General features: G+C 74.2%; 157 protein-coding genes and 7 pseudogenes (1 of these 164 cut by a window edge). 65 read left to right on the top strand and 99 right to left on the bottom strand.

The genetic code is table 11. From position 1 onward, the window contains the following. Nucleotides 1-102 precede the first annotated feature (102 nt). Nucleotides 103-522: a DUF6325 family protein gene (locus ACGFS9_RS15200; protein ID WP_393253491.1), complete on the bottom strand. Its 420-nt coding sequence runs from the start codon at nt 520-522 to the stop codon at nt 103-105. A gap of 257 nt (nt 523-779) precedes the next feature. On the opposite strand from ACGFS9_RS15200, the gene ACGFS9_RS15195 reads away from it, so the two are divergent. After that, nucleotides 780-2,198, top strand: coding sequence for a DUF2252 domain-containing protein (locus ACGFS9_RS15195; protein ID WP_393253425.1), 1,419 nt, complete (start codon nt 780-782; stop codon nt 2,196-2,198). 67 nt (nt 2,199-2,265) lie between these two features. Beyond that, nucleotides 2,266-4,095, top strand: a complete 1,830-nt coding sequence (locus ACGFS9_RS15190; protein WP_393253423.1) for a glycoside hydrolase family 15 protein — start codon at nt 2,266-2,268, stop codon at nt 4,093-4,095. On the opposite strand, the gene ACGFS9_RS15185 is transcribed toward ACGFS9_RS15190, so the two are convergent. The 5 genes from ACGFS9_RS15185 to ACGFS9_RS15165 all read right to left on the bottom strand — a co-directional run bounded on the left by ACGFS9_RS15185 (nt 4,034) and on the right by ACGFS9_RS15165 (nt 10,934). After that, entirely contained in the window at nt 4,034-5,350 is a 1,317-nt protein-coding gene (locus ACGFS9_RS15185; protein WP_393253422.1) for a chloride channel protein, read from the bottom strand. The two genes, ACGFS9_RS15190 and ACGFS9_RS15185, sit on opposite strands and share 62 nt — an antisense overlap. Nucleotides 5,351-5,693: 343 nt before the next feature. Further along, complete coding sequence (locus ACGFS9_RS15180) at nt 5,694-6,176, bottom strand: methylated-DNA--[protein]-cysteine S-methyltransferase (RefSeq protein ID WP_393253421.1); 483 nt, start codon at nt 6,174-6,176, stop codon at nt 5,694-5,696. An 83-nt stretch (nt 6,177-6,259) separates the two neighbouring features. Further along, nucleotides 6,260-7,747, bottom strand: a complete 1,488-nt coding sequence (locus tag ACGFS9_RS15175) for an AlkA N-terminal domain-containing protein (protein ID WP_393253420.1) — start codon at nt 7,745-7,747, stop codon at nt 6,260-6,262. A gap of 602 nt (nt 7,748-8,349) precedes the next feature. Continuing rightward, nucleotides 8,350-9,255 carry a lysylphosphatidylglycerol synthase domain-containing protein gene (locus tag ACGFS9_RS15170; protein WP_393253489.1) on the bottom strand — a complete coding sequence of 302 codons (906 nt, stop codon included), beginning with the start codon at nt 9,253-9,255 and terminating at the stop codon, nt 8,350-8,352. Nucleotides 9,256-9,422: 167 nt separating this feature from the next. Then, a complete protein-coding gene (locus tag ACGFS9_RS15165; protein WP_393253419.1) occupies nt 9,423-10,934 on the bottom strand; it encodes a hypothetical protein in 1,512 nt (503 codons plus the stop codon). Between the two features lie 233 nt (nt 10,935-11,167). Between ACGFS9_RS15165 and ACGFS9_RS15160 the strand changes: the two genes are divergently transcribed. Then, on the top strand, nt 11,168-11,569 hold the full coding sequence (locus ACGFS9_RS15160; protein ID WP_393253418.1) for a BlaI/MecI/CopY family transcriptional regulator: 402 nt from the start codon (nt 11,168-11,170) through the stop codon (nt 11,567-11,569). 282 nt (nt 11,570-11,851) lie between these two features. Here the strand turns inward: ACGFS9_RS15160 and ACGFS9_RS15155 are convergent, their stop codons facing one another. The 5 genes from ACGFS9_RS15155 to ACGFS9_RS15135 form a co-directional block, all read right to left on the bottom strand. After that, entirely contained in the window at nt 11,852-12,358 is a 507-nt protein-coding gene (locus ACGFS9_RS15155; protein ID WP_393253417.1) for an O-acetyl-ADP-ribose deacetylase, read from the bottom strand. Continuing rightward, nucleotides 12,355-13,761 (bottom strand): phytoene desaturase family protein, encoded by a 1,407-nt coding sequence (locus tag ACGFS9_RS15150; protein ID WP_393253416.1) that lies wholly within the window; start codon nt 13,759-13,761, stop codon nt 12,355-12,357. The genes ACGFS9_RS15155 and ACGFS9_RS15150 overlap by 4 nt, the downstream gene beginning before the upstream one ends. Nucleotides 13,762-13,952: 191 nt before the next feature. Beyond that, nucleotides 13,953-14,819, bottom strand: coding sequence for an inositol monophosphatase family protein (locus ACGFS9_RS15145; protein ID WP_393253415.1), 867 nt, complete (start codon nt 14,817-14,819; stop codon nt 13,953-13,955). Between the two features lie 107 nt (nt 14,820-14,926). Continuing rightward, complete coding sequence (locus ACGFS9_RS15140) at nt 14,927-16,729, bottom strand: gamma-glutamyltransferase family protein (protein WP_393253414.1); 1,803 nt, start codon at nt 16,727-16,729, stop codon at nt 14,927-14,929. Nucleotides 16,730-16,793: 64 nt separating this feature from the next. Further along, entirely contained in the window at nt 16,794-17,432 is a 639-nt protein-coding gene (locus tag ACGFS9_RS15135; RefSeq protein ID WP_393253487.1) for a DUF4232 domain-containing protein, read from the bottom strand. Between the two features lie 342 nt (nt 17,433-17,774). On the opposite strand from ACGFS9_RS15135, the gene ACGFS9_RS15130 reads away from it, so the two are divergent. Beyond that, the gene (locus tag ACGFS9_RS15130; protein ID WP_393253413.1) at nt 17,775-18,446 is read left to right on the top strand and encodes a hypothetical protein; all 672 of its coding nucleotides are present in this window, start codon (nt 17,775-17,777) and stop codon (nt 18,444-18,446) included. Nucleotides 18,447-18,804: 358 nt separating this feature from the next. Here ACGFS9_RS15130 and ACGFS9_RS15125 read toward each other — a convergent pair whose 3' ends face one another. The 7 genes from ACGFS9_RS15125 to ggt all read right to left on the bottom strand — a co-directional run bounded on the left by ACGFS9_RS15125 (nt 18,805) and on the right by ggt (nt 27,717). After that, entirely contained in the window at nt 18,805-19,827 is a 1,023-nt protein-coding gene (locus ACGFS9_RS15125; RefSeq protein WP_393253412.1) for a TIGR03842 family LLM class F420-dependent oxidoreductase, read from the bottom strand. Nucleotides 19,828-19,845: 18 nt separating this feature from the next. Then, a complete protein-coding gene (gene hydA, locus ACGFS9_RS15120) occupies nt 19,846-21,246 on the bottom strand; it encodes a dihydropyrimidinase (RefSeq protein WP_393253411.1) in 1,401 nt (466 codons plus the stop codon). A 92-nt stretch (nt 21,247-21,338) separates the two neighbouring features. Next, nucleotides 21,339-22,622, bottom strand: coding sequence for an aspartate aminotransferase family protein (locus ACGFS9_RS15115; RefSeq protein WP_393253409.1), 1,284 nt, complete (start codon nt 22,620-22,622; stop codon nt 21,339-21,341). Then, entirely contained in the window at nt 22,619-23,461 is an 843-nt protein-coding gene (locus ACGFS9_RS15110) for a nitrilase-related carbon-nitrogen hydrolase (RefSeq protein WP_393253408.1), read from the bottom strand. The genes ACGFS9_RS15115 and ACGFS9_RS15110 overlap by 4 nt, the downstream gene beginning before the upstream one ends. A 250-nt stretch (nt 23,462-23,711) precedes the next feature. Continuing rightward, the gene (locus ACGFS9_RS15105; RefSeq protein WP_393253406.1) at nt 23,712-25,079 is read right to left on the bottom strand and encodes a hypothetical protein; all 1,368 of its coding nucleotides are present in this window, start codon (nt 25,077-25,079) and stop codon (nt 23,712-23,714) included. Nucleotides 25,080-25,371: 292 nt separating this feature from the next. After that, nucleotides 25,372-25,626, bottom strand: coding sequence for a helix-turn-helix domain-containing protein (locus ACGFS9_RS15100; RefSeq protein ID WP_393253405.1), 255 nt, complete (start codon nt 25,624-25,626; stop codon nt 25,372-25,374). A 273-nt stretch (nt 25,627-25,899) separates the two neighbouring features. Beyond that, a complete protein-coding gene (gene ggt / locus ACGFS9_RS15095) occupies nt 25,900-27,717 on the bottom strand; it encodes a gamma-glutamyltransferase (RefSeq protein ID WP_393253404.1) in 1,818 nt (605 codons plus the stop codon). 104 nt (nt 27,718-27,821) lie between these two features. Between ggt and ACGFS9_RS15090 the strand changes: the two genes are divergently transcribed. Next, nucleotides 27,822-28,592, top strand: coding sequence for a hypothetical protein (locus ACGFS9_RS15090; RefSeq protein WP_393253402.1), 771 nt, complete (start codon nt 27,822-27,824; stop codon nt 28,590-28,592). Between the two features lie 495 nt (nt 28,593-29,087). Here ACGFS9_RS15090 and ACGFS9_RS15085 read toward each other — a convergent pair whose 3' ends face one another. Next, on the bottom strand, nt 29,088-29,534 hold the full coding sequence (locus tag ACGFS9_RS15085) for an anthrone oxygenase family protein (RefSeq protein ID WP_393253401.1): 447 nt from the start codon (nt 29,532-29,534) through the stop codon (nt 29,088-29,090). A 91-nt stretch (nt 29,535-29,625) separates the two neighbouring features. Here ACGFS9_RS15085 and ACGFS9_RS15080 point away from each other — a divergent pair, with 91 nt between their 5' ends. Beyond that, nucleotides 29,626-30,204 (top strand): TetR/AcrR family transcriptional regulator, encoded by a 579-nt coding sequence (locus tag ACGFS9_RS15080; RefSeq protein WP_393253400.1) that lies wholly within the window; start codon nt 29,626-29,628, stop codon nt 30,202-30,204. A 513-nt stretch (nt 30,205-30,717) separates the two neighbouring features. Further along, nucleotides 30,718-32,292 (top strand): CocE/NonD family hydrolase, encoded by a 1,575-nt coding sequence (locus ACGFS9_RS15075; RefSeq protein WP_393253399.1) that lies wholly within the window; start codon nt 30,718-30,720, stop codon nt 32,290-32,292. 47 nt (nt 32,293-32,339) lie between these two features. Here the strand turns inward: ACGFS9_RS15075 and ACGFS9_RS15070 are convergent. The 9 genes and pseudogenes from ACGFS9_RS15070 to ACGFS9_RS15030 all read right to left on the bottom strand — a co-directional run. After that, a pseudogene (locus ACGFS9_RS15070) lies at nt 32,340-32,555 on the bottom strand (amino acid ABC transporter permease); the annotation flags it as partial. Nucleotides 32,556-32,652: 97 nt separating this feature from the next. Then, a complete protein-coding gene (locus tag ACGFS9_RS15065) occupies nt 32,653-32,808 on the bottom strand; it encodes a hypothetical protein (RefSeq protein WP_393253495.1) in 156 nt (51 codons plus the stop codon). Nucleotides 32,809-33,215: 407 nt separating this feature from the next. Continuing rightward, on the bottom strand, nt 33,216-33,656 hold the full coding sequence (locus ACGFS9_RS15060; RefSeq protein WP_393253397.1) for a DUF6278 family protein: 441 nt from the start codon (nt 33,654-33,656) through the stop codon (nt 33,216-33,218). A 377-nt stretch (nt 33,657-34,033) separates the two neighbouring features. Further along, nucleotides 34,034-34,813: an exodeoxyribonuclease III gene (locus tag ACGFS9_RS15055; RefSeq protein ID WP_393253396.1), complete on the bottom strand. Its 780-nt coding sequence runs from the start codon at nt 34,811-34,813 to the stop codon at nt 34,034-34,036. Nucleotides 34,814-35,015: 202 nt separating this feature from the next. After that, entirely contained in the window at nt 35,016-35,651 is a 636-nt protein-coding gene (locus tag ACGFS9_RS15050; RefSeq protein WP_393253395.1) for an MBL fold metallo-hydrolase, read from the bottom strand. Between the two features lie 82 nt (nt 35,652-35,733). Further along, the gene (gene pcaC / locus ACGFS9_RS15045) at nt 35,734-37,029 is read right to left on the bottom strand and encodes a 4-carboxymuconolactone decarboxylase (RefSeq protein WP_393253486.1); all 1,296 of its coding nucleotides are present in this window, start codon (nt 37,027-37,029) and stop codon (nt 35,734-35,736) included. A 32-nt stretch (nt 37,030-37,061) separates the two neighbouring features. Beyond that, nucleotides 37,062-37,343, bottom strand: coding sequence for a transposase (locus ACGFS9_RS15040; protein WP_393253485.1), 282 nt, complete (start codon nt 37,341-37,343; stop codon nt 37,062-37,064). A gap of 379 nt (nt 37,344-37,722) precedes the next feature. After that, a pseudogene (locus ACGFS9_RS15035) lies at nt 37,723-38,196 on the bottom strand (transposase); the annotation flags it as partial. Between the two features lie 389 nt (nt 38,197-38,585). Beyond that, nucleotides 38,586-38,963 (bottom strand): hypothetical protein, encoded by a 378-nt coding sequence (locus ACGFS9_RS15030; protein ID WP_393253393.1) that lies wholly within the window; start codon nt 38,961-38,963, stop codon nt 38,586-38,588. Nucleotides 38,964-40,521: 1,558 nt separating this feature from the next. Here ACGFS9_RS15030 and ACGFS9_RS15025 point away from each other — a divergent pair. Genes ACGFS9_RS15025 through mgtA form a run of 4 tightly spaced genes read left to right on the top strand, consistent with a single transcriptional unit; the run spans nt 40,522 to nt 47,189 of the window. Beyond that, nucleotides 40,522-41,370, top strand: coding sequence for a GAF and ANTAR domain-containing protein (locus ACGFS9_RS15025; RefSeq protein WP_393253391.1), 849 nt, complete (start codon nt 40,522-40,524; stop codon nt 41,368-41,370). A gap of 31 nt (nt 41,371-41,401) precedes the next feature. Continuing rightward, complete coding sequence (locus tag ACGFS9_RS15020) at nt 41,402-42,127, top strand: GAF and ANTAR domain-containing protein (RefSeq protein WP_393253389.1); 726 nt, start codon at nt 41,402-41,404, stop codon at nt 42,125-42,127. 26 nt (nt 42,128-42,153) lie between these two features. Then, nucleotides 42,154-44,565 carry a phosphoketolase gene (locus tag ACGFS9_RS15015; protein ID WP_393253388.1) on the top strand — a complete coding sequence of 804 codons (2,412 nt, stop codon included), beginning with the start codon at nt 42,154-42,156 and terminating at the stop codon, nt 44,563-44,565. After that, the gene (gene mgtA / locus ACGFS9_RS15010; RefSeq protein WP_393253386.1) at nt 44,547-47,189 is read left to right on the top strand and encodes a magnesium-translocating P-type ATPase; all 2,643 of its coding nucleotides are present in this window, start codon (nt 44,547-44,549) and stop codon (nt 47,187-47,189) included. The genes ACGFS9_RS15015 and mgtA overlap by 19 nt, the downstream gene beginning before the upstream one ends. Nucleotides 47,190-47,263: 74 nt before the next feature. Here mgtA and ACGFS9_RS15005 read toward each other — a convergent pair whose 3' ends face one another. From ACGFS9_RS15005 to ACGFS9_RS14985, 5 genes are all read right to left on the bottom strand, one after another. Continuing rightward, nucleotides 47,264-48,244, bottom strand: a complete 981-nt coding sequence (locus ACGFS9_RS15005) for a slipin family protein (RefSeq protein ID WP_393253385.1) — start codon at nt 48,242-48,244, stop codon at nt 47,264-47,266. Nucleotides 48,245-48,466: 222 nt separating this feature from the next. Next, on the bottom strand, nt 48,467-48,787 hold the full coding sequence (locus ACGFS9_RS15000) for a hypothetical protein (RefSeq protein ID WP_393253383.1): 321 nt from the start codon (nt 48,785-48,787) through the stop codon (nt 48,467-48,469). A gap of 354 nt (nt 48,788-49,141) precedes the next feature. Beyond that, nucleotides 49,142-49,579: a DUF5994 family protein gene (locus ACGFS9_RS14995; RefSeq protein ID WP_393253381.1), complete on the bottom strand. Its 438-nt coding sequence runs from the start codon at nt 49,577-49,579 to the stop codon at nt 49,142-49,144. Nucleotides 49,580-49,612: 33 nt separating this feature from the next. Then, on the bottom strand, nt 49,613-50,599 hold the full coding sequence (locus ACGFS9_RS14990; protein ID WP_393253379.1) for an acyl-CoA desaturase: 987 nt from the start codon (nt 50,597-50,599) through the stop codon (nt 49,613-49,615). 171 nt (nt 50,600-50,770) lie between these two features. Next, the gene (locus ACGFS9_RS14985) at nt 50,771-51,067 is read right to left on the bottom strand and encodes a hypothetical protein (RefSeq protein ID WP_393253378.1); all 297 of its coding nucleotides are present in this window, start codon (nt 51,065-51,067) and stop codon (nt 50,771-50,773) included. Nucleotides 51,068-51,667: 600 nt separating this feature from the next. On the opposite strand from ACGFS9_RS14985, the gene ACGFS9_RS14980 reads away from it, so the two are divergent. Then, a complete protein-coding gene (locus ACGFS9_RS14980; protein WP_234438888.1) occupies nt 51,668-52,255 on the top strand; it encodes a DUF5994 family protein in 588 nt (195 codons plus the stop codon). Nucleotides 52,256-52,804: 549 nt separating this feature from the next. On the opposite strand, the gene ACGFS9_RS14975 is transcribed toward ACGFS9_RS14980, so the two are convergent. The 8 genes and pseudogenes from ACGFS9_RS14975 to ACGFS9_RS14940 all read right to left on the bottom strand — a co-directional run bounded on the left by ACGFS9_RS14975 (nt 52,805) and on the right by ACGFS9_RS14940 (nt 57,119). Next, nucleotides 52,805-53,296 carry a DUF5994 family protein gene (locus ACGFS9_RS14975; protein ID WP_393253483.1) on the bottom strand — a complete coding sequence of 164 codons (492 nt, stop codon included), beginning with the start codon at nt 53,294-53,296 and terminating at the stop codon, nt 52,805-52,807. A 171-nt stretch (nt 53,297-53,467) separates the two neighbouring features. Next, nucleotides 53,468-53,617, bottom strand: coding sequence for a hypothetical protein (locus ACGFS9_RS14970; RefSeq protein WP_393253377.1), 150 nt, complete (start codon nt 53,615-53,617; stop codon nt 53,468-53,470). A gap of 158 nt (nt 53,618-53,775) precedes the next feature. After that, a pseudogene (locus tag ACGFS9_RS14965) lies at nt 53,776-54,461 on the bottom strand (DUF6286 domain-containing protein). A gap of 599 nt (nt 54,462-55,060) precedes the next feature. Beyond that, a pseudogene (locus tag ACGFS9_RS14960) lies at nt 55,061-55,159 on the bottom strand (3-oxoadipate enol-lactone hydrolase); the annotation flags it as partial. A gap of 261 nt (nt 55,160-55,420) precedes the next feature. Next, a complete protein-coding gene (locus tag ACGFS9_RS14955; RefSeq protein WP_393253376.1) occupies nt 55,421-55,903 on the bottom strand; it encodes a hypothetical protein in 483 nt (160 codons plus the stop codon). Further along, on the bottom strand, nt 55,900-56,166 hold the full coding sequence (locus ACGFS9_RS14950) for a hypothetical protein (protein ID WP_393253374.1): 267 nt from the start codon (nt 56,164-56,166) through the stop codon (nt 55,900-55,902). Before ACGFS9_RS14950 ends, ACGFS9_RS14955 begins: the two co-directional genes overlap by 4 nt. A gap of 193 nt (nt 56,167-56,359) precedes the next feature. Continuing rightward, nucleotides 56,360-56,779, bottom strand: a complete 420-nt coding sequence (locus ACGFS9_RS14945) for a hypothetical protein (RefSeq protein ID WP_393253372.1) — start codon at nt 56,777-56,779, stop codon at nt 56,360-56,362. Nucleotides 56,780-56,930: 151 nt separating this feature from the next. Next, the gene (locus ACGFS9_RS14940) at nt 56,931-57,119 is read right to left on the bottom strand and encodes a hypothetical protein (protein ID WP_393253371.1); all 189 of its coding nucleotides are present in this window, start codon (nt 57,117-57,119) and stop codon (nt 56,931-56,933) included. A 173-nt stretch (nt 57,120-57,292) separates the two neighbouring features. Here ACGFS9_RS14940 and ACGFS9_RS14935 point away from each other — a divergent pair, with 173 nt between their 5' ends. Then, complete coding sequence (locus ACGFS9_RS14935; protein ID WP_393253369.1) at nt 57,293-58,279, top strand: LuxR C-terminal-related transcriptional regulator; 987 nt, start codon at nt 57,293-57,295, stop codon at nt 58,277-58,279. Nucleotides 58,280-58,577: 298 nt separating this feature from the next. On the opposite strand, the gene ACGFS9_RS14930 is transcribed toward ACGFS9_RS14935, so the two are convergent. Beyond that, nucleotides 58,578-60,539 (bottom strand): BTAD domain-containing putative transcriptional regulator, encoded by a 1,962-nt coding sequence (locus ACGFS9_RS14930; RefSeq protein WP_393253367.1) that lies wholly within the window; start codon nt 60,537-60,539, stop codon nt 58,578-58,580. 395 nt (nt 60,540-60,934) lie between these two features. On the opposite strand from ACGFS9_RS14930, the gene ACGFS9_RS14925 reads away from it, so the two are divergent. Genes ACGFS9_RS14925 through ACGFS9_RS14900 form a run of 6 tightly spaced genes read left to right on the top strand, consistent with a single transcriptional unit; the run spans nt 60,935 to nt 67,567 of the window. Next, nucleotides 60,935-62,047 (top strand): radical SAM protein, encoded by a 1,113-nt coding sequence (locus ACGFS9_RS14925; protein ID WP_393253481.1) that lies wholly within the window; start codon nt 60,935-60,937, stop codon nt 62,045-62,047. After that, nucleotides 62,044-62,736 carry an iron-containing redox enzyme family protein gene (locus tag ACGFS9_RS14920; protein ID WP_393253365.1) on the top strand — a complete coding sequence of 231 codons (693 nt, stop codon included), beginning with the start codon at nt 62,044-62,046 and terminating at the stop codon, nt 62,734-62,736. The genes ACGFS9_RS14925 and ACGFS9_RS14920 overlap by 4 nt, the downstream gene beginning before the upstream one ends. After that, nucleotides 62,729-62,938 (top strand): aroma-sacti cluster domain-containing protein, encoded by a 210-nt coding sequence (locus tag ACGFS9_RS14915; protein ID WP_393253363.1) that lies wholly within the window; start codon nt 62,729-62,731, stop codon nt 62,936-62,938. The genes ACGFS9_RS14920 and ACGFS9_RS14915 overlap by 8 nt, the downstream gene beginning before the upstream one ends. Beyond that, nucleotides 62,938-66,102: an adenylate/guanylate cyclase domain-containing protein gene (locus ACGFS9_RS14910; RefSeq protein ID WP_393253362.1), complete on the top strand. Its 3,165-nt coding sequence runs from the start codon at nt 62,938-62,940 to the stop codon at nt 66,100-66,102. The genes ACGFS9_RS14915 and ACGFS9_RS14910 overlap by 1 nt, the downstream gene beginning before the upstream one ends. Further along, entirely contained in the window at nt 66,099-66,959 is an 861-nt protein-coding gene (locus ACGFS9_RS14905) for a S8 family serine peptidase (protein ID WP_393253360.1), read from the top strand. Before ACGFS9_RS14910 ends, ACGFS9_RS14905 begins: the two co-directional genes overlap by 4 nt. Continuing rightward, nucleotides 66,956-67,567: a GAF domain-containing protein gene (locus ACGFS9_RS14900; RefSeq protein WP_393253359.1), complete on the top strand. Its 612-nt coding sequence runs from the start codon at nt 66,956-66,958 to the stop codon at nt 67,565-67,567. Before ACGFS9_RS14905 ends, ACGFS9_RS14900 begins: the two co-directional genes overlap by 4 nt. Nucleotides 67,568-68,496: 929 nt before the next feature. Here ACGFS9_RS14900 and ACGFS9_RS14895 read toward each other — a convergent pair. The 5 genes from ACGFS9_RS14895 to ACGFS9_RS14875 all read right to left on the bottom strand — a co-directional run bounded on the left by ACGFS9_RS14895 (nt 68,497) and on the right by ACGFS9_RS14875 (nt 75,163). Beyond that, nucleotides 68,497-69,618: a glycosyltransferase gene (locus ACGFS9_RS14895; RefSeq protein ID WP_393253358.1), complete on the bottom strand. Its 1,122-nt coding sequence runs from the start codon at nt 69,616-69,618 to the stop codon at nt 68,497-68,499. 1 nt (nt 69,619) lies between these two features. Further along, the gene (locus ACGFS9_RS14890) at nt 69,620-71,755 is read right to left on the bottom strand and encodes a prolyl oligopeptidase family protein (protein ID WP_393253357.1); all 2,136 of its coding nucleotides are present in this window, start codon (nt 71,753-71,755) and stop codon (nt 69,620-69,622) included. A 292-nt stretch (nt 71,756-72,047) separates the two neighbouring features. Continuing rightward, a complete protein-coding gene (locus tag ACGFS9_RS14885; protein ID WP_393253356.1) occupies nt 72,048-73,607 on the bottom strand; it encodes an MFS transporter in 1,560 nt (519 codons plus the stop codon). Next, a complete protein-coding gene (locus ACGFS9_RS14880; protein WP_393253355.1) occupies nt 73,604-74,800 on the bottom strand; it encodes a radical SAM protein in 1,197 nt (398 codons plus the stop codon). The genes ACGFS9_RS14885 and ACGFS9_RS14880 overlap by 4 nt, the downstream gene beginning before the upstream one ends. A gap of 105 nt (nt 74,801-74,905) precedes the next feature. Then, nucleotides 74,906-75,163 carry a hypothetical protein gene (locus ACGFS9_RS14875; RefSeq protein WP_393253353.1) on the bottom strand — a complete coding sequence of 86 codons (258 nt, stop codon included), beginning with the start codon at nt 75,161-75,163 and terminating at the stop codon, nt 74,906-74,908. 387 nt (nt 75,164-75,550) lie between these two features. Here ACGFS9_RS14875 and ACGFS9_RS14870 point away from each other — a divergent pair, with 387 nt between their 5' ends. Continuing rightward, on the top strand, nt 75,551-76,798 hold the full coding sequence (locus tag ACGFS9_RS14870; RefSeq protein WP_393253351.1) for a cytochrome P450: 1,248 nt from the start codon (nt 75,551-75,553) through the stop codon (nt 76,796-76,798). 424 nt (nt 76,799-77,222) lie between these two features. Here the strand turns inward: ACGFS9_RS14870 and ACGFS9_RS14865 are convergent, their stop codons facing one another. From ACGFS9_RS14865 to ACGFS9_RS14830, 8 genes are all read right to left on the bottom strand, one after another. Next, nucleotides 77,223-78,485, bottom strand: a complete 1,263-nt coding sequence (locus ACGFS9_RS14865) for an SWIM zinc finger family protein (protein WP_393253349.1) — start codon at nt 78,483-78,485, stop codon at nt 77,223-77,225. 1,820 nt (nt 78,486-80,305) lie between these two features. Next, nucleotides 80,306-83,278: an SNF2-related protein gene (locus ACGFS9_RS14860; protein WP_393253347.1), complete on the bottom strand. Its 2,973-nt coding sequence runs from the start codon at nt 83,276-83,278 to the stop codon at nt 80,306-80,308. Nucleotides 83,279-83,781: 503 nt separating this feature from the next. Then, complete coding sequence (locus ACGFS9_RS14855) at nt 83,782-84,363, bottom strand: sugar kinase (protein ID WP_393253346.1); 582 nt, start codon at nt 84,361-84,363, stop codon at nt 83,782-83,784. Then, complete coding sequence (locus ACGFS9_RS14850) at nt 84,360-85,547, bottom strand: ROK family glucokinase (protein WP_393253344.1); 1,188 nt, start codon at nt 85,545-85,547, stop codon at nt 84,360-84,362. Before ACGFS9_RS14850 ends, ACGFS9_RS14855 begins: the two co-directional genes overlap by 4 nt. Nucleotides 85,548-85,744: 197 nt before the next feature. After that, nucleotides 85,745-86,569 (bottom strand): ATP-binding cassette domain-containing protein, encoded by an 825-nt coding sequence (locus tag ACGFS9_RS14845; protein WP_393253342.1) that lies wholly within the window; start codon nt 86,567-86,569, stop codon nt 85,745-85,747. Then, nucleotides 86,566-87,615, bottom strand: a complete 1,050-nt coding sequence (locus ACGFS9_RS14840; protein ID WP_393253340.1) for an ABC transporter permease — start codon at nt 87,613-87,615, stop codon at nt 86,566-86,568. Before ACGFS9_RS14840 ends, ACGFS9_RS14845 begins: the two co-directional genes overlap by 4 nt. Continuing rightward, nucleotides 87,612-88,616, bottom strand: coding sequence for a sugar ABC transporter substrate-binding protein (locus ACGFS9_RS14835; protein ID WP_393253339.1), 1,005 nt, complete (start codon nt 88,614-88,616; stop codon nt 87,612-87,614). The genes ACGFS9_RS14840 and ACGFS9_RS14835 overlap by 4 nt, the downstream gene beginning before the upstream one ends. A gap of 238 nt (nt 88,617-88,854) precedes the next feature. Continuing rightward, the gene (locus ACGFS9_RS14830; protein ID WP_393253338.1) at nt 88,855-89,619 is read right to left on the bottom strand and encodes a GntR family transcriptional regulator; all 765 of its coding nucleotides are present in this window, start codon (nt 89,617-89,619) and stop codon (nt 88,855-88,857) included. A gap of 102 nt (nt 89,620-89,721) precedes the next feature. Between ACGFS9_RS14830 and ACGFS9_RS14825 the strand changes: the two genes are divergently transcribed. Further along, a complete protein-coding gene (locus ACGFS9_RS14825; protein WP_393253336.1) occupies nt 89,722-90,735 on the top strand; it encodes a Gfo/Idh/MocA family oxidoreductase in 1,014 nt (337 codons plus the stop codon). A gap of 49 nt (nt 90,736-90,784) precedes the next feature. On the opposite strand, the gene ACGFS9_RS14820 is transcribed toward ACGFS9_RS14825, so the two are convergent. The 5 genes from ACGFS9_RS14820 to allB form a co-directional block, all read right to left on the bottom strand. Beyond that, the gene (locus tag ACGFS9_RS14820; RefSeq protein ID WP_393253334.1) at nt 90,785-91,960 is read right to left on the bottom strand and encodes a cytochrome P450; all 1,176 of its coding nucleotides are present in this window, start codon (nt 91,958-91,960) and stop codon (nt 90,785-90,787) included. 46 nt (nt 91,961-92,006) lie between these two features. Continuing rightward, on the bottom strand, nt 92,007-92,678 hold the full coding sequence (locus tag ACGFS9_RS14815) for a response regulator (protein WP_393253333.1): 672 nt from the start codon (nt 92,676-92,678) through the stop codon (nt 92,007-92,009). 304 nt (nt 92,679-92,982) lie between these two features. Next, on the bottom strand, nt 92,983-94,263 hold the full coding sequence (locus ACGFS9_RS14810) for a sensor histidine kinase (RefSeq protein ID WP_393253479.1): 1,281 nt from the start codon (nt 94,261-94,263) through the stop codon (nt 92,983-92,985). Nucleotides 94,264-94,454: 191 nt separating this feature from the next. Beyond that, a complete protein-coding gene (gene alc / locus ACGFS9_RS14805) occupies nt 94,455-95,585 on the bottom strand; it encodes an allantoicase (protein ID WP_393253331.1) in 1,131 nt (376 codons plus the stop codon). Nucleotides 95,586-95,757: 172 nt separating this feature from the next. Then, on the bottom strand, nt 95,758-97,098 hold the full coding sequence (allB, locus tag ACGFS9_RS14800) for an allantoinase AllB (RefSeq protein WP_393253330.1): 1,341 nt from the start codon (nt 97,096-97,098) through the stop codon (nt 95,758-95,760). Between the two features lie 326 nt (nt 97,099-97,424). Here allB and ACGFS9_RS14795 point away from each other — a divergent pair, with 326 nt between their 5' ends. Continuing rightward, nucleotides 97,425-98,231 (top strand): IclR family transcriptional regulator, encoded by an 807-nt coding sequence (locus ACGFS9_RS14795; protein WP_393253478.1) that lies wholly within the window; start codon nt 97,425-97,427, stop codon nt 98,229-98,231. 348 nt (nt 98,232-98,579) lie between these two features. Here the strand turns inward: ACGFS9_RS14795 and ACGFS9_RS14790 are convergent, their stop codons facing one another. Together ACGFS9_RS14790 and ACGFS9_RS14785 are read right to left on the bottom strand one after the other, a co-directional pair. After that, nucleotides 98,580-99,263, bottom strand: coding sequence for an ABC transporter ATP-binding protein (locus tag ACGFS9_RS14790; protein ID WP_393253328.1), 684 nt, complete (start codon nt 99,261-99,263; stop codon nt 98,580-98,582). Between the two features lie 40 nt (nt 99,264-99,303). After that, nucleotides 99,304-100,341 carry an ABC transporter permease gene (locus tag ACGFS9_RS14785; protein ID WP_393253327.1) on the bottom strand — a complete coding sequence of 346 codons (1,038 nt, stop codon included), beginning with the start codon at nt 100,339-100,341 and terminating at the stop codon, nt 99,304-99,306. A 179-nt stretch (nt 100,342-100,520) separates the two neighbouring features. On the opposite strand from ACGFS9_RS14785, the gene ACGFS9_RS14780 reads away from it, so the two are divergent. Then, on the top strand, nt 100,521-101,813 hold the full coding sequence (locus ACGFS9_RS14780; protein WP_393253326.1) for a sensor histidine kinase: 1,293 nt from the start codon (nt 100,521-100,523) through the stop codon (nt 101,811-101,813). After that, on the top strand, nt 101,810-102,442 hold the full coding sequence (locus tag ACGFS9_RS14775) for a response regulator (RefSeq protein WP_393253324.1): 633 nt from the start codon (nt 101,810-101,812) through the stop codon (nt 102,440-102,442). Before ACGFS9_RS14780 ends, ACGFS9_RS14775 begins: the two co-directional genes overlap by 4 nt. A gap of 189 nt (nt 102,443-102,631) precedes the next feature. On the opposite strand, the gene ACGFS9_RS14770 is transcribed toward ACGFS9_RS14775, so the two are convergent. Beyond that, entirely contained in the window at nt 102,632-102,928 is a 297-nt protein-coding gene (locus ACGFS9_RS14770; protein WP_393253476.1) for a DUF5955 family protein, read from the bottom strand. 227 nt (nt 102,929-103,155) lie between these two features. On the opposite strand from ACGFS9_RS14770, the gene ACGFS9_RS14765 reads away from it, so the two are divergent. Together ACGFS9_RS14765 and aceB are read left to right on the top strand one after the other, a co-directional pair. Further along, nucleotides 103,156-103,755, top strand: coding sequence for an NTP transferase domain-containing protein (locus tag ACGFS9_RS14765; protein WP_393253322.1), 600 nt, complete (start codon nt 103,156-103,158; stop codon nt 103,753-103,755). Between the two features lie 241 nt (nt 103,756-103,996). Then, the gene (gene aceB / locus ACGFS9_RS14760) at nt 103,997-105,631 is read left to right on the top strand and encodes a malate synthase A (protein ID WP_393253320.1); all 1,635 of its coding nucleotides are present in this window, start codon (nt 103,997-103,999) and stop codon (nt 105,629-105,631) included. A 5-nt stretch (nt 105,632-105,636) separates the two neighbouring features. Here aceB and ACGFS9_RS14755 read toward each other — a convergent pair whose 3' ends face one another. The 3 genes from ACGFS9_RS14755 to ACGFS9_RS14745 are packed head-to-tail and all read right to left on the bottom strand — an operon-like array spanning nt 105,637 to nt 108,493. Beyond that, nucleotides 105,637-105,978 carry a SelT/SelW/SelH family protein gene (locus ACGFS9_RS14755; protein ID WP_393253475.1) on the bottom strand — a complete coding sequence of 114 codons (342 nt, stop codon included), beginning with the start codon at nt 105,976-105,978 and terminating at the stop codon, nt 105,637-105,639. A gap of 29 nt (nt 105,979-106,007) precedes the next feature. Next, nucleotides 106,008-106,922 carry a HipA family kinase gene (locus ACGFS9_RS14750; protein ID WP_393253319.1) on the bottom strand — a complete coding sequence of 305 codons (915 nt, stop codon included), beginning with the start codon at nt 106,920-106,922 and terminating at the stop codon, nt 106,008-106,010. 41 nt (nt 106,923-106,963) lie between these two features. Continuing rightward, on the bottom strand, nt 106,964-108,493 hold the full coding sequence (locus ACGFS9_RS14745; RefSeq protein ID WP_393253317.1) for an IucA/IucC family protein: 1,530 nt from the start codon (nt 108,491-108,493) through the stop codon (nt 106,964-106,966). A gap of 93 nt (nt 108,494-108,586) precedes the next feature. On the opposite strand from ACGFS9_RS14745, the gene ACGFS9_RS14740 reads away from it, so the two are divergent. Genes ACGFS9_RS14740 through ACGFS9_RS14730 form a run of 3 tightly spaced genes read left to right on the top strand, consistent with a single transcriptional unit; the run spans nt 108,587 to nt 112,275 of the window. Continuing rightward, nucleotides 108,587-110,095, top strand: a complete 1,509-nt coding sequence (locus ACGFS9_RS14740) for an IucA/IucC family protein (protein ID WP_393253315.1) — start codon at nt 108,587-108,589, stop codon at nt 110,093-110,095. A 54-nt stretch (nt 110,096-110,149) separates the two neighbouring features. Continuing rightward, nucleotides 110,150-111,412, top strand: a complete 1,263-nt coding sequence (locus ACGFS9_RS14735) for a VWA domain-containing protein (RefSeq protein ID WP_393253314.1) — start codon at nt 110,150-110,152, stop codon at nt 111,410-111,412. Beyond that, nucleotides 111,412-112,275, top strand: coding sequence for a hypothetical protein (locus ACGFS9_RS14730; RefSeq protein ID WP_393253312.1), 864 nt, complete (start codon nt 111,412-111,414; stop codon nt 112,273-112,275). The genes ACGFS9_RS14735 and ACGFS9_RS14730 overlap by 1 nt, the downstream gene beginning before the upstream one ends. 124 nt (nt 112,276-112,399) lie before the next feature. Here ACGFS9_RS14730 and ACGFS9_RS14725 read toward each other — a convergent pair whose 3' ends face one another. Then, a complete protein-coding gene (locus ACGFS9_RS14725) occupies nt 112,400-113,038 on the bottom strand; it encodes a winged helix-turn-helix transcriptional regulator (protein WP_393253311.1) in 639 nt (212 codons plus the stop codon). 84 nt (nt 113,039-113,122) lie between these two features. On the opposite strand from ACGFS9_RS14725, the gene ACGFS9_RS14720 reads away from it, so the two are divergent. The 5 genes from ACGFS9_RS14720 (at nt 113,123) to ACGFS9_RS14700 (ending at nt 117,405) form a co-directional block, all read left to right on the top strand. Beyond that, nucleotides 113,123-114,358 carry a pyridoxal phosphate-dependent aminotransferase gene (locus tag ACGFS9_RS14720; RefSeq protein ID WP_393253310.1) on the top strand — a complete coding sequence of 412 codons (1,236 nt, stop codon included), beginning with the start codon at nt 113,123-113,125 and terminating at the stop codon, nt 114,356-114,358. 91 nt (nt 114,359-114,449) lie between these two features. After that, entirely contained in the window at nt 114,450-115,100 is a 651-nt protein-coding gene (locus ACGFS9_RS14715) for a histidine phosphatase family protein (RefSeq protein ID WP_393253308.1), read from the top strand. A 49-nt stretch (nt 115,101-115,149) separates the two neighbouring features. Next, nucleotides 115,150-115,797, top strand: a complete 648-nt coding sequence (locus ACGFS9_RS14710; protein ID WP_393253306.1) for a hypothetical protein — start codon at nt 115,150-115,152, stop codon at nt 115,795-115,797. A 138-nt stretch (nt 115,798-115,935) separates the two neighbouring features. Then, nucleotides 115,936-116,358 carry an acyl-CoA thioesterase gene (locus ACGFS9_RS14705; RefSeq protein ID WP_393253305.1) on the top strand — a complete coding sequence of 141 codons (423 nt, stop codon included), beginning with the start codon at nt 115,936-115,938 and terminating at the stop codon, nt 116,356-116,358. A gap of 231 nt (nt 116,359-116,589) precedes the next feature. Then, a complete protein-coding gene (locus ACGFS9_RS14700) occupies nt 116,590-117,405 on the top strand; it encodes a chitosanase (RefSeq protein WP_393253304.1) in 816 nt (271 codons plus the stop codon). Between the two features lie 86 nt (nt 117,406-117,491). Here the strand turns inward: ACGFS9_RS14700 and ACGFS9_RS14695 are convergent, their stop codons facing one another. From ACGFS9_RS14695 to ACGFS9_RS14665, 7 genes are all read right to left on the bottom strand, one after another. After that, entirely contained in the window at nt 117,492-118,826 is a 1,335-nt protein-coding gene (locus tag ACGFS9_RS14695; RefSeq protein ID WP_393253473.1) for a nucleobase:cation symporter-2 family protein, read from the bottom strand. A gap of 337 nt (nt 118,827-119,163) precedes the next feature. Further along, nucleotides 119,164-120,540: an 8-oxoguanine deaminase gene (locus ACGFS9_RS14690; RefSeq protein WP_393253302.1), complete on the bottom strand. Its 1,377-nt coding sequence runs from the start codon at nt 120,538-120,540 to the stop codon at nt 119,164-119,166. Between the two features lie 186 nt (nt 120,541-120,726). Beyond that, nucleotides 120,727-121,650: a factor-independent urate hydroxylase gene (gene pucL / locus ACGFS9_RS14685; protein WP_393253300.1), complete on the bottom strand. Its 924-nt coding sequence runs from the start codon at nt 121,648-121,650 to the stop codon at nt 120,727-120,729. Between the two features lie 5 nt (nt 121,651-121,655). Further along, entirely contained in the window at nt 121,656-122,057 is a 402-nt protein-coding gene (uraH, locus tag ACGFS9_RS14680; protein ID WP_393253299.1) for a hydroxyisourate hydrolase, read from the bottom strand. Continuing rightward, nucleotides 122,054-122,569, bottom strand: a complete 516-nt coding sequence (gene uraD, locus ACGFS9_RS14675; RefSeq protein ID WP_393253297.1) for a 2-oxo-4-hydroxy-4-carboxy-5-ureidoimidazoline decarboxylase — start codon at nt 122,567-122,569, stop codon at nt 122,054-122,056. Before uraD ends, uraH begins: the two co-directional genes overlap by 4 nt. 185 nt (nt 122,570-122,754) lie before the next feature. Next, on the bottom strand, nt 122,755-123,123 hold the full coding sequence (locus ACGFS9_RS14670; RefSeq protein ID WP_393253295.1) for a helix-turn-helix domain-containing protein: 369 nt from the start codon (nt 123,121-123,123) through the stop codon (nt 122,755-122,757). After that, entirely contained in the window at nt 123,120-123,380 is a 261-nt protein-coding gene (locus tag ACGFS9_RS14665; protein WP_393253294.1) for a hypothetical protein, read from the bottom strand. The genes ACGFS9_RS14670 and ACGFS9_RS14665 overlap by 4 nt, the downstream gene beginning before the upstream one ends. Before the next feature lie 278 nt (nt 123,381-123,658). Between ACGFS9_RS14665 and ACGFS9_RS14660 the strand changes: the two genes are divergently transcribed. The 4 genes from ACGFS9_RS14660 (at nt 123,659) to ACGFS9_RS14645 (ending at nt 127,853) form a co-directional block, all read left to right on the top strand. Further along, complete coding sequence (locus ACGFS9_RS14660; RefSeq protein WP_393253292.1) at nt 123,659-124,498, top strand: TIM barrel protein; 840 nt, start codon at nt 123,659-123,661, stop codon at nt 124,496-124,498. Between the two features lie 44 nt (nt 124,499-124,542). Continuing rightward, a complete protein-coding gene (locus ACGFS9_RS14655; RefSeq protein ID WP_393253291.1) occupies nt 124,543-125,439 on the top strand; it encodes a 2-hydroxy-3-oxopropionate reductase in 897 nt (298 codons plus the stop codon). 247 nt (nt 125,440-125,686) lie between these two features. Next, nucleotides 125,687-127,144, top strand: a complete 1,458-nt coding sequence (locus tag ACGFS9_RS14650) for a catalase (RefSeq protein ID WP_393253290.1) — start codon at nt 125,687-125,689, stop codon at nt 127,142-127,144. Between the two features lie 463 nt (nt 127,145-127,607). Further along, the gene (locus ACGFS9_RS14645) at nt 127,608-127,853 is read left to right on the top strand and encodes a hypothetical protein (protein WP_393253288.1); all 246 of its coding nucleotides are present in this window, start codon (nt 127,608-127,610) and stop codon (nt 127,851-127,853) included. A 413-nt stretch (nt 127,854-128,266) separates the two neighbouring features. Here ACGFS9_RS14645 and ACGFS9_RS14640 read toward each other — a convergent pair whose 3' ends face one another. Both ACGFS9_RS14640 and gcl read right to left on the bottom strand, forming a co-directional pair. Then, nucleotides 128,267-129,178 (bottom strand): alpha/beta fold hydrolase, encoded by a 912-nt coding sequence (locus tag ACGFS9_RS14640; protein WP_393253287.1) that lies wholly within the window; start codon nt 129,176-129,178, stop codon nt 128,267-128,269. A 116-nt stretch (nt 129,179-129,294) separates the two neighbouring features. Then, complete coding sequence (gene gcl, locus ACGFS9_RS14635; protein WP_393253286.1) at nt 129,295-131,079, bottom strand: glyoxylate carboligase; 1,785 nt, start codon at nt 131,077-131,079, stop codon at nt 129,295-129,297. A gap of 1,105 nt (nt 131,080-132,184) precedes the next feature. Between gcl and ACGFS9_RS14630 the strand changes: the two are divergent. Further along, nucleotides 132,185-132,568 (top strand): annotated as a pseudogene (locus ACGFS9_RS14630) (hypothetical protein); the annotation flags it as partial. 195 nt (nt 132,569-132,763) lie between these two features. Here ACGFS9_RS14630 and ACGFS9_RS14625 read toward each other — a convergent pair. Further along, the gene (locus ACGFS9_RS14625; protein WP_393253284.1) at nt 132,764-134,368 is read right to left on the bottom strand and encodes an AMP-binding protein; all 1,605 of its coding nucleotides are present in this window, start codon (nt 134,366-134,368) and stop codon (nt 132,764-132,766) included. Continuing rightward, nucleotides 134,365-136,044, bottom strand: coding sequence for an AMP-binding protein (locus tag ACGFS9_RS14620; protein ID WP_393253283.1), 1,680 nt, complete (start codon nt 136,042-136,044; stop codon nt 134,365-134,367). Before ACGFS9_RS14620 ends, ACGFS9_RS14625 begins: the two co-directional genes overlap by 4 nt. Nucleotides 136,045-136,091: 47 nt before the next feature. Between ACGFS9_RS14620 and ACGFS9_RS14615 the strand changes: the two genes are divergently transcribed. Together ACGFS9_RS14615 and ACGFS9_RS14610 are read left to right on the top strand one after the other, a co-directional pair. Then, entirely contained in the window at nt 136,092-137,009 is a 918-nt protein-coding gene (locus tag ACGFS9_RS14615; RefSeq protein ID WP_393253471.1) for a response regulator transcription factor, read from the top strand. A gap of 204 nt (nt 137,010-137,213) precedes the next feature. Beyond that, on the top strand, nt 137,214-140,060 hold the full coding sequence (locus ACGFS9_RS14610) for an AAA family ATPase (RefSeq protein WP_393253282.1): 2,847 nt from the start codon (nt 137,214-137,216) through the stop codon (nt 140,058-140,060). 774 nt (nt 140,061-140,834) lie between these two features. Here ACGFS9_RS14610 and ACGFS9_RS14605 read toward each other — a convergent pair. Continuing rightward, nucleotides 140,835-141,941, bottom strand: coding sequence for a winged helix DNA-binding domain-containing protein (locus tag ACGFS9_RS14605; RefSeq protein WP_393253281.1), 1,107 nt, complete (start codon nt 141,939-141,941; stop codon nt 140,835-140,837). 307 nt (nt 141,942-142,248) lie between these two features. Here ACGFS9_RS14605 and ACGFS9_RS14600 point away from each other — a divergent pair, with 307 nt between their 5' ends. After that, entirely contained in the window at nt 142,249-143,484 is a 1,236-nt protein-coding gene (locus tag ACGFS9_RS14600; protein WP_393253279.1) for a magnesium and cobalt transport protein CorA, read from the top strand. Between the two features lie 198 nt (nt 143,485-143,682). On the opposite strand, the gene ACGFS9_RS14595 is transcribed toward ACGFS9_RS14600, so the two are convergent. Next, nucleotides 143,683-144,117, bottom strand: coding sequence for a cofilin family protein (locus ACGFS9_RS14595; RefSeq protein WP_393253278.1), 435 nt, complete (start codon nt 144,115-144,117; stop codon nt 143,683-143,685). Nucleotides 144,118-144,263: 146 nt separating this feature from the next. Beyond that, nucleotides 144,264-145,160: a TetR/AcrR family transcriptional regulator C-terminal domain-containing protein gene (locus ACGFS9_RS14590; RefSeq protein WP_393253276.1), complete on the bottom strand. Its 897-nt coding sequence runs from the start codon at nt 145,158-145,160 to the stop codon at nt 144,264-144,266. Nucleotides 145,161-145,307: 147 nt separating this feature from the next. Here ACGFS9_RS14590 and ACGFS9_RS14585 point away from each other — a divergent pair, with 147 nt between their 5' ends. From ACGFS9_RS14585 to ACGFS9_RS14545, 9 genes are all read left to right on the top strand, one after another. Then, a complete protein-coding gene (locus tag ACGFS9_RS14585) occupies nt 145,308-147,143 on the top strand; it encodes a glycosyltransferase family 2 protein (protein WP_393253275.1) in 1,836 nt (611 codons plus the stop codon). Nucleotides 147,144-147,190: 47 nt separating this feature from the next. After that, nucleotides 147,191-148,240 carry a UDP-glucose 4-epimerase GalE gene (galE, locus tag ACGFS9_RS14580; RefSeq protein WP_393253470.1) on the top strand — a complete coding sequence of 350 codons (1,050 nt, stop codon included), beginning with the start codon at nt 147,191-147,193 and terminating at the stop codon, nt 148,238-148,240. 4 nt (nt 148,241-148,244) lie between these two features. Further along, a complete protein-coding gene (locus ACGFS9_RS14575; protein ID WP_393253273.1) occupies nt 148,245-149,591 on the top strand; it encodes a UDP-glucose dehydrogenase family protein in 1,347 nt (448 codons plus the stop codon). Next, nucleotides 149,588-150,565, top strand: a complete 978-nt coding sequence (locus ACGFS9_RS14570) for a UDP-glucuronic acid decarboxylase family protein (RefSeq protein ID WP_393253272.1) — start codon at nt 149,588-149,590, stop codon at nt 150,563-150,565. Before ACGFS9_RS14575 ends, ACGFS9_RS14570 begins: the two co-directional genes overlap by 4 nt. A gap of 3 nt (nt 150,566-150,568) precedes the next feature. Next, nucleotides 150,569-152,194 (top strand): right-handed parallel beta-helix repeat-containing protein, encoded by a 1,626-nt coding sequence (locus ACGFS9_RS14565; RefSeq protein ID WP_393253270.1) that lies wholly within the window; start codon nt 150,569-150,571, stop codon nt 152,192-152,194. Nucleotides 152,195-152,317: 123 nt separating this feature from the next. Continuing rightward, nucleotides 152,318-156,652, top strand: coding sequence for an aminotransferase class I/II-fold pyridoxal phosphate-dependent enzyme (locus tag ACGFS9_RS14560; RefSeq protein WP_393253469.1), 4,335 nt, complete (start codon nt 152,318-152,320; stop codon nt 156,650-156,652). Between the two features lie 8 nt (nt 156,653-156,660). Then, nucleotides 156,661-157,431, top strand: a complete 771-nt coding sequence (locus ACGFS9_RS14555; RefSeq protein WP_393253269.1) for a class I SAM-dependent methyltransferase — start codon at nt 156,661-156,663, stop codon at nt 157,429-157,431. A 167-nt stretch (nt 157,432-157,598) separates the two neighbouring features. Beyond that, nucleotides 157,599-158,438, top strand: a complete 840-nt coding sequence (locus ACGFS9_RS14550; protein WP_393253267.1) for an RNA polymerase sigma factor SigF — start codon at nt 157,599-157,601, stop codon at nt 158,436-158,438. A gap of 442 nt (nt 158,439-158,880) precedes the next feature. Beyond that, nucleotides 158,881-159,381: a TspO/MBR family protein gene (locus tag ACGFS9_RS14545; RefSeq protein WP_393253265.1), complete on the top strand. Its 501-nt coding sequence runs from the start codon at nt 158,881-158,883 to the stop codon at nt 159,379-159,381. A gap of 40 nt (nt 159,382-159,421) precedes the next feature. Here ACGFS9_RS14545 and ACGFS9_RS14540 read toward each other — a convergent pair whose 3' ends face one another. Then, entirely contained in the window at nt 159,422-161,101 is a 1,680-nt protein-coding gene (locus ACGFS9_RS14540) for a chloride channel protein (RefSeq protein WP_393253467.1), read from the bottom strand. Nucleotides 161,102-161,370: 269 nt separating this feature from the next. On the opposite strand from ACGFS9_RS14540, the gene ACGFS9_RS14535 reads away from it, so the two are divergent. Both ACGFS9_RS14535 and ACGFS9_RS14530 read left to right on the top strand, forming a co-directional pair. Continuing rightward, entirely contained in the window at nt 161,371-161,613 is a 243-nt protein-coding gene (locus tag ACGFS9_RS14535) for a hypothetical protein (protein WP_393253264.1), read from the top strand. Between the two features lie 794 nt (nt 161,614-162,407). After that, nucleotides 162,408-163,166, top strand: a complete 759-nt coding sequence (locus ACGFS9_RS14530; protein WP_393253263.1) for a DUF4142 domain-containing protein — start codon at nt 162,408-162,410, stop codon at nt 163,164-163,166. Here the strand turns inward: ACGFS9_RS14530 and ACGFS9_RS14525 are convergent, their stop codons facing one another. From ACGFS9_RS14525 to ACGFS9_RS14515, 3 genes and pseudogenes are all read right to left on the bottom strand, one after another. Continuing rightward, a complete protein-coding gene (locus tag ACGFS9_RS14525) occupies nt 163,167-163,910 on the bottom strand; it encodes a hypothetical protein (protein WP_393253261.1) in 744 nt (247 codons plus the stop codon). 205 nt (nt 163,911-164,115) lie between these two features. Beyond that, the gene (locus tag ACGFS9_RS14520) at nt 164,116-164,652 is read right to left on the bottom strand and encodes a MarR family winged helix-turn-helix transcriptional regulator (protein WP_393253260.1); all 537 of its coding nucleotides are present in this window, start codon (nt 164,650-164,652) and stop codon (nt 164,116-164,118) included. 34 nt (nt 164,653-164,686) lie between these two features. Continuing rightward, nucleotides 164,687-165,774 (bottom strand): annotated as a pseudogene (locus ACGFS9_RS14515) (PP2C family protein-serine/threonine phosphatase). A gap of 164 nt (nt 165,775-165,938) precedes the next feature. On the opposite strand from ACGFS9_RS14515, the gene ACGFS9_RS14510 reads away from it, so the two are divergent. The 3 genes from ACGFS9_RS14510 to ACGFS9_RS14500 all read left to right on the top strand — a co-directional run bounded on the left by ACGFS9_RS14510 (nt 165,939) and on the right by ACGFS9_RS14500 (nt 167,810). Next, nucleotides 165,939-166,433, top strand: a complete 495-nt coding sequence (locus tag ACGFS9_RS14510) for a nitroreductase family deazaflavin-dependent oxidoreductase (protein WP_393253259.1) — start codon at nt 165,939-165,941, stop codon at nt 166,431-166,433. 331 nt (nt 166,434-166,764) lie between these two features. Continuing rightward, on the top strand, nt 166,765-167,277 hold the full coding sequence (locus ACGFS9_RS14505) for a hypothetical protein (RefSeq protein ID WP_393253257.1): 513 nt from the start codon (nt 166,765-166,767) through the stop codon (nt 167,275-167,277). Nucleotides 167,278-167,351: 74 nt separating this feature from the next. Then, nucleotides 167,352-167,810: an ATP-binding protein gene (locus tag ACGFS9_RS14500; protein WP_393253255.1), complete on the top strand. Its 459-nt coding sequence runs from the start codon at nt 167,352-167,354 to the stop codon at nt 167,808-167,810. A gap of 34 nt (nt 167,811-167,844) precedes the next feature. Here ACGFS9_RS14500 and ACGFS9_RS14495 read toward each other — a convergent pair whose 3' ends face one another. The 3 genes from ACGFS9_RS14495 to ACGFS9_RS14485 all read right to left on the bottom strand — a co-directional run bounded on the left by ACGFS9_RS14495 (nt 167,845) and on the right by ACGFS9_RS14485 (nt 172,272). Further along, nucleotides 167,845-169,143: an SLC13 family permease gene (locus ACGFS9_RS14495; RefSeq protein WP_393253253.1), complete on the bottom strand. Its 1,299-nt coding sequence runs from the start codon at nt 169,141-169,143 to the stop codon at nt 167,845-167,847. Beyond that, complete coding sequence (locus tag ACGFS9_RS14490) at nt 169,140-170,381, bottom strand: cation:proton antiporter (protein ID WP_393253251.1); 1,242 nt, start codon at nt 170,379-170,381, stop codon at nt 169,140-169,142. The genes ACGFS9_RS14495 and ACGFS9_RS14490 overlap by 4 nt, the downstream gene beginning before the upstream one ends. 382 nt (nt 170,382-170,763) lie before the next feature. Continuing rightward, the gene (locus tag ACGFS9_RS14485) at nt 170,764-172,272 is read right to left on the bottom strand and encodes a SulP family inorganic anion transporter (protein WP_393253249.1); all 1,509 of its coding nucleotides are present in this window, start codon (nt 172,270-172,272) and stop codon (nt 170,764-170,766) included. Between the two features lie 398 nt (nt 172,273-172,670). Here ACGFS9_RS14485 and ACGFS9_RS14480 point away from each other — a divergent pair, with 398 nt between their 5' ends. Further along, on the top strand, nt 172,671-173,075 hold the full coding sequence (locus ACGFS9_RS14480) for a MerR family transcriptional regulator (protein ID WP_393253247.1): 405 nt from the start codon (nt 172,671-172,673) through the stop codon (nt 173,073-173,075). Between the two features lie 7 nt (nt 173,076-173,082). Here the strand turns inward: ACGFS9_RS14480 and ACGFS9_RS14475 are convergent, their stop codons facing one another. From ACGFS9_RS14475 to ACGFS9_RS14465, 3 genes are all read right to left on the bottom strand, one after another. Continuing rightward, nucleotides 173,083-173,547 carry a CBS domain-containing protein gene (locus ACGFS9_RS14475; RefSeq protein WP_393253245.1) on the bottom strand — a complete coding sequence of 155 codons (465 nt, stop codon included), beginning with the start codon at nt 173,545-173,547 and terminating at the stop codon, nt 173,083-173,085. A gap of 270 nt (nt 173,548-173,817) precedes the next feature. Further along, a complete protein-coding gene (locus ACGFS9_RS14470) occupies nt 173,818-178,746 on the bottom strand; it encodes a DNA repair ATPase (RefSeq protein WP_393253243.1) in 4,929 nt (1,642 codons plus the stop codon). Between the two features lie 76 nt (nt 178,747-178,822). Beyond that, entirely contained in the window at nt 178,823-180,856 is a 2,034-nt protein-coding gene (locus ACGFS9_RS14465; protein ID WP_393253242.1) for an SPFH domain-containing protein, read from the bottom strand. A gap of 618 nt (nt 180,857-181,474) precedes the next feature. Between ACGFS9_RS14465 and ACGFS9_RS14460 the strand changes: the two genes are divergently transcribed. Further along, nucleotides 181,475-182,533, top strand: coding sequence for a PucR family transcriptional regulator (locus ACGFS9_RS14460; protein WP_393253241.1), 1,059 nt, complete (start codon nt 181,475-181,477; stop codon nt 182,531-182,533). A gap of 69 nt (nt 182,534-182,602) precedes the next feature. Here ACGFS9_RS14460 and ACGFS9_RS14455 read toward each other — a convergent pair whose 3' ends face one another. Together ACGFS9_RS14455 and ACGFS9_RS14450 are read right to left on the bottom strand one after the other, a co-directional pair. Beyond that, complete coding sequence (locus ACGFS9_RS14455; RefSeq protein ID WP_393253240.1) at nt 182,603-183,082, bottom strand: GNAT family N-acetyltransferase; 480 nt, start codon at nt 183,080-183,082, stop codon at nt 182,603-182,605. A gap of 29 nt (nt 183,083-183,111) precedes the next feature. Continuing rightward, nucleotides 183,112-183,528, bottom strand: a complete 417-nt coding sequence (locus ACGFS9_RS14450) for an ArsR/SmtB family transcription factor (RefSeq protein ID WP_393253239.1) — start codon at nt 183,526-183,528, stop codon at nt 183,112-183,114. A gap of 79 nt (nt 183,529-183,607) precedes the next feature. Here ACGFS9_RS14450 and ACGFS9_RS14445 point away from each other — a divergent pair, with 79 nt between their 5' ends. Then, nucleotides 183,608-184,075 (top strand): ArsI/CadI family heavy metal resistance metalloenzyme, encoded by a 468-nt coding sequence (locus tag ACGFS9_RS14445; RefSeq protein ID WP_393253238.1) that lies wholly within the window; start codon nt 183,608-183,610, stop codon nt 184,073-184,075. 176 nt (nt 184,076-184,251) lie between these two features. Here ACGFS9_RS14445 and ACGFS9_RS14440 read toward each other — a convergent pair whose 3' ends face one another. Further along, nucleotides 184,252-184,593, bottom strand: a complete 342-nt coding sequence (locus ACGFS9_RS14440; RefSeq protein ID WP_393253237.1) for a prealbumin-like fold domain-containing protein — start codon at nt 184,591-184,593, stop codon at nt 184,252-184,254. 421 nt (nt 184,594-185,014) lie between these two features. On the opposite strand from ACGFS9_RS14440, the gene ACGFS9_RS14435 reads away from it, so the two are divergent. The 3 genes from ACGFS9_RS14435 (at nt 185,015) to ACGFS9_RS14425 (ending at nt 187,735) form a co-directional block, all read left to right on the top strand. Continuing rightward, on the top strand, nt 185,015-186,001 hold the full coding sequence (locus ACGFS9_RS14435) for an alpha/beta fold hydrolase (protein WP_393253235.1): 987 nt from the start codon (nt 185,015-185,017) through the stop codon (nt 185,999-186,001). Between the two features lie 161 nt (nt 186,002-186,162). Next, nucleotides 186,163-186,705, top strand: a complete 543-nt coding sequence (locus tag ACGFS9_RS14430) for a hypothetical protein (RefSeq protein WP_393253234.1) — start codon at nt 186,163-186,165, stop codon at nt 186,703-186,705. A 73-nt stretch (nt 186,706-186,778) separates the two neighbouring features. Then, on the top strand, nt 186,779-187,735 hold the full coding sequence (locus ACGFS9_RS14425) for an ankyrin repeat domain-containing protein (RefSeq protein WP_393253233.1): 957 nt from the start codon (nt 186,779-186,781) through the stop codon (nt 187,733-187,735). Nucleotides 187,736-187,860: 125 nt separating this feature from the next. Here ACGFS9_RS14425 and ACGFS9_RS14420 read toward each other — a convergent pair whose 3' ends face one another. After that, the gene (locus ACGFS9_RS14420) at nt 187,861-188,421 is read right to left on the bottom strand and encodes a MarR family winged helix-turn-helix transcriptional regulator (RefSeq protein ID WP_393253232.1); all 561 of its coding nucleotides are present in this window, start codon (nt 188,419-188,421) and stop codon (nt 187,861-187,863) included. A 248-nt stretch (nt 188,422-188,669) separates the two neighbouring features. Here ACGFS9_RS14420 and ACGFS9_RS14415 point away from each other — a divergent pair, with 248 nt between their 5' ends. Continuing rightward, entirely contained in the window at nt 188,670-190,193 is a 1,524-nt protein-coding gene (locus ACGFS9_RS14415) for an MFS transporter (protein ID WP_393253230.1), read from the top strand. 177 nt (nt 190,194-190,370) lie between these two features. On the opposite strand, the gene ACGFS9_RS14410 is transcribed toward ACGFS9_RS14415, so the two are convergent. Beyond that, nucleotides 190,371-190,865, bottom strand: coding sequence for a hemerythrin domain-containing protein (locus tag ACGFS9_RS14410; RefSeq protein WP_393253229.1), 495 nt, complete (start codon nt 190,863-190,865; stop codon nt 190,371-190,373). Nucleotides 190,866-191,132: 267 nt separating this feature from the next. Here ACGFS9_RS14410 and ACGFS9_RS14405 point away from each other — a divergent pair, with 267 nt between their 5' ends. Further along, the gene (locus tag ACGFS9_RS14405; protein ID WP_393253228.1) at nt 191,133-191,573 is read left to right on the top strand and encodes a VOC family protein; all 441 of its coding nucleotides are present in this window, start codon (nt 191,133-191,135) and stop codon (nt 191,571-191,573) included. A 110-nt stretch (nt 191,574-191,683) separates the two neighbouring features. On the opposite strand, the gene ACGFS9_RS14400 is transcribed toward ACGFS9_RS14405, so the two are convergent. The 3 genes and pseudogenes from ACGFS9_RS14400 to ACGFS9_RS14390 form a co-directional block, all read right to left on the bottom strand. After that, on the bottom strand, nt 191,684-192,184 hold the full coding sequence (locus ACGFS9_RS14400; RefSeq protein WP_393253226.1) for a DUF6584 family protein: 501 nt from the start codon (nt 192,182-192,184) through the stop codon (nt 191,684-191,686). Between the two features lie 476 nt (nt 192,185-192,660). Continuing rightward, a pseudogene (locus tag ACGFS9_RS14395) lies at nt 192,661-192,921 on the bottom strand (formate dehydrogenase); the annotation flags it as partial. Between the two features lie 5 nt (nt 192,922-192,926). After that, a complete protein-coding gene (locus tag ACGFS9_RS14390) occupies nt 192,927-193,004 on the bottom strand; it encodes a 50S ribosomal protein bL37 (protein WP_393253466.1) in 78 nt (25 codons plus the stop codon). A gap of 190 nt (nt 193,005-193,194) precedes the next feature. Here ACGFS9_RS14390 and ACGFS9_RS14385 point away from each other — a divergent pair, with 190 nt between their 5' ends. Continuing rightward, on the top strand, nt 193,195-193,500 hold the 5' portion of the coding sequence (locus ACGFS9_RS14385; protein ID WP_393253224.1) for a GreA/GreB family elongation factor. The gene runs 96 nt beyond the window's last position; the window shows 306 of its 402 coding nt (coding positions 1-306); its start codon is at nt 193,195-193,197; its stop codon lies off the right edge, out of view.

The raw sequence follows: 193,500 nt of genomic DNA, 5'->3' as shown, positions 1-193,500 counted from the left end.
GCCCCCCGGGGTTGCGGGCGGGGGGCCCCCGCGCGGGGGGGGGCGCGCGGGGCCCCCCCGCCCCCGGCGCCCCCCACGTCCGTCACACGGGGCGGGCGCGCGTCACCCGGCCTCCGTCGCGTCGAGGGCGGCGAGTACGGCGGGCACGGGGATGCGCCCGGAGGCGACCAGCTGGGCGCCGCCGCGCCGCAGGGCGGTGGCGAACGGGGCGGCCCACAGGTTCTCGTAGACGAGGATGCCCGCGGAGTTGCCGGGCTCCAGGGCCCGGCCGGCCTCGGCGATGTCGTCCTCGCCCAGCAGTCCGGAGGAGACGCCGTCGAAGACGGACAGGTCCAGCGCCCCGTCTCCGGTCAGGTCGGCGATCTCCAGCCCGGCCACCGAACCGTCCTCCTCCTTCTTCACGAACAGGAGGTCGAGGATGCGGATGAGTCCGCGGTCCACGAGATCGACCAGCAGGGGAAACCCCTCGCCCGTCATCCGGCTGCCGGGAAACTCGATGACCACGTAGTCGATCGGTCCCATCTCGACAAAATCGTCTTCGCTCACGGCTGCATCCCTGGGTGGTCGGTCGCGGAAGTCCCCCCTCGATTCCCCTCCATTGCAGCACCGGACCGATGCCGACGCACGTTCACGCGGCGCCCGCCGCGCGGCCCGCCGGCACCGGCGGGCCGCGCCCGACTCGCCGGACATATCACCCGGCACTACCGTGAGGGACGGGGGCCGGGCACCTTTGATTCCGACCTGCGGGCCCGGACCGCGACCTTGGGACGGTGGCCGGTATGACGCCCGAACATCCGGCCGACGGCCGGACCCCGCACCGCACTCCGAAGGAGCGGGCAGCGCTCGGCAAGGCCGCCCGCGCCTCCGCTCCCCGCTCCGGGCACGCCGACTTCACGCCCTCGCCGAAGCGGCCCGACCCGGTGGACGTCATCGAGGAGCAGTCGGCGAACCGGCTGCCCGAACTCGTGCCGATCCGCTACGGCAGGATGACGGAATCTCCCTTCCGCTTCTACCGGGGCGCCGCCGCCATCATGGCCCGCGACCTCGCCGACACGCCCCGGTCCGGCATCAGGACCCAACTGTGCGGCGACGCGCACCTGTTGAACTTCCGTCTGCTGGCTTCCCCGGAACGCCGGCTGATGTTCGACATCAACGACTTCGACGAGACCCTGCCCGGCCCGTGGGAGTGGGACGTCAAACGGCTGTCCGCCAGCCTCGTCATCGCGGGCCGGGCCAACGGCTTCGGCACCAAGGAGCGGGCCGGCATCGTCCGGGCCACCGTGCGCTCCTACCGCGTGTGGATGCGCCGCTTCGCGGAGTTGGGCAACCTGCCCGTCTGGTACACCCGGTTCGACGAGGACTGGGTCCGCACGCACTTCGCGGGCGAGCTCAGCGAGCGGGCCCGCACCCGCTGGTCGCAGTCCGCCGCCAAGGCCCGCACCCGCGACAGCGCCCAGGCCTTCGGCAAGCTCACCCACGTCGTCGACGGCCGCGCCCGCATCATCTCGGACCCGCCGCTGGTCACCCCGCTCGACGAACTGCTTCCCGACGTCGAACGCGACGCGCTGGAAACCCAGTTCCGCCGGCTGATCGGCTCCTACGGCCGCAGCCTGAACTCCGACCGCCGGTTCCTGCTGGAGCAGTACCGGGTCGCCGACGTGGCCCGCAAGGTCGTCGGCGTCGGCAGCGTGGGAACCCGCTGCTGGATCATCCTGCTGCTGGGCCGGGACGACGGCGATCCGCTGCTCCTCCAGGCCAAGGAGGCCGACGAGTCGGTGCTCGCGCCGTTCGCGGGCGCCAGCAGGTACCCGACGCAGGGCGAGCGGGTGGTCTCCGGGCAGCGGCTCATGCAGGCCACCAGCGACATCTTCCTCGGCTGGGAGCGGGTCGACGGCATCGACGGCCGCCGACGGGACTTCTACCTGCGGCAGTTGAGGGACTGGAAGGGCATCGCACAGCCCGAGGCGATGGTCCCCTCCGGCATGCGGGCCTTCGGCGAACTGTGCGGGGCGACCCTCGCCCGCGCGCACGCGCGCTCCGGCGACCGCATCGCGATCGCCTCCTACCTCGGCGGCGGCGACGTCTTCGACCGGGCGCTGGTGACGTTCGCGGAACGCTACGCCGACCAGAACGAACGCGACCACCAGGCACTCGTCGACGCCGTCCGCTCCGGCCGGGTCCGGGCCGAGGCGGCCTGACCGCGACGCCCCGGGGGCGCGTCCCGGCTCCACGGCCCCCGCGGCGCCGCACGACAAGGAGACCAGCATGGACCGCTATCCGCCCATCGCCGACCACGGTCTCATCGGGGACCTCCAGACCGCCGCCCTCGTGTCGTCGCACGGCGTGGTCGACTGGTTCGCGGCGCCCCGCTTCGACTCCCCCAGCATCTTCGCCGCCCTCCTGGACCACGAGGGCGGCGGCTACTTCCGGCTCGCGCCCGAACATCCCGAGGGCACCTGGAAGCAGTTGTACTACCCCGACACCGCCCTGCTGGTGACCCGCTTCCTGTCCCCGGACGGCGTGGGCGAGGTCCTCGACCACATGCCGGTCGTCACCGACCGGACGCCCACGGACCGGCACCGTCTGGTGCGCGTCGTGCGCTGCGTGCGCGGCACCGTGCACTTCACCCTGGAGTGCCGGCCCCGCTTCGACTACGCGCGCACCGGCCACGAACTCGAACTCGGCACGGACACCGCCACGTTCCGGGCGCCGGGCACCACCGCCCACCTCCAGGGAGGCATCCCCCTCGAACGCGACGGCCAGGACGTGCGGGGCGGCATCACCCTGCGCAACGGGGAGACGGCGGGCGTCGTGTTCACGGTGTGCGGCCAGGACAGTGCGGCGCCCCCGGCGCCCACCGTCGAGGCGATCACCGAGGAGGTGTGGGACAACGTCGACTTCTGGCAGCGGTGGGTGCGCACCTCCACCTACCACGGCCGGTGGCTGGAGATGGTGCACCGCTCGGCGATCACCCTCAAACTCCTCACCTACGCCCCGACCGGAGCCCCGGTCGCCGCCGCCACCATGGGGCTGCCCGAGCAGGTCGGCGGCGAACGCAACTGGGACTACCGCTACACCTGGGTGCGCGACGGCTCGCTGTCGGTGCGCGCGCTCCTCGACCTCGGACACGTGGAGGAGGCGACCCGGTTCACCCACTGGCTGGGCGAACGCTTCGCCGACCGGGCCGGAACCGCGGGCGAACCGCTGCAGATCATGTACCGGGTCGACGGCGACCCGAACCTGACGGAGGAGATCCTGGAACACTTCGAGGGCTACCGGAACTCCTATCCCGTCCGCGCGGGCAACGCCGCCGCGGACCAGTTGCAGCTCGACATCTACGGCGAGGCGCTGTACGCCCTGGCGCAGGGCCGCGAGATCGGCGAGCAGGCCGGCTACCACGGCTGGAAGGGCCTGGCCCGCACGCTGGACTGGCTCGCCGACTCCTGGGACCGGCCCGACGAGGGCATCTGGGAGACCCGCGGCGGACGCCGGGACTTCACCTACAGCCGGGTGATGTGCTGGGCGGCCTTCGACCGGGGGCTGCGCCTGGCCGCCGACTTCAGCAGGCCGGCCGACACCCGGCGCTGGACGCAGGCCCGCGACGCCATCCTCGAACAGGTCATGGAACGGGGCTGGAGCGACAAGGAGCAGGCCCTCGTGCAGCACTACGACGGCGACGTCCTCGACGCCTCGCTGCTGCTGGCGCCCCGGGTCGGCTTCATCTCGCCGCGCAGCCCCGGATGGCTGTCCACCCTCGACGCCATGGAACGCGTCCTGGTGTCGGACAGCCTGGTCTACCGCTACGACCCGCAGGCCTCCCCCGACGGACTGCGCGGCGGCGAGGGGACGTTCAGCCTCTGCACCTTCCTGTACGTCGACGCGCTCGCCCGCGCGGGGCGGCTCCCCCAGGCCCGCTACGCCTTCGAGAAGATGCAGACGTACGCCAACCACGTGGGCCTGTTCGCGGAGGAGATCGGCCCGAGCGGCGAGCAGCTCGGCAACGTCCCGCAGGCGTTCACCCACCTGTCCCTGATCATGGCCGCGACGACGCTGGACGAGTCCCTGGACCGCGCTTTCGAGGCGCGGCCGGCTTGAACGGCGGGATGTCGGGCCCCTGCGGCAGGAGTTCGACGGTGACGAAGGAGACGACCGCGGCGAGGACGATCACCGGGACGGTCCCCGAGTTGCCGACCATGAGGACCACCAGCACCACGCAGCTGACGGGGAGCCGGAGCGCCGCGGCGGAGGCGGCGGCCATGCCGGCCGCCATCGCGGGCACCACACCGAATCCCGGGAGCGGCGCGAGCAGCGCCCCGGTGGCACCGCCGAGGAACAGCGCGGGGAAGACCGGGCCTCCGCGCAGGCTGCCCAGGCACAGCGCGTAGGCGACCGCCTTGAGCAGCACCACGGCGACCAGGCTGCCGACCGACCAGGCGTGCGGGTCGCCGGCGAGCTGCTCCAGGGTGCTCTGCCCCGACAGCGCGACCTCGGACGGGGAGCGCCCGGTGATCCCCGCGTACAGGGCCGCGCAGCCGGCCGCGCCGAGCGCGCACAGCACCGTGGTGCGCAGGATGTGCGCGGACACGGCGCGGGCGACGATCCGACCGCCGACGATCACCCAGTGGACGCCGACGCCGATGGCGAGGGCCATGAGCACCGACCAGACGACGTCCCCGGTGTCGAGGCTGGGCGGTGCGGGCAGCCCGACCTTCAGGGACCCGGTCTTCAGCCCGGTCCAGTCGCCGAACCCGGTGAACACGATCGCGCCGACGCCGCTGGAGAGCAGGGCCGGGAGCATCACGGCGAACAGCTGGGCCCCGCCGACGCCGGCGACCTCCATCAGCAGGACGGCTCCGACGAGCGGGCTGCCGAAGATCGCCGAGATCGCCGCCGCGGCGCCGGCGGCGCCGAGCAGCGCCGTGCCGGCCTTGGTCGCGGGAGCCCGCAGCAGGTCCCGGAAGAACAGCGCGAGCCCGCCGCCGAGCGCGATCAGCGGTGCCTCGGGGCCGAGGACGGCCCCCAGCGGGAGGCTGGCCAGGGCCGCGAGGACGACTCCGGGGAGCGCGGACGGGGAGGCACCGCCGGCGTGCAGGCCGGCGGCAGGGATGTGCCCGCCGCGGCCGGGCAGCCGCGCCACCACCAGGGCGACGGCGAGACCGGACAGGAGTGCCGGGGGGAGCGGCCACCACCAGGGAGGGTCGCTCCAGCCGAGGTGGTGCGGCCAGTCCACCCAGAGCAGGTTCTCCAGTTCGTGCAGCAGGACCAGGAACCAGAACGCCACGAGGGAGACCGGCACGCCGATCAGCCCGGAGAACACCAGCGCCTTGCGGTACTCGGGCCGGCGCAGCATGGCCCTCAGCTGCTCGGCCTCCCCGGGCTGGTTCCCCGGGGCGGACGGGTTCGGTTCCGCGCGTCCGGCCGGGGCGTCCTGCGCGGCCCCGGGGGACGAGGGGGTGGTGTCGCCGGGCCGTCCGCCGCGAGCGGACGCGGCGTCCCCGGAGTTCGGTTCGGCGATGGCTGCGCTCCCAGTCCGCTCGGATTCCTTGACCCGGTAGGGGCGCGAGCGTAGCCAAGCCGTTCCCTGCGGCCGCCGAGGTCGGTGTGCGACACCCCGAATCCCACCTGGCCGGCCGCATTGCCGCCGCGGGCCGCGCCGCCGTGGCCCGTCGGGGGCGCCGGTGGCGGGGCGGCGGTCAGAACAGGGCCGCTCCGCTCTCGAAGTCCAGCAGGCGCTGTTTGCGGTCCAGGCCGCCGCCGTAGCCGGTGAGTGCGCCGTCGGCGCCGACCACGCGGTGGCAGGGCACGATGATGCCGACGGGGTTCCTGCCGTTGGCGAGTCCGACGGCGCGGGAGGCGCCGGGGTTGCCGAGGGCTTCGGCGAGTTCGCCGTAGGTGCGGGTCCGGCCGTAGGGGATGGCCTGGAGCTGCTTCCAGACGGCGCGCTGGAACGGTGTTCCCGTCAGCCGCAGGGGAACCGTGAACCGCCGGGACTCGCCGGCGAAGTACGCGTCCAGTTGTTCCGTCACCTCGCCGAGGATCGTGTCGTCGCGCTCCCCGAAGGTCTCCTGCGCGGGCCGGTGCCGCTGGCCGGCCATGTAGAGGCCCGCCAGGACGCCGTCGTCGGCGACGAGGGTGAGGGGCCCGTAGGGGCTGTCGATGACGTGGTGCCGTTTCACCGGGGTTCCTTGCTCCGTGGTGGTGGCCGGGGACGGCCGGGCGGGCCGAGCCGGGGGCGCGGGCGGGGATGCCCGCACGGGTGTCAGGCGGGCAGGACGTTGACCGGGTGGTCGGCCGTCGCCCACAGGTACTGGACGGCGTAGGCCCGCCAGGGCCGCCAGGCGGCGGCCCTGGCGGTGAGCGCCGCGGGCGTGGACGGCAGGCCGAGGTCGCGCGCGGCGTGCCGGATTCCGAGGTCGGTGGGCAGGAAGGCGTCCGGGTCGCCGAGCGCCCGCATCGCGATCACCTCGACCGTCCACGGCCCGAACCCGGGCAGGGCGAGCAGCCGCTGCCGGACCTCGGTCCAGTCGCTCTCCACCCCCAGGTGGAGGCGTTCGCCGGCGAGTTCCGCCACGACGGTGGTGAAGGTGGTCCGGCGGCTGCGGGGCAGCGCGAGCGAGGCGGGGTCGAGCGAGGCGAGCGCGGCGGGTGTGGGGAAGAGGTGGGTGAGGCCGCCCTCGGGGTCGTCCACACGGTCGCCGTGCGCGGTGACCAGGCGGGCGGCGTGGGTGCGGGCCGCGGCCGTGGAGACCTGCTGCCCCAGTACGGCCCGCAGGGCGAACTCGGCCTCGTCGACGGTCCGCGGCACCCGGCGTCCGGGCGCCTTGTCGACGAGGGGCGCGAGCAGCGGGTCCGCCCGCAGCCGGTCGTCGACGGCGACGGGGTCGGCGTCCAGGTCGAGCAGGCGGCGGCAGCGGCTGACCGCGACGGGCAGGTCGCGCGGATCGCCGAGCGCGAGCCGGCACGCGACGTGGTCGGGCATCGGCGTCAGGGCGACGATGCCGTGCCCGTACGGCAGGCGCAGGGTCCGCCGGTAGGCGCCGTCGCGCCACTCCTCCACCCCGGGGACGGCGGTGGCGGCGAGGTGCCCGAAGAGGTTGTCGGGATGGAGCGGGGCGCGGAAGGGGAGGCGGAGGTTCAAGGTGCCGGGCGCGGGCGCCGCAGCGGGGGGCCGTCCGGGCAGGCGGGCTCGCAGGGCGCTCGGCGGCAGGGCGAACACCTCGCGGACGGTGTCGTTGAAGGCGCGGATCGAGGAGAAGCCGGCGGCGAAGGCGATCTCGGCCATCGGCAGCCGCGTCGTCTCGACGAGCAGCCGGGCGGTCCGGGCGCGCCGGGCGCGGGCGAGCGCGAGGGGCCCGGCGCCCAGTTCGGCGAGCAGCTGCCGTTCGATCTGGCGGGTGCTGTAGCCGAGGCGGGCGGCCAGGCCGGTCACGCCCTCGCGGTCGACGACACCGTCGTCGACCAGCCGCAGGGCGCGGGCGACCAGGTCGGCGCGGTGGTTCCACTCGGGCGACCCGGGGCTGGTGTCGGGCCGGCAGCGTTTGCAGGCCCGGAAACCGGCCTGCTGGCAGGCCGCCGCGCTCGGGTGGAAGACCATGTTCTGCGGCTTCGGCGGGACGACCGGACAGCTCGGCCGGCAGTAGATCCCGGTGGTGGTGACCGCGGTGAAGAACCATCCGTCGAAGCGCGCGTCCTTCGACCGGACGGCGCGCGCACAGCGCTCGGTGTCCAGGTGCATCCCGTTCGACATGGCTCCAGCATCGGTCACCGGGCGGGGCCGGGCTGGCGGGAATCCGACATCTGCCTTCGGCGGGCCGCGCCGGGTGCGGCACGGCGCGGGGGCTCGCACGCGGGTGGATCGCGCCCGTGCGCGCGGCGTGGTGCGGGGCGGGTCTGCGCCGGGAACGGGCCGTCTCGCGGGCGGCGGCCCCGGGCGGGGCGGCCCGGGCGCGGCACACGTCCGGGAGCAGGCGCGGCGCGATCGCGTGGGTGACCGGGGCGTGGGTGCCCGGCGGCAGGCGGCCCGGAGCCGCACACGTGACCAGGGCCGAGGCGGCGGGGAGCCGGGCCCCGGCCGAGGGCGCTCCCCGGCCGGGCGCCCCGCGCACCGGAAGCAGGCGGGCCCGGCTGCCGGGAGCAGCGCGTGCCCGAGCAGGCGCGCCGTGTGCCGGGAGCCGCACGTACCCGAAGGCGAGCCCGTACGCCGGGAGACGCACATGCCCGAAGCGGCCGTGCCCGCTCGCCAGGCACCCCACGGACCCGAAGGCGAGCCCGCGCGCCGGGAACCGCACGTACCCGGAGCAGGCGAGCCCGCGCCCCAGGGGCCGCGCGTACCGGGGGCGTCGTGTCGTGTCACACGACGCGGCGCCGGATCAGCGCTCCGAGGGTCAGCAGTCCGGGCACCAGGGGGAGCCAGCTGGTCAGGAGCCGGTATCCGAGGACCGTGGACGCCGCGGCGCTCGGGGGCGCGCCCGCGAGGATGAGGGCGAGGGCCAGGGCGGCGTCGAGCGAGCCGACGACGCCGGGAGTGGGCAGCAGGACGGCGGCGCTGCTCGCGGCGAGGAAGGCGAGCGCGGCCCGAGCGGGCGGCAGCGGCAGGCCGACGGCCTGGGTGACGGCGACGACGACGGCGCAGTGCAGGGCGGGGGAGGCGAGGGAGCCGCCCCACAGGGCGGCTGCCCGTGCGGGCCGTTCGTGCACGGCCCGCACGTCGGCCAGCAGGCGCCGCAGGGCGCGGCGGGCCGGTGCGGTCAGCAGGACGGCGGTGCCGGCCGCCAGGACGACGGCGGCGGTGCAGCCGGCCATCGTCCACGCGTCCGCCGTCACCCGGGGGATCCGGAGCGCGCCGGGGCAGGTCAGGCCGAGCAGGGCGATCAGGCAGCCGCGCGAGACGGCGCCGGCACCGCCCTTGACGGCCAGCGCGGTGGCGGCGCGCGGGACGGGCAGCCCGCAGCGGGTCAGGAAGCGCAGGTTGACGGCGCTCGCTCCGAACCCGGAGGGCAGCACGTGGTTGGCGGAGGCGGCGGCGAACTGCACGGCGAGCAGCCGCCCTCGGGGTAACGGCGTCGTCGTCGCGCCCTGCTGGGCCAGTGCCGAGGCGGCCCAGGTCCCGCCGGCCGCGGTGGCGGCGACCAGCAGCCAGCCCGGGTCGGCGCCCGCGAGGCGGCCGGCGCCCGCGGCGACGGCGGGCCAGTGCCGGTGGGCGAGCCAGCCGGCGCATGCCAGCACGAGGAGGGAGATCCCGGCCTGCCAGGGGATGTGCCTCGCGGCGCGCCGCGAGGTGCCCGGTCCGGGCGCCGGGCGGGCCGGGTCCGGGGCGGCGGGCGGCGCGGGGGTGACGGTGGCGGGTGTGCCGCCGCCGTCCGTCCGGGTGCCGCCCGCCGACCGTGGCGGCGGCGACGGGGGCGGGGCGGCGGGCGGGAGGGTCACGGGGCCCGGCTCGCGGTGCGGGGGGACACGTAGACGTCGAGGCCGCCCGCCCGGTGCGGGGTCCACGCGCGGGCGTAGGAGGGCGGGGGCTTGCCCGGGGCGGTGACGACGGCGAAGGGCAGGGTGCGGGCGGCGCGGGCCAGGCCCTGTGCGGTGGTGTTGGCGTTGTGTCCGCTGGAGGCGAGGGCGGCGCAGCGGGCGTAGAAGGCGACGGGGATGGCCTGGTGGCCGGTCAGCCGGCAGGGGGGCCGTACGCCGAGCCGGTGGAGTTCGGCCGCGGTCGCCGCCCAGCCCCGGTGCGCGTCCGTGGTGCGGCGCACGGTGTCCTGCAGGACGGCGAACTGGACGGCGAGGTGGGCGGCGAGGGCGAGGGCGACCAGGGTCGCGGCCACCGGGCGCACGGCCCCGCCGGGGCGGGTGGCCAGGCGGACGACGACGTCGGCGACGGGGATCGCGAGGAGGGCGTAGGCGGGCAGCAGGAAGCGCGGGGCGGCGTATCCGATCATGAAGAGGTAGGGCAGTGCGGCGGTCGCCGCGCACGCGACGAGCAGCACGGTCGCCGCGGGGCGCCGGGCACGGACGGCGAGGACGACGGCCAGGGCGGCGGCCAGCGGCAGCGCGAACCACCACAGCGTCGTCGCCGGGCCCGGCAGGTCTCCGGCGCACGGCCGGCACAGGGCCCGCCCGCCGAGACTGCGGGCCTGGTCGAGGACGGCGATGTTCCAGCCGAGGCCGCCCTGGATGCGGGAGGCGTCGGCGAGCCGCTGCCCGAGGCCGCCGTAGCCGGTGTACGCCTCGACGACCCACTGGGCGCCGCCCGCCAGCAGGCCCGCGGCGAGGACCAGGACGGGCCGCAGCCGCCGCAGGCGCGGGACGGCCGCGGCGGCGACCGGCAGCGGCAGGGTCGCCCAGACGGCGTCGGTGGGACGCATCAGCGTCATCAGCGCGGCGCTCAGGCCGAGTCCCCACAGCGCACGCCGGTCGGCCGGGTCCGCGGCGGCGCGCAGGAAGCAGCCGGCGCACGCCAGCGCGCCGACGGCGACCCAGTAGTTGGGCATGGCCTGCGGGCCGTAGAAGAGGGTCACCCACAGGCTCGCGAAGAGGGCGCCCGCGACGGCGAGCACGCGTGCGGGGAACAGTCCGCGCCACGCCCGCAGGGCCACGAACAGCGCGAGTCCGGACAGGACGGCGAGATACACCCGCAGTACGGCCGTCGACGAGGACCAGGCGGCGATCGGCGCCACCAGCACGGACACGCCGCGGGCGCGCGGGGCGCTGAAGAAGGCCGCCGGGGCGTGCCCGGACACCTGGCCGACGTAGACCGTCTCGTCCCAGCCCAGCCCCATCGACGGTGTGACGAGGAAGAGTTGGGCGAGGGTGAAGGCGACCGCGACGAGGGCGGCCGGTGCCGTGCCGGTGGGGTGCGGGCGCGGTGCGGGCGGGGCGGGGGCGGTGGCCGGTCCGCGTCGCCGGGCACCGAGCAGGGGCACGTTCTGGGTCCTGGGCATCGCCCTCCCTTCAGCCCTACACACCGTAGGGTCAGGCCGCACCGCGCTCCATCCGGACCGGGTAAGAGTCAGGGAAATATGCGACAAGCTATCGCGCACCGCCACAAGTCGCCGGGCAGGACGGGCAACCGGGCGAGCCCCTCGACACCCGCCCCCACCGGGCCGCCCACCCCGCCCCCGCACCGCGCCCCGGCCGAACCGCCGGCGCCCCTACGCGCTGTAAGGTGAGGGGCATGGCTGGGACGGGCCCCGACAGACCACCCCGACGGCGCAGTGCGGGCATGCTGGAGAGCGAGGTGCTCGCCGCCCTGTGGGCCACCGACAGCGCGCTCACCCCGGCGGAGATCCAGACACGGATCGACGGCCCCCTCGCCTACAACACCGTGCACACCATCCTCAAACGCCTCTACGACAAAGGGCTCGTGCTGCGCGACGTGGACGGCCGGCGCGGCGCCTACCGGCCCGTCAAGAACGCGGCCGAACTGACCGCCGCCGCCATGCGCGAGGCCCTCGACCGCGGCCCCGACCCGATCGCCGCCCTCCAGCACTTCGTGACCGCGCTCAGCCCCCGCGAGGAGGAAGCCCTGCGCGGCCTCCTGCACGGCGACGAACCACCCGGGCCGGCGCCCGCCTGAGCCCCGGCCCGGCCCCGCCACCCGCACCGTCCCCCGCGCCGCCCTCCGGTACGGTCACGCCCATGACAGTGCCCGAGGCCGACCGCCCCGCCCGCGAGCACCCCGCGACCGTCCGCCTCGCCACCGGAGTCCGCCCCGGCGCCGTCATCGCCGCGGCCACACCGCACCCCCGTCTCCGACCACCGGCCCCTCGTCGTCGACCTCCACCTCCGACCCCGCCCCGCCGGCGCCCACTCCCCGGCTCCCGACGGCCCCGGCCGCCACCCCCGACCGGCGCGGACGTCACAGCCGCGCCGCGAACGCCGCGTACGCCGCCTCGTCGAACAACACGAACCGCACCTCTTCCACCCCGGTCCTCGCCGCGCGCACCGTCTCCACCGCGATCCGCGCCGCGTCGTCCACCGGCCAGCCGTAGATGCCCGCGGACACCGCCGGGAAGGCGACCGTGCGGGCGCCCAACTCGTCGGCGACCCGCAGCGACTCCCGGTAGCACGACACGAGCAGCTCCGAGCGGTCCTCGTCCCGGGCCCACCGCGGGCCGACCGTGTGGATCACCCAGCGTGCGTCCAGCTCCCCCGCCGTGGTGGCGACCGCCCCGCCGGTCGCCAGTCCCCGGCCCAGATGGCCCGCACGCAGCCGGCGGCAGTCCGCGAGGATCGCGGGGCCACCCCGCCGGTGGATCGCCCCGTCCACCCCGCCGCCGCCCAGCAGCGAGGAGTTCGCCGCGTTCACCAGCGCATCGGCGCTCTGCCGGGTGATGTCCCCGAGCACCAGCGTGATCAGCGTCATGACCGCAGCCTCCTCCACACGGCCTTCGCCGCGTTGTGACCCGACATGCCGTGCACCCCCGGCCCCGGCGGCGTGGCCGACGAGCACAGGAACACCGCCGGATGCGGCGTGCGGTACGGGAACGCCGACAGCCGCGGCCGCAACAGCAGTTGCAGACCGGACGCCGCCCCGCAGGCGATGTCACCTCCCACGTAGTTGGCGTCCCGGGCCGCCAACTCGGGCGGGCCCGCGGTCGCCCGCGCCAGGACCCGGTCACGGAAGCCCGGCGCGAACCGCTCCACCTGCCGCTCGATCGACTCCGTCAGATCCCCGGTCCACCCGTTGGGCACATGACCGTACGCCCAGAACACCTGCCGGCCCGCCGGGGCCCGCGACGGATCCACGACACTCGGCTGCACGGTGATCAGGAACGGCGCCTCGGGCGCCCGCCCCTCACGCGACGCCGCCCGCAGCGCCCGGCTGATCTCCGCCCGGCCCGCCCCCACCTGCACCGTCCCCGCCTCCCGCGCCTCCGGCGCCGTCCACGGCACCGGACCGTCCAGCGCGTAGTCGACCTTGAAGACACCCGCCCCGTACCGGTAGCCCTCGCAGTACCGGCCCAGCCCGGCGATCCGCGCCAGAGCCGTCGGCGAGGTGTCGAACACATACGCCCGCGCCGGCGGCAGATCGTCCAGCCGCTTCACCTCGAAATCCGTGTGCACCGCGCCGCCGAGATCCACCAGATACGCCGCCAGCGCGTCCGACACCGCCTGCGACCCCCCGCGCGCCACCGGCCACCCCCGGGCATGCGCGGCCAGCGCGAACACCAGCCCCACCGCGCCCGTGCCGATCCCCCCGAGCGGCGCGATGACATGCGCCACCAGCCCCGCGAACAACGCCTGCGCCCGCTCCTCGCGGAAACGGCGCATCAGCCACGTCGACGGCGGCAGCCCCGCCAGCCCGAACCGGGCCAGCGTCACCGGGTCCCGGGGCAGCGAACTCAGCGGCAGCGACATGAAGTCCCGCGCCAGCGTGTCCCACTTCGCCAGGAACGGCGTCACCAGCCGCCGGTAGGCACCCGCGTCACGCGGCCCGAACGAAGCCGCCGTCTCGGCCACCGACCGCGCCAGCACCGCCGCCGAACCGTCGAGGAAGGGATGCGCCATCGGCAGCCGCGCGTGCAGCCACTCCAGCCCGTACCGCTCCAGCGGCATCGCGCGGAACGCCGGCGAGTTCACCCCCAGCGGATGCGCCGCCGCACACGGATCGTGCCGGAACCCCGGAAGCGTCAGCTCCTCGGTCCGCGCACCCCCGCCCACCGTGCCCCGCGCCTCGAACACGGCCACGGAGAACCCCCTGCGGGCCAGCTCCACGGCCGCCGTCAGACCGTTCGGCCCCGCACCCACCACAACCGCATCGAGCATCGACGGCACCTTCGGACTCCTTCGTCAGCCGGCGGCCACTGACGTTCAGGATATGCCGCCGGCCTGACACCCCCACGGGCCCGACCGCCGCACACCCCCGCGCCACCCCGGCCGCCGCACCCCCTCCGGCCACTCCCACGGACCGACCGGCCCGCCGGGACAACCCGGCCCCGCGGCTCCCGCGCCCCGCCTCAGGCCCCCGACGCCACCCGGCCGGACGACGCCGCCAGCAGCTCCACCACCCGACGGGCCGTCGCCTCGTCACGGGCCGCCGTGAACGGCAGCGCGTTCCCCCCGGTCACCCGGAACGGCTCACCCCCGACCGTCAGATGAGCGCCCCCCGCCTCCTCCACCAGCAGCAGCCCCGCCGCGTGATCCCACGCCGCCTCCCACGAGAACGCCGTCGCATCCAACTCCCCGCGCGCCACCGCCAGATACTCCAGACCCGCAGACCCGCACGGGCGCGCCACGACCCCCTCCACCCGCAAGCCCAGCAGCGCACGCTTCTGCTCGTCCGTCGTGTAGTCCGGGTGCGAGGTGGCGACATCCAGATCACGGCCCGGCACCGGTTCACCGGACCTCAACGGCACCCCGTCCAGCACCGCGCCCCCGCCCCGTATCGCGGTCGCGAACTCCTCCCGCGCCGGCGCGTACGTCCACGACGCGCGCACCACGCCGTCCAGCACCAGCGCCACCAGCGTGCAGAACCCCGGGTCGCCGTGCACAAACTGCCGCGTCCCGTCGACCGGGTCGACGATCCAGACCGGCGCCGAACCCCCGATCGCGCCGTACCGCGCGGGGTCCGCGTGCACCGCCTCCTCCCCCACCACGACCGAACCGGGCAGCAGCGCGGCCAGCGCCCCGGTCAGGAACTCCTCGGCCTTCCGGTCGGCATCCGTCACCAGGTCGTGCGGCCCGGACTTCTGGTCGATCTCGTGCGCCGCCAACTGCCGGAACCGGGGCATGATCTCGGCCGCGGCCGCCCGCCGGACCACTTCCTCCACGTCGGACGCACGGTGCGCGAGAAACTCGTCGATGGTTTCGATGTCTTCGATCATGGCTCCATGACAGCACGCCCCACTGACAATCCCCGCCCCACCCGGGTACTCCGGGTGGAATCCCCATGAATTCCCGGTGCCGGCGACACCTCTCCCACGACGGACGGTCACCGGCCCACCGCATACCCCTGCATCCCCCGCGCGTCGGCCGCCGCCGACAGCACCCCCGTCTCGGGATCCCGGGCGACCGCGCACAACCGCCCCTCCGTCCACGCCCCCGCGACCGTCACCGCATGACCCCGGGCCCGCAACTCCTCCACCACCCCCGCGTCCATCCGTGACTCCACCGTCAGCGACCCCGGACGCATCCCCCGCGGAAAGAACGACCCCGGAAAACCGTCGGTGTGCCAGCCCGGAGCATCGAACGCCCCCTGAAGATCCAGCCCACCCCGCACCCGGGACCGCCCCGCCACCGACAGGAGGAACTGCATCTGCCACTGATCCTGCTGATCACCGCCCGGCGTACCGAACGCCAGCACCGGCACCCCGTCCCGCAACGCCAGCGACGGCGTCAGCGTCGTACGCGGCCGCCGCCCCGGCACCAGCGCATTCGGCAGCCCCTCCTCCAGCCACGCCATCTGAAGCCGCGTCCCCAGCGGGAAACCCAGCTCCGGCACCACCGGATTGGACTGCAGCCAGCCGCCGCTCGGCGTCGCCGCCACCATGTTCCCCCAGCGGTCCACCACGTCCACATGGCACGTGTCGCCCCGCGTCCCCCCGTCCGCCCCCACCGTCGGCTCCCCCGCCCCCGGCAGCCCCGGCAGCCCCGGCGCACCGAAACCCGCCTCCCCCGACGCCACCGCCCGCGCGTACGCGCTCAACCGCGGCTCCCGCCCGCCCGGACGCCCCGGCCGCAGCACCGTCGACGCCCGCTCCCCCACCAGCGCCCGCCGGCCCGCGTTGTACCCCTCCGACAGCAGCTCACCGAGCGGCACCCCCGGCACATCCCCGTACCAGGCCTCCCGGTCCGCCATCGCGAGCTTGCAGCCCTCCACCAGCAGATGCACGTACGCCGCCGACCCGTACGCGGGCAACTCCCGCGGAAGCAGCGCCAACTGCTGCAACAGCACCGGCCCCTGACTCCACGGACCCGCCTTGCACAGCGTCCAGCCCCTCCAGTCGAACGTCACCGGATCCTCGTACGTCGCCGACCAGCCCGCCAGATCCGCCGCCCCCAGCACCCCCGCGTGCCGCTCCCCGCTCGTGTCCAGCGTCGGCCGCCCCGCCTGCCGCACCAGCGCCCGCGCCACGAACCCCGAACGCCACACCTCCCGCGCCGCGTCGATCTCCGCCACCCGGCTCCCCGCACCCGCGACCTCGTCCAGCAGCCGCCGCCACGTCGCCGCCAGCACCGGATTGCGGAACAACTCCCCCGGCCGCGGCGCCCGGCCCCCCGGCAGATACACCTCCGCCGACGACGTCCACTCCGTCTCGAACAGCTCCCGCACGGCCTCCACCGTCTGCCCGACACGCTCCACGGGCGCGTGCCCGTCCTCCGCGTACCCAACGGCGTACTTCAGGACCTGCGCGAGCGTCCGGGTGCCGTGATCGCGCAGCAGCACCATCCACGCGTCGAACGCCCCCGGCACCGCGGCGGCCAGCGGCCCCGTCCCCGGGACCAGGTCCAGACCGAGCCCCCGGTAGTGCGCGACCGTCGCGCCCGCCGGCGCCACACCCTGCCCGCACAGCACCCGCACCGCGCCGCCCGCCGGAGCGAGGAGCACCGGAACCTCTCCCGCCGGACCGTTCAGATGCGGCTCGACGACATGCAGCACGAAACCGGCCGCCACCGCCGCGTCGAAGGCGTTCCCGCCGTCCTCCAGGACCGCCATCGCCGACTGCGAGGCCAGCCAGTGCGTCGAGGACACCATCCCGAAGGTGCCCTGAAGCGTCGGACGCGTCGTGAACATGCCTGCCACCCCACTCCACGGAAGAATCAACTCCGCTTTCGACTATGGCACTTGCCGCCCACGATCAGTCCGCCCGCCGCCACGCCCCCACACCCAGCGTGTTGCGCGGACCGATGTCCCACGCGTCCTCCAACCGCAGCGTGACCACCGCCCCGTCGGCCCCCGGGGCCACCCGCAGAGCGACCCCGTCCTCGGCGGCCATCCGCCAGTACAACCCCGCACTGGCGCGCTCGCCCGGCGCCAGCGTGAACGGCTTCGCGTCCGGATCCCGGGGCGCCATCGGAACCTCGTCCGTCCCCGCCACCACCCGCACACCCCCGATCGGCGCACCCCGAGGACCCAGCACCGCGGCGACTCGCGGACGGCCGTCCAGCTCGTAGGGCCGGCTCCCGCAGTTGGTGAGCGTCAGCGTCATCGCCCGCAGCCCCATCGCCGCGTTGACCGGCCCCGCCCCGAACCGCAGCCCCGACGCCGGACACCCCGCACCCGCACCCGACGGCGCGGTCGGCGGAACACCCGGCGGTTCGATCCGCAGCGGACCCGATCCCTCCGTCCCCACCGCACGCGGATCAGGCACCGGCGCAGCCGTGCGCACCGGATCACGCTCACGATCCAGCTCCGCCGACACCCCGCACCCGCTCACGACCGCCGTCACCAGACAGACGGCCACCACCGGACCCACCCCACCGCCCCACGGACGCATTCCGACCATCGGCCGATCATGACACGCCCACCCCGCACCCGCCCCGAGACCACCCGACGACACCAACCGGACCACCGGACACCCCGGCGCGCACGCCCCGTTGGGGACAGGCCCCACCATCCCGACACCCCCGCACACGACCCCTCCCACCCCGCCCGACACAGGACCCGAAAAGCACCGATCACCCCACTTCGCCCACCGATCCGCCACCCCGGGACCGGCACCGTCACCACCCGAGCACGGAGCGAGTTGGCACTTCCCCACCACAGGGACTCGTGTGACACTGGCGTCCCGTCCGCAGTGCGGACCCGCCTCCGCACCGTCCCCCACGAGAAGTGCGCCTTGCGTTCTCTTCCCCTGCCGCTCGCGCTCACCGCGCGCCTCCTGCCCGTCGCCGTGCTCGCCGCAGCCGGCTGGGCACTCGCCGCCGACCCCTTCACCGCGGCCCCCACCGCCCAGCACGACCCGGCACCGGACCGACCCGCCACCTCCGCACCGGCGCCCTCGGCTTCCGCCGCGGCCGGGAAGACCTACACCGCCTCCCCCGCACCCTGCGCCGGCCTGCCCGTCGCCTCGATCAAGAGCCTCGTCCCCGGAGCCAAGACCGCCGGCCAGGAGATCGCCTCCACCGACAAGTCACTGCGCCGCACCTGCTCCTGGAACGCCCTCAAGGACTTCGACTACCGCTGGCTCGACGTCTCGTACGAGATCAAGGACTCCGACGCCTCCGCCCGGAAGGCCTACGACGACCGCGTCGCCGACAAGAGCGGCGGCGGACCCGTCCCCGGCCTCGGCGACTCCGCCTACTCCGTCGTCAACCTCACCACCGAGGACAAGCAGCAGACCCGCGAAGGCGTCGTCATCGCCCAGGTCTCCAACGCCCTGGTGGTCGTCACCTACAACGGCAGCGACTTCGAGTCCAAGAAGGCCCCCGGCACCGACGAGATCAACAAGGGCGCGATCAAGGCCGCCAAGGACGCCGTCAACACCCTGAAGAACGGCCGGAAGGCCTGACCGGCCAGGCGGGGAGAGCTGATCGCAGCCCCGGGGACGCAGGTGGCGAGCGTCCCCGTCATCCGGCCGGTTCCGTGCGGGGCGATGTCGGAGAAGCGCAACTCCCGGAGGGCCAAGGCGGGTCGTCACGGACAGCCTCGGGACCTGGGCCGGGCCGGCTGCCGGAAGGACCGTTTCCGCCCCGGGCAGGCCCATCACAGAAGGGTGTCAGGGGGCCGAGCGGAGGAGGCGTCCTGCGGGGCGCGCGCGGAAGAGCCCTGAACCCCTTCCCGGGACGGCGGGAAGGGGCGAACCGGGGGTGGGCCTGGAAGCACCGGTGAGGAGAATCAGCTGCCGGCTGTCAGGTGACAGACCTCCATCATTGCCCGTTGACGCCGGGAATGACCGTCTTGCCGTAGGCGTCGATGGTGGCTTCCTGGGCGTCGTGCATGTCGTACACGGCGAACTGGTCGACTCCCAGTTCGCGCAGGGCGTTCAGCTTCTCGATGTGGCGTTCGGCGGGACCGATCAGGCAGAACCGGTCGATGATCTCGTCCGGAACGAAGGCGGTGTCGGGGTTGTCGGCCCGTCCGTGGTGTGAGTAGTCGTAGCCTTCGCGGGCCTTGATGTAGTCGGTGAGTTCGTCGGGGACGGCGCCGGAGTGTTCGCCGTATTTGGAGACGAGGTCGGCGACGTGGTTGCCGACCATGCCGCCGAACCAGCGGCATTGGTCGCGGGCGTGAGCGAGCGCCGCGGGTGAGTCGTCCTCGGTGATGTAGGCGGGGGCGGCGACGCAGATGGTGACGTCGGCGGGGTCGCGTCCGGCGTCGGCGGCGGCGGTCTTGACGGCTTTGACCATGTACTCGGTGAGGTAGAGGTCGGCGAGTTGGAGGATGAAGCCGTCGGCTTCCTCTCCGGTCATTTTGAGTGCCTTGGGGCCGTAGGCGGCCATCCAGACGGGCAGGTGGGCGCCGGGGGTGACCCAGGGGAGGCGGATGACGGTGCCGCCGAGGTCCGCTTCGTCGCCGCGGGCGAGGGCGCGGATGACTTTCATGGCGCCGCTGATGCGGGCGAGGGTGTTGGGTTTGCGGCCGGCGACGCGCATGGCGGAGTCGCCGCGGCCGATGCCGCAGACGGTGCGGTTGCCGTACATGTCGTTGAGGGTGGCGAAGGTGGAGGCGGTGACTTCCCAGGTGCGGGTGCCGGGGTTGGTGACCATCGGGCCGACGGTGAGTCTCTCGGTGTGGGCGAGGATCTGGCTGTAGATGACGAAGGGTTCCTGCCACAGGACGGCCGAGTCGAAGGTCCATCCGTAGGTGAAGCCGTTGGCTTCGGCGCGTCGCATGAGGTCGACGACGCGGGAGGCCGGGGGGTCTGTCTGCAGGACGAGTCCGAAGTCCATGGCGCCGCTCCTGGTCGCTCAGAGGAGGTACTGGCAGGTGGAGCGGGGGGTGTAGACGCCGTGGCCGGCGCGTCCGGTGAACTCCCGCTCGGTGATGACGGGTACGCCGCGGGAGAGCACGGTCTGGACCTGGCCGGTGACGCGTTTGCCCTCGTAGGCGGAGTAGTCGACGTTCATGTGGTGGGTCTCGGCCGAAATCGTCTGTTCGGCGTGGGGGTCGTAGATGACGATGTCGGCGTCGGCGCCGGGGGCGATGGTGCCCTTCTTGGGATAGAGGCCGAACATGCGTGCGGGGGTGGCGCAGGCGATCTCGATCCAGCGGCGGCGGGTGATGTGTCCGTCGAGGACGGCCTGGTGGAGGAGGTCCATGCGGTTCTCGACGCCGGGCAGCCCGTTGGGGATCTTGGAGAAGTCGCCGCGGCCGAGTTCCTTCTGGCCGGTGAAGCAGAAGGGGCAGTGGTCGGTGGAGACGACCTGGAGGTCGTTGGTGCGCAGTCCGCGCCAGAGGGCGGCTTGGTGTTCCTTGGGGCGCAGGGGGGTGCTGCAGACGTATTTGGCGCCTTCGAAGTCGGGTTCGGCGAGGTTGTCCGTCGACAGGAAGAGGTATTGGGGGCAGGTTTCGCCGAAGACGTTGAGTCCTTCGTCACGGGCGTGGGCGATTTCGGCGAGGGCCTGGGTGGCGGAGACGTGGACGACGTAGAGGGGTGCGCCGGCTACTTGGGCGAGTTTGACGGCGCGGTGGGTGGCTTCGGCTTCGAGGAGGGCTTTGCGGACTTCGCCGTGGTGGCGGGGGTCGGTTTCGCCGCGGGCGAGGGCTTGTTCGACGAGGACGTCGATGGCGATGCCGTTCTCGGCGTGCATCATGATGAGCCCGCCGTTGTCGGCGGAGCGTTGCATGGCGCGCAGGATCTGGCCGTCGTCGCTGTAGAAGACGCCGGGGTAGGCCATGAACTGCTTGAAGGAGGTGACTCCTTCCTGGACGAGCAGGTCCATTTCCTTGAGCGTGTTGTCGTTGACGTCGGAGACGATCATGTGGAATCCGTAGTCGATGGCGCAGGTGCCGTCGGCTTTGGCGTTCCAGGTGTCGAGTCCTTCGCGGAGGGAGTGGCCGACGCTTTGGACGGCGAAGTCGATGATGGTGGTGGTGCCTCCCCAGGCGGCGGCTCGGGTGCCGGTTTCGAAGGTGTCGGAGGCGAAGGTGCCGCCGAAGGGGAGTTCCATGTGGGTGTGGGCGTCGACGCCGCCCGGGATGACGTATTTGCCGGTGGCGTCGATGGTGTGGTCGGCGGTCCAGGTCTGGGTGGTGGGGGTGCCGGTGGTGGCGAGGGCGGCGATGCGGCCGTCCTCGATCAGGACGTCGGCGTGGGTCTCGTCTGATGCGGTGATGACGAGTCCGCCACGGATGACGGTTCGGCTCATGCTCCCTCTCCTTCCGGTGGTGCGGGTCGGGGGTGGTGTGGGGGTGGGTGTGTCGGGGGGTGGGTGTGTCGGGGGGGGTGGGGGTGGTGGGGTTATGAAGCTGTGGCGAGGGCGTGTTCGAGGATGGCGGCGCCTTGTTCGGCTTCGGCGACGGTGAGGGTGAGGGGTGGTGCGATGCGCAGGACGCTGGTGTTGTGGCCCCCGCCTTTGCCGATGAGGAGTCCTTCGCGGCGGGCTGCTTCGAGGACGGCTGCGGCTGCTCGGGGGTCGGCGTGGTCGGTGCCGGGTTGGACGAGTTCGATGCCGATCATGAGGCCGCGGCCGCGGACTTCGCGGACGGCGGGGTGGTGGGCGGTGATGGCGCGGAGGCGTTCGATGAGGAGGCCGCCGACGCGTCGGGCGTTGCCTTGGAGGTCGTGTTCGAGGAGGTGGGTGAGGTTGGCGAGTCCGGCGGCCATGGTGATGGGTGAGCCGCCGAAGGTGGAGATGGAGTTGGCGTCGAGGGTGTTCATGATGTCGGCGCGGGCGACGACGCCGCCGATGGACATGCCGTTTCCGATGCCTTTGGCGAAGGTGAGGATGTCGGGTGGGCCGGAGGCGGCGTGGGCCTGCCAGCCCCAGAAGTGGTCGCCGGTGCGTCCCCAGCCGGTTTGGACTTCGTCGGCGATCCAGAGGATGCCGTGTTGGTTGAGGACGTCGCGGAAGGCGGCGTAGAGGCCGTCTGGGGGTGCGGTGAAGCCGCCGACGCCTTGGATGGGTTCGGCGATGAGGGCGGCGGGGCTGCGGGTGTGGCCGAGGAGGTCCTGGAGGTCGGCGACGCAGGCGTTGATGAAGGCGGTGTCGTCGAGGTGGGCGTAGGGGCCGCGGGTGCGGACGCCGCCGTGGACGTAGAGGGTTTGGAGGGGTGAGAGGGAGGTGGGTGACCAGTTGGTGTTGCCGGTGATGCCGACGGAGCTGAAGGAGCGGCCGTGGTAGCTGTTGCGCATGGCGAGGATCTGGTTGCTGCGCCGGTGGGTGGTGGCGAGGAGGAGGGCGGTGTCGTTGGCTTCGGTGCCGGAGGTGGTGAAGAAGACGCGGGCGTCGGGGATGCCGGAGAGTTGGGCGATGCGTTCGGCGAGTTCGACCATCGGCCGGTTGAGGTAGAGGGTCGAGGTGTGGATGATGCGGCCGGCTTGTTCGGTGACGGCTTTGGTGACGTCGGGGAGGGCGTGGGCGGTCATCGTGGTGAGGATGCCGCCGAAGAAGTCGAGGTATTTGTTGCCGTCGGCGTCCCAGACGTGGCGTCCTTCGCCGTGGGTGATTTCGATGGGCCGGTCGTAGTAGAGGGTGAGCCAGTCGGGGAGGACGGCTTGGTGGCGGGTGTGGAGGTCGGTCACGGCTGCACCAGGCCTTCGTAGGCGTCGGGGCGGCGGTCGCGGTAGAAGGCCCATTGTTGGCGGACTTCTTCGATGAGGTCGAAGTCGAGGTCGCGGACGACGAGTTCCTCGGTTTTGTCGCTGGCGGGTTCGCCGACGAGTTGGCCGCGGGGGTCGACGAAGTAGGAGGTGCCGTAGAAGTCGTTGTCGCCGTATTCCTCTTGGCCGACGCGGTTGATGGCGGCGATGAAGTATTCGTTGGCGACGGCCGCGGCGGGTTGTTCGAGTTGCCAGAGGTGGGCGGAGAGGCCGCGGGAGGTGGCGGAGGGGTTGTAGACGAGTTGGGCGCCGTTGAGGCCGAGTTGGCGCCAGCCTTCGGGGAAGTGGCGGTCGTAGCAGATGTAGACGCCGATTTTGCCGACGGCGGTGTCGAAGACGGGCCAGCCGAGGTTTCCGGGCTTGAAGTAGTACTTCTCCCAGAAGCCCTTGACCTGGGGGATGTGGTGCTTGCGGTATTTGCCGAGGTAGGTGCCGTCGGCGTCGATGACGGCGGCGGTGTTGTAGTAGAAGCCGGTCTGTTCGATCTCGAAGACGGGGACGATGACGACCATGCCGGTTTCGCGGGCGAGGTCGCGCATGCGGGTGACGGTGGGGCCGTCGGGGACGGGTTCGGCCCAGTCGTAGTGTTCGGGTTCCTGGACTTGGCAGAAGTAGGGGGCGTTGAAGACTTCCTGGAATCCGATGACCTGGGCGCCTTGGCGGGCTGCCTCGCGGGCGTGTTCCTCGTGCTTGGCGATCATGGATGCGGTGTCGCCGGTCCAGGTGGCCTGGACGAGGGCGGCGCGGACGACGTTGGCCATGAACTGCTCCTTCGACGGGACGTCAGAGAGCCTCTACGCCCGTAGACACAGGCGGTAGAGGCTCGAAGGTAAGCCCCTTGGGGGGCGTTGCCAAGACCGTCGTCGTTACCCCGCTGAGTCGATCACGTTTCCCACTCTCCCGGGTGAAGGACGGGGCGGGTGGCCGTGCGGTTGGGGCCGTTCGGTGGATGCGCGCGGGTGGTGGCGGGGTGCGCGGGTGAGGGCGTGCGGGGGCTGCCGGGTGGGGTGGTCAGGTGGTGTGTCCGGCGACGCGCAGGGCGTGGACGAGGTCCCAGTGGGTTTCGTCGGAGATGGTGCGGGCCGCGTCGAGGAGGAGGGGGACGAGGCGGTGGGGGTCGGGCTGGGCGCTGCGGGCGGCTTCCTCGGGGGTGCGGACGCGGAGGTAGGCGTCGAGGAGTGCGGCGAGTTCGCGGTGGCGGCCTTGGTCGGCGAGGGCGAGGGCGGTGCTGCCGATCTCCGGGGCGGGGCGGGCGACGCCCTGGCGGAGCAGTTGGTGGCCGTCGGTGGTGCGGCCGGCGGTGGTGAGGGCGTCGGCGGCGGCGACGAGGTGGTCGGCGGGGAGTGAGGCGGCTTCCCACAGGAGGGTGGTCCAGTCGGCGTCGAGTCCGTGGCGGTGGAGTTCGGCGGCGAGGTGGGGGAAGCGGGCGGCGGGCCAGTGGGCGGCTTCGGCGAGCAGGGCGTGTGCTTCGCCGCTGTGGCCCTGGCCGCGGAGCCGGGTGAGGGTGGCGACGGCTTGTGCGGTGTGGTGGCGGGTGTCGTCGTCGGGTGGGGTGGCGTGGGTGGGGCGGCCGGGTGGGGGTGGGGGATGTTCGGCGGCGCCGGCGAAGCGGGCGCCGCGGGGTGTGGGGTGGCCGGGTGCGGTCGGGGTGGGGTGGGCGGGTGTGGTGTCGGGTGTGGGGGTGGGTTCGGTGTCGGGTGCGGTCATGCCGGCGAAGCGGGCGCTGCCTCGGGTGCGGCGTTTGCGTTGCGCGGTGGGCCGCTCCCGGGTGGGGGGTTCGGGTGGGGTGGGTGGCCGGGGGTCGTCGCCGGGGGTGGTGGGGGTGTGTTGGGGGCTGGGTGCGGGGTGGGCTGCCGGTGGGGGTGGGGTGGGGTGGTGGTCGAGGCGGTTGATGCGGTGGCGCAGTTCGGTGCAGCGGGCGGTGGCGCGGGCGTGGTCGTCGTGGGCCCAGGCGAGGTCGAGGCGGAGGGTCTCGGTGTCGTGGTGGGTGGTGGCGGTGTGGAGGAGGCGGGTGAGTTCGGCCTGTCGTTCGGCGGCGTAGCGTTGTTCGCGGAGCATGACGTCGAGGCGGTCGCGGAGGGTGTCGCGGGCGCCGGGGCGGGCGTCGTGGGCGGCGAGTGAGGCGTGGTGCAGGGTGCGGGCGTGGTCGGTCTCCTGGGCGGTGGCCTGGTCGCCGTGTTCGGCGGCGAGGTCGTGCAGGAGTGCCTGGACGACGTCCCAGGGGGGTGTTTCCCAGCCGTCGAGGCAGGCGCGCATGCCGTCGGGGTCGCGTTGCCAGAAGATTCCGCACCAGCCGCCGCCTTGGTCGAGCCGTTGCATCAGCCCGTTGAGGTAGCTTGCGAACTCCCTTGCGGCTTGTGGGAGTTGTTCTACCGTCATCACTCAACTCCCGCCCGACTGGAGTGCTCCGGTCCGGTAGAAAACACCAGCCGTGTTACGGATCGGCTACGGGGAGTTTTCGTGCGGGCGCGGCGCCCTCGGGGATGGATCACATCGGCGTGCTCCGGTTCGGGCGCGCCGAATGTGGGGTGACCCTACTCCCCTGCTCTGGGGGTGTGTTGGGGTTTGGCGGGTTTGGCCGGGAGATGCCGGTGGGGTGGGGCCGAGGGTCCGGCGGGGGTGGGTGGGGGCGCCGGGGTGCCGGTGCTCGCGGTCGGCGGTGCGGGGTGCGTCAGGGGGTGGGCGCCCAGGTGCAGCGGACGACGAGGTCGTCCATGGACAGGCCGAGGGCGCGGGCGAGTGCGGCGACGGTGAAGAAGGCGGGGGTGGGGGCGCGTCCGGTCTCGATCTTGCGGAGGGTTTCGGCGGAGATGCCGGCCACCGCGGCGATGTCGACCATGCTGCGGCCGGCGCGCGCTTCGCGCAGCAGCCGGCCGAGACGCTCGCCGCGTTCGCGTTCTTCGGGGGTCAGGGGGACGCGCACCATGGCGCCATTCTAATACCGGTGCGTCCGTGGCCGTTTTGGAGGCGGGGGGCGCCCCCTACGGGTGAGGCGGCCCTGGGAGGGCGGGCTGCCCGCGTACGCCCCCAGAGCGGTGGTCCCCGGGAAGCGGACGATCCCCGGGGAACACGGTCCCCGCGTACGTCCTCTCCCCGGAGCGGGGGCCCGCACGGAGGGGGCGGGCGCGGGCGCCGGAGGGTGGTCTCCCGGGAGGTGTTTCCCCCGGAGACCGGTTCTTCTCCTGGAGGCGGTGTCTGCCTACGGGGCGGGGTGTACGACCATCGCCGAGCCGCCGCCGCGGCGGGTCGTCTCGGCCGCGGCGAGCCATTTGCCGTGGGGCAGTCGCTGGATGCCGGTGGCGGCTCCGATCTCGGGGTTGGGTTTGAAGGAGTGGCCGAGGGCTTCCAGCCGCGCTCTGAGGGGGCTGTCGTAGAGGGCGGGTTCGAGGTCGGTCTGGGCGGTGTTGCGCTGGCTGGCGCGGGGGGCGGCGATCGCGTCGACGAGGGGGAGGCCGCGGTCGAGGAACTCGGTCAGGGTCTGCAGGACGGTGGTGATGATGGTCGAGCCGCCGGGTGAGCCGAGTGCGACGACGGGCCGGTCGTGGCGGTCGAGGACGATGGTCGGCGCGATGGAGGAGCGGGGCCGTTTGCCGGGTCCGGGCAGGTTGGGGTCGTGGACGCCGGGGGTGGCCGGGGTGAAGGAGAAGTCGGTCAGCTCGTTGTTGAGGAGGAAGCCGCGGCCGGGGACGGTGATGCCGCTGCCGCCGGTCTGTTCGATGGTGAGGGTGTAGGAGACGACGTTGCCCCACCGGTCGGCGACCGTGAGGTGCGTGGTGTTCTCGCCCTCGTAGGTGGTCGGGGCGGCGGTGCCGCGGCTGGTGCAGGGGGTGGGGTGGTTCGGGTCGCCGGGGGCGAGGGGGCTGGTGAGTACGGCGTCGTCCTTGATGAGGCAGGCGCGGGAGTCGGCGTACTTCTGGGTGAGGAGGGCCTTGGTGGGGACGTCCTCGAAGGCGGGGTCGCCCAGCCAGCGGCCGCGGTCGGCGAAGGCGATGCGGCTCGCTTCGACGAAGCGGTGGAGGTAGCGGGTTTCGCTCGCCCGGGCGAGGTCGGTGTTCTCCAGGATGTTGAGGGCTTCGCCGACGGTGGTGCCGCCGGAGGAGGAGGGTGCGATGGAGTGGACGCGCAGGCCGCGGTAGACGGTTGTGGTGGGTGCCTGGCGTTTCGCTTCGTAGGCGGCGAGGTCGCGGGTGGAGAGCCGGCCGGGGCGGGCGTTGTAGCCGGAGGCGGGGTCGACGGGCGGGTGCTGGACGGTGGTGACGATGTCGCGGGCGAGGCGGCCGCGGTAGAGGGTGTCCGTTCCCTTCCTGCCGAGTTCCTCGTAGGTGCGGGCCAGGTCGGGGTTCTTGAAGGTGCTGCCGACGGCGGGCGGGGCACCGCCGGGGAGGAACAGGCGTGCGGTGGCGGGGAAGTTCGCGAAGCGGGCCTGGTTGGCGGCGGTCTGCGAGCGGAAGGTGTCGTCGACGGTGAAGCCGTGGCGGGCGATGTGCTGGGCGGGGCGCAGGACGGTGGCGAGGCGTTTGGTGCCCCAGGTGTCCAGTGCGGTCTGCCAGGTGGCGGGCGTGCCGGGTGTGCCGACGCCGAGGCCGCTGGTGACGGCGTCGGCGAAGGGGAGGGGTTCGCCGTTCTCCAGGAAGAGTCCGGCGTCCGCGGTCAGGGGGGCGGTCTCGCGGCCGTCGATGGTGTGGACGGTGCGGGAGGCGGCGTCGTAGTAGACGAGGTAGCCGCCGCCTCCGATGCCCGCGGAGTAGGGCTCGGTGACGCCGAGGGCGGCGGCGGTGGCGACGGCGGCGTCCACGGCGTTGCCACCTCTTCGCAGGATGTCGATGCCGGCGGCGGAGGCGTCCTGGTCGACGCTGGCGACGGCGCCTCCGTAGCCGACGGCGAGGGGTGTCTTGGCGTGGGAGGGTGCGGCGTTGGGGGGCGGTGCGGGTGCGGTGGGGGGTGCGGCGGCGGCGATCGTGATGACGGTGGCGGAGACCGCCAGGACCGCAAGATTCCGCGCAACAGGGCGACGCATCGGTACCTCCAGTCGACAGCCGTCCACGCAGCGTAACGTCGATGCCATGCTCGCGTCAGGACCCCCTCGAACGTGCTTCCGTGGGACCGCTAGCATGCGCGCCCATGACTGACGACGTGCGCAACATCGTCCTCGGCGTGCTGGCGGCCGGCCTCAGTGCCGCGCTGGGCTGGCTCGCCCGCACCTATCTGTGGAAGCGCCGCCTCCGGCGCAAGCAGGCGTTCTTCGGGCTGCCCGACAACTCCGAGTCGCTGCTGGTGGTGAACCGCGAGGCGGGCGGTCCGGAGTTGACGGTGATGCGGCACGACGTGTTCGCGTTGCTGGAGCTGTCGGCACTGATCAAGGACTGCGGTGCGCACGCGCAGGTCATCGCGCACGACGCGACGCAGCAAGGCTTCGGCGAGCGGACGGAGTTCTGTGTGGGCGGTCCCGCGTCGAACCGGCGGATGGCGGCGCATCTGCACTCGTTGCTGCCGGGTGTGCGGGTCAACGTCGAGGCGGAGCCGGGGCCGGACCGGGGCGCCTTCCAGGTGGGCAGCGAGCGCTATCGCCTGGAGGCGGGCAGGAGCGAGTACGTGCTCCTCGCCCGGCTCACCGCGGGTCAGAGCCGGGAGGCGAGACCGGTGTTCCTGTTCTGCGGGCAGCGGGCGATCACCAACCAGGCGGCGACGCGCTACCTGGCGCGCAACCACGCGCGACTGGCGCGCAAGCACGGCGGCAGCAGCTTCGTCCTGCTGCTGAAGGTGGTGAACTCGCAGGCGTACGGGCCCGACGTCGTCGAGGTCGTCGCGGACGTCACCCGCGCCGCGCAGGCCCCCCTGCCGACACCGGCGCCCGCCTCCGCGTCGGGCTCCCGGCATCGCGCGGAGTCCTGAGGGGCGGGCGGGCACCCCGGCCGCCCGGCCTCCGGACCTCGCAACGAGCGAGGGCGGGTGCGCCGATCCAGCAGGCGCGGGCGGGTGTGCCGGGCGGGCCGGTGCGGGTGCCGGGCGGGGTGGTGCCCGCGCCGGACGGAATGGCGGGTGCGGTACGGCGGCCCGCCCGCTCCCTCAAGTAGCCGTCCCGCCAGTTGAGTTCCGGTGGCGGCTGGTCAACCAGTCCGATCCACCCGGGGTTTGCGGGCGGGGGACGTCACGCGCCGTGCCGCGTAGCCGAGTCGAGGACCGGAGGGCGGCACGGCGCGCGCTCCGCCGCAAGCGCCGCCGCGGGCACACCACTCGCCCGCCCCGTGTCGCCGCCGCGTTCGGGGTTCCGCGGAGCCCTGCCCTAGACGCCCCGCCCGAGGCCCGGCCCGGGCCGCGGCGCACCACGGCGACGCGGAGTCGGCCGTGTCGCCGTGGTGCGCCGCGGGCGGGGCCGGTGCCCGCGGGTCAGAGGAGTGCGGCGGCCAGCAGGGCGAACGCGGCGACGATGATCGCGACGCGGACGTAGTGGAAGCGGTCCCAGCGGTGCATCTGCTCCTTCCAGTCGTCGGGCCGGTTCTCGGGGGTCCAGGTCTTGCCCCGGTTGTTGATCGGGACGAGCAGCAGGATCGACATGATCACGCTGACGATGAGCAGAGCGGCGGCGGTGACGACCAGGCGCGCTCCGGAGTCGTGCCATCCGGCGACGGCCCAGACCGCGCTCAGGGCGAGTGAGCCGATGTACCAGACCGGCATCACGGCGCCGAGCATCCGGCCTCCGTGGGCGCGGCCGAGCTGGCCGCTGTCGCCGGGGAGTGCGTCGAGGATGCGGTTGATGACGAAGGCGACGGAGAACTCCACCCCCACCATCAGGCCGACGGTGACGGTGGTGAAGACCTTGAGTGCGTCGAGCATGGCGTCCCTCCCGGAATCTAGCGTTGCTAGCCGATGAGGCAACGCTAGTCCTGCCATGGCTCGCTTGTCTAGCGGTGCTAGGATCGAAGGCATGTCGGTTCAGGAACGCAAGGAGCGAGAGCGGGCGGCCCGGGAGCGCCTCATCGTCGCGACGGCCCGCGAACTCGCCGAGCAGCAGGGCTGGGACGCGGTGACCACCCGTCGGCTCGCGGAGCGCATCGAATACAGCCAGCCCGTCCTCTACAGCCACTTCCGGGGCAAGCGCGAGATCATCGGCGCCGTCGCCCTCGAAGGGTCCACCGAGATGGCCGCGGCACTGCGGGCCGCGACCGCGGCGGCAGAGGGGCCTCGCGCCCGGGTCACCGCCCTCGCCCGCGCCTATCTGGATTTCGCCGCGTCCAACCCGGCCGTCTACGACGCCGTCTTCCGGCTCGACGGCGGCCTGGCCTTCGCGGCGGAGGACACCCCGGAGCCACTGAAGGACGCGTTCGCGGCACTACAGGAGACCCTGGGCGAGGTCGCCGGGGACTCCGTCCCGGACGGGCTCTTCACCGAGGTGTTCTGGGCCGCGCTGCACGGGCTGGCCACCTTGACCCGGGCGGGGCGGCTGCCTCCGGAGGACACCGGGCGGAGAGTGGACCTGCTGGTGGACCGGCTTCCCGTGATCTGACCCGCCCGTCGCGGACGGGCGGGCCGGACTTCCGGCCGGCCCGCCTCTCCCCCGCCCCACGGGCGTCGGCGTGACGGGACGACGCTGCGGGGCGCGGACGGCGCCCGCCGCGAGAGCCGGGCGCGCCGTGCGGAACCGGGCGCCCGCCGTACAGGGCGGATCACATCGCAGGGCAGGGCGCGCCGCGGGGCAGGGCAAGGCGGGGCGCGCGCCGCGCGGCCGTCACTACCCTCCGAGGCCGGCACGGAGCGCCGTGAAGCAGGCGGCGCGGCGCGGCGGCGAAGGGGTGTGGGATACACGCCGGGCCGGCTCCGTCGCAGACTTCGACGCGTCGCGCGGGCGACTGGGCTGCCACCGGGCGCGCCGGTCATCACACGCCCGAGTCGGGCCGGGGTGCGAGGCGGCCAAGTCTTCAACAATCGTTACTGGCACGTAACTTACCGACGGGTTACCCCTGGTAAGCCGTCGCGGTTACCGTCGGGTCACTTTGCGCCGACCAGTGAGGAGTGACCCGTGGGACACGGTCGCAACGCCCTGCGCACGTCCGCCGTCGGTGCCGCCACGGCGGCGCTGGTCGCCGCCGCCTGCCTCGGGACGGCCCCCGCCGCCCGGGCCGCGGGCGGCACGGGCGGCCTCCGGTTCGTCGACATCGCCGGGGACGGAGGAACCGTCCTGAAGGCCAACGTCGTCACCCCCGCGGGAGCCGACGGCAGCCGGGCCTATCCGCTGATCGTGCTGCCGACGAGTTGGGGGCTGCCGCAGGTCGAGTACCTCGCGCAGGCCCGGAAGCTCGCCGACACCGGCTACGTGGTGGTCTCCTACAACGTCCGCGGGTTCTGGCAGTCGGGCGGAACGATAGAGGTGGCGGGCCCGTCCGACACCGCCGACGCCTCCCGGGTGATCGACTGGGCGCTCGCCAACACCCCCGCCGATCCGCGGGAGGTGGGCATGGCGGGCGTCTCCTACGGCGCCGGCATCAGCCTGCTCGCCGCCGCGCACGACCCGCGGGTCAAGGCGGTGGCCGCGCTCAGCGGCTGGGCCGACCTGATCGACTCGATCTACTCCGAGCGCACCCAGCACGTCCAGGCCGCCGCCCTACTCGACGGCGCCGGCTATCTCACCGGTCGCCCCGGCCCCGAAGCCCGGCAGGTCTTCAAGGACTTCTTCTCCTCCGACCTCGCCAAGGAGCAGAGCCTGATCGACTGGGGCAGGAAGCGCTCCCCGCGGACCTACGTCGACCGCATCAACGCCAACGGCACCGCCGTGTTCCTCGCCAACGCGTGGGGCGACACGATCTTCCCGCCCAACCAGTACGGCAGGTTCTACGAGCAACTCACCGGCCCCAAAAGACTGGAGATGCGGCCCGGGGACCACGCGACCGCCGAACTGACCGGCCTGTTCGGTCTGCCCAACGACGTGTGGACGGACACCGGACGCTGGTTCGACCACTACCTGAGGGGCGCTGACAACGGCGTGGAACGCGAGCGGCCGGTGCGGCTCAAGTCCCGTTCCACCGGCGCCTACGAAGGCTATCCGGACTGGAAGTCGGTCGGCGCGACCAGCCGGAAGATCGCCCTCGGGGGCACCAGGACGATCCACACGAACGTCGACTCCGGGGCCGACGGCGGCGTGGTCCTGCTCTCCGGCGTCCTCGACCAGTTCACCCGGACCCCGCCGATGGCCGCGATCCCCCTGCTGCCCCGCCGCTGGGCCGCGGTGTGGCAGTCGGAGCGGTACCGCGGCGGGCAGCAGGTGCGCGGCACCGCGCGGGTGCACACGACGGTCACCGCGACCAAGGAGAGCGGCACCCTCGTCGCCTATCTGTACGACGTGGGGCCGCTCGGCCTCGGCAGGCTGGTCACCAACGCGCCGTACACCTTCCACGGGCGGACGCCCGGCAAGCCGTTCGGTGTGGACCTGGAGTTGTTCTCCACGGCCTACGACGTCCCGGCGGGCCACCGACTGGCCCTGGTCGTCGACACGGTGGACCCGCTCTACATCGAGCACAACCCGTCCGGCGCGCAGCTGACCTTCTCCTCGCCGGAGCACGACCCGTCGTATGTGTCGGTGCCCCTGCGCGAGCAGTGATCTCCGGCTGCCGCCGGCCGGGCCTGGCCCTGTGAGCTGCTGCTCCCCTACGGTGGCGGGGCGGTGGGGGGTACCCCACCCGGCAGCAGCGTCCCTGGTTCGGCCGGTGCCACGTCCACGGCCTCGGTCTCGGGACTGCGCCGCTCGAACCGGTTCGCCCGGGTGAGCGGCGCGTACATCCCGGTGCGGTGCGGCGAGGTCGCCGTCACCGCGGGGATGAACGCCACATCGTAGTCGAGGTTCGACGCGAGCGGTTTCCCGGAGCGTGGTTCGCGGCCCGCGCGGTGCGGGAGACGACGGCCGGGGCACCGGGGCGGCCCGGCGGGGGCGCGGTGGCGGGCGGGTGCGGTGGTGGGTGGCTCACCGTGCGGTCCGCCTTCCCCCGCGCGGCCGGGACCGGCCGGCGTCGGCGCGCGCCTCCCCCGTGCCGACGGCGAGTCTGACGTCCTGCGGACCATGCAACTCCCCGAAGTGCGTGTTGACGTCGTGCAGTTCGATCAACGGATCGACGGACATGGCGCTCCTGCCCACACTCTGTTGTGTCGGTCACCGCAAACTATCCACGCGAAACTTCACTTAAGGGGCGACACGCACGCAGAGCAATTAACCGTATTTGAGGCTGCATTACGGGCTCGTCACGACACTCCGCGCGGTCCCCCGGATGCCGCGCCCGGCGGACCCGGGGCAGGGCATCCGGGCGCGGGACGACCGGCACTCGGGACGACCGGCGGGCCCGGGCGACGCACCGGCGGGACAGGCGGGGCCGAACCGCGACGCCGCGAGCCCGGGCGGAGCCACGGCGGAGCCGGGGCGGCACGGGCGTCGCGGCGGCACGGGCGTCGCGGCGGCACGGGCACGGCGGAAGCCTCGGCGGCGCGAGGTGCGGTGGAGGTGCGGGCGGGGCCGGCGGGCTGGGCGGGTGGCTACCCCTCGGATGCCTCGGCGTAGGTCTGGGACAGTTCGGGGACGCCGTGGACGGCCCAGTCGAGCCCCGCGTCCACGACGGCGATCTCCCGGCCCGAGGCGAGCCGGACCGCGGGGCTGCCGCCGGGCCAGACGTGCCAGGCCGCTCCGGGCACCGTCCTGACCACGACGGTGCCCAGGTACAGGCCGGCGTCGTTGCCCAGCCAGGGCAGCGCCTCGGGGTCGTCGCGCCACCGCGGCAGGAGCTGGTCGAGCGCCGCCAACGAGGCCGGGCTGTCGTCCAGTTCGAGTCCGGCGGCCGCCGCCTGGGAACGGAGCAGTTCGCACTCCGAGAGCAGTTCGGCGACACCTTCGGGGTCGTCCTCGAAGGCGGCGGCGAGCGCCTGGTCCCGGTGCTCCGGACGGCGCCTGCGCCATTTGTCGAGGAAGGGGATGTTCATGACCGGCCTCTCCGTGGGGTGCGATCGCCGTCGGCTCAGCGTTCCCGGTGCCCTCGCGAGCCTATCTTGCGTCGGTTGATGACGGAATCGGACGCATCGCACCGCGGCGGCGCCGGCGCTGCGGACAACGGTTCACGGGCGTTTCGCGCGACGTGGCGTGCCGTCAACACATGTGGTCGGCACGCGGGTTGGACCGGGCGGGCCGTCGGGAGCGGCCGAGATCCGCCGAGTCCGGACGGCCCGGGTCCGCCGGGTGGGGAGACACCAGGGTCCGCCGGACGTGTGGCGGGCCCCTCCGGCCGGGGTGGCGCTCGTCGGGCCGCGGAGGTGCTGTGTGCGGCGGCCGGAGCCCGGGCCGGGGGTGCGGCCGGGTACTGTCAGACGTCGAGGTCCACGACGACCGGGGCGTGGTCGGAGGCGCCCTTGCCCTTGCGCTCGTCACGGTCGACGTAGGCGTCCTTGACCGCCGCGGAGAAGGGGGCGTTGCCGTAGACGAGGTCGATGCGCATGCCGCGGTTCTTGGGGAAGCCGAGCTGGCGGTAGTCCCAGTAGGTGAAGGGCCGGTCGTACTTCAGGGGGCGGGGGACGACGTCGGTCAGGCCGGTCTCGCGGAGGGCGGCGAGGGCGTCGCGCTCGGCGGGGGTGACGTGGGTGAGTCCTTCGAAGGCGGCCGTGTCGAAGACGTCGTCGTCGGTGGGTGCCACGTTGTAGTCGCCCATCACCGCGAACGGCCGGCCGCCGGCGGCGTCGCCCGCGACCGCCGTCCGCAGGGCCTCAAGCCACTGGAGCTTGTAGGCGTAGTGCGGGTGGTCGACCTCGCGGCCGTTCGGCACGTACACCGACCAGACGCGGACCGGGCCGCAGGTCGCCGAGACGGCGCGGGGCTCCTCGACGCCCTCGTACCCGGGGTCGCCGGGCAGTCCTCTGACGACGTCGTCGAGGCCGACGCGGGAGAGCACCGCCACGCCGTTCCACCGGCCGGTGGCGTGCACCGCCGCCTCGTAGCCGAGCTCGCGCAGTTGCTCCGTGGGGAACTGCTCGGCGGCGATCTTGGCTTCCTGGAGGCACAGCACGTCCGTGCCGGTGCTCTCCAGCCAGGCCAGCAGCCGCGGCAGGCGGGCGGTGACCGAGTTCACGTTCCAGGTGGCGATGCGCATGCCCCACAACCTACCCGGCGGGTGTGACAACGGGTCCGCGGACGGCGCCGCCGCCCCCGCGGGGCGGCGGGAGCCGCCCCGCGGGGGCGGGGCGTGTTGCGGGGGTGGGGCGTGTTGCGAGAGTCCCCTTCTGCCGGGCGGCTCGCCCTCCGGGCGGAGGACGGGACTTTCGCGACGCCCTGGCGGTGCCCGGCGGCGGGGGTCAGACCTGCGCGGACGTCCCCGGGGTGAGGCGCAGGTGCTCGGCGCCGCCGAGGGAGCCGATCTGGGTGTCGTAGATCGGCCGGGCGAGGTCGGTGAGCAGCGCGTCGTGGATGTCGTAGGCGCGCTGCGGCTTGACCTCGCGGACGTAGTCGATGACCTCGGAGATCTTGTTCCACGGGGCCATGACCGGGAGCATCAGCGTCTCGACGGGGCTGCCGGGGACGGTGAGGGCGTCGCCGGGGTGGAAGACCCGGCCTCCGTCGATCAGGTAGCCGACGTTGGTGATGCGGGGGATGTCCGGGTGGATGACCGCGTGGAGTTCGCCGTGCACCTGCACGTCGAATCCGGCCGCGGTGAAGGTGTCGCCGTGGCCGACGGTGTGCACGCGGCCGGGGAAGGCGGCGGAGATCTTGTCGGCCACCGAGCGCAGCGTCCAGATCCGGGTCTGCGGGTCGGCCTCCATGGCGGCCCGCAGGCGGTCCTCGGCGAAGTGGTCGGGGTGCTCGTGGGTGACGAGGATGGCGTCCGCGCCGAGGGCGGCGTCCTCCTCGCTGAAACCGCCGGGGTCGATGACGAGCGTGCGTCCGTCCTTTTCGAGACGGACGCAGGCGTGCGACTTCTTCGTGAGTCTCATGGGTTCCATCCTGCCTCCCGGCCGGGTGGCGGGGACGGCCGCCCGGGGTTCGGCGGGGTGTCCGGCCGGTCGGCGGGGTGTGTCACTCCTCGGGGGTGGTCTCCTCGCGGATGACCTGCTGGGCGATCTTGAAGGCGGTGTTCGCGGCCGGTACGCCGCAGTAGACGGCCGTCTGGAGGAGGACCTCCCCGATCTCGGCGGGGGTGAGGCCGTTGCGCAGGGCGGCGCGGGTGTGGAAGGCGAGTTCGTCGTGGTGCCCGCCGGCCACGAGGGCGGTGAGGGTGACGCAGGAGCGGGTGCGGCGGTCGAGTCCGGGCCGGTTCCAGATCTCGCCCCAGGCGTAGCGGGTGATGAACTCCTGGAAGTCTCCGGAGAAGGCGTCCGCCGAGGCCAGCGCGCGGTCCACGTGGGCGTCGCCGAGGACCTCGCGGCGGACCTTGATCCCGGCGTCGAGGGGATCGGGCCGTGCGGCGGTCTCCGGCGGGGCGGGGGCGGGGCCGATCTCGGCGTGGGGGGCGACGGGCTGAGGTGCCGGGGCGGCGTGGGCGGGTGCGGAGGCGATGGCCGTCAGGCCGGTGCCGGACTCGTAGGGCGCGGGCTGCCAGGCGGTGGAGAAGTGGCGTACGAGGAGGTCGGTGACGGCGGCGGGTTGCTCGACGGGGACGAGGTGGGAGGCGCCGGGGACGACGGCGAGGCGGGCGTCCGGTGTGCCGGCGACGAGGGTGCGGGCCTCGGCCGGTCCGGTGATCTGGTCGTCGGAGCCGACGAGGACGAGGGTGGGCACGCCGATGTGGCGGAGTTCGGCGCGTACGTCGAAGGCGGCGAGGGCCTCGCAGGCGGCGATGTAGCAGCCGGGGTCGGTGGTGCGGACCATCTGCACGGCCCACTCGGTGATGGCGGGCTGGGTGGCGGCGAAGCCGGTGGTGAACCAGCGTTCGGGTGAGGTGCGGGCGATGGGGTCGAGTCCGTTGGAGCGGACGATCACGCCGCGCTGGCGGAACTCGTCGGCGGTGCCGTAGCGGGGTGAGGACGCGATGAGGGCGAGGGAGGCGACGCGTTCGGGCCGGCGGAGGGCGAGTTCGATGCCGAGGGCGCCGCCGAGGGCGCAGCCCGCGTAGCCGAAGCGGTGGATGCCGAGCTGGTCGAGGGTGGCGAGGAGCCGTCCGGCGAGTTCGGCGACCGAGCCGGCGGGGTGGGCGACGGCGCCGCCGTGTCCGGGGAGGTCGAAGCGGAAGACGCGGAAGGTCTTGGCGAGTTCGGGGACCTGCCGGTCCCACATGTGCCATGTGGTACCCAGTGAGGGACCCAGGATCAGGACCGGAGCGTCTTCTGGCCCGTCGAAGCGGTATTGCAGGGTGTTCGGTGGTGTCTCACTCACGCCCCAGACCCTCTCACGTCTCACGGACACCCCTATAACAGGGGGACGCTGGATACCGTCCTGACCAGGTTGAAGACCTCGTGGGCCGCATATCGCTTGAGGCATCGGATGATCTCGCGTCGGGTCTTGCCCTCCTGGGTGCGGCGTTCGTAGTACGCCTGGGTGCGCGGCTCGTGGCGCAGGCGGGTGAACACGATGCGGTGCAGGGCCGCGTTCGCACGGCGGTCGCCGCCGTAGTTGAGCCGGTGCGTGCTCCGACGGCCCGACGAATACTCGACTGGGCTGACTCCGCAAAGGGCAGCAAAGGGCAGCAAAGGATGCTTCGGTGTTCAGCCGCTCGGGGTTGTCTCCCATGGTGATCAGCAGGGTGACTGCGCTGTCCGGGCCGATGCCCACTGGTGCGAGTAGCTGTGGGGCGTGGTGTTCGACGAGCTGGGTCAGGCGTTGGTTCAGCTCATCGATCTGCCCGGTGAGCTGTTCGATGCGCTCGGCGAGCATTCTCAGGGTCATGTGGGTGGCCTGGGCCCCCGCGTTCTCGCCGTCCTCGCCGTCGCCTGGCCCGAGGCGTGCGCAGGTGCGGAACAGCTGGCGGTTGCCCAGGCTGGACAGTCGTTCCCGCAGTGCGGGATCGGCGATGACCAGGACGGCTTTGAGCTGGTTGATCGCCTGGGTACGGGCCTTGACCGCGGAGTCCTTGGCGAGCTTGTACATCCGGGCGCTGTGCACCGGACCGTCGCCGGGCTTGGCCCGGGCCCGGGCACGACCGCTGAGCACGGCCCGCGCGGCGGCCTGCGCATCGAGCGGGTCCGACTTCCCCAGCAGCCGGCGGGCCGAGCGGTCGGGCCGGTTCACCTCATACACCTCGACCTGCTGAGCCAGCAGGTAGCGGGACAGGCCCGCGCCGAAGGTGCCGGTGCCCTCCACACCGGCCCGGCGCACCATACCCCGCTTGCGGGCCCACACGAGCAACTGTCGGTAGCCGGCCGCCGTCGCCGGAAAGGACTCGGTGCCCAAGATCTTCCCCAGCGGGGACACCACGGCGGCGACGTGCACCTCACCGTGCGTGTCCACGCCCAGTACGACCTCTCTCCGCACGGGAGGATCCGTACTGGAGGAAGTGCTGCGCTGTATGGTCGTCAAGGTGGTTCGCCTCCCGCGTGGTGACATGCTGAGTGGATGGCACCGGCCCGCTCGGGCCGTCTGAACCGTGACGGCGCCTGAAACTCGGCAAGGCCCCTATAGGGACACGCCTCGTGGCTCGGTGACAGCAGAAACCATCCCGTAACGACAGTCGACAAGTCCGTGACTGGACACTTCGGTCAAAGATCTCAAGAGTCAGACCCCCGTTCGGGACGGCACTGCACAACCGTCCCATCGATCTCAGCGCTATGGCATGACCCGACCGCAGCCGGATGGTTTCGTCCGAACCTGCGCCCAACCTGGCCGGAGCAGGCTGACGCCGAGATGCGTCTCCGCCCACTCGTGACCGGCAATGAGGACAGCCTGTGACCCGTCTTACCGGCACTAGAAGTCGGGCCCTGGCCGCCTACGACCCCTTAATTCTCGGTACTGCACTGAACTGCCGTGAGTATCCGAATATGACGCCACACGTTCGCGTGGCTGCGCTGCGCCGCGCGTACCCATGAAGGAGGAGAATGCCAGTCGACGGCCACCTCGCGCTCGCCCCAGGCCACCTGCATGATGCGGCGATCACCGGCGAAACTCTCAACGAGATCGCGGCGCATGTAGAGCAGGTGGCCGCGCCAGGGCTTGTCTGCGCGGAAGACTGCGGAGGCGCGTCGGCCGTCCAAGCACACGAGATCCACGGTGCCGGGTAGTTGGCGCAGGCCGAACCTGGCGGCGAACTCGAACGACGGTACGTCGTAGCCCCCGCCGAGTCCGGTCTCCGATGTGCTGTCGGGGGCGAACTCCACGGCGACCTGATCGAGCCTGATGCCCTCGTCCTGCCAATCGTGGCGCAGTGCACGGTGTGGGAAGGCGCCTGGGGCCCAGGCACCGGGCTTTTCCGACCTGCTGAACGTGAATGGCCTCGTCGCGCATGCCGGACGCGTCGGACTCATCGCGGGCGCGCTGCTGCTCGTGATCGGCAGGTCGGCGCACTGCGGGGGTGTGTGCGGTGTGGCAGAAGGAGGAGGACCGGGAAACCCGACCCAGCTCAAGCTCAAGGATGCCGGTGTGCTGGTCGGCCTCGGCGTGGTCGGGCTGGTCGCGATGGGCAGATCCGTGTTCGCGATCAGTGCGGTCTGCTGGACCGCCGACAAGGTCAGGATCGCGGGTGGGGCGGGACGGGGCACTGCTGTTCTTCGCGGGCCCGGCCATCGCCCTGCTCGTCGACTTCCCGCTGCTGGTCTACCTGCTCACTCACATTCGGCTCGCCCCGGATTTCTCCGATGCCTTTCCGCAGCCGCCCGGTTGCCAGATTCCGGCCTGTTCGGACCCACCGCGGCGAAGGGCCGGGGACTATGCTGGTGTGCGGACGCCCAGGACCCCGGTGGACGCACGGCCTGCTGACCACGATGCCACGGGAGCGGATTCTCGTCCGGACCCGTCGCGTCTTCGAGGAGATCCCTGTCGGGCACCGAGCCTCGGAGCGCGGAACTCCGACCTGGTGACCCACTCATGTGTTCGTACGCCCCGACCTCGGTCGCACCTCGCCAGGTACGAAGCCCGGCGCCTCGCGTCCGTTGCCCGGTAGCGGTCCCGAGAACACCTGAACGGCTGGAACAGAGGTGTCATGCCTTATTCTGCGGCTGTCCATCCGCCGGAGGGCTCGCGGCCGCTCGCGCCGCTCTCGTCCCCTCCAGCGGGCGGGGGCGCCATGATCACCTCTCCAGCCCGCGGTCAGCCGTGGAGCGGAGGCGGTTGCGAGCAGCCCGCCGTAGAAGCGATGTGCCCGAGCCGGTCCAGCCCGCTGGCAGGCCGTCTGTTCCCGCGGGGATCTCGCGGGTCCGTCGCGGGGTCCCGCGCCGCGGCGTTCGACAAAGATGCTCTCGAGCCGAGCCCGGAAGTCCGTCCAGGACGTCTCGCCGTCGCCGTACAGCAGCCCGGATTCGCCGTGGTGATCGCGGAGACCGCAGCCCTGGAGGGCTGCGGGTTCGGATCTTCCCCAGGGCGGCGGCACCGGCGGCTCCCCCACGCGGTCCCAGCCCCCCGTGTCGTAGGCGATGACGGCTTCGGGTGGCCGGGATTCGACGGAGTGCGCCCGCCCGCCGTCGGCCGGATCACCGGCGCCGGCTTCGCCGGGCTCCTGGTTCACCGGCACGAGCGGCACCGGGATGTGGCCCGACGGTTGCAGGACCCGCTCCTCTCCGAGCGCCAGGCATCACTCGGTGTCGCCTTGGCGGACCGGGCCGACGAGCCGAGCGTGGCCTCTCTCCGCTCCTGGCGCAGGAAGGACGTCGGAAACGTCCGCGGGCCGGCCGACGGTGCCGTGTTCTTGGCGCCAGTTCCCCCTTTGATCCGGTGGTCACCGTGATCCCCGGCAGCCGGTCGGCGCGGATCCGGGTTCTCGTGGCCGAGCAGGCGGCCCTGCGCGGCGCCCGGGTCGGCCTCCTCGACGTGTGTACGGCGGCGGTGGCGGCGCTGCCGGTCGGCGGGGCCGGGGTGTCCGCGATGTCCCGCGACCGGGCGAGTCATCCGCTGTGCAGCACCGACTCCGTCAGCCAGCAGCTGGAAGAACTCCAGCTCACACTGGGCGAGGGGCCGTGCGTGGATGCCTTTGTCCTCGGCTCCTCGGTCCTCTGCACCGACTTGTTGGCCGCTGAACTCCAGTGGCGTTGGATGGTGTTCGCCGACGCGGCTCTGGAAGCCGGAGCCAGGGCGGTCTTCGCCTTCCCCCTGCAGATCGGTGCCATCAGTCCCGGCGTACTCGACCTGTACTCCAGCACCTCGGTCGAGCTGGACGCGGACGAGATGGCCGACGCGATGGCCTTCGCCGACACTGCCACGTTGCTTCTGCTCGACGCCGGGATCGGTGAGGCGGGTGTCCCGTCCGAAACCGGCGCGTCCGGCACCGACGTGGCCGGCACGGACCGGCCGGACCCCGCGCCCTTCGATGACCTGGGCGGTTACCGGGCCGAGATCGACCAGGCCACCGGCGTCCTCATGGTCCAGCTCGGCGTCGGCGTCGAGGAAGCGTTCATCCGGCTGCGCGCCCACGCGTACGCCCGGGGGATACGGATCTCGGTGGTCGCCGCCGACGTGGTCGCCCACCGGCTCCGCTTCCCCCTGGAGACCACACCGTCCGACGTGAGACCGCCGGATGCGCGTCCCTCCGATACGCAACCGCCGGATGCGCGACCGCCCGACGAGGAGCCCTGATGCTCACGCCCCACAAACAGAGGTGTGCACGATGAAGGAACAGCTGATGGCCCGGACGTTCGTCGAGCTGGCGGACAGTCTCGTCGCCGACTTCGACCTCATGGACTTCCTGCGTCTGCTCACCGACCGCTGCGTCGACCTGCTCGACGCGAGTGCGGCGGGCGTCCTGCTCGCCGACCGCGACGGAGTGCTGCGCGTCATGGCCACCTCCGACGAACGGGTGCGCCTCCTCGAACTCTTCCAGCTCCAGAACCACGAAGGCCCCTGCCTGGACTGCTTCCACACCGGGATCACCGTCTCCGTTCCCGACCTGCGCGACGAAGCGGCGCGCTGGCCTCTGTTCACCGCCCAGGCGCAGCGCCTCGGCTTCACCGCCGTCCAGGCGCTGCCCATGCGCCTGCGCGACGAGGTCGTCGGCGCCCTCAACCTCTTCCACACCACCCCGGCGCCCATCAGCCCCGCCGCCACCCCCTTCGCACAGGCCCTCGCCGACGTCGCCACCATCAGCCTGCTGCAACAGCGCACCACCGAGCGCAGCACCCTCCTCAACGAACAGCTGCAGACCGCCCTCAACAGCCGCGTCCTGATCGAACAGGCCAAGGGAAAGCTCGCCGAACGCCGCCACACGGACATGGAGCGGGCCTTCACGACGCTGCGCGCCTACGCCCGCGCCCACAACCGCCGCCTGGCGGACGTCGCCCGCGCCTTCGTCGACGAAACCGAGCACCTCCCCGGTCTCACTTCCGGAAGTTCCTGATCAGCCTCCTGCGAGAAGGGTTCGTCATGCCGCTCGGCCCCACCACCGAGACCTCCCTCGACACTCCGGACACCCCCAACCCCCTCGACGAGGAGGAGCTGAGCGCTCTGGATGCCCATTGGCGGGCGGCGAACTACCTGGCCGTCGGGCAGATCTACCTCATGGCCAACCCTCTGCTGACCGAGCCGTTGGCGCCTGAGCACGTCAAGCCGCGACTGCTCGGGCACTGGGGCACGTCACCGGGCCTGAACCTGGTCCACACCCACCTCAACAGGGTCGTCAACGCGAGGAACCTGGACGCGATCTGTGTCTGGGGGCCCGGTCACGGCGGGCCGGCCGTGGTGGCGAACTCCTGGCTGGAGGGCAGCTACACCGAGACGTACCCGGACATCACGCGGGATGCGGCCGGCATGACCCGCCTCTTCCGGCAGTTCTCCTTCCCGGGCGGCATCCCCAGTCACGTCGCACCCGAGACCCCCGGATCGATCCACGAGGGCGGCGAGCTGGGCTACTCCCTCTCGCACGCCTACGGGGCCGCGTTCGACAATCCGGGGCTCCTGGTGGCCTGCGTGATCGGCGACGGTGAGGCCGAGACGGGCCCGCTGGCCGCCTCCTGGCATTCGAACAAGTTCCTCGACCCGATACGGGACGGTGCCGTCCTGCCGATCCTGCACCTCAACGGCTATAAGATCGCCAACCCGACGGTCCTGGCCCGGATACCGGAGCCCGAACTCGACGCCCTGCTCAGGGGATACGGCCACGAGCCCCTCCATGTCACCGGGGACGACCCTCACGCCGTCCACCAGACGATGGCTCGTGCCATGGACGAGGCCCTGGACCGTGTCGCCGCCTTCCAGCACGCCGCCCGCGCCGGTTCCGTCATCACCGAACGCCCACGCTGGCCGGTGATCGTGCTGCGCACGCCCAAGGGCTGGACCGGGCCGGCCGAGGTCGACGGCCTCCCGGTGGAGGGCACCTGGCGAGCGCACCAGGTGCCGCTGCCGGCCGTACGCGAGAACCCGGACCATCTGCGGCAGTTGGAGCGTTGGCTCCGCTCGTACCGGCCCGATGAACTCTTCGACGAGCACGGACGCCCCCGGGAACAGGTCCTCGCCTGTGTCCCCGACGGCGCACACCGCCTGGGCGCCAGCCCGCACACCAACGGCGGCCTGCTTCTGCACGACCTGCCCGTGCCGCCCCTGGAGCGGTTCGCCGTCCCGGTCGACAAGCCCGGCACGACGGCGCACGAGCCGACCCGCGTCCTCGGCGACCTGCTGGCGCAGGTGATGGCCGATACGGGCGAGCGGCGCGACTTCCGGCTGGTCGGGCCCGACGAGACGGCCTCCAACCGCCTGCAGGCCGTCTACGAGGCGAGCGGCAAGGCGTGGGAGGCCCAGGTACTGCCGACGGACGAGCATCTGGAGCGCGGCGGCCGGGTGGTGGAGATCCTCTCCGAACACACCTGTCAGGGCTGGCTGGAGGGCTATCTCCTCACCGGTCGGCATGGCCTGTTCTCCTGTTACGAGGCTTTCGTCCACATCGTCGACTCCATGGCGAACCAGCACATCAAGTGGCTGCGCGTCGCCCGCCGGCTCCCCTGGCGCCGCCCGATCGCCTCCCTCAACTACCTGCTGACCTCGCACGTGTGGCGCCAGGACAACAACGGCTTCTCGCATCAGGACCCGGGTTTCGTCGACCACGTACTGAACAAGTCGCCGGAGGTCGTGCGGGTCTACTATCCGCCGGACGCCAACACCCTGCTGTGCGTGGCGGATCACGTGCTGCGCAGCCGCGACTACGTCAACGTCGTCGTTGCGGGCAAGCAGCCCTGCTTCGACTGGCTCGACCTCGACGCCGCCCGCGCACACTGCGCCCGCGGCGCCGGCATCTGGGACTGGGCCAGCACCGAGTCCGAGCCCGGCGAGCCCGACGTGGTGCTCGCCTGCGCGGGAGACGTACCCACCCTCGAAGTACTCGCCGCGGCCTCGCTGCTCCGTCACCACCTGCCCGAACTCGCGGTACGGGTGGTCAACGTCGTCGACATCGCCCGGCTCCTGCCCGCGGAGGAACATCCGCACGGGATGCCCGACAGCGAGTACGACGCGCTGTTCACCCCCGACAAACCCGTCGTCTTCGCCTACCACGGCTATCCGTGGCTCATTCACCGGCTCGCCTACCGCCGCGCCAACCATCCGCACCTGCACGTGCGCGGCTACAAGGAGGAGGGCACGACCACGACCCCGTTCGACATGGTCGTACGCAACGACCTCGACCGGTACCGGCTGGTCATGGACGTGATCGACCGGGTGCCGGGCCTCGCGGTGCGCGCGGCAGCGCTGCGGCAGCGGATGGCCGACACCCGCTACCGCCATCACGACTGGATCCGCGTCCGCGGGGTGGACCTGCCCGAGGTCGCCGAATGGATCTGGAGTCAGTGACCACGGAGCCGGTGACCACCCGTGCGGCGGAGCTGCGGGTGGGGGACGCCGCCGCCGAGGACGCGAAGGCCGTGCTGGCCGCGCTCGCGAGCAGCCCCGACGGCCTGTCGGGGGGCGAGACGGGTGAGGCCGCCGAGCGACTCGCGGCCGTCGGGCCGAACGCCGTACGCACCCACCACGTCCGTGTCCTGGCGGTCCTCGGGCGGCAGTTGCGCAGCGCCCTGCTGATCCTGCTGGCGGTGACGGCCGGGGTCTCGTACTTCTTCGGCGAGCGGACCGGCGCGGTCATCATCGCGGGGATCCTGGTCCTGAGCGTGGCACTGGGATTCGTGAACGAGTACCGGGCGGAGAAGGCGGCTCAGGCGCTGCACTCGCGGGTGCTGCACACGGCCGTCGTGGTCCGGGACGGCGCGGCCGGCGAGGTCGATGTGACCGAGCTGGTGCCGGGCGATGTCGTACGTCTGACGCTGGGGCAACTGGTGCCCGCGGACCTGCGCCTGCTGGAGTGCACGGCGTTCGCCTGCGACGAGAGCGTCCTCACCGGGGAGTCCGCCCCCGCCGACAAGGACCCGGAGCCGGTCGCCGCGGGGGCGGCCCTGGCCGAGCTGACCTCCTGCGCACTGATGGGGACGGTGGTGCACGGGGGCAGCGCGACCGGAGTGGTGGTCGCCACCGGAGGCCGCGCCGAGTTCGGGCGGATCGCGCTGGGGCTGGGCGAACGGCAGCCGGAGACCGACTTCCAGGCGGGGCTGCGCCGCTTCTCCATGCTGCTCCTCAAGGTCGCCGCCGCCCTCACCACCGTCATCTTCGTCATCAACGTCCTGCTCCAGCGGCCGCTGCTCGACGCTCTGCTCTTCTCGCTGGCCATCGCGGTGGGCATCACCCCGCAGTTGCTGCCCGCCGTGGTGAGCACGAGCCTGGCCACCGGCTCACGGCAGCTGGCGCGGCGCAAGGTCCTGGTCAAACGGCTGGTGTGCATCGAGGACCTGGGCGACATGGACGTCCTGGTCACCGACAAGACCGGCACGCTCACCGAGGGCCGCATCCGTTTCGAGGCGGCCCTCGACCCGGCCGGTACACCCTCCGACGCGGTGCTGAAGCTGGGCCTGCTGGCCACTGAGGGCGACCTGGACCAAGTGGGCGGGAACGCGCTGGACGTCGCGCTGTGGCAGGCCACGGACACACCCCCGACTGTACACCACCGGCTCGCGCTGCTGCCCTTCGACCACGACCGGCAACTGGGCTCCGCGCTCGTCGAGCGTCCGGACGGCAGCCGCCTGCTCGTCGCCAAGGGCGCGCCCGAGGCGGTCCTGGCCCGCTGCGGTGACGTACCCGAGGAGGCCGCGGCGGCGCTCCAGGAGCACTTCGCGGCGGGCAGCCGGGTGGTCGCCGTGGCCACCCGGGACACGGACGGGCAGACGTCCCTCACTGCCGCCGACGAATACCGCCTGCATCTGGCCGGCTTCCTGGTCTTCCTCGACCCGCCCAAGACCGGCGCCGCCGCCTCACTGCGCCGCCTCGCCGACCTCGGCATCACCGTCAAGATCTGTACCGGCGACAACGCGCTCGTCGCCCAGAAGGTCTGCGCCGACCTCGGCCTGCCGCCCGGCCGCGCCCTCACCGGCCAGGACATCGGTCAGCTGGACGACGACCAGCTGACCCGTGCGGCCGAGACCACCACCGTCTTCGCCCGCGTCTCACCCCAGGACAAGGCAAGGGTCGTACGGGTGCTGCGGCGCCGGGGCCGCGACATCGGGTTCCTGGGCGACGGCGTGAACGACGCGCTGGCCCTGCACGCCGCCGACGTGGGGCTGTCCGTGGACACCGCGACCGACGTGGCCAAGGACGCGGCCGACGTCCTCCTCCTGGAGAAGGACCTCGGCGTGCTCGCCGACGGGGTCGCCGAGGGCCGACGGATCTTCGCCAACACCATCAAGTACGTCCTGATGGGCACCTCCAGCAACTTCGGCAACATGTTCAGCGCGGCCGGAGCCTCCCTGGTGCTGCCGTTCCTGCCCATGCTGCCCTCGCAGATCCTGCTCAACAACCTCCTTTACGACGCCGGGCAGTTGACCATCCCCACCGACCACGTCGACCCGGAGCAACTGCGTGCCCCCTCGCACTGGGACATCGCCTTCATCCGTCGCTTCATGCTCTTCTTCGGGCCCGTCAGCTCCCTCTTCGACTTCCTCACCTTCGCGATCATGATCCAGATCTTCCACACCGGCGCCGATCTGTTCCGTTCCGGCTGGTTCGTGGAGTCCCTCGCCACGCAGGCGCTGGTCGTCTTCGCCATCCGCACCCGCCGGGTGCCGTTCTACCGCAGCCGGCCCAGCCGCCCCCTGCTGTTCAGCGCCATCGGGGTCGTCACCGTCGCCGTCGCGCTGCCGATGTCCCCGCTCGCGCAGTCGCTCGGCTTCCAGTCCCTGCCGCTCGGACTCCTCCTCACTCTGGCCCTGATGGTCGTGCTCTACCTGGTGCTGATCGAGGCCGCGAAGCACGTCTTCTACGCCCGCGCCGACGCGCGAGCCGCACATCCGCCGGTACGCCACCGCACCCGTCGGCACCGCATCCAACGGCGGGCCGGCCGCTTCAGCCACCCCGGACCGCTGCGGTCCCGGTGACACGCTGTCACCGGGACCGTCAGCGGCACCACGCCGTTCGAGACGATCGCGTCGTCTCGAACGGCGTGGAACGGTCAACCGCTCAGGGCTTCCTCGGCGTCCCGCCGCGTCGGCCAGTTGTCCCGCCGCTCCCGGGCCAGCTCAGCACGGCTGCCGGCCCGCTCCCCGGTCGGGGAGACCGACGGTGTGAGGGCCGGAGCGGGGGTGGCGGGCTCGGGGATCACGGCGCTGGTGGACAGCGCGGGGCGCCTGGCGGTCCGGTGCACGCGCCGTCCGGCGGACTCGTCGCCGGTCTCCCTGCTCTGGTGCTCGAAGAAGCGGAGCATCTCCACGGGGAACGGCATCACGAGAGTGCTGTTCTTCTCGGCGGAGACGTCCACCACGGTCTGCAGCAGCCGCAGTTGAAGTGCTCCTGGGGTGTCGGCCATCGTCGCGGCAGCGTCGGTCAGCCGCTGGGACGCCTGGAATTCACCGTCGGCCGCGATGACCCGCGCGCGGCGTTCCCGCTCGGCTTCGGCCTGCTTGGACATGGAGCGCATCATGGACTCCGGAAGGGCGATGTCCTTGATCTCGACGCGTTCGATGCGTAGCCCCCAGGGCTCCTCGGTCGGGGCGTCCATCACCTTCTTGAGTTCCGCGTTGATGTGGTCACGGTCGGAGAGCAGCGTGTCCAGGTCGGCCCTTCCGATGACCGAGCGGAGCGACGTCTGTGCGATCTGGGAGACGGCTGCGGGATAGTTGCGCACGTTCACCAGGGCCTTGACGGGATCGATGACCTTGAAGTAGACGACCGCGTCGACGGTGAGCGTCACGTTGTCGGCGGTGATGGACCCCTGTGGCGGGATGCCGAGGACCTCGGTCTGGACGGACACCTTCCGCATCCGGTCCCCGATCGGCCGGATGACGCGCAGGCCAGGCCCGCGTATATCCGGCAGCAGCCGTCCGAAGCGGAACACCACGCCCTTCTCGTACTGCTGGACGTTGCGCACACTCAGGGCGAGCAGGACGAGCCCGGCCGCGGCGCACAGCGCCAGCACGGTGATCAGAACACCCATGGTTCTCACTTTCCTTACGTCGATGACGGTCCCGGGCCCGAGCGGTCCGGGAAGCACGTGGCACAGGGAGGACCCCGGCCTGTCGTCTGCGGTGCGGCCGGGGTCTCGGGCTGCTTTTGAGGCTCTGGTGTGTCGGCCCGGCTCAGCCAGGAGCACTCTGCGGTACGCCGGTCCGGGCTCCGCCGACTGTGGCCCCGGTGGCCGCTGGAGTGCGCATGGCCCTCACCTCGCCGTCGGCGGGGCGGAAACGGCCGGGATCTGCGGGCGTGCAGCCGGATAGCGGACTTCGTGGTCTTCTTCGGAGTCCCAGGCCGCCTGAACGGCCGAGTCGGTCTCCGACATCGTGCGCAGGCGCGCCGCGTCCACCATCAGCCGGTGCACGTGCGAGGTGCGCAGACAGCCTCGGCCGGCGGCCATCAGCCAGAGGGCCGAGACGGGCGTCGGCTGCACCTGCCCACCGAAGGGCCCCGTACCCGGCACGGCCGGCCAGTTCGCGCGGTTCGTCAGGCCCCCGGTGAACAGCCCCGACAGCGGATCGAGCACGGCCGTCGGCGAGGAAGCGGGAGGAGCGCAAGAGATCCGGAGTGACGTAGAGCAGGGCGTACTTCCGGGGATCGGCGTGGGGGAAACGGTCGCAGTCATGACGCGAACCCTGCTCCGGGCCGATCGGAACCGGCCCGGCGTAATCAAATTGCCGAAAGTGACAACGACATGGAAGCCGGTGCACGAAATACCCTCGGTAACACCAGCGTACTCCGTCGACGGTCCGAGCGGACTCCCCGTCGGACAGCACGGCCGGTCCAGGACCGGGCGCGTGGAGCCTCCCAGGCGGGTCCGGTGACAACATCCCCAGGCCCGCACCCGGAGTGCCGACCCGGGGTGGTCCGACGGCCACCGTCAACGGACTGCGACTCCCAAGCCCACGCTGTCCTTCACAAGGGTGGCCACACTCTCCATGAGCCGCCCGGCCTCCGCGTCCGTGGCGGCGGGCGGCACCAACCGCAGGTCCCACCGGCCGCGGCCGGGCGCCAGCAGGCAGACGGTGGACGGGGAGCGCTGGGTGGCCGTCCGGCGCAGGCGTACGACCTGGTTGGCGACGAGCAGCCGACCCGGGAACGGGGACCATACGGCCTCATCCACGAGGGCGCTGGTGACCTGTCCCCAGGCGTGCGGCAGGCCGCCCAGCAGCCTGGGCAGTTCGGACGCCAGATCGGGCGAGTGGGGCCACCAGGCGCCGTCGATGCGCCGGGCCATGTGGCCCTGTGCCGGCTGGGACACCAGGCGCAGGCGAACGGCGGACGACGCGGAGAGCGGGGGCGGTGGGGCGAGTGTCATGGGAACTCCTGAAGGGGATGCGGTCGCTCGGGTTCACACGCGGCGGGCGGCGATACGCTCCGGGGTGGGCCAGCGCACGTCTCTGGCCCAGCCGAGGCGTTCGAAGAGGCGGATCACGGCGGCGGACGGGTCGAGCTGGCCGCGGTCGACGCCGTGCCGGGCGCAGGTGGGGTCGGCATGGTGCAGGTTGTGCCAGCTCTCGCCGAACGAGACCAGGGCCAGGGGCCACAGGTTGGTGGCGCGGTCGTGGCGACGGGTACGGAACGGGCGCTCACCGATCACATGGCAGAGGGAGTTCACGCTCCACGTGACGTGGTGGAGCAGGGCGATGCGAACAAGTCCCGCCCACAGCAGGGCGGTCAGGGCGGACACCCAGCTGCCGCCGATCAGCCACCCCACGGCGAAGGGCAGGGCGAGGGTGAGCACACACAGAGCCGGGAAGGCCCGGGACACGGCCCGGATGTCACGGTCGGCCAGCAGATCGGGAGCGTAACGCGTGGCGGACGTGGGGTCGTTGCGGAACAACCAGCCGACGTGGGCATCCATCAGTCCGCGCAACTGGCCGTATACAGAAGTGCCGTAGCGATACGGAGAGTGAGGATCGCCCGGCCGGTCGGTGAAGGCGTGATGGCGGCGATGGATGGCGACCCAGCCGATCACGTCTCCCTGGAAGCTCATGGACCCGGCCACCGCGAGCGCGGTGCGCAGCGGCCGTACGGCCCGGTAGCTGCCGTGGGTCAACCCACGGTGGAAGCCGACCGTGACGCCGAGGCCCGTGACGATGTAGAGCGCCGCGGCGAGCAGGACATCGGCGGGATGGATCAGGCGCCCCCACAGCAGCCAGACGGCCAGACCGAGTGCCAGGAACGGGAGAAGGACGATCAACGCCGTGATCGCCAGCGACAGCCGCTCGCTGCCGGTGCGCCCGGCAGCCGTTCCCTCGCTCGGGAAGGCTGCCCTCCCGTCGTACTCCGGGGACGGCGGGCTGGCTGAGGGGGAGCGGAGGATATGGAGAGACATGCGCGGTCCTTGACCTCGGTGACGACAGTGCGGCCGGGGTCTTGGGCTGCGCCTCTTCGACGTGGGTGCGCAACGGCATCGCTGAGAGCGGATGCGAGTCGCACGGACGGTGGCTACGGGAGCTACAGGGGCTTGGGCTGGTGAGGACGTGGAGAGTGGGCGGCGGGGCCGTCAGGCGGTCTCGCCCTGGTGGGTGCGATCGGCGGCCGATCTGCTCGAGTCGAGCCGGGAGGTGAGCGGATCGGCGGCACGCGAGGCGTCCAGCGCGAGGTGCAGCCGCGTCCCCGTTCCCGAGGCGCCGGGATAGCTGCGCTGTTCATCGCCGGCGAACAGCATACGGAGCGCGTCCGCGACGCCTCGGGCCGCTTCGGGGTCCGCGGAGGCCAGGCGGACCTCCACCCGGCCCTGTCCGCTCGGCTCGTGCTCCGCTTCGGGACGCGGTGGGCGATGCGGGGCTTCGGATGTCATAGGGCGGAACCTGGCCCGGACCTGAGCGGTCCACATCTCTCTTGCGACGAGGACGAGACCGGTCCGGACACCGGCGTACGACGTGCCCTCGACGTTTTCAGCCTACTCCTGCTCGGGACAGCCGCTCCGGCACATCTGAAGTGGTGCGGTGGCCGCCGAAGCCACCGGCCGACGCCCGATGACGGGATGACGGGATGACGGGTCGGTCGATCATGAACAGCTCCCAGAACGACGACGTGACTCCGACGCCAGCCACACCGTTGGCCGTCTGTCGTGTTGGCAGCCCGGGGAGTCCCGCTGACGACCGGCTGCGACGACAGAGGTGGACGGCGGAGTCGTCAGGCCGCCCTGGGTGGGTGCGATCGGCGGGCGCCCCCTGGCGCGCTCGGATGGTACAGCGAGACCGGTCTGATCACCTGCGACGGCCCCTGGTTCTGTCGGCCCACTCCTGCCGGTGCGACGGCCACCGCAGCCTGCCGGAAGGAGTAGGGTGAAGGCACCGAGGGCATTTCGCACACCGGCTTCCATGCCGGGTCGTTCTCGGCGAGAGATGAAACCCGGGCCGTAACCCCAGGGGCGGCCCGGAGACGGGTCCGCATCATGACCGCGACCTTCGAAGCGACCCTGCCGCGGCCCGCACCCGTCGCAGCCCCTCCCGCCCGCCTCGTACTGAAGACGGACGGCCCCTCCCGTGGACTCCTGGACGGCGCCTGGTGGCCGCGCTCGCGCGACCTGCTGCGCGAACTACCAGCACTGACCGACGCGCTGGACCCCGTCTGGGGCCGCATCACCCGTATCGCCGTCAACCCCGAGCACTGGCCGGTCATCCCGCGCAAGGTGCCCGTCAACGGCCATGTCGTGAAGGTCGGCTGGTTCACGCCGGAGATCGACCCGCACAAGCTGCTGCTGCTCTCCTACGGCACCGGACGCTGGGATCTGCTCGTCATCCCACCCGAGACCGGGGCGCAGTCGGCGGCCCGCCTGATGGCGGCCGCATCCGACTACGACGGCCCGCCGCTGACCGCGAGCGCACTCATCGCCGCGGACCGAGCCGGGCACGCAGTCTCCACGGCCGACCGGCCACTCGATCCGGACGAGGCTTGGGAGTACGAGGGCGGTACCTGCGTGACGTCCGCAGCGGTACCGGCAAAGGCCGGTGACGTCAGCCGCCTGATCATCGGCATGTGAGACAGCCTCATGAACGCCGGGCTCAACCTGGACTGGACGGGGCTGACGCGGAGTCGGCTTCTCGCCCACTCGTGACCGGCATCCGCCGTCGCGGCCGACGCCGCACCGGGCAGGAAGCCCGCCGACGGCCCCCGCCCCTGGAACGCTAGGCAGACTCGCATGCTGCTCGCCGGCCACCCGGAGAACGTCCGTGGCACCTGCTGTCGGCCGCAGGCCGTCTTGAGGGCATGGGCGGTGTCCGAGGACAGTGCGGAGTCGGCGGTCCTGCTGAGCGGACTGGTCAGCAATGCCGTTCTGCACCTCGGTTCAGAAGACGGGCCTGGCGCGCGAAGGACCGGACACGCGGCTCATCCTGCGCTCGGTACACGGTCGTACTCGCGTGCGGAGAGGCGAACGGCCGGTTCAGAAGCCCTTGTTCCAGGCGCAGGGTCGGCCGGTCACCTCGGGGGATGCGCCGGCAATCGGACGGAGTCCACTAGGGCGGATATCTGTGCGTGGTGAGCAGCCGCATCCGCAGCATGCCCACCGTGGTGACGTTCTCCCTGCCTGTCACATCCCTACTACCGGGGTGGGCACGTGCTCGATGACCTCTGCGGCAGGGGTACGTGCGGCATGTCCGCCTTCCGCATCCCAGACCGCCTCCCGGAGCGAGTCCCGGTCGGCCGCTTCCGCTGCCACGGTCCGGAAGCGCTCGCCCTCATGGATCAGGCCGGTCGCCGTGAGGGTCCGCGACGGGTCGGTGGCCGTGGCCATGAGCCGGGCCGCGGTGGCCGGTTTTGTGTCCGGCGGGATGACCAGCAGGTCCCAGCGGCCGACGGTGTAGGGGAGCAGCAGCAACTTGTGCGGGTCCTGCTCGGCCTCGAACCAGCCGACGCGCACCACGTGCCCGTGAACGGGCATCTTCCGCGGGATGACGGGCCAGAACGTGAGATTCACCGTTACCCGGGTGATCCGGCCCCGCAGTGGGTCGAGGACCGCGATGACTGCCGGAAGCTCCGCCGTCAGGTCGCGGCAGCTGGGCCACCGGGCACCGTCGATCAGTGCCGGAGCGGTTCAGAGGGGTGCCAGGACGAGTCGGAGGGGAGACGAACAAGGAGGGGCCGTGGACCGGCCCGTCAGCCGTACGTGCGCCCGCGCGACGCCCTTCATCGCTTCCCCTCAGCGGTCAGGGCGTCTTCGAGTGCCCGGCCCCGTAGCCGCGCTTCTGTCCCGTCACCGCACGGTAGCGAGGCGGTGTCTGCGCAGTTGAGCCCACAGCCACCACAGCAGGAGGACCAACAGCACGCCGAGGACCGCGAAGACGACCGGCCACCACCACCCCTGGCCCCGAAACCGGGTCCGCCCCTCGTCTCCGAGGATCACGTCGGCCGGCCCCCTGAAAGGCCATCAGCCTGGCGCTTGGAAGTCCCAGCGGCACTGAAGGTCGAGACCGCCGAGCAACACAGCGCCGCCCAGGGCGAACGAACCCAGCCCGATCAAACCCAACAGCACCCGGCTGACAGTCCTGAGCCTGTCGGGTCTCACCCCTTCTTCGGGCGGCGGACAACCACGGACAAGGCGGGTGGGCGGGCCAGTCCGAGCTGGCGTACGCCGTCCTGCAGTGCCGCTTCCAGGTCGGCCCGGACCTCGTCGAGCTCGCGGAAGTGGGACCGTGGCCTTGCCCTGATCTTGCGACGGCCGACGTTGATCCGGGCGGACTGAATGCCCGCCACTTCCATGACCCGTTCGCGCAACACGAGCGCGGCAGCGGAGCAGTCCAGCCCCGCGTGTACGTCAGCAGCCTCAGCGGGGGGCCACATCGGCAGCAGTCCGCGCAGACCCGGGGGGGGACCGCGAGGATCATCAGCCACAGGCCAAGGGCTATCGCCAGCGCGGCGCCGGCGATCAGCCACAGGTCATCGAGGGGCCGGGTCGCCAGTTCGTCGGCGAGTGTTCGCCGCCAGCGCATCGCGGACCGGCCGTCCCGTACGGCGGCCACGTCGTGCAGGAAGAGCCCCGTGCCCGCTACCCCGAGCATGGCCACGATCGTCGCGGGCACGCGTCGCGTGGACCAGAAGCGGTGTACGTGCAGGTCGGAGTCGTCACCTGCCGCAGTGCCCGGTCCGGGCGTGCCCGCCGCGGTGGACGAGCGTCCGATTCCGGAAGGGCTGTCGGGGTTGACGGCCGGCACAGGCTGGGTTGCCGACTCCGGCTCCTGTTCGCTCATCTCGTCCTGCCCCGCCTCATGCCCCGCGTGTGCGCCGAATGCAGATGTTCGACCGAGACCACGACTGTGTGCACGTCCATGCCTGCCAGGGCGCTCAATTCCTGGGCGACCGCGCGACGCACTGCGCGCCGATGTCGGAGGGGTAGCCCAGTTCCACAGCCATGTGCACCCGTGCCTGGCCGAGCACGGCCCTCCGCCCGGCAACGCCGGCGTCGGCAGCGTCCCGTACGGCGGTTTCGCGTTCAGGCGCGGGGAGAACCGATACCGTCGCGTGTGGCATCACGTGGTCGGGAGGTACGAGATGGGGGGACTCCCTGAATCCGCGCAGTGCCTCACGAGCCGCCCGGGAGGCAATCTTCGCGACAACCCGGTCGGCGACGCGCGTCGCACCCCGGTGAGTGCTCCGATGCGGCTTCGCCGTCTCACGGATCCGCGCAGAGATCCCGTCAGGACGGACCTCCGTGGGGTCTCGCCGTATCACCCTCGTGTCACACCGCAATCACCAACTGGGCAGACGGTCCCGAACCAAGACGGTCTGACCTGCATTTTCCTGCCTGCGCTGGACTGCCGCAGACGCCCCTGGACGGTCTCTACAACCTGTGCCAGGTGGTGCCCAGTGAGGGTCCCAGGATGAGGACGGGTGCCTCTTCCGGCCCGTCACAGCGGTATTGCAGGGTGTTCCTCGGTGTCTCGCTCACCCGCCCGGCCCTCTCACCCGTCACGTTCTGTCACGTCGTCGGGGTGGATTTCGGGTCCCTCGGCCCCGGGTGGCGGGGGGGGGTTCGGGGTGTGCTGGGTGATGTCGCGGGAGGCGGCTCGTGGGACGCAGGCGGCGTCGCCGGGCGCGGGTCGGGGCGGTCGTGTCGTGCTGCGGCCGGCGGGCCGAGCGGGAACGAGGCGGTATGCCGGTCGGCGCCGGCCGCACCCTCTGGTCACCATCGGGCCGGCGGCCGTGTGGTTCACGCGGGCGGGCGGGGCCCGTCGGCGGCGGGGTGCGAGTCGTCCGCGGTGGGGTGCGGTCCGTCGGCGAGGGTGCGGGTGCCGGCGGGGGCGGGCGCCGGTGTGTGGACGACGCGTGGGCAGACCCGGCAGGCGGCCCGGCCGGTCTGGGACCACCAGCGGCAGGTGGAGCGGATGGCGCAGGGGGGCGGTGGGGCGTCGTCGGCGTCGAGCGGTGCGGCCCGGGCGACGGCGTCGCCGAGGCGGCAGCGCTGGTCGGACCAGTGGTGGCAGGCGCCCGTGACGCAGGGGCCGGCGAAGCGGAAGCGTGCCTCGGGGGGCCGGCTTCCCGCGGCGGTGGCGCGTTCGACGAAGGCGGCGTCCACGGCGGGGGGCGGGCGCAGTGCGGCGAGGGTTCCGTCGGGGCGGACGATGCCGAGGAGGAGGTGTCCGGGGCTGCACGAACTGCTCGGGCAGGTCGCCTCGGGTTCGGCGTCGCTCACTCCAGGGACTCGGGCTTGAGGACGATGCCGAGGAGGATGCCGAGTCCGCCGGCCCAGGAGTCCTGTTCACCGCCGAACGGGTCGCCCGCGTCGGGGGCGGGGGTCTCCGGCTCGGCGAGGGGCCATTCGCGCAGCCGGGGTGCGATGTCGAGGGTCGCGACCTCTTCGAGGACGGCCTGGCGGACGGTGGCGGCGATGCGTTCCATGACGGGGCGCGGCAGGTCGCCCTGCACGGTCACCCGTAGTCCCTCGACGTCCGGCATGTTCGGCTCCTGTTCTGCTGGCTGCCCTGGGGGCTTGTGCGGTCGGCTGTGCGCGGGGTGGGGGTGGTGCGGAGGCATCGGGCCTCGGCGCGAGGGGGGCGGGGTGCGGGTGCGCCGGGTGGCCGCCGGGGGCTGCGGGTGCCGGTCGCGGTGCACGGTGGGGTGCGGCGCCGCAGGGGGCGGGATGGGGGGGTCAGCCGGTTCCCGCGTCGGCGCCGCCGTCGCTCGGGGGCGCTTCGCCGCCCGAGGTGCCGCTGTCGGAGGCGAGCATGACGGCGCACAGGACGGCGACGACGACCACGACGCCCCACAGGCCGCCTCCGGCCGCCCGGAGGTCGTCCTCGGTGAGCCCGAGGGAGCGGGTGAGGCCGAGCGCGGTGGGGAGGTCCTTGTTCAGCAGGGCGTTCTGCAGGTCGACGTGGGCCTTCGGGTTCTGTTTCAGCGAGGCGAGGATGGCCTGGAGGTCGTTCGTGGCGAGGCTGATGTGCTCGGCGTCGAACGACGGGGGTGGGGTGAGTTTGAGGATGCGGTCGGTGGTCGTCACCGTTCCCTGGATGGTGTTCTCCATGTCGGCGAGGCCGATGACAAGCCTCATCCCGCCGGTTTCGGACATGGTGCCGCTCTCCTTGCTGTCGGGCCGTTGACTCCCTCTCACTGTGGGGCGGTGGTCCCGCGCCCACCACCGGTGTTCGTCCGGATGGAGCGCCGCCGCGGGGCGGTGCGGGCGGGGGCCTTCGCTGGGCGGGTAGGCGGTGGTCGCGGGGTCACCAGTGGGGGGTGGGGACGGTGGGGGTGTCGTCGTCGTTGTCGCGGAGGGGCCGGGGTGGCTGGCCGAGGACTTCGCGGGCGCATGTTCCCGGGTCGTCGGTGCGGTGCGGGTGGGGGCGGGGCCGGCGGCCGAGGACGCCCAGGCGCCGGAGGAGCAGGATGAATGGGTTTTTGATGGGTTTCATGCCGGTTTCTCTCCGAGAGGGTCTGGGAATTCCGTCGCACATCTGAACAATGGACACGACAAGGGCTGTTGGGGTCTTCCGGCTGATGAGGGGGTTGAGTGGGCGGCATCGGTGGGGACGGCGGTACGTCGGACCTTCGGGAGGTGGCCGGGCCGGCGTCGCAGGAGAGCCGGTTGTCGGAGGACGCCGTGCGGGTGTTCCGATGGGTCAGCGACCAGGGTTCGTGCGACGCCCGGACGCTGGGGGCGACGCTGGGGCTGCCGGAGAGCCGCGCGGCCTCGGCGGTGAGGACGCTGACGGAGCTGCTGCTGTTGCGCCATCCGCCGGGGCGTTCGGACGAGTTGGTGGCGGTGGCGCCGGACGCGGCGCTGTCGGCGCTGGTGGCGCCGAGGGAGGCGGGGCTGCGCCGGCAGCTCGCCGAGATCGACCGGCTGCGGGCGGAGTTGTCGGTGCTGGCGCCCTTCTACGCGGAGGGGCGGCGGCAGCGGCGCGGGCGGGCGCCGCTGACGGAGGTCACCGATCTGGAGACCGTCGTGGGGATGATCACCGAGGCGACGATGCGGTGCCGTCAGGAGGTCCGCACCTGTCATCCGGGGGGTGGCCGCTCCCCCGCGCTGCTGGAGCAGGCGTTCGTGCAGGACCGGGACATGCTGCGCCGGGGTGTGCGGATGCGGACGCTGTACCAGCACACGGCGCGCTACCACCTGCCGACGCAGGAGTACGCGCGCCGGATGACCGACGAGGGCGCCGAGATCAGGACGCTGAGCGAACTGTTCGGCCGCATGGTGGCGTTCGACACGGAGACGGTGTTCATTCCGCACCAGGACGATCTGGACGCGGCCATCGTGATCCAGGAGCCGTCGACGGTGTCGTATCTGTGCGCGACCTTCGATCACGCCTGGTCGCTGGCGGAGCCCTACCAGCCGGCGTGGACGGAGAGTTCCGCGCGGGACGAGGTCAAGCAGGCCATCGTGCGGCTGCTGGCGGAGGGCATGAAGGACGAGATGGTGGCCCGGCGGCTGGGCATGTCGCTGCGGACCTGCCGCAAGCACATCGCCGAGATCATGGAGCAGCTCGGTGCGGCCAGTCGTTTCCAGGCCGGGTATCTGGCCCGTGTGCAGTCCTCGGGGCCGGCGTCCGCGGCGGCGGGCGGGACCTGAGCGGTCCGCGGGGGCGACGCCCGGTGCGGCGGTTCCCGCGCCGCGGGCCGGTGGCGTGGCGCGGCCGGGCGGGGTGTGCGCGCGGGGCGCCCGCGGCCGGGTCACGCCGGGGGGCCGGCGGTGCGGGCGCCCGCCCCGGCGGTGCCTGCCGTCTCGGTGGGGCCGCGGGAGGGGTTCTCCGCTTCGGGCCGTGGTGTGAACGGGCCGTCCGCGGCGGCCCGTTCACCGGCCGCGGCCGGCCGCGGCCGGCATGGCGGGGCTCCCGGTTCGCGTCGCGCGGCTCGTCGGGGTGGAGTGGTCAGCACCGGTGTCCCGGCGCGGTCGCCTGTTCCCGCGCGAACAGCAGGGTGAGCCAGGGCAGTTCGTAGCGCAGGCCGTCCGGGGCGGCGGTCGTGTGGGCGCTCACGTCGGGCGCAGACGGCGGGGGCAGCACGCCGACGTCGATCAGTTCCTCCAGGGCTCGCTGGGTGGTCCGTCCGTCCCGGCCGAGCGCGCGGGCGGCGGCGGCGAGGGTGAAGGCGGTGCCGGGGAGCGCGGCGAGGGCGCGGAGGGTGTCGCGGGCCGGGGCGGGCAGCCGGTCCCAGGTGCGGGCGAGGCGGGTGCGGACCCCGAGGCCGCCGGAGGCGAGTTCGTCCAGTGCCTCGGCGGGGTGTTCGAGGCGGTCGGCGTACTGGGCGAGGGGCATGTGGCGCAGCACGGACAGGCGGTTGCCGGCCGCCCGCAGGGCGAAGGGGAGGTGGCCGGTGGCGGCGGCGATCCGGGCGGCGGCGGCGTTCTCGGCGGCGAGCCGGCCGTGTCCGATGATCCCGCCGAGCAGGTCGCGGGCCTCGGGGTCGGTGAGCGGGGGCAGTTCCACGCGGTGCGCGCACTCCAGGCGGGGCAGCCGGCCGCGGGAGGTGAGCAGGGCGGTGGCGGTGCCGGACGGCGGCAGCAGGGGGTCGAGGGGGAAGGCGTCGGGCACGTCGTCCAGGAGGAGCAGGACCGTGCGGCCGCACAGCCAGGAGCGCCATGCGGTCGCCGCCTCCTCCCGGTCGGCGGGCAGGCGTTCGGTGCAGCCCAGGGAGCGGGCCAGCTCGGCCAGCACCGATGCCCGGGGGCGGGGTGAGCCGTCCTCGGCGCTCAGCCGGGTGGCGACGACGCCGTCCGGGAAGCGCGCGGCGAGACGGTGCGCGAGGTGGACGGCGAAGGCGGTCTTGCCGATGCCGGCGGCGCCGGTCACCAGGACCGGGGGGCCGCCGTCGGCCTCCAGCAGTGCCGCGGTCCGGTCGAGTTCGCTGCTGCGTCCGGTGAAGTCGGCCGGATCCGGGGGGAGCAGGCGCGAGCCGGTGTGGGTGCGGGGCGGCCGGGGCGCGGACAGGTCGTTCAGCAGGGAGCGGTGGGCGGCGCGCAGGGCGGCGCCGGGTTCGAGGCCCAGTTCGCGGGAGAGCTGCTGGCGGCAGTCGTCGTAGGCGGCGAGGGCCTCGGTCCTGCGGCCGACCTGGTGGAGCGCGGTGACCTGGACGGCGCGCAGCCGTTCGCGCAGCGGATGCCGGCTCACCATCTCGTCGACGGTGTCGGCGACCGGCCCGGGGTCGCCGATGTCCAGCTGGGCTTCGGCCCACGCCTCGTAGACGGCCAGGCGGCGGGCGCGCTGGCGTTCGACGGCGGCGCGCAGGACGTCGGCGTGGGCGGCGAGGTCGCTGAAGGGGTCGTGCCGCCACAGGTCCAGGGCGCGGCGGTAGGTCCGGGCCGCGCGGCTCGGGGAGCCGGCGCGCAGTTCGGCGTCGCCGCGCCGGGCCAGTTCCTCGAAGTGCAGGGTGTCGCACTCGTGCGGGGTGAGGTGCAGGACGTAGCCGCCGGGTCCGTGGCGCAGCCGTCCGAGGTCGTCGGGGTCGAGGACGCGGCGCAGGGTGGAGACGTAGACCTGGAGGTTCTTGCGGGCGGTGCGGGGTGGTGCGTCGGGCCAGAGGGCGTCGGTGAGTTCCGCGAGGGAGACGGGGGTGTTGGGGCGGGTGAGGAGGACGGCGAGGACGAGGCGTTGTTTGAGGGGGCCGAGTTCCAGGGGGCGTCCGGCGCGTGAGGCGCGGAGCGGGCCGAGGAGGGTCAGTCGCAGGGTGGCGGCCGGGTGGTCGGCGCTCACGCCGTCGTCGTCCGGGCCGGCCGGTGGTGGCCCGGTGCGGAGCGGGGTGGTGGGCTGCTCGGCGTCGCGTGCGGTGGCGGGTTCGCGGGGAAGGGCGGATCGCGTGTCGGCGCCGCGGTGTTCCGTGAGCGAATCGACCATCTTCCGTCAGCCCCTTCCCCAACCGGTGTCGTCGGGGTTCTGGGCGAGGGAAAACATTCCGTACACGAAAGCCTCCGGTGGTGCGGCAGGGGGTGAGGTGATCCGCGGGGAGCTGTGGTCCGCGCGGGGAATTCGGTGGAATTCCCGCGGTCTTCACAGCATGGGCACGGGCCGGTGCGGGGGCCATGGACACGGGGATGGCTCAAGGTGCATGCAGCAACCGACCCGCCGGGACGAAGGGTGCGTTCGGCCGCATACCGGAGAGAAGGGGCGGGTCCGGGGGGCGGCGGCCGGGGCCGTGTCGCCAACCGGCACCGAACCGCCCGCCAACCGCCGCCGAACCGGTGCCCGGCACGCTGGCGGCGCAGGTCCCGGCGAGCGACGGAGGTGACGCGGTGCGGCTGGCGGAGATCATCGAGTTGCGGCCGGTGCCGGCCGCCGGGCTGCTCGCCACGCTCACCAGGCGCTGTCCGCTGAGCTGCGCGCACTGCTCCACGTCGTCGGGGCCGCGCGGCGAGGACACGCCGGGGGACGCGCTGCGCCGCTTCGTCGGCGGGTTCACGCCGGCGGACCGTCCGGAGGTCCTGCTGCTGACGGGCGGTGAGCCGTTGCTGCGGCCGGCGCTCGTCGCGGACCTCGCCGCGCTCGCGGCGGAGGCCGGGACGCGGACGTCGGTGCTGAGCGGGATGTTCTTCGCGGCCGGGGGCCGGGTACCGGACCGGGTCCTGCGGGCGCTGCGGGACGTCGCCCATTTCTCGGCGAGCCTCGATGTGTTCCACGAACGCGAGGTGGCGCGCGCGGATGTCTTCCGTGCGATGCACCGCGTGATGGACAGCGGAATCGAGGTGAGTTTCCATGTGGTGGGCGCCGCCGGGGACGACGGGTATGTCGCCGACGTCACCGCCGCCATTCGCCGGGAATTCCGCGACCAGGCCGCCGTCCTCGTCAATCGGGTCCGCCCGGCGGGCCGGGCGGCGGGCTGGGCGGCGGCCCGGCCGGTCCCGCTCGGCGGCGGGGCCGAGGGTGCGCCGGGGGTGCCGGCGGCGCCGTGCGCGATGGCGGCCTGGCCGGTGGTGGCCTTCGACGGCACCGTGGTGGCCTGCTGCAACCAGCGTGTGGTGGACGGCCGGCCCGTCCCGGAGCATCTGCGGCTCGGGCACATCGCGCACGACGACTGGGCCGCGGTGGTGCGCCGCTGCCGTACCTCGCCGGTGCTGCGCACCGTGCGCACCGCCGGGGTCGGGTCGTGCGCGGACTGCCGTGGCCTGCCCGGGCGACCCGGTGCGCTGGAGGCGGCCGAACGCGCGGGCTCGCGTCCGGCGGCCGGCGTGATGGACGAGCTCGGCGCCCGGCTCCAGCGCGAGGCGGGCGCGGCTTCACTGCTGCGGCGCTACGGGAGCGGCCGGTACGCGCCGCTCGTGCTGCTCGGCGGTCCCGGCGGGCGGGGTGCGCCCGGTGGTGCGTGCACCGCGTGCGGCGCCGGCGGTGGCGAGGGGGGCTCGGGGTGAGTCTGTCGGCCGTCGCGAGCCTGCGGCTCGAACTGTCCCTGGTGGAACCGGTGCTGCGGTCGGCCGCCGCCCGGATGTGGTGTGCGGACGAGGCGTTGGCGGTGCGGTACCGGCACTACCTGCGGGCCATGCACCAGGTGATCCGGGCCTCCGTGCCGCTGATGGAGCGGGCCGCCGCCCGGTGCGAGGCGATGCCGGGGGATGCGGTGGCCGCGCCGCTCGCACGGTACCTGCGGGCGCACGCGGAGGAGGAGCGCGGCCACGACGGCTGGCTGCTCGCCGACGCGGCGGTGGCCGGGGCGGCGCCGGGCGAGGTGGCGGGCGCGGTCCCGCCGGCGCTCGTGGCGGCCCTGGTGGGGGCGCAGTACTACTGGCTGGAGCACGGCCATCCGGTGGCCCTGCTCGGGTACATCGCGGTCCTGGAGGGCAACGCTCCCGCGCCGGGGCTGGCCGGCCGGCTGGCGCGGCTGACGGGGCTGCCGCCGGCCGCGTTCGCGACGTTGCGCCTGCACGCCGATCTCGACGGCGGGCACAGCGCGGACCTGGACCGGCTGATCGAGGGGCTGGCGCTGGATGCCGCGCAGCGTTCCCTGGTCGCCGTGAGCGCGCTGCACACGGTCTCCCTCCTCGCCGAGCTGTTCGACCGCATCGCCGCGGCACCAACCGGATGGGAGAGCGCCCATGACTGACCCCGCACCCGATCGCGACCGGCTCCGCGCGCTGGAGGACGCCGGGTTCCCGCTGCACAGTCTCTCCACCGAGCAGCGGGAGGTGCTCCAGGACCTCAGTGCGGAGGAACTGGCGCTGCTGCTGGGGCTGAAGGAGCGGCTGGACGCGGCCGAGCCGGAGGTGCAGGCGCACAGCGAGATCGCCGGCGGAGCACTGTTCTGATGGGCGGCGGCGCTTCTGCGGCGTGTCCGCGGTGCCCCGAACCCCCGCCGGCCGGGGCGGCGTTCTGCCCGCGCTGCGGCAGCGCCTGCGAGGTGGCTAATGAGGTGGCCGCGGCGGAGGAGCGCCGGGTGGTGACCGTGCTGTTCTGCGATCTCGTCGGCTCGACGGCGCTGTCCGGGCGGCTCGACCCGGAGACGCTGCGCACGGTGACCCTGCGGTACTTCGCGGCGATGCGGGCGCGGATCGATGAGCACGGCGGGACGGTGGAGAAGTTCATCGGGGATGCCGTGATGGCGGTGTTCGGGGTGCCCGTGCGGCACGAGGACGACGTCCACCGGGCGCTGGCCGCCGCGCTCGGCATGGTGGGCGCTCTCGACGGGCTCAACGCCGAGCTGGAGCGGGAGCACGGTGTGCGGCTGGCCGTCCGGATCGGGGTGAACACCGGCGAGGTGGTGGTGAACGTCGACCCCTCCGCCCGGCAGGCCCTGGTCTCGGGCGAGGTCGTCAACATCGGTGCCCGGCTGGAACAGCACGCGGGCGCGGGCGAGGTCCTGATCGGGCCGGCCACCCTGCGCGCGGCCGGCCCGTCCGCGGTCACCGAGCCCGCGGGGGACCTGTCGCTGAAGGGCGTCGCGGCCCCCGTCCCGGCGCACCGCCTGCTCGCCCTGCACGAGGACGACCCCGAGCGGGTGCGCCGCTTCGACACCCCGTTCATCGGGCGGACCCAGGAACTCGCCGAACTGCGGCTGCTGCTGGCCAAGTTGGAGAGGGACCCGCGGTCGCACCTGGTGACGGTGTACGGGGAGGCGGGGCTGGGCAAGACGCGGCTGCTGCGCGAGTGGCTGCGGGACTGTCCCGCGTACGGGGAGGGCCGGTGCCGGCCCTACGGGGAGAGCGGCACGCTGGCGCCGCTCGGCGAGGCCGTCCGCCAGGTCCTCGCCGCCGTCGAAGGGGACGCGGCGCGGGCGGGTCTTCCCGCGTGCGAGGCCACGGAGACCGTTCAGGCGCTGGAGTTGCTGCGGGCGGGGCTGCTCGCCGACGGCACGCCCAGTCCCTCGGCGGACGACACGCTGATGGCGCTGGCGTGCCTGCTGGAGTGGCTGTCGCGCGAACGGCCGGTGGTGCTGGTGCTGGACGACTGCCACTGGGCGTCCGGGCCGCTGCTGGACATGGCGGACCGGCTGCTGGACGAGCTGGACCGCTGCCCGGTCGCGCTGGTGTGCGTGGCGCGCCCCGAGCTGCTGGAGAGGCGTCCGGGCTGGGGCAGCGGGCGGATGCGTGCGGCGTCGCTGCTGCTGTCGCCGCTCAGCCGGGAGGAGTCCGCCGCGCTGGCCGGCGAGCTCGTGGAGGTGGCGGCCCACCGGCAGGGGGTGCTGGAGGGCGCCCTGGACCGCGCCGAGGGCAATCCGCTGTACCTGGAGCACCTGACGGCCGTGGCGGCCGAGTGCGACGATCTGCCGCTGGGCGTGCACGCCCTGCTGGGTGCCCGGATCGACGCGCTGCCGCCGCGGGAGCGGACCCTGTTGCAGGTGGCCGCCGTCCTGGGGCGGGAGTTCGGGCGGGCCGACCTGACCGAGCTGGCCGGCGCCGAGGACCCGGAGGGCCCCGCGCCGTCCGCCGCGGGGCTGCTGCCGGGGCTGCTGCGGCGGCGGCTCATCGAGGCCGCGGGCCGGACCGCCGCGGCGCGGTCGGTGCTGCGTTTCGGCAGCGCGCTGGTGCAGGAGACCGCCTACCGGGGGATGGCGAAGAAGGTGCGTGCCCGGCGTCACGAGCACGCCGCGGAGGTGCTCGTGCGGCACGGGGGTGGTGACGCGGCGGTCGGATCGCATCTGGCCCGCGCGCACCGCCTGCTCACCGAACTCGGCGTGCAGGGCGGTGACGCGGACGCCCTGCGGGGCCGCGCGGCGGCTCTGCTCACCCGGGCCGGGGCGGCGGCCCTGTCCCGGTCCGACCTTCCGTGGGCCGACGACCTGCTGACCGAGGCCCTGGCGCTGGCCGGCCCCGGGGAGCCGGCCGCCGGGGAGGCCGCGCGGCGGCTCGGCGAGACGAAGGTCGCGCGCGGCGAGCCGGAACGCGGCCGGGAGCTGCTGAGCGACGCCCTCGACGCAGCGGAGCGGGCCGGCGATCCGCTGGGCGCCGCCCACGCGCGGCTCGCGCTGACCGCGCTCGATCCCCGGCACGGGGCGGTGGCGGAGGTGGCCGAGGCGGCGCTGCCGCTGTTCACGCGGGCGGGCGACGACCAGGGCGTCGCCCGTGCCTGCGTGCGGATCGCGCAGGACCGGCAGCGGCGCGGACGGCACGCCGAGGCGGAGGCGCTGCTGCACCGGGCCCTGGAGCACGCCGGCCGGGCGGACGCCGAGGGCGAACGGGCGCTGGCGCTCGGTGCCGTGGGGATCTCCCTGTGGCGGGGACCGACGCCGGTCGCGGTGGCCGTGGACCGCTGCGAGGAACTCCTGGCGGCCCACGGCGCGGGCCGGCCGACCGTCCGGGCGACGCTGTGCTGCCCGCTGGCCGTGCTGCTGGCGCTGTCGGGCCGGCACGAGGAGGCCCGTGAGCGGCTGGCCGAGGCGGCGCGACTGGCCCGCGGTCTCGGGTACGCCGAGAGCGCGTTGTTCGTCCCGCTGTTCGCCGCGGAGGTCGAGGCGCCGGCGGGCGCGCCGGCCGAACGCCTGCCCCTGCTGGAGGAGGCGGAGCGCGCGGGCCGTGCGCTCGGCGCCACCGGGGCGCTGCCCGGCATCGCCCGGGAGCGGGCGCGCATCCTGCTGGACGGCGGTGACCCGGCGCAGGCGCTGGCGCTGCCGGACCCGGGGCGGGCGGTGCTGCCTCCGGCCGAGGCGGCCGACGCCTACGGGCTGCGGGGGCGCGCCCTGGCCGCCGGCGGGGACCCGCGGCACGCGCTGCGCTGCGCGCGCCGGGCCGTGGCCGCGGCGGGTGGCACCGACTCCCCCGTCGTCCGCGGCACGGCCGCCCTCGACCTGGCGTACACGCTGCGGGCGCTCGGGTTCCCCGGGCGGGCGGCGCGGGAGGCGCGGACCGCGCGGGGGTACTTCGCCGCGAAGGGGCACCGGCCGGGCGCGGACCGCGCGTCCGCGTTCGCCGAGGAGACGACGGCCACGGCCCGGGACGAGGACCGCCCGGCCGCACGGGAAGGCAGGACCGGATGACCACAGGAACGGCGGGAGGGCTCACCTGGAGCCTGCGGGACCGCTCCCCCGACGATCTCGCGATGCTCGCCGACACCGTGCCGGACCTGCCGGCCGACCCCTCGGCGTGGTCGGACGGCGGCGGGGTGCGGGTGTGCGTCGTCGACACCGGGGTCGAATGCGGTCATCCCGAAGTGGGCGCGGTCCAGGGCTCCTACGAGGTGGCGCCCGTCCCCGGCGGCGGTCTGCGGGTCGTCGACAGCGGGCGGCTGCCGGACGGTTCCGGTGACGGGTGCGGCCACGGCACGGCGTGCGCGGGCATCGTGCGGCGCGTGGCACCGGACTGCGAGCTGTACAGCGTGCGGGTACTGGGCGAGGGGTTCACGGGCAGCGGCGAGGCGCTGCTCACCGGGTTGCGGTGGGCGGTCGACCAGGGGTTCGACGTGGTGAACCTCAGTCTGTCGACGACCCGGCCGAAGTTCCTGGAGACCCTGCGGTCGCTGGCCGACCAGGCGTTCTTCACGGGGACCACGCTGGTGGCGTCCGCGCACAACACGCCGGTGGAGAGCTTTCCCTGGCGGTTCTCGTCGGTCATCTCGGTCGGCACCCACCGCGAGGACGACGCCGGGCTGTTCCTGTACAACCCCGCGCCTCCCGTGGAGTTCTTCGCCCCCGGTCAGAACGTGCGGGTGGCCTGGACGGGCGGCACGACGATCCGCACCACGGGCAACAGCTTCGCCACCCCGTTCATCAGCGGGATGTGCGCTCGGCTGCTCGGCACGCACCGGAAGTTGACCCCGTTTCAGATCAAGCACGCGCTCTACCTCTCCGCCGCGAACGTGCGCATCGGCGACCCAGGAACCCGAGGTGAATCATGAGCCAGCCCCCCGGCCTCGTCCCCGCCGCCGGCGTGGACCCCGCGACCCGCCCGGGCAGCGCGGAGCACGACCTGCTGCAGTCCGTCGTCGACACCGCGCGGGCCATCTTCGGCGCCGCGGCCAGTTCCGTCCTGCTGCACGACCGGGACGCCGGCGAGCTGGTCTTCCAGGCCGTCGCCGGGGAGGGCGAGAAGTCCCTGGTGGGCTCGCGGTTCCCGGCCGACCGCGGGCTCGCCGGCTGGGTGCTCGTCTCGGGCGAGCCGATGATCGCGGACGATCTGCGGCAGCAGGGCATGTTCGCCCGGGACGTCGCCAAGTCGACCGGGTACGTGCCCGACGCGCTGATGGCGGCGCCGCTCGCCCACCACGACCGGGTGCTCGGCGTCCTGGAGGTGCTCGACCCCGCGGAGCAGTCCCGCTCCAGCCTCGGCGAACTGGACCTGCTCGCCCTCTTCGCCCGCCAGGCCGCGGCGGCCCTCGCCGTCATCGCCGACCGGCGCCGGGAGGAGACGCCGGCGGCGGTCCGCGCGCGCGGCCTGGAGCTGCTGGCCGCGCTGCGCGACGTCCTGCTCGACGGCGTGCCCCCGCAGGCGGCGCACGACCGGTGAACTCCGGTCGGGTTCCGTCCAGTTCGGGCGGCATCCGCACCGGCTTCGACACCGGCCGGCACCCTCCGGTCCCATCGCCGGAGGGTGCCGCCGGCGTGGGTCCGGGGTCCGGGGTACGCGAGGCGGGGTCCGCCCCGCGTGGCGTCGTGCCACGGTGCCGGGGTGCTGCGCGGGCGGAGCGGGACCGGGCGGGGAGGAACACGACGACAGGCGAGGCAGGTCCCACCACGAGGCGGCGCGGGGTAGGCACCGCATGGCGCTGCACGGCACCGCGGCTGCGCGAGGCGGCATCGCGCGGGTAAGGCACCGCGCGGCAGGACATCCATGCATCCGGCACGGTACGGCGGGTGCGCGGCACGGCGCAGCGCGGGGAGGAGCACTGCCCGGCACGGCACCGCGCACCGCACGGCGAGGGCAGGGCACACCGCCGCGCGGGGAGGCACCGCGCGGTCGGCACTCCAGCGCCCGGCGCGGCACCGCGGCAGGCGACGCGGCGGCGCGGAACGGCGGGCGCAGGGCACGGCCGTGCGCGGGTAAGGCACCGCGCAGTACGGCGTCCCTGTACCCGGCACGGCACCGCAGGGCGCAACACCGCGGCACGGAACGGCGGGTGGGCGGCACGGCGCAGCCCGGGGTAGAGCACTGCCCGGCACGGCACCGCGCACCGCACGGCGAGGGCAGGGCACACCGCCGCGCGGGGAGGCACCGCGCGGTCGGCACTCCAGCGCCCGGCGCGGCACCGCAGGGCGCAACACCGCGGCGCGGTGCGGCGGGTGCGCGGGGTGGAGCACCGCCCGGCGCGGTACCGCGGCACGCGTGAACCTCGACACGACACGACACGACGCGGCAGGTGGGCGACACGGCACGGCAGCGCACGGCACCGCGGCACCGCGGGGCGACGGGGAAGCGCCGCCGGGGCGAGCCTCGCGTCAGCGGGTCGCGGCCTCCACCGCGTCGGCCGCGCGGGTCTCGCTCTTGGCGTCGGCGAGGAGAGCGCCGATCCGCCGCGCGCGCGAGCGCGGCCCGGCGTCCCGGGCGGTCCGTGTGATCGCGTCGCGCAGAGCCTCGGCGGTGGCCGCGGGCCCCGGCAGCGCGCGGGCGACGCCGGCGCGCAGGCAGGCGGCGGCCAGGACCTGCTGCTCGGACCCGTTGGGGGCGACGAGCAGCGGCTTGCCGCGCAGGAGTGCGGCGAGGACCGGGGCGGAGGTCGCGTTGGTCAGGACGAGGTCGGCGCGGTCGACGAGCGGGCCCATCCAAGGGCGCCGGCCGACGACGATGCGGGCGCCCGCGGCGGCCTCCGAGGCGCCGGAGCGGCCCAGTTCCACGACGGCCCCGTGGGTGCCGCCGGTGAAGGCCGCGTTGAGGCGCGGCCAGAGGGAGGCGCCGCCGAAGGTGCGCCCGAGATGGACGTAGACCAGGGGCCCCGGGCCCGGGAGGGGCTCGGGCGCCGCCGGAGGGTCCGGTTCCCACCAGCAGGGACCCACGTGTGTCACGGCCGGGGGCAGTTCGTGGCCGGGAGGCTCCAGGTCGGGGTGGCCGCGCAGCAGGAAGGCCGTGCCGAGCAGCGGGGTGTCGGGGAAGCGGTCGCGGCGGGGGGCGAGACCGGCCGCCGCGCGGACCGCCGTGTAGTGCTTCAGGGTCTCCGTCAGGCGCCAGACCCGGTCGTGGGCGTCCGCGGGACCGGGGCCGCCGCGGTAGGGCCACAGGTGTGCCGCGAGGCCGAGGACGACGACCGGAAGGCCGGCGGCCTCGGCCGCCACGAGCGCGCCGTGGCAGAGCACGGAGGTGACCAGGACGTCCGGCCGCAGCCGCTCGACCGCCCGTGCCACGGCCGCGTACTGCTCGGGGCCGCGGACCGTCCAGTGGGCCACCGACAGCGCGGTGGGGTCGGTGAGGGGCGTCACCTCCAGGCCGGCCGCGCCGGCCGCCGGTGCGGCGTGCGGGCCGGCGAGGACGTGCACCGTGTGCGCGCGGCGGCGCAGTTCACGGCCGGCCGCGATCGCGGGGTACAGGTAGCCCGGGTCGTTGAGCGGGCACAGGAGCACCTTCATGTCAGCCGCCCTCCGGCAGAGCGAGGCCCAGGTGGTGGGCGAGGAAGGCCATGACGTCCGCGTAGAGGCGGGCGCTGCGCGAGGCGCCGCGCGTGGCGTGGCCGACGCCGCGCTCGGTGCGCAGCACCACGGGTCCGGCGCCGGTGCCGGTGCCGGCCCACTGGAGGGCGGCGCACATCTTCCGGGCGTGCGCGGGGTCGACGCGGGTGTCGCCGTCGAAGACGGCGAGCAGCACCGCCGGGTAGCGGGTGCCTTCGCGCACGTGGTGGTACGGCGAGTACGCGAGCAGCCGCGCGAGGTCCTCGGGGTCGGAGGCGCTGCCGTATTCGTCGCGCCAGACGGCGCCCATCCCGGACCGCTCGTAGCGTGCCATGTCGAGCAGGGGTGCCGCGCAGACGGCGGCCGCGTAGGTCTCCGGGCGGCGGGTCAGCGCGGTGGCGGCGAGGAGGCCGCCGTTGGAGCTGCCGAGGAGGCCGAGGCGGCCGGGTGCGGCGTGGCCCGCGTCGAGCAGGTGGTCCGCCGCGGCGTCGAAGTCGTCGAAGGTGTTGTGCTTGTGTGCGCGGCGGCCGGCGCGGTGCCACTCCTCGCCCTCCTCTCCCCCGCCGCGCACGCAGGCCACCGCGTAGACGCCGCCCGCGCGGACCCAGGGCACGGCCTGCGGGGTGAAGCCCGGTGACATCGAGGCGCCGAAGCCCCCGTAGCCGGTGAGGATGGCCGGGCGGGGCCGGTCGGGGCGGCCCGTGGGGGACATGACGAACACGCGGACGCGGGTGCCGTCGCGGGAGCGGGCGACCTCCTGGGTGACGTGCACGCCGTGGGCCGGGGCGGGGGCCGGGGGGCCGCCGGGCCACGGCCGCAGCAGGCCGGTGACCGCGTCGTGGTGCAGGACGACGCCGGGCGTGATGTGGTCGGTGTAGGTGAACCAGAGTTCGTGACCTGGTTCTTGACGTGTCGTCATCTGCGTCACGGTGCCGTGTCCCGGGAGCGGGACGGTCGCGGTCCGGGCACCGGTCCGGGCGTCGTGCAGGGCCAGCTCGGCCACGGCGTGCCGGGTGCGTAACACCGCCAGCAGCGGCCGGTCCAGTGCCGGTCCGTCCAGGACGGCGAAGTCCTCCAGTACGGTGCCGGGTTCCTCGGGGACCAGGGTGTGCCACCCGTCGGGGCCGGCTGCCGTGCGGCCGGCGGCGGCGATCCGGCCGCGCGGGGCGCCGTGCGTCGTCCTCAGGAGCAGCGGACCCGTGCCGGGGCGGAGGCGGACGGCGGTGCGGCCGTCGGCGGCGTGCTGGAGGCGGCGCAGCCGGGGCCGGCCGGGGCTGCTCTCGGCGAGGTCGGCGATCCACAGGTCGGTGGCGGGTGCGGTGCCCTCGGTGGCGCCGACGGCGAGGCGGCGGCCGTCGGGGGTGGTGGCGACGGTGTAGTACTGGGTGTCGGAGCGTCCGGCGCCGAAGATCTCCGTGTCCTGGTCCGCGGGTGTGCCGACGCGGTGCAGGTAGACGCGGCGGCGGGGGGCGCGGGCGGGCGCGCCGGGCTCCGGGGGCAGGCCGCGCACGTAGTAGAAGGCCCGGCCGCCGGGCAGCCAGGCCACGGGGGAACGGCGGACCCGGTCCACGGGTCCGCCGACGGTGCCGCCCGATGCGGTGTCGAGGACGTGCAGCACCGACCGCTCCGTGCCGCCGGAGGACAGCTGGACGGCCACGAGGTCGCCCTCCCAGGAGGGTTCCCAGGCGTCGAGCACCGTGGTGCCGGACGGGTCGGCGTCCAGCGGGTCGAGGAGGACGCGGGTCGCGCCCGCCTCGTGGACGGCCAGTGCCGCGACCTCGCGCCCCGGCTCCCTGCGCAGGTGGAACTCCCGGCCACCGCGCGGCACGGGCGGGCGGACGCCGCCGGTGGCGAGCAGGCCGGTCATCCGCGACCGCCACGCGTCGCGGTCCGTCCAGCGGGCCTCCTCGCGGGCGTAGAGGAGGTCCTGGGCGGCGGACCAGGCGACGGTGGCGGGGTCCTCGGGATTCTCCAGCCAGCGGTAGGGGTCGGCCACCCTCAGTCCGTGGAGGGTCTCCTCCGGTCCGCTGCGCGGAGCGTCGGGGTAGGCGTACCGGGCGGACCTCGGCCCCGCGTCGCGGGGCGGGGACTGGGTCATCGCGGCGCTCCAGAGAGGGATCGGGGTGGATCAGCGAACGGACGGACGGATCGGCTCACCGCCGGTGCGGCGGCGCGGGGATGCAGGGGCGCGGGGATGCAGGCGCGGGGGTCGGGAGGCGCGACGCCCGACCGCGCGCCGTGAGGGACGGGACGGCGCGCCCGGCCGGTGGGGGGCGCGGGTGCTCCGCCGCGCGGGGGCGGGGTGGCCGGCCGACGCGGGGTGCGGGTATCGGGGGACGGGGCGAGCGTCGACGGGACGAGCGCCCTCGCGTCCGGTGCGGGTCCCGGTGTCAGACGGGGGCGTCCGGGGCGCCGGTGCCGGGAGGCGACGCGGGGCCGTCGCCGGACGCGGGGCGGGGCGGCAACGGAGGTTCGGGGGGCGCGGCGTCGGGTCCGGGCTCGGCGCCGGGGGCGCGGCGCGGGGTGTTCGAGGCGGCTGCGGGGTGCCCGTCGCCGTCGGTCCGGGGGGCCCGCTCGCCATGCGCGACGACGTCCGCCCGCTCCTCGCGATCCGCCCCGAGGGCGTGCGCGGGGTCCGGGACGTCGACGGGCCGCGGGGCATCCGGGTCCGTGCAGGTGGCGCCGGCGGTGCCCGCGGAGGCCGCCGGGACGCGGCCCGCGGACGCGGCGTTCCCGGCCTCGTCCGCCACCGCGTCCAGGCTGGTCTCGCGCAGCAGCGGCACCGACGACACCACGGTGACGACGGCCGCGGTCCCGGCGAGCGCCAGCCAGGTGCGGCCGGCGCCCAGGGAGTCCACGAAGGAGCCGGCCACGAGCGGCCCGAGGGAGGCGAGGCCGGCCATGAGCAGGCCGGTCGCCGTGCTGACCCTGCCGAGCAGGTCACGCGGGGCGAGCACCAGCATGGCGCGGCCGACGACGATGCCGGCCGGCGGGCTGAAGAAGACGACCAGGACCAGCACGGGCCCGATGATCCAGGGGTGGGTGGTGCCGGCGAAGACGGCGAGGCCGATCGCCCAGACCGCGCCGATGAGCAGGAACAGCCGGGCGGCCGGGACCCGCTTGATCAGCCGGGGCGCGGCGGCGGCGCCGAGCATCGCGCCGACGCCCGCGCAGGCCATCACCGCTCCGATGGCCGTGCCGCCGGCGCCGCTCTGCCGCAGGGAGACGACCATGGTGGTCTGTGCGGCCGCGGAGACGACGTTGATGCCGGCGGCGAACAGCAGCGCGGCGAGCAGCGCCCGTTGGTGCGTCAGCCAGCGCAGGCCGGCCGTGAGGCGGTCGTCGCGGTCGGCCCGCGCGACGGGGCGCGGCGGCCGGGTGACGATTCGCAGCAGCAGCACGGCGGACACCCCGTAGGACAGCGCGTCGGCGGCGAACGGCAGGATCGGGTCGAGGGTGAACAGCCAGCCGCCGAGGAACGGGCCGACGAGCGAACTCGTCGCCATGGCCGCCTGACTGCGGCTCAGCGCGTCCGTGAGGTCCTTCTCCGGCACCACGTCGCGCACGGCGATGGTGGCGGCGGGCGCGAACAGCGCGGTCGCCGCACCCTCGACGACGGCGACCCCGAGCAGATGCGCCTGCCCGAGGTCCGCGAGGGCGGACGCCAGCGGGATGCTGGCCAGTGCCACGAGCCGGACCAGGTCGGTGCCGACCATGATCATGCGTCGGTCCAGCCGGTCGGCGAGGTGGCCCGCCGGCAGGCGCAGCAGGGTCCGGGTCACCAGCGAGCAGGTCGCGACCGTTCCGGCCTGGGCCGCGCTGCCGCCGATGGACAGGACGAGCAGTGGGAAGGCGAGCAGCGAGAGCTGGGAGCCGAGGGTGGAGAGGGTCGAACTGAGCCAGAACCGGCGGAAGTCGGGGTTGGTGCGCAGGATGCCGGCGCGGTTCATCCCAGCCGTCCGGCGGCGTCGAGGCAGTCCAGGACACCGGCGTCGACGCGGTCCTGGAAGACGGCGCGGACGGCCGCCTCCTCGTCGTACTGGTAGTGGTCGTGGCAGCTGACCCAGCGGCCTTCGGTCTGCTCGGCGTCGAGGTACCCGTCGGCGAGGGTGCCGACCTCCATGCCGGGCTTGCCCGCGGTCTCCCAGCAACTGGCCAGGACACCGTCGGCGTTGATCACCGCGCCGTAGCGTCCGTCGGTGAAGGAGCATGCCTGGCAGGGGACATGGGCGCGCGGACGGGTGACGGTGAAGCCGAGTTCGAGGGCGCGGGCGTGCCAGCGGACGAAGTCGTCGACGAGGCCGTTCTCGTGCAGGAGGTTGTTGGCGTAGCCGACGCCGACGTCGCCGACACGGGCGAAGTGGATGCCGCAGCGCGCCGGATCGAGCTGCGTGCCGAGCCGCTCGACGAGTTCGTCCACGCCGCCTCGGTTCAGGTGCGAGACGTTGACCCGCAGCATCCAGCGCAGGGAGGTCTTCTCGATGGCCCGCGCGATGTTGGAGACGATGACGTCGAAGGTGCCGCCGCCGGAGCGCCGGACGCGGATGGCGTCGTGGTCGGCGCGGTCGCCGTCGAAGGTCACCTGCACGGAGCCGAGGCCGGCCGCGTTCAGTTCCTTGGCGATCAGCGGCGTGAGCAGCGTCCCGTTGGAGGTCATCGACGCGGTGAGGGAGCCGAGCCGGCCGGCCCGGGTGAGCAGGTCGCGGCAGCCTCGCGGGTTGAGCAGCGGCTCCCCGCCGAACAGCAGCAGCGACAGCCGGTCCATGCCCGCGGCGGCCATCCGCTCACGGGTGAACTCCACGACCTGGCCCACGCCTTCGGGGGTCAGCCGGGCGTGGCTGATCCGCGGCGGCCGGCTGCCTCCCTTGGGGTCCTGGGCGGTGTTCTGGAAGCAGTATCCGCAGCCGAGGTTGCAGTCGGTGCTGGTCAGCACGGTCAGCGAGTACGAGGTGTACGGCTTGGCCGCGTAGAGGCCGGCGTCGCGGAGGTAGCGCTCGGCCGAGGGCCGCAGGGTGCCGTCGGGTTCCACCTGGCCGGGCCGCATCAGGGCGTATCCGCCCGCTCCGAGGAACCACCACCCCCTGCGTGCGCGGATGAGACGGGCCCCGGCGGTGGGGACGGCGACGGACTGCGTACCGGGCACGGCAACCTCCGGAGCGGGGGCGGGAGTTGGAGGGCGGGCGCGGGCCCGGTCGCGGCGGCGTCAGGAGCCGCCGCGACCGGGAGGACCGCGCCGGTGGTGAGCCGATCAGGCGTTGTGCTCCTGGTGGACGCCGCACCACGGGGTGTCCTCGCCCTCCTCGGAGTGCGCGACGACCTCGGGCTCGTCGACGGACTCCTGGTGCACGCCGCACCACGCCACGTTCGACGCGGCGTGGGCGACCACCTCGGGCTCGTCCACGGACTCCTGGTGCACGCCGCACCACGCCACGTTCGAGGCGGAGTGGGCGACGACCTCGGGAGTCTCCTCCGCGGGGGTCTCGGTGGGCTCGACGTTCTCGGCCATGATGGTCCTCCATACGACGGGCGTTCGGGACGACGGACGGCGGCACTGCGCCGACCGGCAGGAAGCTAGGAGCACGGGGTTCGGCACCGGTTCGGCGCCGGTTCGGCCGCGGTGAATGCCCCTGGTGGGCGCGGTACGGCCGGGAGCCGAGGCCGCAGCGGGCCGTGCCGAACCGGCCGGCGGCCGGGCCGCGTCTGGCGGACGGCCGCGGAACTCGGGCGAGCCGGTCGGGACGTGGGGCCGCGGTGCGACGAGGGCGGTGGCGCAACGGTGGTGGCCCGACGGGGCCGCGCCATACCGGAAACGGACCCGGTCCGAACCGGACGTCAACCGGTCCCTCCTACCGTGACCGGCGCACGCTCCGCGACCGCGAGAGGACGCCTCCGTATGGACACCGACCCCGCCGTCACGGCCGCCCCTCCCCCACCGGCCGGCCGTCGGCGCCTGCCGGAGCCGCTGGGCGCCGGGTTCCTGGCCGAGCCGGAGCGGACGCTCGGCGGCATCCGGGAGACCTGTCCCGTCACCCGGATCAGGACGCCCGCCGGCCGCCCGGCCTGGCTGGTGACCCGCGCCGAGGACGTGCGGTCCGGCTTCCTCGATCCGCGCCTGTCCCTGAGCGGCGGCCGTGTTCCGGACCCGGACGTCCGGCGCCGCGCCCTGGACGTGACGCTCGTCAACTACGACCCCCCGGACCACACCCGTATCCGCCGCCTGGCGACACCCGCCCTCACCCCGGGCCGCATGGCGGCCCACCGGGAACGCATCGAACAGACCGCGCTGGACCTCCTCGACGCGGCCGACGCGGGGCGCGGACAGGGACCGCTGGAGCTGATGGACGCCTTCGCACGGCCCTTCGCCTTCCGCTCGTTGTGCGAGGTGTTCGAGGTGCGGGAGGAGGAACGGGCCGCGCTGTACGAGCCGGTGGCGCTCCTCGCGGACAAGACGGGCCACACCGCCCGGGCCGTCGAGGAGAGCGTGGCCCGCATCGACGCCTTCGTGCGCGGGGAGATGGCTCGCCGCGAGACGGCACCCGGCGAGGACGTCGTCTCCCGCGTTCTCGCGGCCTGGCACGAGCAGGGCGGCGCGAGCGAGGACGAGGTCGCCTCCCTCCTCGCGATGCTGCTGCTGGCCGGATTCGACAGCACGGTGCAGGCGATCGGCATGGGCGTGGTCGCGCTCCTCCACCACCCCGCGGTGCAGGCGTCCCTGCGAGCGGAGCCGGAGCGGATACCGCGCGCGGTGGACGAGTTGCTGCGCTGGGACACCCCCGGCCCGTTCGCCACGAAGCGCGTGGCACTGGAGGACGTCCGGTTCGGCGACACGGTGATTCCGGCGGGCAGCGGTGTGCTGCTGTCGGTGGCGTCGGCGAATCACGACCCGCGCTGCCACGCCGATCCCGCGACGCTGGACCCGGAGCGCCGGAGCGCCGGCCGTCACCTGAGTTTCGGCCTGGGGCCGCACTACTGCCCCGGATCGGCGCTCGCGCGCCTGGAACTCGCGGTCGCGCTACGGGCCCTGCTGGGCCGGTGGGACCGGCTGGAACCCGCGGTCCCGCCGGACCGGCTGGCCTGGGGCGGCGGCTACCTGCACCGCCGGCTGGCCGCCCTGCCGGTCCTGCCGCACGGAAGGACGTAGCGAGGCGGCCGGCCGACACCGGTCCCCGCCCCGGTCCGCTCCCCGCCGCACTGCTCCCCGCCCCGCGCCGGCCCCGCCGCACGGGCCGACCGCCCCGCGGTCCCGGCCCCACCACACGAGCCGACCACCGTCACGCTCCCGACCGTGCCGCACGAGCCGACCACCTTGCGGTCCCGACCCCACCGCACGAGCCGACCACCTCGCACTCCCGACCCCGCACGCGGGCCGACCGCCTCACGCTCTGGACCCAACCCCTCGGGCCGGCCATCTCGCACTCCCGGCCCCGCCACACGGGGCCGACCGCCCCGCGGTCTCGGCCGGGCCGCCGGGCCTGCTCCGCCGCTGGGCTGCCGGCCGGGTCGGCGGAGCGGGTCCCGTCCCGGTCCGGACCGGGACGCCGTCGTGGGACCGGAGGCGGACCGCGTCAGAGGTCGTCCGGCGCGCCGAGGCCGGTCAAGGCGCCGACGGGGTCGGAGTCCGGTGTGCCGCGCGGCCACCAGTCGTCGTCGCCCGGCTCGGACTCGAAGGCGTACCAGAGGCCGTTGCGGCCCAGGCGGAGCTGGGCGTGACCGCCCGGGTGGGTCAGGTGGTTGCGCCACGGCCGGAACGCCGGAAGGTCGGCGGCCAGCAGAAGCGGCCGCGCGCGGTCGAAGCGGCCGGCGGGCGGATCCCAGGGCTCCTCCAGGACGGCGAGGGCGTCGAAGCCGCCCTGCCGCCAGGCGGCCACCGCGCGGGCCAGGTCCGCGGGCGTCCGCCCCGTCGCCGACGCGAGCGCGGCGTACAGGGACCGGGTGGCGGCGGTGAGACCCGACCCCGGGCGCGCCGCGGCGAGCCGCACCGCGTCCTGCCAGAGGGTCAGCTCCGCCACCGGATCACGGCCCGCGGTGAGCAGGGCGTGCGCGCGGGCCGCCGCGTCCGTCGCCAACTGGTCCAGCGCGAACGGGTCCGGGCCCCCGGGGACGCCGGGATACGCCGGCGGCTGCTCGGGGTGCGCGGGCGGCGGCAGCGGTGCCGGAAGCGGGGGCAGCGCGCGCCGCGCGAGGGCGTCCCGGGCCCGGACTCCGGGCAGCGGTGCCGGTTCCCGTTCCCGCGACGCCCGGGCCGCCCGGGTGGCGTTGCGCCGGGACAGTGCGTCGAGCAGGTCGCGCTCCCCCCGGCCGCGCAGCAGAAGCAGCACGAACGGGTCCTGGTCCAGCAGCCGGGCCGTCTGGTAGCAGAGGGCGGCCGCGTGCTTGCAGGGGTGCCCGAAGTCGGGGCAGGTGCAGTGCGGTTCGAGTTCGCCCGGCCCGGGAAGCAGATCGACTCCGCAGGCGGCCAACGACTTGGGCATCTCCTTGTCCAGGAGCGCCGCGATGTGTCCGGGCTGCTCGGCCGCCGCGTCCAGGAACCGGTCCCAGTCCTCGTCGGGCAGCGTCCGCACCCTGATCTGGACGCGGTACGGGCGTGGCCGGCTGCCGTGGACGTAGGCCAGGACGAGACCGGGGGTCACGGTGATGGCGTCGACGTGCCCCTGTCCCGCGTAGGCCCGGCCGCGGGCCAGCCGGGCCGCGTCGAGGGCGCCTTCCTCCAGCGCCGTGACCCAGGCGTCTCCCCACCACGTCTGCGCGAAGGGCCCCCGCCCCGCGTCGCGCGCCGGGAGCCTCGCGAAGGTACGCCGCGTCTCCCCGTCCCGGCCCGGAGCCGCCATGGAACGTGGCAGGCGCTCACCGGCGACCGGGCCCGCCGGGTCGTGCCGGCCGCCGGCGTCCGATCCGCCCGGATCAGCGGACCCGGCCAACCCCGCGGAACCACCGGCCCGCGCGAAGTCACCAGACCGCGTGGAGTCGCCGGACCGCGCGGAGTCACCGGACCGTACGCGTCCGCCGGACCCACCAGAGCCACCAGAGCCACCGGACTCGCCGGACCCACCTGACTCACTGGACCCACCAGACCCACCAGACCCACCAGACCCACCTGGATGGTCCGGATCGTCCGTGGCGTGGCTGCCGGGTTCCGGAACGCCGAGGGCATCGGCCGGCGTGGCGCGGGAGTCGGACGGTCGCCCCGCCGCCGAGGGGGAGTCGGCGGCCGTCGCCGTCCCGCCACCCGCGGTGCTCGCGCCCTCCGGCGGAGCGGGACGGCGTTCACGCGGCTCCCGTCCGGCCGCGTCGTCGACGGCCTCCCGCACGGGCCCGGCGTCGGGCGCGTCGGGTTCGTCGGAGGGAAGCCGGAAGGCACCGGCGAGCAGGTCCCTCAGCTCCCGGGCGCGGGCCGCCGTCTCCGGGTCCACCGGGTCCGCGGCACCCCGGCGCCGTGTAGTGCCCGCGGTTGCCTTCCTGTCGGAGCGGGCTCGCGCACCCCGCCCCGACGCCGTGCCTCCGCGGCCCCCGCGCGCGCGGCCGTCTCCGTCCGGTCCCGGCGTTCGAGCCCGCATCGCCTCGTCCCGGGCCGCCCGGAGGGCCTCGCGGGCGACGTCACCGGGCCGCGTTCCTCCGGCCGTCGGGGCGGGGAGGGGACCGGCCTCCGCGGTCTCGGCGTCCTTCGCGGTCCCTCCCCCGGCATCGCCGTCTCCCCGCCGGCCCGCGGGCACGTCCCGACCCGACGCGTCTCCCTGCGGGGCGGCAGGAGGCTCGCCCTCCCCGGTCCCGGCGTCCCCGCGTACCGGCGGGCCCGGATCGGTCACTGGCGTTCCCCCGCCGCCGGAACCGGTGACCGGGACGCCCCGGTCATGCGGCCCGACCGGCCGGGGAGCCCCCTCCTCGGCGCCGGAGGCGCCGACGGAGGGAGCCACCGGGCCAGGGGTGCGCGGCGGGCTCACGCGGGTCGGCGGGACGGCCGGGTCCGTCGGACGCGTGGGCTCGGCCGGCCCCGTCACGTCCGTCGGCTCGGTCGGCTGTGACGGCTCCGGCGCGCCTGCCGAGCCGGTCGTCCGCGGCGCCTCGGCCCGCTGTCTCGGCTGGGTCGGCTGCGTCGGCTCCCCGTTCGGCCCGGCAGGCGCGTCGGAGGCCCGCGTGCTGTGTCCGGGCGGCAGTGCCCGTCCGCGCGCGCCGGGCGTGGGCGCCTCCCGGGCGGCGGCAGCGGAGGCGCCCTCGGCCGGTCCGGGTGCGGCCGAGCGGGCGGCCGTGGCGCGGGCCGCCTCGGTGGCCCGGCGCAGCGCCTCCCGCGCCGCGTCGCCGGGGCGCGCCCGGGTACGCTCGCCGGCCGGTCCGGTCGCCTCGGACGGACCGCCGGTCTCGCCTGCGGGACCGGCGGCGTCACCGGCCGGTCCCCCGGCCGCTCCCGTCGGGCCGGCGGCAGCGCCGGAGGCGGCGGCTTCGCCGGAGGTGTCCGCCCCCGGGCGGGACGGTGCCCCGCCGTCCCGCGCGCGGTCCCGTGCCCGTGCGGCCCGCAGCGCCCGGCGGGCCGCGTCGGCCGGACGGTCGCCTGGCGCCGGGCGGGGCGGGTCGGCGTTCCCGGCCGCTCCGGTCGACTCGTCCGGTGCGCCGGAACCGGTGGCCGCCGTGGTGCGCTCCTCCCCCTCGGCCGCGCTCATGCCTGCCTCCGGAGGGAGACGAGGTCGGTGAGTTCGCGGTCGGTCAGTTCCGTCAGCGAGGCCTCGCCGGAGCCGAGGATCGCGTCCGCGAGCGCCCGCTTGGCTTCGAGCATCTCGGCGATGCGGTCCTCCACCGTTCCCTCGGTGACGAGGCGGTGGACCTGCACGGGCTGGGTCTGGCCGATGCGGTAGGCCCGGTCGGTGGCCTGTTCCTCGACCGCGGGGTTCCACCAGCGGTCGAAGTGGACGACGTGTCCGGCGCGGGTGAGGTTGAGGCCGGTGCCCGCGGCCTTGAGGGACAGCACCAGGATCGGGGTCTCACCGCTCTGGAAGCGGTCCACCATGCGTTCGCGGTCGGCGACCGGGGTGCCGCCGTGCAGCAGCTCGACCGGGACGGCGCGGGCGGCGAGGTGGGCGGTGATGAGGCGGGCCATGCCGACGTACTGCGTGAAGACGAGGGCGGAACCGTCCTCGGCGAGCAGGGTGTCCAGCAGTTCGTCCAGCAGGGCCAGCTTGCCGGAACGGTCGGAGGGGCCGCGGGCGGCGTCCCCCGGGGCCTCCTTCAGGTAGAGCGCGGGGTGATCGCAGATCTGCTTGAGGGAGGTCAGCAGCTTCAGCACGAGTCCCCTGCGGGCGATGCCGGCGCTGGTCTGGATGGCGAGCAGCGACTCGCGGACCACCGCCTCGTACAGGGACGCCTGTTCACGGGTGAGCGGGACGGGGTGGTCGGTCTCCGTCTTGGGCGGGAGCTCGGGGACGATGCCCGGGTCGGACTTCCTGCGGCGGAGCAGGAACGGGCGGACGAGCCGGGCCAGCCGCTGCGCGGCCTCGTCGTCCTCGCCGTTCTCCACGGCTCGGGCGTGGCGGGCGCGGAAGGACTTGAGGGGGCCGAGCAGGCCGGGGGTGGTCCAGTCCAGCAGGGCCCACAGCTCGGAGAGGTTGTTCTCCACCGGGGTGCCGGTGAGGGCGACCCGGGCGGGGGCCGGGATGGTCCGCAGCGCCTTCGCGGTCGCCGAGTAGGGGTTCTTCACGTGCTGCGCCTCGTCGGCGACGACCATGCCCCAGGGCTGCTCGGCGAGCCGGGCCGCGGCCGAGCGCATGGTCCCGTAGGTGGTGAGGACGAAACCGGTGTCGAGACCGGCGAGGGTGCGTTCGGGTCCGTGGAAGCGGCGCACGGGGGTGCCGGGGGCGAAGCGGGTGATCTCCCGCTGCCAGTTGCCGAGCAGGGAGGCGGGGCAGACCACCAGCGTCGGGGCGCTGTGGGCGCGCCGCAGGTGGAGGGCGATGAGTGTGATCGTCTTGCCGAGTCCCATGTCGTCGGCCAGACAGCCGCCGAGGCCCAGGGAGGTCATGAGGTCCAGCCAGGCCAGGCCGCGCAGCTGGTAGTCCCTGAGGCGGGCCTGGAGACCGGGAGGAGGGTCGGCCGGGGCGAGCCCGGCGGTGAGGCGGTCGCGCAGGGTGGCGAGGGCTCCGACGGGAACGGCCTCGACGGTCTCGCCGTCCACCTCGGCGGTGCCGGTGAGGGCGACGGAGAGCGCGTCGACGGGGTCGAGCAGGCCCAGTTCGCGCTTGCGTGCCTTGCGGACGAGCGCGGGGTCGACGAGCACCCACTGGTCGCGCAGCCGGACAACGGGCCGGTGGGCCTCGGCCAGCGCATCCATCTCGGCCTCGCTGAGCGGGTCGCCGCCGAGGGCGAGCTGCCAGCGGAACCGCAGCAGGTCCTCGCTCTCGAAGAAGCCGGTCCCGTCCGTCGCCGAGCCGGGCGCGGGGCTGACCACGGCGGCGGCGCTGAGGTCCTGGGCGAGGTCCCGCGGCCAGTGGACGGCGACGCCGGCCGCGCCGAGCCGGGCCGCGGCGACGCCGAGGAGGTCGGACAGCTCGTCCTCGGCGAGCGCGAGGACGTCCGGGACGGGCTGCTCCGCCAAGCGGTCCAGCGGGGGCCAGACGCGGGCGGCGCGGCGGACGGCGAGGGCGGCGTCGACCTGCGTGCGGGGCCCGAAGGCGTCGGCGGCCTCGCCCGCCCACAGGGCCGCGGCGTCGACGACGAGCGTGGGGTCGGCGAGGCTGTGGACCTGGACGACGGCGGCGCCGGCGCGGCGGGCTCCCTCGCCGTCGTCGAAGAGCTGGTGGGCCGACAAATCCAGGCGGAGGGAGATCCGGACGCCCGCGTCCATGCCGGCGGCGACCTCCGCGGCCCAGGCGTGGGCGCCGGGCAGGCGCTGGGGTCCCCGGGCGGCGAACGCCGGGCCGGTGACGTGGGGGGCGGCGGGGGTGCGGGGCAGGGTGTCGGCAACCGCGTCCAGGAAGGACCGGACGAGCGCTTCCGGCTCGGGCAGCCGAAGGGGTCCGCTGCCGGTGAGCGGTACGGCGTGTCCCTCGGGGGGCAGGGCCCCGGCGACGGCCCGCAGGTGGGCGATGTCGTCCTGGTCGAGTGGGCCGGCGCGCCAGGAGTCGAGGCCGTCCGGGGTGAGCCCGGGGAGCAGCCGTCCGCGGGCGGCCAGGTGGAGTGCGTGCAGTGCGGCGGCGCCCCAGCAGGCGGTGGCGGGATGGGCGGCGGGGTCGCGTCGGGCGGCCGCGAGCAGGGGCAGGGCCTCGGCGACGGAGAGGGTGCGCGCGGGCACGGTGGCGCGGCGGACCCCGCTCCCGTGCGGACGGACGACGGTGAGCACGGCCCGGTCCGGGACCTCGGGCCGCGCGTCCGCGGCGGGCGCGGCCTCGTCGTCCCGCTCGGAGGGGGTGCCCGGGTCCAAAGCCGCGGCGGAGGCCGCCGGGGCGCCGTCCGGGTCCCAGAACGCGATCCGCCCCCGCCGGGGCGGAGAGGCGGGGAGGTAGACGGCCGCCAGCCGCACGGAGGGGGCCGGGCCGGCGGCCGGGGGTCGGTCGGGGCGGAGGGGCGGTGAGGGCGCCGCAGCCGGTGCGGTCCGGACCTCCGCCACCCGCTCGTCCACCGCTTCCACGGCGTCACGCATACGTCCGGTCACCTCCCGCCCCTCGGTCGTGTCATTCGTCCTCGACTCTACGGGCGGGGTCGGACAATCGGCTCCCGCGACCGTGCGGGGCCGGGCCGGGTCGCGCCGTGGTCCGGGCGGTCCGGCGGATCGCGGTGCGGGGAACCCCGCGAACGCGCCGCGCGCAGCGGTGCCGGTACGGGCACCCGGGGCGCGGGGGCGCGAGGACCTCCGTCCCGGGCCACCACCTGCGGGGCGCACGGCGTGCGCGGCGACGCGCGTCCAAGGGGGGCTGTTTCGGGCCCGCGGCACTCGGCACTCCGCCCGGGGCCCGGGCCTCCCGGCGCCGGAATTCTCCGGGGAGCCGGGGCCTCCCGGGCCGCGGGGCGGGCTCCGGAGCCGACGGGCCGATCGACCGCCCGGCCGCACCGCGACGCGAGCACGGCGCGAGGCGAGCGCGACGGCGAGGCGCTGGGCATCGTGTCGTTCGGCGGGGGCGTCCGGCGGGCGGCGTCCGGCGGGGGTCAGGGGATGGTGCGCGACACGACGTAGACCATGGGGTGTCCCGGCTCGGAGCGGTTCACGACGATGTCGCGGGTGGGAGCGGGGTCCTTCTGGTGGTGGACGAGGCCCGACCAGGGGCCGGGGCCGGTGAACTCCCAGCCCACGACCTTCTGGTCGCGGTGGCTGATGGTGATGTCACCGCTCTTGAGGTCCGTGCCGGTCGTGCCGACGTTCTTGAGGAAGTCGTCGAGGTCGGCGTCGGTGGTCTTGAACTGGACGTAGAGGCGGCTGGTCTTCCAGTTGTTGGTCTCGTAGTACGCGACGTCGGTGGAGCTGCCCGGGACCGGGATCTGGTAGAGGCGGCGCTGGACGCGGGAGGGCCAGCCGGCGGTGAGGCCGGTCGCCGAGTACTTCTCCTCCTTGTCCTTGCCGCTGTCGCGGCTCTGGTTGGCGGAGATGACCAGATAGCCGGCCGGCACGCCGATGAGGACGACGATGATGAGCAGCGTCAGGGCGCGGCGGCGGAACCGGTGCCGCGGGTCCTCCGGGGTGCCTCCGGGGCCGTCGGGGGAGGTCGCCTGGCGGGGCAGCGAGGCCGTCACATCGACTCCCCGCCGGTCGTGCGGCGGGCGGCGGCGTAGCGCTCGTACCGCTCGTGGCGTTCCACACGGCGGCGGTTGGCGCGCCGGAAGCGGCGGGCGACCAGGCGGGCGAGGTCCGCGGCGCCGACCATGCCGGCCTCGGGCCCGAGCTGGGCGCGGGCGATGCGGGCCTCGGGGCGGTAGCCGCGGCCGGTGAGGTGGCGCCGGAAGGCGTCCCGGGCGGGTCCGATGAGCAGGTCGTCGGCGGCGCTGACGCCGCCGCCGACGACGAAGCAGGAGGGGTCGAGGGCGGCGGCCAGGTTCGCGATGCCGACGCCGAGCCACTGGCCGATGTCCTGGAGGAGTTCGATGCACATGGCGTCGCCCTCGCGGGCCAGCTCGGTGATCATCGGGCCGGTGATGTCGCCGATGCTGCCCTTGACGTGCTCGATGATCCCGTAGGCCACCGGGGAGTCGGCGGCGGCGAGCTCGCGGGCCTCGCGGACGAGCGCGTTGCCGGAGCTGTACTGCTCCCAGCAGCCGCGGTTGCCGCACGGGCAGCGGTGGCCGCCGGGCACGACCTGCATGTGGCCGAACTCTCCGGCGACGCCGAACTTGCCGCGCTTGACCTGGCCGTCCTCCAGGATCGCGCCGCCGATGCCGGTGCCGAGGGTGATCATGACGAGGTGGTCCTCGCCCCGGCCGGCGCCGAAGCGCCACTCGGCCCAGGCCGCAGCGTTCGCGTCGTTGTCGACGAGCACGGGCACGGCGAGGCGGCCGGCGAGGCGGTCGCGCAGCGGCTCGTTGCGCCAGGACAGGTGCGGGGCGAAGAGGATGCGGTTGCGGTCGGCGTCCACCCAGCCGGCCGCGCCGATGCCGACGGCGTGCACGTCGTGCCGGTCGGACAGGTCGAGGACCAGTTCGAGGATGGTGTCCTCGACGACCTTGGGGCTCTTGGACTTGTCCGGCGTCTCGGCGCGGACCTTCTCCAGGATGTTGCCGTCGGCGTCCACGACGCCCGCCATCACCTTCGTGCCGCCGATGTCGATGCCGACGGTGGGCACGCGGGGCGCCGTCAGATGGGAACGGCGCTCGCGGGTGCCGACGGTCCGCAGGACGGTGGCCCGCGCGGAGCCCATCGAGGTGCCCCCCGCCCGAGCGGAGCCGAGAGCCCGGGGGAGCGCGAGGTCGCGGTAGGTGCTCATCGCGCCGATTCTGCCTTACGCCGCGCCCCGGCCGCATCGCAGGAACGCCGGTGCCGCAGTGGCGGGCGGGTCACTCCGCGTCCGCCGCGGGCACCGGCCGCCGGTCGTGGGGGCGGCGGACGCGGAGGGAGCCCGGGGGCCGCGCGGGTCCGGGGCGGGCGGTTCGGGGCGGCCGGCCGCGGGGCCGCCCCGGACCGTCACGGGGTGCGGTTCTCCAGTTCGTGCCGCAGGTCGTCGAGTTCGCTGCCGCCCGCCATCTGGCGTGTCAGCTCGTCGAGGGTGATCTCCTCGCGGGTGTGGCTGCCGGCCATGGCGCCGCGCTTGAGGAGGACGAAGCGGTCGCCGACCAGGTACGCGTGGTGCGGGTTGTGGGTGATCAGGACCACACCCAGTCCGGCGTCGCGGGCGGCGGCCACGTACTTGAGGACCACGCCGGACTGCTTCACCCCGAGCGCGGCCGTCGGCTCGTCGAGGACGAGGACCTTGGCGCCGAAGTGGACCGCTCGGGCGATCGCCACGCACTGCCGCTCGCCGCCGGAGAGGGTGCCGATCGGCTGGTCGACGTCGCGCAGGTCGATCCCCATGCGCAGGAGTTCCGCGTGGGTGGTGCGGCGCATGTGGTCGACGTCGAGGTGCTTGAAGGGGCCGACGCCCTTGCGGGGCTCGGAGCCGAGGAAGAAGTTCCGCCAGACGGGCATCAGCGGGACGACGGCCAGGTCCTGGTAGACCGTGGCGATGCCGAGGTCGAGGGCCTCGCGCGGGGAGGCGAGGCGGGTGTCCTCGCCCTCGATGCGCAGGGTGCCCGCGTCGTGCCGGTGCCGGCCGGCGATGATCTTGATGAGGGTGGACTTGCCCGCGCCGTTGTCGCCGAGGACGCAGGTGATCTCGCCCGCGTGGACCTCCAGCGACACGCCTGCGAGGGCGCGGATGTTGCCGTAGTACTTGCCGACGTCGTCGAGTTCGACGAGCGGCGTCCGGTCCGCGGCGGCGGCTTTGCCGGTGGTGGGCGTGTCGGTGGTCACTTCGTCGCCTCCGCGCGCTTGCGGACCCAGTGGTTGAGCAGGGTCGCGAGGAGCAGCATCACGCCGAGGAAGAACTTGAACCAGTCCGGGTTCCACTCGGCGAAGACGATGCCCTTGCTGACCATGCCGAAGATGAGGGCGCCGACGGCCGCGCCGACCGCGGAGCCGTAGCCGCCGGTGATCAGGCAGCCGCCGATGACGGCCGCGATGATGTAGATGAGTTCGTTGCCGACGCCCTCGCCGGACTGGACGACGTCGAACGAGAACAGCAGGTGCTGGCCGGAGATCCAGGCGCCGAAGGCGACACCCATGTAGAGGCCGATCTTGGTCTTGTCGACGGGGACGCCGACGGCGCGGGCGGCCTCCTCGCCGCCGCCGACGGCATAGATCCAGTTGCCGACGCGGGTGCGCAGCAGAATCCAGGTGGCGACCGCCACCAGGAGCAGCCACCACACGATGGTGATCTTGAAGTCGACTCCGCCGACGGTGAGCGTGGAGGCGAAGACGTCCTTGGCGGAGGAGAACCCCTCCATGTCGGAGATCGACTTGGTGGAGACGGTGCCGCTGATCAGCTTGGTGAAGCCGAGGTTCATGCCGGTCAGCATGAGGAACGTGCCGAGGGTGATGATGAAGCTCGGCGGGTCGGTCCGGGTCAGCATGACGCCGTTGAAGACGCCGATGGCCAGGGTGACCAGGAGCGACACGAGGACGCCGACCCAGACGTTGGCCGTCATCTGGTAGCTGAACATCGACGAGATCAGCGCGGAACTGGTGACCATGACGCCCGCGGACAGGTCGAACTCGCCGCCGATCATGAGCAGGGCGACCGGGACGGCCATGATGCCGATGGTCGAGGCGGCGTAGAGGACGGTGCTGAGGCTGGAGGCGCGGACGAAGCTGTCGGCGAAGACGGCGAAGAAGACGAAGACGGCGACCGCGCCGACCACGGAGCCCAGCTCGGGGCGGCTCAGCAGCCGGCGCAGCGGCGAGGTTCTCAGCAGGCGCTCGTCGGTGCCGGGGCCGGGCGCCGGGGCGGTGGCGGTCATCGGGTCCCCCGGTCCGTGTACTGCGCCAGTTCCGGGGCCTGGTCCTTGGTGATGATCTGCGGCCCGGTGAGGACCGGCTTGCCGCCGCCGAGGACGTCCGCGTTGTACTTGTACAGCCAGAGCAGGTCCACGGCCTCGTATCCCTGGAGGTAGGGCTGCTGGTCGACGGCGAAGCCGAGGGTGCCGTCCTGCAGTTCGGCGGCCACCTTGGCGTTGAGGTCGAAGGTGTCGATCTCGGCCTTGCTGCCGGCGTCCTTCCTGGCCTTGACGGCGGTGTCGGCGAAGGGGGCGCCGAGCGTGACGACCGCGTCGATGGAGTGGTCGGCCTGCAGCTTGGCACCGATGGAGGACTGCACGTCCGGCATGCTCGTGCCCTGGACGTAGATGTTCTGCACCGTGCCGTGGAAGGTCTTCTTGACGCCGGCGCAGCGCTGCTCGTGGCCGACGTTGCCCTGCTCGTGCAGGACGCACAGGACCTTCTTGCGGCCGCGCTTGTTCAGTTCGTCGCCGACGGCCTCGCCGGCGACGGTCTCGTCCTGGCCGATGTGGGTGAGCGCGCCGAAGGACGTGGACTCGGCGGAGCCGGAGTTCACCGTGACGACCGGGATGCCGGCCTTCCGGGCGCGGGCGACGGCCGCCTTCATGGCGTCGGGCTTGGCCAGGGTGACGATGATGCCGTCGACCTTCTTGTCGATCGCGGCGTCCACGAGCTGGGCCTGCTGCTGGGCCTCGTCGTCGTGCGAGTAGAGGAAGTTGATGTTGTCCTTGACGGCGGCCTGCTTGGCGCCGCTCTGGACGATGTCCCAGAAGGTGTCGCCGTCGCCCGAGTGGGTGATCATGGCGAAGGTCCAGCGGGGCGTGTTCACCGCGGCCCTGCCCTGGGCCGCGGCGGCCTTGCGGGCGTCCTCGGCCCGCTTCCCGCCGGTGCTGCTGCATCCCGCGAGGGTCAAGCTCAGCGCTCCCGCGAGCGCGATGCCTACCCAGGTCCGAGTCCGTGCCACGAGGCCGTGCCCCTTCTTGCGTGCGTCTTGGTGCCGGGCCCTGCGGTCCTGCCCGGGGGCCGTTCCGCAGGCCCAGTCGGACCGGTGGTGCACCGGCCCAAACGCCCCAGTATCGAACACGGGGGCCGCCACGGGAACAGTGGGTCCCGGACGCGGTGTGTTCGGGCGGCCGGGCCGTGCGGTCCCGGCGGTGCGTCCTCGCGGCCCGGCGGCCGTCACCGGAGCGCGGGCGGGCGCCTCACGGCCGCACGAGGAGCTGGAACTCGAAGGAGTAGCGCGAGGCGCGGTAGACGTGGCCGGCGAACTCCACGGCGCGGCCGGTGTCGTCGAAGGTGGTGCGCTCCATGGTGAGCAGCGGCGCGCCGGCCGGTTCGCCGAGCCGCCGGCCCTCCTCCTCGGTGGCGGCGCGGGCCCCGACGGTCTGGCGGGCGCTGTGGAGGGTGATGCCCGCCGCGCGCAGGAGCCGGTAGAGGCCGGTCGTCTCCATCCGCTCGCCGTCCAGGTCCAGCAGGCCGGGGGGCAGGTGGTTGCACAGGTACGCGATGGGCTCGCCGCGCGCGAGGCGCAGCCGCTCGACGCGGTGGACGTCGCCGCCCTCGGCGACCCCGAGGGCGGCGGCGACCTCGGGGGAGGCCGGCTCGACGGTGTTGACCGTCACCCGGGTGGCGGGACGCAGGCCCGCCGATTCCAGGTCGTCGTAGAGGCTGCTCAGCTCCAGGGGCCGTTTGACCTGGCTGTGGACGACCTGGGTGCCGACGCCGCGGCGGCGGACGAGCAGGCCCTTGTCGACGAGGGCCTGGATGGCCTGGCGGACGGTGGGACGGGACAGGCCGAGCCGTCCGGCGAGGTCGATCTCGTTGCCGAGGAGGCTTCCCGGGGTGAGCGCTCCGCGCTCGATGGCCGCCTCCAGCTGCCGGGACAGCTGGAAATACAGCGGGACCGGACTGCTGCGGTCGACGCTGAGCTGGAGCGACGCGGTCGGGTGCGCATCTGGTTTCGGCACGGCCCCGAGCGTAGCTCCGTGAGATGTTGACGGGAAGTTGTGAGGTTCGGTTGTCCGGACAAAGCATTGACAGGGTGGCGGGTGGAGCCTCACTTTGTTCCCATGCGCATCGGACTGATCGGAGCGGGGCGTATCGGGACGTTCCACGCCGCGACGCTCAGCCGCCACCGCGAGGTCGGCGGCTCCCTCATCGTCACGGACGCGGACCCGGCGCGGGCCCAGCGGCTGGCGGACCGCCTCGGCGCGACGGCGGCGCCGAGTGTGGACGAGATCTTCACCTGGGGTGTGGACGCCGTGGTCATCACCGCGGCCACGGCGGCGCACGCCGAGCTGATCGGCCGGGCGGCCCGCTCCGGGCTGCCGGTCTTCTGCGAGAAGCCCATAGCGCTCGACCTGGCGGGCACCCTGAACGCGCTCGCCGAGGTCGACGCCGCGGGAACGGTTCTGCAGATGGGGTTCCAACGCCGTTTCGACGTCGGCTACACCGCCGCCCGGGAGGCGGTGCGCTCCGGCCGGCTGGGGCGGCTGCACACCGCCCGGGCGATCACCTCCGACCAGTCGCCGCCCCCGGCCGGCTATCTGCCGCTGTCCGGCGGCCTCTACCGCGACTGCCTGATCCACGACTTCGACATGCTGCGCTGGGTCACCGGCCGGGAGGTCGTCCAGGTGTACGCGGTGGGGTCCGACGCGGGGCCCGCCATGTTCCGGGAGGCGGGCGACGTCGACACCGCGGCGGCGGTCCTCACCTTCGACGACGGCCTGCTCGCCACGGCGACGGCCACCCGGCTCAACGGCGCCGGCTACGACGTCCGCATGGAGCTGGCCGGCGAACGCGACCAGATCGGCGTCGGCCTGGACGACCGCACACCCATCGCCTCGACCGAACCGGCCGGCCCTCCGGCCGCCGACAAGCCCTGGACGGGGTTCCTGGAGCGCTTCGGTCCCGCCTACCAGATGGAGCTGGCCGCCTTCGTGGAGGTGGTGCGCGGCGAGCGGGCCAACCCCTGCGACGGCCGCGAGGCGCTGGAGGCGCTGCGCATCGCCGAGGCGTGCGAGCTGTCCCGCCGTGAACGCCGCCCGGTGTCGCCGGCGGAGATCCCGGGCGGCCGGAACTGACGCGGTCCGCGGCGGACGGACACCCCGTCCCCTCCCGCCGCGGCCGGTGTCACCACCGCACCGGCACCCGGCGGGCCCCGCGCATCAGCATGCCGGGCAGCCAGCCGCCCGGCGGGCCGTCGGGGGCCAGGTCCGGGCAGCGCTCCAGCAGGGAGCCGAGCGCGACCCGGGCTTCGAGCCGGGCCAGCGGTGCGCCCAGGCAGTAGTGGATGCCGTGGCCGAAGGCCACATGGCCCCGGGTCTCGCGCCGGATGTCGAATCGGTCGGGTGCCGGATAGCGCGTCCCGTCGCGGTCGGCGGCGGTGAGGCCGATCATCACCGCCTCGCCCGAGGCGATCGCCGTGCCGCCGATGTCGAGGGGCTCCGCGGCGTAGCGGAAGGTGGCGTTCTCCACCGGGCCCTCGTAGCGCAGGGTTTCCTCGATCGCGGCGTCCAGCAGCGTCATGTCGGCACGCAGGGCGGCCAGTTGGGCGGGATGGGCGAGCAGCGCGCGGACCGCGCCGGCGATCAGGTTGACCGTCGTCTCGTGGCCGGCGACGAGCAGCACGAAGGCCATGCCGCGCAGTTCCAGCGGCGAGAGGCGGTCACCGTCCTCCGCGGTCGTGCGGATCAGCCCGCTCAGCAGGTCGTCCGCCGGGCCGGAGCGCCGCTTGTCCTCGATCAGCCCGTCCAGGTAGGCGGCGAGGCCCTCGAAGGCGGCGTACTCGCTCGCGGCGTCCGCGGGAGCGACCGCCTCCGTGGACAGCGCGCGGAAGGCGGCCCGGTCCGGCCCCGGCACCCCCAGCAGCTCGCAGATGACGGTGAGCGGAAGCGGGTAGGCGAACGACTCGACCAGGTCGGCCCGGCCGCGCGGCAGCATCGCGTCGAGCAGTTCGTCGGTGATCGCCTGGATCCTCGGGCGCAGCGCCGCGATCCGCCGGCCGGTGAACCCGCGGGCGATCAGGCCGCGCAGCCGGGTGTGCACGGGCGGGTCGGCGGCCAGCAGATACGGGCCGATCAGCTCCTCGTCGAGGAAGCTGATGCCGATCTTCCGCGCGTCCTTGGCCAGCCGCGGGTCGGCCAGCGCGGCCCGCGCCTCGGCGTGGCCGACGACGAGCCAGGTCTCGTGGCCCGCGTCCGGCGGCGGCAGCCGCACCCGGTGCACCGGGCCGAGCGCGCGCAGCGCGGCATAGACCGGGTGCGGGTCCTCGGTGAAGCCCGCCCCGTACTCCCCCAGATCGATCATGTCCTCCCCCTCCGCTCTCACATCGCCCAACGCGCGGGGCGGACGCTCAGTGCCCGTCGCCGTCCAGGAGTCCGGCGTCGTACGTCAGCAACGCGACCTGGACGCGGTTGTTCAGGCCGAGCTTGGCGAGGATGCGGGAGACGTGGCTCTTGACGGTGGCGACGCTCAGGAACAGTTCGGCGGCGATCTCGGCGTTGGAACCGCCCCGGCCCACCGCGACGGCGACCTCGCGCTCCCGCTCGTTGAGCGCGGCGATCCGCCCGCGGGCCGCGGACCGGCGGGCGTCCGCGGTGGACCCGGCGGCGTGTTCCATCAACCGGCGTGTCACCGCGGGCGACAGCACCGGATCCCCGGCCGCCACCCGGCGCACCGCGTCCAGGATCTCGGCCGGCGGCGTGTCCTTCAGCACGAATCCGGCCGCTCCCGCGCGCAGGGCGCGCAGCACCTGCTCGTCGGCGTGAAAGGTGGTCAGGACCACGATCTGCGGCGGGTTCTCGCGGGCGCGCAGCCGTTCGGTGGCGGTGAGCCCGTCGACGTTCGGCATCCGGATGTCCATCAGGACGACGTCGGGCCGGGTGCGCTCCACCAGGTGCTCGGCCTCGGCGCCGTCGGCCGCCTCGCCGACGATCTCGACGTCCTCCGCTCCGCCCAGCATCAGGGACAGTCCCGCCCGCACCAGGGGGTCGTCGTCGACGAGGAGCAGTCGCATCGCAGTCATCCCCCCACCCAACCAGGTCCCGCCGCCTTGCTCCGCTCCTCCCGTCCCGCCGCCGCGGCCCGCTCCCCCGGCTCCTCGGGCTGACGCCGTCCCGGCCGGGGGCGGCGCCGCCGTCCGCGGCTCGCCGAACGCCGAGAAACGCGGCCTCCGGGCGGGAGAGGGCGGGGCAGGCGGCGCCCTCGGGGTGCGTCCGGACGCGGTCGCGGACGAGGGCCCGTGCCGTCACGGCTCCCGAGGGTCGCGCCCGGGCCCCTCCCGGGTGGCACCGGGCCGGGGCCGGACGCCACCGCTCGGGCGCCCGCCCTCACGGACCCGGCGTGCCCCACGGCAGCCACGCGTCCACCCGGAAGCCCCCGTCCGGCCCGGCGCCGTGCTCGATCCGCCCGCCCGCGAGCGAGGTCCGCTCCCGCAGGCCGATCAGCCCCTGCCCGGACCCCGGGACGACGGGCACCTCGCCCGGCGGCGCGGGATGGGCCACGGACACGGTCAGGCCGTCCCCGGCCGCTCCCAGCACCGACACGGCGACCTCCGCGCCGGGCGCGTGCTTGCGCGCGTTGGTCAGCCCCTCCTGCACGATGCGGTACGCGGTGCGCCCGACGGAGGCGGGCACGGCGCCCGCGTCGGCGACCCGGCTGTCGAGGGCCACCTTCATGCCCGCCGACCGCGACTCGGCGACGAGGCCGTCGAGCGCCGCCAGGGTCGGCTGCGGCCGTCCGGCGTCCTCGGCGTCGGCGGCCCGCAGCACGCCGATGATCTCCCGCAGGTCCTGGAGGGCCTCGTGGGCGCTCTCGCGGACGACGCCGGCGGCCCGGGCGACCTCCTCCCGGGGCGCGTCGGGCCGGAACTCCAGGGCCCCGGCGTGCACGCTCAGCAGCGTGAGCCGGTGCGCCAGCACGTCGTGCATCTCCCGCGCGATGGCCTCCCGGGCGAGCCGCTGCGCCTGCTCGGCGCGCAGCTCCGCCTCGGTCTCGGCCCGCCGGGCCCGGTCGCGCAGGCTCAGCACGAGCTGCCGCTTGGAGCGCACGAACATGCCCCAGCCGACGACCGCCGAGGTGAGCAGCGCGCTGACGGCCAGGGCGACGGGATAGGAGAGGTCGGGGTCGGGCCGCACCAGCAGGTAGGCCGGGAGCAGGGCGATCTCCGCGCCGGCGATCCAGGCGACGTAGCGGAAGGGCCGGTGGACGGCGAGGGTGAACAGGGCGACGAGTCCGGCACCGCCCGAGGTGGTCGAGACGAGCCCGACGGGGATCAGCGCGACGGCGAGCCCGAGCGGCCAACGACGGCGGAGCCAGACCGCCAGGCAGGCGAGCCCGCCGAGCAGCTGGTCGGCGACGGCCAGGGCGTGCGGGGTGCCGGGGTCGTCGGCCAGGGTGCTCGCCGCCGCCATGCCCACCGCGACGGCGAGCAGGAAGCAGCCGACGTCGACGATCCAGTCCCGCACCGTGCGCCGGGGCCGCCCCGCGCGCCGGTCCTCACCGGCGTCGGGGCCCAGTTCCGCCGCCACGGCGGACGGCAGCAGCCAGCGCCGGGCGGGCAGGGCCGGCGCCGGGACGTCGCGCGGCCCCCGGACCGGTTCGTCATCCATCACGGTCGACAAATCTACGCAGCCGGGACCGCCGGCACCTCCCCGCGAGCGCTTTCACCATCCGAAGTCGGTGGCATGGGGGACTTTGGGACGAGCGCCCGCGGGCCGGCCGCGTCGTTCGCCGGGGCCGGCCCGGCGAATGGCGCGGCACGGGGCCGGGCCGGCGCCGCACCGACCGGAGGGACGGCGGTTCAGCCGCCCAGCTCCTGGTGGCGGGCGGCCAGCCGCGCCTCGCCGTCCTGCGTCAGGGAGCCGAACAGGCGCAGGCGGGAGATGCCGCCGTCCGGGAAGATGTCCACGCGCGCGTGCGTCCCGACGACCGGGGTGTCGAGCGTGAAGCGGTGGTTGGTGTCGGGCTGGAGGCGGGTGCGGGGCAGCGCCTCGGTCCACTCCCCCGTCTCGCCGTCGCGGACCGACACCGAGGCCCAGCCGGCGCTGTTGCCCTTCAGGTACGCCGTGTCGATCTCGACGGCGCGGATCGCGGACCGCCCGGCGAGCCGGTAGCGGATCCAGTCGTTGCCGTCGTCGCGGCGGCGGCGGGTCTCCCAGCCGTCGTCCATCTTGCGGGAGCGGCCCGGCTGGATGGTGTTCGTGGCCGGGGAGTAGAACAGGTCCGAGGCGTCCTCGACCCGGCCGCCGTTCTCCAGCGCCACCACGTCGAAGGTTCCGAGGGCGGACAGCCACCGCGGATCGGGCACGACCTCGCCGTAGACCCGCAGCCGGGCGATGCCGCCGTCGGGGTGCTGGTTGACGCGCAGGTGGGTGAAGCGCTGCTCGGCCTCGACGGCGAACCCGTTGGCCGCGTGCCCGCCGACCGCCGTGCGCGGTACGAGGGTCGTCCACTTCACGTCGTCCGCGAGGAGTTCCTCCGGGGAGGGCGAGCCGGCCACCGAGGTGCCCTCGACGGACACCGCCTGCGGGTAGTTGCCGCGGAAATGGGCCGTGTCCACCACGATGCCGCGCACGACGCCCGGCGCGCCGAGGCGCACCAGCGCCCAGTCGTGGTCCTCGGCGGTGGGCCACGGGTGCTCGGCGGAGACGCCGCGGCGGCGCCGGGTCTCCCAGCCGTCCATGATCTTGCCCTTGTGGCCGAAGTGCTCGGGGTCGAACTCGGCGGCGCCGGGCACGAGGAGGTTCTCCCGCTGGGCGAAGAACTCGTCGTTGGCGGCCACCACGCCGGCGCCGAGCTGCCGGTCGGCGAGGTTGGCGTACCGGGTGAAGGGGAAGTCGGCGGTGCGGTAGTCCGCGTACGGGTCGCCGCCTCCGTAGGGGTTCGCGTCTCCGGTGAAGGTGGCCAAAACGGGTGGGCGCTGCGCCGTCACGATGATCGATCTGCCTTTCGGGGTCGGCCGTTGGGGATGCGGATGCGGGTGCCGGAGTGCGGTGCGGCGGTCGGTGCTGCGGTGTGGGGCCGGCGGGCCGGGGTGCCGGCGAGGGTGTGCCGGCCGCGTCGGGAGGGAGGGGCCGCCGCCCGTGGGCCTGCGGGCCGCGGTTTCAGGGGGTGCGGGTGAGGAGCTGTCCGGTGGGCTCGGTGAACTCGCCGCCGAGGACGATGCGTTCGCCGCGCAGCCAGGTCGACTTGACGACACCGTGGAGCGTCTTGCCCGCGTAGGCCGTGACCCGGTTGCGGTGCTGGAGGGCCGCGGGGTCGACGGTGAAGGTCTCGTCGGGGGCGAGGACGGCGAAGTCGGCGTCCCGGCCCGGTGCGATGGAGCCCTTGCGGTCGCCGAGGCCCACGAGTTCGGCCGTGCGGGAGGACATCCAGCGGACCACGTCCTCCAGTCCGTGGCCGCGGGTGCGGGCCTCGGTCCAGACGGCGGACAGGCTGAGCTGGAGGCCGGAGATGCCGCCCCAGGCGGTGGCGAAGTCGTCCGTCTTGAGGTCGGCGGTCGAGGGCGAGTGGTCGGTGACGACGCAGTCGATGGTGCCGTCGGCCAGTGCCTGCCAGAGCAGGTCCCGGTTGGCCGCCTCGCGGATGGGCGGGCAGCACTTGAACTCGCTGGCGCCGTCCGGGACCTCCTCGGCGGTCAGGGTGAGGTAGTGCGGGCAGGTCTCCACGGTGAGCCGGACGCCGTCGGCCTTGGCGGCGGCGATCAGCGGGAGCGCGTCGCTCGACGACAGGTGCAGCACGTGCACTCGCGCGTCGAGCCGGCGGGCCTGCGCGACGAGGCTCTCGACGGCGGTGTCCTCGGCGTCCCGGGGGCGCGAGGCGAGGAAGTCGGCGTACTTGCGGCCGGCCTTCTGCGGGGCGGCGGCCAGGTGGTGCGGGTCCTCGGCGTGGACGATGAGCAGACCGCCGAAGCCGGCGATCTCGGCGAGGGACCGGGTGAGCTGCTCCTGGTCGAGTTCGGGGAACTCCTCGACTCCGGAGGGCGACAGGAACGCCTTGAACCCGAAGACGCCCGCTTCGTGCAGGGGCCGCAGGTCCTTGACGTTGTCGGGCAGGGCGCCGCCCCAGAATCCGACGTCGATGTGCGCCTTGGACCGGGCGACGTCCTGCTTCGTGCTCAGGTTGCCGACCGTCGTCGTCGGCGGGAGGGAGTTGAGGGGCATGTCGACGAGCGTGGTGATGCCGCCCGCGGCGGCGGCACGGGTCGCGGTCCAGAACCCCTCCCACTCGGTGCGTCCGGGGTCGTTCACATGGACGTGGGTGTCGACCAGTCCGGGCATCAGGACGTCGTCGCCGAAGTCCTCCGACCGGGCACCGGCCGGCACCTCGGCGTCGTGCGGGAGCACGGCCGTGATCTTCCCGGCGGCGACCGCGACCGAAGCGGCACGCGTTCCCTCGGGGGTGATGACGCGCGTCGAGCGCAGCACCAGTTCGACGTCGGACACCCGGACCTCTCTCTCTGCCGCCGTTGACCCGCGCCGACGCGGGTTCACGTCCGCGTAACAGAATTCAACGTTCTGTTGAAGGAGTCTTCACTCCGGCCCCCGCCCCGTCAAGGGGGCGCCGCGCGTCGCACCCGCTCGCGACCCCTTCTCTAGAGGTTTCCACAAGACGGAAGTAAGATTCCGACAGGCAGAACGTAGTGACGTACAACCAGGGAGTCGACCGACTGCCGGGTAGGCTGCGTGCCTGCCCGTCCGCCACCGGCCACGCCCTGATCGAGAACCTCGGCTCCCGTCTCTCGATTCTGCGCCCTGAAAGGACCGCCGCCGTGCCGCCCTCCAGCGCCAGCACCACCGACGCCGCCAAATCGCCCGCTCCCAGTGGTGGCGTCCAGTCCCTGGAGCGCGCCTTCGACCTGCTGGAGCGCATGGCGGACGCCGGCGGCGAGGTCGGCCTGAGCGAGCTGTCCGCGAGCAGCGGACTGCCGCTGCCCACCATCCACCGCCTGATGCGCACCCTGGTCGCCTGCGGCTACGTACGCCAGCAGGCCAACCGCCGCTACGCGCTCGGCCCGCGGCTGATCCGGCTCGGCGAGTCGGCGTCCCGGCTGCTCGGCACCTGGGCCCGCCCTTATCTCGCCCGGCTCGTGGAGGAGACCGGCGAGACCGCGAACATGGCGCTGCTGGACGGGGACGAGATCGTCTACGTCGCCCAGGTGCCCTCCAAGCACTCGATGCGCATGTTCACCGAGGTGGGCCGCCGGGTGCTGCCCCACTCCACGGGGGTGGGCAAGGCACTGCTGGCCCACACCCCGGCGGACGAGGTGCGCGCGCTGCTCTCCCGGACCGGGATGCCCGCCGCGACCGAGAAGACGATCACCACGCCGGACGGTTTCCTCGCCGCGCTGGAGGACGTGCGCCGCACCGGGTACGCGGTGGACGACAACGAGCAGGAGATCGGCGTCCGCTGCCTGGCCGTCCCGGTACCCGACTCCCCCACCGCGGCGGCCATCTCCATCTCCGGTCCGGCGGGCCGGGTCACCGAGGCCGCCACGGAGAAGATCGTGCCGGTGCTCCAGCAGGTGGCGGCGGAGCTGTCGGAGGCCCTGGCCAGCTCGGGACCGGGCGGCGCCTGACCCTCCCGGCCCCCGGCAGAGCGCGTCCCCGACTCGGCGGCACCGCGTCCGACCGCCGTCGCAGACGCGCGGCGGCCCGGGCTCCCGCACCGCCCCGTCGTCCCACCGTGCGTGGCGCGGACCGGCGGGACGACGCGGCGGGAGGCGACCGGCCCGCTGCCGTCCGGGGGCACCGCTGCCCGCCGGCACCACGACTCCTTCCGGGAGGTCGCCCAGCGCCCCACCGCGCGCTCGCGCCCGGGCGCGACGGGTCGCCGTGGAGGATGCCCCGGCCGTGCTCCCCGCCGATCGGCGCGGTGCCGAGGGCGTCGGCCCCGCGCGGGTCCGGGTGGTACGCCGGTGGACCGCTCAGCCGGCGGTCGTCGCGGCGGGCGCGGCCAGCCGGCCGTCGTGCATCTCCCCGACCGCGTCCGCCTCGTCGAGGCGGGCGCGGTCGTGCGTCACGAGGACCGTGGCGGTACCGCGTTCGCGGGTGAGCCGGAACAGCAGGCCGAGGACCGCCGCGCCGCGCTCGTGGTCGAGGGCGCTGGTCGGTTCGTCGACGAGCAGCACCGACGGTTCGTTGACCAGCGCGCGGGCGATGTTCACCCGCTGCCGCTGCCCGCCGGACAGCTGGTGGGGGCGGCGGTGCGCCAGGTCGCCGAGACCGACCGCGCCGAGCAGGTCACGCGCCCGGCCGGTCACCCGCCGCCCCCCGTCCAGCCGTCCCATCAGCTCCAGCTGCTCCAGGGCCGTCAGCGACGGCAGCAGGTTGGGCTGCTGGAACACGATCCCGATCTCCCGCCGCCGCAGCACGGCCCGCTCCGCGGGGCGCAGCGCCACCGTGTCCGTCCCGCCGACGAGGATCCGCCCGCGGTCGGGGGTGACCAGGGTCGCCGCGACCGCGAGGAGGCTGGACTTGCCGGACCCCGAGGGGCCGACGAGCGCGGTGGTGGTGCCGGCCGGCACGACGAGGCCGACCTCGTCCAGCGCGGTCAGCCGGCCGTCGCCGTCCGGATAGGTGAGGGTGACGGTGTCGAGGGTCAGGCTCATGGAAGTGCTTTCTGTGGTCGGTCGGTGGGTGCCGGCGTGTTCAGCGGACGCTGCCCAGCGCGGTCAGCGGGTCGACGGCGGTGATCCGCCGGACCGAGAGGGCCGCGCCGGCCGTGCCGAGGACGATCAGCACACCGGCGGGCACCAGCACGGTCGGGCCGTCCAGCACGAACGGCACGTCGCCGCCGCGTACGAGGACCCCGGCCCCGGTCGCCAGGGCGGTGCCCAGCGCGGTGCCGGCGACCAGGACCAGCGCCGCCTGGCCGAGCGCGTCCCGCAGCAGGTAGGGGGTCGAGGCGCCGAGGGCCTTGAGCACGGCGATGTCGGGGGACCGCTGGATCGTCCAGACCGTGAAGAACGCCCCGACGACGAGCGCGGAGATGACGAAGAGGAAGCCGCGCATGAGCTGGAGCGAACCGTTCTCGGCGCGGTAGGAGCCGATGGCGGTGAGCGCGGCGTCCCGGGTGAGGGTCCGCGTCCCCGCGGCCCGGTCCGCGGCCGCCAGATCGGCGCCGTCGGTCCGCAGCGCGATCACCGTCGCCGGCCCGGACGGCCCGGTCCACACCACCGGCGTGTGGCTGAACGCGGCGTCGCCGGACACCGCGGCGACCGTCCACCCCTTCCCGCCGAACCGCACCCGGTCCCCCGGGCCCGCGTCGAGCGCGGCGGCGGCCTTCCCCGACAGCACGACCCGTCCCGCGCCGACCCCGGCCGGTGCGATGCCGGCCTCCGGCCGGACGGCGAACGCCGACACCGCGGCCGTCCGGTGGCCCGCGGAGGCGTTCAGGGTGCGCACGCCGATCGGCTCGGCGGAGTCGACGCCCGGCCGCCCCGCCCAGTCCCGCACCGCCGCCGGGCCGATCGCGGAGCCCGTGAAGGACACGGGCCGGCCGGCGGGCGGCGCGGCGAAGGCGAGGTGGTCGGCGGGCAGCCCGGTGACGGCCGAGGTGTTCTCCTCGGCGAGGCCGGCCGTGAGTCCGGACAGCAGGCCCACGAGCAGGGTGATCAGGACGACGACGGCTCCCATGAGGGCGAACCGTCCCGTGGCGGACCGGAGGTCTCTCCATGCGACGAACATGGCTCCCACCCTGCGGCCGGGCGGCCGTCCGGGGCATCGCGCGGCGGCATGGTCGACCGGCGCCGGAGGGCGGAGCGGCAGCGGCCGGACGGAGGACCGCCGGGAGCGGCGGGGTGGAGGCCGTTTTCCACCTTTCGGTTGACCGCGGCCGGCCGGGACCCGCCTACCCTGGAACGACCATGAACGACCCCCGCCGCTCCCCCGTCGTCGCCACCCTGCGCAGATGCCTGTACGCCCTGCTCGCCGGGCTCCTCGCGCTGACCGCCGTCCGTTCCGGGGACACCGCCCGCCCCTGGGCCGTCGTCCTGGCGGCTCTGGCCACCGGCGCGGTGCTCGCCGCGGGCGCGTTCGGCCCGGCGGTGCGGCGGTCGCGGCGGGCGGCGGCCGGCTGGCTGGCCGCGCTGAGCGCGGGCTGGCTGGTCCTCCTCGTGCTGTCCCCGGACGCGCTGTGGGTGGCCTTTCCCCTCTACTTCCTCCAACTGCACCTGCTGCCCGCCCGGTGGGGCGCGCCCGCCGTGGTGCTGACCGCGGGCGCGGCCATCGCCGGCTTCGTGGCGCACGGAGCGCCGCCGACCCCGGGCGCGTTCATCGGCCCGCTCCTCGGGGCGGCGGTCGCGACGGCGACGGTGTTCGGCTACGAGGCGCTGTACCGGGAGAGCGAGCGGCGGCGGAACCTGATCGAGGAGCTGGTGGCCACCCGCGCGGAACTGGCCGAGGCCGAGCGCGCCGCGGGGACGCTCGCCGAGCGGGAGCGACTCGCGCACGAGATCCACGACACGCTGGCGCAGGGGCTGTCCAGCATCCAGCTGCTGCTGCGGGCCGCCCAGCGGCTGCTGCCCGCGGACTCGCCGGCGGCCCCGCACCTGGAACAGGCCCGCACGACCGCGCAGGACAACCTCGCCGAGGCCCGCCGCTTCGTCCGCGCGCTGACACCTCCCGGTCTCGACGGGGGGTCGCTCGGGGCGGCCCTGGAGCGCCTGTGCCGGCCGGCCGCCGTGGACGCGCCCGTGGTGCGCTGCACGGTCAGCGGACCGCCGGTGGCGCTGCCGACCCCCTACGAGGTCGCGCTGCTGCGGATCGCGCAGTCCGCGCTCGGCAACACCCTGCGGCACGCGCGCGCCGACCGTGTGGAGATCACCCTGAGTTTCATGGACACCGCGGTCGCCCTGGACGTCGTCGACGACGGCACCGGTTTCACCCCCCGGGCCGCGGGCCCGCACGGCGGCGGCCCGGACGGCCGGGGCACCGGGCGCGGTGCGCCGGACGCGGACCGGGCCGACGGAGGCTTCGGGCTGCCCGCCATGCGCTCCCGCGCCCGGTCGCTGGGCGGCACCCTCACCGTCGAGTCGGCGCCCGGACAGGGCACGGCGGTCGCGGTCACGCTGCCGCTGCCCGCGGTCGCGGACCCGCGGCCCGAGGCCGGGCCGCACGGCCGGCTCCCCGGGCCGCCCGCCGTGGGGAGCGCCGCGTGAGCGTCCGCCTGCTGCTCGCCGACGACCACCCCGTCGTCCGCGCCGGCCTGCGCGCCGTGCTGTCCGCGGAGCCGGACTTCGAGGTCGTCGCCGAGGCGCCGACGGCACAGGCCGCGGTGGAGCGTGCCCGGGCGGGCGGGGTCGACGTGGTCCTCATGGACCTCCAGTTCGGCGGCGGTCCGGACGGCGCGTGGGCCACCGCGGCGATCACGGAACGGCCCGGCGCCCCGCGGGTGCTCGTGCTGACCACGTACGACACCGACGCGGACATCCTCGCCGCGGTCGAGGCGGGTGCCTGCGGCTACCTGCTCAAGGACGCCCCGCCCGAGGAACTGTCGGCGGCGGTGCGCACCGCCGCCTCGGGGCATTCCGCGCTCGCGCCCGCGGTCGCGGACCGGCTGATGGACCGGATGCGCACGCCGGCGGCCTCGTTGAGCCGCCGCGAGCTGGAGGTGCTGGAACTGGTCAGGGACGGTCTGTCGAACCAGCGGATCAGCAAGGAGCTGTTCCTGAGCCAGGCCACCGTCAAGTCCCACCTGGTGCACATCTACGCCAAGCTGGGCGTGGACTCCCGTACCGCGGCGGTGGCGGCGGCCACCGAGCGCGGCATCGTGCGCCGGCGTGGCTGAGCCCCCCGGCCGGTCGCCGTTTCGCCGGTGGCCGCCCGGCCCGGGCGGCGGACGCGGACCGCGGCCGGTGAACGGGGGCGGCCTCCGACCGGAGGGCGAGTCGCGCCGCGGGCGGCGGACGGGGCGCGCCGTGAGCGGGGGCGGGGCGGACGCGGCGGCCGGGACCGGGCCGGCGGCGGGGCCTCCCGGTCAACGAGGGCTCGGGCGCGGAGGGTCGCCGAAGAGGTCGACCGCGCTGCGGACGTCGGCGAGGCGCCGGGAGAGCGCGCTGACCGAGCCGAGGGAACCGGCGATCAGCAGCAGGGAGCGGCGCAGCCGGGGCGTCTCGGGAACGCCGCCCGCGGCCATCGCGGCGAGGGCGGCGAGTTCGTCCTCGGCGATGGCGCGGTCGGGGAAGTCGGCGGGATGCGCGGCGAGTCCGCGGCGCAGCCGGGAGACGGCCGCCCTCAGTTCCGCCACCCTCGGGTCCTCGTCGCCGCCCGTCACCGGTCTCCGCCCCAAGCTCCGCACCCCGTTCTCCCCCTCGCACGCCGTCGTGCGTCGGCCCCTCCCCTACCGGCCCCGCACCGGCGGCCGGGCCGCGGGGCGCGGGCCAGTAAACGCCACCCGGTGCGCCGGGCGCCACCGCGCGGACCGAAATCCGGCCCGGGGGCGCGTCGACCGCGAACCGGGGTCGCGGAGCGCCGCGCGGGCCGGTCCGGTATGCAGGGGGCATGACGCAGAACACGGACCAGGTGACCGGGCTGCTGCTGGCGGCCGGAGGCGGCCGCCGGCTCGGCAACCGCCCCAAGGCCCTGCTGCCCCACCGCGGGCGGCCCCTCGTCGAGCACGCGGTCGGGGTGCTGCGGGCCGGCGGCTGTGCGCGCGTCCACGTGGTGCTCGGCGCGCGGGCGGCACAGGTGCGGGAGCGGGCCGATCTGTCCGGCTGCGTGGTGGTGGACAACGCGGACTGGGAGGAGGGCATGGGCTCCTCCCTGCGGGCGGGTCTGCGGTCGCTGGCCGGCTCGGGGGCGACCGCGGCGCTGGTATCGCTGGTGGACCAGCCCGGGATCGGCGCGGAGGCGGTGGCGCGGGTGCTCGGTGCCCACACCTCGCCCCGGTCGCTGGCCGCCGCGGCCTACGGCGGGCGGCGCGGCCATCCGGTGCTGTTCGGCGCGGACCACTGGGCGGGGATCACGGCGACGGCGACCGGGGACCGGGGTGCGCGCGCCTACCTCGCGGCCCACCGGGACGCGATCACACTCGTGGAGTGCGGCGACGTCGCGCGGGCCTTCGACATCGACACGGAGGCCGACCTGGTCCACCTGGAGTGAACGGGATGGCACCCAGCGCCACCTTGTGTCGACTCAGAGAATCTCGACATCAACAAACCATTGAACTTCCACCATGAGGAAACTAGTATCCACTGATCAGAAGCGCCCCGCCGTGTCGAGGGCGCCCGGCGCCGTCCCCTCGCGCCCTGGCACCGGGTGCCACGGCGCGTCGACGCCGTACCGGTCCGTCCGGACAGTCCGTAGCAGCCCGCACGTAGTTCGCTGAAGGAAGTGACAGCTCATGTCCGCACCAGCGCCGTCCCCGCTGGCCATCGTCGACGCCGAGCCCCTGCCCCGGCAGGATGAGGTCCTCACCGGTGCGGCCCTCGCCTTCGTGGCCGAGCTGCACCGGCTGTTCACGCCCCGGCGTGAGGAGCTCCTCGCCCGCCGCGCCGAGCGCCGCGCCGAGATCGCCCGCACCTGCACCCTCGACTTCCTGCCGGAGACCGCCGCCATCCGCGCGGACGACTCCTGGCGGGTCGCTCCCGCCCCGGCCGCGCTGAACGACCGCCGGGTCGAGATCACCGGCCCCACCGACCGCAAGATGACCGTCAACGCCCTCAACTCCGGCGCCCGCGTGTGGCTCGCGGACTTCGAGGACGCCTCCGCTCCCACCTGGGAGAACGTCGTCTCCGGTCAGGTCAACCTGATCGACGCCTACACCCGGAACATCGACTTCACCGACCCGCGGTCGGGCAAGTCCTACGCGCTCAAGGCCGACGAGGAACTCGCCACGGTCGTCATGCGCCCGCGCGGCTGGCACCTGGACGAGCGCCACCTGGTCGACGCGGACGGCACGCCGGTGCCCGGCGCGCTGGTCGACTTCGGCCTGTACTTCTTCCACAACGCGCAGCGGCTCATCGACCTCGGCAAGGGCCCCTACTTCTACCTGCCGAAGACCGAGTCGCACCTTGAGGCCCGGCTGTGGAACGACGTGTTCGTCTTCGCCCAGGACTACGTGGGCATCCCGCAGGGCACGGTCCGCGCGACCGTCCTGATCGAGACGATCACCGCCGCCTACGAGATGGACGAGATCCTCTACGAACTCCGCGACCACGCGGCCGGGCTGAACGCCGGCCGCTGGGACTACCTGTTCTCCATCGTCAAGAACTTCCGTGACGGCGGCGCCAAGTTCGTCCTGCCGGACCGCAACGCGGTCACGATGACGGCGCCGTTCATGCGCGCCTACACCGAACTCCTCGTCCGCACCTGCCACAAGCGGGGCGCGCACGCGATCGGCGGCATGGCCGCGTTCATCCCCTCGCGCCGCGACGAGGAGGTCAACCGGATCGCCTTCGAGAAGGTCAAGGCCGACAAGGACCGCGAGGCGGGCGACGGCTTCGACGGTTCGTGGGTGGCCCACCCCGACCTGGTCCCGATCGCGATGGCCTCCTTCGACGCGGTGCTCGGCGACCGGCCGAACCAGAAGGAGCGGCTGCGCGAGGACGTGTCCGTCGCGGCAGGCGACCTGATCGCCGTCGACTCGCTGGACGCCCGCCCGACCTACGACGGCCTGGTCAACGCCGTGCAGGTCGGCATCCGCTACATCGAGGCATGGCTGCGCGGGCTGGGCGCGGTGGCGATCTTCAACCTGATGGAGGACGCCGCCACCGCCGAGATCTCCCGCTCGCAGATCTGGCAGTGGATCAACGCCGGTGTCGTCTTCGAGCACGACGGGCGCACCGTGGCGGCCACCCCCGAGCTGGCCCGCGAGATCGCCGCCGAGGAGCTCGCGGCCGTCCGCGCCGAGATCGGCGAGGAGGCGTTCGCGGCCGGTTCCTGGCAGCAGGCGCACGACCTGCTCCTCAAGGTCGCCCTGGACGAGGACTACGCGGACTTCCTCACCCTGCCGGCCTACGAGCAGCTGGCCGGCTGACCGCGTCAGCCCGCCGAGCGGTCCGCGTGGCCCAGGGACATGCCCGGGGCCAGGCGGTCGCGGACGACGCGCTTGACCGCCGTGGGCTCGGGGAAGCCCTGGTCCCGGCGGTCCCACACCACCTCGCCGCCGACCCGGACCACGAACACGCCGCCGGTGCCCGGCTTCAGGGACAGCTCCTCCAGCTCCGCCTCGAAGGTGGTGAGGAGTTCCTGGGCCAGCCAGGCCGCCCGGGGCAGCCAGCGGCACTGCGTGCAGTACTCGATCTGCACGCGCCGACCGCCCGTCGGCCGGCCGTCCCCGGGCTGTGCGTCCGTCTTCGGGGTCCTCGTCGCGGGTGTCTCCATCGGGGGTGCCTCCGTCGCTGGTGTCTGCGTCATCCCAGGTGCACCGACCAGTCCTGTTCCGCCGCCGGTTTGCCATGCAGGTCGGGGACGCGTTTGAGCCAGTCGGGGCGGTCCTGCCGGGTCCGTTCCACCCGGTCGGCGTCCTCCGCGGCGAGCTGCTCGCGGCTCGGGAAGTCCGTGGGGAGCCAGGCCGCGGAGGCCGCCACGCGGGCGAGCAGGTAGCCGACGTAGGCGTCCCGGACCGCGCCCGGGCCCGCGAAGCCCGGTTCGCCGGCCAGCCAGACGTCGGGCACCTGCGCCAGCACCGAGCGCAGCAGCTCCTCGGTGACCTTCGGGGCGAGCTCGGCGTCGGCGGCCCGGGTGTCGGGCCCGTGGCCGCCGAGCGCGTGACTGCGGAAGTCGTACGCCCGTTCGGGTGCGGAGGTGTCCCAGCGGTGGTGGAAGACGAGGGCGGCCCCGTGGTCGATGAGCCACAGGCGGGGCGGCGCCACGCCGAGGGTGGGCCACACCATGAGGTTCGAGCTGTGCACGGTGCGGTCCACGTTGACCGTGAGGGCGTCCAGCCAGACCACCCGTCCCGCCTCCAGCGGGTCGACGGGGAAGGTCCGCGCGACCTCGGGGGTGAAGTCCCGGGCGCCCGGCAGGTGGTCCATGCCGAGGTTGAGCCCGGCGCTGGCCCGCAGCAGGTCCTGAACCTCCCTGTGGGGTTCGTGCCCGCCGACGGCCGGGTCGAAGTGGACGAGGACCAGCTCGGGGAAGCGCAGGCCGAGGGCGCGGGCCAGCTCCCCGACGACGATCTCCGCGACGAGCGCCTTGCGGCCCTGCGCGGCACCGGTGAACTTCACGACGTAGGTCCCCAGGTCGTCGGCCTCGACGACCCCGGGCACGGAGCCGCCGGCCGTCAGCGGGGTCACGTATCGGACAGCGGTCACGTCGCGCAGCACACCCGCCACTGTAGAACAGCCGCTCGCCCCCGCCTCCCGGGTCAGGAGGCGGCCAGCGGGTTGGGCACCGGGAGGTAGCGGGCGTCCGCGCCGTCGGCGCCGGTCCAGCGCAGCAGCAGGTTGGCCTTGCCCGGCAGGGTGGGCGAGGCGAGCAGGGCGGCGATCTCGGGCAGCAGCCCGGCCCGGTCGTGGCGCAGGAGTTCGGCCCGGACCGCCGCCCACGGCTCGCTTCCGGGGAAGCGCTCGGCGAGGAGCGCGGCCAGCTCGGCGAGATGGTTGACGACCAGGCAGTACACGAGCCGCTCCCAGCCGGCCGCGCGGGTCACGCCGGGCAGCAGCTTCACGCCCTCGGCGTCCCGGAAGAGCGCCTGCACGGGCAGTCCCGCCCGGTCCACGGCCACGAGCGTGTTCTGCAGGTGCGCCTCGACGACGACGCCGTGGCGCGCGAAGGCGTCCAGGACCGGGGGCACCACCTGCCGGAGGTAGGCGGCCCACCAGGGCGCGGGGTCGGTGAGCCGGTCCAGCGGGCTGCCGTCGAACCCCTCCACCAGGGCGGCGGCGAGCAGCGGGCCGGCGCCGGGCACGAGGTGGCGGGCGAAGCCGTCGCGGACCAGGACGGCGAGTTCCTCGAAGGCGAAGTCGGCGGTGCGGTAGCCGCGGTCGCTGAGCCAGGCGGCCGGTCCGTCGTGCGCGGCGAAGGCGGCGGCGGTCGCCGCGTCCCTGGCGCGGGTCGCCAGCAGGTCGTGGCGCCACAGCCGGCGGACGTCGTTGGTGATGCGCACGTCGAGGCTGAACTTGACGAACAGGTCGTCCTGCGGGGCGTACAGGGTGCGGACGGCGGCGGTGGGCCACAGGGCGCGGCCGGTGCGCCCCAGACGCAGCAGCCGGCCGTCCGCGCGCGCCGCGCGGATCGCCGGCGAGGTCCGGGTGAGGGCGAGCTGCCAGGGGTGGGCGGGCAGCAGCCGGTAGCCGGGAGGGGCCTGACCCAGCGCGTCGAGCGCGCTCGTGTCGCCGTCCTCGGCGACGGCGTCCTCCCGCACCGCGAGCAGCTCCAGCGGGAAGGAGGCGTAGGCCTCGGGGGCGTAGGGGAGCCACTCGGCGGGGGCGCCGAAGCCGCGGACCTTGGGGGCCGGATGATGCGGGTGGCCCAGGAGCAGGGACTGCTCGGAGCGGCGGTAGGCGTCCTCGGGCACCCGCGCCCGGGCGCGGGCGCGCAGCAGCGCGGCGACGGTCTCCCGGCTGCGGGTCATCTCCCGTGCCAGCGCGGTGTTGGCGACACCGGTGGCGGACCGCAGTTCGTCGGCGGTCAGCCGGACCAGCTCCCGGTGGCCGATCCGGCGCCAGGCGCCGCCGGTGTGCACCTCGGGTCCCGCGGGGCGCCGGGTGCCGCGCACCCGCAGCAGCGCGCCCCCGGCGGGCAGCCGGTGCAGGCCCGGTTCCGGCGCGGGGCGCGCCACTTCGCGCAGGAGGCAGTTGAGCAGCGGCGCGATGGCGTACGCCTCGGCCGCCTCGTCCGCGTCACCCCCGGTGAGCGCGGCGAACACGGTCGGCTTCACGTCCACGCGGTCCATCCGGTCCGTTCGATCCGTACGGTGCACTGGTGATCAGTATGTCTGCCCCGGCGGACGCCCGCGACGCCGTCCCCGTACCCGAGGAGCCCGCCCGTGCCCCGTCCCCGCCCGTACGACACCGAGGCCGCGTTCGCCGGGGAACTGAACGGTGTGCGCCCCGAGCTGTCGGCGCCGTACGCGGCGGCGCTGCCCGGCGCGCGGGCGGCGGTACTGACCCGGTTGTGGCGCGCGCTGGGTCACGAGCCGCTGCCGTGGATCGCCGGCCGGGAGGTGTCCAGTGACGGCCTGACGGTGCTGCTGCGGGACGGGCGGCGGCTCCGGGGGCCGTGCGCGGACCCGTACGCGACGGACGCGTACGTCACCGAGGTGCTGCTGGAGGGGCGGCCGTACACCCGTCCGGAGGCGCTGGTGAGGGCTCTCGGCGTCCCGCACGGCGGCTCCTTCGCGGCCGAACTCGCGCACAGCACGGCCTCGTCGGCGCTGTCGCGGGCCGACCGGGCGCCCGGCGGACCGGGGGCCGGCGCGGACAGCGGGGAGTGGGAGCGGCGGATCGTGGACGGGCATCCGTACCACCCCTGCTGCCGCGCCCGGCCCGGCTTCTCGGTGGCCGAGCAGTTCGCCTACGGACCGGAGCACCGGCCCGAGGTCCGGCTGGGGCTGGTGGCGGTGCGGGACGCCCTGGTGAGCGGAGCGTGGCCGGCGTGGCTGCGGGACGGGGAGCGGACGCTGATCCCGGTACACCCCTGGCAGGCCGCGCACGTGCTGGACGCGGAGGTCCGGCCGGGCTTCGCGGCGCAGCCGCTGATGTCGCTGCGCACGCTCGCGGTACCGGACGGGCCGCACGTGAAGACGGCGTTGAGCACCCGGCTGACCTCGTCCGTGCGGGACATCTCGGCGTACTCGGTGCGGACGGCGCAGACGGTCTCCGCCTTCCTGGCGGACCTGGTGGAACGGCTGGGGCTGCCGTTGCGCGTCACGCGCACGCTCGGCGCGGCCGGCGCGGGAACCCCCGACCTCGCCGCGGTGCTGCGGGAGCCGCCCGACGCCCACGCCGGTCCGGGTGAGCGGTGCGTGCCGGTGGCCGCCCTGCCGCTCACCGGGCTGCCCGGGCGGCCCGGCTGGTCGGCCGCGTTCGCCCGGCTCGCCCTCGGAACGGGGCTGCGGCTGCTGGAGGCGGGCGTGGCCCTGGAGGCGCACGGGCAGAACCTGCTGGTGGTCCTGGACGCGTCGGACACCCCGGTCCGGCTCGTCTACCGCGACCTGGCCGACATCCGGCTCGGTCCGGACCGGCTGGCCCGCCACGGCGTCCCGGTCCCCCGCCTGTCCGGCCGGATCGTCACCGACGACGAGAGCGCCCTGCGGCGCAAGCTGTTCGGCTCGCTCGTGGCGGGGGCGCTGGGTGCGGTGACCGGTTCGGCGGCGGCCCTGGCCGAGGCGCTGGAGAACGCGGCACCGGACCTGCCGCGCACGGCGGACCTGCGCGCGCTCCTGGACGAGCCCCTTCCCGCAAAGGCGCTCACCGTGATGCGCCTGTCCCCCGGCACCCCCGGTGACCAGTGGACACTGCTGCCCCAACCGCGCTGCGGACCACGGCCGTTGTGAGATCGGGCGCCCCTCGTTTTGAAGCGGGGCACCTTTGATCAATAGGATCCGCCGATGATCACAAGACAACGGCTGGCGGCGGGCGTCTGCGCCCTGCTCGCCGCCCTGACCGCGGGGATCGCGTTCCCGGCCGGCGCGGTCGCCGACGAGACGACGGCGACCGCGCCCAAGGTCGAACTCCTGCTGGACGTCAGCGGTTCGATGCGTGCCCGCGACATCGACGGCCAGTCGCGGATGTCCGCGGCCAAGCAGGCGTTCAACGAGGTGCTCGACGCCACGCCGGAGGAGGTGCAGCTCGGCATCCGCACGCTCGGGGCCGACTATCCCGGCGACGACCGCAAGACGGGCTGCAAGGACACCGCCCAGCTCTACCCGGTGGGGACGCTGGACCGCACGGAGGCCAAGACCGCCGTCGCGACCCTGAACCCGACCGGCTGGACCCCGATAGGCCCCGCCCTGCTGAAGGCGGCCGACGACCTCCAGGGCGGTGAGGGGACCCGGCGGATCGTGCTGATCAGCGACGGCGAGGACACCTGCCGCCCCCTCGACCCGTGCGAGGTGGCCCGCGAGATCGCCGCCAAGGGCGTCGACCTCACCATCGACACCCTCGGCCTGGTCCCGAACGCGAAGTTGCGCAAGCAGCTGAGCTGCATCGCCGAGGCGACGGGCGGCACCTACACCTCGGTCGAGCACAAGGAACAACTCAGCGACCGCGTGAACCAGTTGGTCGACCGGGCCGCCGACCCGGTGGTGAAGCCGGTGGCCGTGGAGGGCGCCTCCTCCTGCACCGGGGCCCCCGCCGTCACGTCGGGCCTGTACACCGACCGCGAGGAGTTCGCGCAGCAGCGCTGGTACCGGGTGGAGTTGGAGCCCGGCAAGGAGCTGCGCGCCTCGGTGAGCATCGCCGCCGACCGCCGGGTCGACCCGGACTACGGGGTGCTGCTGCGAGCGGTCACCGTGCACGGCCGGGAGATCGTGCGCGGCGAGGCGTCCGGACACGGCCGCACCGACGTGGTGTCGACCGGTCTGCGCTATCCGAAGGCCGAGGAGGACGACGAGGACGCGCCCGCCGAGGTCGTGTGCCTCCAGGTCACCCACTCCTTCTCCGCCGCGTCCGGGGTGAAGACCACGCCCGGACTGCCGCTGGAGCTGACCGTCGACGTCGTCGACGGTCCCGACCAGGCCGCGGACGTGGCCTCGTTCGGCCTCGGCCGCGGCTGGTGGCTGCTCGGCGCCCTGGTGATCGCCGGCTTCCTCGCCGGTGTCCTGTGGGGCTGGATCTCACGCTGGCGGTTCGCGGTCTGGAGGACCAACTGATGCGTGTCCGACGAGTGCTGAACACGGCGGCGCTGCTGGGGGTCGCCATGGCGCCCGTGCTGCTCACCGCCGCCGCCTCCCCCGCCGCCGCCGGCCCCTCGCCCTCGGCGAGCCCGTCCGGCGACGGCGCCGCCCCCACCCGGGCCGGTACGTCGTTCCGTACGGCGACCGAGGTCGAGCAGGGCGTCGACGCCACCGCGAACGGCTCGACGGGCGACTACCTGTACTGGTCGTTTCCCGCGGACGCCGGGCAGCGGCCCACCGTGAAGGCGAGCGTGAAGCTGCCGGAGGCGTCCCGGCCCGCCGGTGCGCAGACCTGGCAGATCGACGTGTACGACGGTCTGCGGCGCCGTCAGGCGTGCCAGTACGGGGCGCAGACCCGGACGGTGCCGGCGGACGCGTCCGAGGTGGAGCTGGCCTGCACCCTGCGTACCGTCCGCGCCTGGTCGGAGACGTGGGCGAACGACCCGCTGCCGGGCACGTACTACGTCCGGCTCACCGCGACCGGGCTCGGCACGGGCGACCTCGGACAGCCGGTGAGCGCCGGACTGCGGGTGGACTCCAAGGACATCGGCGGTTCGGCCGCGGTGGACGGCTCGCTCGCCCAGCCGCTCGTCCCGGGCGTCGCGGTGACCGGGGAGCCCGGGGACTCCGGCGAGTCGGGCGAGTCCGGGGAGGACTCGGGTTCGCCCGCCGCGGCACTGTCCTCGCTCGAACCCGACGACGGCTGGACGTCCGGCTGGTGGTCCGACCGCTGGGTGTGGACCGGGATCGGCGGCGTCCTCGCGGCGCTCGCGGGGATCGGCGGCTACGCGCTCACGCGGGGCCGCGGACGCCCGAACCGGGTCCCGCCGGGCGCCTGACCCGCCCGCCCGTCCCACGGCCCGCCGCGTCCCCCGTCCGGGGGACGCGGCGGGCCGTGCGCGTCCCGACGGCGGTCCCGCACGTCGCCCGGCCGGTTCGGCACGCCCCCGGCCGGTGCCGCCGTCACACGGCGCGCAGCTCCCCGGCCAGCGGCCCGTCCCCGGTCACCTCGGCCCGGCCGCGCCGCAGCAGGTCGGGCAGCGCCGCCCCGCCCCGGCTGATCTCCTCGCACGCCGCCGTGTCCAGCGTGAGCCGGGCGTCGGGCTCGCCGGGGGCCGGCCCGTCCCCGTACGGCGGCGCCTGCGGGCTGCCGAGCCGTACGTGGAAGCAGCCCTCGTCCAGCCGGACTTCGAGCAGTCCCCGCCCCGCACCGAGGGCGTGCAGCGCGCGCAGCAGCGGCAGCGCGAACCAGTGCGCGCGCACGGCGTCGGTGGGCCGCCGGGCCGCGAGCGCGGGCGCGCCCCACGCGCCGAGCGCCTGGAGGACCGGCAGCAACTCCGCTCCCCGCTCGGTGAGTTCGTAGACCTGGGCGCCGGCCGGCGGCGGGAGGCGGCGGCGGGTGGCCAGGCCGTCGCGTTCCATGTCCTTCAGCCGGGAGGCGAGGACGTCGGTGCTGACCCCCGGCAGGTCGGCGTGCAGGTCGGTGTACCGGCGCGGCCCGCCGAGCAGTTCGCGGACGATCAGGAGGGTCCACCGGTCGCCGACGGCGTCCAGGGCGCGGGCGGCGGAACAGTACTGGTCGTAGCTTCGGCGCGGTGGCATGGGAGGCAGTCTAGCCATCTTGTTGGACTTTCCAAGCTCTCACTTGGTAAAACCAAGCAACACCACAACCGGAGGGCGCAGCGCATGGAGTTCCGGCAGTCGAGCAAGCTCAGCGAGGTCTGTTACGAGATCCGCGGCCCGGTGATCGAGCAGGCCGACGCACTGGAGGCGGCGGGCCACAGCGTGCTGCGCCTGAACACCGGCAACCCGGCGCTCTTCGGCTTCGAGGCACCCGAGGAGATCCTCCAGGACATGATCCGGATGCTGCCGCGGGCGCACGGCTACACGGACTCCCGGGGCATCCTGTCCGCCCGCCGCGCGGTCGCCCAGCGCTACCAGGACCGGGGCCTGGAGGTCGGCGTGGACGACGTCTTCCTCGGCAACGGGGTGTCCGAGCTGGTCTCCATGGCGGTCCAGGCGCTGGTCGAGGACGGGGACGAAGTACTCATCCCCGCACCGGACTTCCCGCTGTGGACGGCCGTCACCACGCTCGCCGGCGGCACCGCGGTGCACTACCTGTGCGACGAGCAGGCCGACTGGTACCCGGACCTGGACGACATGGCGGCGAAGATCACCGACCGGACCCGCGCGGTCGTCGTCATCAACCCCAACAACCCGACGGGCGCGGTCTATCCGCGGGAGATCGTCGAGGGCATCCTCGACCTCGCCCGCCGGCACGGCCTGATGGTCTTCGCGGACGAGATCTACGACCAGATCCTGTACGACGACGAGGTGCACCACTCGGCCGCCGCGCTCGCCCCCGACCTCGTCGTCCTCACCTTCTGCGGCCTGTCGAAGACCTACCGCGTCGCGGGCTTCCGCTCCGGCTGGCTGGTGGTCACCGGGCCCCGGCAGCACGCCCGCAGCTACCTGGAGGGGCTGACCATGCTCGCCTCGATGCGGCTGTGCGCCAACGCCCCCGCGCAGTACGCCATCCAGGCCGCGCTGGGCGGCCGGCAGTCCATCCACGAACTGACCGGGCCCGGCGGCCGGCTGCGCGAGCAGCGCGACCGCGCGTGGGAGAAGCTGAACGAGATCCCCGGCATCTCCTGCGTCAAGCCCAAGGGCGCGCTGTACGCGTTCCCGCGCATCGATCCGGCGGTGCATCCGATCCACGACGACGAGCGGTTCGTCCTCGACCTGCTGCTGCGCGAGAAGATCCAGGTCGTCCAGGGCACCGGCTTCAACTGGCCGCGCCCGGACCACTTCCGCATCCTCACCCTGCCGCACGCCGACGACCTGGACGCCGCGATCAGCAGGATCGGCCGGTTCCTGAGCGGGTACCGGCAGGAGGCCGGGCCCGGCGGAGGCGGCCGGTAGGGCCGACCGGAGGACCCGGTGCTGCGCCCCCGTGCGGCGGGTGACACCGTACGGGGGACGGTATCCGAGGCAGGACGGAAAGGGTGCGGCGATGGGTGACCTGCTCCTCGTACGGCACGGCGAGACCGAGTGGTCGATGTCGGGACGGCACACGGGGTCGACCGATGTCCCGCTGACCGACAACGGCCGGGAGCAGGCGCGGCGGCTCGCCCCGCTGATCGCCCGGCACCACATCGCGGCGGCGTTCGTCAGCCCGATGCGCAGGGCCCGCGAGACGGCCGAGCTGGCCGGGGTCGGCGGCGCCCGGGTGGACGCCGACCTCTCCGAGTGGGACTACGGCGGGTACGAGGGCATCACCACCGTGGAGATCCACCGCGAACGGCCCGACTGGTTCCTGTTCACCGACGGCGTGGCACAGGGACCGCCGGAGCACCCCGGCGAGAGCCCGGACCAGGTGGGCGCGCGTGCCGAGCGGATGCTGGCGCGGATCGACGCGGCCCTCGCCGAGTCGGAGGGCAGCGTGGTCGTCGTGTCGCACGGCCACTTCCTGCGGGTGCTGACCGCGCGACGGCTCGGACTGCCCGCCCAGTCCGGGGCGCTGTTCCAGCTCGGCACCGGGACGATGAGCCGGCTCAGCACCGAGCACCGGCGGCACGTGGTGGCCGGGTGGAACGTCCGACCCGACGCGTACTGTTCCCATGGTCCGCTCGTCGCCGACGGGAACCAGCCCGGGCAGCGGTGACCCGGGGCGGGCGGAGCACCCCGGCCGCACCGGGTGGAGGGAGCCCGCCGTGACACGACCGCCGACCGCCGCGCAGCGGCGCCTGATCGACGCCGCCGACCCCGTCACCGGGCGGCTGCGGGGCACCGAGGCGCAGCTGGCCGCCCTGGTGCGGCGCGGCCTGGCGTTCCGTCATCCGCGTCCCCCGCGCGAGCACTTCCTGACCCCCGCCGGGCACCGGCTCCGGGAGGCGCCCGCGGACCCGGCCCCGGTGCCCGGCGGCCCGCCGCCCGGGGAGCCGCCCCCCGGGGAGCGGCCCGGGGTGTTCTCCGCGCGGATCGGCGGCGAGGAGGGCGCCGATCCGGGGCCCGCGCGGCTGCGGGAGGCGCGCGGCGCCTTCGCGGGCCTGCTGGAACTGCGCCGGATGACCCGGGGGGACGGCGCCACCGACCTCCCGTGCGACTGGGAGCGCGCGCATCTGGTGCAGGCCGCCGCGCTCGCCCTGGAGGCGGCGGGTCACCGGCCCGCGGTGGCGCGCGGCGAGGGCTACCGGGTGCGGGCGACGCCCCAGCCGGAGGCGGTCGCCGTGCACGAGGCCGACCCGGCGGTCCTGCGGGCCTGTGCGGACACCCTGGAGGCGGCGGGCTGGCAGACGAGCGAGCACGCCGAACCGCGCACGGGCGCCCGCTATGTGCTCGCCTCGCCCCGGCGGGCCTGAGCCGCCCCCTGCCGCGCGGGCCCGAACCGCTGTGACATGCACGGGATCGGGCCCCTTCCGGTACGCCGGGCCCCCGCCGTCGTGCGAGTCTCGCAGCACCGGCCGAACCGTCGCGCCGGAGTCGTCGAAGGGAAGCTCGTGGCAGAGCCGTTTTCCGTGCCCGTGACCGTGCGTGGGTACGAGACCGATGTGCAGGGCCACCTCAATCAGGCCGTCTACCTCCAGTACGCCGAGCACGCGCGCTGGTCGGTGCTCCAGGCGGCCGGGATCAGCCAGGCGGTGCTGGCGGCGCGGGGGGTCGGCCCGGTCGCCCTGGAGACCACCATCCGCTACCGCCGGGAGTTGCGGGCCGGCGACGAGGTCGAGGTGACCTGCGTCTTCCTGTGGGGCGAGGGCAAGAGCTTCCGCATCGAGCAGACGATCCGGAAGACGGACGGCACGGTGGCCGCCGAGATCTCGGCGGTCGGCGGCCTGATGGACCTCGCGGAGCGCCGGCTGGTGTCCGGCCCGCGGGACGCGTTCACGGCGCTCGCCACCGATCCCGGCCCACTGGGCCTGTGACCCGCCCGGAGGGGCCCTACGGCCCCTCCGGTCCCGCCCGCCGACCGCGGGCAGCGCATCCGGCCGCCGCGGCCGGTGCTCCGCCGGCGCGGGGCCCGGCGACGATGCCGCGTCGCCCTCCGGCGGCGCGCCTCCCCTCACCGTGCCGAACGGGTGTACGTCCTGACGCATCTCTGGTAGGAAACCTTCCTAACAATATGCAGCACCCCCCACTCCCCTACCGGAGGCACCGTGAACACCCCCCACACGGGTACCTCGCGCCGCGCCCTGCTCGCCCTGTTCGGGGCGTCGGTCGTGGCCGGGCCGCTCCTCGCCGCCCGGAGCGCGTCCGCCGCGCCGACCGGGCTGGACGACCCGGCGAAGAAGGAGATAGCCATGCGGCTGGTCTCCAGCGCGGAGAACTCCTCGCTGGACTGGAAGGCCCAGTACCGCTACATCGAGGACATCGGCGACGGCCGCGGCTACACGGCCGGGATCATCGGCTTCTGCTCGGGCACCGGCGACATGCTGGACCTCGTCGAGCTGTACACGCGGCGCGTGCCCGGCAACGTGCTCGCCCGCTACCTGCCCGCCCTGCGCCGGGTGGACGGGAGCGACTCCCACGAGGGACTCGACCCCCGCTTCCCCGCCGACTGGCGCACGGCGGCCGGGGACCCCGCGTTCCGGCAGGCCCAGGACGACGAACGCGACCGGGTCTACTTCGACCCCGCCGTCCGGCAGGGCAAGGCCGACGGCATCGGCGTGCTCGGCCAGTTCGCCTACTACGACGCCATCGTGATGCACGGCGACGGCGGCGACGCCACCGGCTTCGGCAGCATCCGCCGCCGCGCGCTGAACACCGCCCGGACCCCCGCGCAGGGCGGCGACGAGGTGACCTACCTGGACGCCTTCCTGGACGCGCGGGTGTGGGCCATGGAGCAGGAGGAGGCCCACTCGGACACCAGCCGGGTCGACACCGCGCAGCGGGTCTTCCTGCGCCAGGGCAACCTCGACCTGCACACGCCGCTGGACTGGAAGGTCTACGGCGACAGCTACCACATCGGCTGACCCGCGGGCGGACGGCTCGGGGCGCGGCACGGTCACCCGTGCCGCGCCCCGTGTCCGCCGTGCGCGTGCCCACCGGGCCGCGCGGGTCAGTGCGCCGGTACCGCGGTCAGGTCCTCCCCCGCCTCCATGGGGTGGGTGACCTCGCCCGCGTCCTCGCGTCCTCGGCCGAGGTGGTTGAAGACGAGGTTGAGGACCACGGCCGCGACGCAGCCCGTGGAGATGCCGGAGTCGAGGACGATCCGCGCGGTCTCCGGGAACGCGTGGTAGAAGCCGGGCGCGGTGATCGGGATGATGCCGACCGCCAGCGAGACGGCGACGATCAGGACGTTGTTGTCCTTCTCCAGGCCGGCCCTGACCAGGGTCTGGATGCCGCTGGCGGCCACCGAGCCGAACAGCACGACCCCCGCGCCGCCGAGCACCGGGCGCGGCACCACGGCGATCAGGGACGCGGCCATCGGGCACAGGCCCATCAGGACGAGGAAGCCGCCGCCGGTGGCGACCACGTACCGGCTGCGGATGCGCGTCATCGCGACCAGGCCGATGTTCTGCGCGAAGGCGCTGCACATGAACCCGTTGAACAGCGGGCTCAGCGCCGAGCCGAGGGTGTCGGCGCGCAGTCCGGCCGCGATCGTCCGCTCGTCGGCGGGCCGCTCGACTATCTCGCCGAGCGCCAGCATGTCCGCGGTCGACTCGGTCATCGAGACGACCATGACCACGCACAGCGAGAGGATCGCGGCGAGGTGGAACTGCGGGGCGCCGAAGTGGAACGGCGTGGGGAAGCCGACGACGTCGGCGTCGGCCACCGGGCCGAAGTCCGTGACCCCGAACGGGATCGCGACGAGCGTGCCCGCCACGAGGCCGAGCAGCACCGCGATCTGCTTGACGAAGCCGCGGGTGAAGCGGCGCAGCAGCAGCACGATGACGAGGGTCACCGCCGCGAGACCGAGGTAGGTCTGCGAACCGTAGTCGTGCGCGGCGGGATCGGGTCCCTGCGCCCAGCCGAAGGCGACCGGCAGCAGGGAGACGCCGATCAGTGTGATGACGGTGCCGGTGACGACGGGCGGGAAGAAGCGGACGGCCTTGCTGAAGAAGGGGGCGGCGAGGAAGCCGAGCACACCCGCGACGACGACCGCGCCGTAGATGATCGGCAGGGCGTCGCTCTTGTCCTTGGCCGCGGCGACGACGGCGGTCATCGGGGCGACGCCGGCGAACGTGACGCCGTTGACGAACGGCAGGCGCGCTCCGATCTTCCAGAAGCCGAGCGTCTGGAGGAAGGTGGCCAGGCCCGCGGTGAACAGGCAGGCGCCGGTGAGGAAGGTGAGGTCGGTGGCGGAGAGGCCGACGGCCGCGCCCACGATCAGGGGCGGGGCGACGACGCCGGCGTACATGGCGGCCACGTGCTGCAGCCCGCTCGTCGCCATCTTGAGGGCGGGCAGTTTCTCGTCAACCGGGTGCTTCGACTGGCCTGGTGCTCCAGTTGCTCCGGTGGGTCGTGCATCGGTGCTGGGCTCGGGCTGGGCGGCCACGGCGGCTCCTCCGGTCGGGTACACGTCGCCGTCGACGTGGGTGTCAGGGAGGTGATGCGCGGTCGTGCGGGACCGGGACGACGACCGTCGCGCGGACGCGGTGTCCACGAGGCGGGGACCGTTCCGGGGCGCGCACGTCCATGCGCGCCCCGGACACGGCCGCCATGGACCCCGCTCGGGTCCACGGCCACCGGCCGAGGGCCGTCCCCCTCGGCCGGAGATCTTCGGTTGGTCAGGCCCCCGCGGCGATCCGCGCGAGGCGCTGCGCCTCCGCCCGCGTGGAGCGGGCGATGGCGTCCTCGTCGACGGTGAGGAGCCGGCCGTCCTCGACGACCGGCCTACCGTTGACGAGGGAGAGGGTGACGGGCGCCGCCGCTCCGAAGACGAGCGCCGTCACCGGGTCGGCGATCGAGGCGTGCGCCAGCGTGTCGAGGTTCCACAGCACGAGGTCGGCGAGCTTGCCCGCCTCCAGGGAACCGATCTGGCTCGCGCGGCCGAGGACCCGGGCACCGCCGAAGGTGCCGAGGCGCAGCGCCTGGCGGGCGTTCAGGGCGGCCTCGCGGTGGGCGCCGAGACGGTTGATCAGGAGCGCGTTGCGCAGTTCCGTGTGGAGTTCGCCGGACTCGTTGGACGCGGTGCCGTCGACGCCGAGGCCGACCGGGACGCCGGCCGCGAGCATGTCGGGGACCCGGGCGATGCCGGCGGCGAGGCGGGCGTTGGAGGACGGGCAGTGGGCGACGCCCGTCCCGGTCCGGGCGAAGGCGGCGATGTCGGAGTCGTTCATGTGGACGCAGTGCGCCATCCACACGTCCTCGCCGAGCCAGCCGGTCGACTCGAAGTAGTCGGTCGGACCCATGCCGAACAGCTCCTTGCAGAACTGCTCCTCCTCGACGGTCTCCGAGCCGTGCGTGTGCAGCCGTACGCCCTTGCGGCGGGCCAGCTCGGCGCCTTGCTTCATGAGTTCGGTGGAGACGGAGAAGGGCGAGCAGGGGGCGACGGCCACCTGGGTCATGGCGTCGAAGGAGGGGTCGTGGTGCTCGTCCACGGTCTGCTCGGTGGCGGCGAGCGCCCCGTCGAGGGTCTCGACGGCGAAGTCCGGCGGCAGTCCGCCGTCCTTCTCGCTGCGGTCCATCGAGCCGCGGGCGAGGGTGAAGCGCACGCCGGTCTCGCGGGCGGCCCGGATGATGGCGCCGGACAGGTCGCCGGAGCCCTGGGGGAAGACGTAGTGGTGGTCCATGGCGGTGGTGACCCCGCCGCGGGCCATCATGGCCAGCGAGCCCTGGGCCGCCGCGTAGGCCATCGGCTCGTCGATGCGCGCCCAGGTCGGGTACAGCGCGACGAGCCAGTCGAAGAGGTTGTGGTCCGTGGCCAGGCCGCGGGTGATCCACTGGTAGAAGTGGTGGTGGGTGTTGACCAGGCCGGGGGTGGCCAGGTGTCCGGTGCCGTCGATGCGGCGGACCACGTTCTCCAGGTTCGCGGGGGCCTTCCCGGCGCCCACCGACTCGATCCTGTTGTCGGCCACGACGACGTGACCCGAGGCGTACTCGGTGTCGTCCGCGTCCACGGTCGCGATGGCGCAGTTCTCGATGACGATGCGCTGGACTGCCACGACGGTTCCTCAATCTTCCCATTGGTGGACGGATCCGGGGGCCGAGCGGGGTGACGACCGGGTCCGTGGTGCTGTGGTTGCGCAGATGCCCCCGCTCTCCCCTGGGACGTGACGCCGGCGCACGCGTCGGGGCAGGGCGGCAGTACCGCGGGGGCGGCCCGTCCGTCGCGGGCCGCCCGTGCAGTACTACACGCCGGTGAGGTCCACCGGGATGCGCGGCTCGCAGCCGTCCCGCAGGACGGTGCCCTCGATCAGCCCGTACGGGCGGTCGGCCGCGAAGTAGACCTCGTTGTCGTTCTCCAGGCCGAAGGGCTCCAGGTCCACGAGGAAGTGGTGCTTGTTCGGCAGCGAGAAGCGCACCTCGTCGATCTCGCTGCGGTTGTTGATGATCCGCGCGCCCATCTGGTAGAGCGTCTGCTGGAGCGAGAGGGAGTAGGTCTCCGCGAAGGCCTGGAGCATGTGCTTGCGGACCTGGTCGTAGGACTTCTCCCAGTTGGGCGCCTTCTGCTCGTCGCCGGTCCAGTTGAAGCGCCAGCGGGCGGAGACCTCGGTGGCCAGGATGCGGTCGTAGGCCTCCTGGAGCGTCGTGTACTTGTCCTTGACGTAGCCCCAGAACTCGGAGTTGGTCGAGTTCATCACGACGAGGTCCTTGAGGCCCGAGACGACCTCCCAGTTCTCGCCGTCGAAGGTGATCTGGCTGACCCGGGTCTCCTGGCCCTTGCGGACGAAGGAGTGCTTGACCTCGTCGGCGCCGATGAACCGGGAGTTGGCGTCGGAGCTCTCGATCCGCTCCCAGGCGTACTCCTCGATGCGGATGCGCGCCCGCTTGATCGGCTCCTGGCTGGTCACGAAGTGCCGGGCCAGGTGGATGCCGAACTGCTCGGCGGACTCGATGCCGTGCTCCTTGGCGAAGGCGAACACCGTGTTCTTGGTGGTGTCCGTCGGCAGGACGTTGGCGTTGGAGCCGGAGAGGTGGACGTCCTGCATGTCGCCGCTCAGCGCGACGGAGACGTTCAGGTCCTTGATGTGGTGCGTGGCGCCGTCGCGGGTGATCTTGACGACGCGGTTCTCGGCCTTGCCGTACTGGTTCTGTCCCAGAATCGTGGGCATGTCTGCTAGCTCCCTCGGTAAACGGAGTAGCCGAACGGGTTGAGCAGCAGCGGTACGTGGTAGTGCTCGCCCGGCCTGACGGCGAAGGTGATGGTCACCTCGGGGAAGAACGTCTCGCTGTCCCGATTCGCGGGGGCGTCCTGCTGCGCATCGGCTTGCTGTGTCGCTGATGTCGGCTCGAAGTACGCCTCGACCGCGAAGTCGAGCCGTACGTGGGTCGTGCCCTCCGGCAGGTCCGGAAGGTCCTTGCACCGGCCGTCCGCGTCGGTCGCGGAGCCGCCGAGCGCCCGCCAGTCGCCCGCGCGCCCGGCACGGGCGGCGAGCCGGACGGCGACGCCCTCGGCGGGGCGGCCGACGCTGGTGTCCAGGATGTGGGTGGACACGGAGGCGGTGGTGTCGGTGCTCATGCCTCTTCTTCCTGTACGAGATTGCCGAGCCGGATGCGGTTGATCTTCCCCAGTTCGCCGCGGACGATCTCGCGCTCCCGCCCGGCCGGGTTGCCGAGCCGCTCCCTGACCGCGTCGCGCATCTGCTCGCCGGTCCGGCCGGTGGCGCAGATGAGGAAGACGTGGCCGAACCTCTCCTGGTAGGCCAGGTTCAGTTCGAGCATCTCCTCCTTGAGCTCCTCGGAGGCGCCGGCCATCCCGCGCTGCTCCCGGGAGGACGTCGGGTCACCGGGCTTCGGCCGCCCGATGGGCGGATGCCCGGCCATCGCCTCGGCCAGGTCAGCCGCGGTCAGGTCGGCCATGGCGGCGTCGCTCGCGGCGTACAGGGCGTCGGCGGTGGCGTAGGGGCGGTCGGCGAGCAGCCGCTCGCCCCACGCTCGGGAGGCGCACGCCTCGTGGAGAGCGGCGCGGGCCGCGTGCTCCTCCAGTGCGTTGAACCGGGCGAGGCCGCCTGGTGTCGTACTCGAAGTCACGGGAAGCCTCCGTGGCCTGGTGCTGGACGGGCTGCGGATAGCTAACGCCCTCGGAAACACCACGTCAACACTTTGTTGAAAACTTCGGGTAACAAAAACCGCCGCCCGGACGTTCCGGGCGGCGGTGGCCGGCGGTGGGGCGCACCCCGCCGCCTCACGCGATGATCTCGCAGGTCAGGAGCCCCTCAGGAGCCCTTCTCGCGGTTCAGGTAGTTGTAGACGGTGAAGCGGCTGACGCCGAGGGCGCCGGCGACGGTCTCGACGCCGTGCCGCACCGCGAAGGCCCCGCGCGCCTCCAGGATGCGCACCACCTCCTGCTTGGCGCGCCGGTCGAGGTCCGCGAGCGGCTTGCCCTGCTTGCGCTCCAGGGCGGCCAGGATGTGGTCGAGCGAGTCGGCGAGCTGCGGCAGGCGCACCGCGACGACGTCGACCCCCTCCCAGGACAGCACGACGTCGTCGGCGCCGGCCTGCCCGGGCGGCAGCATCTCGCCCCCCATCGCGTCGACCAGCGGCTTGACCGCCGTGACGAAGGGGTCGTCCCCGATTCCGGTCACTTATCGCCCTCCCCGACGGCACCCACGACGTTGACCTGGAGCGAGACCCGGGTGGCACCGGCCTCCAGGGCTCTGCGCAGCAGCGCGTCGACCGCGGTCAGCACGGAGTCCGCGCCGCCCTCCGCGGTGTTGCCGAACGGGCCGACGTCCACGGCCTCCAGTTCGGCGGCCTCGATGACCTCGCGGGCGACCAGCGCGTGGCGGGGCGCTTCCTCGAGATCGAAGGGCTCGGTCGTGAACTCCACTCTCAATCGCACGGGCTCAACCTACTGCGCGGCGCCGCGCCGCGGGCAGCCCCCTCCGGAGCGGAACGGCCCTCGCACCCCCTCGCGGACACCCCGCCGGGCACGGCGGACGGGCCGCGGAGCGCGAGCGCTTTCGCGGGCACCCCCTTGACAAGCCCGAACACTCGACGGCAATCTTCCATTAAGCAGAAACGAAGTTCCGCTATACGGAATCCGGAACACGGAACCGATACGGACAGCCGGCCCGGCCGACAGCACGGCCGCCAGTACGGAAGGGAGCGCCGACCCCCATGGGATTCGCAGACCAGCGCTTCAACGTCAACCTGTCGATCCTCTTCACGGAACTCCCGCTCCTGGAGCGCCCCGCGGCCGCCGCCGCGGCGGGCTTCACCGCGGTCGAGCTGTGGTGGCCCTGGGTCGACTCCCCCACCCCCGAGCAGTCCGAACTCGACGCCCTCCGGACGGCGATCGAGGACGCGGGCGTCCGGCTCACGGGGCTGAACTTCTACGCCGGGCAGCTGCCCGGCCCGGACCGGGGCGCCCTGTCGGTCCCCGGCGAGGAGTCGCAGCGGTTCCGCGCCAACATCGACGTGGCCGCCGGCTTCGCCCGGTCGCTCGGCTGCACGGCGCTCAACGCGCTGTACGGCAACCGCGTCGAGGGCGTGGACCCGGCCGAGCAGGACGCGCTCGCGCTGGAGAACCTGGTCCTCGCGGCCCGGGCCGCCGACCGGATCGGCGCGGTCCTGCTGATCGAGACGCTCAACGAGCCGGAGTCGCCGCGCTACCCGCTGGTGAGCGCCCCGGCCGGTGTCGCGATCGTCGACAAGGTCAACGCGGCGACGGGCCTCGGCAACGCCAGGTTCCTCATGGACCTCTACCACCTGTCCATGAACGGCGAGGACCTGCCGCAGGTGATCGCCGCCTACGCCGACCGGACCGGTCACGTGCAGATCGCCGACAACCCCGGCCGCGGCGCCCCGGGCACCGGCACCCTCCCGCTGGAGGAGCTCCTCGACCAGCTGGCCAAGGCCGGTTACGAGGGCTTCGTCGGGCTGGAGTACAAGCCGGGCGACCGGCCGAGCGCGGAGTCCTTCGACTGGCTGCCCGCCGCCGCCCGCCCCGCCCGCTGAGCGGCACCCCGAAGACGCAGCAGAGATTTCAGAGAGGCACCCTCATGAGCAACACCAATCTGCCCAAGGTCGCTTGGATCGGTCTCGGCATCATGGGCTCGCCCATGTCGGAGAACCTGATCAAGGCCGGCTACGACGTCACCGGCTTCACCCTGGAGGCGGACAAGCTGGAGCGCCTGTCCGCCGCCGGCGGCACCGCCGCGGGGTCGATCGCCGAGGCCGTCCGGGACGCCGACGTGGTCGTCACGATGGTGCCGGCCTCCCCGCAGGTCGAGGCCATCGCCTACGGGCCGGACGGCATCCTGGAGAACGCCCGGTCCGGCGCGCTGCTGATCGACATGTCCTCCATCACCCCGCAGACCTCGGTGGACCTCGCGAAGGCGGCGAAGGACAAGGGCATCCGCGTCCTGGACGCCCCGGTGTCCGGCGGCGAGGCCGGCGCGATCGAGGCCGTCCTGTCCATCATGGTGGGCGGCGAGCAGGCCGACTTCGACGCGGCCGAGCCGCTCTTCGAGGCGCTCGGCAAGACCATCGTGCTGTGCGGTCCGCACGGCTCGGGCCAGACGGTGAAGGCCGCCAACCAGCTCATCGTGGCCGTGAACATCCAGGCGTGCGCCGAGGCCGTGGTCTTCCTGGAGAAGTCCGGCGTGGACCTCAAGGCCGCGCTCGACGTGCTCGGCGGCGGTCTCGCCGGCTCCACCGTGCTGGCGCGCAAGAAGGACAACTTCCTCAGCCGCGACTTCAAGCCGGGCTTCCGCATCGACCTGCACCACAAGGACATGGGCATCGTCACGGACGCCGCCCGCACCGTCGGTGCCGCCCTGCCCGTGGGCGCCGTGGTCGCGCAGCTCGTCGCCGGCCTGCGCGCGCAGGGCGACGGGGGCCTGGACCACTCCGCGCTGCTGCGTGCCGTCGAGCGCCTCTCCGGCGCCCGGATCTGACCCACCCCGCTCCGGCACTTCGCGGCGAGAGCCGGCCGAACACCCGAGCGGGCTCCCCGAACCTCCGGGCCGCGGTGGCGCCGACACCTGTCCTGTCGCGCCCAGGCGCCACCGCGGCCCGGATCCACTTCAACAAACTGTTGACGTCTCGTTCGCCCCGAACCTAGGCTCCACGAAGCGGAAGTGGTCCACATAGCGGAAGAAGGTTTCCGCTGACCCCGCTGCCCACACGTACGGAAGGTCCACGATGTCGAAGCGCGTGCTCACGACCGAGTCCGGCGCCCCAGTCGCCGACAACCAGAACTCCGCCACCGCCGGCGTCGGTGGCCCGCTCCTCCTCCAGGACCAGCACCTTCTGGAGAAGCTCGCCCGGTTCAACCGCGAGCGCATCCCGGAGCGCGTGGTGCACGCCCGCGGCTCCGGCGCGTACGGCTACTTCGAGGTCACCGACGACGTCACCGGCTTCACGCACGCCGACTTCCTGGACACGGTGGGCAAGCGCACCGAGGTCTTCCTGCGCTTCTCGACCGTCGCCGACAGCCTGGGCGGCGCCGACGCGGTCCGCGACCCCCGCGGCTTCGCGGTGAAGTTCTACACCGAGGAGGGCAACTACGACCTCGTCGGCAACAACACCCCGGTCTTCTTCGTCAAGGACCCCGTCAAGTTCCCCGACTTCATCCACTCCCAGAAGCGCGACCCGTTCACGGGCAGGCAGGAGCCGGACAACGTCTGGGACTTCTGGGCGCACGCCCCCGAGGCCACGCACCAGGTGACCTGGCTGATGGGCGACCGCGGCATCCCCGCCTCGTACCGCCACATGAACGGCTACGGCTCGCACACCTACCAGTGGACGAACGCCGAGGGCGAGGCCTTCTTCGTCAAGTACCACTTCAAGACCAACCAGGGGGTCCGCAGCCTCTCCACCGAGCAGGCCCAGGACCTCGCGGGCAAGGACGCCGACTCGCACCAGACGGACCTGCTCCAGGCCATCGAGCGCGGCGTGAACCCCTCGTGGACGCTGCACGTGCAGCTCATGCCGGCCGCCGAGGCCGCCGAGTACCGCTTCAACCCGTTCGACGTCACCAAGGTGTGGCCGCACAAGGACTACCCGCTCCGGCGCGTCGGCCGGCTGGTCCTGGACCGCAACCCCGACAACGTCTTCGCCGAGGTCGAACAGGCGGCGTTCTCCCCGAACAACTTCGTTCCGGGCATCGGCCCGTCGCCCGACAAGATGCTCCAGGGCCGCCTGTTCGCCTACGCGGACGCGCACCGCTACCGCCTGGGCGTCAACCACACCCAGCTCGCCGTGAACGCGCCCAGGGCCACCACCGCCCACAACTACGGCCGCGACGGTCTCATGGCGTCCAACGCGCAGGGCCGCGGCGCGAAGAACTACGAGCCCAACTCCTACGACGGTCCCGCCGAGACCGGCCGCCCGCTCTCGGCGCCGCTCGCCGTGCACGGGCACACGGGCACCCACGAGGCCCCGCTGCACACCAAGGACGACCACTTCTTCCAGGCGGGCGAGCTCTATCGGCTGATGTCGGCCGACGAGCGCTCGCGCCTGGTGGCGAACATCGCCGGCGGCCTCGCACAGGTCTCCCGCGACGACGTCATCGACAAGAACCTCGCCCACTTCCACGCCGCCGACCCGGAGTACGGCCGGCGCGTGGAGGAAGCGGTCCGCGCCCTGCGCGAGGACTGAGGACACGACTCGCGTACCGCCTCCGACGGGAGGTCGGGGCGGTACGCGTAGCCCGCGGAGACCATGCGGCCCGGATGAGGGGTGGCCGCAGGACCCGCCGCGGGCAAGGCGAGGACCGCGGCGGCATACGAGCCAGTGCGGTGGTCAAGGTCCCGGGAGCCCCTTCTCGACCTGAGGGGAGAGGTCTCACGGTTCCGTCGCATCCGCCGCGGTCCCAGCCACACCCGTCCGCCATCCCGCCCTCACGGGCCCAATGCCCCGTCCGGCGGCGCGAACGTCCTGTCGCGCCCAGCCTCGCGCCGTCGGACGGCAACCACGCGCACCGCCGACGACGGGCGCCGGTACGGATCTCCCGTGCCGGCGCCCGTCCGCGCGTGCGCTCCCCGGGCCGGGCCGGTTCCCTCCGGCTCCGGGTGCGGAACCGGGCCGCGCGCAGCAGCCTGGGACCATGGAGGCTGACGGCATGGACATTCCCCCGACCGTGGTGCACCCGCCCGGCCTGGACGGATCGCGGCGGGTCACCGAGGGCGACCGGCTGCTCGGCATCGCGTACCACCTGGACGACGTGGTGGAGATCCTGCGCCGGGCGGACGTCGACCTGGACGCGATCGAGGTCGAGAAGACCGACATCATCGAGTGGCTGGGCGGCGGCCCCGACGACTGGCCCGGACTCTCCGAGTACCCCGAGGACGCGGTCCCCGGGGAGTGAGAGGGCCGGACGGCACGCGGTACCGGAGTTCCCGGAGCCGGGGAAGACCCGGGCACGCGAACGGACCGCGTTCGGGCCCCGGGGGTACACCAGCGGTCGTACGCCTCCTACGGAACCCTCAAATCAAGCTCTGAACACCGCCGCGGGGGCTTCAACTCCCCGCGGATGAGGCACATTCTCAGCACAAGGGGCCCGCCGGCACGGGGGCGGCGGGTCCCTCACGGGGGTACACGGGGGAACGGGGAAGCACCATCGGGCGGCGCGGCGGCCACGGACACGGGGCCGCCGCGCCGTCGTGTGCTCCGGCCGCGCGGAGGGCGCGGTGTCCCGGCAGGGACTCCGCTCGGCGCCGGCGAGCCGGGAGCCGCACGGGGCCGCCGGAGGGAACCGGCCCCCCGCTCACGGTCGGGACCTCAGCGGCCCCGCCGGCGGCTCGGGCTCCTGACCCGGGACGGACCGGCGGCCCCCGGGTCGTCGAGGAACGGCAGGACGTGCCGCAGGAAGAGTCCCGGACGTTCGTTGTACGGCTCGTGCCCCGTGGGCAGCAGCACGCTCGACGTCGTCGCCGGGAGCCGCCGCAGGGCACGGCGTCCGTCGAGGAGGGCGGGGACGACCGGGTCGCGTCTCCCCCACAGCAGCAGGACCGGCAGGTCGAGCGCGGCGAGGCCGGTGAGTTCGGCGCCGGGGTCGGCGAGGGCGCGCCAGAGGGCGCAGTGCACGGCCAGCCGCCGCTCCTCGTGCGGGAGCCGGCACGCCCGGGCGTACGTCTGGCGTGAGCTGGGGGTGCCCAGCCGGCCGAGGCAGGCCCGTGCCAGCGGAGCGGCCAGCCGGCGGGCCCGGGCCGGGCGGCCCATCACCTCGCGGCAGAACCAGCGGGTGGCGGCGGAGTGCCGGGTGAAGCCGGCCGGGGCGACCAGGACCAGGGCGGAGACGGTGGCGGCGCACGGGCGCTGGGCGAGGCGGCAGGCGACGTACCCGCCGACGCTGTTGCCGAGGACGGCGATCCGGCGCACGCCGTGCCGCTCGGCCAGCACGCGGACCACCCGCCGCGCCACCTCCACCAGCCCTTCGGGGGTGACCCGTTCCGGGTCGCGCGCGGTGGAGCCGCCGTAGCCGGGCCAGTCGACCACGTAGGTGCGGTGCCGGTCGGCCAGTGCGGGCAGCACGGCGTCGAAGTCCCGCCCGTCTCCCGGATTGGCGTGCAGCAGGAGCAGCGCGGGCGCCTGCTCCCGGGAGGGGACCCGCCGCGTCCGGGTGGGGCCGACGGGCTCCGCGAGGCAGCGCACGGCGATGTCGCCGAGGGGGGTGGGGACGGTCATCCGCATGGGGCGAGCATGCCGGACGGGTGCGCTCCTGGGAACAACGCGCGGATGCGGCGGTACGCGTGAGGGCGGCCCGTCCCCGCGGGGACGGGCCGCCCTCACGCGCGGCGGGTGCCGGGTCAGACCTTGAGGGTCCGGATCGCGGTGGGCGTGTGCCCCGGCTCGGTGGCGACCTCCTCGAACTCCACGACGGCGCCGATGTCGTTGGTCTTGCTCATGGCGATGTTGGTGACACGCTCCAGGATCGCCTCGACGACGACGGGGACCCGGAACTCCGCGGCGAGCTTCCTGGCCTGCTCGAAGGCCGCGCCGAGTTCGCTCGGGTCGGTGACGCGGATGGCCTTGCAGCCGAGCCCCTCGACCACCTTGACGTGGTCGACGCCGTAGACGCCCAGCTCGGGCGAGTTGATGTTCTCGAACTCCAGGTTGACCTGGAAGTTGATGTCCAGCCCGATCTGCGCCTGCCGGATCAGGCCCAGGTAGGCGTTGTTGACGAGGACGTGGACGTAGGGAATGCGGTGCTGGGCGCCGACGGCCAGTTCCTCGATCATGAACTGGAAGTCGTAGTCGCCGGACAGGGCGACGACCTGGGCGTCCGGGTCGGCCTTGGCGACGCCGAGGGCGGCCGGGACGGTCCAGCCGAGCGGGCCCGCCTGACCGCAGTTGATCCAGTGGCGCGGCCGGTAGACGTGCAGCATCTGGGCGCCGGCGATCTGCGAGAGGCCGATGGTGGAGACGTACCGGGTCTCCGGGCCGAACGCCTTGTTCATCTCCTCGTAGACCCGCTGCGGCTTGATGGGGATGTCGTCGAAGTGCGTACGGCGCTGGAGGGTGGCGCGCTTCTCCTGTGCGGAGGCGGCCCAGGCGGACCGGTCGGGCAGCCGGCCGGCCGCCTTCAGCTCGCGCGCCACCTCGACGAAGAGTTCCAGCGCGGCCTTCGCGTCGGAGGCGATGCCGTACTCGGGGGCGAAGATCCTGCCGATCTGGGTGGGCTCGATGTCGACGTGCACGAAGGTACGGCCGGCCGTGTAGACGTCCAGGTTGCCGGTGTGGCGGTTGGCCCACCGGTTGCCGATGCCGAGGACGAAGTCGGACTCCAGGAAGGTCGCGTTGCCGTAGCGGTGCGAGGTCTGCAGACCCACCATGCCGGCGTTCAGCTCGTGGTCGTCGGGCAGGACGCCCCAGCCCATGAGGGTGGGGACGACCGGGGTTCCGGTCAACTCCGCGAACTCGACCAGGAGTTCGCAGGCATCGGCGTTGACGACACCGCCGCCGGCCACGATCAGGGGGCGCTCGGAGGCGTTCAGCAGCCCGATCGCCTTCTCGATCTGCGCGCGGGTCGCGGCCGGCTTGTAGGCCTGGAGCGGCTCGTACGTCTCGGGGTCGAACTCGATCTCGGTGAGCTGCACGTCGATGGGCAGGTCGATCAGGACCGGCCCGGGCCGGCCGGAGCGCATCAGGTGGAACGCCTGCTGGAACACGCCGGGGACCTGCGCGGCCTCCAGGACGGTGACCGCCATCTTGGTGACCGGGGCCGCGATCGAGGCGATGTCGACGGCCTGGAAGTCCTCTTTGTGGATGACCGCGGTCGGAGCCTGCCCGGTGATGCACAGGATCGGGATCGAGTCGCCGGTCGCGGAGTACAGGCCGGTGATCATGTCGGTGCCCGCCGGGCCCGAGGTGCCGATGCAGACGCCGATGTTGCCGGGGTGCGTGCGGGTGTAGCCCTCGGCCATGTGGGAGGCGCCCTCGACGTGGCGGGCGAGGGTGTGGTTGATGCCGCCGGACGCCTTGAGCGCCGCGTAGAAGGGGTTGATCGCCGCACCCGGGACGCCGAACGCGTTGCCGACGCCCTCGCGCTTGAGGATCTCGACTGCCGCGCGGGCAGCGGTCATACGAGCCATGGGGTTCTCCTGCTTCGGATGTCGGATTCTCCCGCTCCCGTCGCGCCCCGCGGAGAGCTTTAGATTCCGTATTGCGGAAACTAACTTCTACTATCTGGAAGCAATGTAGGCGGCGGCGGGGAGAGCGTCAAGGGTCGGCCGCCGGATCGGGCCCGGGTTCGGGGCCGTCGGGCCGTTTCGCTGCCGAAGGCACCCCGGCAGGAGGACGATGGACGCGCTGACCCGACGTGACGTCCTGGAGTGGGCCATGTCCGAGAGCGTGCCGGTGTGCTGCCCGGCCTGCCGCCGCGAGCACCGCTACGCGGCGCAGTCCTATCCGTGCGTGTGCGGGGCGCCGGTGGCGCCGTCGCTGGACGCCCGGGCGGAGCCGTCCGTCGTGACGGTGCGCGCCTGGGACGACGAATGGGCCACCGTGCGCTGCGCGGCCTGCTCCCGGGAGACCCAGTGGCCGCACCCGGAACTGGGCTGCGACTGCGGGACCATGCTGCGGATTCCGGTCCGCCCGGCGCCGGGCGAGGCGCGCCGGAGCGGTGCGGGCGGCGGCGGAGCGGGCCGCCGGGCGGGCGCTCCGGGCGACGGCCGCCCCGGCGTGCCCTCCCGACCGTCGGCGACCGGTCCGGCCGCGACCCCCTCCGACACCCCCGGCGCGGGCCCGTCGGCACCGGCCGGCCCGGGCACCGACGGGGCCGTCGGCACCGTCGCGCGGTCCGGCACCGGCGGCGCGGCCGGGTCCGGCCCGGGCACGGATCGCACCGCGGGGAACGCCCGCGATGCCGGCGGCACGGTGTGCGGCACCGCGGCCCGACGCGGCCCGGGCCGCGGCGGGCCGCGGTCCGACGCGGCATCGCCCGACCCGGACCACGGCAGCGGCGGAGCCGGTGACGGTGGCACCGACGGCGACGCGGACGGGAGCGGGGAGACGTCCGGGGGCAGGGCCGGGAGGAGTGAGAGGGACGGAGCCGAGGGCGAGGGCGGGGGTGGCCAACCGGGGCACGAAGTCGGCGGCTTTCCCGGCCACCGCGCGGAAGGCGACGCCACCGGGACCTCCGCCGCCGGCCGGGAGGGGGCCCGCGGCAGCGGTGCGCGGACGCAGGGGGCGCCGGACGGGCGGGCCCCGTTCCGGCCCGTCGCCATCCGGACCGCGCGGGACGCGGTCACCTCCGCCGCGCTCTACCTGCGCTGGCTGGGCCACCCCGACGTGCGGCGTGCCGATCAGCGGCCCACGTCGGGGATCGGGCTCGCCGCACGCGGCATCGTGGCCCAGGTGGACCCCGGCGTGCGGCCCGCCTCGCTGCGCGACGTGGAGTGCCTGTGGCTGACGGCCATGACGGAGTCGGCGGGCTGCGTGTACTTCTCACTGGCCGGCTACGCGGAGGACGCCCTCACCCGCGCCGACGACCTCGGCGTCGCACTGTTCGTCCTGGACCTCACCGGCACCCCGCAGCCGGTGAACAGCCCGGCCGACGACCTGCTCGCGGTGACCGGCTGAGGTCCGGCGGCGCCCGCCCGCAGACGCGCCGCGCCCGACCACCCGAGCGCTCCGGCCCTCGGTCCCGCCGACCCACCCGACCGCACGCAGGCCGGGCGGGCGGGCGGGGTGAACCGTGACGGGCCGGGTGAACCGTGACGGGCCGGAGCAGGCCGCGGGCACCGGAGAGGGCCGATCGGCCTCCGCCGCCCGCGGCTACTCCGCGTAGGTCTCGCGCAGTTCGATCTTCCGCACCTTGCCCGACACCGTCATCGGGAAGGAGTCCAGGACGCGCAGCCTGCTGGGGATCTTGTAGTGCGCGAGCCGGCCCTCGCAGAAGGACCGCAGGTCCTCCAGTGTGGGCGGGGCCGCCGGGTCCCGCGGGATGACGCAGGCGAGCACCTCCTCGCCGTACCGCTCGTGCGGGACGCCCACGACCTGGACGTCGGCGATCTTGGGGTGGGTGTAGAGGAACTCCTCGATCTCGCGCGGATAGATGTTCTCCCCACCACGGATGATCATGTCCTTGATGCGGCCGACGATCTCGACGTAGCCGTCCTCCCGCATCGCCGCGAGGTCCCCGGTGTGCATCCAGCGCCCGGCGTCGACGGCCTCGGCGGTCCGCTCGGGCTCCTCCCAGTAGCCGAGCATGACGCTGTAGCCGCGGGTGCACAGCTCCCCGGCCGTACCGCGCGGCACGGTGACGCCGGCCGCGTCGACGACCTTCACCTCCAGATGCGGCAGGACCCGCCCTACGGTGCCCGTGCGGTGCTCCAGGTCGTCGTCCCGGCGCGTCTGGAGGGAGACCGGCGAGGTCTCGGTCATGCCGTAGCAGATGGACACCTCCGCCATGTGCATCTCGGCGACCACCCGCTTCATCACCTCGACCGGGCACGGCGAGCCCGCCATGATGCCGGTGCGCAGGGTGGACAGGTCGTACGACGCGAAGCCGGGGAGGTTCAGCTCCGCGATGAACATGGTGGGAACGCCGTAGAGCGAGGTGCACCGCTCCCGCTGTACGGCCTCCAGGGTCGCCGCGGCGTCGAACGACGGGGCCGGGATGACGATGCACGCACCGTGCGAGGTGGCGGCCAGGTTCCCCATCACCATGCCGAAGCAGTGGTAGAAGGGCACCGGGACGCACACCCGGTCCTGCTCGGTGTAGCCGACCAACTCGCCCACGAAATAGCCGTTGTTGAGGATGTTGTGGTGGGAGAGGGTGGCCCCCTTGGGGAAGCCCGTGGTGCCCGAGGTGTACTGGATGTTGATGGGGTCGTCGCAGGACAACGCGCCCTCGCGGAGGCCGAGTTCCTCCGCCCGGTCCGGCGTCCCGCGGCCGAGCAGCGCGCTCCAGCTCGGGTCGCCGAAGTAGACGGTCTCCGTCAACCGCGGGCACCTGCCGCGCACGTCGTCGACCATCGCCCGGTAGTCGCTGCCCTTGTGGCGGAGCGAGGCGAACAGCAGGGAGATCCCGGCCTGCCGCAGGACGTACTCGACCTCGTGGGTGCGGTAGGCCGGGTTGATGTTCACCATGACGGCGCCGACCCGGGCGGTGGCGTACTGGACGAGCACCCACTCGGGGCAGTTGACGGCCCAGATGCCCACCCGGTCGCCCTGGGCGACGCCGGAGGCGAGCAGCGCGTACGCCAGCTCCTCCACGGCGGCGCCGAACTCGGCGTAGGTCCAGCGCCGTCCGGACGGCACGTCGACGAGCGCCTCGCGCTCCGGCCAGGCGGCGACCGCCCGGTCCAGGTCGGCCCCGATCGTGTCGCCGAGCAGCGGGGTGCTGCCCGTCCCGTGGGTGTACGACGGTGCGGTCACCGGAAGTCCTCCTCGCGGTACTCGGCGTCCGAGCCGGCGGCCGTGGCCTCGCGCAGCTCGATCCGGCGGATCTTGCCGGAGACGGTCTTGGGCAGCTCGCCGAACTCCAGCCGGCGGACGCGCTTGTAGGGCGCGAGGACCGAACGGGCGTGCTCGAAGAGCAGTTTGGCGGTGTCGGGCCCCGGCTCGTAGCCGGCCGCGAGGACGACGTACGCCTTCGGGACGGCGAGGCGCAGGTCGTCGGGGGCGGGGACGACGGCGGCCTCGGCGACCGCCTCGTGCTCCAGGAGGGCGCTCTCCAGCTCGAACGGCGAGATCTTGTAGTCGGACGCCTTGAACACGTCGTCGGCCCGGCCGACGTAGGTGATGTAGCCGTCGGCGTCCCGGGAGCCGATGTCGCCGGTGCGGTAGTAGCCGCCCGCCATCGCCTCGGCCGTCCGGTCCGGGTCGCCGTGGTACCCGGTCATCACGCCCACCGGGCGGTCGGACAGGTCGAGGGAGATCTCGCCCTCGACGGCCCCGGGGGCGCCCGACACCGGGTCGAGGAGCTCGACCCGGAAACCGGGACTGGGCCGCCCCATGGAGCCGGTCTTGAGCCGCTGGCCGGGGCTGTTGGACACCTGGACGGCGGTCTCCGTCTGGCCGAAGCCGTCCCGGACGGTGACGCCCCAGGCGCGCCGGACCTGTTCGACGACCTCCGGGTTCAGCGGCTCGCCGGCGGCGACCACCTCGCGCGGCGGGGTGCGCAGCTGGGTCAGGTCGGCCTGGATGAGCATGCGCCACACGGTGGGCGGGGCGCAGAAGGTGGTGACGCCCGCACGGTCCATCTCCGCCATCAGGCGGCCCGCGTCGAAGCGCGTGTAGTTGTGCAGGAAGACGGTGGCCTCGGCGTTCCACGGGGCGAACAGGTTCGACCAGGCGTGCTTCGCCCAGCCGGGTGAGGAGATGTTGAGGTGCACGTCGCCGGGACGGAGCCCGATCCAGTACATGGTGGACAGGTGCCCGACCGGATAGGAGACGTGGGTGTGCTCCACCAGCTTGGGGCGGGCGGTGGTGCCGGAGGTGAAGTACAGCATCAGCGGGTCGTCCGCGTGGGTGGGGCCGTCGGGCTCGAAGAGGGCGCCGGCGGCCTCTGCCTCCTCGTAGGGCTGCCAGCCGGGGGGTGCGCCGCCGACGGCGATCCGGGTGTAGCGGCCCGGCACGCCGGCGAACTTGCCCGCGTCCTCGGCCCGGGCGATCACGTGCCGGACCCGGCCGCGCTCGACCCGGTCGAGCAGGTCGGCGGGGCCCAGGAGCGGGGTGGCCGGGATGACGACGGCCCGCAGTTTCATCGCGGCGAGAGCGGTCTCCCACAGCTCGACCTGGTTGCCGAGCATGACGAGGATGCGGTCCTCGGCGCGCACCCCCCGGTCGCGCAGCCAGTTCGCGACGCGGTCGGAGCGCTCCGCCATCGCGGCGAAGGAGACCTCGGCACGGTCGCCGTTCTCCTCCACGATGTGCAGGGCGGTGCGTTCGTTGTCGCGCGCGATGACGTCGAACCAGTCGAGAGCCCAGTTGAACCGCTCCGGGCGGGGCCAGCGGAAGCCGTCGTAGGCCGTCCGGTAGTCCGCGCGGTGCTTCAGCAGGAAGTCCCGCGCGGCGCGGAACTCCCCCGTCGCGGCGTTCGTCGCCGTCATGTTTCCTCCTCGTTGCCGGACCGCCGCCTACCATCGTGTATGCCGTGATGCAGGTCTCACCACCCCCGAACGGGGGTGGCCCGCGTCGAGGGGGCGAGCAGGTGGCAGCAGACACCGAGGCTGCGGAGGTGCGGGGCGCGCTGGTGCGGCTGCGCCGCGCGACGGGACTGCCCGTCGCCTTCGGCGGCCTGGTCGACCCGGGCGGCCGTCTGGTGCGGATCAGCGAGCTGAGCGGCACGGCGACGGCGGCGCTGAGCGCGCTGGGCGTCTCCTCGGGCAACGGCCTGGGCGGCAAGGCGGTGGCCCTCGCCCGGCCGTGCGCGGTGACGGACTACTCGGCGTCCCGGCAGATCAGCCACGAGTACGACGTGGCGGTGGCGACCGAGGGACTGTGCTCCGTCCTGGCCGTTCCGGTGGTCGTCCGCCGTCGGGTGCGCGGGGTGCTGTACGGGGCGCTGCGGTCGCCGCACGCCCTGGGCGACCGCACGCTCGGCGCGGCCGTCGCGGCGGCCCGGGACGTGGAGCAGGCGCTGGTCGTGCGGGACGAGGTGCGCGGCCTGCTCGGCGTCGTGCGGGCGCCGGATCCGGCGGCGGACGGCGACCGCGGTGCCGGCGGCGCGGCGTGGGAGGAGGAGGTGCGGGAGGCGCACGGTGCGCTGCGGGCGCTGGCACCGCGTATCGCCGACGCCCGGCTGCGGGCCGAACTGCTCGCGGTGTGCGGCCGGCTGGCCGACGCCGCCGATCCGCACGAGGGGTCGCCCGCGCGGCACGCGGACCTCACGCCCCGTGAAGTGGACGTCCTGTCGTGTGTGGCGGCCGGTGCGACGAACGCGGTCGCCGCGGCCCGGCTGGGGCTCCGTCCGGAGACGGTGAAGGGCTACCTGCGCTCCGCGATGCGCAAACTCGGCGCGCACACCCGCCTGGAGGCGGTCGTCGCGGCGCGCCGGGCGGGACTGCTGCCGTGACGACGGTCTCCGCCGCCCGCCGCGCACCCGCCGCGCGGGCGGGCGGTGTCCGCTCCCGGGGGGGCTCCCGGGCGGAGCACCGTCCCGGCCTGAATTGGACGGTGCGGGACCGCTGTTATTTCCCTCACCACCCCGGCTGTCCGAAATTCAAAGAGACAATGCCTAACATTGGCCCGGACACGACACGTGAGGGGAGCGGCGACCGTGCGAGGGGACTTCCAGGAACCTGCGAGACCGCGCCCCGAGCTGGTCATCGGCCGGGAGGACCTGATGGCGGGGGCTCGCGAGCAGCTCGCCGGCGGGGGCAGTGTGCTGGTGCACGGCCCCGCCGGAATAGGAAAGTCGACCGTCCTGCGGGCACTGGCCGCGGAATGCGCCCCATCGGTCCGCACCGTGCTGCGCTGCTCCTCGACCGAGTCCGAATCCCATCTTCCCTTCCTGGCACTCGCCGATCTCCTGGGTCTGGTCGTGGACGAGATCGCCGACGGCCTGCCCGCTCCGCAGCGCACCGCGCTGGAGTCGGCGCTCACCGGCCGCGGCGAGTCCACCCTCCAGCGCGACGGTCTCGCGCTGCGCCTCGCCGTCCTGTCCGCGTTCCGCGCGCTCGCGGCGCGCGGCCCGGTGCTGATCGTCGCCGACGACCTCCAGTGGCTCGACCCGGCCAGCGCCGAGCTGCTGGGGTTCGCCGCCCGCCGGCTCGGCGGCATGCCGGTGCGGATGCTCTGCGCCGTGCGCACGGACCCCGAGCCGCGGGCCCAGGGGCACGACCGGTATCTACGCGCGTCCCCGCCGGACACCCTGACCGTCCGGGTCTCCCCGCTGTCCCGGGCCCAGGTGACCGAACTCCTCGGCCGGCGCGGCTACACCGGTCTGTCCCGGTCGACCGTGCGCGACATCCACCGCACCAGTGGGGGCAATCCGCTGTTCGCGCTGGAACTCGGGCGCGCGCTCGCGGAGTCGCCCACCCCGCCGAGTCCGGGCGAGCCGCTGCCGGTCCCGACGTCCCTGCGGGCGCTCGTGCTCAGCCGGCTGGACATGCTCTCCCCCGAGGCGCGCCGCACCCTGCTGGTGGCGAGCGCCGGAGCCCGCCCGACCCTCGCCCTGCTGCACGCCGCGGGCCGGGAGAACGCCGAGGCGGAGACGGCCTCCGCCGCCTCGCTGGGCCTGCTCGCCACCGACCGCGAGACCCCCGCCGTCCGCTTCGCCCACCCCCTGGTGTCGGCCGCGCTGTACGCCGAGGCGGACGCCCAGGAGCGGCGGGCCGCGCACGCGGCGCTGTCCGAGGCCGCCTCCGAACCGATCGAACGGGCCCGCCACCTGGCACTGTCCACCACGGGCACCGACCCGGCGGTCGCCGCCCGGCTCGCGGAGGCGGCGACGGCGGCCCGCGACCGCGGCGCGCCGTCGGTCGCCGCCGGGCTCGGGCTGCTCGCCGCCCGGCACACTCCCGCCGACGCCCGGCCCGGTCCGGACGAACGGCGGCTGCAGGCGGCCGAGGACGCGCTGACGGCCGGGGAGACGGATCTCGCCCGGGACATCGCCCGGCAGGTGCTCGACCGGGCCACCGCCGCCGCCGACCGGGTACGAGCCTGGATGGTCGTCGTGGACTCCGCCGGGCAGGCGATGGCCGAGATCGACGCCGTCTTCCCGCAGGCCCTCGCGGACGCCGGGGACGACCCCGGACTGGTGGCCCGCGTCCGCTACCAACTCGCCTGGCGCGCCCTGCTCATGGACGGCGAGACGGAAACGGCGCGCGAGGAGGCGGCGCACGCGGCGCGGCTCGCGGCACGCGCCGGGGACCGCCGCACCGAACTCCTCGCGCTCGGCTTCCAGGCGCAGATGGAGACGCTGATGGGGCACCCGGACGCGCCCGCGACCATCCGGCGGGCGATGCGGGAACCGCAGGACCCGCGGGTGGCGTGCGACCACAACGGCGCCGGGGCCGCCCGCTTCCGCTGGCTGGTCATGGGAGACCGGCTCACCGAGGCCCGTACGGCCGTCACCGCCCTGCTGCGCGAGGCCCGGCGGCGCGGCATGGTCGAGAGCGAACTGCACTTCCTGCGCGGGCTCGCCGAGACCGAACTGCGCTCCGGCCACTGCGGTCGTGCCCTCGACCTGGCGCGGGAGAGTCTCCGGCTGGCCCGCGACACGGGCCTCGGCGAGGCCGCCGGCGCCATGCTCACCTCGCTCGCCGAGGCGGCGGGCGGCGACGTGGACCGGGCGCTCGCGCTCGCGCGGGAGGCCGTGGACCGCGCCGAGGAGGACGGCGACCTGGTCTACCTCTCCCGCGCCCTCGGCGCCCTCGGGCACGCCCAGCTCGTCGCGGGGGACGCGGCGGCCTGCGTGCGGTCGCTGCGGCGCGTGCGGGAGTTGGAGGAGGACCTCGGCGTCGTCGACCCCGCACGCGGGCGCTGGCAGGGGGACCTCGCGGAGGCGCTGGTGCGGATCGGCGAGGTCGCCGAGGCGCAGGACGTCATCGACGTGACCCGGCAGCGCGCGCTGCGGCTGGAGCGCGAGAGCGTCCTCGCGGTGCTCGACCGCGCCGAGTCCCTGGTCCGGGCCGCGCGCGGCGAACAAGGCTTCGCGGAGCGGCAGTCGGCCTCCGCCCAGGAGCGGCTGGGAAAGCTGGGGCACGGCCTGGAGGAGGCCCGCGCCGCGTTCGCCCTGGCCGGGCTGCGCGCCCTGCCGCGGGCGCCCGGACCGCCGCGGCCGGCCGGGGCGGGCCTCCCGGGGCCCACCCTGTACGACGAGGCGGCCCGCCTCTTCCGCAGGTGCCGGGCGCTGCCCTGGCTCCGGGAGGTCGAGAAGGCGGCCGCCGCGCACCGTCCCGCCAAGCCGCCGCTCGCCCCGGCCGCGCTCGACACCCTCGCCACGACCGAGCGCCAGGTCGCCGCGCTCGTCATGGAGGGCGCCACCAACCGCGAGATAGCGGGACGTCTGTTCATCAGCGTCAAGACGGTGGAGGCGACCCTCACCCGGGTGTACCGGAAGCTGGGGATACGCTCTCGGGTCGACATCGTCCGGCTGGCGGCGGGCCGCCGGGCCGACTGAACCCGGCGCGGCCGGGTACCGGAGCGCGCGGGACACCCTGCCGGGCGGCCCGTGACGTTCCGCGGCGCCCGGCCGGCGAACCGGCCGGAACGCCGGAATCCGCCGTACGCGGGCCGCGGCGCGCGCCTCGTCCCCGCCCCGACCTGCGGCGACCGGGCGGCCGGCCCGTCAAACCTCGTCGAGCCCGTTCGAGGGTTTTCCCTGCGCCGGGCCGGCTAGGGGGTTCCCTCCTTGGGGTCGGGCGACCGCGCGCCCTAGCGTGTGGCCGTGCCGCTCGCCCGGGCACACGGCGTCCCGGCCACGGACACCGTGCCCCACCCCCCACCCCCGCGCGTCCCCCCACCGGCAACCGCAAGGAGACCCATGTCCGGGCCCGCCCGCGCACCGAGGACCACCGCCCTTCCCGGCCCGACCGTCACCTGCTGAGCCTTCCGGCTCCCGCCCGAGCGTCCCGGCCCGGTCACCGCGCCGGCCCGGCGCACGGATGCGACTCCCGTTCCCCCAACACTTCCTGAGTACCCCTCAGGTAGCAGCCGGGGAGCGTTGCGGGCCTCCACGAGCGGCCCGCAACGCTCCCCATCCACCTCCCGGCCGAGCACGTGCCGGCGGACGACTTCCCCCACGGCACTCGCCCCGTTCGCCGGCCCCGCCGGCCGCCGACGCCGGCACCGGAACGGCGGGGCCCCGCCCGCCGCCGGGCCGCGGGCGGCCCGGGACCGCTCGGCCGGCACCCGCGGCCCCTCGTCCGGTGCGGTCGGCCGCCGTCCGGTGCGGTCAGCCGCCGGCCACCGTCCCGAACCGGACGTCGCGCGCCTCACCGGGGTGCATGACCGCGAGCAGGCGCTCCCCCTCCGCGACCACCTCCGCCCGCTGCCCCTTGGTCAGCCGCCCGAGGGGTTCCACGACGAGCGCGTCCTGATCCGTCCGCCAGAGGCCGGCGAGGAACCCGTCCACGAGCAGGGTGCGGTAGGCCTGGTTGCCCCGCCAGGTGCGGCCCTTCAGGCCGGCCGGCACGACCCGGGTGCGGTCGGCGTGCGCGAGCAGCAGGTTGTCGAACTCGGGCAGGAAGCGCGGTGGGGCCGGCACGTCGGGGTCCGGGCGGGCCGCGTCCGGGAGGTCGAAGAGTTCCGCCCCGTGCTCGTCGCGGAAGACCAGCAGACCGGGCCGGAGCCGCTCGAAGACCTCGCGCAGGCGGGTCAGTCCGGCCCAGGTCTGCATGTCCTTCACCGAGGCGGGCCCGAACGCGGCGAGGTAGCGCAGCACGGTCGCGTCGGGGGCGGGGGCCGGCTCGGCGGAGCGGCCCAGCCAGTGCTCGGCCGTGGTGAGCACGACCTGGCCGCTGCGTCCCCATATCCCGCGCGGCGTGACCTGCACCAGGGGCAGCAGGCAGCGCGCGGCGACGGACAGGGCGAAGGGGTCGGCGTCCGGCCAGGTGCCGAGCAGTTCCTCACGCAGCTGTCCCACGGTGCGCGGTTCCGCCTCCACCGCCGCGCGGCCGATCGCCGCGAGACGGTCCAGGTCGACACCGGCGAGCCCCGCGCGGAACCGGCCGAGTTCCCGGTCCCGGGCGGGCTGCACCAGCGGGCGCAGGGTGAGGGCGTCCTCGGCGGTGTGCGTGTGGATCGTGGAGCGCAGGGTGACGATCCGGACGACGTCGCGCGCCTCCATCGCGGCGGCGAGCGCGGCGGGCCGGAACCCCTCCAGGCGAGCGGCGAGGGCGTAGTAGGGCGGCTTGACGTTCTGCGCCTGGAGACCGACGAGGTGCTCGACGGCGTCCGTCGCGGACAGCGGCGAGCGGCGCAGCAGGAGCTGACGGTCGAGGGTCGCGCGGTTGAGGGCGCGGGTGCCGAGCAGCGGGGCCGGCGCGGTCGTCTTCGTCATGGCCCGCACGCTAGCGCCCCGACCGGAAGGCTTCACCGGCTCGCGACGCCCGCCACGGCACCTCGCCGCGTCGTCGCATCACCTGGGTACATCCCGTACGCGGGAGACGCTCCGCCGTGCGCCACACCGCGCCGGACGCCGCGAGCCGTCCGGCGCACCCTTCCGGTCACGGCACCGGCGCCGCGGGCCCCTTCCCTCCGCGGCTCCTCGGGAGTCGTGGCCGCCGCCGGACACCCGGGGCCCGTTTGCCCCGTATATCCTGCCCGGTGATCACGCAGACGTACGTTCGACCCTGGAGGCAGCCGCGATGTCGGAGCGACGCGCCCGCTCGGCCTCGAAGAACCGGCGGGACCGGACGGAGCCGGGCGCCCCGCCGGGGAGCACCGGGGACGCGGGCGCGTCCCCGGGCGCCAAGGAGTCCCGGAGGTCCGTGTGGCGCCGCGCGCTCGCCGCATCGTCCGCGCCGGCCGCCCGGCCGCCCGCGCCCGACGCCGAGCCGTCCGCGCCCGAGCAGACGGAGGTCGCGAGCGTCGTGCAGGCCGCGCTGTACCGCGACGGGGTGCGCGTCTCCACGCCGGAGTCCCTCGCCGACACCTTCCGCCAGCTGCGCGAGCAGCCGGACGGCATGGCGTGGATCGGCCTGGCCCGCCCCACCGAGGCCGAACTCCTCTCCCTCGCCGAGGAGTTCGACCTGCATCCACTCGCCGTCGAGGACGCGATGGAGGCGCACCAGCGGCCGAAACTGGAACGGTACGGCGAGACGCTCTTCGTGGTGCTCAGCGCCGCGCGCTATCTCGACGCGGTCGAGGAGGTCGACTTCGGCGAGCTGCACGTGTTCGTCGGGCCCGACTTCGTGATCACCGTCCGGCACGGCGCGGCACCCGACCTCTCCGCGGTGCGCCGCCGCATGGAGGACAGCCCCGAGCTGCTGCGGCTCGGACCGGAGGCCGTCCTGTACGCGATCCTCGACTCGGTCGTGGACGGCTACGTCCCGGTGGTGGCCGGGGTGCAGAACGACATCGACGAGATCGAGACCGAGGTGTTCCGCGGCGATCCCGCGGTGTCCCGCCGCATCTACGAACTCTCCCGCGAGATGGTCGAGTTCCAGCGGGCCACCCGTCCGCTGGTCGGCATGCTGCACGGCCTCATGGCGGGGTTCGCCAAGTACGGCACGGACGACGAACTCCAGCGCTACCTGCGCGACGTGGCCGACCACGTCACGCACACCAGTGAACGCGTCGACGGATTCCGCCAGGCCCTCACGGACATCCTCACGGTCAACGCGACGCTGGTGACCCAGCAGCAGAACGCGGAGATGCGGGCGCTGGCGGAGGCGGGTTTCGAGCAGAACGAGGAGATCAAGAAGATCTCGTCGTGGGCGGCGATCCTGTTCGCCCCGACTCTCGTGGGGACCGTCTACGGGATGAACTTCGAGGACATGCCCGAGTTGGGCTGGAGCTTCGGGTATCCGTTCGCGATCGGGCTGATGGGGATCGTCTGCGTCAGCCTGTACGTGATCTTCAAACGGCGCGACTGGCTCTGATTCCTCCGGTTCGGTGGCGCTCCGGCCCGGCACGTCCTCGCCGGAGTGGGCCGGTCGTCGGCACGGTCCGTTCGCCTGGCACTCGGCCCGGGCCCGCCTCTTCGGCCGGACGCGCACGCCCCCTCCCCCACCGGGTCACCGGGTCACCGCCTCGCCGCGGGCCCGGGCCCGACCGCACGGCGCCGCCGGTCGGCCCCCTCACGGTCCGCCGGGCCGGTCGCGGCGCCGGCGGCGGGCGAGCGAGACCAGCCGGTGGTAGTCGAGGTCGTCCCCCCGGCTCGCCGCGATCGGCACGGGGTCGCCGTCCACCGCCGCGCGCACGGCGGCGTAGCCCTCCAGGTACCGGACCGTCCGTCGCGGTGGGACGGTGCCGGGGATCCACGAGATGAGCAGGACACGGTGCCGTCGCGCGCCGTCCACGGTCGCGAACGCCAGGTCGTAGGCCACGATGCGCGGTTCGTCCGGCGGCAGCGCCCGCACCAGTTCCTCGTGGCGCAGGTTGCCCCGCCGTTCGACCGTGCAGGAGTCCGTGGCGTCGGCGAGCCGGTAGACCACCACGTTGACGTGGGGGTCCGTCTCCACGTCCCGGAACGCCTGGACGCTGTGGGCGTCCACGGCGATGCGCTGGCTCACGCTGCTGCCCCTCCGACGTTCCGACCGGGCAGGAACACTACGGGACGAATGACCGCATTTCCCGTCGCGTGCCGAAGGACGCGCGCCGGGCCCGGCCGGGATGCGGCACACCGGCGGAGCCCGCCGTCCGGCCGGACGGCGGGCTCTCAGGCCAGGGCCGCGAGCAGGGCGTCGAGACCGGCGTCGAGCTCCGCGGGCCCTCCGCGCCCGGCCAGCGCGGGGGCCGTGGACCGCAGCCGCGGGAACTCGTCCGCCGACAGGCGGTGGAGCCCGAGCCGGAAGGCGGGTTCCGGCTCGGCGGGATCGTCGTCCATCGCCCGCAGTTCGACGATCAGGTAGCCGAGCAGCCACGCGGTGAAGGCCCGGTGGACCCGCACGCTGCGGCTCTCGTCGAGGCCCGCGTCCCGCAGCAGGGCGAGCACCCGCTCGTCGGTGCGCAGCACCGCGGGCGCCCGCCGGGCGAGCGGTGTGGAGAGCAGCCGGGTGGCCAGCAGCGGAACGACGTTGGGGTGCCGCAGCGCGACCTCGTAGGCGGCCCGTGCCGTGCGGTGGAGTTCCCGCTGCCAGGCGGGCGCGCCCCGCCCCGCGCCGTGATCGCCGCCCCCGGGCTCGCCGCCGGCCTCTCCCCCGCGACCGCCCGCGGCCTCCCGTGCGCCGCCGCCCTCGGAGGCGACGGCGCCCTCCCCGGCGCCGGCACCTTCGACGGCCTCGGCGGCGTCCGGCAGGCCGGGCGGGGCCGCGGGGTCCGCCCCGCCCGGCCCCGCTTCCGGCCGCGCCTGCGTGCCCGCCAGCTCCGTTTCCAGCTCCTGGCAGAACGCCTCGACCAGCCCGTCGAGCAGGGCGTCCTTGCCGGAGGCGTAGCGGTACAGGGCCATCGCCTCCACGCCCAGCTCGGCGCCCAGCCGGCGCATGCTCAGGCCGGAGAGCCCGTCCCGGTCCACCACTTCCAGGGCCGAGGCGAGGACCCGTTCCCTGCTCAGCCGCCCGTACCGGCCCCGGTCGCTCGCGCGGCGCCCGCGCCCGCCCGTCGGTTCGCTCGTCATGCCGGTCGTCCCCTCGCCGTCGGTGACTCCGCTTGACGCATCCGGACAGAAGGCGCAGAGTCGTACATATACGTCGTAAACATACGATGTCAGCGTACAGGGTCCAGCACCCGATCCCCGGTATTCGAAGGTCAGGAGCGTCGCGTCATGGCGCGCAGAGAGCCGACTCCGGCTTCGGCCGACCTCGTCCAGGTGGAACGCCATCTCGCGAGGATCTCCGGCGGGAACGTCGTGCGGGTGACCGCCGGCGGCCCCGACTTCGTGCACCCGTACACCTCCCGGACCGTCCGGCCCGCCACCTTCGTCCCGCTGCTGGGCCGCCGCGACCACACCCTGCTGTGGGCCATCGCCACCGGCTGGGCGGCGGGCTTCGTCTGGTTCTGGACCTGGTGGCTCCAGCCGGAGCACCGGGCGGGATGGGCCGGCCTCCTGGTCAACAGCGCGCTGCTGCTCTACCTCACGATCCTGCCCGCCTACTTCTTCGTCACCGCGCTGCGGCTGCGCCGGGTCAACCCGGCGCTGGCCGTTCCCCGGCTGCCGGTCGCCTTCGCCGTCACGCGCGCGCCCTCGGAGCCCTGGGCCACCGCGCGGCGCACCCTGGAGGCGATGCTCGGCCAGGACTTCCCGCACCCCTACGACGTGTGGCTGTGCGAGGAGCGGCCGACCGAGGAGAGCGAGCGGTGGTGCCGCGAGCACCGGGTCCGCATGTCCTCGCGGCTGGGGGTCACCGCGTACCACCGCACCGACTGGCCGCGCCGCACCCGCTGCAAGGAAGGCAACCTCGCCTACTTCTACGACCATTGGGGCTACGACGGCTACGAGGTGGTGGCGCAGCTCGACTGCGACCACGTACCGGCCGCCGGCTATCTGGCCGAGATGGTGCGGCCCTTCGCCGACCCCGCCATCGGTTACGTCGCGGCGCCCAGCATGTGCGACGCCAACGACGGCCGGTCCTGGGCGGCCCGCGGCCGGGTGCACCGCGAGGCGGTCTGGCACGGTGCCGTGCAGCTCGGCCACTCGGACGGCCTGGCACCCATGTGCATCGGTTCCCACTACGCGGTGCGCACGCGGGCCCTGCGCGACATCGGCGGGCTCGGCCCCGAACTGGCCGAGGACTTCTCCACGACCTACCTGCTGAACTCGGCGGGCTGGAACGGCGCGTTCGCCATCGACGCGGAGGCGCACGGCGACGGACCGCTGACCTTCGCCGACATGGCGACCCAGGAGTACCAGTGGTCGCGCAGCCTGACGGCCATGCTGCTGGACCTGCTGCCCCGGCACGTGCGGCGGCTGCCTCCGCTGCTGCGCCTGCGTTTCACGTACGCCCTGGCGTACTACCCGCTCCTCGGCCTGACGGTCATGGCGGGTCTCGCGCTCCCTCCCGTCGCCGTCCTGACCGGGCTGGCCTGGATGAACGTCAACTACTTCGACTTCCTGCTGCACTTCTGGTCGATGCCGGTGTGGCTGATGCTGACTCTGCTCCTGATGCGCAGGCGGGGGCTGCTGCGCCCGCGGAACGCGCCGCTGATCAGCTGGGAGACCTGGCTGTTCGCGCTCTCCCGCTGGCCGTTCGTGGTCTGGGGGCTGTTCGGCGCCCTCGCACAGCGGATGAGCCCGCACCCGATCACGTTCAAGGTCACGCCCAAGGCCGCGGCGGGCCCGCAGCCACTGCTCACCCGGCTGGCCCTCCCCTTCGTGGTCCTCACGCTCGCCCTCTCCGGCGTCTGCATCGCGGGCGAGCTGACCAGCCCCTCGGCCGGCTACGTCTTCCTGTGCCTGCTCGCGGCGGTGGCCTACGCGACCGTCGGGCTCGCCGTCCCAATGCTGCACGTCAGGGAGTCGGCCCGCGCCTCGGGGACGGCCTTCCGCGCCGCCGTGCCGACGGCACGTCTGCCGCTGGCCCTCGGGCTGCTGGCGTGCGTGCCCGCCGCCGTCGCCGTCGTCTTCTACCCGGCGTACGCCGCCGCCGTGCTGAGCTGGTGAGGACCGTGTACCAGAAGCGGACCGACGAATCGGCGCGGCGCCCACGTGTGCCCTCGACCGTCCTGGTGACGGGAGCGGCCGGCTTCATCGGCAGCCACGCGTGCGTCGAACTCCTCGACCACGGATACGAGTTGATAGCCGTTGACGACTACTCCAACGGCACACCGCAGGTGTACTCCCGGGTGGAGCGGGTCGCGGGCCGCTTCGTCGGGGCCGTCTACGAACTGGACATCCGCGACCGGAGCGCCCTCTCGGCCGTCTTCGACCGGCACTCCGTGGACGCCGTGGTGCACTTCGCCGCGCGCAAGGCGGTGGGCGAGTCGACCCGGATGCCCGTCGAGTACTACGACACCAACGTGGGCGGCACCACCGCGCTGCTGTCCGTGATGCGGGCGCACGGGGTGCACCAGCTGGTCTTCTCCTCCTCGTGCTCGCTCTACGGCGACGCGGGCGGCGGGCGGCTGGACGAGGCGACGCCCGCGCGGCCCACCAACCCCTACGCGGCCTCCAAGTGGCTCTGCGAGCAGATCCTCTCCGACGTCTGCCGCCGGTGCCCGGAGTTCACCGTGCTCTGCCTGCGCTACTTCAACCCCACCGGCGCGCACCCCAGCGGGCTGCTCGGCGAGGATCCGCACGGCACCCCGGACAACCTGATGCCCTACGTCGCCCAGGTGGCCGTCGGCCGCCGGGCCCGGCTGCCGGTGTTCGGCGACGACTACCCGACGCCCGACGGCACCGCCGTCCGCGACTACCTGCACGTCATGGACACCGTCGAGGCGCACCGGGTCGCGCTCGACCACTTCGCCGACGGCCCCGGTATGCGGGTGTTCAACCTCGGTGTGGGGCGCGGGAGTTCGGTGCTCGACGTGATCTCCGCGTTCGCCGAGGCGTCCGGCGGGCCCGTTCCGTACGACGTCGTCGGGCGGCGGCCGGGCGACGTGCCCGAACTCGTCGCCGACGCGAGCGCGGTGGCCCGGGCCTGGGGCTGGCGCCCCACCCGGGACCTCGCCGACATGTGCCGGGACTCCTGGCGCTTCCAGCAGCTCAACCCCCACGGCTACGCCGGTTCCGCCCGGCGGACCGGCAGAAAGGAGTGACGTCATGCGCTTGACCGTCATCGGCACCGGATACGTGGGGACGGTGCATGCCGCCTGTATGGCGGACCTGGGCCACGAGGTCCTCGGCATCGACACCGATCCCGAGCGGATCGCCTCCCTGTCGGCGGGACGGCCGCCGATCCACGAGGCCGGGCTGGCCGAACTCCTCGGCCGGACCATGGCCTCGGGGCGCCTGAGATTCAGCAGTTCGCTCGCCGAGGGGGCCGCGTTCGCCAGCACCCACTTCGTCTGCGTGGGCACCCCCCAACGGCCCGACAGCAAGGCCGCCGACCTGCGCTTCGTCGACGCCGTCGTGGACGACCTCGCACCGCATCTGCGGCCCGCCGGCCTCATCGTGGGCAAGTCGACGGTCCCCGTCGGCACCGCCGCCCGGATCGGCCGGCGGCTGTGGGCGACGGCGGCGGCCGGCTGCGAGGTCGCCTGGAACCCGGAGTTCCTGCGCGAGGGGTCGGCGGTCCAGGACACCCTGCACCCCGAGCGCCTGGTGGTCGGGGTGGGCTCGGAGCGGGCCGACACCGTCCTGCGCGAGGTGTACGCGCCGCTGCTGCGCGAGGGGGTCCCCTACTTCAGCACCGACCCCGCCACCGCGGAACTGGTGAAGGTCGCGGCGAACTCCTTCCTCGCGACCAAGATCTCGTTCATCAACGCCATGTCGGAGGTGTGCGAGGCGGCGGGCGCCGACCCGGCCCTGCTGGCCGCCGCCATCGGCGCCGACTCCCGGATCGGGCCGCTGTTCCTGGAGCCGGGGCTGGGCTTCGGCGGGAGCTGCTTCCCCAAGGACATCCGCGCCTTCGCCGCGCGGGCCGAGGAGCTCGGCGCGGGCCCGGCCGTGGTGTTCCTGCACGAGGTGGACCGGATCAACACCCGCCAGCGGCAGCGCACGGTGGATCTCGCGGAACGGCTGCTCGGCGGTTCCTGCGCCGGACGCCGCGTCGGGGTGCTCGGCGCCGCCTTCAAGCCCGGCAGCGACGACGTGCGCGACTCGCCGGCCCTGGCGGTGGCGCAGGCCCTGCGGGAGCGGGGCGCCACCGTCCGCGTCCACGACCCGCAGGCGCTGGACAACGCGCGCGCCGCGCACCCGGACCTCTCCTACGCCCTCGACGTGCCGAAGGCCTGCGAGGGGGCGGACCTGGTGCTCCACCTGACGCAGTGGCCCGAATACGGCCGGCTCGACCCGGCCGTCCTCGCCGCGGTGACCCGCCGCCCGGTCCTGCTCGACGCCCGCAACGCGCTCGACGGCGCCGCCTGGCGCGCCGCCGGATGGACCGTCCAGGCGCTGGGCCGTCCCCGTCGCCACGAGGCCGCGTTCGACCAGGAGGAGGCGTCATGAGGGTCCTGGTCACCGGTGGCGGGGGCTTCCTGGGCTCCCACCTGTGTGAGGCGCTGCTCGCCCGGGGCGACACGGTCTGGTGCCTGGACAACTACTGCACCGGCGAGCCACTGAACGTGGCCCCGCTGCACGGTGATCCCCGCTTCCAGCTCATCCGCGCCGACGTGAGCGGCCTGACCGCCGACTTCGACGTGCCCGGGCGGGTGGACGCGGTGGCGCACCTGGCGAGCCCCGCCTCACCGCCGGACTACGGCCGGCTTCCCCTCGAAACGCTCTCGGCGGGCAGCCGGGGCACCGAGAACGCGCTGCGGCTCGCCGAGCGGCACGGGGCGCGGTTCCTGCTGACGTCGACCAGCGAGGTCTACGGCGACCCGGTCCTGCACCCCCAGGCGGAGTCGTACTGGGGCAACGTCAACCCGGTGGGTCCGCGCAGCGTCTACGACGAGGCCAAGCGGTACGCGGAGGCCCTGACGATGGCGTACCGGCGCAGCCGCGGAGTGAACACCGGCATCGTGCGGATCTTCAACACCTACGGTCCGCGGATGCGCCCCCACGACGGCCGGGTGGTGTCCACGTTCATCCGGCAGGCCCTGGCGGGCGAGCCGCTGACCGAGTACGGCGACGGCAGCCAGACCCGCAGCTTCTGCTACGTCGAGGATCTCGTCCGGGGTCTGGTCGCCATGCTGGACAGCGGGCACGGCGGGCCGGTGAACCTGGGCAACCCGGACGAGTGCACGGTGGACGAACTGGCGCGGCTGGTGATCGAGGCGACCGGTTCGCCCTCGGTGGTCGAACACCGGCCGCTGCCCGTCGACGATCCCACCCGGCGGCGCCCGGACATCACCCGGGCCCGGGAACTGCTCGGCTGGTCCCCGCGTGTCGGTCTCGACGCCGGCCTGCGGCGCACGGTCGCCTGGGCCGTCGCGGGCCGGCGGCAGGGGGACCGGACCGCCGGTGAGCCCGTGGAGGCCTGAGCCATGCCGCGCACCCTCTGCGTCGTCTGCGCGACCGCCCTGCTGATCACGGTGGGCGGGGCCTGCGCCGCCACGCCGCACTACGCCCCGCAGGACAAGACGACCACGTACTACGTGAGCGCCCGCGGCGACGACGCCCGCGCGGGCACCTCGCCCTCCCGGGCCTGGCGCACCCTGGCCCGCGCCGAGCGGGTGCCGTTGAAGCCGGGCGACCGGCTGCTGCTGGAGGGCGGCTCGCGCTTCGCGGGCGCCGTCACCGTCGGCGCCGGCGAGGCGGGGGACGCGAAACGGCCGGTGGTCGTCGGCTCGTACGGCTCCGGGCGTGCCACGATCTCGTCCACCGGCTCCCCGGCCGTCTCGGTGTACAACACCGCGGGCGTGCAGGTCCGCGACCTCACCCTGGTGGGCGGGGGCACGGCACGGACGAAGGACGCCGGGATCAACCTCTACGCGGACCGTGCGAGCGGCGGGCGGCACGACGGGGTGGGCGTCTTCGGTGTCGACGTCTCCGGCTTCAGCGTGGGTCTCGCCGTCGGCGCCACGAAGGCGGACAACGGCTTCGAGAACGTGAGCGTGGAACGGGCCGCGCTGCACGACAACAAGGACGCCGGGCTGCTCACCTACGGGCCGGACTTCGACCACCGGCGGCCCGCCTACCCGCACCGCGACCTCTCCGTCAAGGACGTGCGGGCCTACCACAACGAGGGCGATCCGACCGCCTCCGACCGGCACACCGGCGACGGGATCGTGCTGGGAGCGGTCCGCCACGCCACGCTGACCGGCTCCACCGCCCACGACAACGGGGGCCGGTCGGCGACCGACGCGACCGCCGGGCCGGTGGGGATCTGGGCCTACGACGCCGCCGACGTGCTGATCCAGCACAGCTCGTCCTACCGCAACCACACCGGATCCGCGGTGGACGGCGCCGGCTTCGGTTTCGACTCCAACGTGTCGGACTCGACCCTCCAGTACAACCTGGCGTTCCGGAACGACGGCTCGGGCTACTACGTGTTCTCCCGCAACCGCGACGGCACGCACACCGACAACACGATCCGCTACAACATCAGCGACGACGACGCCCACAAGCTGCCGCGCCACGGTGCGCTGACCATCTACGGCAAGGACATCCGCGACCTCGACGTCTACCAGAACACCGTGGTGCTGTCCCGCGCGTCCGCGGGCGAGGGCCCCGCGGTGCTGCTCCGGCCCGGCAACACCGGAGTGCGGCTGCGCAACAACGTGCTGGCCACCACGGGCGACCCGCTGGTCACCGCCGACACCGGACTGCCGACCGCGCGCGCCTTGCTCCAGGGCAACCTCTACAGCGCTCCCGGCGGGCGGTGGACGATCGAGTGGGGCGGCCGCCGGTTCACCGACCTCGCCTCCTGGCGGGACGCCACCGGGCAGGAGACGGCGGCCGGGAAGCCGGCCGGCCTGTCCGCCGACCCGTGCTTCGCCGGCGGCGACACGCCCCGGATCGGCGCTCCCGGCGATGCCCGCCGGGTCGTCCCGGACTGCCCGCGCGCCGGCCTCGACCTGCGGAAACTCTTCGGCGTCGACCCGGGGAGCACCGACTACTTCGGCCGCCCGGTCGGGACCCCGCCGAACGTGGGGGCGGCGCAGCCCTGATCCTCGCCACGAGATGCAGCGGGTGCCGTCCGAGCCTACGATCGATACGGCTCAGGACCCCGGCCGACGGCTCAGCCGGCCCGTGCGGGGAGGCGCTTGGCATTGCAACGGGCAGCACGGCTGATGACGGCCTACGCGGCACTGGTGGCGGTCGCCACCATCGTGTACCTGACGGTACCGGCGGCGCGCACCCCGGTCTGGGCCCTCATCGGGCTCGGCGGCGCCGCCGCCCTGGTCACCGGGGTGCGCATCCACCGCCCCTCCCATCCCGGTCCGTGGTGGCTGCTCGCCGGCGGCCTCGTCGCCTTCGCCGCCGGTGACACGTACTACAACGCGCAGGAGCAGTACTTCCACGCCTCCAATCCGTTCCCCTCCCCCGCCGACGCCTGCTACCTCGCCAGCTATCTGCTCTTCGCCGCCGGGCTGTTCGGCCTCGTGCGGTTCCGCTGGAGAGGCCGCGACCTGCCCAGCCTGCTCGACGCGCTGATCGTCACGGCGGGCCTCGCGCTCCCGGTGTGGGTGTTCCTCGTCCAGCCCCTCACCGAGCTGAGCGGCCTCACCTGGCAGCAGCGCGCCATCAGCATCGCGTACCCGCTCGGCGACGTGCTCGTGCTGTCCCTCCTCGTCCGCCTCCTGGTGCCGAGCCCCGTCTCCGGGCACAACTGGTCGATCCAGTTCCTCGTGGTCGGCACCCTGACCCTGCTCGGCTTCGACATCACGTACGGGATTCTGCAGCTGAACTACATGTGGCAGGCGGGCACCCTGCTCGACGTCGGCTGGATCCTCTTCTACACCGCCTGGGGAATGGCCGCGCTGCACCCCTCGATGGTCGAGCTGACCTCGTCCGCGACCGAAACGGAATCGCCCGTCCCGGCGCCGGGACGGCTGCTCGTGCTGACCCTGGCGACCCTGATCGCCCCCGCGATCCTGCTGTTCGAGGACCTGACCCACGGCGCCCGGGACGCGGCCGTGATCGCCGTCTTCTCGGGCGCGCTGTTCCTGCTCGTGATCCTCCGCCTCGCGGACATGGTCGTGGCCCAGCGCAGGGCCGTGGCCCGCGAGCAGACCCTGCGCACCGCCGCCGCCTCCCTCGTCAGCGCCGTCCGGCAGGACGAGATCGAGAGGTGCTGCGACACCGCGGTGACCACACTGTTCGGCCCGGGGGTCGCGCACCGGAGTCTGCTGCTCACCTCGGAGCGGGCGAGCGGACTCAACCGGCACCGCGCCCACCTGGTGCCGACCGCCGAACTCGGCCCGGAGCTCGCGGCCGGGCTGGACGGCCTGCCCGCCACCCTGGTCTGCCCGGTGATCCCGCCGGACCGGCCGGCGCACAAGCTGGCCGGCGTGCTGCTGGCCGCCGGACCGGAAGGCGTCCTCGGCGAGATCCGCGGCTCGCTGGAGATCCTCGCCTCGCACGCCGGTCTCGCCATGGAACGCACCGCCCTGCGGCAGCGGATCATCCGGCAGGAGAGCGAGGCGTACTTCCGCACCCTGGTGCGCAACGCCTCCGACGTCATCCTCATCGTCGAGGACGACGACACGGTGCGTTACGCGAGCCCCTCCGCGCAGGCCGTGTTCGGGACCGCCGCGCTGGTCGGGACACCGCTGCCGGACCTGGTGGACCCCCGGGACCGGGACCGGGTCCGCAACCGGCTGGCCGCGATGCGCGAGGGCGGGCCGCCGACCGCGCACGACAACTGGCGCGTGCCGGGCGGCGGTGACGGCATCGAGGTCGAGGCGCGCTGCCGCGACCTGCGCCGGGAACGCACCGTGGGCGGCCTGGTGGTCACCCTGCACGACGTGACGGAGCAACGCAGGCTGGAGCACGAACTGACCCAGCGGGCCTTCCACGACCCGCTCACCGGACTCCCCAACCGCACCCTGCTGCTGGAGCGCGTCGAACGCGCCCTGCTGCGCAGCCGGCGCGAGTCGAAGCTCACCTGCCTGCTCTTCATCGACCTCGACGACTTCAAGGTGGTCAACGACACCAGCGGGCACTCGACGGGGGACCAGCTGCTGACCGCGGTGGCCGAGCGGCTCTCGGCGACCCTGCGCCGCTCCGACACCGCGGCCCGTCTCGGCGGAGACGAGTTCGCCGTCCTCATGGAGGGCGCGAAGCAGCCGCTCGACGCCGAACTGCTGGCCGCCCAGGTGATCCAGGCACTCAGCCGGCCGTTCACCCTGCCCGAGGGCTCGGTGAGCGTGTCGGCGAGCGTCGGGGTGGCGACGGCCCGGGACAGCGCCGACGCCGAGGAACTCCTCGGCCACGCCGACCTGGCCCTCTACGCGGCGAAGGCGGCGGGCAAACGCCAGTGGCGGCGGTTCCGTCCCCGGCTGCGCGTCCACATGCTGGAGCGGCACCAGCTGCGCGAGCGGCTCGACCGGGCCATCGCCGGCGAGGAGTTCACGCTGCGCTACCAGCCGGTGGTGGACATGGCCGCGGGCGACGTCGTCGGTTTCGAGGCGCTGGCCCGCTGGCCGCAGGAACGCCACGCTCCGGTCAAACCGCAGGAGTTCATCTCACTGGCGGAGGAGAGCGGAGCCATCAGCCAGCTCGGGGCCTGGGTGCTGAGGAACGCGGCCACCGACGCCGCCGGCCTGCAACGGGTGTCCGGGCCGGACCGTACCCCGTACGTGAGCGTCAACGTCTCCGCCCGGCAGTTCCGCGACGTGGGGTTCCTGGACGAGGTGCGCGAGGCGCTCGCGACACCGGGGCTCGCTCCCGGGTCGTTGCAGCTGGAGCTGACCGAGACCGTGCTCATGCGCCGGGACGCCCAGATCAAACGGGTGCTGCGGTCCCTGCGCGAGCTGGGGGTGCACATCGCCGTCGACGACTTCGGCACCGGATTCTCCTCCCTGGGCTACCTGCGCGACTTCCCCGTCGACGTCCTGAAGATCGACAAGACGTTCATCGACGACCTCGCCGTGGACAGCCGCCAGATCGCCCTGGTCGAAGGGATCGTCAACATCGCCGACACCCTGGGCATCCAGGTGATCGCCGAGGGGATCGAGGATGCCGGGCAGCGCGACATGCTGGCCGGGATGGGCTGCCGGTTCGGGCAGGGGTTCCTCTTCGCGCGGCCGATGACGGCGCAGCGCGGGGCGTCCCTGCTGCGCGGGCGGAGCGGCCGTCCCGACTTCCCGCGGGTGAACCGGCCCCCGCGCAGCAGCACCCGGGCCGCCCGGGCGCCGGCGCCCGCGAAGGCCCCGGCGGGGTCCGGTGCCGGGGCCGCCGCAGGGCGGGACGATCCGCACACGGCCGAACTGGAGCGCCTGCGGCGGACGAGCGCGATGAGCGACGCGGTGCTCGACGAGGTGCGCGGCCGGCACATCCGCAGCGGCGACCACTGGCTCATCGACTTCGCCTCCTGCAACTACCTGGGTTTCGACGGCGATCCGGAGATCATCGCCGCGATCGAACCCGCCGTGCGCCGCTGGGGCACGCATCCCAGCTGGTCGCGGCTGCTGGGCAGTCCGCGGCTGTACCCGGACATCGAGGAGCGCCTCGCGGACCTGCTCGGGGCACCGGACACCCTGCTGCTGCCGACCGCGACCCTGATCCACGCCTCCGTGATCCCCGTCCTCGCCGACCGGGGCCAGGTCTTCGTCGAGGCGACGGCGCACCGCACGGTGTACGACGGCTGCGTCGTGGCCCGGGGGCAGGGTGCGACCCTGCGGCGGTTCCACGCCGAGCGGCCCGACGAGCTGAGCGCCCTGCTGCGTGCGGCGCCCCGCGGGGCTCCCCGGCTGGTGTGCCTGGACGGGGTCAACAGCATGAGCGGGAACCTGCCGGACCTGCCGCGCCTGGCCGCCGTGTGCCGCGCGCACGACGCGACGCTGTACGTGGACGACACGCACGGTTTCGGGGTGATCGGCGAGCGCGGGCCGCAGGAGACGTGCCCGTACGGCTCGCGCGGCAACAGCGTGGTGCGCCACCTGGGCGAGAGTTACGACCACGTGGTGCTCGTCGGCGGCTTCTCCAAGGCGTACTCGTCGCTGCTGGCGTTCCTCGCGCTGCCCACCCGGCTGAAGGACCGGCTCAAGACCAGCGCGGCACCGTACCTGTACTCGGGCCCGTCCCCGACGGCGTCGCTGGCCACCGTCCTCGCCGGGCTCGACGTCAACGAGCGCCGGGGCGACGGCATACGCGCCGACCTGTACCGCAAGACCATGCGGGTGCTCGGCCATCTGGACACGCTCGGCGTCGACACCCTCAACAGCGACCGGTTCCCGATCGTGGAGATCCCGCTGGCCGACCCGGCCGGTCTGGACGCGGTCGGGGCGTACCTGTGGGACCAGGGCATCTACGTCACGCTGGCCGCCTACCCGCTGGTCCCCCGCGACCGGGTCGGCTTCCGCATCCAGCTCACGGCGCTCAACTCCGACGCCGACATCGACCGGCTCACCGCCACGCTGACGGCCCTGCACGACCGTCGCGCGCTGCGGCTCAGGAGGTGACACCCGAGGTGACGACGCTCAACGACGACGTGGACTGGGACGGCTGGCCACTGGAGGACTACCTCGCCGAGAACTACCGGACGCTGCACCCGTGCGACGCGGCGGTCATCGCCCACCACTCGGCGTTCTACCGGGAGATCCCGCCCGGCGGCATCGGGCGCTCCGTCGAGATCGGGGCCGGTCCCAACCTCTATCCGCTGATCCTCGCGACCGGAGCGAGCCGCCGCGTCGACGCGGTCGAGGCCGGCGCCGCGAACGTCGCCTACCTGCGCGGCCAGGTGGCGGACGGGCCGGACGCGAGCTGGCTGCCCTTCCACGCCCTGTGCCGGCGGCTGAACCCCGCCGTCCCCGCGACGCTCCCCGGCGCGCTGTCGAAGGTCCACGTGGTCCACGGCGACGTCCGGGCGCTCGTCCCGGGGCGGTACGGGCTGGCCTCCATGCACTTCGTCGCCGAGGGCGTCACGGAGGACTTCGCCGAGTTCAGGGCGTTCTGCCGGCTGTTCGTCCGCTCGGTCGTGCCGGGCGGGCGCCTGGTCGCGGCCTTCATGGAGAACATGCCGACCTACCGCATCGGGTCCGGCGTGTCCTGGCCCGGGTGCCCGGTGGACACCGACATCGTCGCGTCGGTGTTCGAGCCCCTCACGCGGCACTTGAGCGTGAGCCGGATCGACGCCGATCCGACCCTGCCCGACTACGGCGACTCCGGGATGGTCCTCCTCTCCGCCGTCTCGGACCTCTCCGACGGATCGGACGTCTCCGGCGTCTCCGCCTCCGACTGAGGGGAGGCGCCGCCGACGGCTCCCGCGGACGTCGGAGCGGTGCGGGGCGAAGGAGGCGGGACTCTCCACACCGCCGTGCGTGCCGTCGCGGGAAGGGGGTACACGTGCGCCGCCCGATCCCCGCCGCGCCGTGCGGCGGGGACAGATCCACAGGGAGGGGCTCTGAGATGACCGCGCTCGAGACGGCGGCAGCACCGACGGTGGCCTTGCCGGCCATAGCCGACCCCGCGCAGGTCGCGCCGAAGGACGCCCGCGAGCTGTCGCGGCTGTTCTTCGACCAGCTCGCCGTTCTGGAGGAGGGCACGCCCGAGTACCAGTACGCGCGCAACACCCTCATCGAGATGAACATCACCCTGGTCCGGTACGCGGCGGCGCGCTTCCGCAGCCGCAGCCAGGGCGAGATGGAGGACATCGTCCAGGTCGGCACCATCGGCCTGATCAAGGCGATCGACCGGTTCGAGCTGAGCCGCGAGGTCGAGTTCACCTCCTTCGCCGTGCCGTACATCGTCGGCGAGATCAAGCGCTTCTTCCGCGACACCAGCTGGGCCGTGCACGTCCCGCGCCGTCTCCAGGAAGCGCGCGTCCAGCTCGCCAAGGCCACCGAGGAACTGCGCAGCCGGCTCGGCCGGACGCCCACGGTGAAGGAACTGTCCGCGCTGATGTGCCTGAGCGAGGAGGAGGTCATCGAGGCGCGGCTCGCCTCCAACGGCTACACCTCGTCCTCCCTCGACGCCACCATCAACGCCGCCAGTGACGGAGAGGCCGCGCTCGCCGACTTCATCGGCGCGGACGATCACGCCCTGGAACTGGTGGAGGACTTCAACGCCCTCGCCCCGATGATCGCCGGGCTCGACGAGCGGGAACGCCGCATCATCCACCTGCGGTTCGTCGACGAGCTGACCCAGGCGCAGATCGGCGAGCAGCTCGGCGTCTCCCAGATGCACGTCTCGCGGCTGCTCAACCGCACCCTGGCCAAGCTGCGCGCCGGCATGCTCGCGGCCGGCTGACGCTCCCCCGGAGCCCGGGGCCGACCGCGACGCCGGGCCCGGGCGCCGGCGGCCCCGCACCCGGCGCGGCGCCGGGGGTTTCCGGCGCCGCGCCCCGGCCCCGGATGCCCGCCGCCCGTGTCCGCCCCCGCGATCCGGCCCCCGATCGCGCGACCACGCCGCGCGGTGCCGCGGGCCGACCCGCCGGCCTGGCCGGCCGGTGCGGTGAGCGGGTCTGCCGGGCATCGCGACGGGGTGAACGCAGCCCGTCGCGGTACCGGCCGCCCGGGCGGGTGCATCCGTTCGCCGCCCGGCCCGGGAACACGGGCAGAGGCGGCGGCTGCGCCGACCGCGCCCCGGACCGCGGAGGCGGGACGGGCGGGCTCTCGCCCCCGCGGCCGGTCCGCCGCACCACCGGTCCGTCCCCGGTGTGGGACGCCTCGGAAAGGGGACCCGACCTGCCATGAGACTCCTGAGCGAGGGACGCACCCGGCCCGGCTCCGCGCTGCCCTACGCGGTCACCGCGACGGCCGTGGCCGCCGCCGCGCTGGCCGGAGCGGCGGCGGTGGATCCGGACAGCACCTGGTACCGGCGCCTCGACAAACCGGCCTTCCAGCCGCCCTCGTGGGCGTTCGGCGCCGTGTGGACGCCGCTGTACGCCTCCCTGGCGTGGGCCGGCGGGCGGGCGCTGAGCCGCGCCGCGGAGGGGTCCCGCTCCGCGCTGGCGTTCTCGCTCGGGGCGAACCTGGTCCTGAACGCGTCGTGGAACTGGCTGTTCTTCGGCCGCCGCAGCCCCCGGGCCGGGCTCGTCGGCACCCTGCTCATCGACGCCGGCACCATCCAGCTCATCCGCCGGACCGCCGCCGTCGACCGGGTGGCGGCCCGCGCCCTGCTCCCCTACGCGGGGTGGTGCGGGTTCGCCACCGTCCTGAACGCCGCCATCGTCCGCCGCAATCGGGGCTGATCCCGGCCCGGCCCTTCACGGGCCGGTCCGGTCCGGTCCGTCAGGCGACGGCGTGCACGGCGCGCAGCGCGCTCTGGTGGCTGAGCCAGCCGACCGGTGTGCCGTCCTCGGCGTCGAGCACCGGGACCCCGGTCCCGCCCGCCGAGAGCAGCCCGTGCAGGGCCTGGGCGAGCGGCTCGTCGCTCAGGACGGCGGCGGGCGGCTCGGCCAGCTCGCCCACGCGAGTGGGCGCCGCGTCGGGTTCCTCCGCGAGTGCCTCGCCGACCGACTGCGCGGTGACCGTGCCCAGGTACCGCCCGGCGGCGTCGACGACGGGGAGGGCGCCGTGGCCGGAGAGGCTCAGCGTCTCGGCGGCGTCGAGGAGTGCCGTGGTGGCGGGCAGCGGTGCGGGGAGCGGCTCCATGACCGAGCCGACGCGCTGGGTGCCGATGGGGGCTCCCTGGGCCGCTCCCTCCAGGTCGACGCCCCGCCGGCGCAGCTTGAGCGTGTAGATCGTGTCGCGGGAGAGCAGCCGGCTGGTGACGGTGGCCAGCACGATCGCGAGCATCAGCGGCAGGATGATCGAGTACTCGCCGGTCAGCTCGAAGAGGATCACCACGGCGGTGATCGGCGCGCGGGAGGACCCCGCGAACACGGCACCCATGCCGACCAGTGCGTACGCTCCGACGGCGCCCGCCGTGTGCGGGAACACCGCGTGCGCGGCGGCGCCGTACGCGGAGCCCAGCATGGCGCCGATGAACAGGCTGGGCGCGAACACGCCGCCCGAGCCGCCGATGCCGATGGTGAGGCTGGTCGCGATCACCTTGCCGACCAGCAGGAGCAGCAGGAATCCGACCGCGTAGCCGCCCTCCGTGGCGTGCTGGAGCACCGGGTAGCCGACCCCGTACATCTCGGGCAGGGCGAGCAGGACGAGTCCGAGGGCGAGGCCGCCCACGGCGGGACGCAGCCACTCCGGTCCGCGCCAGAGCCAGTCGCACGCGTCCTCGATCAGGTACAGGACGCGGGAGAAGCCCACGCCGACGAGCGCCGCGACGACGCCGAGCAGCGCGAACAGGCCGTACTGGGAGACGTGGTCGACGTGGAAGGCGGGCAGGTGCAGGAAGGCCACGTCGCCGAAGGCGGCCCGCCCGATGACGGACGCGGTCACGCTGGCGAGGACGGTCGCGCCGAACGCCTCGGCGCTGAAGGTGCCGAGGATGAGTTCCATGGCGAAGAAGACACCGGCGAGCGGGGCGTTGAACGTGGCGGCGATGCCGCCGGCCGCGCCGCAGGCCACGAGGAGCTTCAGCCGGGCCTCGGTGAGCCTGGTCATCCGGCCGAGGGTGGAGCCGAGCGCGGAGCCGATCTGGACGATCGGGCCCTCGCGTCCCACCGAGCCGCCCGAGCCGATGGTCAGGGCGGAGGCGAGCGTCTTGACGACCGCGACCTTGGGGCTGATGCGTCCGCCGCGCTGCGCGACGGCCAGCATCACCTCGGGCACACCGTGGCCGCGGGCCTCCTTCGCGAACCGGTTGACGAGCGGGCCGTAGAGCAGGCCGCCGACGACCGGGGCCAGGAGCACGAAGAAGGGGCCGAGCCAGGGCAGGTGCGGATGGGAGGCACCCGGCGACGCCGCGTAGTCGGCGTGACCGGAGAAGAGGTGCGTGAAGGTCTCGATGCACCAGCGGAAGACGATCGAGCCCAGTCCGGCTCCGGCGCCGACCGCGACCGCCAGCGCCATCAGCCCCCAGGGAGCGGTACGCAGCCCGGTGGGCCGTCCCGGGAGCCCTCCGGCCCCCTCGGCAGGGCGGCCGGTCCGTTCGCTGTGCCGGATCACCTGGGTGGTCCCCATCTCTTCCCCTTCCTTACTTTTGCATTGTGCAAAGTATGACAGGGTCCGGCCCCGGCCGGCGCCCGCGTCCGAGACGTGGGACCGACAAGCCATTTTGCACTGTGCAAATATGGGTAGTGGAGATGTCGTGAACAGAGCCCGACCGAGAGAGGTGGACCATGCACTCACACGTTCGTCGCGCGTACTCCTTCGCCTGCCTGGACTGCGGTAACGGCTGGGAGGGCGACTACGACATCGACGTGACGGTGGACGAGCACGCCCGGATCTCCGCCGTCTACGAGGTCGAGGGCCGGCGGGTCCCGTCCCCCCTGATGTCCCCGAGCTGCCCGGAGTGCGAGAGCCGGAAGATCCGCATCATGCGTCCGGGCCGCGTCTCCTCCGCCCGCCTCCACGAGACGTGAGCGGAGCACCGGCGCGCATCCGGGGCCGGGGGTCCGGCAGGACGTGAACGGGTCCGTGCCCGGAACGCGGCGGCCCGGGGAAGCCGTGGGACACCCGGCGCCGAGCGGGCAACCGACCGGCGGGACGGCGTACCCCGACCGCGCTCCGCCCGCCGCCCGGCCGCGGCGGAGCCCGACACCCCTTCCCGCCCCGCACCCCCGCCGCGGTGCCGCGGCGCGACCGTCCGGGTCGCGCCGGCCCCGGAACCGCCCACCGACACCGAACACGCCCCACGACCGCCGCACACGCCGCACCCGTGGCACGTCACACGGAGGGCTCGGTGCGAGCGGACCGCGGAGCACACCGCCGGAACCGGCCGACCGCACCTTCCGCGCGGCGGACACCCCGGCGGGTCGCGCCGGGCGGAGCGCGTCCGGGGCGACGGCCCGCCGCCCCGGCGGCGACGCCCGCACAGGCACCCGAGCACCGGCCCGGCGCGGGCCGGGTGCCGGAGGATCGCCGCACCCGCCCGCCGGGAACCCACGGGCAGTCCGTCGCCGGCCACCGGTCCGCGCGGGCACGGCCGGGCCGGACGCGGGCCGCGGATCGGCGGACCAGCCGCCGCCGGGCCGTCGCGAACGGTTCGCCGGGCCCGTGGGAACGTCGGCGCCCGGCAGCGCGCACGCCGCCCGCGCCGCGCACCCACGTGATGCACACCACATGGCAGAGTGCAATTTTTGCCCAGGGCAATGATGAAACAGCCGTACTGTTCCGTACCTCCTGACGTAAGGAACAGCTCGCGCCTGGAGGCAGCATGCCCATCTCCCGCAATTGGCTCGGAACCGCCTTCGTGGGCGGCGCGCTCGCCCTGACGCTCACCGCTCTCGCCTACCCGGCGATGCTCGGCGTGCAGAACGCCTCGACCAACACGTCGCGGATCATCTCCAACACCACCTTCGGGCCGCTGACCGAGGCCGACCGGGACTTCGTGGTCAAGGTCCGTTCGGCCGGGCTCTGGGAGTACCCGCTCGGCGAGATCGCGATGAAGCGGGGCACCACGCCGGCGATGCGGGAGGCGGGCGAGCACCTGGTCGTCGGGCACGCGGGGCTGGACGAGTTGTGCCGGAAGATCGCCCCCGAGCTGAACATCACGCTGCCCAACCAGGCGACCCCGCAGCAGCAGCAGTTCGTGGTGACCGCCGACTCCAAGAAGGGCAAGGAGTTCGACTCCACCGCGGTCAACATCATGCGCGTGACCCACGGGCAGATCTTCCCGGCCATCGCCAAGATCCGTGCGACCACGGAGAACACCCTGGTGCGCCAGCTGGCCGACCTCGCCAACGACACCGTGCTCGACCACATCACCGTGCTGGAGAAGACCGGCCTGGTCAACTTCGACCAGGTCAACTTCCAGCAGACGACGCCGCCCAAGCTCCCCCAGGGCCAGGTCACCCCGCCGCCGCCGCAGCCCGGGTCCCCGGTCCTCGTGCTCAAGGCGCGCCCGGACCTGGACGTCCACACGGCGGCCCCGACGGCCACCCCCTCCCCCGCCTCGGCCCCGACGGTCGGCTGATCAGCCGCTCTCCGCGCCGCCGTCCTGCGGAGGGTCCGCCGGGCCGCGTCCGCCCGGCGGCGCGGGGACGACGTGGGTGAGGCGGTAGGACCGTACGACGGCCACCACGCACCCGGTGACCAGGGCCGCCGCCAGCGCACCGACGCCGATCAGCGGCTCCGCCACCGATCCCTCCGCGACACCGCGGGGCGGCACCCGCCCCTTCGGGTCGTAGACCACGGGGAGCGCGTCCCCCGGCCGGGTGGCGCGGTCGCAGCCGCGCCAGATGCGCACCGTGAGCGGCACACCGTCCTCGTCCGCCACCGAGCAGAGACGGCGGTCCCGGCCGGCGTACGCGCCGTGGTCGACGTCCGTGACCACGACGGACCGCAGGCGCCCCCGGTCGGCGAGCACCACGCCCGCCGCGGCCTGCGGGGCGTGCAGCGCCAGGCACATGCCGAGCAGGGCGACGATCCCGATCAGGGCCCGCCCCGCGCGCACGAGGGCCAGGTACAGCGCGAGCGCCCCGGCGGCCACCAGGCCCCCCTCGCCGTCGGCCAGCGGGGGCAGCCCGGACCAGGCGCCGACGGCTCCCGCGCCGATGATCGCCGCGACGCCGAGGAGCCCGGCGAGCAGGCCCTCGCCGACCAGCCACCAGGGCGGCAGCCCGACGAACTCCGCCGGACCCCACACCACGGACCGCACGTGGGCCATCAGGGTCGGCTCCGACGCCCGGGACACGGCGCGGCGGCGCGGTCGGCGCATGCCCGGTCCCCCCTGTGCTGCTCGTCGTCGTTCGTGAAGGGGCCGATCAGGCCGCCGGGCCGGGGCTTCGCCCCGCACCGGCGCCGCCGGGTCGCCCGGCGGCGCTGCCGGACTCCGGCAGCCGGGATCGCCCGAAGTCGTTCTGTTGCATTATGCAAAACGGTGCCGCGGCGGTGCCGTCCGGCCGTCCCGGCGGCGGGGAGGTTCAGGAGCCCTGCGAGACCTGGGGCTCGGTCGCCCAGCCGAGCGGATGCGGCTCCGGGGTGTCCGCGGCGGGCGCCGGAGGCTCGCCGCCCGCCTCGTTGAAGGCGCCGAGCGCACCGACCAGGGCGGCCCGCTGCTGCGGGGCCAGCCGCTCGACGATGGCCGCGATCTCGACCCGGCGCCGGGCGGTGACGTCGCCGACGGTCCGCCGGCCCTCGTCCGTGAGCCGCAGCAGGGTCTCGCGCCGGTTCTCGGGGTTGGTCTGGCGGTCGGCCAGCCCCGCGGCGATGAGCCGGTCCACCATCCGCATGGCGGTGGAGGGCGCGACCTGGAGCAGTTCGGCCAGCGCCACCAGCTTGGTGGCGCCGCGGGTGGACAGCACCACCAGCATGCGGAACTGCGGCAGGGTGACGCGGTCCTCGACCTCGGCCAGGGAGCGGGCGGACACCGCCACCAGCAGGCGCGAGGCGGTCAGGACCGCCCTCGTCACGGCATCTACGTCGTCCATCGTCCCGGCTGGGGTCTCGTGCTCCGGCATAGGTCCTTTCTACCGTGCCGGACCCGCCAACCCCTCACTCGATGGGGACAGATTTACCTTCGCCGTGGTCGTGGTACCTCAGCAGGAGCATCGCGGCGTCGTCGTGCGGCGGCCCCTGGGTGTGCCGCACCAGGTCCTCGCGCAGGGCGCCCAGGGCGCTCCGCGCGTCCGGGTCCTTGAGCAGGTGCGCCCGGTCGCCGAGCGGATAGAAGACGTCGTCCGCGTCGCGCGCCTCGGTGACCCCGTCGGTGAACAGCAGCAGCTGCTCCCCGGGAGCGAAGGGCACCCGGTGCGGCAGCGGCCCCTCGCCCCCGTGCGCCCCCAGCCCCAGCGGAAGGGCGTAGGAGGGAGGCTGCGGGAAGTCCACGCTCCCGTCCTGCCGGACGAGCATGGGGGCGGGATGCCCGTAGTTGAGGAGGACGGCCTGCCGGTCCGAGCCGATCTCGGCGAGCACGGCGGTGACGAACTTCTCGCCCTCCAGCTCGCGCGCGACACTGCGCTCCAGCCGCTCGCCGAGACCGACCAGGCTCGCCTCGTCGTGCGCCGCCTCGCGGAACGCGCCGAGCACGACCGCCGCCGTCTCCACGGCGGCGAGCCCCTTGCCCTGCACGTCGCCGACGATCACCCGCACGCCCTGGGGGACGCGACCACCTCGTACAGATCCCCGCCGATGCGCGCCTCGGCCACCGCGGAGGTGTAGGACACCGCCGTCTGGAGGGGTCCGGCCGTCTGCGGCACCGGGCGCAGCAGCACCCGCTGCGCCACCTCCGCGATCGACCGCACGCTGGCCAGTTCGGCCTCGCGGCGCCCGCGCATCACGGCGGCCGCGATGCCCGCGCAGGTGACGCCGGCCACCGAGATCATCGCGGTGAAGCCGCGCCTCTCCTCGAACAGCCCGTCGTACAGGCCGAGCGTCACGCACAGGACGAGGGCGACGGCGCCGATCAGCGCCGTCCGCCGCCAGCTGCCGACGAGTCCGGCGAAGGCCGGTCCGAGCGACACCAGCGGCAGGAAGCCCACGCCGGGGCCCGCGACGATGTCGGCTGCCGCGACCACGGCCATCGCCGCGATCGGCATCCACGACAGCCCCGTGAAGCTGGGTGTCGGCGTGCTCTCGGTCATGACGGTCTCCATCGGTGTCGCGACGATCGAGAGCCGCCCTCCACGGTTGCGGCAGAAGCCCCCTCGTTTAGACTATGCAAAGGTTTATCCGGCGAAGCGACTCTCGGCCCGACCCTTTACCCAATCGAGGCCGGGATCAGACATTCCCTTCGGGAGGGGCGACGATGCCGCAGGTCCCCGGGCGACCGCCGCCGCCCACCGGATGGCGCCGCCGGCTCGCACGGCTGCCCGTGTTCCTCTTCCGCGTGGGACTCGGGCCGCTGTTCGGGCGGCGGCTGCTGGTACTGCACCACCGGGGGCGGGTCACCGGGCTCGACCGCCGGGTGGCACTGGAGGTCGTCGCCCGCGGGCGCCATCCCGTCCACTGGATCGTGGCCTCGGGCTTCGGACCGCGATCGGACTGGTACCGCAACCTGCTCGCCGAGCCGAAGACGGTCATCCAGTTCGGCAACCGCCACCACGCCGTGACCGCCCGCTTCCTCGAACCGGAGGAAGGCGCGCTCGTCATGGCCGACTACGGGCGGCGCCATCCGCGGGCCGCCCGCCGGATCTGCGCGTTCCTGCGCCTGCCGGCGGACGGCGACCGGGCCTCGCTGCTGGCGGCGGGCCGGGCCGTCCCGTTCGTCCGGCTCGACGACGCCGGCCCGCCCCGCCCGTGACCGGGCGGGGCCCCGGCGGCACCGAACGTCACCGTCGCCGCGCTCCGGGGACGCAAAGGGGCCCCAAGCCCTGGCGATCTCATTTTGCATTGTGCAATGATCTGTAGTGGGGGCCGATCCGGCGACCGGCAGCCGCTCGGCGCCCAGGAGTGACGACGGCACAGTGTCCGGCACGAGCACAAGCGCCGGTCGTCGGCAGGCCCCCACCAGCGGACTGCCGGCCTCCCGCACGCGACGCGGGCCCGGCCGTGCCGGGCCGCGGGATTGTGCGGCGACGGGGGCCGGCACACCGGGCCGGAACAAGAACGACGGGACAGGGAAAGTGAGCGCAGTGGCAGATCGCGCGCCCGGCGAGGACGGACGGCCGGACGAGGAGGCAGCCGCCGCCTCCGCCCTCGACGAACTCTGGCAGCGGTTCCTCCACGACCACGAGGGCGCCATCCGGGCCACCGCGCCGCGGGAACCCTCCGCGGCCGAGCGCACGGCGCCGGCCCCGCGTCCCGCCCGCGCCGCGGGCGACGCCGCCCCGGTGCCGCCGTCCCCGGTGTCCGTCGGCGACCTGTGGTACCCCGCCGAGCCGCGCCCGCGCCGGGCCTGGCGGGACCTGGACGGCGTGGCGCGACGGCGCCGTGTCGGGCGGGCCCTGGGGACCGCCGCCGCGACGATCGTGCTCGTCGGCGCCGTCACGACCTGGCCGGTCGCCTCCGGCGGCCCCGCCGGCCGTGCCGGGGACACCGGCACCCAGCAGTCCGAGGACGCGCCCGAGGCGCTGCCCACGGCCACCGCCCTGCCGTCCGCCCCGGCGTCCGCGGCCACGGCCGCGCCCGTCGCGCGGCTGGGCTGAGGAACCGGGGGCGACGGGGTGCGCACGCGGGGCACGGCGGACGCGCGGGACCGCGCGGAGGGATGCGTCCACCGGTGAACGAGGCGAACGACCGCGCGGCCTCGGCCGGCGGGGACGGCGAGGCGTCCCTCGTCCTGGAGACGTCGCTGGCGCTGGACGGCGAGTCCCGCACCGCGCAGGCACGCCGACTGGCCGTGGGCTTCCTGACCCGGGCCGGCGAGGACCACGGGATCGCACTGTCGGCCGTCACGGTGGAGAACGCCCAGCTGATCGTCAGCGAACTGGTCACCAACGCCCGCAAGTACGCGCCGGGTCCGGCCCTGCTGCGGCTGCGGATCACCCTCGACGTGCTGCGGGTCGAACTCTGGGACAGCAATCCCCTCCCGCCCACGGTCAGGGCTCCCGACCCCGGGCGGGTGGGCCAGCACGGCCTGGAGATCGTCGCCGCGCTGGCCCGCACCGTCACCGTCGAGCGGACCCCCCTCGGCAAGCGGGTCGTCGCCGACATCGCCCTCCACGCGGCCGGCCCGTGACCGCGGCGCGGCCGGCCGCGCCGCGGCGCCCGTATCAGGCCAGGGCGAAGTAGCGCAGCCACACGTATCCGAGGGAGATCACCACCGTCACGGCCGTCACGACGAGGCCGTACTTGGTGAACTGCCAGAAGGTGATGGGCTGGCGGTTGCGCTCCGCGATGCCGAGGACGACCACGTTCGCCGAGGCGCCGATGGCCGTGGCGTTGCCGCCCAGGTCGGCGCCGAGGGCCAGCGCCCACCACATCACGTGGTCGCTGCCGCCGCCCATGGTGTGGACGAGGTCGCTGGTGATCGGCGCCATGGTGGCCACGTAGGGGATGTTGTCGACGACTCCGGACAGGACCGCCGAGGCGCCGAGCAGCGTCAGGGAACCGCCCAGCTCGTTGGTGCCGATGACGTCCGCCAGCGCGCGGGAGACCTCGTCGATGACCCCGGTGTCGATGAGGCCGCCGATCATGATGAACAGGCCCGCGAAGAACGCGAGCGTGGGCCACTCGACCTCGGAGAGGACCTCGCCCGTCTGGGCCGTCGAGATCGCGATGAGCAGGCCCGCGCCGAGCAGCGCGACGATGCTGGGCTCGTAGTGCAGCACCGGGTGCAGCACGAAACCGGCCACGACCAGGGCCAGCACGATCAGGCCCTGGACCAGCAGCCGGGGGTCCCTGATGGCCTCCCGCTCCTCCAGCGCCATCACCTCGGCGGCCCGCTCCTCGTCGTAGACGAAGGCGCTGCGGAACATCACCCGGCACAACGCGATCAGGACGACCACGAGCACCGCGGCCAGCGGGGCGAGGTGGACCAGGAAGTCGTTGAAGGTCAGGCCCGCCCGGCTGGCGATGATGATGTTGGGCGGGTCACCGACGAGGGTCGCGGTCCCGCCGACGTTGGAGGCGAAGACCTCGGCGATCAGGAACGGGGCGGCGGGGAGCGCCAGGCGCTCGCAGACCAGCAGCGTCACCGGGGCGATCAGCAGCACCGTGGTGACGTTGTCGAGCAGCGCGGAGGCCACGGCCGTGATGACGATGAGCATGGTCATCACCCGGAAGGGGCGGGCTCTGGCCCGTTTCACCGACCAGATGGCCAGGTACTCGAACATGCCGGTCTTCTTGAGAACGCCGACGATCATCATCATGCCCATGAGCAGGAAGATGACGTTCCAGTCGACCCCGGAGTCCTCGGAGTAGAACGCCGAGACGTCGTCGGTCGCCCCGATCGCCAGCATCAGGCCCGCGCCGCCCAGGGCCACGGCGACGCGGTGGATCTTCTCGCTGATGATCAGGGCGTACGCGCCGACGAATACGACGATCGCCGCCCAGCTGTGCCAGTCGTTCACGGTGCTCCAGTTCCTCCGGTGGGTGTCAGGGTCGTGCCGCCGGCCTCGTCGCCGTCCGGGATGCCCACCAGCTCGTCGACGTCGAAGGCCCTGGCGATCGGTACGTCGGTCGAGCTGTGCGCGATGATCGAGAACGCGATGCACACCGCGATCAGGGTGAACGCCTGCTCGGCGTGCGGGATGCCCGACTGCAGCACCAGCAGCCCGTAGACCACGGACGCGAAGCCCTTCGGGCCGAACCACGCCGCCACCAGCCGCTCCTTGCGGGGGATGGTCGTGCCGACCAGCGAGATCAGCAGCGACGCCGGGCGGATCAGCACGATGGCCAGGATCACCGCGACGTACCCGCCCCACGACAGGTCGCCGAACAGCCCCGGGGTCAGCAGCGCCCCGAAGACCAGCAGGGCGGCGAACTTCGCCAGCTCCGCGAGCGCCTCGCCGAGCGGCTCGAAGGACGAACCGGCCTCCGGGGAGACGTGCGCGAGCACGGCACCCGCGGAGAACGCCGCCAGGTAGGGGTTGGCGTGGGTGAGGTGGCAGGTCGCGTACAGGATGATCCCGGTCGCCAGCGGCAGCAGGGGCTGGAGCTTCGGCTCGGCGCCGAGCAGCGGGAGCCGTACCAGGCCGTTGACCAGCAGCGGGAGCACGATGCCGAAGACCAGGCCGAGGAGCAGCTCCAGACCGATCCTGCCCGGCGACGCCTCGATCGTGCCGGCCGTCGGCCCGGCCGCCGCGATCAGGATCAGGACGACGGGCAGGGCGAGGCCGTCGTTGACCCCGCTCTCCACGTTCAGCAGTTGCCGGAGTTTGGCGGGCACCTCCCGGCGTCCGACGATCGCCGAGGCGAACACCGGGTCGGTCGGCGCGAGCACGGCGCCCACCAGGAAGGACGTTGTCCAGTCCAGGCCCACCAGGTAGTGGGTGACCAGGGCCATGAAGGCGAAGGCGAGCGGCATGCCGAGCCCGAGGGCGCGCACCGGGTTGCGCCAGTTGGCGCGCAGGGTGGGCAGGGAGACGTGCATGCCGTCGGTGAACAGCACCGCGAAGAGGGCGAGATCCGCCGTCACGGAGACGATCTCGCTGCCCGGTGTGATGTGGATGAGGCCGAGGAAACCGTCGCTCACCAGCGCGCCGCCGACGAGGAAGAGGAAGGAGGTGGACAGCACCGTCCGTGCCGCCAGGCCCGACAGCGACACCGCCACCAGCAGTGCCACGCCGAACACCATCACCAGGACCATGCCGAACACCTCGATCGGAAGAGAGAGTCATCCCCTGCTCGCCGACCAGGCTTCCCGGCACACCGCTGGGAACCCTACCGGGTCGTGACGCGTCTTCGACAGGCTGCCGGCGGGCACCCCGAGCGGGCGGGGATTGCCGGTTCCCGGCAACGGGTGAGGCGCCTGCCGGACCGTACCGCCCTCCCGGCCGCCGCGCCGGGCGGCTGGTGGGAGTGTCGCGGGGCGGCGGCGCGGGCCACCGGGCGCCGGCGTGCGGCCGGGCCCGCTGTTCCGGCTCCGCACCCGCCCCCCGTCCCCGGACCGGGCGCCCGGTCCGCCGGCCCGGCGGACCGGGGACACACCGCCTCGGTCCCGCAGGCGCGTCCCGGCGGCCTCGGTGGCCTCAGTGGCCGGCGAACTCGCCGCTGAGCTTCCGGTGCAGATCGGCGCTCGGATCGTTCAGGCCGGTGATCTCGACGCTCTTCCCGCGCTGCCGGTACTTCGTCTCGACGGCGTCGAGGGCGGCGACGGAGGAGGCGTCCCAGACGTGGGCGGCGCTCAGGTCGATGACGACCCGGTCCGGATCGCCCGCGTAGTCGAACCGGCCGACCAGTTCGTTGGACGAGGCGAAGAAGAGCTCCCCGCTCACGGAGTAGACGACCGTCGTGCCGTCGGGGTCGCAGACCGCCGTCACGTCGGCGAGCCGGGCCACCCGCCGCGCGAAGACGACCATGGCCGTGACGGAGCCGACGACGACGCCGATCGCGAGGTTGCTGGTGGCGACCACGACGACGACCGTGACGAGCATGACGGCGATCTCGCCGGCCGGCATCCGCCGGAGCGTCCTCGGCGCGATGGAGTGCCAGTCGAAGGTGGCGAAGGACACCATCACCATGACGGCGACCAGCGCGGCCATCGGGATGTCGGAGACGACCGGGCCGAAGACGATGCACAGCACCATCAGGAACGAGCCGGCGAGGAACGTGGACAGCCGGGTGCGGGCCCCGGACACCCGAACGTTGATCATGGTCTGGCCGATCATGGCGCAGCCGCCCATGCCGCCGAAGAGGCCGGTGACGATGTTGGCGATGCCCTGGCCGACGGACTCGCGGGTCTTGGAGGAGCGCGTGTCGGTGATCTCGTCGACCAGCTTGGCCGTCATCAGCGACTCCATCAGGCCGACCAGCGCCATGGCCAGCGCGTAGGGCGCGACGGTGGTCAGGGTGTCGATCGTGAACGGCACGTCCGGCAGGCCCGGCACGGGAAGCGAGGACGGCAGTTCGCCCTTGTCGCCGACGGTCGGGACCGCGATGGCCGCGGCCACGGTGATGACGGTGAGGACGACGATCGACACGAGCGGGGCCGGGACCACCTTGGTGACACGCGGGAAGAGCACCATCAGGGCGAGGCCGCCGGCGATCAGCGGGTAGACCGGCCACGGGACGTCGTGCATCTCGGGGACCTGGGCGACGAAGATCAGGATGGCGAGGGCGTTGACGAAGCCGACCATCACACTGCGGGGCACGAACCGCATCAGCTTCGCGACACCGAGGGCGCCGAGGGCGATCTGGATGACCCCGGCCAGGATGACGGCGGCGACCAGGTAGCCGAATCCGTGCTCGCGGTTCAGCGGTGCGATGACCAGGGCCACGGCTCCGGTCGCGGCGGAGATCATGGCCCGCCGGCCGCCGACGACGGAGATCGTGACGGCCATGGTGAAGGAGGCGAACAGGCCGATCGCGGGATCGACGCCGGCGATGATCGAGAAGGAGATCGCCTCGGGGATCAGCGCGAGGGCGACCACCAGGCCCGCGAGGACCTCGGTGCGCCAGACCTTGGGGTCGGACAGCCAGTCCGGCTTCAGGCCGCGCAGCCGGGCGGCGGGGGAGACAGCGGTAGCAGCGGAGGACAAGGGATCAGGAACCTGTCGTCGGGCACGCCCATGCGTCGGCGGGAGGGGTGCGAGAGGGTGCGGCGGGAGCGGTCCGGCGCCCGCGGGCGGCTCCGCGAGCGGAGCCGGGCGACGGCCGAGGGACCGGACGGAGCCCGTGCGGCGGCGCCGGGGTCATGTCCGGGAGCGGTGTGTCAGGGCGGGCAGGCTGCGGCGCCGGGCGTCACGGGCTCGCGCACGCTGGTCTCCTGCGAGAATCGGGTCTTCGCCGGGGGCGGCGTCGGCCCCGGCGCGGCACGGTCGGGCGGCTTCACGCCGCACCGCCGACCGCAACTCTACCCTAACGTTAGGGTAGAGATCGGTGACGCCCGCCCGGGGCGGGCTCCGGCGCGGGCGAGAGAGGTCGGAGGACCGCAGGCGTGGACGGCAGGCACATGCAGATCGGCGAGGTGGCCACGCGGACCGAGCTGTCCCTGCGCACCATCCGGCACTACGAGGAGACCGGCCTGGTCGTCCCCTCGGCCCGCTCCCGGGGCGGCTTCCGCCTCTACACCGAGAGCGACGTCGCCCGCCTCATGGTCATCCGGCGGATGAAGCCCCTCGGCTTCACCCTGGAGCAGATGCGGGAACTGCTCGACGTCGTCGGCCGTCTCGACGCGGGCGCCGACCCCGCGTCCGCCGAGGGCCGGGCCCTGCTGGCGCGGGTGCGGGCCTACGAGCGCGAGGCGACCGAGCAGGTCGAGAAACTGCGGGTCCAGCTGGCCCGCGCGGAGGACTTCGCGGCCACCCTGCGCGGGCGTCTGCCGGACGCCGGCTCCGCCTGACCGGCGGTCAGGCCGAGCCGGCGGCGAGGAGCCGCTCCAGCAGGTGCGAGGCGGTGATGACGCCGAGGAGCAGCGGGTCCGCCTTGTCCTTGTCGACCACGGCCACCAGCGGGCTGCGGGCCTGCGCCATCTGCGCGGCGATCTCCAGCGCGGTGTCGTCCGGGGCCGCGACGACGGGCGGCGGGATGGTCTTCGACAGGCAGTCCCGCACCTTGCGGCCCGCCAGGGCCGCGCACAGCCGGTCGGCGTGGCGCTCGTCGATGACCGCGGCCAGGGTCGGGTCCTCGATCACGTACCCCGGCACCAGGATCTTGATCATCTGCGAGGCGGGGAGGATCGCCCTCGGGGCACCCCGCTCGTCGAGTACCAGCAGGGCGGGGAGCCGGTGTTCGGCCATGAGGCGGGCGGCGTCGAGGGCGTCGCTCTCCAGGTCGACCGTCTCGTAGCGCTCCGCCAAGTCACGTGCACGCACGCCCTGCTCCCGTCTCGATCCCCGCAGCACCCACGGGCCCCGCGCCGGTGCGGCGTTCGGCCCGGACCATCTGGTCGCACGAGCACGATACAACCAGCCGGCGCGGGGCGTCCGGGCCGGCCGGCCGTCCCCGCTCCCCCGGGCGGTGCCCGGTGCGCACGCGACACGGTCCCCCTCGGCGGTGCCCCGCGCACACGCCGCCGCGGAGGGGGCGGCCGCCGTGCGGCGCGCTCGCTCCGGCGGTGCGCAGCCGCGCCGGCGGACGGGCCGTCACGAGGTCACCCGCCGCACGGCGTGCCGGGCTCCGGTGTCGGCGGCCGGGCGGCGGGGGTCGGCGACGCGGGTGATGGCCGACTCGACGGCGGCGACCCGGTCGGCCAGCAGCCCGAGGGCCGCGACCGCCCGGACCAGCGGGTCCTCGCCGGGGCCGCCGAGCGTGCGGGTCCTGACGTGGGCCGCTCGCACCTCGGCCCAGCGGGCGGACTGCTCGGCCGTGAGGGTGCCGCGCAGTTCGGCGAGTTTCAGGAGGTTGGCCTCGGCGCCGGTGGTCAGGGTCTGGGCCTCGGCGGCGTAGTGGTCGTCGATGACGGCGGACAACTCCGCCTCGTTCATGACGGGCTGGACCCGCTGGACGATCTTGTTCATGTTGCGGTAGGAGCCCTGGAGCCGGAACGGCGGCTCGGTGCGGGCGTCGTCGGACCGGGCGGCGGAGGCGATGTAGGCGGCGTTCACGGCGAGGACCGTCTCGCGGACGGTGAGGACGTGGCGCAGCACGGCGACGACGCGCTCCGTCTCCGCGGGGGCGTAGGGGTGGTCGAGCCGGTCGGCGTGGGCGGTCGGGTCGCCGGCGGCCAGGCGGAGGAACAGGTCGAGGTCGGCGTGCCCGCGGCCGGCCAGCGGGGCCAGGACGGGGTGGGCGGTCAGGGCGTTCTCGACGAAACTCAGCGCGAACGCCTCGTCCTTGCCCGTCAGGACCTCTCCGAGGTTGCGGACGTCGGCGCGGTTGGCGAGCATGTCGGGCACGCGGAAGCGGCTGCCGGACTCGGTGTAGGGATTGCCGGCCATGCACACCGCGAAGCGCTTGCCCCGCAGGTCGTAGGTGTGGGCCGCGCCGTCGCGGACGCCGTCCACGCGGCGGGTGGTGTCGCACAGCGGGATGAACTTCTGGAGCAGCTCCGGCGAGGTGTGCTGGATGTCGTCGAGGTACAGCAGGGTGTTGCTGCCCGCCGCGAGAGCGAAGTTGATCTTCTCGACCTCGTGGCGTGCGGTGGCGTTCGGCGCCTCGGCCGGGTCGAGCGAGGTGACCGCGTGGCCGAGCGCCGGGCCGCTGATCTTGACGAACAGCAGGCCGAGGCGGTGGGCGACGTATTCCACGAGGGTCGTCTTGCCGTAGCCCGGCGGGGACACCAGCAGCAGGAGGCCGCCGGTGTCGGTGGTCCGTGTCTCGTCCGCCGTGCCGAGCTGCCGGGCGAGGCTGTCGCCGATCAGCGGGAGGTACACCTCGTCGACGAGCCGGCCGCGGACGAAGGACGCCATGGGGCGGGGGGTGTGGTCGTCCAGGCGCAGCCGGGAGCGTTCGGCGGCCACCAGGGCGGTGCGCAGGCGCACGTGGGCGCGGAAGGCCGGGACCTCCTGCTCGCGGAACCTCTTCGTCCGGGCGAGGAACTCGTCGAGGCGCAGCGGCAGACGCCCGCCGGTGACACGCGGATGCGAGCCGAGCAGGTTCTCCGCGGTGGTCGTCAGCGGGGCGTCCGCGGCGTAGCGGGGCAGCGAGGGGCAGAGTTCGGCGGCCACGGCCTCGGCGAGGTCTCCGGGGTCGGCGCCGGTGGCACGGACGTACGCGGCCAGCCACGCCTCGACCACCTGGCGCCGCGCGGCGAGGCCGTCGAGCCGGTCGAGGTCGTCGTCGTACGCGGAGGTGCCCGTGGTGTCGCGGAACGCGTCGAGCAGGGCCCGGGCCCCGGCGCTGAGCGCGAAGCCGTCCGGTCCCCCGGCCAGTTCCTCCACGAGGTAGGCCGCGGCGGCCGACGCGGTGCTCGTGTCGGGTGCCGGCTCGGACCAGCCGGTGAGGGAGTCCGCGAGCTCGCGTTCCAGTGCGGCGATGGCGGGCGTCGGGCCGAAGGCGTCCCGGGCCCGGGCGAGGGACAGGGCGCGGCGGTGCCAGTCGGCCCGTGCGTCGGCCGGGACGCCGTGCGCCCAGAACAGCACCGCGAGCGCGCGGGCCGCCGGCTCGTGCAGCAGCGCCCCGGCCCGCCGGTGGAGCGGAAGCAGCGCGGTGAGGATCACCGTCGCGTCGTGGTCGTGCACGCCGCGTTCGTGGCCCTCGTCGTACGCCTCCTCGGCGGCCGTGCGGACCAGGGCCGCCAGGTCCGCCTCGGCGAGCGCCTCGGGGCCGTGCTCGGCCAGCAGCCGGGCGGCGAGGTGCTCGGCGCGGTAGACCTCGGGGGACTCGGAGGGCAGGTGCCGGTCCCCGTACGCCCCGGAGGCGGCGAACTCCGGGTCCCTGACGGGTGCTCGGTAGTCGGTGCCCGTGACGGCGAAGGCCGGGGCGCCGTCGTGCTGCACCAGGGTGAGCTCGTGCGGCCGGGTGTCGACGGTGAAGCGGTGGCGGCCCAGACGGAGGGTGCGGCCGTCGTCCGCGTAGAGGTCGGTCCGGTCGCGGAGGGTGCGCACGGCGTGCTGCCGGGCGGCCTTCAGGCGGCCGTCCAGTTCCTGTGCCCGGACGCCGTCGCCGAGGTCGCGCAGGTCGTCGGCGGTGCGCCGGACCTTGGCGACCATCGGGTCGGAGGCGAAGAACGCGGACACGGCGTCGGCGTCGGCGAGCGAGGCCGAGCGGCGGGCGACCGTCTCCAGGACGCGGGCGGCGGACGTGGCCAGCCGCTCGGCCCGGCGGGCGCGGTCGTCGGCGAGCGTCTGCCGGCGGGCGGCGAACACCTCGGTGATCTCGGTGCGCCGGTCGGCCAGTTCGGCCACGTGTGCGTCGGACTCGGAGAAGCGGCTCTCCAGGTTCTCCAGCCGCACCAGCAGGCCCGCGAGCTGCTCGTCGCACCGCTCGGGGGCGTCGCTCACGGCGAGCGCCGCGGTGACGGCCTGGCCCAGCAGGGCGAGGCCGGCGGTGAACTCCGCGCGGCCCTCCTGCTCGACGAGGGCGGCACGGCGCGCGTCGAGGACGGCGCGGGCGCGGTTGACGCCGCCCAGCGCCTCGGCCACCCGTTCCAGCACCCGGGTGCGGACCGTGGTGTCGGCCGTGTCGCTGCCGGCGGCCACCTCGGTCACCGTGCGCAGCCCGTCGGCCAGTTCGTCCAGTCGGGCGGTGAGGGGAGCGGCCTCGGCTACGGTGGCGATCGCCCCGGCGTCGGCGGTGAGCCGTCCGAGGAGCCTGTGATGTCCGGCGAAGGCGTCCTCGCCGGCCAGGAAGGTCACGGCGCGGCGGCCGAAGGCGTCGATGTCCGCCGCCACGCCCGCGGCCAGGTCGTCGATCCGGGCCGTGTCGCAGTGGCGCATCTCCTTGAGGGTGAGGATGTGCCCGTGCGCGTGCCGCAGTTCGGTCAGCCCGGTCACCCAGGCCGTCGCCTCGCGCGGGGCCTCGCCGCGCAGGCGGCGCAGCACCGCCGCGGCACGCTCCGCCGCCTCGTCGAACGCCTCCGCCGCCCGCCGGGTCGATGCGCGGACGGCCTCGAACTCGGCTGCCACCTGTTCGGCGGTGCCGCGCACCGCCTCCAGGGGGGAGAGCAGGTCGCCCGCCTCGTCGTCGCCGAGCCAGTGGTGGGCGTCGGCGACGCGGACGCAGTCGGCGCGGAGCGCCTCGTAGACCTCGGGCGTGGGGGTGGTGCCGGCGGCGGACCGGGAGACGGAGAGGCAGTCGGAGATCGCGCGGACGAGGTCGGCGTTGCCGATGCGGGCCAGCGGCCCCGATCCGGCGGGGGCGCCGGCGGCGAAGGCGTCGGCGACGTAGGGCGACCGCCACACCCGCACGGGGTGGACGCGGGCCGGCTCCTCGCCGCCGGTGCGCAGCACCGTGAGGGTGCCGTCGTCGAACAGCGCCGATCCGTGGCAGGTCAGCGGGGTGGCGACCTCCTTGCGGATCGTGTTGTAGGAGAGCAGCAGACCGCGGCCCCCGGCCCGTGCGTGGAAGACGTACAGCACGTCCTCGCCGTTCGGCGCGCGCACCTCGCGCTCGAACTCCAGGCCGCCGGTGTCCACGTCGTAGGTCTTGTGCGGCCCGGAGGCGAGGCAGTAGCCGCCGGGGAACACGATGCCCTGGTCGTCGGGCAGCCGCCTGCACGCCCGGCCGATGCCGTCGAGGCGGACGACGGAGCGGGTGAGGGTGTTGAACACCAGGTGGCGGTCGGCGTCCTCCTTGTAGGGGCGGATCCGCAGCAGGACCAGGGCGCCCACCCGGGCGTGCGCGATGTCGGCGTCGGCGAGCGCCTGGAGCGGCTCGTCGACCGGCTCGGAGTGGAGGGGCTCGCCGGTCCCGGTGTCGCCGTCGGCCCGGACGGTGAGCGTGCCCCCGACCGTGGAGACGAGGACCTCGCCGCGCACGCGGACGTGCGGACGGCTGCCGAGGACGTGGTCCTCGCGCGTCGCGGGAACCCACGCGACGTCGTGGGCGGGCGGGACGACGTGGTCGCGGTCCCCGCGCGCGTCCAGGAAGGACACCTGCCCGTCCGCTGCGAGCGCCCAGCGCAGCACCCGGATGTCGTCGGCCTTCTCTCCGGTCCGGAAGACCGCCAGCAGCCGGCCGTCGACGCGCCGCAGCCGCAGGAGGCGGGCCTGCCGGTAGTAGCGGTGGAGCGCCGCGAACTCCCCGACGAACGCCGGATCGTCCAGCAGGCCCGGCACCGTGTCCTCGGGCAGCGGTTCGAGGTCCTGGTCGTACAGGGCGAACACGTCGGCCACCGCCGTGTCGCGGGCGATGCCCGGCCCCGGGGTGCGGCCGAGGAGCAGGAAGGCGCCGACGGCGACGATGTCACCGGGCACGGCCGGGTGCTCGGTGCGCAGCCGCCCGGTGGTGGCCAGCTCCAGCCGGGAGGAGCCGAACTCCTCGGTGCGGCGGGCGTTGAGCGCCTCCGCGCGGCGGGCCAGTTCGGCGGCCTGCGCGGCGAGTCTGTCCCGCAGCACCTCGTAGGTGCCGGTGTCGACGGCGCCGTGCGCCGCGGTCCCGGGCGTCGTCCCGGGCGTGCGGCCGGTTGCCATGATGCGTGCGTCCCTTCGGAAGGTGGGAGCCGGAGCCGCCGTCCCCTGTGCGGCGGCTCCGGCGGTCGTGGGGCCGTCAGATCCTCGCGGCGCCGTCAAGCGCGCGCAGCGGGGTGTCGGCGATGCCGAGTTCGCCGGCCTGGTCGAGCAGCTTCTGCACGGGGCCGGCGAGCGAGCCCTCCGAGGACATGAGCTTCATCAGCAGCGCGGAGACCGTCAGGTTCTGCACGTCCGCCGTCGAGACCGAGCCGAGGACGCGGCTCAGGTCGTCGGTGAGGTTCGACGTGCCGTCCAGCCACGGCTTGGCCAGCGCCTGGGCGGTCTGCGAGTGCTCGACGAAGCCGTCGACGCCCTTGCCGAGCGCGATGGAGGACATCAGCCGGTCGAAGAAGACCGACTCGCCGCCGACGATGTCGATGTCGGCGTTCTCCAGGCCGGTGGCGAGCACGGTGGCCTGGGCCTCGGCGACCTGGCGCTGCGCGTCGAGCCCGGCGAGCCGGATCTCCTTCTCGGCCTGGAGGCGCAGCCGGTACTCCTCGTGCCCGCGCGAGGCGTCGTCGAGGGCGGCCATCGCGGCGGCCTTCTCGGTGAGACCGGCCGCCTCCGCCTTCAGCTTCTCGCCGATGGCCTTGGCCTCCGCGAGCGCCTTGGCCTGCGCGCCCTCGGCCTCGGCGCGGAGCCGGGTCTCGGTGGCGACGGCCTCGGCGCGGCCGGCCTTCTCGATGACCTCGGCCTCCCTGTCGCGGACCTGGACGGCGGCGAGCCCCTCGGCCGCCGTCTCGGCCTGGACGCCCTCGGCGATGCGCAGTCTGGCCTTCGCCTCCAGGTCGGCGGAGGTCAGCCGGGCCTCGGCGAGGGTGACCTGCTCGGCGGCGCGGTGGGTCGCCGCCTGCTCGGCGGCCTCCGCGGCCTTGATGTCCTTGACGAGCTGCTCCTGTGCCTCGGCCTCGGCGGCGATGACGACGGCCTGGCGGTCGCGTTCGGCCGCCTCCACGGCACGCAGCCGCCTGATGGACTCCTCCTGCTCGGCGACCGTGCGGTCCACGGCGACGCGCTCGCGGATGACCTCGGCGATGTCCCGCTTCTCCGCCTCCACCTCCTTCTCCGCGGCGATCCGGGTGAGTTCGGTCTCCCGCTCGCGGCCGATGACCTCCAGGAGCCGGTCCTTCTCGATGCGCTCGTTCTCGATGGCGATCACCCGCTCGCGGTTCTTCGCCGCGACGGCGACCTCACGGGCCTGGTTCTCCCGCTGCACGCCCAACTGCTCCTCGGTGCGCAGGAACGCGCCCTGGGCGCGCAGCCGCTCCTCCTCCACCACCCGGGCGGTCTCGGCCTCCTCGCGGGCGCGCACGGTGTCGATCTCGCGCCGCTGCTTGATCTCGGCGTCGGCCTGGCGGCGCTCCAGTTCGAGGATGGCCTCGCGCGCGTCGACGTCCTGCCGGGTGATCTCCTTCTGCTCGTTGCGCTGCGCCTCGTTGGTGCGGACGTGCTCGACCGCCGTCAGTTCGGTGATCTTGCGGATGCCCTGGGCGTCGAGGACGTTGGCGGGGTCCAGCTGGGTCAGCGGCGTCTGCTCCAGGTAGTCGATCGCCGCGTCCTCCAGGTGGTAGCCGTTCAGGTCGACGCCGATCAACTCGATGATCTGGTAACGGAGTTCCTCGCGCTTGGTGTACAGGTCGGTGAAGTCCATCTGCTTGCCGACGGTCTTCAGCGCCTCGGAGAACTTGGCGTGGAACAGTTCCTGGAGGGTGTCGCGGTCGCTGGCGCGCGCGGTGCCGACGGCCTGGGCGACCTTGATGACGTCCTGGACCGTCTTGTTGACCCGGACGAAGAAGGAGATCCGGATGTCCGCGCGGATGTTGTCCCGGCAGATGAGCCCCTCGCGGCCGGTGCGCGTGATCTCGATGGTCTTCACCGAGATGTCCATGACCTCGGCCTTGTGCAGCACCGGCAGCACGATCTGGCCGGTGAAGGTCACGTCGACCTTGCGGGTCCGGGAGACGATCAGCGCCTTGCCCTGCTCCACCTTGCGGAAGAGCCGGGAGCAGACGAGCAGCACGACGAGGACGGCGAACAGCAGGGCGGCGGCGAGCACGCCGATGGCAACCATGGCATAAGTCCTTGTGAGGTGGCGGGAGTCGAAGCGTGAGGGCGGGGGCCGGGGCCCCCGCGGTCGGACCGGGCGCGCCGGAACACCGGTCCGGGCGCGGCGGACCCGCCCGGCGGGCGGCGGTCCGGCGCGCGGGGACGCGGACGGGTGCGGCGGACGCGGCGGTCCGGGCGCCGTTAGGGGCGGCGGGCGCGTGCGGCGCGGCGGCACGTCGTCCGGGTCAGGGCAGCGCCGACGTGAGGCGGTGCCGCGGCCCGGCGCACCGCCGGGCGGCCCGCGGCGCCGGAAGCGGCGGCCGGGCGGGCGGCCGTACGCCGGCGGGCGCCGAGGCCGCCGCGACGGAGGGCGGAAGGCCGGACGATCCCCCGTACGTCGTCATCCGCGGCCCCCCTCCCCCGTTCACGGCACCTCGACGGCGCACTGCTCCCCTCCGGGTCCGGTGCCGGACACCGTCTGCCGGTGTCCGGCACCAGGACCTCCGCAGTGCTCCCCTGACGTCATGGTGCACGGCGGGAGCCCTCGCACGCATTGCCGATTCCCGGCAGCGTTCACTAAGGTCTGCATGCCGGTGCCCCGCCAAGAAGCCGTCATCGGCGCGTCAATGACACGGAGGACGACGTGACCGACCGGGAGAACCCGGAGCACTATCTGCACGGCTACGCCGAGATCCTGGCAGAGGTGTCCGCCACCGGTCGGCGCCTCACGCGCGAGGAGATCGAGTCGCGGCGCGCGCTGGGGGAACAGGCGGCCGACGCGGGCCACGGCCTGCGCGCGCTCGTCAGCGCCCACCTGACCGGGGCGCGGTCGTCCTGGCCGCACGCGCACGGCTCCAGCGAGACGGCCCTCGCCGCCGTGCAGCAGGTGATAGACGCCTTCGCGGAGGGCTACGAGCGGGCCCAGCGGCACGCGGTGCGTCAGGAGGAGGCCGCACGCCGCGAGTTCATCGACGACCTGCTCTACGGCCGCAGCGACCTGGGCCGGCTCGCCGAGCGCGCCGAGCGGTTCGGTCTGCGCCTCTCCCACGCCCACGCGGTCGCCGTCGCCCAGGGTCCGGTGGCCTACGACGAGGGCGACCCGGTGCCCCGGCAGGTGGAGCGCGCGCTGATCGGCCGGTTCGGCGACCGCGACATCCTGGTCACCACCAAGGACGGGCGGCTGCTGTGCATCGCACCGGGCCACCAGGACGACGTGCTCGCCTACTTCGCCAAGCAGGCGTACGCGGCGACCGACGGCGGCCGGGTCGCCATCGGCCGCCCGCAGCCGGGCCCCGGCGGGGTCGTCCAGTCCTACGAGGAGGGGCTGAACGCGCTGGAACTGGCCGAGCGCCTGGGCCTGGACGATCCGGTGCTGCGCGCCGCCGACCTGCTGGTCTACCCGGTCCTGACGCGCGACCGGCAGGCCATGGCCGACCTCGTGCTCGACGCCCTCGGCCCGCTGACCGGGGCCCGCGGCGGCGCCCAGGTGCTGCTGGACACCCTGACCGCCTATTTCGACAGCGGGTGCGTCGCGGCGGAGGCGGCCCGCCGTCTGACGCTGAGCGTGCGCGCCCTGACGTACCGTCTGGAGCGCATCCACAAGCTGACCGGCGCCAACCCCGCCGATCCCGCGCACCGTTACATGCTCCAGACGGCGGTGATCGGCGCCCGGCTGCTGGACTGGCCGGCCCGCCCCGTCTGACCCGGGCCTGCGGCGGCCCCGAGCGGGGGCGCCGCCGTGCCGGGCGCGCGGCGACCGCCCGCGGCGGCCTCAGGACGAGCCGGCGGTGCGGCTGCGACGCTCGATCAGGACGACGTCCCGCCAGACCCCGTGCAGCCGCCCGATGCGCTCCCGGGTGCCGACGACGCGGAAGCCGGCGGCGCGGTGCAGGGCGAGGCCGGCGGTGTTCTCCGGGAAGACGCCGGACTGGATCGTCCAGATTCCGGCCGCCTCGGTCGACGCGACGAGCCGGGCCAGCAGCGCGGCGCCGACACCCCGGCCGCGGGCCGCGGGGTGGACGTACACCGAGTGCTCGACGACACCCGCGTAGGCGCAGCGGTCGGAGACCGGCACGGCCGCCACCCAGCCCAGCACCCGGCCCGCGTCGTCGAGGGCCAGGTGCCGGTGTCCGGGCAGCCGGACGGCGTCGAAGTGCTCCCAGTCGGGAGCAGCGGTCTCGAAGGTGGCGTTCCCCTCGTCGATGCCGAGTCGGTAGATCGCCAGGACCTGGTCCGCGTGGGCCGCCGTCATGGGCGCGAGCCGCAGTGCGCCGGCCGGTGTCACGGCCGCGCCGCCGGGGCGATCTCCTCGATCAGGCCCCGGATGCGGCGCTCGATCCCGTCGCGGAGGGGACGGACCGTTGGACGGCCGGTCGTCTCGGGGAGCAGCCGGTAGTAGACCCAGGTGCCGCGCCGCTCGCAGTCGATGAGGCCCGCCTGCCGCAGCAGCTTGAGGTGATGCGAGATCGTCGGCTGCGACAGGTCGAAGGCCGGGGTCAGGTCGCAGACGCACACCTCCCCGCCCGCCTGCGAGGCGATCATCGACAGCAGGCGGAGCCTGACCGGATCGCCCAGCGCCTTGAAGACCCGGGCCAGTTCCGCGGCCTGCTCCTCGGCCGGCGGGGAGGCCGGCAGTCCCGGGCAGCAGCCCTCGGCCCCGGCGGGCCGCTCCCCCCGCACATTCCCTTGCTTCGACATTTTTCTATATTGACAGGCTTCTCTTCAGGGCGCAAGCTTGTATCGACAGACATCAATGCAACACGATGGGAGAACCGCCATGTCCCGCGCCCAACTCGCCCTCCGCGTCGGCGACCTCGAAGCGTCGGTCGCCTTCTACACGAAGCTCTTCGGCACCGAGCCCGCCAAGCGGCGCCCGGGCTACGCCAACTTCGCCGTCGCCGAGCCCCCGCTCAAGCTCGTGCTCATCGAGGGCGAGCCCGGCGAGGACACCCGTCTGGACCACCTCGGCGTCGAGGTGGGGTCCACGGAGGAGGTCTCGGCCGCCGCCGGCCGGCTCAAGGACGCGGGCCTGGCCACCTTCGAGGAGGACGACACGTCCTGCTGCTACGCCGTCCAGGACAAGGTCTGGGTCCACGGCCCCGGTCGGGAGCCCTGGGAGGTGTACGTCGTCAAGGCCGACGCCGACCGGCTCGCCCGGACTCCCGCCCCGGACGGGACCGTGTGCTGCGCCGGGCCGGACGCGGCCGGCGCGCCGTCCCCCGAAGCGGCCTCCGCCTGCTGCTGAGCGGCTCACGCCGCCCCCGGCCCGCCCCCGGCCCGCCACCGGCCCGCGCCGGGTGCGGGGCGGGTGCGGGGCGGGTGCGGGGCGGGTGCGGGGCGGGGCTCGCCGGGGGGCCGGCCGCGGCGGCCCCGCCCCCGGGCGAGTCCGCGCCCGAGGCCCCGAACCGTCCCGGGGCGCCGCTACTCGGCGCCCTTGCCGCCCTTGCCGGGTTCAGCGCGCTCGTCGGCCGGCTCGATCGTGACCGCGCGGTCGTCACCGTCGATCGCGTACGGGCCGGTCACCGGGTTCCGGGGCAGGACGTACCCCTCGGGGACGTCCGTCTCCTGGAGGTAGTAGGCGCCCGCGTCGAGGTCGTCGAACGTGCAGGTGCCGCGGGCGTCCGTGGCACACGCGGGGCCCGCCTTCGTGTCCGGATCGGTCCCCGCGGTCGGGAGCCCCGCGACGCCGTTGGTCTCCCGCCAGGGCTGGAAGACCGCGCCGGGCAGCCGCCGTCCGGTCTTGGCGTCGGTCTTGAGCACCACGAGCCGGCCGGGACCGGCGGGCAGATCAGTGGCGGCGGAGGTTCCCCGGCAGGCCGGCGGCGAGGGCGACCCGCGGGCCGGCCGGAGGCCGCTACGTGGGCGGGTGCACGGTCCGCCCTCGCCCCACCGCCGCCCCGCGCCTCGTCGGGACCCGGGCCGCGGGTGCCGTCGGGCCCGCGCGCCGTCCGCCCGCTCCACGGCCCTGCCGGCACGGTCGGGCCCGCGCGGGGCCCCGGGTTCCCTCCGTATCCGCCGCGTGCCCGCACGCAGGAACGGCGCCTTACCGAGCGGGAGTCCCGCCACCGCCCGGCCCGCGCGATCCGCGACGTTGCCGAAGTGGCAAGGGTCTTCGCGGTGGACGGTCGCCGCGCCGCATGATCGACGCGTACCCGCGTCCACCCGCGAACCGAGGGAAGACCCCATGCAGCCCGAGCCGTCCGCCGCACTCCGCCACCGCACCGTCGAGGCCCCCGCCGGGCGCCTGCACCTGGTCGAGCAGGGCACCGGCCCGCTGGTCCTGCTCGTGCACGGCTTCCCCGAGTCCTGGTACTCCTGGCGCCGCCAGCTCCCGGCCCTCGCCGCGGCCGGCTACCGGGCGGTGGCGCTCGACGTGCGCGGCTACGGCCGCTCCTCCAAGCCCGCGGAGACCGGTGCCTACCGGATGCTGGACCTGGTGGAGGACAACGTCGCCCTCGTGCACGCCCTCGGCGAGGAGAACGCGGTGGTCGTCGGCCACGACTGGGGCTCCGGCATCGCCGCCACCTCCGCCCTGCTCCACCCCGAGGTCTTCCGGGCCGTCGCCCTGCTGAGCGTCCCCTACGCGCCACCCGGCGGCCCCCGCCCCACCGACGTCCTCGGCCGGATCGGCGGCCCCGAGCAGGAGTTCTACGTCTCCTACTTCCAGGAGCCCGGCCGCGCCGAGAGGGAGATCGAGCCTGACGTGCGGGGCTGGCTCGCGGGCTTCTACGCCGCCCTGTCCGCCGACACGATGCCCGCCCAGGGCGAGCCCGACCCGCACTTCGTCGCCCGCGGCGGCCGGCTGCGCGACCGTTTCCCCACCGGCGTCCTCCCGGCCTGGCTCACCGAGGACGACCTCGACGTCTACGCCGGAGAGTTCGAGCGTACGGGTCTGACGGGCGCCCTCAACCGCTACCGCACCATGGACCGCGACTGGGAGGACCTCGCCCCCCACCGCGGAGCCCCGATCAAGCAGCCGTCCCTGTTCGTCGGCGGCGCCCTGGACCCCTCCACCACCTGGATGTCCGACGCCGTCGACGCCTTCCCCACCACCCTCCCCGGCCTCACCGCCTCCCACCTTCTGGAAGGCTGCGGCCACTGGATTCAGCAGGAACGCCCCGAGGAGATCAACCGTCTGCTGACCGGCTGGCTCGACACCCTCACGGGGTGAACGACCGCCGGGCCCTTCGGGGGCTTCCGCGCACGGAGCAGATCGATCTCACCCGGGATCTCCCGCACCTCGACCACGCGCACCCGGAGACCTTCCGGGGCGAGCGGTATACCGTGATCGACTCGGATACGCCCAACCGACCGATCGACGGGGGATGTTCCATGCGCACATACGGGCCGGCACGCCGCGGAGCCGGATTCGTCCTCGCCACCGCCCTGCTCGCGGGCTGCTCCGCGGGGCACGACGCCGCGGCGGGTCCCGACCGGAGCGCCGGCGCCGCGGCACCGAGCCGCACCTCCCCCACGCCGTCCTCCCCGGCGCCGTCCTCCCCCACGCCGTCCTCCCCGGCGCCGTCCGCCTCCTACCCCACCCGGGGCGCCGCACCCGGCGCCGCCACGCCGCTGGTCCGGGACTCCTTCGCGGTCCTCCAGGCGACCTACAACGACGGCTGCGGCACCCCGGGGAACTGCGCCTACTTCCTGAACCGCCTGGTCACCGATCTCGACGACCTCTACGACTCCATGAACGCCGACCCGAAGGGCCCCGCGCACTTCGCCGACCCGGTCGCGTGGATCGCCGCCATGCAGGACACCCTGGACGGCGACTTCTCGTACGCCAACCTCAAGCGGCACCGGACGCTGCTGACCGGAACCCGGGACAAGGTCAACGCCTGGATGCAGTCCCACCCCGACGACTACCGCTGACCGGGGGCCCGTTGTCGGAGGCGTGTGCGAGCGTGGGAGCGCGATGGGGCACGCGGCGACCCGAGGGGGACCGATGACGGCGGAGCGGGACGGCTGGTCCGGCATGGGGTGGGACTGGACGGACGGCGGGGAGGTGCGCCGGCGCCTCGACGCGGGCGCGGACCCGGAGCACTGGAGCGGGGGACGGCCCCTGCACCGTGCGGCCGTGTTCGGATCGGCCGAGGTGGTCGCGGAACTGGCCGGCCGGGTCGCCGACGTGGACGCCTCGGAGCGAGGGGTGACGGCGCTGTGGGAGGCCGTGGTGTCCCGGAGGCCGGAGAACGCGCGCGCCCTCGCCGCCCACGGGGCCGATCCCTGGCGGCCGTCGATCGGCGGCTGGTCGCCGGGCCGGCTGAGCCTGGCCGGACCCACGCCCGACCTGTTCCCGGTGCCGGACGGCACGGGCCTGACCGGGGCGGAACACGAGGCGGCGCGAGAGGCACGGCGGTTGACCGCGGCGCTGGGGCGACTCCCCGCCGAGGGCACCGGGTTGGCCTGCGTGGCCGGGATCGACGCGGCCGAGGCGGTGCGCCGGCTGGAGGCGGCACCGGCGCCCGACGACGTCGTCGCCGAACTGCTGGAGGACCCGTACGCGTTCGACCCGGAGGAGAGCCTTGCGATCATCGGCGTGACGACCGTGCCGGGCGGCTGCGTCGTGACCCAGCCCTGGGGATACGCGCCGCAGATGCCGGGCGTCCTGACCCGGCTGTCCGCCGGCACCCTCTGCTACGGCCTGTACGCCAACCCCAAGAGCGGCAACCAGGGCGGCATCGCCCGGCAGGGCTCCCTCGACGGCTGGGACCTGCACCCGGGCGGGGGGCCGGACGAGCACGACGGCGCGGAGGCGGTCCTGGCCGCGTACCTCTACCGGCTCCAACCGGCGGCTTACGCCTGCGCCTTCGCGGGGCTGCGGCCGACCGACGACAGAGCCGTGCTCGGGCCCCCCGACAGGTGGGTGGAGCTGCCGGAGCGCGACTACTGGAGCCATTGAGCGGCGCGGAGGGGGCCGGTCCGCTCACCCGGCCGCCGGCGGCGGCGCCGCGGGTGGGACCCTGCCCGCGGCACGTCGGCCGCGACCCGCCGAGCGGGCCGTCGCAGCCGACGGGACGGGCCGCCTCAGGAGCCGGCGGACGGCCCGGCGGGCGCCGGCGACCCGTTCGCGGTCGCGCCCGGAGCGGGCCGGAGGGCCTCCTTGGCGTCGGGCAGCGGGTGCGGGTGCCCGCCGCGCAGGTCGGCGTGCGCGTGGTAGAGGACGCGCAGCGCCTCGGTCAGGGCCCGCGCGGCGTCCGGATCGAGCGGTGCGAGGTAGGCCGACTCGGCTTCGGCACGGGCGCGTTCCGCGTCCCGGAGGCAGGTGCCGCCGACGTCGGTCAGGGTCACGACGTTGCGGCGGCGGTCCCGTGCGCTGCGCCGGCGCTCCACCAGGCCGCGGCTCTCCAGTTCGTCGATGACGGCGACCATCGTCGTCCGGTCCATGCCCACCGCCGAGGCGAGTTCGTTCTGCGAGCGCTCGGCACCGTCCGCCGCGATCACCGACAGGACGCCCAGCTCCCGCGGATGCACCCCGTAGGGCTCCAGGGCCTGCGCCATCAGCGCGGCCAGGCCGAGGTAGGCGTGTTTGACCAGGTATCCCAGCCGCAGCGTGAGCAGGTCGGACAGTTCGGCGTCGTCCGTCATACCAGGTAGCGTATCCTGATTCTGATAATCAGTGGTGCTGACTATCGGCGATACTGCACACTGACATCGGTCAGCCACGCACTCCTCGACCTTCACGGACGGGGCGGCGTGCGGGCGTCGTCGTTCCCGGACCCCGCCGCCGTCACCGCCCCACCGCGTCTTCCGGGCCCGTTGCGCCGGAACACGCTCCACCAGACCCGCGCCGCCTCCCGCGGCGCATGCCTCAGCAAGGAAGCGACGTCCTCGACATGAGTGACTCCATACCCGCAGGCGCCACCCGGACGGCGCCGGCCCCGCACGCGTCCGACTCGGCCGAGGCGCCCGACCCCCGCCGCTGGTGGGGCCTGGTCGTCATCGCCCTGGCCCAGCTCATGGTGGTCCTCGACGCGACCATCGTGAACATCGCCCTGCCGTCGGCGCAGCGCGCGCTCGGCATGTCGGACGGCAACCGGCAGTGGGTCATCACGGCCTACACCCTGGCCTTCGGCGGCCTGCTGCTGCTCGGCGGACGCGTCGCCGACCTCGTCGGCCGCAAGCGCACCTTCATCGTCGGCCTGATCGGCTTCGCCGCCGCGTCCGCGGTCGGCGGCGCGGCGACCGGTTCCGGGATGCTCTTCGCGGCCCGCGCCGCGCAGGGCGTCTTCGGCGCACTGCTCGCCCCGTCCGCGCTGTCCCTGATGACCACGACCTTCACCGACCCGCGGGAGCGCGGCAAGGCATTCGGCATCTACGGCGCCCTGGCCGGCGCGGGCGGTGCCGTCGGGCTGCTGCTCGGCGGCATCCTCACCTCGTACCTGAACTGGCGCTGGTGCCTCTACGTCAACATCCCGATCGCGATCGTCGCCGTCGTCGGCGCCGTCGTGCTGCTGCACGACCGCCCCGGCCACAAGGACGTGCGGCTCGACGTGCCGGGCGTCGTCCTCGGCTGCGGCGGCCTGATCGCCATCGTGTACGGCTTCTCCGAGGCCGACCCGCGCGGCTGGGGCGACGCGATGGTCGTCTCGCTGCTGGTGGGCGGCGTGCTGCTGCTCGGCCTGTTCGTCCTGTGGCAGTCCCGCGCCGCGTCGCCGCTGCTGCCGCTGCGCATCCTGCGCGACCGCAACCGCGCGGGCTGCTTCCTGACGATGGGCTTCGCCACCATCGGCATGTTCGGCCTGTTCCTGTTCATGACCTACTACCTCCAGGGCATCCTCGGGTACTCCCCCGTCAGGACCGGGCTGGCGTTCCTCCCGATGTCCGCCGCGATCATCGTCGGCTCGACGCAGATCTCCGCCCGGCTGATGTCCCGCGTCCCGGCCCGCGCCCTCATGGTCCCGGGCATGCTCCTGGCCGCCTGCGGCCTGCTCCTGCTGACCCGGCTCGGCGTCGACTCCTCCTACGCGACGCACGTGCTGCCCGCCGAACTGATCATGGGCCTGGGCATGGGTCTGACGTTCATGCCCGTGTTCTCCACGGCGACGCAGGGCGTGCGCCCGCAGGACGCGGGGGTCACCTCCGCCATGGTCAACACCTCCCAGCAGGTCGGCGGATCGCTGGGCACGGCCCTGCTCAACACGATCGCGACCTCGGCGACGTCCGCGTACGTCGGCAGCCACCTCACCGACCCGTCGCGCAAGGCGCAGGTCATGGCCGCCGGTGTGGTGCACGGCTACACGCACGCCATCGGGTACGCGGTCGGGGCCATGCTGATCGCCGGCTGCGCCGCGGCGTTCCTGGTGAACGCCAGGCCCGTCGCGCACAGTGGCGCCGCGGCGCCGAACGCCGCGCACTGACGGCGGCGCGGCGCCCGCGCGCCGCGGGGCGCCGGCCGGGCACGACCCGGCCGGCGCCCCGCCGCTCCCGGCCCCCGTGGCGCGCGGGCGACCGCCCTCGCACTCCGCGGGCCGAGGAGCACCGCGCCCGATGCCGTACGGCACCACCGCGCAGCGACCGGCCGCGGTACGCGGGGGTCAGCCCCGGACGAGGGCCCGCACCGCGTCGGGGCTCCCGCAGTCGGCCGCCAGGTGCCTCTCCCGTTCCCGCAGGAAGGCGGCCCCCAACTCCCGGCGCCGTTCGCCGGGGACGTTCTCCCGGGCGCCGTTCAGGATCGTCCGCTCCTCCTCGTCGAGGTGGTGGGACACCGTCTTCGCCAGCGCTTCGAGACGGGTGTCCCAGGCGGCCGAGCCGATCTCGGGCACCTCCAGCAGGTCCAGCAGGGCCGCGTTGCCCTCGGCGTGCTCCTGCGCGCCGTGCTCGACCTCCTCGTCGTCGACGTTCTCGAACCGCTTCAGCGCGCCGTACACCTGCGACTCCTCGGCCTCGCCATGGGCGACCAGCAGGGCCGCGAACTGTTCGAGCGCCTGTGCGCGGTCCGCCTCCACGCTCCGCATCCTGCGGAGCAGGTCCTCCATGCGGCGGTGGTCCTCCAGAATCACGGTGACGACGTCGTCGTGCCGGCCGGTCATGTGCCCTCCCGTGGCGATGCGGCAGCCCGCCGCCCGACGGGAGACGGCCGTCCGTTCCCCCGCGCGCCGCGGGCACCTCGGTCAGGCACCTCGTACCCGGAATCGGCCGCGGGCACCGGGGGCGCACCGCACCGGGGCCGGAACGGCCGGTCCCCTCCGCCGGCGCGTGCGGCGGGACGGGGGCGGGGACGTCGGGGGCGGCACGGCGGGTCGCCCCCGGAGCGGGGGACGACTACCGTGGCCGTGCCCGGAGAAGGGAGGGACGGCATGGCGATCCAGCGCATGGACAACGTCCTCATCGTCGTCGACGACCTCGACGCCGTCATCGCGTTCTTCGTCGAACTCGGCATGGAACTCGAAGGGCGGGGCCCCCTGGACTGGCCCGGGGCGGAGCGTGTGATCGGGCTCCGCGACGTCCGGCAGGACATCGCCGTGCTGCGGGTCCCCGACGGCCCCGGGCGGGTCGAACTCGCGAAGTTCCACCGGCCGGACGCCATCACCCCCGAGCCCGCGCAGGCCCCGGCGAACACGCTCGGACTGCGCCGCATCATGTTCGCCGTCGACGACATCGAGGACGTCGTCGCCCGGCTGCGGTCGCAGGGCGCCGAAGTGGTCGGCGAGATTGTGCGCTACGAGAACGTCTACCGGCTCGCCTACGTCCGCGGCCCCGAGGGCATCGTCGTCGGACTCGCCGAGGAACTCCACTGACCGCAGGGGACGTCGCGCGAACCGCCGGGCGCGGACCGGCCGACGGCCCCGGGCACGACGGACGCCGTCCCAACGGGGGCCGCGAACACGGGACATCGCCCGGTCCCCTCTCAGTCGATCAGGGCCACGAGCCCGTTCACCCAGATCGCGAGGAACAGCACGACCGCGACCGTGCAGCCCACCGCGGCCGCCCGGCCGCCGGCGGCGGGGCCTGCGCCCTCCTCCGCCGACGGCACCGCGTCCCAGCCGACGGCGTGCCCCGCCGCCTCGGAGCAGGCCGCCCGTACGGACGCCAACTGCTCCCGGGCGAAGGCCGTCCCGGCGCGGGACTCGCAGCCCCGCCAGGCCAGCGCCCGCATGCGGCGCAGGGGTGTGCCGTACCGCGCCTCGAAGGCCGCGGTCTCGTTCGCGTCCCGGTCCTGTTCGAGGTACGTCCAGCGGCCCGCCTCCGCGGGGTCCCCGTAGAGCCGGTACACCTCCGCCAGGCGCCGGCGCAGGGCCAGGTCCTCCGGAAAGGACGTCACCAGGCCGCGCAGGCGCTGGCGTGCCACGGGTACGCGGCCGGCGGCCAGGTCCGCGTCGACCCGGGCGAGGGTGTTCGTCAGGGGCATCCTCGGATGATGGGGCCGCGAACGGGACCGTGTCGAACCGGTTTGGCCGCAGGCCCCGGGTGAATTCCCGGCGCGGCACGCGCCGTTCCGCGCCGACGCCGCGGGCCGAGCGCCCCGCCGTGTTCCCTCCCGGCCGGTGCGTTCCCGCCGCCCGGCCCCGCCGTTGCGCGGTGGCAGCGGGCCGAGGGCCGGCGGGGGTGTGGCCTCGGCGCCCGCGTCCTGACCCGCGGCCAGCACCCGTGCCACGGTGGCGTCGTAACCGGCGCGCTCCGCGGCGTCGACCGCGTCGGGGTCCGCGTCGAAGCAACACCACCAACCCCAACGGCGGGAAGGACGGCGTCTACGTCAAGAGCCGCAGCACGAACAGCGGTTACGACGTGCTGTTCATCAGGGTCCGCTGAACGGGGAGCGCGAGGGGCCGGGGCGCCGCCGCGAGGCCGGTGCCCCGGCCCCGTCACCTCACCGCGACGTCACGTCACGTCGCGGTGTCCGCCGTCGTCCGGCCACGCGCAGCCGGGGCAGTCGAAGCCCGTCCTCTCGTGGTTCATCCGCATGATCGCGCGCGGCCCGTCGACGAGGGCGCGCTCGCGTGCGAGGACGCGGGCGACGCTCTTGGCCGCACCCCAGCCGGCCGCGGGATGGCGGTACGGGTGGAACTCCGGTGCGCCGTCGGGCGCGGGGCCCACCGCGGGCTCCGCGCCGCCGCGGCCGTCCTGGGATGCGTTCGATCGTCTCACCGTGCCTAGGACTGGGGCCGTTTGCCGTGGTTGGCCGCGTTCTTGCGCCTGCTCTTCTTCTTCCGGCGTCGCTTCGAGGACATGCGGAACCTCCCTCACTCGCGGGAACGGCGGGCCGGGCCCCTGACTCCGGGGCCCCGGGCGGGCTGCGGAACCGGGTACCGGTCCCGGCACAGCGCGTTCCACGATTCCACACATCCCCTGAGAGCGCGATGTGATGCCTTTTGGCACACTTAACAGGAACTCGCCGATCTCCGCACCGAGCGTGACACCGTGTCGGCGACGCTGCGGGGCTCCGACTCCGAGGTCGGGGACCGGGCGGACGAGGCCGACGAGTTGCAGCGCGCCGACGACCTGCGGCGGCTGGACGACCGGATCACGGTCGTGACCACCCGGCTCCGTCAGGCGGACCTGGCGGGCCCGCCGCCCACGGACCGGGTGGGTGTGGGCAGTACGGTCACCGTCCGGTTCGGCGACGGCGCGGTGGAGACCGTGCAGATCGGCGTGACGGCCGTGGCGCAGGACCGGACCCTGGTCACCGCCGACAGCCCGCTGGGCCGGGCGCTGCTCGGGCACCGG

This window comes from Streptomyces sp. NPDC048566 (assembly GCF_043199735.1).
Taxonomy (GTDB): Bacteria; Actinomycetota; Actinomycetes; order Streptomycetales; family Streptomycetaceae; genus Streptomyces.
This window is presented reverse-complemented; position numbering and strand designations above follow the sequence as displayed.

Bases quoted from the DNA above. Each gene is read 5' to 3' on its own strand.
- ACGFS9_RS14600 (WP_393253279.1), top strand. From the start codon at position 142,249: ATGTCGGAGCGACGCGCCCGCTCGGCCTCGAAGAACCGGCGGGACCGG.
- ACGFS9_RS14980 (WP_234438888.1), top strand. From the start codon at position 51,668: ATGACCGCGACCTTCGAAGCGACCCTGCCGCGGCCCGCACCCGTCGCA.
- ACGFS9_RS14400 (WP_393253226.1), bottom strand. From the start codon at position 192,184: ATGCCCCTGACGAACACCCTCGCCCGGGTCGACGCGGACCTGGCCGCC.
- ACGFS9_RS14825 (WP_393253336.1), top strand. From the start codon at position 89,722: ATGCGCATCGGACTGATCGGAGCGGGGCGTATCGGGACGTTCCACGCC.
- ACGFS9_RS14425 (WP_393253233.1), top strand. From the start codon at position 186,779: ATGACGGCGGAGCGGGACGGCTGGTCCGGCATGGGGTGGGACTGGACG.
- ACGFS9_RS14815 (WP_393253333.1), bottom strand. From the start codon at position 92,678: ATGACTGCGATGCGACTGCTCCTCGTCGACGACGACCCCCTGGTGCGG.
- mgtA (WP_393253386.1), top strand. From the start codon at position 44,547: ATGGATCTGGAGTCAGTGACCACGGAGCCGGTGACCACCCGTGCGGCG.
- ACGFS9_RS14455 (WP_393253240.1), bottom strand. From the start codon at position 183,082: ATGACGGCGGCCCACGCGGACCAGGTCCTGGCGATCTACCGACTCGGC.
- ACGFS9_RS15020 (WP_393253389.1), top strand. From the start codon at position 41,402: ATGAAGGAACAGCTGATGGCCCGGACGTTCGTCGAGCTGGCGGACAGT.
- ACGFS9_RS14780 (WP_393253326.1), top strand. From the start codon at position 100,521: ATGAACGACCCCCGCCGCTCCCCCGTCGTCGCCACCCTGCGCAGATGC.
- ACGFS9_RS15090 (WP_393253402.1), top strand. From the start codon at position 27,822: ATGACTGACGACGTGCGCAACATCGTCCTCGGCGTGCTGGCGGCCGGC.
- ACGFS9_RS14720 (WP_393253310.1), top strand. From the start codon at position 113,123: ATGGAGTTCCGGCAGTCGAGCAAGCTCAGCGAGGTCTGTTACGAGATC.
- ACGFS9_RS14545 (WP_393253265.1), top strand. From the start codon at position 158,881: ATGAGACTCCTGAGCGAGGGACGCACCCGGCCCGGCTCCGCGCTGCCC.
- ACGFS9_RS14445 (WP_393253238.1), top strand. From the start codon at position 183,608: ATGTCCCGCGCCCAACTCGCCCTCCGCGTCGGCGACCTCGAAGCGTCG.
- ACGFS9_RS14410 (WP_393253229.1), bottom strand. From the start codon at position 190,865: ATGACCGGCCGGCACGACGACGTCGTCACCGTGATTCTGGAGGACCAC.
- ACGFS9_RS14915 (WP_393253363.1), top strand. From the start codon at position 62,729: ATGACTGACCCCGCACCCGATCGCGACCGGCTCCGCGCGCTGGAGGAC.
- ACGFS9_RS14940 (WP_393253371.1), bottom strand. From the start codon at position 57,119: ATGAAACCCATCAAAAACCCATTCATCCTGCTCCTCCGGCGCCTGGGC.
- ACGFS9_RS15055 (WP_393253396.1), bottom strand. From the start codon at position 34,813: ATGCGCATCGCCACCTGGAACGTGAACTCGGTCACCGCCCGCCTGCCG.
- ACGFS9_RS15100 (WP_393253405.1), bottom strand. From the start codon at position 25,626: ATGGTGCGCGTCCCCCTGACCCCCGAAGAACGCGAACGCGGCGAGCGT.
- ACGFS9_RS14540 (WP_393253467.1), bottom strand. From the start codon at position 161,101: ATGGCGCTGGCGGTCGCGGTCGGCGCCGGAGCCGGACTGGGCTCGATC.
- ACGFS9_RS14930 (WP_393253367.1), bottom strand. From the start codon at position 60,539: ATGGTCGATTCGCTCACGGAACACCGCGGCGCCGACACGCGATCCGCC.
- ACGFS9_RS14725 (WP_393253311.1), bottom strand. From the start codon at position 113,038: ATGCCACCGCGCCGAAGCTACGACCAGTACTGTTCCGCCGCCCGCGCC.
- ACGFS9_RS14435 (WP_393253235.1), top strand. From the start codon at position 185,015: ATGCAGCCCGAGCCGTCCGCCGCACTCCGCCACCGCACCGTCGAGGCC.
- ACGFS9_RS15135 (WP_393253487.1), bottom strand. From the start codon at position 17,432: ATGCGTCCGTGGGGCGGTGGGGTGGGTCCGGTGGTGGCCGTCTGTCTG.
- ACGFS9_RS14390 (WP_393253466.1), bottom strand. From the start codon at position 193,004: ATGTCCTCGAAGCGACGCCGGAAGAAGAAGAGCAGGCGCAAGAACGCG.
- ACGFS9_RS14660 (WP_393253292.1), top strand. From the start codon at position 123,659: ATGGGATTCGCAGACCAGCGCTTCAACGTCAACCTGTCGATCCTCTTC.
- ACGFS9_RS14405 (WP_393253228.1), top strand. From the start codon at position 191,133: ATGGCGATCCAGCGCATGGACAACGTCCTCATCGTCGTCGACGACCTC.
- ACGFS9_RS15150 (WP_393253416.1), bottom strand. From the start codon at position 13,761: ATGCTCGATGCGGTTGTGGTGGGTGCGGGGCCGAACGGTCTGACGGCG.
- ACGFS9_RS15005 (WP_393253385.1), bottom strand. From the start codon at position 48,244: ATGGGTGTTCTGATCACCGTGCTGGCGCTGTGCGCCGCGGCCGGGCTC.
- ACGFS9_RS14730 (WP_393253312.1), top strand. From the start codon at position 111,412: ATGCGTGTCCGACGAGTGCTGAACACGGCGGCGCTGCTGGGGGTCGCC.
- ACGFS9_RS14895 (WP_393253358.1), bottom strand. From the start codon at position 69,618: ATGAAGGTGCTCCTGTGCCCGCTCAACGACCCGGGCTACCTGTACCCC.
- ACGFS9_RS14865 (WP_393253349.1), bottom strand. From the start codon at position 78,485: ATGGCGGCTCCGGGCCGGGACGGGGAGACGCGGCGTACCTTCGCGAGG.
- ACGFS9_RS14645 (WP_393253288.1), top strand. From the start codon at position 127,608: ATGGACATTCCCCCGACCGTGGTGCACCCGCCCGGCCTGGACGGATCG.
- ACGFS9_RS14745 (WP_393253317.1), bottom strand. From the start codon at position 108,493: ATGGACCGCGTGGACGTGAAGCCGACCGTGTTCGCCGCGCTCACCGGG.
- ACGFS9_RS14990 (WP_393253379.1), bottom strand. From the start codon at position 50,599: ATGTCTCTCCATATCCTCCGCTCCCCCTCAGCCAGCCCGCCGTCCCCG.
- ACGFS9_RS14840 (WP_393253340.1), bottom strand. From the start codon at position 87,615: ATGACCGCCACCGCCCCGGCGCCCGGCCCCGGCACCGACGAGCGCCTG.
- ACGFS9_RS15065 (WP_393253495.1), bottom strand. From the start codon at position 32,808: ATGTCCGTCGATCCGTTGATCGAACTGCACGACGTCAACACGCACTTC.
- ACGFS9_RS14945 (WP_393253372.1), bottom strand. From the start codon at position 56,779: ATGTCCGAAACCGGCGGGATGAGGCTTGTCATCGGCCTCGCCGACATG.
- ACGFS9_RS14790 (WP_393253328.1), bottom strand. From the start codon at position 99,263: ATGAGCCTGACCCTCGACACCGTCACCCTCACCTATCCGGACGGCGAC.
- ACGFS9_RS14785 (WP_393253327.1), bottom strand. From the start codon at position 100,341: ATGTTCGTCGCATGGAGAGACCTCCGGTCCGCCACGGGACGGTTCGCC.
- ACGFS9_RS15185 (WP_393253422.1), bottom strand. From the start codon at position 5,350: ATGCTGCGCCGGCCCGAGTACCGCAAGGCGCTGGTGTTCTCCGGGCTG.
- ACGFS9_RS14995 (WP_393253381.1), bottom strand. From the start codon at position 49,579: ATGACACTCGCCCCACCGCCCCCGCTCTCCGCGTCGTCCGCCGTTCGC.
- ACGFS9_RS14695 (WP_393253473.1), bottom strand. From the start codon at position 118,826: ATGGCGACGAGCGGGCTGCAGCACGTGGCCGCCATGTACGCCGGCGTC.
- ACGFS9_RS14735 (WP_393253314.1), top strand. From the start codon at position 110,150: ATGATCACAAGACAACGGCTGGCGGCGGGCGTCTGCGCCCTGCTCGCC.
- ACGFS9_RS14810 (WP_393253479.1), bottom strand. From the start codon at position 94,263: ATGGATGACGAACCGGTCCGGGGGCCGCGCGACGTCCCGGCGCCGGCC.
- ACGFS9_RS15200 (WP_393253491.1), bottom strand. From the start codon at position 522: ATGGGACCGATCGACTACGTGGTCATCGAGTTTCCCGGCAGCCGGATG.
- ACGFS9_RS14715 (WP_393253308.1), top strand. From the start codon at position 114,450: ATGGGTGACCTGCTCCTCGTACGGCACGGCGAGACCGAGTGGTCGATG.
- ACGFS9_RS14620 (WP_393253283.1), bottom strand. From the start codon at position 136,044: ATGACGGCGACGAACGCCGCGACGGGGGAGTTCCGCGCCGCGCGGGAC.
- ACGFS9_RS14890 (WP_393253357.1), bottom strand. From the start codon at position 71,755: ATGACCCAGTCCCCGCCCCGCGACGCGGGGCCGAGGTCCGCCCGGTAC.
- ACGFS9_RS14450 (WP_393253239.1), bottom strand. From the start codon at position 183,528: ATGTCGAAGCAAGGGAATGTGCGGGGGGAGCGGCCCGCCGGGGCCGAG.
- ACGFS9_RS14605 (WP_393253281.1), bottom strand. From the start codon at position 141,941: ATGACGAAGACGACCGCGCCGGCCCCGCTGCTCGGCACCCGCGCCCTC.
- ACGFS9_RS14575 (WP_393253273.1), top strand. From the start codon at position 148,245: ATGCGCTTGACCGTCATCGGCACCGGATACGTGGGGACGGTGCATGCC.
- ACGFS9_RS15155 (WP_393253417.1), bottom strand. From the start codon at position 12,358: ATGACGCTGATCACGCTGGTGCTCGGGGACATCACCCGGCAGAGCGCC.
- ACGFS9_RS14650 (WP_393253290.1), top strand. From the start codon at position 125,687: ATGTCGAAGCGCGTGCTCACGACCGAGTCCGGCGCCCCAGTCGCCGAC.
- ggt (WP_393253404.1), bottom strand. From the start codon at position 27,717: ATGCGTCGCCCTGTTGCGCGGAATCTTGCGGTCCTGGCGGTCTCCGCC.
- ACGFS9_RS14615 (WP_393253471.1), top strand. From the start codon at position 136,092: ATGCAGGTCTCACCACCCCCGAACGGGGGTGGCCCGCGTCGAGGGGGC.
- ACGFS9_RS14570 (WP_393253272.1), top strand. From the start codon at position 149,588: ATGAGGGTCCTGGTCACCGGTGGCGGGGGCTTCCTGGGCTCCCACCTG.
- gcl (WP_393253286.1), bottom strand. From the start codon at position 131,079: ATGGCTCGTATGACCGCTGCCCGCGCGGCAGTCGAGATCCTCAAGCGC.
- ACGFS9_RS15160 (WP_393253418.1), top strand. From the start codon at position 11,168: ATGGCTGGGACGGGCCCCGACAGACCACCCCGACGGCGCAGTGCGGGC.
- ACGFS9_RS14820 (WP_393253334.1), bottom strand. From the start codon at position 91,960: ATGATCGATCTGGGGGAGTACGGGGCGGGCTTCACCGAGGACCCGCAC.
- ACGFS9_RS14565 (WP_393253270.1), top strand. From the start codon at position 150,569: ATGCCGCGCACCCTCTGCGTCGTCTGCGCGACCGCCCTGCTGATCACG.
- ACGFS9_RS15110 (WP_393253408.1), bottom strand. From the start codon at position 23,461: ATGGCCAACGTCGTCCGCGCCGCCCTCGTCCAGGCCACCTGGACCGGC.
- ACGFS9_RS14860 (WP_393253347.1), bottom strand. From the start codon at position 83,278: ATGCGTGACGCCGTGGAAGCGGTGGACGAGCGGGTGGCGGAGGTCCGG.
- ACGFS9_RS15190 (WP_393253423.1), top strand. From the start codon at position 2,266: ATGGACCGCTATCCGCCCATCGCCGACCACGGTCTCATCGGGGACCTC.
- ACGFS9_RS15175 (WP_393253420.1), bottom strand. From the start codon at position 7,747: ATGTCGAACGGGATGCACCTGGACACCGAGCGCTGTGCGCGCGCCGTC.
- ACGFS9_RS14640 (WP_393253287.1), bottom strand. From the start codon at position 129,178: ATGCGGATGACCGTCCCCACCCCCCTCGGCGACATCGCCGTGCGCTGC.
- ACGFS9_RS15195 (WP_393253425.1), top strand. From the start codon at position 780: ATGACGCCCGAACATCCGGCCGACGGCCGGACCCCGCACCGCACTCCG.
- aceB (WP_393253320.1), top strand. From the start codon at position 103,997: ATGTCCGCACCAGCGCCGTCCCCGCTGGCCATCGTCGACGCCGAGCCC.
- ACGFS9_RS15015 (WP_393253388.1), top strand. From the start codon at position 42,154: ATGCCGCTCGGCCCCACCACCGAGACCTCCCTCGACACTCCGGACACC.
- ACGFS9_RS14530 (WP_393253263.1), top strand. From the start codon at position 162,408: ATGCCCATCTCCCGCAATTGGCTCGGAACCGCCTTCGTGGGCGGCGCG.
- ACGFS9_RS14900 (WP_393253359.1), top strand. From the start codon at position 66,956: ATGAGCCAGCCCCCCGGCCTCGTCCCCGCCGCCGGCGTGGACCCCGCG.
- ACGFS9_RS15145 (WP_393253415.1), bottom strand. From the start codon at position 14,819: ATGATCGAAGACATCGAAACCATCGACGAGTTTCTCGCGCACCGTGCG.
- ACGFS9_RS14430 (WP_393253234.1), top strand. From the start codon at position 186,163: ATGCGCACATACGGGCCGGCACGCCGCGGAGCCGGATTCGTCCTCGCC.
- ACGFS9_RS14910 (WP_393253362.1), top strand. From the start codon at position 62,938: ATGGGCGGCGGCGCTTCTGCGGCGTGTCCGCGGTGCCCCGAACCCCCG.
- ACGFS9_RS14765 (WP_393253322.1), top strand. From the start codon at position 103,156: ATGACGCAGAACACGGACCAGGTGACCGGGCTGCTGCTGGCGGCCGGA.
- ACGFS9_RS14560 (WP_393253469.1), top strand. From the start codon at position 152,318: ATGACGGCCTACGCGGCACTGGTGGCGGTCGCCACCATCGTGTACCTG.
- ACGFS9_RS15140 (WP_393253414.1), bottom strand. From the start codon at position 16,729: ATGTTCACGACGCGTCCGACGCTTCAGGGCACCTTCGGGATGGTGTCC.
- hydA (WP_393253411.1), bottom strand. From the start codon at position 21,246: ATGAGCCGAACCGTCATCCGTGGCGGACTCGTCATCACCGCATCAGAC.
- ACGFS9_RS14525 (WP_393253261.1), bottom strand. From the start codon at position 163,910: ATGCGCCGACCGCGCCGCCGCGCCGTGTCCCGGGCGTCGGAGCCGACC.
- ACGFS9_RS14535 (WP_393253264.1), top strand. From the start codon at position 161,371: ATGCACTCACACGTTCGTCGCGCGTACTCCTTCGCCTGCCTGGACTGC.
- ACGFS9_RS14415 (WP_393253230.1), top strand. From the start codon at position 188,670: ATGAGTGACTCCATACCCGCAGGCGCCACCCGGACGGCGCCGGCCCCG.
- ACGFS9_RS14585 (WP_393253275.1), top strand. From the start codon at position 145,308: ATGGCGCGCAGAGAGCCGACTCCGGCTTCGGCCGACCTCGTCCAGGTG.
- ACGFS9_RS14490 (WP_393253251.1), bottom strand. From the start codon at position 170,381: ATGGTCCTGGTGATGGTGTTCGGCGTGGCACTGCTGGTGGCGGTGTCG.
- uraH (WP_393253299.1), bottom strand. From the start codon at position 122,057: ATGAGCACCGACACCACCGCCTCCGTGTCCACCCACATCCTGGACACC.
- ACGFS9_RS14850 (WP_393253344.1), bottom strand. From the start codon at position 85,547: ATGAGCACCTACCGCGACCTCGCGCTCCCCCGGGCTCTCGGCTCCGCT.
- ACGFS9_RS15085 (WP_393253401.1), bottom strand. From the start codon at position 29,534: ATGCTCGACGCACTCAAGGTCTTCACCACCGTCACCGTCGGCCTGATG.
- ACGFS9_RS15050 (WP_393253395.1), bottom strand. From the start codon at position 35,651: ATGAGACTCACGAAGAAGTCGCACGCCTGCGTCCGTCTCGAAAAGGAC.
- ACGFS9_RS14950 (WP_393253374.1), bottom strand. From the start codon at position 56,166: ATGCCGGACGTCGAGGGACTACGGGTGACCGTGCAGGGCGACCTGCCG.
- ACGFS9_RS14655 (WP_393253291.1), top strand. From the start codon at position 124,543: ATGAGCAACACCAATCTGCCCAAGGTCGCTTGGATCGGTCTCGGCATC.
- ACGFS9_RS14905 (WP_393253360.1), top strand. From the start codon at position 66,099: ATGACCACAGGAACGGCGGGAGGGCTCACCTGGAGCCTGCGGGACCGC.
- ACGFS9_RS14985 (WP_393253378.1), bottom strand. From the start codon at position 51,067: ATGACATCCGAAGCCCCGCATCGCCCACCGCGTCCCGAAGCGGAGCAC.
- ACGFS9_RS15105 (WP_393253406.1), bottom strand. From the start codon at position 25,079: ATGACGGTAGAACAACTCCCACAAGCCGCAAGGGAGTTCGCAAGCTAC.
- ACGFS9_RS14510 (WP_393253259.1), top strand. From the start codon at position 165,939: ATGCCGCAGGTCCCCGGGCGACCGCCGCCGCCCACCGGATGGCGCCGC.
- ACGFS9_RS15125 (WP_393253412.1), bottom strand. From the start codon at position 19,827: ATGGACTTCGGACTCGTCCTGCAGACAGACCCCCCGGCCTCCCGCGTC.
- ACGFS9_RS14885 (WP_393253356.1), bottom strand. From the start codon at position 73,607: ATGAACCGCGCCGGCATCCTGCGCACCAACCCCGACTTCCGCCGGTTC.
- ACGFS9_RS15165 (WP_393253419.1), bottom strand. From the start codon at position 10,934: ATGCCCAGGACCCAGAACGTGCCCCTGCTCGGTGCCCGGCGACGCGGA.
- ACGFS9_RS14550 (WP_393253267.1), top strand. From the start codon at position 157,599: ATGACCGCGCTCGAGACGGCGGCAGCACCGACGGTGGCCTTGCCGGCC.
- ACGFS9_RS14875 (WP_393253353.1), bottom strand. From the start codon at position 75,163: ATGGCCGAGAACGTCGAGCCCACCGAGACCCCCGCGGAGGAGACTCCC.
- ACGFS9_RS14420 (WP_393253232.1), bottom strand. From the start codon at position 188,421: ATGACGGACGACGCCGAACTGTCCGACCTGCTCACGCTGCGGCTGGGA.
- ACGFS9_RS14590 (WP_393253276.1), bottom strand. From the start codon at position 145,160: ATGACGAGCGAACCGACGGGCGGGCGCGGGCGCCGCGCGAGCGACCGG.
- pucL (WP_393253300.1), bottom strand. From the start codon at position 121,650: ATGCCCACGATTCTGGGACAGAACCAGTACGGCAAGGCCGAGAACCGC.
- ACGFS9_RS15080 (WP_393253400.1), top strand. From the start codon at position 29,626: ATGTCGGTTCAGGAACGCAAGGAGCGAGAGCGGGCGGCCCGGGAGCGC.
- ACGFS9_RS14755 (WP_393253475.1), bottom strand. From the start codon at position 105,978: ATGGAGACACCCGCGACGAGGACCCCGAAGACGGACGCACAGCCCGGG.
- ACGFS9_RS14870 (WP_393253351.1), top strand. From the start codon at position 75,551: ATGGACACCGACCCCGCCGTCACGGCCGCCCCTCCCCCACCGGCCGGC.
- ACGFS9_RS15060 (WP_393253397.1), bottom strand. From the start codon at position 33,656: ATGAACATCCCCTTCCTCGACAAATGGCGCAGGCGCCGTCCGGAGCAC.
- ACGFS9_RS14520 (WP_393253260.1), bottom strand. From the start codon at position 164,652: ATGCCGGAGCACGAGACCCCAGCCGGGACGATGGACGACGTAGATGCC.
- ACGFS9_RS14470 (WP_393253243.1), bottom strand. From the start codon at position 178,746: ATGGCAACCGGCCGCACGCCCGGGACGACGCCCGGGACCGCGGCGCAC.
- ACGFS9_RS14465 (WP_393253242.1), bottom strand. From the start codon at position 180,856: ATGGTTGCCATCGGCGTGCTCGCCGCCGCCCTGCTGTTCGCCGTCCTC.